Genomic DNA, 224,116 nt, shown 5'->3' with positions numbered 1-224,116 from the left:
TCCATCGAGATCCGGGCGCCGGCCGAGACCGCGAACCACTCGACCGGCGCGCCGAGCTTCTCGGCCAGGTCGAGCGCGCCGATGATCCGCGCGCACTCGGCCTCGGCGACGGCGCCGAGCGCCATCGTCGGGTCGCCGCTGAGCACCACCCGGGTGATGCCCTCGGGGTGCCGCTTGGTCGGCGTGGTGATCACACCGGCGATCAGGCCGGCCTTGTTCAGCCCGCGCGGCCGGTCGACCGGCACCAGCGCGCCGGTGTCGTCCAGGTCGTGCTCGACATAGGTGCCTCCGGCACCGACCACCAGACCGGCCACCTCGTACGGGTAGACGGTGTTGCGGCGGCGGGCCTTGAGCACCTTCTGCGCGTAGTCGTCGAGCGGCTTGAGCCGCTCCGTCGGCGGCCGGACCACCTTGGTGACGACACCGGAACCGGGCTGGTACGAGAACCGCCCGACCACCGGCAGCGGCGTACCGTTCGAGCCGGTCACCCGGCCGCTGATGATGACTTCCTCGATGCCCGCGCCCGCGGTCATCGGCGCGATGTTGCGCTGCAGGGCGGTCAGCTCGGGGACCTGGCCGTCGACGACCGGCCAGATCGTCACCCAGACGTGGTTCATCTCCAGCCGTGCCCCGGCGGCGCCGCGCGCCGTCCGGGCCCGGCGGATGCCTTCGAGGCAGTTCGCGATCGCGCGCTCGACGTGCGGCAGCGCGGTGACCTTGCCCTCCTCGTCGCGGACCACGGCGAACTGGCGGACCTGCGCCAGCGCGACCAGCCGCTCGTCCGCGGGGTTGTCGCGCGCGACGCAGTGGTAGAGCAGCACGTCCTCGGGCGCGTCCAGCCGGGTGATCTTGAAGTCGTGCAGGCGCCACAAGTTCAGGCGCCGGCCGACCATCGGGTGCACACCGCGCACGTTGTCGTCCTCGACGACACCGTCGGCGGTCGGCCGGAAGGTGAAGTACCAGACCTCGCGACCGTTGCCCGGGACAACAGCCAGGGCGACCCGTCGTACGTCGTTGACGAACGGCAGCGCGGCGACGATGTCGCGGAGCTGGTCGGACGCCTCCTGTGGGGACTCCGGCGTACCGGGCCAGGACAGGTACAGGTCCGCGACGGCCTGGTGACCGGCCGGTGCGGCCGCGACCTCGGCGGCCAGGTCACGGACCAGGTCGCTGCCGAGATCGGACAGCTCGCCGACCGTGCCGATCGTGGTGACCAGGTGCGAGGGCCGGTCGTCGAGCGTGTAGTCGGCGCTCGCGAAGGCCCGCCCGTTGACGATCGTGTTGCGCAGGTCGTGCAGCTCGTACTCGAGGTAGTGCCGGCGGATCAGCACTTCCAGCATCGGCTCGACCGGGTGCACCCCGGCCTCGATCCGCTCGGCCAGGAAGCTGACGATCTGCTCCGGGATCGCGGCCAGCGCCTTCACGCGCTCGGTCCGGTCCGGTACGTCGGGGTTGCTGGTCAGCGAGTCGAGTTCGGCGGCGACCTCGGCCAGCACCTCGGCACGGTCGGCGTCCACCTGCGGCTGGTCGAACCAGCGGAACCGGACGCTGCGCGCCAGGTCGCCGATCACCGGGAAGCGCAGCTGGGTCGCGACGACCAGGTGGTCGAGTACGGCGTACGCCTCGGTGTCGAAAGGGGCCTCGGGCATCGGTTCGGCCAGCCACTGCTGGAGCAGCGACGTCATCAGCAGCACGTCCGGCGACGTGCGCTGCTGGGCCAGGAAGATCCGGAACACCGCGTCGGTCAGCTCGTCGCTGCGGTCCAGATCGGTGATCCCGTAGTGTCCGAGCACGCGGGCGAGCCGGTCACGGAACTGCGCCGGCAGCCCGGCGCGCTCGGCGTCCAGGGTCTGCAGGTAGGTGTGGAAGTGCTCCTTCGGGCTGTGCACGCGGAGCTCGGTGTTCAGGTCCTCACCGGCCGGCCGGTTGCGGCTCAGCTCGGCGAAGTCCGCGAACAGCCGCAGGACGCCGATCTCGTCGGCGACCGGCGGGCGATCCAGCTCGGCCCGGGCGGCCAGGTACTCCGAGAGCGTCCGGCCCTCGTCGCGCGGGTCGATGTCGAACCCGAGCAGCATGCTGCGCAGGTTGTCCAGGCCGCGCGCGGCCCGCTCGGCGGCGGTCGGCGGCGTCTCGGGGATCGGCAGCTCCAGATCGACGCTGTCCGACACCTCGACCTTGACGTCCGCGTCGCCGACCGGCTCCAGCCGCAGCAGCGGCGCCCCGGTCTCGACCTGGCTGCCGGTCGAGACCGGCAGCTCCTTCACGATCGCCTTGAACGGCGCGTAAAGCACCGTCTCCATCTTCATGCTCTCCAGCACGAGCACCGGCGCACCGGCCTCGACCTCGGCACCGGCGGCGACCGGCGTCGCGACCACCAGGGCCGGCGCGGGAGCGCGCAGGACGCCGCCCTCGTCGCGGCTGACCCGGTGCGTGACGCCGTCGACCTCGACCAGGTGCACGGGACCGTGCGTCGCGGTGACGAGCCGGTAGCGGCGGCCGGAGACGACCAGGCGGGCGTCGTACGCGTCCAAGCGGTCGAGCTCGGCGTCCAGGTAGCAGAGGTCGTCACCGGTGCCGACGCCGACGCGGTAGCGGGCCGAGCCGATCTTCGCGACCGACACCTTGTACGCCGCCCCGCGCAGCTTCAGCGCGATCGCGCGACCGACCTCGTGCTGCACCTGGGGGCGACCGCCGCGCGCGGAGTCCAGCAGGCGCTGGCGCTCGACCCGCTCGGCCTCCTCGTACGCCTCGATCGCGGCCGCGACCAGCGCGATCCCGGAGTGCCGCCGCAGGACCAGCCGGCCCTCGCCGCGGACCCGGTCGATCCAGCCGGTGTCGGCGGAACCGTCGATCACCTCGGGCTGGTCGAGCAGGTCGAGCACGAAGCTCTTGTTCGTCGTACCGCCTTCGAGGACGACGGTGGTGTCGGCGACCGCGCGGCGCAGCCGGCCGAGCGCCTCCTCGCGGGTCCGGCCGTAGCCGATGATCTTGGCGATCATCGAGTCGAAGTCGGCCGGGATCGAGTCGCCCTCGCTGACGCCGGTGTCGACCCGGACGCCGGGGCCGGACGGCAGCCGCAGCCGCGCGATCCGGCCGGGGGACGGCGCGAAGTCGCGGTCCGGGTCCTCGGCGTTCAGCCGGGCCTCGACGGCGTGGCCGACCTCGACCGGCTGCGGGCCCGTCAGCTTGTTGCCTGCGGCAACGTGCAGCTGGGCCCGGACCAGGTCGAAGTCGGTGGTCAGCTCGGTGATCGGGTGCTCGACCTGGAGCCGGGTGTTCACCTCGAGGAACGCGAACAGCTTGTCGCCCGGGTGGTACAGGAACTCGACGGTGCCGGCACCGGCGTACCCGACGGCGAGCGCGAGCCGCTCGGCCGACGCCTTCAGCTCGGCGGCCTGCTCCGGGGCGAGGACCGGCGAGGCCGACTCCTCGATCACCTTCTGGTTGCGGCGCTGGACCGAGCAGTCCCGGACGCCGAGCGCCCACGCCGTACCCTGCCCGTCCGCGATCACCTGGACCTCGACGTGTCGCGCACCGGTGACCAGCCGCTCCAGGAAGACGACGCCGCTGCCGAACGCGCGGGCGGCCTCGTCGCTGGTCCGCTGGTAGGCCTCGCGCAGGTCCTCGTCGTCGCGGACCAGCCGGATGCCGCGGCCGCCACCACCGGCCGTTGCCTTGAGCATCACCGGGTAGCCGATCTCGTTGGCCGAGGCGAGCGCCTCGTCCAGCGTGGCGACCGCGCCACGGCTCCACGGCGCCACCGGGACGCCGACCTCCTCGGCGATCAGCTTCGAGCCGATCTTGTCGCCCAGCTTGCGCATCGCCTCGGCGCTCGGGCCGACGAAGGTGACGCCGATCCGGTCGCACAGCTCGGCGAAGGCCGGGTCCTCGGCGACGAAGCCCCAGCCGACCCAGGCCGCGTCGGCCTTGGTCTCCAGGAGTGCTTTCTCGAGTTTGGCCAGGTCCAGGTACGGGCGGTCGGCGGCCGGGCCGAGCGGGTAGGCCAGGTCGGCCTCGCGGACGAAGGTCGCGGTCCTCTCGGCGTCGGTGAACAACGCGACCGTCTCGACCTGGCTTCCCGTCTCGGCGTTCAGCTCACGGACCGCGTTGATCAGCCGCATCGCGGCTTCTCCCCGGTTGACGATGGCGATGCGGTTGAACACCGGGCGGCACTCCTGTCGTCGGAAAAGCTGTCACCGCACAGATTCCCAGGCAGTTGCCCCTACCGTCGAGTCGGGGTCAGCTGTGCACTGGTTGTGACGATGAGGAAAGGTTCCAGCGCCTGCAGGAAATCCGCTGGGTGGAAGAGGTTTCCGGCCGTGGTCGCGCCTACTGTCCGTGTCCGTCCGTCGAGGATTCGCTGGACCGCTTCCACGGCCAGTGGAGCAGTCACGGCGTAGATGTCGCAGCCACTTGCCGTTGTCCGGCGCTGTTCTCCGTTGCTGGTCACGACGACGTCGACGACGAAGGTCTGGTCGGAGCTCGTCGGAGCGGGGGTGGTGGGGTCGGCGAGGTCCTGGGCGGCTTGGATCGCCATCGACGTGCGGACCTCGGGGATCGCCAGGTGGCTGGGGATCGTGACGACGTCGGCCATCGTGAAGCCGTGCACGACCTGCTGGCTGCCTAAGGGCTCCGGGAAGTCCCAGGTGCCCTGGGTGAGTGGGTCGTCGTGGTACTCCAGGGCGCCCTTGGTGAAGCGAACGCGGCGGCCGCCGCGACGGTCGTGGCTGACCTGGCCGGCTGCGCGGGTGCCTGGTGTGGGCTGCCAACTGCTCAGCCCGTAAGCGATCTCGGCCGTGTCGGCGCTCGTCCAGTCGCCCATCGCGTGGGTGACGAGCAGGTCGCCGAGGCCGCCGTAGAAGGCCATCGCGGGGAGGACGATCGTGCCCTGGCGGCGGGCGCGGTCGGCGTAGGTGGTGAGGGTGTCGCGGTTGGCCTCGATCTCGGCGGCGACGTCGACGTACGGGAGGCCCGCCCGCAGCGCGGCCTCGACGAGCGGGCCCGCGGTGAGAGCGAACGGGCCGGCGGTGTTGATCACCGCGGCGGCGCCGTCGAGGGCTCGGTCGAGCGCTCGCGGGTCGTCCGCTGCTGCGGGGACTGAGGTCAGGTTTCCGTACATGGCGGTGAGTTTCCCGGCGTCGCGCCCCGCGACGACGGGGTCGAGGCCGCGCCGCTGGAGCTCGGCGACGACGAACTGTCCGGTGTGCCCGGTGGCTCCGTAGACCACGATCTTCATGACTCAACTCTCGCGGCCGCGGGTCACCGAGGGTGAGAGTCCGGAACGCCATCATGCGTACACTTTCGGACATGCACACCGTCGCCCTCGCCGCCGCCGGTGACCTGCTGCACTTCGAGCTGGCGGTCGCGTACGAGATCTTCCGCACGCCACCGGCCGAGACCGCTGCCGAGGACTGGTACGACGTACTGCTCTGCGGGCCGGGCGCCGTCCGGGTCGGTCCGTTCCTGGTCGAGCCGTCGGACGGGCTGGAGCGGCTCGCGACGGCCGACACCGTGATCGTGCCCGCGTGCGCGGACGTCGACGTACCGCCGCCGCGCGAGCTGGTCGACGCCGTACGGGCTGCGCACGAGGCCGGCGCCCGGATCGCGTCGCTGTGCACCGGTGCGTTCGCGCTCGGCGCCGCCGGTCTGCTCGACGGCCGCGTCGCGACGACGCACTGGGCCCACACCGCTGAACTGGCTGCGCGGCACCCGCTGGCCGTCGTCGACCCCGACGTCCTCTACACCGACAACGGCACCGTCCTGACTGCCGCCGGCAAGGCCGCCGCGGTCGACCTCTGCATCCACCTGATCGCCCTCGACCACGGCGCCACGATCGCCAACACGGTCGCCCGCCGCCTGGTCATGCCCCCACACCGCCCCGGCGGCCAGGCGCAGTTCGTATCCACTCCCATCCAGCCCACCGGCGACCACGCCCTCGCCGACCTCCTGTCCTGGACCCAGCAGCGCCTCGATCATCCGCTGACCGTCACCGACCTGGCCCGCCAGGCGAACGTCAGCCCGCGCCACCTGACCCGCCAGTTCACCGCGGTCACCGGCCAGACCCCGCTGCAATGGCTCAACACCCAACGCGTCCGCCGCGCCCAGCAACTCCTCGAATCCACCGACGACAGCGTCGAATCCGTCGCCACCGCGACCGGCCTCGGCACGGCGACCACCCTCCGCCGCCACTTCAAGCAGACCGTCGGCGTACCGCCGGACACCTACCGGCGCTCGTTCCGCACCAGCTGACCGTCAGTCGGCGCGGATCACGCAGAACTCGTTGCCCTCGGTGTCCCGCAGTACGACGAACTCGTGCTCCTCCGGGTAGTCCCAGTCCTCGACCCGACTCGCCCCGAGCTGCACCAGTCGCTCGATGTGCCGCTCCCGCTCAGCCGTGTACAGGTCGATGTGCACCGGCGCGGCCTCCCGCGGAATCGCCTCCGCCTGCTGCACGAGCACAGCCGGCCCGCGCTTCGCCGGATCCTCGAGCATCGCGAACTGCTCCCCGATCTCCCCACCGAGCTCGTACCCGAGCGCCTCCTGCCAGAACGCAATCGCCCGGCGCATGTCCAGCGCGTTCACCACAACCGTCGCCAGCCGGAGATCACCGACCGCTGCTCCACGTTCGCCCATCACCATCGCCTCCTCGGCCGCCGGTGTCCGGGCGTGCGGCCGGCCAAACCTCTCCGGCTCGCGCCGATCGGGCGCTGCGGGTTGGCAAGAACTCGCCGATCGGGGTGACAGTCTCCCGGAGCGGTTCCGGGACCACTTTGCACAGCTCAGGCGACGAAACCCAGGCGCCGATCTTCAGTTTTCCGGGCGGCGCGGCCGGATACCCTCGTCGCGGTCTCAGCCGACAACTGGAGGAACGACGACATGAGCGACGCACCGGAGCGGATCGACGACGAGATGGTGATCCGCGAGTTCCGCGCCGGGAGGATCGGCGGCGGCGACTCCCCGTTCGGCCTGCTCCTGCTGCACACCGTGGGCGCTCGCTCGGGTGAACCCCGGATGAACCCGGTCGGCTGCATCAAGGAGCACGGCAAGATCTTGCTCTGGGCAAGCAACTACGGCCTGACCAAGCACCCCGCCTGGTACCACAACCTCAAGGCGAACCCGAAGGTCAAGGTCGAGCTCCCGACCGGCGAAGCCGAGATGCTCGCCGAGGAGATCACCGACCCCGCCGAGTACACCGCGGCCTGGGCGCGCGTCCTGGAGCTCAACCCCGGCGTCAGCGGTTACCCGGCCACCGCGGGCGACCGCCAGATCCCGCTGATCTACCTGACGCCGGTCCAGTAGTCGCTAAGGGTCCAGGGCTGCGCCCCTTCGGCCGGGTAGCTTCGAGCGCGTGCAGCGCTACCAGGACGACATCCTCCGGATCGCGGACGAGCTGACCGACGCGTACGTCGAGGTGTTCACCGCGCCGCCCTGGACCCACCGCGACCCCGACGAGACCCGCGTGGCCTTCCGGAAGCGCCTCGATGACGACGCCCGGCGCCCCGGCTTCGCGGCCTGGATCGAGCGCGCCGGCGACGGCCGGATCGCCGGTTTCGTCACCGGCTGGACGACGCCGGCGCCGTTCCGCACCGACCGCGCGTACGGCAAGGTGCGGGAGCGACTCGGCGCCGAGCAGACCGACGACCTGCTCGTGGGTGCCTTCGAGATCGACGAGCTCGGCGTCCTCGGCTGGGCGCGCGGAACCGGCCTCGGCCGCCGCCTCCTCGCGTCGGCGACCGAAGGACAGCCCAACGGTGCCTGGCTGCTGACCTGGAACGAGGCGCACGACACGATCGCGTTCTACCGGCGTACCGGCTGGCACGAACCACCTGTCGCGGGGCCGGAGACCGACATCGTCGTCTTCCTCTCCCCGGACCACCCGAAGCTGCCTTAGTCGGCGAGCCGCGGGAGTACGGCGAGCAGGTGCCGCTGCTCCGCGGCGCTCAAGACGCTGAGCAGCTCCTCCTCCATCGCCCGGATATCAGCCCTCGCGGCCTCCAACCGAGCGAGACCGTCCGGCGTCAACCGCACGGCATGCGCCCGCCGGTTCGCCGGATCAGGCTCACGAACCAGCAACCCCTGCCCGGCAAGTCCGTCCAGCAGCGGGATCAGCCGCGACTTGTCGTACCCGATCGCCGCCGCCAAGGCCTGCTGCGTCTCGGTCGGCTGCTTCGCGAGGTGGGTGAGCACGGAGTACTCCCACATCGTCAGCCCGTGCGCCTCCAGCAACGGCCGCTCGGCCGCGATCAGCCGCCGCACCACCCGACCGAACAGGGCCCCGAGGTCATCGCGCTCCATCCGAGCATCGTAGGCATTGTCCAATCGTAAGCATCTGCCTATGATCAGCACATGCCTACGAACATCACGATCTCCCGCAGCATCGCCATCGACGCCACCCCGGCCGAGGTCTTCGCCTTCGTCGCCGACCCGCACAACCTTCCCCACTGGGCTCCCCGCGCCGTCGACACGGTCGAGCCGGCCGGCGGCACCTGGCTCTTCCGTAGCGGCGACACCGAACGCCACGTCATCGTCCGTACGTCGCAGGAGCACGGCACCGTCGACCTCATCTCCCCCGAAGGCCCCGGCGTCTACACCCGAGTCATCCCCAACGGCACCGGCGCCGAGTACCAGTTCACCCTCTTCTTCCCCGAGGGCTCATCCCAGGACGCCGTCGAAGCTCAGTCCACCGTCATCGAGGAAGAACTCGAGACCGTCCGCACCCTCTGCGAGGCCTGAGTACGCCGAATCGCGTCAGGTCCTGCGTGCTACCTTCTGGCTCGTTGTGTGTGAAGGTTCAATGATTGGTGGAAGGCATGCGGCGGTTCGCCTGGCTGGGGATCGTGATGGTGGTCGCGGGCTGCGGGGTGCTGGGTGACGACAGCGACGCGGTCCGGTACGTCGCGATCGCCGACGCGCCGCAGACGCCGGCGGCGGTGCCGCCGACCGCGGATGCCTCGACCGGGACCTGGCGGGTCGACTGCGGCCGCAACGAACGCGGCATCCGCAACTCGGACAACCTGGTGGTGAATCCGGGGGTCGTCGGCGCGGCCCATCATCTGCACGACTATGTGGGGAACGTGTCGACCACTGCGTTCTCGACCGATCGGAGTCTGGCCGCGGCGGCGACCACCTGCAAGGGCGGCGACAAGTCGAGCTACTACTGGCCCGTCGTCCGCGTCCCCGGCGACGACGACATGAGCGGCATGAGCAGCGCCGAACATGATGCCCACGGCAACGAAGGCAGAGTGCTGCCACCCGCCTCGGTGTCGATCGAGTTCCGCGGCAGCCCGGTCAGCGACGTCGTACCGATGCCCGAGTTCCTCCGTACGGCGACCGGCAACGCGCACGGTTTCTCCCAGGGTGGCAAGCACACCGACCACCTGCAGTGGACCTGCTCGGGTGCCCGCGACCGCGTGGCCAAGGACTACCCGCGCTGCCCCGACGGCCAGCAGGTGATCCGCGTCTTCGACTTCCCGAGCTGCTGGAACGGCAAGTCCCTCGACAGCCCGGACCACAGCTCGCACCTGGTCTTCCCGAACGCTGCCGGCGGCTGCCCGCCCGGCTTCTTCCCCGTCCCGCAGCTGCACCTCGAGATCGGGTACGACGTACCGAAGGGCGCCGACTACTCCGTCGACACCTTCCCCGAGGACGGCCGCAGTGCGCTGGCCGATCACAGCCACTTCATCAACGTGATGCAGCCGGCCCTGATGGGCCGGCTGGTGGCTTGCCTCAACGAGGACAAGCGCTGCACCGCTTAGAAGGTTGCGGCTCGGAGTGGCCCCTGCCCCCAAGGGCCACCCCGAGCGATCTGGTGGGGGTCAGTACCCCGAGCCCGAACCGGCGCCGGTGTTCGCGACGTCGGCCTTGCCGCCCTGGGCGTTGAAGGCGAACCAGGTCTTGCCGACGCCCTGGCCGAGGATGTCGCCGGGCACCTTGTCCTTGGCGAAGTAGTACGCCGGCCAGCCGTTGATCGTCACCTGGCAGGTGCCGTCCGGGCGCTCGACGTAGCTGACGATCTTCGGGTCGACGCCGACGGTGTAGATCTTGCCCGGCGACTTGACCAGCAGCGGCGGCCACTTCTTCGCGCAGTCGTCGAAGCAGGTCGGCGTCGGCGGCTTGGCGGAGTCGTTGTCGAACCGGTACAGCGTCATCCCGCGGCCGTCGGTGACGACGCCGTTCGCGCCGACCTGGACCTGGACCGCCGGGCTGCTCTTGCCGGCCGGGACCGGCGGGATCGGCGCCGAGGCCGGCCCGTCGAAGATCTTGACCTGACCCATGGTGCGCTGCACGACGGCGGGCTGCGGCTCGGTCCCGGCCTGCTGCTGCGGCTGGGCCGGCTGCGCGGGCTCGGCCGGCTGGGCGGGCTCCTGCTCGTTCTGCGTACCGTCGTTCTGTACGCCGCCGGCCTGCGTCGAGGCGTCGGCGTTCGGCTGCGGCGCCGGCACCGTGACGGTCTGCACCACGGTCGGTGCGGCGTCCGGCTGGTTGTAGTTGCCGCAGGCCACCAATGCGGTGAGACCGGCGGTGACGAGTGCGATCTTCAGCATCGTGCTGCGCATGTTCATGGGTGCTTCCCTCGAGCTCGGGCGGTCCCGTCGGGTCCGTTCGGCAGCACACACGGCGCACCGGGTGCGCCGGGTTCAGATCCTCGGATGTGACGAGGGTCACATTTTCGGGTGAACCCGGGCGGCCCCGGGATCCGTGTTCAGAAGGTCCGGGCACGTGCCGTACGAGGGGATGGCACGTGACCCCCGCGGACCGCCCGCCGTACCGACCGGCGGGCGGCCCACCGCGGGGCCGGGCACCGCGAGTGAGAAGATCCGGGACGGCGCGGGGGGCGCGGGCCCGGCGACACGGGCCGCTGGAACGTTCCGCGCCGCGGAACCTGCGAGAGGTGGAACTGAATGGCCGGGTTCATCACCCGACGCCGCCGGGAGTCGGCGGACGAGGAGCTGGTCCGGACGCTGTTCAACGAGCACGGCAAGGCGATGCTCGCCTACGCCACGCGGTTGACCGGCGACCGGGCCAGCGCCGAGGACGTCGTCCAGGAAGCCCTGGTCCGGGCCTGGCGGCATCTCGACGACCTGAGCAACGGCAAGGGTTCGGTGCGCGGCTGGCTGCTCACCGTCGTCCGGAACATCGTCACCGACCGGGTCCGGGCCCGGAACGCGCGGCCGGCCGAGGTGGCCGAGACCGAGACCACGGTGCCGGTCGAGCGCGACCACGCCGAAGGCGTCGTCGACACGATGGTCGTCCTGCAGGCCCTGCACCGGCTGTCCCCCGAGCACCGGGTGGTGCTCGAACAGATCTACCTGGAGGGACGCAGCGTCGCCGAGGCCGCCGACGTGCTCGGCATCCCACCCGGCACGGTGAAATCACGGTCGCACTACGGGTTGCGGGCCCTGCGGGAGCACTTCCCGGCGGGACGGCACCTCGGGATGGAAGGAGTGGCCTGATGGGAACCGAACACGCGGACATCGACGGCTACGTCGACGGTGAGCTGGACACGGCGGGGGCGGAACAGGTCGAGCAGCACTTGGCCGGTTGCGAGTCCTGCCGGGAAGAGGTGAGCGCGTTGCGTGAGCTCCAGAGTTTCCTGCAGGAGGTCCCGGCCGAGGCGCTGCTCGACGGCCCGCCGGACGACGCGGACCTGCTGCTGCACCGGACGCTGCGCCAGGTACGCAAGGAGTCGGCCGCGGCCGGCGGTGGCACCGGGCGCGGGACGGTGGCGGCGATCGCCGCGGTGGCCGCGGTCGCAGCCGTCTTCGGCGGCGTCGTGATCGGCCGGAACACGGGCGACGAGCAGCCGGTGGCGGGTCCGGAACCGACACCGACCGCCAGCAGCACCGCCGTACCGGGGACGAAGTTCGCCAGCAGCGTGGACCCGCAGACCGGTGCTCGCCTGACAGCCCGGGTCGAGCCGGCCAGCGGTTTCGTCCGCGTCAACGTAGCCGTCACCGGCCTCCCGGCAAACGAACCATGCCGCCTGGTGGTCATCGGCAAGGACGGCCGACGCGAGATCGCCGGCAGCTGGATGGTCTCCGAAAAGGGCGCCGCCAACGGCACCACCCTCGACGGCAACGCCCTGATCGACCCCGCCGACGTGACAGCGGTCGTCATCGAGAACACCAGCGGCAAACAGTTCGTGAAGACCCAGATCTGATGAGCAGGAACGGACGCCGGGCCTAGCGCCCGGCGTCCGTTCTTGCTAGCTGCCGCAGGGCTTTCGGTCCGAGGGCGGCCAGACGTACGGGAGATCCGCGGGGTCGTCGAAGAGCGGGCCGTAGTACGCCGGGTCCTTCTGGAGGAGGGCGGAGCGGTGGCTCTGGTGGAACTGCTTGTCGCCCAGCCAGGGTGGGAGGTCGCCGGATTTCGCCAGGGATTGTTGCGGGCGGATCTTGGTGATGCCGCAGGCGGTGGAGAGGTCGGTGCGGAGGGTGAGTTCGCAGGTGTCGGCGCGGCCCTCGGCGGTCCAGGCCGTGCAGATCTCGAGGCCGTAGCGGACCAGGGCTTCCTCGTAGCCGGACCACATCTTCACGGCTGGGTGGTGGCGCCAGCCGTAGTTCTCGACGGTGAGGCCGCGGAGGATCTGGATGGTCTCGACGCGTTGCTTGCCGAGGCGGCGGGGGTCGAGGACCTGCGCGGTGGCGCGGAAGTCGGCGTACGGGAGGAACGGCTGCATGCCGGGCCGGTACCCACGGGGCAAGCCGGGCGCCACCAGGGCACCCGGCCTGCCTCTAGCTGCTCAGGCCCAGGGGTCGAAGGGGATGCCGCCGGGCTTGGAGGCGTTCAGGAGGTTGCGGAAGCGGTCGTCCTTGTCGGTGACCTTGATGGTGGCTGAGCCGAAGTCGGCGTTCATGAGCTTGTCGCGCAGAGCGGTGCTGGGGAAGCCGTCGTAGCCGACCAGCGGGGGGTAGCGCCAGTTGTGGTAGTGGTTCTCCGGCGGCTCGTCGTTGCCGTTGGCGAGCCGGAAGAAGTGCGTGCTGGCGCCGTCTTTGTGGTAGACGACCTTCGGGTGCGAGCCGTCGAAACGGACCTGCGAGCGCGGGTAGGTGACCTGGCTGCTGTGCTGCGTGGTGGTCACGTACTCGACCTGGTTGCTGGCCTGGTTGATCCACGAGATGACGTGCTCGAAGTCGTGCCGGTGCCCGCCGAGCCCGCTGCCGGCGACGGCCTGGTCCTTCTCGAAGTAGCTCGCGTACACGACCGCGCACCAGCCGTTGTTGCACTTGGCCCGCGAGTAGGTCTGGCTGTTGTCCAGGTCGGACTGGTCCCGGCAGCTGCCGTTGACCGCGCCGCTGGTGTTGAGTCCGGGGTTGAGCGTGCCGTCGGCACCGATCGCCGGCGTCGCGTAGCAACCGTCACCGTCGTAGTCGTACGCCGGGGAGAACGACTGCTCGTAACCCCCGGCGTTCTGCGGCAACGAGGGCGGCGGTGCGGCGTACGCCGCGGCGGCCGAGGTCACCATCAGCGCGGCGGTGGCCAGCGCGACACCGAGAACCCGGCGCCGGCGCTGCGGAGGGCGTGCGGAAAGATCGTTCATACAACACTCTTTTCGAGAGCTGGGGCGGAAGATGAACGCCTCCGAGAATGACAGCCCGCAGGCAAGTCAGTACATACGTCACGTGTCTACTGATTGACGCTGCGTGAACACCAGGTGCCGCCGGAAAAGTCCGAAACCCACTCAACCTTTGCCGCGTGACAGGGCGTCTCAACAGTGCCCCGATGCGCGGGGCGGTGAGGATCTGGGGGATTGACCATGATGCGGAAGTCTTTGGCGGCGCTGGCGGTTGTCGGTGGGCTGGCAGTGCCGGGTGTGGCGCAGGCGGTTCCTGCTGGGCAGGCCGCGGTGTCGGAGGTGAAGGTCGCGTGGGCGGCGCCGGGGTCGGTGAAGATCAGCTGGACCGAGGCTGCGGGGATCGCGAACGACGTGTACCTGGAGGTGAGTGGGCGGCAGGCGGAGCGGATCGGGACGACGACGGCGGCCGGTGCGAACGAGCTCGTCGTACCGGCGTCGGCGTTGAAGCCGTCGCACGACGCGGCGAGCACGGCGCGGATCTTCGTGGCCGACCCGAGTACGGCGGGCGCTCGGTCGGCGAGCTTCGACCGGTACCTGTGGGGCGACACGGCGATCAGCAAGGGGATGGTGCGCGGCGCGCTCCAGTGGACGTTCGCGGCCGACACCGCGAAGGACACGACGCCGAACGACCCGCTGGACCGCCCGGGCGCGCCGTTGATGACGCCGAAAGTGACGCGGGTGAAGGCCGGTACGGCGGCGCAGTGCGAGACCGTGGCGTTGCCGTCGACAACCAACGAGTACGGGCAGGTGCCGGTGCAGGCCGGGCCGTACTCGGTCGAGCTGGTGCGGTCGAACGAGTGGGGTGAGACCACGGCGGGCACCATCCGGACCCGTACCGGCTCGGTCGCGTTCAACACCCCGGCGTCCGGGATCTACGGCGCGAAGGTGACGATGACCGGCTCGATCGCGCTGAGCAAGCTGGCGAACCCGGCCGGCGGTGACTGCCGCGTCGTGGCCGACAGCACCAACCTGGTGCAGCACCAGATGTCGCTGCAGGGCCGGAACTCGGCGACCTCGCCGTGGTACTCGATCGGTGTCAGCAAGACCGATGCTCAGGGCAAGTACACCTTCGTGATCACGAACCCCGGCGCTCGCGAGTACCGCGGGATCCTGAACGAGTCGGGGCTCGGCGCGGGCACCACGAACGTCCAGGCGAACAGCGTCGTCAAGATGATCCGCGCCACCCCGCAGGTGCTCGACGCGCGCTTCCTCGACGCCGACATCACCCTCGGCCAGCAGCCGAACGCGACCGTCTCGGTCGCGCCGCGCGGGCCGCAGCAGGTCGCGCTGCAGTTCAAGAACAGCAGTGGCCAGTGGCAAGGACTGATGTACCGCACCCTCGACGAGGGCTCGGTCCAGAGCGGCCCGTTCGCGTTCAACCGGCGCGGTACGCACCAGTTCCGCTGGTGGGTCGCGGCTTCCAGGAACGTCGACGGCCTCCCGGTCGACGCCGGGTACACCCACCCGTTCACGCTGGTCGTCCGCTGACCCTTCGCTGATCGCGAGTGCGTCCCCGCTGAGCGAACAGCGGGGACGCACTGGCGTCTTTACGCCTTTCGGAGGACGCCCGGTTACGCCTTTGGTCTGACGCCCGCACCCTGTTCGGGTGGATAGGTTGGGGGGCATGAGTCTGTTGGCGGGGGAGCAGCGTGCTGCCCGGGTGGATGTCGGCCGGTTGTACGAGATCGATCTGCTGCGGATCTTCGCGGCGGTCTCGGTGGTGCTCTACCACTACCTGTTCGCCGGGTACTACAAGGTCGTCTCGCCGCTCGGCTTCGAGGCACCGAGCCTGATCGCCCGGTACGGGTACCTCGGCGTCGACCTGTTCTTCATGATCAGCGGGTTCGTGGTGCTGCTGTCGGCGTGGGACCGGACACCGCGCAGTTTCCTGGTGTCGAGAGTGGTCCGGCTCTACCCGGCGTACTGGGTGGCGGTGTCGCTGACCGCGCTGGTCTCGGTGCTGTTCGGCGCCGGCCGGTTCCCGATCGGTTTCTTCCAGTACGTCGGCAACCTGACGATGTTCAACTCGCTGGCGAACCTCGAGAACGTCGACGTCGTGTACTGGACGCTGTGGGCCGAGCTGCGGTTCTACGCGATCATCCTCGCGCTCACGTTCTTCACGATCACCACGCGCCGGGTCGGCATCGTGCTCTGGACCTGGCTGGGTCTCACCGCCGTGTACGAGCTCGGCGTGCTGCCGTCGAGCGTGGACCTCGTCCTCAACACCCAGTTCTCGCACTACTTCATCGCGGGCATGGCGCTCTGCATGGTCTACCGCTTCGGCCCGCGGCCGTCCTGGCTGGTGCTGGTCGGGCTGTGCCTGGTGAACGCGGTCCACCGCGGCATTCAGTTCGCGGGTGACGTCGAGCACCGCTTCCAGACCCCGCTGCACACACCGGTCGTGGTCGCGGCGATCGTGCTCGTGTTCGCGGTGATGATCGCGGTGGCGCTGCGGCTGACGACACGGCTGGCGCGTCCGTGGTTCGTTGCCCTGGGCGCCCTCACCTACCCGCTGTACCTGATCCACGCGCACATCGGCTTCATCATCTTCGAGCGACTGGGCAACGCGGTGAACAAGTACGTGCTCGTCGGCGTCACCTGTCTCGTGATGGTTGCCGCTGCCTACCTGATTCACCGGTACGTCGAGAAACCGCTCGCGCCGCGGCTGAAGCGGGTGCTCGGATGAGGGCCCTGGGCATCAGTCTGCTGCTGCTCGTCCTGGCCGGCTGCACCGGCGGCGAGCTCAAGGCGGACCCGCCGGTGCAGGCCGAGGGACCGGCGCTGACGCTGGCCTTCGGTGGCGACGTCAACTTCGAGGGCAAGACGCAGGAGCTCCTGGAGAACGACCCGGCGACCGCCTTCGGCCCGGTCGTCGACGAGCTGAAGAGCGCCGATCTCGCGATCGTGAACCTGGAGACCCCGATCACGACCCGCGGGGCCGCGCAGGACAAGCGCTACCTGTTCCGCACCGATCCGCGCGCGGTGACGGCGATCAAGGCGGCCGGCGTCGACCTGATCAGCCTGGCCAACAACCACACCCTCGACTACGGCCCGGACGGCCTGTTCGACACGATGTCCGCGGCCTGGCACGGTGGCCTGCCGACCGTCGGCGGCGGCCGCAACGCGGCGCAGGCGTACGCCCCGTACCGTACGACGATCCGCGGCATCCGTGTCTCGGTGCTCGCCTTCAGCCAGGTCTCCGACCTGGCCGAGGAGTGGACCGCGACGAAGATCAAGCCCGGGCTCGCGGTGGCGGCCATCGACCGCCGTCAGGCGCTGGCCGCCGTACGGGCCGCGCGGAAGACGAGCGACGTGGTCGTCGTCGCGCCGCACTGGGGGTCGGAGCACGACCGTTGCCCGACTCCCCAGCAGCAGTCGTTCGCCAAGGACCTGTCCGCGGCCGGCGCCGACGTCGTGGTCGGCGCGCACGCGCACGTCCTGCAGGGGCAGGGTTACCTCGGCAAGACGTTCGTTGCCTACGGCATGGGAAACCTGCTCTGGGGCTCCGGCCTGCTGACCCCGGAGGACTGGCGCGGCGGCGTACTGCAGCTGAAGCTGCACGGCCGAACCGTTGTCGAGCGCAACTTCACGCCGACCACACTGTCCCCGGAGACCCGGCAACCGACCGAGTTCACCGCGTCCGAGGCCGACAAGGAACGGGCCCGGGTCAACAACCTCCGCGACTGCGCGGAGCTGCAGCAAACCCCTTGATCACTTGGCTTTCAGCGGACCGCTGAAAGACTTCCGCAACGACGACGGCCCGACGACGGGCAACAGGGCCGCGAGCAACTTTCCCTTGAACGCCTTGGGCTTCCGGGTGAGCTGTACGTCGACCCGGGTGCCGTCGCGCTCGGGCGTCAGCTCGAAAACCCAGCCCCCGCCGGCCCCGAACAGCTTCGAGTCGAGCGTCGTCACGTCGACCCGCCGACCCGCCGCGTCCCACTCGTAGCGCGCCCGCTCCCAGGCCGCGCTCGTCCCCTCGGTCACCTCGGCCCAGGTCTCGCCGACCCCGTGCACCTGAAGGTGCTCGGCGTCGATCGACGGCCAGGCCGCAGCCCGGGCCGGGCTGAAGTCGGTCAGCACCGTCATCACTTCGGCGACGCTGAGCGTGGAGACAAGCTGAAACCGTACGACGGCCATGATCAACCCTTGAATGCTAGTAACCGGTCAGAACGGTTACTAGCATCGACGCTCGCGCGTCACCTGTCAAACCGGTTACCCATAAATCCGGGTCGGCCGCACGAAGACAGCGGCCCGCCGGTCGGCGGCCATCACGCGGTCGTACTCGTCCCAGTCGTCGTGGGTGCCGCCGGCGGCGGTGAAGATCTCGCGCAGCAGCAGCCGCAGCCGCTCGGCGTCGACCGCCGGGTGCGGATCGTCCGGCCCGACGATCTCCGCGCTGCCCTCGACCGCCGCCCAGCGCCAGCCCGCGCGGACAGCGAGATTGACCTGACTGCGGGCCCGCAGGTTCGCGAGCTTCACCTTCCCGTACGTCACGAACGCGACGACGGGCTCGCCGTCGATCGGATGGTTCATCACCCCGAGATTCACGACCGACGACTGGATACTCAGATCCGCCCGCACGGTCGCCACCACCGCCAGCCCCTGCTCGCCCCGGGCCAACTCTGCGAAGTCGCTCAGTGTGGTCATGGCGCCATCACACCACGCGGCGGGCTGGTCTACGACGTGGTGACCGGGGACGTGGAGGTGGTCACGCCACTGAGCGGTGACTGACGGTCGCGCGGAGGGCCGGGCCTGGTTCCAGGCCCAGGTCCTCGGCGAGGATCTGGGAGATGCGCGCGTACGTCGCCGCGGCGTCCGTGGTCAGGCCGGCGAGGGTCTGGGCCTGGACGAGCAGCGCCCAGAGTTGTTCGTGGTAAGGGTTTTCGGCGGTCGCCTGGGTCAGGTCGGCGATTGCTTCGGCGTACAGGCCGAGGTCGATCGCCAGGGACCAGCTGTCCTGGCGGGTCGTCGCGCGTTGCTCCTGGAGCCATTGGCGGCGGGTGGCGAAGTACGGGCCGGTCAGGTCCTCGAGGGCTGGCCCTCGCCAGAGGCGTAGGGCGTCGTGGAGGAGCCTTGATGCCTCCGGGAGGTCTCCGCGGGTGTGAGCGGCGCGGGCGGCGGCCCTGGTCTCGTGGAAGATCGAGACGTCGACGGCGGCCGGGGCGGCCATCAGCTGGTAGCCGCCGCCGATCGCGCGGATCTCGATGTCGTCGAGGAGAGTGCGCAGCCGGCTCACGTACGTGCGGGTCGCCATCAGGGCGCTGCGGGGTGGGCTCGATCCCCAGACCGCGCCGATCAGTTCGTCGGCCGAGACCTGGCGGCGTTTGGCGAGCAGCAGCACCGCGAGTACGGCGCGCTGCGGCCGCGCGCCGAGCGGCAGTTCGACGCCGTCCCGCCACGCCCGGACCGGGCCCAGCAGCCCGAAACCCACGCTCATGTCTGACATGGTGTCAGTAAAGTTGATGCACCGTCAATCAGGTCGACGAGCTGTCCACCAGCACCGCCGTACGGGCCGGCCGCTGGACGACCGCGAGCAGCGCGCCGCCGATCGTGATCAGCGCGCCGGCCACCTGCAGCCCGGTGAACGACTCCCCGAGGAACACCACCGACGAGATCGTGCCGAAGACCGGCACCGTGAACATCATGATCGTCGCGGTCACCGGGCTGACCGCGCGCAGCCCGCGGAAGTAGAACAGGTACGCGATCGCCGTCGGCCCGATCGCCAGGAACACCAGGCTCGCCCACGTCGAGCCGCCCACGCCCGACCAGTTCGTCGACGGCAGCGACGGGATCGCCAGCAGCCCGAGCGCCAGCGCGCCGACCCCGGTCGCGTACGTCGTCGCCCGCAGCGGATCCATCCCGCCCAGCACCCGCTTCGACACGATGCTGTACGCCGCCCAGCAGCCCGCCGCGAGCAGGTACGCGAGCTCGCCGAGCGCCCGCGACCCGGTCAGCGCGCCGCCGCCGAACCGCAGCACCGCCGCGACCTGGTGCGGGAGCTGCCCGACGACGACCTTGGACCCGGTGAAGGCGGTCCCGAACAGCATCATCGTGACCAGCAGGTAGGCGTACGGTGTCGACTTGGGCATGCTCCAGATGTACGCCGGGCTCGTGGCTCGCGGCTTGTACGTTTCTGACCGCCCCGATTTATCGATCGTTGACAGGCCCCGGCCTATAAAGGACTGGTGACCGATGTCCTTCAGCTGCTGAGCGATCGCAGACGCCAGGGGAGTACGCCGGGTGACCGGTCCGACGACGCGCGGCTGGTGCTGCTGATCGAGGGCGGCAGCTCGCGCGGCGCCTACTCGTCCGGGATGACCGTCGCGATCGAGCGGCTCGGCCTGCTGCCGGCCTTCGATGCCGTGTACGGCAGCTCGGCGGGTGCACTCAACGCTGCGTGGCTGCTCTGCGGTCGTGCGGAGAGCACGCTGCGCGCCTGGTGGACCCCGGCGATCATGGAGACCACGATCAACCCGCGCCGCGTCCTGCGCCGGCTGCCGGTGATCGACACCCGGCACCTGATCCACACGGTCTACACCGAGGTGATGCCGATGGGGTTCCAGGAGGTGCTCGACAACCCGGTCGATTTCCACCCGATCGCCACCGACGCGCTGACCGGCGCGGCCGTCGACCTGCACGACCGGATCGTCGACCAGGCGTCGTTGCAGACCGCGTTGCGGGCCTCGACGGCGATGCCGTTCCTCGCGGGCGAGCCGGTCGAGATCGGTGGCCGCGGGTACGTCGACGCCGGGCTGAGCGAGGGCGTCCCGGTCCGTACGGCGCTCGCGCAGCAGGCGACGCATGTCGTGGCGCTGCGGACCCGGCGTACGGACGAGACGTCGACGGCACCTTCACGGGCGCAGCGGATGCTGGTCGCGCGGTGGTTCGCGCGGTACGCGCCGGGGGCGTACGAGTTGTGGCTGCACAGCAAGGAGCTGCGAACCGAGGAGGAACGGCTGCTGGCCGAACATCCCGCGACGTTGCAGATCCGGCCGCCGCTCGGCAGCGCGCGGGTCGGCCGAACGGAGCGCCGCCCCGGGCCGCTGCGGGTGGCCGCGGAGACCGGGCGGGACGCGGCGCTGGAGGTGCTGGAGAGCGCGGCGGAGGTCGCGCGATGAGCGATCTGACATCGTGTCAAGAACAGTGACGACTTGTTGAACTGATCGACGGCTTGTAATCTTCAAGGCATGTACGAGCCTGTTCGAAGCCGCAGCCGCCGGACGCCGAGGGTGTCCGGGGACGACCGGGAGCGGGCGATCCTCGACGCCGCGCAGCAGTTGCTGGGCGAGCGGCCGCTGCAGGACGTGTCGATCGACGACCTGATGAAGAGCGTCGGGATCTCCCGGCCGGCGTTCTACTTCTACTTCTCCTCCAAGGCCGCGGTGGTGCTTGCGCTGCTCGATCGGATGGCCGAGGCGTCGTTCGCGGCCACCAACCAGCGCTTCGAGGACGCCGGCGGTGATCCGTACGAGCAGTGGCGGTCCGCGATCCAGGCGTCGGTGCAGACCTGGGAGGAGCACCGCGCGGTGGTCGCCGCGGTCGCCCAGTTGCGCGCGGCGAATCCGGAGATCCGCGAGCTGTGGGCGGCGATCATGGAGCGCTGGGTGCGCCGGATCACCACCGCGATCGAGGCCGAGCGGGCGCGCGGCGCCGCGCCGGCCGGCGTACCGGCGAGGGAGCTGGCGATCGCGCTGAGCCTGATGAACGAGCGCGCGATGCAGGCAGGGTCGATGGGTGAGCAGCCGGCGCTGCCGCCGGACCAGCTGGTCGACATCCTCACCCAGGTCTGGGTGAACGCGATCTACCTGGACCCGAAGCCCAGCGGGCCACCGCGCACCGAAAGCGGCGGCGGGCGGCGTACCGGACAAGCCGGCTGATCCGTGGCCCGGTATCGGCTCGCCCTGCTCGGGCCCCCGGAGCTGCACCGCGACGGCGAGCCGCTCGACCTGGGATCGCCGCAGCAGCAGGCCGTGCTGATGATGCTGCTCGCTGCGGACGGCGGCTTCGTGACCAGCGCGGCGCTCGCCGACGGGCTGTGGGGCGAGCATGCGCCGCCAACCGGCGACACCGTGATCCGGACCTACGTGTCGCGGCTGCGGCGGGTGGTGCCGATCAGCTTCCGGTCGCGGAGCTACGCGCTCGACCTGCACGTTGGCGGGGATCCACGCCAACCCGATGCCGAAGGCCGCGCTGTACGAGCGGAGCTGGTCGTCGACGCGACGGAGTTCGCGGAGCTGATCAGGTCCGCGCGCGATGAGCGTGCCGAAGGACGCGTCGCCGTGGCGGCCGAGCGGCTGGAGGCGGCGCTGGAGCTCTGGACCGGTACGGCGCTGGCCGGCGTACCGGGGGAGGCCGCGGAGCGCGAACGCTTCCGGCTCGAGCAGCTGAAACTCTCGGCGGGCAAGGAGTTGCTGGAGTGCCGGCTCGACCTCAGGCAGCACGCCGAGGTCGTCGCGGAGGTGCCGCTGCTGATCCAGCTCAACCCGCTCGAGGAGCCGCTCTACGAGATCTACCTGACCGCGCTCTACCGGAGCGGCCGCCGGGCGGAGGCGCTCGACGTCTACCGGATGCTGTACGACCTGCTGTCGACGGAGCTGGGGATCAGGCCAGGACCCGGGGTGCAGGCGGTCCACGAGCAGATCCTTCGAGCGGAGGTCGGCACCGACAGGTCGGCCCTCCTGCGCCGGCTTCTCGACGACGCGCGCGCGATCGGCCTGCGGGCGCGGCTGCTGACCGATCCCGCGGCCGACCTCACGGACGCGCTGTCGATGGTCGCCGGCCCGGTGCTGGTGGTCGAGCTCGGATCGACGACCGGCTCGTCCTGAACCGGACGGTCAGCTATCGAACGTCGACTGTTCGTCTGCGCGCCTGGCCGACGCTTGAAACGTGACAGTCGACGAGTTCTTGACCGTACGACCGGCAGTCGCGGCCGACCGGGAGCCGGTCGCCCAGATGCTGGCCGGGATGTCCGACCTGACCCTCTACCACCGGTTCCAGACCCCCATCAGGCGGCCGCCGCGGCCGGCGTTCGTACAGCACCTGGTCTGCCCGGACGGCGACGCCTGGGTCGCGGCGCGCGGCGATCAGGTCGTCGGGCACGCGATGTGGGCGTGGGTCCGTGACGTTGCGCGACCGACCGCGGAGCTGGCGGTGATCGTTGCCGAGGGCGAGCAGCAGCGCGGGCTGGGCGCGCGGTTGTTGCGCGCGGCCACCGAGCGGGCCGTGGCGGCGGGGGCGACGCAGTTCCTGCTCATCGTTGGCGCGGGCAACGACGCCGTACTGCGGACGGTCCGCCGGCACTGGCCGGCCGCGTCGGCGCAGTGGAACGGGTCGCTGGTCAACTTCACCATCCCGGCATGACGGCGCCCCGCCCTCTCGAGGAAGAGGGCGGGGCGCCGGACGGTGCTGGATCAGGCCGGGACGGTCCACAGCTGGTTGGCCGACCGGGCGCAGTCCCAGATCTGCAGCCGGGTGCCGTCGGCCGAGCTCTGGCCGGTGGCGTCCAGGCAGCGGCCGGACGACGGGTTCAGGATCGTGCCGTTGGACTGGGCCTGCCAGCCCTGGGCGCCGGTGCCGTTGCAGTCGTACAGCTGCACCTGGGTGCCGTTCGTCGTACCGGCGGCAGCGACGTCGAGGCACTTGCCGAGGGCCCGGATGGTGCCGTTCTCGACGGTCCAGGTCTGGGCGGTCGAGCCGTTGCAGGTCCAGAGCTGGACCGCGGTGCCGTTGGTGGGGTTGGCCCCGGCGACGTCGACGCACTTGCCGCCGATGCCCTTGATCGGGCCGGTCTTGCCACCGGTCGGCGGCGGGGTGGTGCCGCCGGCGGCGTCGAAGATCGCGCTCACCAGCGAGGCGCTGCCGGTGGCGTCCTGGGACAGCTCCCAGTTCATGATGCCGCCCGCGTTCGCGACCGCCCACTGGGTCTTGCGTTTGATCGTCGGGATGCCGTTGTAGCAGTTCTGCGACCCGTTGATGTTCACGCAGTCGACGTTGGCGTTGTTCGGGTTCATCGCCACGATGTCCTTGTACTGCGTGTAGTTCGGGCGGCTGTAGAACGGAACCCCGAGCACGGTCTTGTTCTTCGGCAGACCGCGGTTCTTCCAGAAGTTCGCCGCGTTGATCGACCAGTCGTAACCGGCGTGCGGGCTGCCGCCGTCGTAGGCCATGATGTTCAGCCAGTCGACGTAGCCGAAGACGGCCGGCTGGACGCCGTTCGCGGTGCCACCCTCGGAGACGACGGCCGCGGTGAGCAGCTTGCCGTTGGCGTGCAGGGTGTTGCTGAGCTGCTGCATCAGCGCGGTGTAGTTGTTGCCCGACTGGCCCGGGTCCGGGTACTCCCAGTCGATGTCGACGCCGTCCAGGCCGTACTGGTTGATGACGCCCATCACGCTGTTCACGAACGTGTTCCGGGCACCGGAGTTGCCGGCCAGCTGCTCGAAGGCGGAGTCGTTGCCGTCGTTCCAGCCGCCGATCGCCAGCGAGACCTTGACGCCGGCGGCGTGCCCGCGGCTGACCAGCTGGGACAGCTTCGAGGTGTTCTCGATGCCCTGCAGGGTGCCGTTGGAGTTCGGCAGCGCGAACGCGTAGTTGATGTGCGTCAGCTTCGAGAACTGGATGGCGTTCACGTCACCGGCCCACGAGGGCATGTAGCCGACGCTGCGGAACCCGCTCGGCAGGGCGGCCGCGGCGCTCGGAGCGGCGACGGCGGCCTCGGACTGGGTGGCGGCTCCGGCCGTGGGGGCGACGACGGCACCGGCAGCGGCCGTGGCCACCGCCAGGCCGGCGACGGCCCATCGGGTTCGAAGCTTGATCCAAGGTGAAGAAAAAGCCTTCATGGGGGCGGGGTTCCTTTCGGACGGGTCCTGGGGCGGCCCCCGAAAGGTCAACGCACGAGCACGTCGTACAGCAGCACCTTCGTCGGGGGCGGTCGTACGAAGGTTTATTTACAGAAAGATCTGACCGAAGTCGCGATCAGTGAATCGCGTATCACTGTGTGGCGTCAAGGGTTCACAGCGTTAAGAATCGATGCGGCGGCAGCGCACGTACAGCAGCTGGGCGGCTTCGCGCCAGACCGGGCTCTCGCCGATCGGCTCGGCCATCCGCTCGACCACCAGGCCGGACGCGACCAGTGTGTTCACGTACGTCGACAGCGTGCGGTGGTACGAGACGTTCGGCAGGATCGCCCACCGGGTGGCGCTGTCGTACGGGCCCTCCTCGAAGTACCGGCCGGTCACGCGGCGCGCGGTCCCGGCGGTGTGGTCGATCAGCTCGCCGTGCGCCGGCGGCTTGGTGCACGGGTGCACGATCGCGGCGACGAACCAGCCGCCCGGCTTCAGCACCCGGGCGACCGAGCGCAGCGTCGGCTCCAGCTCGGGGATGTCCATCAGCGCCATGTAGCAGACGGCACCGTCGTACGAGCCGTCATCCAGTACGTCGAGCCGCTGCGCGTCGCCGTGCAGGTACTCGATGCCCCGCGGCTGCTCCTGCTCGAGCCGGCGCGCGTGGGTCAGCAGCCCCTCGGAGGCGTCGACCGCGACGACGCTCGCGCCGAGGTCGGCGAGGTGGCGGGCGTCGCGGCCCTGGCCGCAGGCGATCGCGGCGACCCGCTGGCCGTGCAGCTCGCCGACCAGGTCGTCGAAGGTCGGGTCGGTCAGGCCGGCGCCGTCGGGGTCGATGGTGGCGTGGTAGGCGTCGGCGGTCTCGTCGTACAAGCTGGTCACGTCGGTCATGGAACCGATTCAAACAGGCCGAAGCCCGCCTCGGTCATCAGGGAACCGAGGCGGGCTCCGGGGTCAGCGAGCGGCGCGCTTGATCAGGTCGGCGACGTCGCCCGGCTCGGAGACGGCGACCGCGTGCGAGGCGCCGTCGACCTCGACGACCGCCTTCGCGTGCGCGCGGTCGGCCATGAAGTGCTGCACGGCCGGCGGGATGTTCCGGTCGCCGGTCGGGATCAGGAAGTACGACGGGATGCTGGTCCAGGCCGGGTCACCGGCCGCCTCGCCCAGCGCCACGTCGCGGACCGGCCGCTGCGTGATCGCCGCCAGCGCCGCCTCCTTGCGCGGTACGTCGGCCATGAACTGCTCGCGGAACTTGGCCGGCTGGATGCTCACGTCGTTGCTGCCGTCACCGAGCGGGATGCTCTGCACGGCCGCGCCGAGCGTGCTGCCCGGGAACTTGTTCGTCAGGTCCAGCGCGCTCTCGCCCTTGGCCGGCGCGAAGGCCGCGATGTAGACCAGCGCCTTGATGTTCTTGTTGCCGGTCGCCGCCGGGGTCATCACCTGGCCGCCGTACGAGTGTCCGACGAGCACGACCGGGCCCTTGATGCCGGCCAGCACGCTCTTCAGGTAGGTGCCGTCGCCGCTGACGCTGCGCAGCGGGTTCGCGACCGCGACGACCGGGTAGCCGCTCTTCTCCAGCCGCTTGATCACGCCGTTCCAGCTGGAGGAGTCGGCGAAGGCGCCGTGCACCAGGACGACGGTCGGCTTGTCCGGCTTGGCGATCGCCTGCGAGCTCACTCCCGCCAGCCCGAGCAGGGCCAGCACCAGTACGCCGATCAGACCGATGGTCCGCTTGCTCCGCATCTTCGGGTCCCCTTCGTGGTCGTAGAACTGAATGCAACGGGGGGTGGGGGGCCGATGTCACCCGGATGACGAGTTCACGCCACCTGTAGCCTTGCCGCACTGGGTGGGGTGGGCTGGGGAGACAACGACATGGGTGGGGATTTCGGGGCCCGGCGACGGGCGCTGTGGACGGCGGGTGTCGCCGTACTGGCGGTGGGGGCCGCGGCGGTGAGCTGGGCCGTCGCGCGGCCTGGTGCTGCGCCTTCTGGGGTTGGTACGCCGACGCCTGTGCCGACGCCTTCGGCTTCGGAAACCTCGGAAGTCTCGGAGCTCGAGGCGCAGGTGGACGCCGCGCTGAAGGCGCGCGCGGCGGCGCTGCTCGGCGGCAAGCTGCCGGCGTTCCTCGGCCAGCTCGACCCGGCCAACGCCAAGCTGCGGGGGCGTCAGCAGCAGCAGTTCACGAATCTGCGCAAGATCGGGCTGCGCTCGCTGACCTACCGGCGCGAGGGAGGCTGGGTGCCGGAGCCGCAGGCGCAGCACGGCGCGAACGCGTACGCCTTCCGGATCATGATGCTGGTCCAGGTGAACGGCATCGACACCACGCCGCGCTACGTCCCGCTCGGCTACACGTTTGCCGAACGCAACGGCCGCTGGCTGCTCGTGGACGACGACGACCTGGCCGCCGAGTCCGACCGCGGCAAGACCCACGAGCCGTGGGACCTCGGCCCGCTGGAGGTGGTCCGCGGCCCCGGCGTGCTGGTGGTCGTACCGCCGTCGGAGAAGGCGAACGGACGGCGGCTGGTCCGCGAGGCGCGGGTCGCCGTACCGGCCGTGCGTGCGGCCACCCGGCGGTCCCAGGCGGGCATCCTGGTCGTTGCCCTGGGCGACAACCGGTCCTTCGACGCCGAGTGGCAGACCGGCGGCCATCCGGCGGCCGCGATCGCGGTCCGCAACTACACGCCGATCGACACCGAGGCGACCCAGTTCAAGGTGACCGGCAGCAGGATCGTCATCCACCCCGGTCAGCGCGCCGAGGCCGATCGCTACCTGCTCGCCCACGAGTTCACCCACGCGGCGCTGTCCCCGCTCGGCCACGGCGCGCCGACCTGGCTGGTCGAGGGCTTCGCGGAGTACGTCGAGATGAAGCTGACCGCCGACGAGGGCCTCACCGAGTGGCTCGCCGACCACCGCCGCACGATCCGCCGCGAAGGGCTGCCGAAGCTGAAGGTGCTCCCGATCGACGGCGTCTTCCACGGCGACTACGACGAGCAGAGCTACGGCGTCAGCTGGCTGATCGTCGAGCACCTGGTCACGACGTACGGTCTGCCCCGCGTGAACGCCTTCTACGCCGAGCTCGCCAGAACCCCCGAAGACCCCACCGCCCGCGACCGGGCGCTGCTGAAACACTTCAAGCTGACCGACGCGGGCCTGGTGGCAGCCGTCAAACGGTGAGATTTCCGGCCTGGTCGAGCCTCGCGTCGTGGAGACTGAGGTATGGACAGGCTGCGGCTCGAACTGCTGGGGGTGCCGCGGGGGTTCGCCGGGGCGACGGCGTTCGATCTCGGGCCGGTGCGGCAGCAGGCGGTGCTTGCGGTGCTGGCGCTGAACGCGAACCGGGTGCTGACCGCGGAGGAGTTGCTGGGCGCCGCGTGGGGCGATGCGGCGCCGGCGAGTGGGGCGAAGGTCGTGGCGCCGTACGTGTACCGGGTGCGACAGGCGCTGCCGGACGGTGAGGTGCTGCGGCGGACGCGGCACGGGTACGTGCTCGACCTGGCGCCTGACCAGCTTGATGTCAGCGCCTTCGAGGCTGCTGTCGCGGAGGCCCGGCGTACCGAGGACAAGTGCGCGGCGGCTGATCTCTTCGCCGCGGCTCTCGGTCTCTTCGTCGGCGAACCACTCGCCGGGCTGCCGGGCCGCTACCTCGCGTCCGAGCGGCACCGGCTGCACGAGCTGCGGCGCAAGGCACAGGCCGAGCAGATCGATCTCGCGCTCCGCCTCGGCCGCCACGCGGAGGTGATCGCCGAGCTGAGCGCGCGGGTGGAGGACGATCCGCTCGACGAACAGGCGACCGCGCAGCTGATGACCGCGCTGTACCGGGCTGGACGGCAGGCTGATGCGCTCGACGCGTACGCGCGGGGGCGCTCGGCGTTGATCTCGCAGCTGGGGGTGGAGCCCGGGCCGAGTCTGCGGGCGGCGCATCGGGCGGTGCTCGCCAATGCGGACTCTGCTGGTTCGGCTGCGGGCGCTGGTCTGTCTGCGGGCGCCGGTCTGTCTGGGGCCGATGGTTCGTTCGGGCCTGCTGGTCGTGACGAGCTCCCCTATGCGGGCTCGACGTTCGTCGGCCGCGCCGCGGATCTGCGCTCGGTGACCTCGACGCTGACCCAGCCGGGCGTGATGCCGCTGGTCTGCATCGACGGCATGGCAGGCATCGGCAAGACCACCCTCGCGATCCACGCCGCGAGAGCTGTCGCGGACGCGTTCCCGGACGGCCGGCTCTTCGTCGACCTGCACGGCCACACCCCCGGCCGTACGCCGATGACCGCGGCCGCGGCGATCAACCATCTGCTCCGGGCTGTCGGCGTGACCGCCGATCGGATCCCCGCGGACCTCGGCGCGGCCGCAGCATTGTGGCGTGCGGAGACCGCCGGTCGTCGCGTCTTGGTTGTCCTGGACAACGCACCGGACACCGCCGCCGTCCATCCGTTGTTGCCCGGAGCCCCTGGTTGCGCGGTGATCGTCACCAGCCGTTCGCAGCTGTCCTTGGACGTCTCGGACCGCCTTCCGTTGGGTGCGTTGAGCAACGATGACGCCGCCGAACTGGTTGCCTCGGTGTCGGGCCGGTCGAGCTCCGACGAAGGTCTGCCGGGTCTGGTCGAACGCTGCGGCCGGATCCCGCTCGCGCTCTCGATCGCGGGTTCGAAGCTCCGGCACCGGCAGAGCTGGACCGTTGCCCACCTCAATGATCGGATGGACGCCAACCGGCTGGTCGAGCTGAGCATCGACGGGCGCAGCGTGACGGCGGCGTTCATGGTCTCGTACGAGCAACTTCCGGTGTCACAGCAACGACTGCTGCGACTCGTTGCCCTGGTCCCCGGTCGCGACTTCGACCGGTACGGCGCGGGCGCGCTGGCCGGGCTGTCTCCGGAGGCCGCCGAGGACGCACTCGACGCGCTGGTGGACGCGAACATGCTGCTGGACAACGGTCCTGGGCGCTACCGGCTGCACGACCTGATCCGTGAGTTCGCGGCCGGGCTGCCCTCGGACGGCGCTTCGCTGGAGCCGCTGCTCGCCTACTACACGGCGGCGGCGCGGGCGACCGGCGTACATCTGCTGGGTGATCCGCCGTTCGCGCAGCCGACAGGGGTGTTGCTGCCGGCGCTCGGCACCGCCGACGAGGCTGAGGCGTGGCTCGCGCGTGACGCCGAGAACGTGCTCGACGCGGTCGCCTGGACGGTCGCACACGACCGGCCCGCCGAGACCGTCGCGCTGACGCTCGGGATCTACCCGTTCGTGTTCACCGCCGACCGCAACGACCTCGGCAGCAAGCTGCTGGCTTCCGCGATCGCCGCCGCCCGGCGAGTGGGCGACCTGCCGGGCGAGGTCTACTTCCTGGTGCAGTCGGGCTGGCTGGAGCTCTCGCTGCACGACCGCGAGACCGGGCTGCGGCTGCTCGACCACGCGATCACGCTCGCCGACCGGCTCGGCGACGTACAGCTCCAGGCGTACACCGCCGCCCAGCTGGGACGGGCGTCGCTCCGGATCGGCCGCCCGGCGCGGGCGATCGCGGAGCTGACCCGCGCGCTGTCGCTGTCGGGGGAGCTGTCGCCGCGGACCGCCACGATGTACCACCACACGCTGGCGATCAGCTTCTGGAGCCAGTCCCGGTACGCCGAGGCGGCGGACGCCGTACGGGCGGCGTACGCGGCGGCGGAGAAGGGCGGGTTCCGGCTCCGGATGGCGCGGCTGCTCAGCTTCCTGGCCTGCTGCCAGGTCGACATGAAGCAGCCGGCCGAGGCGCTCGCGACGATCCGGCGTACGGCAGACCTGGGCGGGCCGACGACGCCGCGGTTCAGCACCGAGATCCTGACCATCCGGGGGAGTGCGCTCGAGCAGCTCGGCGACCTCGACGGCGCGCTCGACTCGCACCACCGCGCGCTGGAGCAGGCCGCGCTGACCGGCAACGCCGACGGCGAGGCCGAGGTCAGGCTGCGACTCGGCTCCACCTTGCGGGCGGCCGGCAACCACCGCCGGGCCGCCGAGGAGTTCCAGCGCGCTTTCGATCTGGTTGCCGAGAGCGGCACCGCCTTCGACCAGGCCCGGGCCCTCGACGGCCTGTCGGACTGCCTGCGGTTGAGCTCCCCCGAGCAAGCCGCCGGCTACCGCCGCCAAGCCCTCGCCCTCTACGAGCAAATGGAGTCCCTGGAGGCTCGCCGACTGGCCGGGGAAGGCCTTACTGTTCGGTAATGCCCCGCAGCCGCTGGACGCCGATCGTCGCGTACTCCCTGGTCGGCGCCGCCACCCAGCTGGTCTGGCTCAACTTCGCCGGCATCACCACGGTCGCCGCCGCCCGCTACGACGTCTCCGAGAACGCCATCGGCTGGCTGGCCCAGGTCTTCCCCCTGCTGTACGTCGTACTGGCCATCCCCGCGGGCCTGCTCCTGGACCGCTGGTTCCGCCCGTCCCTCCTCATCGGCGCCCTACTGACCGCGCTGGGCGCCCTGCTCCGCCTGGGCGACACCTACCCCTGGCTCTTGACCGGCCAACTGGTCGCCTCGGTAGCCCAACCCCTCGTCCTCAACGCCGTCACGGGCATCACCGGCCGCTACCTGTCCCCCCGCGACCGCCCCACCGGCATCGCCGCCGGCACCGCCAGCATCTTCGCCGGCATGGTCATCGCCTTCGTCCTCTCCGCATTCCTTGCCTCCAGCAACCAAATCCCAGTCGTTCTGGTCATCTCAGCAATCTTCTCCGTCATCGCCGCCATCGCTCTGCTGCTGGCCCTCCGCCTCCCCGCCCTGCACACCTCTGCCTCTCCCCGCCCCGACCGCAACGCCCTCCGCACCGCCTGGAGCGACCCCCTCATCCGCCGCCTCTGTCTCCTCGCGATGTTCCCCTTCGGCGTCTTCGTAGCCCTCACCACCTTCGCCCAGGCCCTCCTCGAACCCTCCGGCGTCTCCGCCAGCACCGCCAGCACCATCCTCCTGGTCAACGTCATCGCCGGCGTCCTGGGCAGCGCCACCATCCCCATCCTCGTCTCCCGCCACCAAGCCGCCTCAGCCCAACTAACCCTCAGCCTCACCGCCACCGCCATAGCCTGCGTTTGCCTAGCCCTCTTCCCAGGCCCGCTCGTCGGCTACCTGGCCATCACCACAATCGGCGTACTCCTACTCCCAGCCCTCCCAGTAGTCCTAGAAATCGTCGAACGCCAAACCGGCGAAGCCGAAGGCACCGCAGCCGGCCTCATCTGGATGTCCGGCAACCTAGGCGGCCTCCTGGTCGCCACCGCAGTAGGCCTCATGGTCAACCACCCCACCCCCGCCTTCCTGGTGATGGCAGCCATAGCCCTCATCGCCACCCCCGGCGCCCGAGCCCTCCGCCACTCCCTCTGACCCATCCACTACAATCGACCAGCACCCGCCGACGTGGCGCAATTGGTAGCGCACCGCTCTTGTAAAGCGGTGGTTAGGGGTTCGAGTCCCCTCGTCGGCTCTCTGAACTGGGCTTATGTCCTGGTGGTTATGGAAGAAGTGGCCCCAACTGACCGGAAACTGACCGCTTTGGTCTGAAGCGCGTCGAGTTTGGTCGTCACAGCGCAGGCCCGGTCGGCCCTTGTCGGTCTTGGTCATCGATCGTCTTGAGTGCCTCGTTGAGGATCCGTGCGGCGTCCGGATTGAGCACCTTGCGGCCGACATAGGCGTTGAGCGTCGTCGTCGTATCGGCCTGCCCGAGCTGGTCCGCGATCTGGCGCGCCGACTGTCCGCCGTCGTCGAGAATCGTGGCGGTCGTCTTCCGGAACTTGTGCGAGGTCACCCACGCGAGGTCGTCCGCGAGCGACGGAAGCCCGGCCAGTTCGACCGCCTCGAACAGCGCTGCACGGTCGGCTCTGGATATGCCGTACAGCTTTACCAGAGCAGAGATCTCATCGGGCTGGACCTTGACCCGCCCTGTCTCGATCAGGCTGATCCGATTCTTCAGCCAGCCCAGCTCTGCCACGACCTCGTTCTGCGTCTTTCCAGCCGAGCGTCGGAAGGTCTTCAGGCTCTTTCCCAACTCGGCTCGGCGCCGGCTGCCGACTGGTCGACGCGCCCTCCGCAGCGCGCTCTGCACGTTGTGCGGATCACGGAAGCCGCCACTGGATGCCGGGAACAGTGGCGCGTCGGGCGGTGTCTTCGGAGTCCATCGGGCATTGACCATTTCCAGCGCCCAGTCCGGCAGAATGAGGAGACGTTCACCGGCCGCGGTCTTCACCTCCCGCCGTACCAGACCCTGCCCGCGGAGGCGCTGGATCTGGTGGCTGCAGTCGACGACGCCTGTCCTCCGATCGATCCCGCTCCAGATCACGGCGAGCGTCTCACCGATCCGCTCACCCGTCGCGAGCATGAACTTGCTGATGTCGATCAGGTCGGCGCGGACCGCCGCATCGTCCTGCCGGAGCAGCTCGAACCACTGCTGCCGATCGTCGGCATCGAGGGCTTTCGCCGGCGTACGTCGCTTCTTCCCCAGGGGCTCGATCTCCCGCACCGGGTTCTGGCCGACCGCGCCGTACCTGACTGCCAGGGCGAATGTTCCGGTCAGGATGCTCTTGCACGTCTTGGCGCTCGCAACTCCGACCTCGTCCTTGATCTCGACCAGGACCTTGTTCACGCGCGGAACGGTTGCCTCGATCAGCTGCAATCGGCCGATCCGCGGCACCAGGTTCCGCTCCGACTGATACTCGTACGTCTCCAGGGTTCCCGGCGCACGTCGGCCGTCGTCGACCTTCGCCTTCACCTCCGCCAGGTGCAGCGCAATCGCTGCGGCGACGCGGTCGGTCGATTTCAGAACTGCCGAGCCTTCGGACCGGACCCGGGTTGTCAGCGTCTCCCGCAGCTTGTCCTTTGCCGCTGATCGCGACGTTGCCCACGCTGAGACTCGCCGCGTCTCACCATCGAAGTCGCGAAAGCGCGCCTTTGCCTCGAACCGGATCGGCCGACCTCTCGCATCGCGACTGGCAACAGTGGTGGAGATCTCTCCCCAGGTCCCGAGCGGAAGCGGATTCCTCGGCACTCGACCTCCCGTGATCAACGCCCGCCCGACCCTCGGACAGATATTCGATCAACGGCTGAGCACGCCGCCCTGCGGCCGATACACCGCAGAGACGCACACAGCGGAATAGTCGCCGCGAGCCTGGTTGGGGGTTATGTTGCGGTCGACCCGAGCGAAGCGCCGGTAGCGCCATTTCTGCGGTTGGATAAGTTGCCCGATCCATCCGGTGCCGGTAACCCCGGTCGCGATAGACCGTGACAACGAGTCGCGCTGTAGATCCGACTCCTAACCGCTGATGTGCGTTCCAGGGTCCTTGTCGCTGGTCAGCGTTTGCTGTAAATAGCTCTGACCTGAGCTTTACAGAACGAGACATCGCAGCCGCCGCGAATGTTCGGCATCGGTGGTCGTCGAAAACGGTGTGCTGGACGGTGGGCCGTTCTGGCTACGGAGTGTACATCTTCACGACCGAGTCCACCGCTGACCGCGCCCGGTCTGATCCGATCAGCTCTGTTGGTCCGTACTGCGCCGTAGTGGACGTCACCACCAGAGAGAGGATCATCATGGTCGAGGAAAGCCAGCTCACCGACGAGAACTTCCTGATCGAGATCGAGGACATCCGCGAGCCCGACTCCTACGCGGCCGAGGTCCTGATCATTCACCTGTTCTGAAACGCGCGGCGGGTGACGGGGCTCCACGGTCCTGGCGCCCGCCGGCTGCGTTCACCGTCGCCTGGAGCATCAGACATGGAATCCGATCTTCTTGCCCTGCTGGTCGACGACCCCGGCCAGTTCATCGCCGAGCACTGGCTCGAGACGCCGTACCTCGGGCGTTCCAAGGTTCCCGATCCGGCGGCGCTGCTCTCGATCGCGGAGCTGAACAAGATCCTGACCAGCACGGCTCTGCGAGGACCGCACCTCCGGGTGATGAAGCGTGGCCGGCCGGTGCCCCGGCAGGACTACCTGCGGATGTTCCAGACAACGGCCGACTACATCCCGGACCGGGCCGAACCTGGTCTTGTTCTCGGAGAGTTCGCGCGCGGCGCGACGCTGGTGATCGATCGTCTCGAGGACTTCGCCCTGCCGGTCCGAGAGGTCTGTGACTCGCTGGCCGAAAGCCTCGCGGCGACGATGCGTGCCCATGCGTTCATCACGCCACCGGGCGAGACCGGGTTCCAGCCTCATCACGATCCGCTCGGCGCCTTCATCATCCAGGTGCACGGCGAGAAACTCTGGCGGGTCTACGCACGGATGTCCACGGCGTCCGTCGGGCAGATCTACCGGTCCGACGACGAGGGACGGCCGCTGGAGCTGGGTGATCCGATCATCGAGACCACTCTGCGTCCCGGCGACGTGCTGTACCTCCCGCAGGGCTTTCCGCACGTCGCGATGGCCCCGGACGTGATGTCCGTGCACGTCACCGTGGTGTGCCAGACGCTGAACTGGGCGGCCCTCGTTCGCCCGCTCGTCGACGAGATCCTGGGCTCCACGGACTTTCTGCAGATCCCGAACCTGCTCACCACCGACTCGGCGGGCCTGCACGAAGGCCGGTTGGCACTGGTCGCGCAGTTCGCCCGGCAACTGGCGGACAGCGCCGGCCGGACCCGGCCCGTCGCCGGGGTTGATGCCCAGAACACCTCTTCGGTGCTGACGAACCTCGAACTGATCGCGCGCCTTCCCGCGGACGAGGTTCGGGTCGGTGCCCTGGCGACTCTGCGAGAGGTGGCCGGCTCGGAGACCCACGACGCCCTCGAGGTCCAGGGAGCCATCATCAAACTTCCACCGGCCTTCCGGCCCGCCGTACGACTGATCCTCCAGGACGACGACTGTCTGCTCTCCGACCTCGTCGACGCGGTCGGCCGGCGCCCGGCGCTGTCACTGGTCAGCAGGCTCGTGACCCACAACGCGATCTCGGTCGCACCTCAGCATCCGGAAGGCCGACCGTGAAGGCGCCGGACACGGCTCCGCCCGGCTATCACGGCTCCCAGGAGCTGTTCATCCGGTCGGCGCCTGTTCCGGACGAACCCTCGATCCCGGCGTGGGCGGACCAGGAGCGTGGACCGCACAAGGCGGTGACGCTGGGGACCCACCGGGTCGTGACAGCGGACTCGACCTGGCAGCGCGCGTACCAGGCGTTCCCGGTCGTCGGGATCACGCGCGTCGCCGATCTCACCGGGCTGGACGAGATCGGAATCCCGGTGTGGCAGGCGGTTCGGCCGAATGCGGCCACCCTGTCGGTGTCCCAGGGCAAAGGAGTGACCCACGAGCTTGCCCGGGTGTCGGCGGCGATGGAGTCGATCGAGCTGTGGCACGCCGAGCAGGAGCGGGCACCTGACGTCGTCGACAGCCTGGCCAACCTGCGGCCGGCGCTCACGTACAACGTACGACGGCTGCACCTCGCCGCCGGAAGCCTCCTCACCGACGGTCTGCGGATCCCGTGGATCGAGGGCGAGGACGTGCTGACCCGTACCCGAACGGTCGTACCGCTCGAGTACGTCATGCTCGACGACGTACCGCCCGACCAGCTGTCAGCGCCGCTCTTCGTCCGCTCCAGCAATGGCCTGGCCAGTGGAAACACCGCTGACGAGGCCACCCTGCACGGCCTGCTCGAGATCCTCGAACGCGACCTGACGGTGGCGGCCGGCAAGTCGTCCCTGGACTACGGACGGGTGAATCTCGACAGCATCGCAGACGTCTGTAGCCGGGCCCTCGTCGACCTGCTGCTCTCCGCGGACGTGCACCTGCGCGTCACCGATTGCGGATCGGACGGGATCGCCTGCTTCGCAGCCTCGATCTGGTCTGCGGACTTCCCCTGTGTGTTCGACGGCTTCGGCTGCCATTTCGATCGTGACGTCGCGCTCGCGAGGGCACTGACCGAGGCCGCGCAGTCGCGTCTGACCGCGGTGTCCGGCGCGCGCGACGACCTGCCCGGCACGGTGTACCGGGACGTCCGGCTGACCAGCAGCAGTCGCCGTCCTCCCTGGCCGCCGGAATCGGTTCGGACCGGTGTCCGCTTCGCCGACATCGCCACGACCTGCCGTTCGGCGATCGAGGACGACGTCCGCGCTGCGGCGTGGTTGATCGCGGTGAGAACCGGACACTCCCCGATCGTCGTCGATCTCTCCCGCCCTGAGGTGGGAATCCCGGTCGTCCGGGTCGTGGGTCCGGGACTGAGCATGGGAAGGTCGCGAGCGGCTTGACCACGACCTACGTCTTCGTCGGGCCGTCCGCGGGACCGGCCGGCGTACCGCGCGCCGAGACGCCCGGCCGGCGCTGCGTGGTCCTGCCTCCGGCCGAGGCAGGCGACCTGCTCGACCTGGGCGCGTCGCCGGGGGACGTTGTCGTCCTCATCGACGGCTACTTCCACCAGAAGCCCGCGGTTCGGCACAAAGAGATCCTCTACCTGCTCAGCCGCGGCGTGCGGGTGCACGGGGGAGCATCGCTGGGGGCGCTCCGGGCCGCTGAGCTCCACGACTACGGCATGGTGGGGCACGGCTCCGTCTTCGACGCGTACCGGGACGGAACGCTGGTCGGCGACGACGAGGTCGCCGTACTGCACGCCGACGCCGAGAACGGGCATCGTCAGCTCACTGAGGCGCTCGTGTCCATCCGGCACACGGTCCGCCGCGCCGTTGATGCGGGGATCTGCGACGAGGACCTGGGGCGGTCGGTCGTGCGGGCAGCAAAGGCACTGCATTTCTCGTACCGGCGTTGGCCGGCGATCATCGACGGCGTACGAACGACCACCTTCGACCCGGACCAGTTGGCGAGCCTGTACGCCTTCGTGGTGAGCGGCGCTGTCGATGTCAAGCAGGCCGATGCCTCGACGATTCTGGCCAGAGCCGTGGACGGCACGCTAGATCTGGCGCGCGAAGAACCGTCGGAGTGGGCGTTCCGCGAGACCGCGATGTTCCTGCAGCGGCTGCGGCCCGAGCCCGAATGGCTTCGGCTGTGCCGGCTCTTCGCGACCGACTACCCGGCCTTCCATGAAGCGACGGCGCTCGAGGACATGGCCCGGCGAGGGCAGCACACCTTTGCCGCAGGCCCGTCCGAGACGATGGCAGCAGCTCTTCGCTTCGTTGCGGACACTCACCTCATCGACGTCACGGCAGCTCCCTCCGCCTATTCGTCCTGGCTGCTCGGCGTGGAACGTGATCTGCCCGCGCAGGTCCAGATCGCGAGGGCTGCCGCGCGCGCCCTGTACGGCGAACGCGCGCGCCTGCGGACGGACCCGATGGACCGTGAGGCAGCGTCGAGCGCCGTACGCTCAGCCGCGAACTCGTACCTGCTACTGAACGAGGCACAGCGGTCCCGGAACCCAACGCCAGATCAGGAGCTGGACCCTCAGCGCGTCATCGCCTGGTTCCGGCAACGGTGGGGTGTCGGGGCCGCCGACTTCTTGCCGATGACACGTGCGCGAGGGTTCGACGGCCCGCTGTCCTTCCTGCGCGCGGCCCGCCCGTACTACCTGTTCGACCGGTACCAGCAGCCGATCCAGCTGAGCATGGGGCGGCGGGAGTCGGACATCTGAGGGATTACCCGCATAGGCCCGATGGTGATTGCCGATCAGGATGAGTGCCTGCACAGGCCGAAAGTTGCCTGAAGCATCGGCCGATCATCAACGGATGGATGTCACATGACCCGAACTCGTGGAAGACGTCTCGCGCTCGCCGGACTGGCGATGTTGTCCGGACTCGGTATGCCACTCACAGCCGCGGCGACACAGGCCTACTACCGGGCGCAAGCGCTCGGCGAACAGACCAACAGAGTGTGGACCGCTACCGGAGGTGCCGGCGGAAAGATCGTCGACAGCGTCGCCGACGGTTCTACCGCCCAGCAGTGGGAGTCGGTCCCGGCGGTCGGTAGACCGTCCGGGCAGGTCAACTTCATCAACCGGGCGAGCGGCCTCTGCCTGGATGTCGACAAGAGCGGTCCCCTGGGGGTGATGACCCGAGGTGCCGACCTGGTCCAGTCTCCGTGCAACGGCAGCCTCAGCCAGGTCTGGGTCTACCGGACGGACTTCGATCCCTGGTTCGCCCATGCGTACAGCGTCCAGAACCAGGCGAGTCTCTACTACGTCACGATCAAGGACGCCAGTACGGCGAACAACGCATCGCTGGTCCAGGACGAGCAGTTCGGACCCTGGGGCGGCGGCAAGCATCAGTTCTGGCGTCTCATTCCGGGGGGCTGACTCATGCTCTCGCGGCTTCTCGAAGCATCACTGCGAGCATCGGTCAGGTGGCTCGAGACGCGGATGGGCAGCAGGTCGCCGATCGGCGACCAGCCGTTCTTCTCCGCCGACGTCTTTGCCTGGGTTCCCCGTCTCGAGCAGCACTGGACCGAGATTCGTGCCGAGCTCGACGACCTCCTGGTCCATCGCAGCGCCCTGCCGAACTTCCAGGACATCTCGGCCCGGCAGCGAAAGCTGTCCGACGACGACAACTGGAAGACGTTCTTCTTCGCCGGCTACGGACTTCAGATGGACAAGAACCGGGAGCTGTGTCCGCGCACCGCGGCCCTGCTCGACGAAGTGCCGGGGCTGGAGACCGCCTTCTTCTCCATCCTCGGCCCTGGCAAACACCTGCCGGAACACCGTGGTCCGTACAAGGGAGTGGTGCGGTATCACCTCGGGCTGAAGATTCCCGAGCCCGCATCAGCGTGCGGTATCCGCGTCGGTGGCATCACCGCCCACTGGCAGGAGGGCAGCAGCCTGGTGTTCGACGACACCTATCCGCACGAGGCCTGGAACAAGACCGGAGAGGATCGGGTGGTCCTGTTCGTCGATGTCGTGCGGCCGCTGACGTTCCCGTACTCACTTCTGAACAACCTGCTGCTGCGCGCGATCGCCCGCAGTTCGTTCATCCAGGACGCGAAGAACGCGCACGACGCCTGGGAGAAGCGGTTCGAGGCGCTGAAGGACGGGCACACCGCCGGGTGATCAGTGCCGGGGGAGGAGGTGAGGAGAATCCCTCATGTTTTCAGAGGTTTCGCTCGCTAGGGTGCTCGCATGGAACCCCACACCGGCGACCTCGCACTCGATGACTTCCTGACCGAGATGGCCTCCGTCGTCGAGCGGGTGAAGTCACAGACCCTCGATGTCCACGCCGCGACGGCGATCGCCCAGCTGGGTCTGGACTCGCTCGAGATGCTCGAGCTTCTGGTCCTGATCGAGCAGCGCTGCAGCACCACGCTGATCGGGGATCCGGACCTGATGGGTGTCATCACAGCGGAGGACCTGTACAGGCTCGTCTGTGTCAACCGGACGGACGGTCTGACCGCAGCCCTCTGACGACCGGGGCAACGGCCCCCACAGCAGCTCCGGGACACCGATCGGCGGTGTCCCGGAGCGTGGCGTTGGCGTCAGGCCCGCTCTACTGAGCGGCCTTCTTGATCACCGGCTTGCCGTCGGCCTTGATGACCGACCAGTTCCCGCCCACGCCCTCACCCTTCAGGTCGGTCGGGACCTTGTCGTCCTGGAACTTGTACAGCGGCCAGCCTCCGAGCGTGACCTGGGTGTAGTCGGTGCGATCGGGACGGCCGACGGTGCCGACCAGCGACGGATCGATACCGGAGACCTCGACCTTGCTGCCGTCGGTCAGTGCGGGGGGCCAGGTGATCAGGCAGTCGAATCCGCAGTTGACCTTCGACGGCTTGTTGCCGTCGGCCTCGAAGCGGTACGCCGTCCAGCCGTTGATCGTGACGATGTCAGCCTCCACACCCTGCACCGTCACATGGCGGACAGCCAGCTGGATCGGGCCCGGTGTGACCGTCGGGGTGGGGACCGGATCGGTCGACGCCTCCGGTGCCGCAGTGGTTGCCGACGGCACCTCGATCGCCGTCGGTGGTGGGCTTTCCGGCGATCCGGAGCTGGTGTCGCTCGAAGTGTTGCAGGCCGTGAGGCCCAGTACTGCACAACTGATCACCAGTAGGGGTGCGTATCTCATCGCTGTCTCCATGACGTGGCTACCGCACGTCGAGCGACGGGCAGCGCCTTGGGGTGACGCGCGGTCGGAACAACCGGCATCCGGTCATCCAGCTCTACGGATCACGGGATCCCATCGGTTCTCGGCACGAACCGGTCACGGCGCGTCGTGCGTACTGCCGCGCGAGACAACGACGAGGGACGGATCGAGGATGGACGAGATCAAGGCCCCGGTGCGACCGAAGGGGCGAGCGGGCCGGCCGGGTCATCAGAAACCACGCGACCGGGCGGCGGCCGCCTTGCTGGGCGTGGCGCTGGTCGGAGCGTTGGTTGCGGTCGCCCTCGGGACCTACGGACGGTCACATCAGCCGACCGGCCGGCCGCTCGCACTGGTCATCGGCTTCACCGGGATGGCGCCGATGAAGGCGTGGCTTGCGACCGCGGGCGTGCTCCTCGGCGTGGGGCAGCTGCTGTCCGCCGCCTGGATGTGGGGCCGTCTCCCGGTACGCCGGGAAGCGCCACACTTCCTCGCGCAGGCTCATCGGTGGTGTGGCTCGCTGGCCTTCGTGCTCACGCTGCCCGTCGCCTACCACTGCCTGTGGAGTCTGGGATTCGCCACCGAGTCGCCGCGAACCCTTCTTCACTCGGTCTTCGGCTGCGCGTTCTACGGAGTCTTCGCCAGCAAGATGCTTGCCCTGCGCACCAAACGGCTCCCTGGCTGGCTGCTCCCGGTCGCCGGTGGCCTGCTGTTCGCACTACTCGTCGGGGCGTGGGCCACCGCGTCGTTGTGGTACTTCACCCAGCCCGGCGTTCCGCTCCGATGATGTCACCTACCAAGAGGAGTCACCGATGACGACGACGCCTGGTCGATCCCTGCATCGCCGCTCAGTCCTGCTGACCGGGTCGCTGGCGGTCGGCGCCGCCCTGACCGGCTGTGTGGTCGAGCAACCTGCCAGTGCTCCGGCGGCACCAGCAGAACCTGCCCCGATCGGCGGTGACCCACAGCCCGCGCCGACCGATCAGCCCCCGGGAAACGGGCCGAAGCCGCTCGCCTCGGTGGACGACATCGCACCTCGGGGCGGGCTGATCGTCAAGGACGAGAAGGTGGTGGTCACCCGCGACGCCGAGGGCACCCCGCGCGCGTTCTCCGCGGTCTGCACGCATCGAGGCTGCCTGGTCGCCTCCGTCGAGCAGGGCACCATCAATTGCCCCTGCCACGGAAGCAAGTTCGACGTCGCGACCGGCGCTCCGGTCGGCGGGCCGGCGAAGAACCCGCTTGCTCCGGTGGCCGTCGAGCTGCGTGGCGGCTCCATCTTCCGGGCGTGACTCCTGATGCCCTGGATGAAGAACCTGCCGACCACGATCTGGGTCGCCGCAGCCACGGCGGCGGTGACCTGTTTTAGTCCTGTCGTCGGTCAGGTCGTCACAAGTCCCGCGGTGACCGTGAGCCCGCCCCCGAAGTCCGCATCGCCCTCCATCCCGTCACCTGTCGAGGTCAGTACGCCGACGCCGACGCCGGCAGTGGGAGATGTCGCCGCCGCGACGACCGCCCTCGGTCCTACGGCGGTCGACAGGGAAGGTCGCACGCTCTACCTGTCGGTACTCGACAGCAACGATCCACCACGCTCGGTCTGTCTGAGCAGCAAGTGCCTCACCGCCTGGGAGCCGCTGTACGCACCGGCCGGCCAGGCGAAACCGGCCGCCGGACCTGGAGTCGACTCCGCACGTCTGGGGGTTGTGCGGCGGGCGGACGGACGACGACAGGTGACGCTCGGAGGATGGCCGCTCTACCGGTTCGACGGTGACACATCGCCGGGTGACGTCGGAGGTGACGGCCTCAAAGGCACCTGGCGCGCGATCGGCCCGGACGGCCGGCCGGTCCGGTGACCGGAGCAGTCGACTGCGAACCGTCACCGCACTGGGCCGCGTAGTGCTGGGTGACAGCGACGGTGGACGGAGGCTGGGAAGACGATGAGGGACGAGCAATCTCAAGACTCGGTGGCAGGACAGCGATGGCCGGATGCCTCCTCGCTGGGAGGCGATGCTCGAGAACTCGAGTCACTGCTCTTGCTGCCGCAGATGTGGGCCGAAGTGCCGGCCGAGCTGAAGGATCGGTGCCTCGCGGTCAGCCGGGTAGCTGAGTCGGAGCCAGCGAGCGTCGTGCCGTTCAGGGTCTCCCGATCGCTTCGACAGCGCGCTACCCGGCCACGGCGGCGCCTCGCCGTGCTGGCTGCCGCGGCGGCAGCAGTGATCGCGGCCGCCACCGGTCTGGTGATCACGGCCGGGCAACCGGAGACGCAGACCTTCGCGCTCTCCGGTACGGCGCTGGCGACGGGTGCCAAAGGAACGGCGGAGCTGCGGGAAACACCCAGTGGTTTCGAGATCACGCTCCGGACGAGTGGCCTCGAAGGCGCCGCGCCCGGCACGTACTACGAGGCCTGGGTCAAGGGCGAGAAGGGACTGGTGCCGATCGGCACCTTCCATCTTCGCGGTGGACCCGACCGCGTCGTTCTGTGGTCCGGTGTCGACATGGTGGCCTATCCGACCATGACCGTGACCGTGCAGCCCGAAGGTGGAGGCGCCGCGTCCTCGGGACGCGTGGTGCTGTCCGGAGCGGTGCCTCGCGGCCCGCGCTGACCCCGTTCTCACTGAGCCCTGCTGCCCGTGCGGCAGCAGGGCTCAGTTCGCAGTGCCTAGGCATCACGACGCGTCTAGGTATCCGTTCGCACCCGGAAATAGGCAATCAGTTGCCGATGCTGCCCACCGCCGGAATGTCGCATCGTCGACGGAGTTGGGAGCTCGATCGAGGAGGAGCGGGGACATGTTCAGAAGGCGCAGACCACAGCACCGCCGCGCCGGTTGGTGGACGAGGGCAACTGATGGCTGAGTACTTCGCGGCCGAGGCAACCCTTGCCGAACGCTTTCGGCGTGGCGACTCATCGGCCCTCCACGAGATGTACCGCAAGTACTCGGCGCCGATGTTCGTCATCGCACTCAAGCTGCTCGGGCGCCGTGATCTGGCCGCTGACGCGGTGCAACGCGCCTTCGTCCAGGCCTGGCAGGCGGCGGACCGGTTCGATGTCAGTCGTGAGCTGCAGCCGTGGTTGTACGCGATCACCCGCAGGGCGGCGATCGATGTGTACCGGCGGGAGCGCCGGTCCTCGGAGACGCTGCCGCTCGAGCCGGAGCATCTCGACCGCGTCATCTCGGTGGAGGGCGTGACGATGGACGAGACGTGGCGGATCTGGCAGGTCCGGCGCGCGCTTGACGAACTGCCGGCCGACGAGCGCGACGTGCTGCGTCTGGCCTACCACGAGGGCATGTCCCAGTCCGAGGTCGCGCAGCGGCTCGGCATCGCCCTCGGCACGGTCAAGAGCCGGACCGCGCGCGCCCAGCGTCGTCTCGCGGAGCGGCTCGCGCACCTTCGCGAAGATGTGCCGCTGTGACCATGTCGCGCTGAGAACCGGCGCGCGGGTGACGGCGTACTCCTTGGCAGAGAGTCGAACCGAACGAAACCTGCAAGGAGTAAAGATGAAGAACGTCACCCGCCGCGTGCTCGGTGTTGCTGTCACCGCGGTCGCGGCGACGGGCGTCGCGGTTGCCGGCCCGCTCGCGGCACAGGCCGAGGATCTCCCGATCGCCGAGGTCGGCATCCGCTCCGACGCCAACCAGTTGCTGATGATCACGGCCAACAAGGCATTCAACGGCAGCGCGAACGTCTTTCTCGGGAAGGCACTGCCGACGTCGCCCGTGCTGGACACCCAGCGTTTCCTTCCGCTGAAGATGAGCGACGGCGCTTACGCGCTGTGCAGCAAGAGCGCTTCGGCCGGCAACGGTCCGCTCAGCCTCAGCTGCTTGGACATCTCGGGCGACTCGACGGCGCCGGGCGCGCCCCTGGTGATCAAGCCGTTCGATGGTACGCCGTCGCAGCGCTGGATGATCGAGAACAAGGACCCGGCCCGGCCGAAGACATTGACCCTGCGCAGCAAATGGAGCGGCCTGTACGTCGACGCGGGCGTGACCCCGACGGTCAACCAGCTGCCCAAGCAGCAGAAGTTCAAGCTCGGCGCGAGCCAGCGGTTCTTCATCAAGCCCGCGTGATCCGCAAACTCGTGGCCGGCCCCGCGGACTCAGGGGGCCGGCCACGAGTCCTGCATCGAGGAGAAGACATGCAGCAGGTCCAGCCCGACATCCATCCGGTACTGCGGCAGCGGTGGAGCCCGCGGTCGTTCGATCGATGGGTGGACCTGCCGGACGACGTGCTGAACGCGCTTCTGGAGGCGGCGCGCTGGGCGCCATCGGCGGGCAACTCACAGCCTTGGTCGTTCGTTCTCGCCCGCCGCGGTGATGATCTGCACCGTCGCATCGTCAAGCACCTGGCGCCGAGCGCGGGCGCGTGGGCACCTGATGCCGGCGCGCTGATCGTCAACCTCTGCCACCGGTACGTCGAAGGTACCGACTGGGAGTACTCGGAGTTCTCGGTCTACGACCTGGGCCAGGCCGTGGCTCACCTGTCGGTCCAGGCAACGGCGATGGGCCTGGCCGTACGCCAGTTCCGGGCCTTTGACAAGCAGGCGCTGACTGCCGAGCTGGAGGTTCCGGACCACTGGGAGGTGCTGACGATCGCCGCTGTCGGCGCCTCGCTCGCCGGGCGGGGCCCGCTGCGCGACCGACGCTCCGTCGACGACCTCCGCTGGCCCCCTGCCGCGAAAGGCTGACGCTCAGAACGTCTCGTTCGGCACTGACCGCGTTCGCCGGGGCTTGTCGACGACCTGCCCTGGCGCCGGCTGCTTCGTACAGGTTCCACCGTGAAGCGGCTGCAGATCGGAGCCAGCCAGGTCGTCGTGGGTGATCGGGAATCCACACAGGGCACAGATCCGGAACGGGAAGTCGCGAGCGACCAGCGAGCGAGCCCGTGGTGTCTCAACGCGCAGTGCCGTCATGTTCCGTCGCTCCTCCGGTGTCGGTCCTGACCGGCTGTACGACCGCGTCCGCGGCAGCGGTTCGTCAGGCCCGGCTAGGTCGACCGCGCCCGCTTCTTCGCGGCGATGATGGTGCGCCAGGGAACGGGTGCCGGCCTCTCGCCGGTGCGGCGCAGATACACCTCGGCGTCCGACCGCGACTTGGCGAGTGATCGAAGGAGGGTGCGCATCGCGACGACCGGGTTGCCGCCGTTCCTCATGATCCAGCGCGAGTGTGCCGGTGAGAAGCCGATGCTCGTAGTGCCGGAATACGTTGTCCCCTTGGCGATCAGGACCCGGAGGTTCCAGCCGCGCTTGTCGTGGCTGTGCGCCATCAGGCAAGCAGATCCGGTCGTGAAGCCGAGCCAAACAGGACGCTCGATCCGCAGCGTCCGGCCATCAGCGGCCGGTTCCGGCCGGCATCGGAACGCCGCGGGATAACCATCGGACTCGATCAGTGCGAGAACGGCGCCGTGCTCGAAGGTGGTGATGGCCTGGTCGATCTCACGTCCGAGGCTCACAGCCGCACCACCTTCGGGTTGGATGTCATGTCCCCGTCCGGCCACCAGCGGATCCGTTGGGGTACGACATGGATCTTGACGCGTTGGTAGTACCAGGACATGTACCTGCGGGTGAGGGGATCTGTTCCGATCCCTTTGGTCTGCTTGGACCAGGCCGCCGAGTACCACTCGGCCAGTTCGTCGTCCCAGACCGTGATCGCGGACGCCGTGGCGTCGCCCTGGACGAGGACGACAGGGTTGCCGTCGATTCCGCTACCAGTCGGATCCGAGTAGAGCAGCGACACCTTGGGCGTCCGGCGGATGTTGTAGATCTTGTGCGGCATTCCGATGCCGGTCGTGACCATGACGCGCTGGTGTCTGGACTGCCAGATCGGAAGCACCGGGACCGACACCGGCTGGTCCTGTCCGGACACGGTGGTCAATTCGGCGGTGACGTAGGCCGTCAGGACGGTGCTGACCTCGGCCGGTACGGCGTTCATGAGGCCACCCTGGCGTCCGGGACACAGCGCGAACCATAGGCGTAGGTGCCTATTTTTGCCCGCCGGCCGCTACCTAGGTGTGATCCGACGGCAGGCCGACGTGGGCAGCCGCTTGACCGCATCATCCATTTGAGGTAGTTCTTAGTGTACTCATTTCCCTCTGGGTAATGTCGAAGTGAGCTCCGGTACAGGCCAGCTGCTCCGGACGCGCCAGTTGGAGGTGAATCGGGGATGTCGGGTGCCGGGACGGCGAGGTCCGTACTTGTCGAGCGGGACGGCGTCCTTGGTCGGTTGACCTCAGCCGTTCAGCGCCTCCGGGCCGGCCACAGTGGCGTGGTGATGCTGAGCGGTGAGGCGGGCATCGGCAAGACCGCGGTCGTCAACGCCTTCGCTGCGCGGCTGGACACCGACGTCCGGCTTCTGCGTGGCAACTGCGACGACCTGCTGGCGCCTGCCGCTCTTGGCCCTTTGCGCGAGGCATTCCGCGACAGTGGTGACAGCAGGCGAACGCTCACCCACCTCGGCGATCCGGACGCGATGCTGTCCGCGATCCTTGCCGACCTGAGCGGCGAACGTGCGACGGTGATGATCATCGAGGACATGCACTGGGCCGACGACGTGTCGATCGACGTCGTCAGGTACCTGGTGCGGCGGCTCGCCCAGATCAACGTTCTGCTCGTCATCACGATCAGGTCGGACGGCCCGGAGACGCGTCGGCCGCTGCGAACGCTGCAAGCCGCGCTCAACGGTGCGTCGGTGGAGCGCGTGGTCCTCCAGCCGCTGTCCCTGACCGGCGTTCGTACTCTGGTTGCGGGCTCCGAGCGAGACCCGGACCAGTTGCACCTGCTCTCGGCCGGCAATCCGTTCTACCTGACCGAACTCCTCGATGCTCCGGGTGACGACCGTCCCCCGCTGACGGTCGTGGACGCGGTCCTCGGGCGCGCGACGGCCCTCGATCCGAGGGACCGCGAGGCGGTCGAGAAGCTCTCCGTCGTGCCCTGGCCGGTCGACCTCGACTTCGCCGAGCGGCTGCTCGGAAACGGGTTCACCGGCCTCGCCGCGGCCGAGGCCCACGGCCTGCTCGAGCTGAGTTCGGGCACGGTGCGGTTCCGCCACGAGATCGCCCGGCGGGCGATCGAAGAGGCGATCCCGCGGATCCGCCGGATCGCGATGCATCGGGCCGTGGTCACGACCCTGCTCGCCGGCGCCGAACCCGACAGTGCCGCTGTAGTGCACCATGCCGTCCAGGGCTTCGACGCGCGGACCATCGTCCGGTTCGCTCCAGGGGCGGCGAGGCAGGCAGCACGGGCGGGATCGCACCGGCAGGCTCTGATCTGCTTCGAGGCCGTCGTGCCGCTCGTCGACACCCTGGAGGCCGGTGAGCAGGCGGACCTTCTCGACGACTACGGGTGGGAGCTCCATCTCGCGCTCAGGTTCGACGACGCGGTCGGAGCAGCCCGGCGCGCGGTCGGTGTGCGCGAACGGATCGGTGCGGTGGTGCCGTGGATCGAGACACTTCTGCGGCTGTCCCGCCATCTGTACATGGCCGGTCAGACGGCCACCGCACGCTCGACGATCGAGCGCGCCGAGGAGCTTGCCGGGCGGTGCAACTCCGCTGAAGCGCGGGCGGCGACGATGACGTACCGCAGCATGATCCTGGTGCAGACCGGGCTGCTGGACGATGCGATCGCACTGCTGCCCGAAGCTCGTGCCGCCGCTGTTCGGGCAGACCGGCCGGATCTCGCATCGCTGTGCTCGAACTATCTGGGTGTCGCCCTGACGGATACCGGCGACGAAGGTGGCCTCGCCCATCTTCGGGACGCGCTCGCGGGTGCCCTGGACAGTGGCCGTCACGAGGCTGCGGCGCGGGCGTACACGAATCTGGCGGAGGTCCTGTTCCGGCACAACAGGACCGACGAGCTCGTGAGCTTGCTCGAAGCAGGAGCGCGGTTCACCCAGGATCACGGATTCTGGTCACACGCCTTCGGGCTGGAGGTTCACGAGATCCACTGCAGTCTTCGTCGGGGCAACTGGAACGACGCCGAGCGCCGGTTGCAGACCCTGCTGGGCTCTACGCCGGATCCTGGGATGCTGGCCGTCTACAGCCGGCCGATCGCCGCCAGACTCCGGCTGCGTACGGGCAGGATGCAGGATGCCTACGAGTCGGCCAGCACGACGTGGGACCAAGCCTGGAGCCAGCAGTCGTTGGTCGGCATCCTGTACGGCGGGGTGGCCTACGCCGAATGGGCATGGGTCGCGGGCCGCGCGGACGTGGCCCAGGAAATCCACGACCAGCTCGCGCAGTACGACATACCGGCTGGTCTGCTCGAGAGTTTCGACCAGATCCATCGGCTGCTCGGGCTGGCCGGTGTTGACGTGAAGTCATCGGAGTCCGTCGCCGCGCGGCCGGGTGCCTCCCTGGATCCGTACGAACGTGCGGCCGCCCTGGCATCCTCCGGATCGGTGGGCGACGCGCTGCAGGCGCTCGGCATTCTCGACACCTTGGGAGCGACGGCGCCCGCGGACGATCTTCGCCGTCAGCTGCGGAGGCTGCGGATCGCCAGCATTCCGGCCCGGCCGGTCGGCGGCTCCGGCGGGAGCAGTTTGACGCGCCGGCAGGTCGAGGTACTGCGGCTGCTGGGGACCGGGCTGACGAACGCGGAGATCGCTGCCCGGCTTGTCGTTTCGGCCCGGACCGTCGACCACCACGTTTCGGCGATCCTGAACCGGCTCGGCGCGGGAACGCGTCGGGACGCGGTCAGGCGAGCGACGGACATCGGGCTGCTGGAGACGTCGGCCGGATGATCCTCGCGAAGATCCGTGGCCCGGAGCCTGCGCGTACGGCCTGACGAACCCGATGGCCGGTTGGCTGCGTCCGGCCCACCTACGGCAGACAGGACTTCGGCGGAGCGGTCTCCTCGGAGCCGTACAGGAAGGTTGCCAGCCGCACCCGTGACCGGACGTTGAGCTTGGTGAAGATCGAGCTCAGGTGGCGCTCCACCGTCTTCTCGCTCAAGAACATGACGGTCGCGATCTCGCGGTTGGTCAGCCCCCGGGCGACGTGCTCGGCCACTTCGTGCTCGCGGCGACTCAGGCTGCCGAGGCGATCCGCCGGCTGATCCTTGGTCGAGACGGGGGCCAGATGAACACCATGACGCCGCAGCTCGCGCGACGCCCCCTCCTCCAGGCGGGCAGCGCCGGCCGCGGTGAACGCGTGATGGGCAGCACGAAGTTCACTGACGGCGGAGGCCCGCCTGCCGTCGGCCCGAAGCGCTCTGCTGAGGACAACCCTGGCCAGCCCTGCCTCGATCGGCATGCTCATCGCTGCGAAGAGCTGCTCGGCGCTGGAGGCGCGCTCGGATGCGGTCGTGTTGTTGCCGAGGTCAAGCAGCACCCTGCTCTCAGCGAGCGCCGAGTAGGCGGCAGCTGATCCGCTGGTCTCGCGGCCGGCCTTGGCGGCCGCGGTTGCCAGTCGCCGTGCCAGGCTGCGATCTCGCCGCGTCAGTGCGGCACGGACCAGGAGTTCGAAGGTGGCGGACCGCCCGGCCGGATCCATCCGGGGTAGCTCCGGTCCACCACAACCGCTCATCACAGTGTCGAGGCACGATTGCGGGTCACCCGCGTCGAGCAGGATGCGGCCGTTGGCGCCGGCACAGCACGCCGTCACCCAGTTGCTGCGGCCGTGATCTTTGGCCGCGACAACCTCGGCATACCGCGCCGTCTCGGAACTGTCGCCTTGAAGCACCGCGACCTCCACGAGAAACATCGCGGCGAGCGACACCAAATGGTCGGAGTTCAGCAGTCGCGCAAGCTCATAGGCCTCCAGGAGCGCTCGCCGCGCCTCCGCCAACCGGCCGAGGCTGCGAAACGCGTTGCCCTGAACGGTCAGCAGGAGGGCCAGCGCGAGTACCTGCTCGGACCGGCGCGCCAGGGCGATCGCGCGAAGGTGACGGGAGATCGCCGAGTCAGCGGTGCCTGCGGCCTGCAGGGCCCAGGTGCACCAGGCGACCGCGAAGAGTTCCTCGAGCAGCGCTGCGTCGGGCAACAGATCGAGGGCCTGGCCGGCCAGCTCCGCATGATGCGACCCTTCGGAGAGTTCACCGTCGAGGACGAGCACGTACGCCGCGACACATCTGGAGACCACTCCGGCCACCGAGGGCAGCGACGGCATCGTCGGGGCGAGGAGCCGCTCGGCATCTTCTCGCGCACCCATGCGGTCACCCAGAAACCACCGGGCCAGCGCACGCTGCTGGACGAGCCTTGCGGCCGTCGCGTCCGTGCGGGTGGGGCAGGCGTCGAGATCGACGCTCAGGATCGCGTCGGCCTCGTCGTAGCGTCCGCCGTACTCGGCGGCCTTCGCAGCGCCGATGCCGGCTCTCGAGCGCAGTACCGAGGGCCCGTCGGCTCGCAGCAGATGGAGAGTGTTGAGGAACACCTCCCTGCTCTGGTGCAGCCCACCGGCGTCGAGGCCTGCCTCTGCCTCCGCGACCATCAGCTCCGCCCGGCGTGAGTTGTCTGCGGGGTCGTCGGGCAGCAGCCGCAGCGCGGTGCGATACCAATGGGCCGCCGAGCCCGGCGAGGTCCACCGGACCGAGGCACCGGCGCGCGTCAGTACATCGATGGCTTCGTGGTCGCCCACGGTCGCTGATTGCTCGACATGGTGAGCCCACGACTCGGCCGGCAGCTGTCCGGCGCGAAGGGCGTGTGCGGCCCGGAGATGGGCCAACCGGCGCCACCCCCCGCCGGACGTCTGATACACCGCGTCCCGGACCAGGGGATGCCGAAACGCGAGCCGCCCCGGTGTTTCGGAGAAGCGCAGGATGTCTCGCCGCTCCAGATCGTCCAGTGCCTCGACCACCTCGCCGGAGGGGAGCTCGGTCAGGGCAGGAATCAGTGCCGGATCGAAGTCCGGGCCCAGCACCGCGGCTGCTTGCGCCACCAGCAGGGCCGGCTCGTTCAAAGGTGCCAGCTCCGCTTGCAACGGCGCGGAGATGCCGGCCGGAAGGGCGAGCAGGTATTGCGGGACGCCGCCGGTGAGGGCGTGCAGGCGATGCAGATCGAGTTCCTGAATCTCGCCGGCCAGCAGTTTGCGGGCATCGCCGATGGAGAGCGGGGACAGCAGATGACTGATTGCATCGCCGGCCACCAGCATGGCGTCGACCACCGCGGTGAAGGAACCGGGCGTTTGTCGCGGGCGGTAGGCAAGGCCGAAGGCGACACCGGTGGGAGGGCGCCGGCACACCTGGCCCAGGAGGTCGAGGCTCTCCTCGTCGGCCCAGTGGAGATCGTCGATCAGCACGGCAAGGGGAGTGTGCTCGGTCAGCGCCTCGAGGAGCATCCGGGTCGCGGTCACCCGGCGCTGTGTCGTCGGTGCAGCCAGGCTGGCGGTACCGGGTGCCGAGGACGGTACGAGTGGCCGGAGCTCGGAAGCGAACTCGTCCAGGATGCTGCCCACGCCGGTGGTGTCACGATGTCGCGCGACGAAGGGATCCAGCGCCGCCGCCAAGGTCGCGAACGGCCGGGGCTCGCCGACCTGCCGGCCCTGTGCCGTCAGCGCCGTGTGGCCGAGGTCGGTGGCATGGTCGCGGAGCTCGGTGAGAAGCCTGGACTTGCCGAGCCCCGGATCACCGGTGACGACCAAGGTGCGAGGTGAACGATCGGGTCGCCGGAGCACCACGTCCCAGCTGTTGAACTCGGCGTCCCGGCCGACCAGGCGCCGGCGGTGTCTGCTGGTACTGGGCCCCACTAGCATCGTTCGAACACCGCCAGTTCTTGGCTGATCCCTCAGGTACAAGAACCAGTACGAACGCGCGAGCAGGATCGGATCAGGAGCGAGCGACTTCGCCCGCGATCACGTCGACGACGATCTGCCGCCCGATGACCAACCAGTGACGTCGGCCGTACCGATCTGTCCAGGGCGGGCGAAGCAGGCCGTGCACCGCGTCCCGCCAGGCTCTCGCCTCCGTCCGTCCACCGGCGACCTCGATCGACAGCTGCCCGGTGGAGGTGCGGACGCGCTGCACTCCCTCGGCCAGCACAGGGTCCCCGAGAAGCTCGTCGTACCGCCTGGTCAGATCGGTCGGTGCCGTCGTTGCGTCGTGCTGCATGGTCGCTCTCCTCTCGGCTACCGCGCTACCGGTGGGGTCATCCAGCAGTACGGCCTGGTCCTGCCGTGCGGATCACCGTTCGGGCCGGCCGCCGAAACTTGGGGGACTTCCCTACTCGGGACCGTGGGTGGACGGCAGGCACCATCCGTAGGGACCACCGACGCAGAGATCTGGAGAAGCGGATGGGAAGCAACAGAACCGGCCTGCTGGACTGGCTGGAGTCGCCGGCCGGGCAGTTCGACTTCCTCGACGATCGGGGGACCTGGCAACCATGTTCGCTGCCGGAGCTGGCGGCCTGTACGAACGGCAACGCCGCCCGGCTTCGCTCTGAAGGAGTCGGTCGCGACGACCGCGTGGTGGTCCTGCACCGAACAGGTCCGGCGTTCGCCGTGTCGTTCTTCGCGGCCCTCGCTGCGGGCGGAACACCGTGCCCGCTCGCTCCACCACTGGCGACCGGATACGCCGAGCGCTGGCTCGAAGGCGCGGCCAGAGTGATCTCTGCCTCGGACGCCCGCCTGGTGGTCACCGATCCCGAGCTCGCGGAGCTGGCCACCGAGGCCGTACGGCGAAGTGGCCGGCCGGCCGCGGTGATCGAGGTGGACCTGTCCGCCGCAGCCGACTTCTCGCCCCAGGCAGCGGCTGAGCTCGCTCTGGTGCAGTTCACTTCGGGCTCCAGGGCCACACCGAGGGGAGTGCGCGTCTCCTGGCAGAACATCGAGGCGAACATCGACATGATCTACCGGTGGATCGGCCGGCCCGCGACGCTCGGCACGAGCTGGTTGCCGCTGCATCACGACATGGGGCTGGTCGGTGGCTTCCTGGTGCCACTGGTCCAGCAGTTGCGGCACGGCCTGATGCGGCCCGAGCATTTCATCAAGAACCCTATGACCTGGCTCGAACGCTACGGGTCAGGCTTCGGGGAAGTCATCGTGATGCCGAACTTCGGCTACGACTACGTCGTACGGCGGGTGTCTCCCGAACAGCTGACCGGCCTGGACTTCTCGGCGGTCAGCGTGGCAGTCAGCGGTGCCGAGCGGGTCCGGCGCTCCACCCTCGACGCTTTCTACGAACTTCTCGGTCCGTTCGGTCTCACGCGGAAGAGCATGCAACCCGCGTACGGGCTGGCCGAGGCCACCTTGGCAGTGACCGGCGTCCGGTTCGGAGAACCTCCGCTTGCCGTCGGAGTTCCCCGGGGGAGCGATCGGCAGGGTGCGGAGATCGCGGTCGTCGCCGAGACCGCCGCGGATCGCTGGGCCGATGAACCGGCGACCGACGATCTCGTCTGGCACGTGAGCTGCGGCCGGCCGTTGACGGGGATCGAGGTCACGATCGTCGACGACTCGGGTCAACCGCTCGGCGATCGTGTCGTCGGTGAGATCGCCGTCCGGGCGCCGTCCGTGGCGCAGGGCTACACGCAGGACGTGCCCGGATCCTCCACAAGGTTCGTAGCTGAGCAGCTGCTGACCGGTGACGCCGGTTTCCGGCACCGGGGCGAGCTCTTCGTGCTCGGCCGGATCGGGGACAGCCTCCAGGTCCGGGGCCGCAACGTCTACGTCGAGGATGTCGAGAGCGCACTGCACGACACCGTCGGTCGCGGTTCCGGGCGGACCGTTGTGCTCGCGGGTTCCCGGGACGGTATTCCGACGATCTGTCTGCTGTCGGACCACGAGATCTCGGCAGCCGACCTCGACTCGGTGCGGCAACGAGTCGGTGAAGTCGCCGGCAGCGAGGTCCCGCTCGTCCTGGTGCGCGTGCGCCGGAGCGCCCTCGAGTACACCTCGAGCGGCAAGCCCCGGCGGGCCTCGATGTGGAACAAGTTCCTGTCGGGTGAGCTCGCCGGTGCTGTCGTCGTCCGGGATCCGCTGGCGTCCTAGGTCCACTCGCGGCGCACCAGACGTACTGCTGCCGGGGCGGTGCGAAGCCGGCCCACCGATCGATGAAAAGAATCACGCGAAAAGGCCGGTGGAGATGATGATCGAGTACGGCGCCCGGATGATCTGGAGATGGCACGGCCGGCGGTTGGCCTGGACGCCGGCGATGGAACGCCTGGTGCGGTCAGCCGACGTGTGGGCGCCGGTGCCGTGGACCCTGGAGGTCCAGGTGCAGTCGGCTCTGGGCGTCGGCTCGCACGGCTGGGCGGTCGAGAGGACGCAGCGGCCGTGCACGTCACTGGCCGGCGGATGGAGGCGTGGACTGCCGAGTGTCAGCGTCGCCGCGACCGTGGCGCTGGGGTTGGTCGGCGCCGGATACCTCGGGCTGATCCACGGCAACGATGTGCGGACCGTGGCGCTGTCCGGATCGGGGACGTCACCGACTGCCTCGGCACTGGCCGACCTGCGGGAGAAGTCCGGCGGTGTGGAGATCACCTTGCGATCGGCGACCCTGCCACCCGCACCGGCCGGGAGGTACTACGAAGGATGGGTCAAGGGTGCTCAGGGAATGGTGTCGGTCGGCACGTTCCATCTGCGGCAGGGATCCGGGAAGGTCGTTCTCTGGTCGGGAGTCGATCTCGACAAGTACCCGGCGATCGCGGTCACCCTGGAGTCCGAGGACGACGACCCTGCCTCGTCGGAGCAGGTCGTGGTGTCCGGAGTTGTGCTGCCGGTGAATCGCTAGCCGGTCAGGCGACCCTTCGCAGCTCTCGCACCAACTGGTGTCTCGTCGGGCCGGACGGGTCGTCCGCCACGGCCGGCGACGCGATCGCGGCCCGCCACCTCTCGATCCGGGTGCGGTCCTGCGCGAGTACGGCGTCGAACTGCGGCGCGATGCGCTCGGTCACCGCCTTGTCGACATCGAGCATCTGCGCGGCCAGGTCGGCTGGGTGCCGGCGTACCGCCTCGGCGATGATCACGGCCTGTTCGAACGCGACCGACACTCCCAGCGCGAAGACGGGGTTCGTCAGACAGAGGCTGTCCCCGGCGAGGTGCAGCCCGTGGACCACCGGCGTACCGTCCTGAGCCACCAGGCGAAGCAGCCGGTTCCGGAGGCCGCCGATCGCCAGCGGTCGCGGGGTGATCGGCCGGCTTCGGTGCGGATCGACCCAGGCCGCGGTCGCTGGGAGCCGGCCGGCGGCAGCGGCGAAGAAGGCAGGTTCTCTCAGTGCCTGGAGTTCCGGGTCGCCGGGCAGAATGCCGAAGCTCACCGAGAAAACCTTGCCACCGGCAAGCAAAAGTTTGGCGGCGAAGCCGTCGTGGATACCGCCGGCGCTGATCGGATCGTCCAGCGGCCCCGGGACCGCGCCCGGACGCAGCTGGTAGAAGCGCGAGTACATGGTGAGGCGACTGGACTCCTCGAATCGCCAGGGTGCCGCGGCTCCGCCTTCTCGGAGCCAGCCGAAGGTCCGGTCGCGACGACCACCGGTGGCGATCACCAGGTCGGCGAGCAGCCGGCCGCGTGGTGTCCGCACGCCGATGACGCGACGGGGACGGGCGGTGGTCGCGAAGCACAGTCCGCTGACCTCGGTACCGCTGGTGTAGGTGACACCGGATCGCCGGAGCACCGCACGGCGCAGTGCGTCCTCGAGAAACGTTCGTCGGACCAGCAGCACAGTGGACCGACCGGGTTCGTCGGCAGACGTCTCCGGCACGCTGCACTCCTCACCCCCGGCCGTCCGTATCTCCTCCAGGACGTCCGGAGCCAAGCGCTCGAGGGCGCGGTGGGTCGGTGACCGGAACAGGTGCGGGTGCTCCGCGTGGGGGACCGATCGGCGCGTGCCGCAGGGATCTTGTTCGACGATGTGAACCTCATGGCCGTACTCCGCGAGCACCAGGCCGCAGGCGAGGCCGGCCACACTGCCACCGACTACTACCGCCCGGGACATCGACCGGTTCCTGGTGGCCGGAAGGTGACGGGCAGATGCTCCAAACCCCTCCGCAGCAGGCCCGATCGCCAGCGCAGGGAGGCCGCATCGCCTTCCAGTCGCACATCCGCGAGCCGGTCGAGAGCAGCGGCGAACGCGACTTCGGCCTGGAGCCGGGCAAGGGGGGCGCCGAGGCACTAGTGAATACCGAGGCCGAAGGCGATGTGCTTGGCGTCGGCGCGGGAAAGGTCAAGCTCGTCCGGCTGATGGAACGCGGCCGGATCGCGGTTGGCGGCGCCGAGTGAAACCAGCACCGGATCGCCGGTCCTGATCGCCGCACCGGCGAGCTCGAACGACTCGGTGGCGAACCGCCAGGTCGTCACGTCGACGGGGGAGTCGAAGCGCAGCAGCTCTTCGATCGCCGGCCGGAGCAGGGCCGGCGTCTCCCGAAGGCGCTCGAGCTGTTCGGTGTGGGTCAGCAACGCGTGCAGGCCGTTGCCGAGCAGGTTGACGCTCGTTCCGTGGCCGGCGATCAGCAGCAGGAAGATCGTCGAGACCAGCTCCGCCTCGGTCAGTTCGTCCTCGCCGGTGGCGAGCACGAGGTCGGTCAGCAGATTCTCGCCCGGCGCCCGCCGCGTGGCCGCGATCAGTTCGTGGACGAATCTGCGCATCCGCCGGGCGGCCCGGCCGACCCGGCCACGGGCGCGATGGCCGGCCAGATGGGGATCGGTGATCTCGCGGAACTCGGCCCGCAGGTCGCCGGGGACGCCGAGCAACTCACACAGGACGAGCGTCGGCAGCGGATGAGCGAAGGCGGCCATGAAGTCGGCGCGCCCCGAGCCGACGACCAGATCGAGCAGGCCGGCGGACAGGACTTCGACGCGGCTTCTGAGCACCTCGATCCGGCGGGGAGTGAAGGCCGCGCCAGCCACCCGCCGAAGTCGGCGGTGGTCCGGTGGATCGGCATTGACCATGTGATGGCCAAGGCCCAGCCGGAACTCGTCCGGGAGTCCGACGGCAGTGCGGGGGATGGTGGGGGCCAGGAACCGCGGGCTCTTCGACAACCGGGCGTCGGCCAGTGCCTGGCGAGCGGCGTGATGGCTGGTGACGAGCTTCGCCGGCACACCGCGAGGTAGCAGGACCTCCGCGACCGGCTGGACCGAGCGGAGCCAGGCGTAGGTCGGGTACGGATCCTGGGTGAACTCTCTGGTGAACAGTCCAGGCAGCGGTGCCGGCGGAGCCAGTTGCCCGAAGGGTTGCTCGAGCCGACTGCTCATCTCTGCTCCCTGTGGGTTGACGGATCGCCACACACAGCAAAGGACCCGGGTTTTAGAGACCCAGGCCCTTGTGCTGTCCGACCGCGGTTTTAGAGACCCCGGCCGCCGGGGAACCCTGGTTTTAGAGACCTTGGCTCCTTCGAACATCGTCCGCGAAACCCTGGTTTTAAAGACCTTGGCTCCTTGAGCGATGTCCTAAGACTAGAGGCCGAGGCGCCAGGGAGCCGAGAGCCACTATGGCCGTCGTCACCGCCGAAACCGGTCTCCTCGAGACGTGTTGCCTTCGATCCACCAGCGCTGCCGGATGCGTACTGCCCAGTGGACGGGAGAAGGAAGGCGGACCGAACCATGCGAGTCGCTTCGGTGGTGCGAGTACCCGTTGCCGTGGACCGGCACAGCCCGCACTCGCTGAGTGTGCAGATCGTGGACCAGCTCATCACGGCCATCGAGTCCGGGGCGCTGAGCGCCGGCTGTGGACTTCCGTCCAGCCGTGCACTGGCGCAGACCCTCGGAATCTCTCGCACGGTTGTCCTCGCCGCGTACTCCGAACTCTTCGCCCGCGGCTACCTCCGATCCCTTCCAGGCTCGGGCACCTTCGTTGCGGAGCCGGCCGGTGCGCGGCCGCGGGCCGCCGAGCCCGCCCCGGCCTCCCGTCGGCGTTCGATCGACTTCAGTCCTGGGGTGCCGAACCTGGAGCGCTATCCGAGGTCGGAGTGGCGGTCGGCCTGGCAGACAGCGAGCTACGCCCAGCCTTCGGCGACGTCGGCTCCTGCGATGGGCCTGGCACGGCTGAGGGAGCAGGTCGCAGCACATCTCAACCGAACCAGGGGGATCGGCTGCGTTCCCGGGCGATTGATGATCACCGACGGACTGGCGCACGGCCTCGACATCCTTGCCGAGCTGGCGGCCGGAGCCGGCGCGTCCGCGGTCGTCGAGGATCCGGCTCATCCGCTGGTCGCCCACCAGCTCGAGCGACGCGGGTTGGCGCATGTGCCCACTCCGGTCGGTCCGGACGGCCTTCGCATCGAGCTGCTGCCGGACTCGGCCTCGCTGGCCGTCGTCACGCCGTCGCAGCAATTCCCACTGGCGCCGCAGATGCCGCTGCACAAACGTCGGGAACTGATCGGGTGGGCTGCCCGCAGCGGGGTGTTGCTGGTCGAGCTCGACATCGCCGACGAGCTGCACAGCCGGGAGGGATTCGTTCCGTGCCTTGCGTCGCTCGACCCGGCAGGGAGCGTCGTCGCGTATCTGGGGACCTTCGAGCATGTTCTGTCCCGCGACCTGCCGCTCGGCTACCTGGTGCTGCCCGAGGCGCTGGTGAAGGCCGCGGAGAACTACGTCGCCATCACTGGATCCGGTCCCACAGCCCTGGCTCAACGTGCCGCGCTCGAGTTGTTCTCGAGGGGCGACGTCGCCAGGTACGTGAACCGTCTGTACCGCATCTACCAGGAGAAGCGGTCGGTCGTGCGCAGGCATCTCGAGCAGTTGCCCGTCGAGTCGTTGACCGGTCTGTCCGGCAACCACGTGGCCGTCGAGCTACGGTCCGACCGGCCGGCCGAGAGCGTCAGCGACCGGCTCGCGAGTGCTGGCGTCCTGATTCGCCCGGCGTCGGCGTACCGGCGGCCGCGCAGTACGGACCTGGTAGACGATGACTTTGCCACCGGCAACATTCTGATCGCCGGGTTCGGGCATCTCTCCAGCCCGGAGATCGAGCGGGGTCTGCTGGCCCTGGGGCGGGTCCTCGAAACCGGTTAGGAGGCCGTGTCCGCCGGGTAGCGCTCAGCGACCTGGTCGAGCTTGTCCAGCAGGGCGGCGGTGAGGTCGACATCGAGCACATCGGCGAGCCGGAGCAACGACCAGTAGATGTCACCCAGTTCGGCCCGTACTTCGGCGGCGAACGGATGATCCGCCGTGCCCACCACCGTCTGGCCGGGCGCGAGCCAGCGGAACAGCTGCGCCAGCTCCCCGGTCTCGGCGACGAGGTTCAGTAACAGTGCCGCCGGAGCCGAGATCGCGTCCCAGCCGCGATCCTCGGCGAATCGGCGAACTCGCAGACGCAAGTCCTCCGGAGTACCAGCGGCCGGTGACTCTTCGGTGGAACTCACCGCACGCAACTCGATTCCAGAAGGTCCAGTGCTTCGTATGGCGATGTCGCCCACTGGACGTACTTGTGCAGGTCGGACGACATCAGCCCCAGCGTGGGGAGGAGACCGAGCTGAGCCCGGAACGGGGCGAACACGCCGTCGGGGTCGACGACGACCAGTGGCTTGCGATGCGTGTCCAGCGCCCGTCCGGTGATCACGTCGAGCATTTCGCTGAGTGTGCCGGTCCCGCCCGCCATCACGACGAAGGCGTCGGCGCGGTCGATCATCAACTGCTTGCGCACCTGCAGGTTCGGCGCGATGACCAACTCGTCGGCCTCGTCGTCGGCAAGGTCGAGGCCCTCCACCACGGGGACGTCGACGGCGATCCCGACAGTCCGGGCGCCACCCGCCCGCGCCGCTCGGGCGAGGGCCCCCATGCAGGACACGCGGCCGCCACCGCTGATCACGGCGTACCCGCGACGTGCAAGCTCCGCTCCCAGTTCGCTTGCGAGCGAAAGGTGCCGTGGATTGCTGGTTTGCGCGGAGCAGAAAACGCAGACCGCGGTACTCGGGCTCGCTGCCGTCACGCGGTTCTCCGGGCGACGACGTACCGCATCGGGATGTCGACCGGGGCGTCGGCCGCGGTGCTCTCGGTGGAGCGCCACAGATGCGAGCCCGCGGCAACGATGTGGTAGCCGGCGTCGAGGAGCAGGTCTTCGGTCTCGTGCTCACGCAGGTCGGCCGGCTGGACGCCGTAGCGCAGGATGCGCGCCACCTTCGGTGGCGGTCCGTCGGGCCTGGCGACCAGCTCGGCCAGCAACTGCCCAGCGGCCGGGGCCGGCTCGTAGCTCAGGAGCCGTCCCGTGGTTCCGTTGAGCATCGCGAAGGCTGTGACAGCTGCTGCTCGTTCCAGCGGGGTGAAGAGGTGCAGGAGTCCGCGTGCGTAGACATTGCTGTCGCCGGTGAGACGATGGACGGACGCCGCGTCCGCTGGATCCAGGACGTCCATGCGACGGAACCGCACGCGGTCCTCCGCGACGGCAGCGCGGGCGTGGTCGAGCGCGGCGTCCGAGATGTCCACGCCGAGAACCAGCGGGAACCGGTCGGCGAGTGCCCCGGTGTGGGTGCCGTTGCCGCACCCGACATCGATCAGCGGCAGGCCGGGGTCGAGGTGGGCGGAGACGAGGCTGTAAGGGACGGAGCTCTCCGGATCGCCGTCCCACAAGGCTTCGCCCTGGCCGGCGGGAAGATCACGCCAGTAGCTGTCCCACACTTCGCCGTACGCCGCGGAACTCACCATGGATGCCTTCTCCTGTCGTTCATCTGGTCAACGTCAACAACTTGGTGATCTGTCGGGAGCGGCGGGTGCGCCCACCCGCGGCAGGCCCAAGGAGACGGCGGGACGCGCTGGCGCGGTCCTGAACAGGCGTCCCTCCCACGCGTCGCCGGCGCGGGTCCGCCGATGCCTCAGGACCTGGTCGTCCGCGATCAGATGATGTGGCCCGGCCCCGGTGACCTGAACCGTGACGACATCACCGGGACGGATGGGTCCGTGCGGCTCCGGTGCCAGGCCATCGGGTCTGCTCATCGTGCGGAAGTGAACGAGCCGGTTGTCCTCGGCACGGCCTGACATCCGCCCGGTCGACTCGTCCTTGCGGCCCTCACCGGCGGCGACGAGAAGGTCGACGATCTGGCCGACCTGGCATTCGTTCCCGCGCAGGGACATCTCGTCCTGTACGGCGACGAGTCGCTGATAGCGCTCCTGGACCACCTCTGCCGGGATCTGGTCGCCCAGATCGGCAGCCGGCGTGCCTGGCCGTCGGGAGTACTGGAAGGTGTAGGCGCCGGCGAATCCGACCTGACGGACGACGTCCAGCGTGTCCTCGAAGTCCTGCTCGGTCTCACCGGGGAAGCCGACGATGATGTCGGTGGTGATCGCTGCCCGGGGGATCGCGGCGCGCACCTGGTCGATGATCGACAGGTAGCGCTCCTGCCGGTACGACCGCCGCATCAGGCGCAGGATCCGGTCGGACCCCGACTGCAGCGGCATGTGCAGGCTCGGCATCACGTTGGCGGTCGCGGCCATCGCCTCGACGACGTCTCCGGTGAAGGCCGCGGGGTGTGGACTGGTGAACCTCACCCGCTCGAGACCTTCGATCTCGCCGCAGGCCCGGAGCAGCTTGCCGAAGGCCAGCCGGTCGCCGAAGTCCACGCCGTAGGAGTTGACGTTCTGTCCCAGCAGCGTGATCTCCAGGACCCCCTCGCCAACCAGGGCGGCGATCTCGCGCAGGATCTCGCCCGGTCGGCGATCGGTCTCCTTCCCGCGCAGCGCGGGCACGATGCAGAACGTGCAGGTGTTGTTGCAGCCGACGGAGATCGCCACCCACGCCGCGTACGCCGAGTCGCGGCGGGTCGGCAGGCTGGAGGGAAACGTCTCGAGCGACTCGAGGATCTCGACCTGGGCGGCATCGGTGAACCGCGCGCGATCCAGCAGCGACGGCAGGGCCGCGAGATTGTGGGTGCCGAAGACGACATCCACCCACGGCGCCCGGTCGACGATGGCTGCGCGGTCCTTCTGAGCCAGACATCCGCCGACCGCGATCTGCAGGCCGGGGTGAGCCCGCTTCAACGGGGCAAGGTTCGCCAGACTTCCGTACAGCTTGTTGTCGGCGTTCTCGCGCACCGCGCAGGTGTTGAAGACTACCAGGTCCGGGACCGCGCCGGCGGCGACCGGTGTGTACCCGCGGACATCGAGCATTCCGGCGATGCGCTCCGAGTCGTGGACGTTCATCTGGCAGCCGAACGTGCGGACCTCGTAGGTACGGCCGAGTACCGATCCAGCCGAGTCATCCGGCATCTGAGGCCCCAATCGTGAGTCGTCTCCCGGCTTCCCCACGGTTCATCACCAGCCGCACAGGAGGCCAGATCCGCATTGCGGCCGGATCGGTGGCTTTCCGGCTCGCGTGTGCGGTTCGGTGCGGCCACAGGCTGGGACCATGCATTCCACACCAGTGATCGCGGTCGTCGGTACCACCGCGTCAGGAAAGTCCGATCTGGCGGTGAGCCTGGCGGAGGCTCTCGGCGGCGAGGTCGTCAACGCGGACTCGATGCAGTTCTACAAAGGACTGAACATCGGGGCGGCGAAGCTCACGGCGGCGGAGATGCGGGGCATCCCTCATCACCTCCTCGACGTCCTCGACCTCGACCGGCCCGCGGACGTGGCCTGGTTTCAGCACACCGCGCGGGGGGTGGTCGACCGGGTGCGCGCCACGGGACGGGCCGTGATCCTCGTCGGAGGTTCCGGCTTGTACCTGCGATCGGTCCTCGACGAGCTGCGCTTCCCGCCGGCCTCGGCTTCGCTTCGCCAGGATCTGGACGCGGAGCTCGAGCGGATCGGATCAGCGGGTATGCATGCGCGACTCCTCGCGGCGGCCCCTGAGGTGGGAGCCAGGATTCCGGCAGGGAACGGACGCCGCGTCGTCCGGGCGCTGGAGATCCTCACGCTCACCGGCGAGCCGCCACCCACCGCGCTGCCCGAGCCCCGCTACGTCTACCCCGCGGTGCAGATCGGCCTGTCGGTACCGCGCGACGTCCTGCACCGGCAGATTGCCGCCCGGCTCTACCGGATGTGGAACAACGGCCTGGTCGACGAAGTCCGCGATCTCCTGTCCCGGGGCCTGCGCGACAACCCGGCCGCCCGGCAAGCACTCGGCTATGCCCAGATCATCCGTCACCTCGACGGCGAGTGCAGCGCGGAGCAGGCGTATCTCGAGACGCTCCGCAAGACCAAGCAGTTCGCCAAACGGCAGCAGACCTGGCTGCGCCGCGACCCGCGGATCACCTGGCTCGAGCACAGTCGCCCAGACCTCGTCGAAGCCGCGCTCGCCGTCGTCCAGCAGCACGAGACCAGTTCCCTGACCGGCCCGCACTCATAAGCCGCGGCCGACAACCACCAGCACAATTGAGGAGTATCCGATGCGTTCTGTCCGAAGAAGCTCCCGAGTCGTCTCGCTGTTCGCCCTGGCCATGGTCCTGCTGTCGCTGTGCCAGCTCCCGGGCTCTCTCGCGCGATCCGATCAGCCCTCCGGCCAAACGAGTCTGACGTACGCCGTCGGTCCGTTCGACGAATGCCACGACTTCGACCCATCTTGTGGCTGACGAGCAGCGTCGGTGACTGCCGCTCCACTGCGCGCCGGGCTGAGGCGCCAAGCGCGCAGTGAGCTGGTCTCAGAAGCCGCCCTTGTTACTGCACTTCCGGCAAACCGGGATCGGCGCACCGTCGCTGGTCTCACCGCTCGCGGTCGCTGCCGTGGTGACCGGCGCAATCGCAACAAGCGCTACGGCCGCGCCAGTCAGAGCGAAGGCCGTTCTTACCAACCGCTGGATCATTTTGGAGCCCCTTCTCGTAGTCACAGAACAGTCAGCACGCCTGCTGTGCCGTTCCGATCGGTCGTATGAGCTGTACGTTCCAGCCGGCCGGATCGGATGCCGGCCACGCAAATCCCAGCCACTCTTGGAGTTTCACCATGTCCGACAAGGCAGCCGACCGACGTACAGACGTCTTCTTCTACGGTCTTTACATGGATCCAGACATCCTGATCAACCTCGGTGTCGAACCGCGCCACCCGCGGACAGCAGCGATCCACGATCATGTCCTCCGGATCGGGAGGCAGGCGACGCTCGAGCCACGTCCTGATGCGCAGGCCTTCGGAATGCTCTACTCGCTGACACAGTCCGACATGGATCTGCTGTACGGACAGCCAGGACTCGAGGGCTACCGAGCCGAGCCGGTCCTGGCCCGCACTCTCCACGGTGACGCCGTCCCAGCCACCAGCTACGTCCTGTCGCAGCCACCAGATGAAGACGAGGAACCGAACCACGACTACGTCAAGGCCCTGCACACCACCCTGACCCGCATGGGACTCCCCCTGCCAACCGAGAGCTCGGGCAGCTGACGAGAGGAGGTGCAGATCAATGGGTTCACAGCCAGGCCAAGGCGATGTCATACGGCTGAACCGGCCGTCCCAGCAACAGTTCCTGAGAGCGGTCAGGACGGGGCACCCGCTCATCATCGAGGGATGCGCCGAAGAGTTGTCGCGCGGCAACACCTACAGCCTCGACTTCTTGCAGCGAGCGGCAGGAAGTCGGCGGATCGAGGTCGACCGGCGACCGTCCAGAAACGCCCCGCAGAATCCGCGATCGAGGCCGGACCTCCAGCGTGTCCCGTTCCAGGAGTTCCGTGACAGACTGGCTACCGAGGCCTTCGACGGGCCCCGGACCTATCTGCAGGACGACGTCAACAACATGCCCGGTCTGCGTGACTTCTACCGTGAGCCCGGCTATCTGCGCGATGTAACGGTAACCAGGACCAAGCTGTGGGTCAGTGGTCGAGGGCTGGTCACGCCACTCCACTACGATCCGGTGGAGGTTGTGCACTGGATGATGGAGGGCAGCAAGCGATGGGTGCTGGTTCGACCAGGGTTGCGGAACCTCTACCCGTACGGGCTACGCACCAAGGCGGCGATGTTCAGCAGGGTCGATCCGGACGCTCCCGACCGCGCCGCCTACCCGCGCTGGCGAAAGGTGCGTCCCATCGTGTTCGATCTTCAGGCCGGTGAGCTGCTGTACATCCCGGCCTTCTACTGGCACAGAGTCGAGTCGACGACAGACCACAACGTCTCGATGAACTACATCTGGCTGGCGTCACCATGGAAGATGGCGCGTTATCTGCGTGAGTTCGCACATGCGGTTCCGTTCGTGAGATGGCAGGCCAAACGGATCTCCGCGGCGCGGGCAACTGGACAAGCGGACAGGCCTGTGCGGTCATAGGCAGTCACCGAGCAGTCTGGGCACCGGGTGACCCGGCTACTGGGCCCCGGCGCGTAGGGGTGGCTCTCGTTGCTTTAAGCAGCTGTGCTGAACACGACCAGCGACCGCGGCGGGGTCGAGGACGGTTTCAGCGGCGGCATGCAGCACGGTGATACCACCAGAGTGGTCAGTGCGCAGTGGGGACCTGGAAGGTCACGGCCATCCAGGTCCCCGCAGTCATGTCAGCCGGCCGGCCACACCACGGTCTGGTAGAACTTCTGGGACGTCTGATCCACGTCGACCTGGAGCTCGATCGGAGCGCCGTTGGCGGTCGACGCACCGCGGACGCCGGCGATCAGCCCACTGCTGGTGCTGACCAGCTTCACCGTGCGCTTTCCGCCTGCCTGGGCCGGAACGAGGGCCCAGTTCTGCGTGGCGGAGGAGCTGTCGCACGCGGCCGTCGTCAGCGCGGTTCCTGCGGTTAGGATGCCACCCTCCACGTCAAGGCACTTGACGCCGGCGGCACTGGCCGACGACAGCCGGTACTTGGCGACACCTTGCTGGTCGGAGCCCACCTGGTCCACTGCCCACTCGGATCCGAAGAAACTTTGGGTCACGGGTGCGGTGGCGTTGAGATGCTTCGCGGAACCCAGCGGGTGGTGGGCCGGGCTGAACAGGTAGTGCACCGCCGGGGACGCGTTGGCGTGGCCGGTCGTCAAACTCAGGATGCTCGCGGTGGCGAGGATCGCGGCGCCGGACACTCGTCGACGAAGTCGCATTTCTGCCTCTCTGATCGCTGCCCGCCTGCATCCGCAGGAGGACACACTGTGACTGAACGATCAGTACTACGCGCGGGAATCCCCTGGTGGTTTACCGCCACCGAAAGTGCCCGATCCGATGTCCCGGTAGACGTCGTACTGCTCCGGGGACCTGATCCGGTCCATCGATCTTCCGGAAGGTTTGCCTGATGCCTTTACTGGGTGGTGCTGTGCGGCGGCCGCGAATGTGGTGGTTCGCTGGCCTCGGCCTGGCCCTCGCAGCGATGCTCCTGTCGCCGCAGCAGTCGGTAACAGCAGCGGTCGGTCCAGCGCGGACGGGGAGTACGTCGATCAGTGACGTGCTGCCCCAGCCTGACTACAACCCCGTTGCCGTTAGCAATCAAACCGCGACCGTGCCGGCGGGCGCGACACCCATCGGTGGCACCGCCGGCACGTTCGACGTCGGCGAGACCGGTGAGGCGCAGTACGAGGTTCCGTTGCAGGTGGTCCCCGGTCGCGGAGGGTTCCAGCCGAACCTGTCGCTGAGCTATCGCAGCGGTGGCGGGAACTCGCAGCTGGGCAAGGGATTCATCTTGTCGGGCTTGGCGCAGATCAGTCGCTGTGCGAAGTCGCTCCTGGACGACAATGTCGTGGTGGGTGTCCAGCTGGACAGCACGGATCGCTTCTGTCTCGGCGGGAAGAAGCTGATTGCGATCAGCGGTCCGTACGGCGCCAACGGAACCGAGTACCGGACCAAGCCCGACACGCACGTACGGGTTCGGTCGTACAAGAGCGACAGTGGCTCCGAGGGCCCGACAAACTTCACCGTCTGGCTTCCGGACGGGACCGTCCAGCAATACGGTCTGATCGGTGAGTCGACCGCGAGGGTCTACCTCGACGGATCCTCCGGCTACTACGTGAACACGGCCTGGAACCTGGCGAAGGCCACCGACCGGTCAGGCAACGTGATCACCTACAGCTACGGCGTGCAGTACCGGTCGGCAGCCGTGACGAGTGAGGTCGAGCGCTGGATCAGCCGGATCGCCTACGGCCACGGGGCGACCTTGGACCGCGAGGTCACGTTCGGGTACTCAACACGTCCGGACCGGCTGCTCGGCTTCGCCTTCGGCGAGCGCCGCGAGGGAACCAGGCGGCTGACCTCGATCACGATGAGCGCCGATCGCGGAGGTATCCCCGGCTGGCAGCAGGCACGGTCGTACATCCTCGAGTACACCAACACCGGCGCCACCAAGGCGAGCAAGCTGCTGCGCCTCAAGGAATGTGGGACCGTTGCCGCTGAGTGCAAGCGAGCAACGACCTTCTCCTGGTCCGACGGTACGGAGGGCTTCCAGCCCGCCGAGAACCAGACCTCGGCAGCCGGTGCTCCGATCGTGCCTCCTTCGGACGAGAGCCAGCTGATCGCGGCTGACTTCACCGGCGACGGTCGGACGGATCTGGCCTGGCCGGAGGGCAAGTACTCCACCGGCGAGGTCTACCGCTGGAAGCATGCCGACGCGACGATCCTCGGCAAGTACAGCATCGTGCACGACGGTGTGGAGCAGGGTGATGGCCGAAGCTCGAAGGCCTACGCGATCGACTACGACAACGACGGCAGGATGGATCTGCTGCCGCGCGAGTCCTACAATCCCTATCGCCCGATCCTGTCCCGGCCGAACGGTGTGCATCGTCGTGCCCTCACGTCCTTCTACGGAGGCTTGAACAGGTACAACACCTATCCGGAGTATCCCGGCGGTTTGCTGGGCGACTTCGACGGCGACGGCTATCAGGACGTGCTCGAGTACGTCGATCCGCCGGAGTCGCCGTTGCCCGACTACAGGTGGACGCTCCGCCGGCGGACCGGCGAGCTCAACCCGAAGATCGACAACACCGGGCCGGTCACCGACCCCGGGACGGCTCCCTACGACGACAAGGCCTTCACCGACCCTGTTCCGGTCAGCTGGCTGAACAACACCGCGCCGAGTGACCTTCTGATCGCCGATTTCGACGGCGACGGCCGCGACGAACTGTTGTGGAAGAAGAACCCGAGCGGGGATCTGACGCTGGCCGATCCAACGGTCGCCACGGCGGGGCTCTTCCGGGAAGCGAAGAATTTGAAGTCGTCCTTGCTGTCCACCGAGCACTTGTTGCTCGATGCCAACGGTGACGGTCTTCTCGACGTGCTGTACGCCGGCACCGGGCCGAGCGGTCTGAAGGTCCTGTACCAGCAGCTGAACACTGGCCATGGATTCACTCTCCCCGAGACCACGTTCCTGACCGTCCAGCCGGGAGCGCTGAAAGCCGCCGAGGTGCTCGACTACGACGACAACGGCAGCCAGGATGCGCTGGTGCCGCACTGGAGTGGTTCGGCCTACATGGGGATGGACCTGGTTCGAACCGCCGTGGCCTCGAACGATGTCCTGGCGTGGACACGCACCGAGGGCGTCGTCACCTTCGCTCCGAGGTCCGTCGAGGCTCTCCAGAAGGAGGGGGTTCGCGTCGTCGATGTCGACGGTGACGGCAAGGACGATCTGTTGATGGTCGACCGCCCGGCCGGGGGCGGACCTGCCGCGCTGCGGCTGTGGCGGCACACCGGCAGTGGCGGCGTGGGCAGTGCCTCCGTGATGCCCGCACCGGATCTTCTCCGAGGGTTCACCGAGGGCGACCCGGGTTCCCCGGGGACCAAGCCGAAGACTGTCGAGATCTCCTACTCCACCCTGGCCGACCCCACGGTCTACCAGCCGGGCGTGTGCACGCGGACGCCGTACCAGGTCTGTTCCTCAGGTGCCAAGTCGGTCGTCAAGCAGGTGCTCACCGACGCTGGCCTCAACGACAACCCGGCGGTGCGGAACACCGCGACGTACACCTACCGAACCGGTCGCGTCGACAAGCGGTCGCGAGCGTTCCTGGGTTTCGCGGAGATCGAGATTCTCACCAAGAGCGGACTCGTCACCCAGGGGCCGGAACTGCGTCGCACGTTCTACTCGAACAAGACGCCCCAGCTGGACCCACGCCCGGTCGAGGCCTGGACCGTGAACGCGCTGGCCGACGCCAAGTTCACGCTGCGGCGAACCACGCTGGGGTGGCAGGAACGACCTACGGTCGGTGGAAGCGCCTTCCCGTACGTCGGTGAGACCAAGGAGCGGACGTACGAGTACGCACTCGCGTCCTGCGTCCCGTGCCACGGCGCCTGGACGCCGTCGTACTTCGACGGTCTGGGCAAGGCCGCGCACGTCACGAACACCCGGACCGTCAGTGGAATGGACGAGTACGGCAATGCCAAGTACCTGGTCTCGGAGTCGACCGACGCCGCCGGGCTAGCGACCACCACGACCACGGAGGTGGTGTCTGCGGTCGACGCCGGCGAGTGGCTGATCAGCAGACCCGGCAAGGTGATAACGACCGACACGCGTCACGAGGGCATCGACGCATCACGCACCCGCGTCACCAGCTACGAGTACAAGCCGCAGACGCAGCTCGTCAGCAAGCGGACGGTGTCCGGCGCATCGATACCGGCCGGCAACACGCTGTCCGAGACCTTCGACCACGATGCCGAGGGCAACGTCATCCGGGTCAGGTCCACCGACGAGAAGACCGGCGAGGTGGTGCAGGCGACCGCGATCTACGACCCGTACGGCTATCCGCACGCCACGATGAACGAACTGGGCCACATCAACCGGACCGGCCACGACCAGGTCACCGGACTGCGCAAGACGACGGTGGACCTGAACGGTCTTCGTACCGACCTCACCTACGACTCACTCGGCAAGCTGGTGAAGTCGCGGCAGCCGTCCGGTGCCGAGACCACCACGAGCTACTCGGTGGAGACGGTCGGGGCGGAGTCCCTGCAGAAGGTACGGATCGCCGACGGTACCGGTGGTGTCTCGGAGCTGGTCGCGGACCGGCTCGGCCGGCCGGTCCTGGAGCGTTTCAAGGGCTTGGACGGCGTCATGCGGGAGACCGAGACCCGGTACGACGGCTACGGCCATCCGGTGTCCCGGACGATCCCGCGGTCCGCTGGTGCCGCGGTCGCGGAGAAGATCACCTCGACGTACGACGATCTCGGCCGGCTGACGTCGCAGAAGAATCCCGACGGGGGGATCCAGAGTTGGTCGTACGACAAGCTGAACGTCGCCTACAGCGATGCCGGCAAACACAAGAGGCAGATCTCCAACAACTCCCGCGGGGAGATGCTCAGGGTCACCGACGGCGTCGGCACCGCCGCGGAGACGAGCCGCAAGTACTCCTACGGACCGTTCGGAACCCTGACCCAGAGCTCCGTCGAAGGGGTCAGCGGATCGATGTCGTCCTTCACGTACGACGCGCTCGGGCACCAGTTGACCAGCAAGGACCCGGAGCAGGGCACGACGCTCAACACCGTCAACGCGTTCGGCGAGGTGGTCGACAGCACGGATGCCATCGGGCGGGTGACGAGCTTCAAACGCGACTCGATCCGCCGGGTCGTGGAGCGCACGGTCACCCAGAACGGTGCCGGCCGCAGCCACACCAGCTACTTCTACGACAGCTCGACCGGCAGCGCGCCACGTCAGGGCAAGTTGCTCCGTACGACGATGTACGACGGTGGGCACTACACGGCGATCAGCAACACCTACGACAACCTCAGCAGGCTGGCAACTGTCGACTACACGCTGCCGGCGGCGAACAGTCCGCAGGACGAGGATGTCGAGGAATCGTTCCGCGTCGGCTACAGCTACGACGCGAACAATCGCGTCACGAGCGTTCGATACCCGGCGCTGCCGGGGCAGGCCGTCGGGAACAAGGTCGCTTACGAGTACGGCGCGAACGGCCGGTTGCGAGCCGCCCGGTTGGCGGAGCCCGTCGTGGACGCGACGGCGTTGTGGACCGCGAAGGAAACCGACGGCCAGGATCGCGTCGTTCGGCAGGAGTCGGGAGACGGCGCGGTCGCCACCCGGGCGCTGGACTGGCAGGGCGCGGTGCGCAACATCGAGGTGAAGACGTCGATCCTCGATGCTGACCCGGAGCGCCAGCTGTTCTCCGAGGACTACACCTACGACGCCGTGGGTAACCTGATCGACCGCACGCGCGACGTTGCCGGCCAGCCGGTTCACGAGCTGTTCGGCTACGACGCGCTGGACCGGATCTCCTCGCAGGCGGTCAGTCACACCTCCGCGAGCGGTCCGCCGATCGTCCAGCAGACCGACACCTGGGCGTACGACAAACTGGGAAACACGACCACCAGCAAGCGGCGGGGCAGCTACACCTACGACTCCGCCAGGCCGACTCTCGTGAAGTCGGTGACGGGCGGGATCTTCGGCAATCGTTCGTACGGCTACGACGCTGTCGGTAACCAGACGACGCGCCCGGACGGGGCAGTCACCTACAACGACTTCAACCTGCCGTCGAAGATCGCGTCGGCCCAGGACGGCGACAGCACGTTCCTCTATTACCCCAACGGAGAGCGTGCGCGGAAGGTCACGTCGAAGCAGACAGTCACGTCCGTCCCCGGCCTGTACGAGCGGCGGGTCAGTGGCGCGCAGACAGAACATCGACTGCTCGTGCAGGCTGACGGCGCGACGGTGGCTGCGCTGGTCTACAGCCAGGCCGGTCCGGCGGGCGTGACAAGGAAGCAGCCCCTGTACCTTCATGCTGATCGTCAAGGGTCGGTCAGCGTGGTGACCGCCGACGACGATGCGCCCGGGTTCAAGGCGACGGTCAAGGAGCACCGCAGCTACGACGCCTTCGGCAAACCACGGAACGCCGACTGGCGGCTGGGGGACGCCGGCTACACCGAGGGGATCGAGCCCGCCGTCGTGGACCAGGGCTACACCGGCCACGAGGACGACCGAGACACCGAACTGGTGAACATGGGCGGACGGATCTACGACCCGACGCTCGCCAGGTTCCTCACCGCGGACCCCAATGTCGACGGCGCGAACCCCACCCAGGCCTGGAACGGCTATGCCTATGTGGCGAACAACCCGCTGCGCTACACCGACCCCAGCGGGTTCGCCTCGTGCCTGGCCCACTGCACCCTGCCCGATCACGTCTGGTCGGCAATGATGTCGTCCCAGATGTTCTGGAACGCCGGCACCTGGGGGATCTCCCCGCTGAATCCGGACTCCCCGGAGGGTGGCAAGCGGTTCGAACGCGAGATGGAGCGGTACTACCAGAAGCAGTATGACCGCGATTTCGGTTCCGACTCCTACAAGGAGGCGGAGCCGACGACAGAAGGTGCGGATACTCCCGAGGACACACTGCGCTGTGTCGACGGTCTGAACGGTCCACAGTGCACCGGCGTGGGTGTCGCTCCCGAGAAGACCATCGTTCCGGATCCACCGAATGACTGGGGACACAGCTGGTGCGGGCCGGGTCTGCCGTGTGGACTTGACGATCAGACGAACGCGGAGGCGTGGGCGCACGAGCTGGACGACGGCATGGACGCGCTTCTCGTCCAGATCGGACTGAATGTCCTGGACGCCTTGTCGTTCGGTCGAGCCACCGCCGTGGAGGTGGCCGAAGAAGCAACCGAGACCGGTCTTGTCCTGCTCTACAGCGGGGGCAAGAAGATTCCTCCGAGTGCGCTCGCCGGTGCCGCAAAAGCAGCCTCGAAGGCAGCGACGACGCCGTACAACGGCCGGCTGACGGAGAACCCCCGGGGCGGGTTCGGGGTGCCTGACGGAACCACCGTCTCCAGCGACGCGGCCCACCGCATCGCGACCAAGGGACTCGGGTACAACGAAGCCAAAGCGCCCTTCGACTCGCACGGTGCCCTGACGTACCGCGGTGGGAACGGGCCGTACTGGATCTCGCCGGACAACACCGGACATCTTGGTGGTGTGTTCAAGGGCTTCGACCGAGCAGGCCAGCGGATCGGCACCTACACGGTGGAGTACGGGGCAACCGGTGGTGCGAACGGCGCCGGCCGAGCGGTGACCGGTCTGAGCAGAATCGGCGACTGAGAGAATCCGCGGGTGGACCACGCGATCAGTTGCTGGCTGCTCCAGGCCAGTGGTGGGCGGTCTGAGACCGTCGCCGGGCTCGTCGAGTCTTTGCTCGACGAGCTCGGCATCGTGGAACTCGAGATCCGGGCGCCGTTCCTGTTCGAGGACAGTCCGGAGCGCACCTGGATGCGGGACGGTGTCCGGGTGTCCGTGCCGGCCGCGCTGCAGCTGTTGCGGCAGGCAATGAATGCGGCGACCGCGGGTACGCGGGCGGCCGGTTGGCTGCTGCAGACAGCTGACGGCTTGGTCTTCCGTCCGACCTGGGACAGCGCGGTCAAGCTGCTTGCCCCACCGCAGCTTGTCGACGTCCCCGCCCTCGCACGGAGGTTTCGGGTCACCTGCCAGGAGGCCGAGTGGGGCCGGGCCGACAATCTTGCTCCGGTACCTTACGAGCCCTTCGGCCCGACGTTTCTGAGCGAGTTGCTGCATCGCTGTGACAGTGACGCCGGCGCGCTGCTGACGGAGAAGTGGGCGAACGGGCCCGGTGGCCGCCGCGGTCAGATCCTCCAGCGGGACACCGACATCGACTCGTTGGTCCGGGAACTCCGACCGCGAAGCGTACTGCTGCTGATCGATCGACCTGACCTGCGGCGGATTCCGGCGTTGACCCAACTGCACCTCGACGAACTGGCCGGTGTTCCGGCGGAGGCCGAGGTGCTCTGGCCCGCGCTGGCCCTGCTGCCCGATACCCAGTCGAGCTGGTACGAGCTTCAGGACGCGCAGTACTGGGCGGACTCGAGAGGTCGTGATCCCGGCGCGGTCTCGGGGCACGTGCCGAGCCTCTTCATGCCTGCCAACCGGTGGTACTCGGCGCCTCGGCCCTCGAGATGTGCGGTCCCTGATGCTGACGGCGCGGTCCGATGCGTCTACCGCGATGGTCCCGACTCCGCGCTCGGCTGACCTCGCTGGACAACGCAGAACGCCGCGGCATGGGGCCGCGGCGTTCAGGTCGTGCGTTCGGAGCTACTGCAGGTTGACGAAGGTGCTGCCGAAGATCTGGATGTGCTTGCGCTTCTCGGCGTTCGAGAGGCCGATGTTGACGGTGGACGGCTCGAGAACGGCCTGGCCGCTGTTGCTGCCGTTGTTGTTGTTCGTCAGCATCAGCTTGGTGGTTCCGGGCAGCAGGTTCTGGAACGTCGACTGGTTGCCGGTGAACAGGTCCACCTTCCACCGCTGGCTGAGCGTGCCGTCGCACGGCGCCAGAACCACCTTGGCGCCGTTCGCCTGGTCGGGGTTCTGCTGGGCGCTCGCCTCGACGTCGGCGCACTTGCCGGTCGCCTTGTTCACGAGGGAGACCCCGGTGGAGTTCGGAACGACCTTGACCTGTCCCCAGGCGAGCTGCGAAGGCGTGTTCGGGACCCCACAGGTCGCGCAGGCGGCAGTTCCGGTGAAGCGTGGGACGAACTTCAGCGCCGAGTTGTTCTGCGACGAGCTGGTCGACAGCTGCAGGGCGGCCTGCTGGCCACTGATGGAGGTGCTGTCGATGGTCCGGAAGAAAGTCGCCGCGGAGGCGGTCTGAACCAGCTGGCCGGCGAGCAGTGCGCCCGACGAAACGGCGAGCAAGGCGACGGCCGCGGGCCGCCGGAAACGAGTGGAGCGCATCGGAATGATCCCTTCAGGAACTGTTGACTTGTTCACCAGGGGATACGGGCGCAGGGCCCGCGATGGTTCGGGACGACCTGTCGGCGCGTCGCCGGAGAACCAGGTCCGGCGACACCGGCGTACTGGACGGCGTGCCCCGATCCGGAGGCACCCGATCCCGACATCGGAGGTACTGGTGCGTTACAGACTTAAGCGCTTGCCCTCGCGGTCAGTGATTCTCGTGGCCGCGTTGTTCGTCGGCCTGTCGGCGGTCTCGTCGACCGCCCAGGCGGACACGCGATCGGCGGCCACGGCGGAGCACACCGCGGCGAGCGGCACGGCCGCCCTCTGGCCCGAGGCGTACTACTGGATCAAGGCACGACACTCCGGAAAGGTCGTCACCCTTCCGGCCGGCAGCACCGGCAACTACCCCATCAATCTCGTCCAGCAGGGCCTGACCCCGACCACCAACGGTCATCCGGACTGGCAGAGATTCCGTCCGGTCCTGCGGAAGGTCGACCAGTACGGCAGGCAGTGGTACACGTTCCACCGGGCGAACAACTCCAAGGAATGCATCAGAACGAACCAGGAGACCGGGTACAACCTCCACATCGGCCCGTGCAACTGGTCCAACTGGAAGTACTGGGATCAGATCGACTCCCACTACCTGTTCACTGCCTACCCTCAGAGCGACGGCTACTGGTCGTGGATGGGATGGTGGCAGAACACCACCTGGGACGTCCGCTACGGCTCGGCGAAGGATGGTGCACCGATCCTCTCCTACGCACCGCACGGTGGCGTGAACCAGCAATTCATGCTCTACAAGGTCCAGGACGCCGAGCCCGTCAACTGGAACTACTCCCCGACGAACTCGCCCCCGCCGGCTCCCGTGCCGACCCAGAAGCCGGACCTCGTGCTGACCGGGACGCCGTCGTACAGCCAGACGACCAAGAAGATCACCGCGGAGTTCACGAACCAGGGCAACGCCGGTGCGGGCCCCTTCGTGGTCTCCATGCTCATCGACAACGGTGTGTGGTGCAGTGTCTCGGTGCAGAGCCTGACGGTCGGCCAGGTCGCAAGCATCACCTGCGACTTCACATCGCTGTCGCCAGGTAGCTACAACTTCGCGGTCAATCTGGACACCTTCGGCACCGTCGCCGAGAGCATCGAGGGCAACAACGAGTACCACTCCACTTTCGTGCCCTGACCCAGGTCGTCGTGATCCGAAGCGCGCGCCCAGGCGTATAGCACCGCGAACGGTCCCGCGTATGCGCTTAGGAGGCGATCGATGCGGCCTGATCTCGAGCTGTTCGTCCGAGGAACACGTCCGCTGTCCACCGGAAGACCTCGCATCCGTTGGCTGATGGCGCGGGCAGCGGTGATCGCCACCGCGATCGCCGTCGCCGTGCCTGGTTCGGCCTCGGCCCAGCTGCCACTGCCCACGAACGATCCCACCAAGGTCGCGAACCCGTCGTCGACGGTGCCGGTCGGAACCCAGGCGGTCGGCGGCGTCAAGGGGGTGGCGTCGGTGGGCGCCACCGGCGTCGCGGAGTACGAAGTACCTCTGACCGTCGTCCCCGGCCGGGCTGGTTTCGAGCCGAAGTTGTCGCTCAAGTACTCGAGTCAGTCCGGCAACGGCCAGCTCGGGATGGGCTTCAACCTGAGTGGCCTGTCGCAGATCTCGCTGTGTGCCAAGTCGGTGGCCGACGACCAGGTTGCGCAGGGCGTGCAGTTCACCGGCGTCGGCCCGTTCTGCCTCGACGGTCAACGACTGATCGCGAAGACCGGTCAGTACGGCGCGAACGGCACGGAGTACCGCACCCTGCCGGACACTCATGTCCAGGTGAAGTCGTTCCGGGCCGCGGGGACGCCATCGTCCGAGATCGGTCCGACGTTCTTCGAGGTGCGCCGGCCGGACGGCCGGGTGGAGACGTACGGCGACACGTTCAGCGACAACGCTCGTGCGCGGGTGGCCTCCGGCAACCAGATCGTCAACACCGCCTGGCAGGTCCAGTGGGCACGTGACCGTTCCGACAACGAGATCAAGTTCGAGTACGGCCGCCGGACGGTCTCGGCCTCGAACCCGTCCGAGGTCGAGCGCTGGATCGAGAAGATCAGCTACGGCCGCGTCGGCCAGATGGACCGCCTGGTGGAGTTCGGCTACGAGACGCGGCCCGATCCGCGGTACGGGTACTCGCTGGGACAGCCGCGGGAGAGCACCAAGCGGCTGAAGACGGTGACGATGAACCTGCTCGACGGAGCCGCGAAGAAGCGCGCCCGCGAGTACTCGTTCTCGTACCAGAACGACGGGACGACCAAGAACAGCAAGCTCGGCACGCTGCGCGAATGCGGGGTGATTGCGTCGGACTGCAAGCGTGACACGCACTTCACCTGGACGTTGGGGTCGGAGGGATTCGCGCCCGGCAAGGCGCAGACGACCCCCGCGGGTGAGTCGCTCGTACCGCCGTCGGTGAACAGTCAGCTGATCACCGCGGACTTCGACGCCGACGGACTGACCGACCTGGCCTGGCCCGACGCGGCGGACTGGAGGTATCTGCTCGCGAAGCCGATCTCCGGCGGCGTGATCTACCGGAGCAAGGCCGCCGGCCCAGCCAACTCCGCGGGCGTTGCCGCCACGGCGTGGCCACTCGACTACGACGGAGACGGCAGGGTCGACCTGCTCCGGCGGTCGTGGCCAAGCGACGCCGGCTGGCGTCCTCTGCTGACGAAATCGCCCGGACAGGGCCCGACCGTACTGATCTCGACGCCGTTCGTCGGCGGCTTCAACCACAATGACGCTGACGCCGGTGCCCTTCCGGGGGACTTCGACGGCGATGGCTATCAAGACGTGATCGAGTACGCCCGGAAGGCGGGAACGAACCTCTGGAACCGTTCGTGGCGCCGCAACACGGGTACGGTCACCCCCGCCATCGACGGCACGCCGCCGTTCGACTCCGAGGCGTTCAGCGGTCAGCTGGACCTGGGACTGAGCAGCGAGAATCCGGCCGGACTGACGGTCGCCGATGTCTTCGGCGACGGTCGGGACCAACTGCTGTTCGGCGTCGACGGCCAACTGATCGCCAAGGACATCGCGAAGGGGACGACGGTCGACACGAAGCTGCCGTCGAACGTCCTGAAGCTCGACAAGCAGTGGCTGGATCTCAACAACGACGGCCTGACGGATCTGCTCACGAACGGTACGGCGAGCGGTGTCGAGGAATCGGTCCTGTACTACTGGCTGAACACCGGCCGCGGCTTCGGCGGCGCCAAGCCGGCAGGTGTTTCGGCGGACGGGTTCGCGCGAGCTCTGGTCGTCGACTACGACGGCGATGGAACCCGGGACCTGCTGGTGCCGCGGCCGGCGACGGGTGGCCAGACCGTGCCTTCGTGGGTCGGACTCGATGTCGTCCGGGCTAAGGCCACCGCCGCGGACGCGCTGACGTTGAACCGGCTGGCGACGGCTATTTCCTTCGAGGCGATGACCACCGCGGCCTACAAGTTGCAGGGGCCGCGGACGGTGGATGCGAACGGGGACGGACTGACCGACGTGCTGCTGGTCAACCGCCCGCCCGCCGGAACCTCGGGTTCGCCGACGCTCCAGTTGTTCCTGCACAAGACCGACGGTGGGGTAGCGGGCGCTCGTCACGACCTGCTGTGGCAGGTGTACGAAGGTGATCAGAATCCGAAGGGCCCGATCGGCTCCCTGCCACCGACGGTGGAGTTCCGGTACAGCCCGCTGACGAACACGGCGGTCTACGACCGAGGCAGTTGTGCACGTGCCACCGGTTTCGCCTGTCAGTTCGGTGGCGGCGCGTACGTCGTGGAGAAGGTTCTCCGCGACTCCGGTGTCGACGACCACACGCAGATGGTCTCGGAGTACTTCTACCGCGACGGTCGCACCGACAGGTTCCGCAGGCAGAGTCTCGGGTTCGCTGAGCGGCGGGTGATCAGCTATCCGTCCGACGAGTCAGGTCAGCGGATCACCGAGAGGTCGTTCTACGACAACACTGCTCGCTGGATCTCGCCCCAGTTGCAGGAGCGGTGGATCATCACGCCGCTGTCCGGTGGACTGAAACGGCTGGAGCTCACCAGGAACGACTGGGCGAAGCGGACGACCGGAGCCGGGAACCAGTTGTTCTTCCACTATCCGTCGGAGACGAGGCAACGCAGCTACGAGTTCACCGGTATCGCGAACCTGGCGGTGATGACACCATCGGAGTTCATCGCGCTGAACAAGAAGTCGTTCAAGGCAACGACGACGATGGTGAGCGGGATGGACGAGTACGGCAACGCCGGGACGACCGTGACGCGCCGGGTTGCCGTCGACAAGGTGCAGGAGAACAAGACCACGCTGACCCTCACCCCGGATCTCGACGTCGCGAACTGGCTGGTGAACCGCCCGAAGAAGATCGTGGAAGCAGACCAGAGCGTCGATCAGGCAACGGGAACGTTCCGGCCAGCTCAGACCCGCACGCGCTCGTACACCTACGAGGGCCCCACGTCCCGGGTCGACACCGTGAAGACCTACGGCTCCGACGCTGCGCCGGGGCGGCAGTTGCTGACGTCGTTCGACTACGCGTCGGGCAACGTCGTTCGTCGCACCACGACCGATCTCGGCACCGGCGAGACTCGGGAAACCACCTATGCGCACGACGGCTTCGGCTACCCGCATGCGACACAGAACGGCAAGTCACAGACGGCCTACACCGGCTTCGACCCGGTGCTCGGCGTACTGAAGGTCGCGGTCGACATCAACGGTCTCCGGACGGACCACACGTACGACACGGTGGGCCGGCTCGTGAAAACGCGAACGCCGAGCGGTGTGGAACGTACCGTGAACTTCACCCAGGTGCCGGTCGGTATCGAGAACCTGCTCCAGGTCGAGGTGAAGGACGGTAGCGGCGCCGTGACGCAGTCTGTCGCGGACCGCCTCGGCCGATCGGTGACGCAGCGATTCAAGGCCCGCGACAACGGGATGCGTCAGCGGCTGCTGACCTACGACGGACGAGGGCGGCTGGCGTCCGAGACCACGTTCCATCCGGTCGGTACGGTCATGACGGAGAAGACGAAGTACGGCTATGACAACGCCGACCGAATGGTGTCGATGCGCGAGCCTTACACCACCGCGCCGGCCACCTGGAGCTACTCCGAGTTGACCGTGACATCCACGGATGCCCGGGGCAACATCAAAGTGAGCACGGTCAACCAGAACGGGCAAGTGGTGCGTCAGGTCGATGACGACGCCACGCCGACGCCGCCGACCCGCTCGTACGTCTACGGTTCGTTCGGCACCTTGCTGAGCACGAGGAACTCGGCGGCCGCGGGCAGTGAGACCCGCTACGGGTACGACGATCTGGGCGCCCAGGTCACCAGGACAGATGGTGAGCGAGGTACCGCGAGCTACGCGTACAACGCTTTCGGCGATGTCGTCGGGATCGACGACGCGAACGGCCGCCACGCCGCGGTCACCTATGACGTACTCGGCCGGGAAACGCTGCGGAGTACGTCGAAGAACGGGATCGTGACCTCGACGACGACCCGCATCTGGGACTCCGCCGGGGGGCGGACGTTCCGTGGCGCGTTGATGCAGGTGACCGCCGACGAACGGATCATTCCGAAGGCCGCGGCCGTCGTGACGACCGACTACTCCTACGACGCGTTCGGCCGTCTGGATCTGGTCAGCCAGACCCTGCCGCGGACCGCGAGCCCGACCGCTCCGCTCGAGACGTTGTCTGCCGACTACGACTTCGACAAGTTCGGCCGGCTGACCACGCTGACCTACCCGAAGCTCAAGGGACAGACCGAGGGCACGAAGGTGCAGTACGCCTACGGAGCGCCGGGGACGACGAACGGTCAGCTCAGCAGCGTCACCTCGGGCGCCGCGACGTTGTGGACCGCTGATGAGGTCGACACCCAGGGACGTCTGGTCAGTGAGGAGTCGGGTGACGGGGTGACCACCAGCCGGACACTGGGCTGGGACGGTCGTGTCCTGGACGTCAAGTCGCTGACCTCGAGCACCGACGTCCACCCGAGCAAGGTGCTTTTCGGGGAGCAGTACACCTATGACGACAACGGAAACCTGGAGAGCCGCGTTCAAGGCCCAGTGACCGAGAAGTTCACCTACGACCAGCTCAACCGGCTGGCCGCCGGCAAGACCTACGATTCGGCCACCGGCGCGGTCTTCCAGACCGATGACTGGCACTACGACAAGCTCGGCAGCCTCACCTCGAGTGAGCTCCGTGGCACCTACACGTACGGCGATCCGTCCCGTCCCACCCAGGTCACGAAGGTGACGGGCGGACTGTTCGGAACCCGCGCCTACGGCTACGACCCGGTCGGCAATCAGACCGTTCGGCCGGATGCCAAGCTCACCTACAACGACCGGAACCTGCCGGTCCTGCTCGCTCCCACCAGCGGAACCGCGACGTCGTTCTCGTACGACGGCAACGGCGAACGCGTCCGTAGCTCCGGCAGCCGGGGAACGACGACGTACCTGCCGGACCTGTACGAACGCCACGAGAGCACTGCCGGTACCGAACATCGGCTGCTCGTCGAGGTCGAGGGCCGCGATGTCGCGACGTTCGTCTATCAGGAGGCGGTCGGAGCGGCCGGCGTCACCAAGCAACCCACGCTGTACCCGCATGGAGATCACCTCGGCTCCACCCGATTGGTCACCACCAACAAGTCGGTCACCGACAGTGCCTTCCAGGCGATCCCCGTCGAGACACGGAGCTACGACGTGCTGGGGAAGCGTCGCAGTCCCGACCTGACCCGTGGGGACGACCAGTACACGAACGGCATCGAGCCGCGTGCTCTGGATCAGGGCTTCACGAGTCACGACGATGACGACGATGCCGGTCTGGTGAACATGCGCGCACGGCTCTATGACCCGCTTCTCGGTCGTTTCACGACGCCCGACGCGTTGGCCGCGGGTGCCAATCCGACCCAGATGTTCAACCGCTACACCTACGTGTCGAACAACCCGCTTCGCTACACCGACCCGACCGGGCGTGCGGAGTGCGATGCCGGCAGCCACTGCGACATCGAGGTCTGCCCACCGGGCGAAACGACCTGTGCCGGTGGGACATCGCCTGAGGCTGGTACAAGTGCACCCTCCGACGGGAGCTGTCCGGCAGGCGAGTTGTGTGCTGACGAGGTCGTGATCGTTGGCCCAACGCAGCCGGTCGGTGATCCGGCGCCCGGGCCGTATCACGGTGGCCAGCCGGGTTCGCATGAACCGGGCGGACCCGACGAGACATCTGGCGACGGTTGCGGCCGAACCCACACTTGTCACGAGACCGAAGACCCGGACGAAGAAAGCAAGCAGTGTGAGCCGTTGTGCAGGGACGGGTTCGGCTACAAGAACCCGGGCAGTCAGCCGACGCAGACCAACACCGTCACCCCGACGGGCAGCGACGGCAACCAGGCCACGACGGACGTCAAGCCTGACGCCGACGGTTACGTAGTTCCCAAGCGGACCCGCGACACCGACAAGTCGATGGGAGCCGACGGAGTGACCTACCCGAGCGAGGCTGCCGCTGCGGCAACCGAGCTGGCCAACAACCTCGACGCGATCGGCAAGGGGACCTCGAAGAACCCGATCGCAGCGGGCGGCGTGGTGGCTGTTTGGGCGGTCAGTGGTTCCACGGCGAACATGGCAAAAGCAGCGAAGGCGGCCGAACCGGTGTGGGGCCTGGTCAAAGGCACGTCGTCGATGGCCGAAGCCACCGGCGGCGGCTGGGATCGCGGGGTCTCCGTGTCCGGCTCGCACGTGGATTCCATGTGGGGCCCGATGCATCACGGAAGCACCGTCGAGATGAGGCCGGTGCGGTAGCGCCATCGAGATGAGGCCGTGAAGCCGGTGCCACACAAGAGCGCGCGGACCTGGAAGGCCGGAGCCTTCCAGGTCCCCGCGCTCGTTGCGGTCCGCCGGCCGCATCGTCCTTGCGAGTCGTTCCGCGTCGTGATCCGGGTCGTACGGAGGTGGCGTACTGCTGGTTGACGAGGCGCTCGGAACCGATTGACCTCGCGTGCTGACGCACAACTACGCAACGCTGACAAGAAACGGAGCTCTCATGTTCAAGTCGTCTCGTGCTCTTCGCCGGGCGGGCGCCGCGGTGGTCGTTGTGGTTGCCGGAGGCCTGGCCGGCCCCCTCGCCGCAGCTACCCAGGCTGCCGCCCAGCCGACCGCGACGGTCGCCGTTTTCCAGGCACGCAACACCAATGAGCGACTGATCGCAACGAAGAACCCGAACTTCAACCTGTCGCTGGTCAAGACCGGGCCCTTCGTGGGGTCCGAGGCGACCTGGGACCTCTCCACGTCGTCCGACGGTATCTCGGTCATCGCGAAGAATCGACGGACCGGACACTGCCTCGACACCAACAACGGTGGTTCGAGTGGTCTCGTCGCCGGCCGGCCCTGTGACGGAACGCTGAGTCAGAGGTGGAATCTCGACTTCGTGAGTGGTGGCTTCAAGCTGATCCGCAACGGCTACACGGGGAAGTTCCTGACGAAGCAGGCCGGCAGCAGCTCGCTCTCTCTCGGAAACCTGACCGGTAGCACCACCCAACACTGGGTCAAAACTCCCTGACCATCACGTCGGACCGCCACTGCCCGCAGCCGCCGCCACCGCCATCGACCTCCGTCGGCGGGGGTGGCGGTCGGTTGTTGTGGTCAGGGCAGGAGCGCGGTGCTGAAGGACGGGCCAGCCGTGGCGTGACGGTCCGAGACCCCGCCGGGGCTGCCCGGCTGGCAGAAGGAGCAGGTGTGACCATTCAAGCCCACGATGCGACCAGCGGTCGATCGCCGGCCGAGATCCTCGAGTGGAGCCGCGCTCAGGTCGAGCCGGCGCTGCGAACGGCGATCGCTGGGCTTCCACCGTCGGTGCGGAGGATCGCCGACTTCCACTTCGGCGGAGACGGTCGGGCGACCCTAGCCGCCCCGGGCACATTCGTTCGGGCCGCTCTCACCCTGCTCGTGTGTGACGCGGTGGGTGGTGTGCCCGGGGACGCGCTGCCGGCCGCGGTCGCGGTAGAGCTCGTCCACAACTTCTCGCTGATGCACCACGACATCATGAACGGTGGCGGCACTCGTCGCCATCGCGCGACTGTGTGGGCTGCCTTCGGTCCGGGCCCGGCGCTCCTGTGCGGGGATGCCCTTCTGGGCCTGGCTTTTGACGTGCTCGACGCAGGTGGGAAGTCTCACGCTGCTGCCGCGGCCGACAGCCTCGCACTGACGGTTCAGGACGTCGTCGAGGGCCAGGCGTCGGATGGCGAGTACGAAACTCGTGACGATGTCTCACTCACGGAGTGCTTACGAGTCGCAAGGTTGAAGACAGGGTCCCTGCTGGCCTGCAGCACCGGACTGGGCGCTCTCATGGGCGGCGCGGACAGCAATCAAATCGCTCAGCTGCGGTTGTACGGCGAGCTGCTCGGGGTCGCCCACCAGCTCGTGGAGGACTCGCTCGGGATCTGGGGCGAACCTGTCACCGCCAACCACGATCACGCCGACCTTCGGCGGCGGAAGAAGACCCTTCCGGTGGTGGCAGCCCTCGTGTCGGGGACGGTCCCTGGTCAGGAGCTCGCGGAGTTGTACCGGCAACGGGGTGACCTGTCGGATCGCGATTTGGTGCGTGCGGCCGATCTGATCGAGGCAGCCGGTGGCCGCGCGGCCAGCCGATCGCAAGCCGACGAACTGCTGCTCGCCGCGGTACGCGAGCTGGCAACGGGCGCTGTCAGCGGGCGCGCCGTACGAGAGCTCGAGGGCGTGGCCCGGATGGTTGCCGGACGAGACCACTGACGGGCTCCGGTCAGCAGGCCATCGCGCGAGCTGCGGTACGAACCGCGCCTCGCGGGAGATCTCCGTGGACCAGGTACGACAGCTGGGCACCGAAATGCGGGACGGGATAGCCCGTCTGGCTCACGTGCATTCCGAACCGGCGGTAGTACTGCACCAGGGGGCCCGCACACAGTCCGTAGGCCTGACGATGGTTCGTGTTGGCGACCAGCCAGTCCGCCGCCTGTAAGAGCATCAGGCAGGCAACTCCGACCCCCGCTGCAGGGTGCGCGACGAACCGTCCCACCTCGACGAACTCGTCGTTCGCCGTCGGCAGATCGAAGGGCAGGTCGAGAGCGGAGAGCTCACCGAGCCCGCTCGAGTGGGGCATCGCTCGAATCGTCGCCAGCGCCACACCATCGGCTTCGGCCATCCAGACGAAGCCGGCCCGGTCCCTGGCGTGGTCCTGATCGGGATGGAACCAGGACTCGGCGTCGCACTGGGCCCGGCGCAACTGGTGGACCCGATCGAGATCGCGTTCGCACTCGGCCAGCCGGATCACGAGCGGCTTGTTCATATCGGCTCCCAACAGTCGCGAACGAGGTGCTCGGAACCTACCGCGAAGCCGGCGGACCGGATATGAGGGAACGGTGAGGAGAATCCCTCATCCTTGCGTACGCCGACCCGACGACGGTTCCGGTGATGTCCGGTACGGACTGGTGCGCCTGGATCGGAAGGCGAATGAACCACGACGGTTGCCGGGTGCGTACTGCTGCACAGGAAGGCTCGGTGATCGGTAGACGACGCACTCGGCGGACTGGCCGCCGTTGGTGGCGCTCACCCACCGAGCCCCGGTGACGGATCGATCGCGCCCCCCGCTGAGCGATTCGATCGCGATCACCGCAGCCGCTGCCCGGCACGTTCCCCCCTGACGGCCGGGCAGCGGCCCTTACGCGAAACAATTCCTGGGAACCGGGCCATCGGTTCCCAGGAACTGTCAGGTCTTCCGAGCGGTGACGAGCCACGCTGCCGAGTTGAGCAGCACCTCTCCGGTGATCATCTGGCGCGCCGCGAAGGCGGTCCGGAGTCTGTGACGGCCGGTGGCGGAGGAGTGAGCGACGAGCGAACTCACGAACGAGCTTGCGTCTACGGCGTCGGCACCCAAGCACAGCGGTTGCCGTACGTCGGTGAAGTTGATTCGGTGGAATCCGGCATCGGCCAGGAGATCGTGGATACTGCTCGGGTCGACGAGTGCGTCGTCGGTCCACCCGAGCACCTGCGAGCCGATCGGGCCAAGACAGTCTTCCACGACGCGCACCCACTCGTTCCGCTCGCGCGCCTGCCAGATCAGGATCGTGAGCTGTCCGTCCTTGCGCAGCGCCTCACCGATACCGGTGTACGCCCACCGCGGGTCCACGAAGTACATCGTCCCGAATCGGCTGATGACAGAGTTGAAGCCCCCTGTCCCCAGGGCGCAAGTCTCGGCGTCCGCCGTGGCAAAGGCGACGTTGCCGAGGTGCCCGCTGGACCTCACGGCAACCTCGATTCCGGCGCTGGACAGGTCGATGCCGGTGACGGTTCCGTACGGCGTCAACCGGGCCGCAGCACGCGTGGACGCTCCGGTGCCGCACCCGACGTCGAGCACGGCGTCGGCCTGGGAGAGGCCGGCCATCGCGAGGAAGGCACCGTCGTACCTGGCCGGCATGCGATCGAACCGTGAGTGATGGACGGCCCACAGGTCGCCGAGCCGACCGGCCCAGGAAGCCTTGCTGGTCGGTCGCCGTGGTGTCGCGACGCGAAGGTGATGCATGGCCGGGTCCCTTCAGGTGGTTGGCACTGCCCACACGGTCTCGGTAGGCAGTACGGACCTCGCCCGGACTCGGATCACCGCACGGTTGTCAGCTGATGATGGGCGAAGCGATGACGACGGTGACGTCAGCCGCCTCGGTGCCGGTGCGGTAGACATGGGGCGCGTCGCCGGCGAAAGCGAGCAGGTCGCCCGGTGCCAGCGGGTGGGGCCCCTCGTAGGGGCCTGCGGTCAGATGCCCTGCTGCGACGAGGAGGTGTTCCACGGTTCCGGTCGCGTGCGGAACTCCGGCCAGCTCGGTGCCAGGCGGCATCCGCAGCCGCCAGATTTCGAGACTGTGCCCGCTGCTGATCCGACGCAGCAGTTCGCGGCCGACCTCGTCCGCGGCGAGGTCGGTGCCAGTCACGAGGACCGGGCCAGGATCGGTATCGCGGGTGAGCAGGTCGTTCAACGGGATCCGGAGGGCGATCGCGAGCGCGTCGAGCGTTTCGATCGTCGGGTTTCCCCGGCCGGCCTCCAGTTGCGAGAGTGTCGCCTTGCTCAGGCCGGCCCGGCGCGCGAGCTCCGAACCGGTCATCCCACGCTGTTCCCGGCGCTTGCGGATCTGCGCTCCGACCGCTTCGGCAGTACTGCTGCTGGTGCGGCCCGGTGGCGGCGTCATGAGCGCGGTCCGTGGCTCGCCGAGTACGAGACGCGGATGCGGCCGCGCTTGACCTTCAGCGCCGACAGATCCACGTCACTCAGGTCCCCGAGGCTTCGGACATGGGTCCCACCGCAGGGAGCGGAATGAAGTGAACCCAGTGAGACCACCCTCCGGCCTTGGTCGTCCACCTCCGCGGTCACCGGGAGCCCCTCGGCAATTGCCGCTGCGACGGTTTTCCGCAGCTCGGTCAGTACCTCTTCGCGACCTTCGGGTTCGGCCAGCCGCGGATCCACCGGCCCGGTGGTGAACTCTATCCGTGCCTGGCCGGGAAAATGGTTGCTCCCGGCCGACTCCCACCCCTGTGCGCGGCCGGCCGCATCGATCAGATGCCCGGCGCTGTGCAGCGCCGCGTGCGCCGTCCGTGCCTCCAGATCGATCCGCGCGCGCACCTGCTGCCCCTCGGCGAACTCCGGCCAACCGGAGCTTTCGGATGCGGCCACCAGCACAACCAGTCCCATCCGGTTGTCCTCAGCGGGGACGACCTCGATGTCCTGCAGGGATCCCCGGTCGGCGGGCTGACCGCCGCCCTGTGGATGGAACAGGCAGCGCTCCACGGCCACCCACGGCCGTCCTTCGAGGTCTCCCGTAGCGATCACCCGGGTATCGACCTGCTCCGCGTAGGTGTCGTTGAGATACGTTCGGATCTGCATGCGCCCTCCGGAGTACTAAACAACAAGTTGATTATATCGAACGCTGCAGCGGGCCTGCGAACGATCCGTTCGCCGGCCCCCGGCGTACTGCCTGTCATCGCGTTGGTAACGACGAAAGGAATGGCGATGACTCGCAAGGTTGCGTGGCGGAGGATCTGTGCCGGCCTGTTTGCGGTTCTCGGGCTGGCCGGCGGCGTGTCTGCAGCGGTCCTGGTACCGGATGCCGTGCAGGTCGACCGGACGGTGTCAGCCGACCCGGTCGGTAGTTCTTCGACGAACCACAACGAGGTGCTGCTCCAGCTGTGAGTCGCTTGATCGAGGGGAGGGATCTGCGACGAGCCGGCCGGTACCGTGAGGCGACCGCCGTACTGCGCGAGGTGCTGGAGCGGGCAGTGGCCGGAATCGAGTCGGTGGCAGCACTGAATGAGCTGGGCATCGTCATGAAGTACACGGGAGATCTGGACGAGGCCCAGCGGCTGTACGAAGAGGCTGTGCGCATCCTCGACGCTCACCGCCTTCGCGAGAGCGCCCAGGCAGCTGATCTCCTGCACAACCTCGCCGGCCTGGCGCACTCGCGACGTGAACTCGAAGCGGCCGAGGCGCTCGCCCGCGCGGGGATCCGCGTCCGCTTGCGCCTGCGACCGGCGGACTCGCTCACCGTCTCGCGGGATCGTGCGGCGTTTGCCGCGATCCTCGTCGATGCCGGTCGGCCAAGCGAAGCTGTCGAGGTGCTGAACGAGGTACGCGAGGTCTATGTGTCCATCTACGGTCCGGTGCACCACGAGATCGCGGTGGTGCTGCACAATCTGGGAAGCGCTCATGCGGTGCTCGGCGACTACGACGCAGCCGCGGACTGTCTTCAGGAGGCCGTGGCCATGAAGGAGCGCGTGCTCGGCGGAACGCATCCGGAGATTGCGACCACGCTGCACAACCTCGCGTGCGTCCAGCTGGCGCACGCTCGAAGACAGCCCGCCTCGGCCAATCTCGAGCGATGCGTCGCGATCCTGGCCTCGACGGTGAACCCCGATCACCCGACGCTCGTGTCCGCGCGCCGCAGACTGGATGCGATCAGGCTCCGCGGACCAAGGTGAACGCAGTCCGCAGGGTCGCTGTCACGGAGCCAGAAGTTGGCGCACCAGGGAATCCTGAAGCCAGACTTCGAACTGCTCGGGTGTCCAGCGCCGCTCGAGGACGAGCCGCGCGTAGACGATCGGGTCGCCGTGCAGCCACATGATGTCGATCGCCTGCTCCGGCGGCAGTCCGGCGCGAAGTGCTCCCAGGCGCTGGAGATGCGGCACCAGCGAACCTGCTGTGAAGCTCCAGCGCTGAGTTTCCCATTCGTCGAGCAGAGTCTGTGCGGCCGGGTCGACGCCGGCGGCGGAGATCAGAACTCTGTGCAGCCCGGCGACCCGCTTGTTGATATCGGTGAGGATTCGGGCCCAGCCCGCCAGAAAGGTCTCTGGATCGGACAGCCGCATCGTCGCTGCGATCTCGGGACGCTCGGCGAGCGGGACAGGTTCGTCATCTCCGACCAGAGACCAGTCGAGCGCCAGCTTGAGCAGGTCGACCTTGCCGCCCCCCGACGTGAAGACGGTCTTGCGGCTGACCCCTGCCTCCTCGGCGACCGCGTCGATCGTGGCCTGCCCCCAGCCCCGCTCGACGAACAGCCGCGCCGCTGCGGCGACGATCGCCTGCTGCGTACGGCGGGCCTGATCGGCCCGCAAGGTCGAGGTGTAGGTGCGCTTGACGGGTGCCGCCATTTTTAGGTGACCGATAGTAGAGTCATAGCTCGCATGGTTACATTAAAGACCACGGCGTGACCGTTCGCCAGGCAGCGATGACGTCGCTCGGGGTCGGCATCACGTGGATCTCGGTGCGCACAGCACGTGCCGCATCGGCGTACTGGGGTTCACGGAGCAGCTTCTCCATCGCTTCGGTGATGGCGAGCGGGTTCGGCTCGTTGCTGTCGACAACCAACCCGACGCCTGCCCGCTGTACGGCCGCTGCGTTGTCGAACTGGTCGGCGCCCTGAGGCATCACCAGTTGTGGCAGGCCATGGGCCAGTGCGCCCAGAACGATGCCGGCTCCGCCCTGGGAGACAACCGCTGTGCAGCGGGGCAGTAGGAGTGCGTGGGGGAGGTACCGCTCCACCACAACGTTCGCGGGTTGGGAGCCGAAGTCGGCGGGGTCGACACCGGGCCCGACGGTGACGATGAGGTTGGCCGCGAGCTCGCGCAAACCCGCGATGGCTGCTGCGAGCACGCCCGGCCTGCGTTGGTGGAAGACGGTCCCGAGAGTGAGATGGATGTTCGCTTCGTACGGGAGATCCTCCAGTACCGCAGGAAGCCGCTCGCCCGGCGCCGGCTCGCCCAACGCCGGGCGCACGGACATGAGCTTCGGATCGGGCAGCCCCACCGGGCGCAGAGATGGCGGACAGACCGACAGGTGCAATGAGGTGCGGTAAACCTCGGCCAGGTGGGGGAGACCCCAGGTCGCCCCGAGCCGATCGACTTCTGACGTGACCGCCTCGGTGCTGCCGGCCGCGGCGATACCGAGACCATGCACCAGCAGAGGCGTCGCATCCCGGGCCGCAGCGACGACACCACCGAACTCCAGCTCTTCGGAGATCACGAGATCCGGGCGCCAGCGGTCAGCTAGCTTGAGCAGGTCGGCCGCACGCAGCGCACCCGTACGCCGGAAGAACGCCAACGACGTAGGCATTCCAGCCTCGTCGGCTGTAGGGCCAACCCCCCAGCATTCGAGACCACGTTCGGAGACGTGGTCGGCGAAGTCGGCGCCGGTTGCGAAGCGAACCTCGTGCCCGGCGCGCTCGGCGGCCACCGCGAGCGGCAGCACGGTGTTGACGTGGCCGAAGAACGGTCCGGCCGTGAAGAGAACGCGCATCGAGGTGTTCCTTTGCGGTCAGGAGGCAGGGACATGCTGGTCAACGCATCACCTCAGGAGTACGCCCGAAGCCTGACCACCGGATCAAGGGACCCACACAGCGGCCCAGCTCGCCCCGTCGAAGTGCAAGGCCAGTGGACTCTCCTCCCCTGCGGATGTCCTGCGGTGACAGAGCCAGGATCCCTTCTGGATCGCCGGCCGCGGTCATCAGCGGATCGTTGAGTTGTTCCATTCCAGCCTTCACCGTCCGGGCCGACTGCTACCGCCTCCAGGACCTGGGCGGGGCTGGGGACCGGAACCGGCGTCCAGACGGGCGGAGCTTCGACGGCCTGTGCAGTGCCGATGGCCCCGACACCGCTCGCGGCGCCGCTACTTCGTGGGCGCCGGAACGCAGTAGGGCGCATCGGCATCGATGCGAGTGCCTATGAGCACGCTCAACGCGGAGGCCGGATCGGCCGTCGCGTGCGGCAAGCCGACCATCACCTGCTGACTAGTAGGAATCTCGGCGGCCCGCACGAGGAGCACCGGCTTGCCGTCGTCAGTGGAGATGCGGTCGGCCCCGCCGCTGCTGAACGTCGGCGTGTGCATGGGTGCGGGCTCCGGCTTCGGTTGGCAAGCAGGGTCTCCGGCCAGCACCCGGCTGGGAACGCCTGCCTTGTCCAGATCCTTTTGGAGTCCGGTCAGGTCGAGCTTGCCGGTTTGGATCGGTGATCTGCAGCTTCACCAGACCGTCGGCGGAACGCTGCACCGTGTACCACGCCGCGACGACTCGCAGCGACGAGTCGGAGGATCAGCTGGACGTGTCAGGCCCACCGGTTTCCCCGGTTGCTGTCGATGCCCCACCCGTGGTTCCCGGGAGGTGCTGTTCCCCCGAGCAGTGCGGTCGCCGCGGGGCTGACCCGCCGGCGTGCCCGCGACAGCCGGGAGCGCACGGTGCCCACCGGCACTCCGAGTGCCTCGGCAGCGGCGGACTATCCCAATCCGCCCCAGACACAAGCCACAGTACTTCGCGATCGGCCCGCGGCAACCTGTCGAGCTCTCGCCGGACCGCCTCGATCCACAGCTGATCGTCGATCCGCCCGAGCGCGTCATCGGCGAAGTCAGGCACGACTCCAGGGGCCGGTATCCGCTCCGTCAGTCGGTGCTGCCGCCCCGCGACGCGGCGCCGTCGATGCAGCACAGAGGTGGCAATGCCCAACAGCCACGGCAACAGGCTGCCGCCCTTGCCTCTCCACCTTCTTTCTCAGTCGCCAGGCCTCCAGAACACCAAAGACGTGCAGTCCTCGTCCACCGACCAGTCGCCGATCGCCCGGAAGCAAAAGTTGTGGACCGCCCAGTGATGCTGCCGAAACAGCTCACGGAAGGTGTCTTCATCACCGGATAGCACACGGCCGCGGAAACCTGGTTCCATCCACCGTCCTGCCATCCAGCCAGGGATGGGTTCCCTGTGACTTGCACACCAGAGTTGCGGCGCAGTGAGACGCGCCTGCCGGTCTCGGTGCCGTAACGGCGCTGACCCTCGGATCGGTTCGTACCGGCCGGCAATCAAGGCCACGCCGAGGCGGCGAACCGATCCCGGGCAGAGCGTCGTACTTCGTAGGGAGACGACGAGGGTCGCAGGTTCCGCCGGTCGCGATGGAGGTGTCGATGAAGCCCTTTCGAGTGGCGTTGGTAGGGACCAGTGGTGCCGGGAAGTCGACGACCGCGGGGCTTCTGCGTGATTGGACAGGCTGGATGGTGCTGTCCGGTCTGCGGAGCCACGAATCGGTGACGGGTCCGTTGTGGGATCTTTCGCTGAGCCTGGAAGCAGCTTCGGCGCTCGCCAACAGGTGCGGCAGCGCCGACTTGAAGCTCCTGACCTTTTATCTGAAGCTGTGCATGTTCGGCCCCATGGAGAGGTTCTGCGCGGACGCGTACGCACCCGAGGTCGTGATCGTCGACCAGCATCCGTTGGTCGACGCGGCAGTTGATCTGCCGGCGTTGGGCCGCCGGGCGACCTTCGGCGACCTGCGACCGTTCCTGACCATGATCGATGCGGTCGGGCGACCGCTGATCGTTGCGTGGGCAGAGGCTCAGGCCCGAAGGCTCGGACGTTCGTTGCAGCCTCGGGACTTCGTCATCGAACTCGCACGGCTGAGTTCACTCCGGCATGAGGATCGGCTCCAGTCGCTCCAGAACCTGCTGAACTGCGAGCTACCGGATCTCATCGTCCACCTGAACCTCGCAACTGACACGGCCAGGCGCCCGGCCGAGGAGCGCGATAGCACAGGAGGCCGGCGCCCCGTGGCCGACCCCGAGCAGCGCGCACGGTACTCGGACCTCCTGTCCCACCTCGACCTGACGCCAGTCGTTCGAATCGATGTGGACACCAGATCCCCCGACGAGATCGCCTCACTCGCCTTGCAGGCGATCCGCGCAGCCAAGGGCTAGGCGTTCGGCGCTGTGAGGAAACACCGCAGCGATGGGTCCGAGGATCAGCTGTGTGCGTCAGCGGCCTGTCGAAGCATGGGCGAAAGCGTGCGCTGAGGGCACGAAAAAGCCGAGGACATTGACGTGACCTGGGCTGCTGTGCGCCGCCATGGACTCGAACGTCCGAGGCCGTGATCCGCCGGCGGATCTCTCCGCGTACTGATCTCCGTCAGTTGATGGCGCGAGCGCTCCGGCTTGCCGCCACAAAGTCACCCTGTAGGAGATGAAATCTGCATGAGCTCACAGGCACCGATCCCGTTTTCGCATCCATTGCCGCAGGCTCTGGCCGATCGAACCGTTCTCATCCTCGGCGGCAGCTCAGGCGTTGGCAAGGCGACGGGCCAGATGTTGCGGAGTGTCGGCGCTCGGGTCGTGCTGGTCGCACGTGACGCTGATCGTCTGGCTGCGGCTGCCACTGACGTGCGGGCTGTTGGCGACTCCGCGGATGCGGTCGTGACGGCTACAGCTGACGTCACCGACGAGAAGGAGCTGCAGCGGGTTGTGGACGGCATCGACAAACTCGATCATGTCCTGGTGACCGCTGCTTCCGTCACCTTCGGATCGCTTTTCGACGACAACGGCCGTGGCGACGAGTCCCTGACCACGCGCTTCCAGACCGGTTGGAACGCCGCTCGTGTGGCTGTGCCGCGACTCCCCGCGGGTGGGTCGCTGACGTTCATGTCCGGTGACATGATCAACCGCCCTCAGCCTGGGGGTTCGATGCTGTCGGCAGGGGCCGGCGCAATCGAAGCACTCACCAGAGCGCTGGCCGTTGAGCTGGCACCGCGTCGGGTGAGGGTGAATGCGATCCGGCTCGGCTCAACCGACACTCCGCTGATCCGCGGCTTCCTCGGAGAGAATGCCGACGCCGCTGTCACCGCGATGGGCGCGGCTCTACCGCTCGGACGACTCGGCACCGCAGCAGAGGCCGCGTCGGCAGCGATCTTCTTGATGTGCAACTTCAACACGACAGGTTCGACGCTTTCTGTCGACGGAGGGCAGACCCTGGTGTGAGTGTGTGCGAGGTGCATACGGAGCCATCGGGCCGGCGCCTGATCTCCGAATGCGCCTGGTGCTGAATGTTGACGTCGAGCAGCTGATCGACGTCAACCTGATCACACCCGAGCGAGGCCCACTGCCGGGGTTGCTCCTCAAACGGTGCAGATTGTTGCCGAGGTCATCAGCAGCCATCCGCTGTCCGGCCGTCACCAGTTGTCGTTCTCCGTACGGCGCGCCGCCCTGTCGCGTGACTTGTACCGGCGGTGCCGCAGCTCCGAGGATCGCGTTGCGCAGCACCAGGGCGAGATCGCGCTGGCGCTGATCCGGTCCGGGCAGTTGACCTATCGCGAAGTCGCCGAGGTGATGGAGCTTCCGGAGTGGACCGTGGCGGCAATGCTGCGCGCCGTCCTGGTGTCGGGAAGCCCTCGTCGAACGGGCCGGCATCTGGCCGTGAACGCATCCTCGGCGGCCGGGCGCGGGTTCAGCTGAGCTACGTCGTCGGGCCCATCCGAACCGTCGGTGGCCTCGAACAAGCAATGTCGCTCGTGGTCTGATGATCCTGCGAGCGGCCCCGGTCGTGGTCGTGGAGTTCTGACACGAGGCTCGGCGGCCGCGACCGGTAGATGGCCTCCTTCAGCGGCCTGGCCCGTTTCGCTTTTGGGGTCAAGGCAGGACTCCTGGATTCAGGAATCCCGGTTCTCCGGGGTGACTCCATGTCGGACGTTGGTAGCCGGCGCCGTCGCGGCGCTTTGTCGGCTGCAAAGGACGGACGTATGGATCGCTTCAAAGCGCCGGTCACCACTGCGGGGCGGATGATCGAAGCCCACGCGGAGGCGGTCCGGTTCTATCGCGGTGAGCTGCTCATGAGGCGAAACCACTGGGCGAAGGCTCACCTTCAGGTTCGTGGCCTCGGGCAGGTGCTGGAGCCGGGGTCTCGGTGGAAGGTGGGGTACGCGCCGGAGGCGTGGTCGCATCTCATCGAGCACATGCGGGAGAAGGGATTCGAGGACCTCGAGCTGGTCGAGTCCGGGTTGGCCGTTCTCACACGTAACGGCTACCTGATCGACCGGTTCCGCGATCGGATCATGTTCGCCCAACACGGGATCGATCTCGCGCCGGTCGGGTTCATCGGCCGGGGCCGCGGCAGTGGGCACACCAAGTACCTCAATACCGAGACGACCAAGGTCTACCGGAAGTCGGAGGTTCTTGTTGGTGTTGCCGAGCAGGCGCTCCAGTTGGAGCAAGGGGCAGTGCCCGTGGTTGTTGAGGGATCGCTCGACGCGATCGCTGTAGGGCTGGCCTGCACGCGGGATCTGCGCTGGGCCGGAATCAGTCTGAGCGGAACGGCCATTTCTTCGGTGCAGGCTCGCTTTCTCCGGACGTATGCCAGTTCCGACACTGTGATCGTTGGGCTCGACGGTGACCGGGCGGGACGGACAGCGGCGGTTCGAAGTCTTGAGACGTTGTCTACGGAGTTCCCTCACGTTCTGGTCGCAGACCTGCCCTCTGGTGAGGACCCTGCCTCGTTGCTCCGACTTGCCAACGGCCGAGGCCAGCTCCGCAGTGAGCTGACATCCACCCGCCCGTTGGTCAGCTTGGCGATTGAGCTCGAGCTCGGCCGGTGGAAGCGAGTCCTCGACCACCTGAGCGGCCGGGTGGGTGCGTTGCGTGCCGTTGCACCGCTGGTGCGGAAAATGCCCGCAGGGTTGGTCGCGAACGAGGTCGCGCGGCTCGCGAGCATCCTCGACCTCGATGCGGTCACGGTGACTCGCGAGGTTCTCGAACTCCGCGAGCGGCGGCGCCCGCTTGGGTTCCGGACGGCAGCCGCCGCCGAGTTGGAGCCCCAGACGCCGGGGCTGTAGGTGAGAAGCTGCAACCTTGGTCCAAGACCGTGTGAGGTGTCCTCGCGCGGGTCACCGTAGAGCCGTGAGAACCTCCCTTCGTGACGCACCCGCCTGGCAGGTCGCAATTGTCAGCGGCATTCTCTTCGGAGTCCTGTTCGGCCTTGGCCTTCGAATCCTTGGACGCGAAACCTGGACCGCCGCGCTGGTGGCCGCGGCTTTCACCGGACCGGCGTTCGGCTCGTGCATGGCTGCCATCCATCGCCGCGAACGGCGTCTGTTCAAAGAAGCCGACTTCACGAATCTGACGAAGGAGCAGTTGCGGGCAGCGCAGAAGGCAGCTTGGCGCGGACCGGTCCCTTCGGATCCGATGATCCGGACGGCGGCAACTCAACTCGCACGAGTGCAGCTCTTGAGAGTGGGCTCTCGGTGGCTTCAGGTGATGGCTGCCTTGCTGCTGGTCGTCGACCTGCTGAGCACGGTGCTGAGCATCATCGACGGCGACAGTTGGCGGCAGACGCTTGGGAGCGCTTGCGGGGCAGTTCTCTTCGGATCGTTCTTGGTCTACCCCCGAACACTGCGCCGGCGCATCTCGGTGCTTTCCGCGGGCTGATCCGCCGATCGCACGTTCCTGCAATTCCCGTGGCGCTCTTGACGCCCGTCGCATGGGGCTGATCGTTCGGTGGCATTTCCAGGATTCCTGGAGCCGATGATCCAGGTTCTTCGAGTCCGCTTCGATCGCGAGATTTGACCTTGTCAGTAGGTCATGTATCGCGATGGGAGCAAGGATGTCTGTCGAACTTGAGCAGCTTCTGAAGGTTTTGGTCGAGTCTGGGTGGGCGGCCGGTCCGGCGGATCGGTTGGCGCGGGGGATCGAGGAGCGGATCGTTGCCTCGGTCCCGAGCCGAGCGAAGTCCGCGTTGGGGTCCGAGGAGGCGGCGCAGAGGGCTCGGGTGATCGCGTGGGAGCGGTGTAGAAGCCTGGCGGTGAGCCGGCCGGCGGGTGGTGCGACGCGGGGGTACCTGGCGAACGTGGTCCGGTGGCGGCTGACGGATGCCGTACGGGCCGAGGCGCTGCGGCGTGAGCGGCACCCGGTAGTCCAGGTCGTTCCTGATCGGATGGATGAGCGGCGGCCGGCGTACCTGGGCCGGTATTTGGATCTGATCGCCGCGGAGCTCGAGCTTGCTGGGATGCCGTCGCGGACGGCCCGCCGGTTGATCGTGCTGAGCGCAGAGGGGCAACGGCTCGACAGGTCGGCCATCCGGGCGCGGCTGCAGCAAGCGGGACTTCCGCTGAGTCAGGCCGAGGGGATGGCGTGGCTGCTGCGCGGGGGCGCGGCGAATCCGTCGGCGCTGGCACGGCTGGCGAACGGCCAACGGCCTGACGAGGTGTTCCAGGACCGCGTGGTCCGGCGGTGGCTGCGGGCGGCGGCCGGGCTCGATCTGGCGTTCACCGGCGGCCGCAAGGGGACCACGAGCGTGATCGACCAGTTCTCGATCGCTGATTCACCGGGGCCGGGGCTGGCCCGTACGGCGTAGTGCAAACCGCCGATCGCTCAGCCGTTGAGATTCGCATGACGACTTCTGCGTCCCGACGTACTCACTGGCTTGGTGATGGCGGTGTCTCGGGGTGGTGACCACGCCGGCTCGTTGGCTGTGTGCGGTTCAGGCAGAGCCGTGCGGAGTTCGCAGGTCAGCGTGGTCTGGAGGGGCGGCGCCGGCGGTAGTGGACGCCGGATACGACGCACGGCCGGTGATCGGCTGACATCAGCGTCCCGATGTCGCGGTGCGGGGGGACGAAGCGACTGGTTCGTACGCTGGTCAACGAGGCGACGAATCGGCGGAGTGAGCTCACCGGAGTGGAGTTGCCTGCCGGCATTCATCTCAAACGTCGCTGGCCGCGGGTGATTGGTGCCGGGCCGGTAGACAGACAGCACCGTCAGTCGGGCGTGCGCAGGCGGAGTAGTTCGTTGCGGGCGTGGGTGACGGCGGGGGACTCGTTGCCGCCCGAGAGGGCCAGTTCGCGCGACAGGTCTGAGGCGGCTTCCAATAGGTGGCGGGCGGTTTTGCGGCTGTGCACGTGCTTGCGGTACGCCTTGCGGTCCTTGTGGAGTCCGCTGACGGCGTTGAGCAGTGGTGGGTCGATCGCGCCGGTTTCGAGTTCGGGGGTGAGCAGGGCTCGTGTCCAGACTCGTTCCGTGCGGGCGGCGTGCCGTAGTACGTAGAAGAGTGTGGCCAGTTCGATGATCGCGATCGCGAACGGGAGTACGGCGGTCGCCCAGGTCCCGCCGCTGAGACCGGCCATGTCGTCCCAGGCGAAGTGGAAGGTCATTGCGGTGAGCATGGTCAGTACGCCGCGGACGACGTTGCGCTCGCCGCGGGTGCGGCCGAGGACCCACATCAGGCCGGCGCAGAAGATCGCGCTGAACAACGCGTGCGAGACGATCCCCGCGGCGCCGCGGACCAGGAACACCTGCAGTGAGGTTCCGAACTGGTCGACGCCGTACTGCTGGGCGGCGCCGTTGTAGACGTACAGCACGTCCTCGAACACCTGGAAGCCCAGGCCGATGAACGCGCCGATGATGAACCCGTCGTACGCGCTCCGCACGAGCCGCGGCGCGAGACCGATCAGCAGCACGAGGCCGAGCGCCTTGCCCCACTCCTCGTTGATCGGGGCGGTGAGCCCGGCGGCCCAGTCCGCGGCGAACGCCGGGCCGCCGATCTTGGTCCAGATCTCGATGAGCGCGCCGTTGGCCGGGAGGGCGATCCAGAACGTCGCGGCGATCCCGCCCCAGGCGAACCCGGTCGCGAGGAGCCCGGCGGGCTGGGCGGTGAAGCGGTTGTGGTGGCGGAGCAGCAGCAGCCACGGGATCAGGTACAACCCGAACAGCAGGACGCCGCCGGCCAGGGCGCGCGAGTAGAAGGTGCCCCCGGCACCGAAGTACTTGAGCATCGTGAGAGCGCCGCCGCCGATGCCGAGCAGATAGACCCAGAAGGCCAGGTTGTGCGGCTGCAGGAACCGGAATGGTTGCCCCCAGCCCGATTCCTCGATCGCGGCGAGCTGCTCGGTCCGGGCCTCGGAAACAGTCGTGTCGCTCATCGGGCCGCTCCCGGCGTGATGCTGCGCAGCAGGGCCGCGACCTCGTCCTGGTAGTGCTCGAACTGGCCGGCCGCCGTACGGATCCGGACGAGCAGGGCCGGTGCCGCCGCGACTGCTTCGGCGCTGCCGACCGCCATCTTGAACGCGGCGTCCACCTCGTCGTCGCCGCTGGCCGTCGTCCTGGTCTGCACGACTCCGACGAGTCCCGCGCCGGTGGTCAGGGTCCCGCGATCACCGCTCATCCCCGGCCGGTCACCGTCGGCCCGCTCGACCTGGTCGAGGAACGCGTCCGCGCTTCCGTCGTACGACGTACCGTTCAGCTCGATCGTCGCACCACCGCTGGCCAGTGTGACCTGCAGGCTCGTCGCGCTCCCGCCGGTCAGCGTCCCGCTCTCGAGCTGCCACCCGACCGGCGGCACGGCGGTCGCGCCGCCGCCCAGCTCGAGCACCTGCCCGGCCTTGATCTCGTTGTGCCACGGGATCGCCGAGTTGAGCGCGGGCAGCCCGTAGATCAGCACCAGCGCGATCGCCAGCACGATCAGCGCGGGTCTGAACGTCCGACGGTCGAGCCCGAACAGCCGGTGCTCGACCGGAACCCACCCTCGCGGCACGGACTTTGCTTCCACGGCCATCGAGGCTCCTTCCGCAACGGCCGGACGGTTCGCAGAACGCCGGCCCCATCGACAGGGAGTCAGGGGAGGCCCGGCGGGAGCCGGGGCCGTCGACTCTACGCCGCCTCCGCCCGGCAGGCAGCGATCGGCACAACTTTCGTCAGCCCCGGTCGGTAGATTCGGTGAATGCGTACTGAAGAGACGGAAGATCGTGAGCGACGCAGGCTGCGGCTGCTGTTGATCGCCGGCATCACTGCGGTCGTGCTGACCCTGGTCTCGCTCGTCGTCGCGATCCTCGATCCGGGCTGGCAGAACTGGCTGAGAACCGCTGCTCTGCTGGCGACCTCCCTCAGCTGCTTGCTGAACTACCGCAAGAGCCGGCCAACGCGATAGCTGCCGCGGTTGTCTGCTGACAATGGGAGAAGCTGCAAAATCGGCCGGTGGCCGTGTGAGGTGCTCTCGCCTGGGTCACTTGTACTGCCGTGAGAACCTCCCTTCGTGACGCACCCGTCTGGGTGGTCGCCCTTGTCAGCGGCGTTCTGTTCGGAGTTCTTTTCGGTGCCGGTCTCCGAGTCTTCGAGGGTGGGACCTGGACTGCCGCGCTGGTGGCCGCCGCCTTCACCGGGCCTGCGTTCGGGCTGTGCATGGCTCTCATCCACCGCCGGGAGCGGCGTCTTCTCAACCAAGCGGACTTCACGAACCTGGCGAAGGAGCAACTGCGGGCAGCGCAGAAGGCTTCCTGGCGGGGGCCGGTTCCCTCGGACCCGGTGGTTCGAGCCGCGGCGGCTGACCTCGCGCGAATGCAGCTCGGACGGGTGGACACCAGGTGGTTTCGGCTGGCCGCGGTCCTGCTGCTTGTAGTCGAGCTGCTGAGCACAGTGCTGCACATCATCGACGGCGACAGCTGGCCGCGGACGCTGCTGACTGCGTGCGGGGCCGTCCTGTTCGGATCGTTCTTGGTGTACCCGCGGAGATTGCGTCGACGCCTCGAGGCACTGTCGGACAGCTGAAAATCGGTCAGGAGAGTCGCCAGATCTGCGGGGTGCGCTCTGCCAGGGGTTCGAAACCCAACCGGAGCATGTTGGCCAGCGATGGGTTGTGCTGACCGGGGGCGGGTTTGTACGAGCCGGTGGTGACCAGATCGCAGCCTTGGGCGAAAGCGTCCGCGGTACGGCGGGTGAGCAGCGCCGACTGTGCGCCTCTTCCCCGGTACGCCGGGTGGGTGGCGCCGCTGCGCAGCCGGCCGACGCCGTTCACGATATGCAGGGAGCCGGTGGCGACCATCGTGTCGCCGTCCCAGGCGGCGTACGCGGTGGTGCCGGGCCAGTCGGGGTACGCCGCGAGCATGGCGCGGAAGCCGGCGTCGGGCATCCCGTACGCGTCCACCTGCAGCTGCGCCCAGGCCTCGGCGTGCTGCGGCCCGATCGGCGCGATGCGGAAGTCGGATGGCGCCTGCTCGACCGGTCCGGCCGTGCGCGCGACCTGGACCGTGGTCTGGCCGGCGGTGATTCCGTACGACGTGGCGATGGCGTCCCAGTCCGGCGGCAGCGCGCCCGGCATGATGCTCAGCGCGGCCGTCGTACAGCCGGCGGCCTCCAGGTGGTCCAGGACCTCGCCGATCACCGCCGAGGTCACCGGGCGGTCGAGGCCGAAGCCGATGGCCTGGGACCAGAACGACAAGGTGTCGCGGGGTGCCGCGAGAGCCACGACCGACCCGAATCGGCGGCGCGTCAGCCCCAGCAGCGCCGGGCCGGGGCCGGAGATGTCGCCGAAACTCCAGACCAGCTCGGTCTCGGCGCGTTCGATCCGCTCGATCAGCTCCACGCCGCCATCATGCCGGAGCCGCCACTTCCCAAGGCGGCCCGGGCGCTTCCTCCAGATGAACGAGGACCTGACCCGTGAGCAGATTCAGCGGCGGTTGATCTGGCTGGTGATCGTCGGGTCCTTGATAGCGGTGTCGGCGGCGAGCAGGAACGCCTTGCTGAGGATGAGGCTGAGCACCGGGTCGTCGTCGAACGGCAGGAAGAGCTTCTGGGACTGTCCGTTGCGGGCGGCGACGATGCACAGGTACTGGTCGTTGGGTGACATCAGGATGTTGCCGCTGCCGAGATGGATGCGGTAGGTGCGGAGGTCCCCGCGCACCGTGAGGTAGCGGTCGTCGAGCTCGCACCGGTCGGCGATGGCCAGGCGTGGGACGAGTTGCGAGAGGATGTCGCGGCGGATCTGCCCGGCCGCGGACAGTTCGCCGAAGCCGTACGTGTGCCAGTACGTGTCGAACTGGCGCTGCGTGCCGCGGTCGAGCCACTCCGGGTCCGCGCCGATCGAGGTGACCCCGATGAACAGGTCGACATCGCGCAGGGCCTCGGTGAGGACGAGCGGCGGTACGTCGGCCAGCGCGATCGTCTCGTCGCTGGTGGCGTCGACGAACCGGAGTTGGTCGCTGGTGCAGTACGGGTAGAGATCGCCGGCCGTTGGTTCCTGCTCGAGAATCGGGTCGTAGTAGAACTCGGCGCGGATCCCGGCCGGGTCGAACGTTCGCCGGGCGACGCCCTGGTAGACGCCGTCGTCCCACCACGCGACGGCGACCGGTGCCCAGCCTCGCCCCTTCATCAGGGCGCGGGCCTGAACCTGCCCGAAGACGTGGCCGGCGAACCGGTTCGAGTACTCCCGGGTCTGTTCCTCGGCCGGTGTGAGCAAGTAGATCTCACGGAACGCCTGCTTGAAGGGCTGAATGATCTGCTGGTCGAGCAGGTACTGCCGCCAGCCCCGGACCTCGTCGCCGGTCGCGTGGACGGGATGCCACAGCCGCGCTCGCGCCTCCGGCGGAATCCCCACGTGCTGCCCGGAAACCGTGATCGCGGTCGTGCTGTCCAGCGGCAGGCCGACCACCACCGGCGCGTCCTCGGTTTCGAAGACCCACACGAGAGTCCGTGCCAGTCGGCCGGTGATCGGGTGGTCGAGGTACCAGGTGCGCCACTCGTCGAGCGGCCAGCTGCGCTCGAGGGACATCAAGCCGTCCAGCCGGACCCGCTCGCCGGCGATCGTCTTCCGGACGGCTTTGAGGTCGTTGCGGATCGCACCGAGTACGACGGCGTCGGACTGCTTCACGTCAGCGGGGACGGACTTGCGTGCCGTGCCCCTCTCGTCGACGTACAGCAGGACCGCGGCTCGTCCGTCCACGACGATCCGGGCGGATCCCCTCGACAGCGAATGCGTACGAGTGCCGTCCGATTCGAGGTCGTGCGCCTCGACCGCGCGCTCCAGCAACTGGTCCCGCGTCATGCCCTGCGCGGAGGCCAGCGCGTCGATGGCTTTCCGGACCTGCTTCAGCAACGTCCCATGCCGGACCGACCGCTCGAGCGCGAGCAACTCGGTGATCGACGCCGGGGCGCCGATGTCCGCCATCGCCTGCGTCGACAGGTTGGCCAGCCGCAGGCTGCGTGGGTTGCCGAACTGCCCACCGATCACCGCGACGGTCTTGATCGCGAGGCGGCGCAGCCGCGGCAGCAGCGCTGGGTCGTGCAGGAGTCCGGCAGCCGCGGCGGTGCCGCCGAGGAATCCTTCGTTGCTGCTGGTGATGTAGCGCGGGTAGGTGTGGGTGCGGTTGTTGTGGCTGTACGACGCCTCGCTGTCCTCGGCGTCGAGGGCCGCGTCGAGGAGAGCACCGATCAGCTCCGCGGGCCGCGTCAGCCGGCCGATGATGTGTTCGGTCGCGGTGAGCCACTTCTTCGAAGGCCGGCCTTTGGTCGGGTACGCCGCCAGGAGGTCGAGCGTTCTCGCGAGCAGGTCGACCTGCTCGTCTGCCTGCTCGAAGGCGGCAATCAGTCGCGGACCGATGGCATCGCCGGTGTCGATCAGATCGAGCCGGAGGCCGTCGGTAGTGCTGACGAGCTGCCGAAGCCGGGTGGCGGTGGCCGCGTCCTGCGCCCTGTCGACCGCTTGCCGGAGGAGAGGCTCGAGTCGTGCCTGCTCCGCCGCGGTCAAGGTGGGGAAGGTGTGTTCGATCTGGCGGCTGACGGCACGGAGCGCCTCGCTGCTCCACCAGGAGTGGACGCGATCGGAGACGCCCAGGCGCAGCGTCAGCAGCCGGTCGAGGTCGTCCGCCGAGAACGTGACGCGTTTGCGCGCGATGATCGAGATCAAGGCGACCCAGTGGTGGCTGTCGACCCGCTCGGAGGCCTTCAGGATGCACTCACGGCGTACGGCGTCCGGAGCCTGGGTGATGGCCCGAAGCTGCGGGAACGTCCGCGCGTCGGGGTCCCCGATCCACGATCGGCCCTGCAGCGCGCGCAGCGCCGCGTCCAGCAGCGACGCCACATCGTCGCTGCGGTCTGGCGCGGTGTCACTTGCCTGGTCCACGATCAGCCTCCGACCAGCTGCACGAGCCGGACGAAACGGATGTCGGAGTCGGCGGTCAACGCGAGCTGCTCGTCGAGATCGGTCACCTGCCGGTCGTCGATGAGCACGAAGAAGCCGTTGCGCCCGAACGCCTCGATCGCACGATCGGCCTGCTGCTCACAGTCGAGGCGCCGCTGCTTCGGCAGCCGGAACCCCGCCGCGGTCGGCAGCGCGCCTTCGGGCATCACCAGTCCCTGGAACACTTCCTGCGGTACGGCGTTGAAGCGCGCCACCTCGTCCCGTACGCGCGTTCGCACCAGGTCGCGAAGCGTGATGCCGCTGGCCACACCTTCGAGGAGCGTCGTCGCACCGACCCGCCCCGCCCCCCGACACATCGATGATCTTCACGGTGATCGACATCGCGGCAGCATATTCACCCAGCCGCTCACTTCGCGCCGATGAACTCAGCAGTTGCAACTTGCTGCAAACGGGTTGCTCACGCGACCCTCGTGCCGAGGAGGGCTCGTACCGGGACCTGTTCGACGTACGGGCGGTGGGGATGAAGCACTTCCCGGAGCTCAGCGGCGATCTGGGGACGCTCGTCGGGTGGGGGAAGGCGGTCGACCGGGAGGGCGCTGTAGATCCCGCCGAGCAGGTGGTCGAAGTCGAGCTCGTCGGCGTAGTCGAGCTCGATCTTGCTGACCTCGAAGCCGTTGGCTGTCAGGCTTTCGCGATAGAGCTGTTGCGTTGCGTCGTCGGTGCCGCAGCTGTCGGTGGGACGGGTGCCGAACCAGTCGGACAGCCAATCGCGTAGTGCGCGTGACCAGTCCGAGTCTTGCAACCACAGCGGGATGCCGTTGGCCACGACCATGATCCCGCCTCCAGGACGCAGGAGTGGTCCGACCGCGGCGAAGAGCGATTCGTGGTCCATCCAGTGCAGGGCTTGTCCGATCGTCACAGCACCAACTGATTGTTCGCCCAACAGCGATCGCAGCAGCAGGAGGTCGGAGTCGCTGCCGACCATCCATGCCACGTTCGCGACGCCCTGGTCCTGGGCGGCTGAGCGGGCGTGGGCCAGCATGTCCGGTTCGGGATCGACCCCCACCACGGCCCGGACCTGCGGGGCGATCGGTGTCGCCAGTTGCCCTGTGCCACAACCGAGATCGATCACGAGATCGTCGCCTGTCAACGAGAACGCGTCGACGCACGCGCCGATCAACTCCGGCGGGTAGCCGCGGCGGTATCGGTGGTACAGCTCAGCAACCTCGCCGCCGAATCCCAGATCCATCGTCTCAGAATGCCTGCCCGCGCCGCTGATTTGAGGGGTTTCTGCCACCGGCAGATCAGACAGCACGGGCTACGGACTCTGGGGTTGCGTCCGCCCGAGGCAGGACCCGGTACGTCGTCTGCACCATTCCCCCGCCGAGCACCTCGGTCCGGACATGCTCGAGCTCGATGTCGGCCGACAACGGCCCGAACAGTGGGGCGCCTTGCCCGATCAGCACCGGCACCCGGGACAAGGTCAGCTCGGTGATGAGCCCTGCCTCCAGGAACGCGCGCGTCGTACGTCCACCGTCGACGTACACACGTCGGTGGCCGGCCTCGGACAAGACGTCCACCGCGGCTGCGACGTCGCGGTGCACGGTGATCCGGGGATCGACATCGGCGGGCAGCGTGCTGCTGAGCACGTGCACCGGACGGCCGAGGTACGGCCAGTCGTCCTGGTCGGCGATCGCCTGGTACGTGCTGCGACCCATCAGCAGCGCGTCCACGCTCTCCATGAACGGGGTGAAGCCGGCATCGCCCGCGGCCTCGCCCCGGCTGACGAGCCAGGACAGATCTCCGTCCGGGCGAGCGATGAAGTCGTCCACGCTCAGACCCAGAAAAACGCATCCTTCGAACCGGGGAGAGGTTTCCATGCCGGCCACCTTGTCACGGACCACCGACAAAAGCCCTGGCCCGGCCCAATCGGTTGCTCATAGCAATGACCTGGAGTCGGATCGCTACTTCGTACCGGCGGTGAGGTTGACGACGGCGAACGTCCATCGGGTGCCGGCAGTCCCGCCCGCGAACACGGTGATCGACCTTGGTCCGTCCGCGAGCAGCATCCGGTTGGTCATGCCGTCACAGGGAGCGAACCACGGGCGGCTGCCCTGCATGTCCTGGAGCTCGACATGGACGGCTCCGCCGCGGCAGCGGGTGTACAGCGCATAGTTGCGCCCGACCTTGACCTCCGACGAACGATTCACGGCATCGCGGTCGCTGTAGGTGAGGACCACCTGCTCGGTCGGCGGCAGGTTCAGCGAGACGTCGTCCGGCGTCGCGGACGGCGACGGGCTGGTCGACGCCTGCTCGGTCACCGTCGGCTTGTCGGCCTGTCCACAGCCGCCGAGCATCGTGAGCAGGACCAACGCGGCAGCTGATCCGAAGGTCGGGTTGCGCATGAGACTCCCTTGTGTGCCAGGCGTCGGAGCCTAATGACTCGTGATCGACCGCCGGCTCGAGCTGCAGCAACCTGCCATGGTCAGCTAGGAGAGCCCGGCCTCGTACGCCGCGATCACGAGATGCACCCGATCCCGCGCGCCCAGCTTCGCGAGGATGCGGGCCACGTGGGTCTTGGCGGTCAGTGGGCTGACGACCAGTTCGGCCGCGATCTCCTGGTTGCTTCGGCCCGCGGCGACCAGCCGGAGCACCTCGTGTTCGCGCGCCGTCAGACTCGCCAGTCGCTCGGGCGTAGGGGCGTCCGGGCGGCTCAGCGCACGGGTGATGACCGCCCTGGTTGCGCCGGGCGACAGCAGCGCCTCTCCCGCCGCGACGGTGCGGATGGCGTCCAGCAGCGCGTCCGGACGGGTGTCCTTGGGCAGGAATCCACAGGCCCCCGCGCGCAGGCCGCGCAGTACGTTGGTGTCGGTCTCGAACGTGGTCAGGATCAGCACCTTGCTGCTGCTCGATCGATCGTCGGCGATGATCTGCCGGGTCGCCTCGATGCCGTCGGTGCTCGGCATCCTGATGTCCATCAGGACGACGTCGGGGTGCAGCTCCCGGGTCAGCGTCACCGCCTCGTCGCCGGTGCCGGCCTCTCCGACGACCTCCAGGTCGGCGGCGGAGTTGACCAGCAGCGCGAATGCGCCGCGTACCAGGGTCTGGTCGTCGGCGAGCAGAACCCGGATCACGACGGCACCCGCCAGATCTCCGGCACCGGCAGGCTGGCTCGTACCTCGAACCCTCCGGACTTGCTCGGGCCGGCGGACAGTTCGCCGCCGACGGCCTGTGCTCGCCCGGTCATCCCGGCGATCCCGAAGCCGGCCGGTGTGGCGGTCGAGCTCGTTCGCGCGGGCCCGGGATCGACGACCACGATCCGCAGCCGGTGGCTGTCCTGGTCGAGCCGGACGGTCGCGTGCTTGGCCGTCGAGTGCCGAACGACATTGGTGAGCGACTCCTGGATGATCCGGTAGGCCACGACGGACACCGTCGACGGTAGCTCGTCCGGGAGCCCGTCAGCCTCCACATCGACCCGGACACCAGCCGCCTCGGCCATCTCCACCAGGCGTTGCAGCTCGCCGAGGTGGGGCGCCGGCTCGGTCGGCTCTCCTTCGCCACCGTGCAGTACGTCGAGAACGGCACGCAGCTCGTGGAGCGTGGCCCGGCTCGTGTCCGACAGGTTGTGCAGCGTGCTGGACAGCTCCCGCAGCGACGCATCCCCGCGCTCCGGCAGCTGGTCGATCAGGTGAGCAGCGACGGATGCCTGCACGTTCGCGACCGCGAGGCCGTGCGCCAGTACGTCGTGCAGCTCGGCAGCGATCAGGACCCGCTCCTCGGCGACCCGCCGCTCGATCTCGTCGGCCCGCTCCTGCTCGACCCGCGCGGTGACGGCGGCCTTCCAGTTCTCGTGGAAGCGGACCGCCAGCCCGGCGAAGAAGGCCATGAACAGCCAGCCGACGCCGAGGAGAGCATCGGCAGGTGCTCCCGACGCCTCGTCGGCGAGGACCGGTACCGTCACCGCGGCCACCGCCAGCAGGACGGCGGGGGCCCGCCGCGGCGGGGCGCTGTAGCGCGCCGCCGCGAACGCCGCGACCAATGAGGCCGGCAGCGTAGCCTCGTGGGGATAGTCGAGCACGTGGTACGGCGTCGACACCGCGAGGACCGCGACGACGACGAGGATCGGCCGGTGCCGGCGGGTCAGCAACGGCGCCGACATCGCGCCCAGGAGCGCAATCGCCCACAGGTCCACGCGTCGTTCGCCCTCGAAATCGACCGCCTCGAGCACGACCGCGACGAGGACGCCGAGCACGAACGCCGCCGCCGCCAGCAGCCGATCGGCTACTGACGGACGGAGCGCTGTCATCGTTCCGACAGAGTCATCGACACAGTCCTATCCCATCCGCCGGAGCTTGCTGGGCCACCAGATCCGCGAGCCCAGCGACATCGTCAGTGCGGGAACCACGATGGACCGCACCAGCAAGGTGTCGATGAGCACGCCGACGGCAACCAGTATCCCAATCTCGACGAGCATCACGAGCGGCAGCGAGGCGAGTACAGCGAACGTCGCCGCGAGCACGACCCCGGCCGAGGTGATCACGCCACCGGTCACCGCCAGGCCGCGTTTGGTGCCCTCGACCGTTCCGTACCGGGCGGCTTCCTCCCGGACCCGGGTCATCAGGAAGATGTTGTAGTCGACCCCGAGTGCGACCAGGAACAGGAACCCGATCAGAGGCACCGACGGCTCCAGCCCGGCGAAGCCGAGTACCCGTTCGAACAACAGGTTGCACAGTCCGAGGGCTCCGAAGAACGAGACCACGACAGTGGCGACCAGGACCAGCGGGGCCACGATCGCCCGCAGCAGCAGCCCGAGGATGGTGAGCACCACCAGGAGGATCAGTGGCATCACCAGATTGCGATCGCTCTGGTTGGTCTCGGCCTCGTCAAGCCTTTCGGCACTCGGCCCACCGACCAGTACGGCGTCGCCGGCGATCTCGTGCACACGCTCTCGCAGCCGCTTGATCGTCGCCGTCTCACCCGCGCTGTCCGGCGTGTCGACCGGGATCGCGGAGATCTCCACCCAGTCGTCACTGGTCCGGCCGACCTCGGTTTCGGCAATCCCCGGCGTACTCTCGACGGCGGCCAGGACCTCACGGCTCTGGGCCGGCCGGCTCATCACCGTGAGCGGCTGACCGCTCTGGTCGGGGTACCGTGCCTCGATCAGCTTCGCCCCGGCCACCGACTCCGGTGTCGAACGGGCGAACTGGTCCAGCTGCGGAAGCGAGCCGCTGGCCCCCATCGTGCCCAGCGCAAGACCGCCCAGGATCACCAACGGCACCGCCCAGCTGACGACGCGACGGCGCGAAACCAGCTCACCGAGCCGAGCCCACCGGGAACCAGTCGCGTGCGCCTCGACTCCGACTCGCGGTACGAACGGCCAGAAGATTCGGCGCCCAAGCACCACCAGCAGCGCCGGGAAGAGCGTCGACATGACGAGCAGCGAGGATCCGATGCCTGCGGCACCCACCGGGCCCAGACCGCTGGTGCTGTTGAGATCCGCGGCCAACAGGCACAACAGGCCGGCTGCCACCGTCGCTGCCGAAGCGAGGATCGCCGGGCCGGCCCCACGCAACGCCGCGAGCATCGCGTCGACGGGCCGCTCGTGGTGGTGCAGTTCCTCGCGGTAGCGAGACACGAGCAGCAGGGCGTAGTCGGTGCCCGCGCCGAAGACCAGGACGATCAGCAGCGCCGAGCTCATGCTCGTCACGGTGACGTCGAAGATCTGGGTGAGTGCGTAGACGACACCCATCGACATGACCGCCGCGACCCCGACCGACGCGAGCGGGACCAGCCAGAGCAGCGGACTGCGGTACGTCAGGATCAGCAGGACCGCCACCACGACCGCGGTGGCGAGCATCAACGTGGCGTCGACGGAATCGAACACCTCGTCCATGTCGGCACCCAGCGCGGTCGGACCGGTGATGTAGGCATTCAGACCGTCCGGCCGGTCGGCGAGAAGAGCACGCGCCTCGGCGGTGGCGCGAGCCTCCTCGGCGACCGCCTCCCGGCCGAGCGGCAGCGCGTACATCAAGGCTGTGCCGTCGGCGGAATCGACGATTTCGGCCGGTACGTCGCTGCCGAATTGCTTCGCCAGCTCGGCGTGACCCCGTACGACGGCCTCCCGATCGCCCGGCCGGATGCCGCCGGATCGTTCGTACACGACCACGAGCAGGCCGTTCTCGCCCCCGGGCAACGAGGCCTCAGCCTCGAGCACCTTGGTCGACTGGGCGCTGGCCGGCAGGTAGTCGGCCTGGCCGTCGCGGGTCACCGAGTCGAGCTTCCCGGCAAGCGAGAGGCCACCGACCAGCAGCCCGATCCACACCGCCAGCATGAACCACGGCAGCGCGGTCCTGGTCCGTGATCTCTTCGGTCTGGTCTCGGCGCCGGAGTTGGCAGGCGCCCGTAGGTCAGAAGTCATGCCATCACGCTGTCAAGCCGGCGAGGCCGAAACGTCCGGCCACGGCAGGCACTTCGTCGTACTCCATGCGGAGTACGACGGACGGGATCGAATCGTGGTCGGCACCGGCCCCACGCGTCGTGGAACGAGGCGTTGCAGACCGCCTACCGCGACGCGGTGGGAGTCCGTCGCAGCGGAGCAACCAGGGGTTCTCCGAAGATGAGCTGTGTTCTGCAGTGCGCGACCTGCGGCATCGCGAGCAGGCTGTCGATGATGAAGGACTGCAGCGCCGTGCTGTCCGGTACGGCGACGTGCACCAGGTAGTCCTCGACGCCGCTCACGTTGTACAGGGCCAGCGTCTCCGGCATCTCGAGCACCTTGCGAACGAAATCGTTCGCGGTCTCCCGGGAGTGCGGACGGACCTGGATCGCCAGGAAGGCCTGCTCGCTGCGCCCGACCCGGGCCGGGTCGACGTGGGCCCGGATCGAGGCGATCACCCCGCGCTCCCGCATCCGGCGGACTCGTTCCAGGCAGGTGCTCGGGACCACCCCCACCGCGGCCGCGATGTCCTTGTTCGGGGTCGTCGCGTCGTCCTGCAACACCTTCAGGATCGCCCAGTCGGTCGAATCCAGTTCGGTGTTTCTCAATTTGAGGCTTCTCGATTCGGTCATAGCCTGAGACTACCGAATGCCGGGCTAGCGTGGGTGCTCCCATCCAGCAGGAGGACAACGCATGGCGATCGGCACTTGGCTCACTTTCCTGGCGGCGCTTCTCGTCGCCCTCGCGGTCCCAGGTCCTGATTTCGTGCTCGTCGTGCAGTCGGCCACCGGCGGCATCCAGCGCGGACTGCGAACAGCGGCAGGGATCGTCGCAGGCCTCTGCCTGCATGCCACCCTCGCCATTGCGGGGCTCGCGACCCTGCTGGCGTCGCTTCCCGACGCTTTGATCTGGCTGCGGCTCGCCGGCAGCGGAGTCCTGATCTGGTTCGGCCTGTCCATGCTTCGCGCCTGGCGAACCGCGCAGCATCAGGCGTCCGGCGTACGGGCCGATCCACGTGAGTTTCTGCGCGGTTTCCTGACCAACGCCACCAACCCGAAAGCGCTGCTGTTCTTCGCCGCGATCCTGCCGCAGTTCATCGGCACCGGGCCCGGCAGCGGCATCAGAACCGCTGAGCTCGCCGCGACCGTCGTGATCGGCTCAGCGTTGTGGTGGATCGGCACCGTCGTACTGGTCCAGTTGCTCGGTCTCGGGCGGTCCCCGCGGGCTGATCGCCTGGTGACCTTGATCGGTGGGGTGACACTCGTCGCGATCGCGCTGATCCTTGCGCCGCTGACAGTCCTCGACCCAGGCGGGAGCCTCGCCTGACCGATTCCTGACAGTCGGCACTGCTCACCTGTGGAGAGGTTAGCGTCGGGGCATGACGATCTGGCGGTCGGCCGATGCTTGGCGGCGAGTGGCGCAGAAGCAACTGCGGCGTAGCGAGGCCGCCGTCGCGGCGCGGGACTGGCGGGGCGCGACGGTCGCCAATCAGCGGGCGCAGGTGGCGATCGGGCGTGCTGCTAAGGCGTCGGAGTTGACGGCGAAGGACGAGCAGGTGCTGGCGTCGTTGCACTACGACCTGACCGAGATCCACAGCGTCGGTGGTCATCTGTACGCCGCGGTGGAGCAGGCGGAGAAGGCTTGGGAGTTGTACGACCGGCTCGACCCGACCCGGGGTGATCTTGCGAAGGTGGGCTCCGGTCTTGGGGCCGAAGGCGAGCAGGCCGTTGCTCATGCGGCGGATGCGCTGGTGCGGCTCGCTCGTCTCAGGGCGATGCGGCTCGTGCAGTCGCGGCGGCTGGCCGACGAGTACAGCCAGACCTCCGGTCACTACCAGCCGATCGGTGGTCAGCCGTTGAGTCCGGCCGACGTCCAGGAGTTGGCCTGGGTTCGCAAGCACGCCGAGCTGGCCGTCACCCGCTACGAACGGCTGACGCGGATCAGTGCCCGGTACGGCGAGCCGGACCTCGTGCGGGTCCGCAGCGGGCGCGATCGGGCCCTGGCTGCGTTGGACGAACTCTGAGTACGTACTACACCGACTCCTAAGGGCCAGGCCGACATCAACGGCGCAGGGTCAGCGTTGTCGGCGATGGACGCCTGACACCACGCAGGGGCGGTGATCGGCTGACAGCTGGGTTGCGGAGCGGCTGGGGCGGGGGCTGGTCAACGAGGTGACGAGTCGTCGGAGAACACTCACCGCAGGGAGGTTGCCTGCCGGCGATCACTTCAAACGTGCAACCTCAGGACGTACGGCGGATCGGGTCGCCGATCAGGTTGCTGGTCGCGGTGCGGACGGCGTTGATGATGCGCGCGTTGGAGTCGGCGAGGGGTGATCGCTCGTCGCGGGTGAGGGCGCCGACGATGATCTCCTCGCTGATCACGCGGACGACGGCGTTGATCGCGGCGGTGTGGGCGAGGACGTCGAGGTCGTCGGGGGCACGGCGCAGGCGGCGGGCGACGATCGGGGCGAGCTCGCGTTCGGCCAGGTCGGAGGACATCAGGAACGCGGTGCGGATGGCGGGTTCGGTGCGGCTGAGCACGATCATCTGCGCGGCGGCCCGGTCGTCGGCCTGCTGCTGGGGGCTCAGGTTTCGGCGCTTCTCCTCGGCGGCGACGTGCTCTTCGAGGGAGAGGTCGTCGGGCCAGCTTCGCCAGGTGGCCAGGAACCAGGACCAGCTGTGGGCGACGATCGGCTCGGCGCAGCTCTCCTTGGTACGGAAGTGGCGCCAGACGGTCCGTACGGAGACGCCGGCGGCGGCCGCGATCTGATCGCCGGTCGTGGCGGCCACGCCTTGCTCCCAGAACAGCTGCGTGGCTGCCCGCGAGATCGCCAGGCGGGTCTTGTCCTGCTGCACCTCACGGTCCTCTCTGACACTTGATGCTACGGTGGCACTAAGTGTCATCCTACGCCGAGGACTGGGGAACGACGTGGACACCGAGACGCTGATCGTCGAGGACCTGCTGTTGCTACTGCTCGACGACGAGACCGGTACGCCGGCCGGCGCGGGCACGCTGCACTACACGCTCGGCGGCGCCGTGCTGGTCGAGCTGGCGCTGCGCGGAGCGATCGAGTCCGACGAGAGCCGGGCACTGAACGGCGCCAAGATCACCGCTGTCGAGGGCAAGCCGCAGTCCGATCCGCTGCTGCAGGCGGCGTACGAGAAGATCCTCGCGAAGCCTCGACGCATCCAGCCGTTGCTGCTGGACGTCGGCGCCGGGCTCTGGAAGCCCCTGGTCGAGCGGCTGATCGAGCGCGGGCTGATTCGGCGCGAGCGCAAGAAGGTGCTCGGCCTGTTCCGAATGACGCAACTTCCCGCCACGTCCGCCGAGCACGAGGGCGTCCTCCGGCAGCAGCTCCGCGCGGTGCTGGAAGACAACGCGACCCCGGACGCCCGGATCGCGGCGCTGATCGCGTTGCTCTCCGCGAGCGGTGCGCTGCCGGTACTCCGCCCGCCGCTGGCCTGGTCGGGCGAGGTGGCCAAGCGCGCGCAGCAGATCCAGCAAGGCGACTGGGCCGCGTCAGCGGTCAGTACGGCGGTCACCCGGACGGCGGCCGCGATCGCCGCGTCCAGCGCCGCGGTGGCGATCTCGGTCGTCACGACCAACACCTGATCCGAGGAAGGTTTCGATGCGCAAAACATTGCCTATAGCAACCATCGCGCTGGCGCTGGTCGCCACGACCGGTGTCTCGTACGCCGGCGCGCCGAAGTCGTCGCTGCAGTGGGCGCCGTGCCCAGGCGCAGCCGCTCTCCAGTGCTCGACGCTCGAGGTGCCGCTCGACTACCGGCGTCCGGACGGTCAGCAGATCGACATCGCGGTGTCGCGGTTGTCGAGCGCCAAGCCGGAGAAGCGTCGCGGCGTCCTGCTGCTCAACCAAGGCGGTCCCGGCCTCGGTGGGCTGACGTTCGCCGACGCGTTCGTGAAGGCCGGCCTGCCGCAGCAGGTGCGGGACAGCTACGACCTGATCGGCTTCGACCCGCGCGGCGTCGGCGGCAGCACACCCCTGACGTGTGATCTCACGCCGGCCCAGCTGTCGCCGAGCGTGAACCCGCCCAACCCGTCGAAGCTGTCCGACGTACTGGCGGCGGCCAAAACCGCGCGCACCGTCGCCCAGCAGTGCGCCGACTCGAAGACCGGTTCGCTGCTCCCGTACATCACCACGGCGAACACCGCCCGCGACATGGACCGCATCCGCACCGCCCTCGGCGCTCCGAAGATCTCGTACTACGGCGTTTCGTACGGCACCTACCTTGGCGCGGTCTACGCGACGCTCTTCCCCGAGCGCAGCGACCGCATCGTCCTGGACAGCAATCTCGGGCCCGAGGGGTACGACGTCAACGCCCTGCGCAGCCAGGCTCAGGGCTTCCAGCTCCGGTTCCCCGACTTCGCGAAGGTCGCCGCGGCCGACCCGGCGAAGTACGGGCTCGGAGCGACGCCCGCGGCGGTGACCGCCAAGTACTTCCAGCTCGCCGAGCGCCTCGACAAGAAACCAGTCGGCGAGTACGACGGTACGACGTTCCGCGCGATCACGTCGGCGTTCCTGCGCTCGGATCCACTGCTCCCGGAGCTCGCCGCCCTCTGGCACCAGCTCGACACCGGACAAGCACCGGCGCGGACGGCGCAAGCCGCCGCCGACAACTTCCAGGCGAGCTACTACGGCGTGATCTGCGGCGACTCCAGCTGGCCGCGCTCGGTCCGCACGTACCAGCTCAACGTCGCGATCGACCGGATCCGGTACCCGCTGTACGGCGCGTTCGCGGCCAACATCCGCGCCTGCGCATACTGGCCCGCGCCGATCGAGCCGAAGGTCCGGATCACCGATCGCGGACCGTCCAACGTCCTGATGATCCACAACCTCCGCGACCCGGCCACGCCGCTACCGCTCGCCGCACGCCTGCGGGCCGCCTTCGGGCAGCGCGCGCGACTCGTCACCGTCGACCAGGGCGGGCACGGGGCCTACGTCTTCGCGGCGAACAAGTGCGGCAACGCCACGGTCACCGACTTCCTCGTCAACGGGCGCCGCCCGGCGACCGACAAGTTCTGCCCGGCGTAGTTCGTCGCCGGCCGGCGAGCCCCTAGGCGGGCTCGTCGGCCGGGAGGCTGTGCCAGGTGTCGAAGGCCAGGGAGGCGGCGGCGGTGGCGTCGCCGGCTTCGATGAGGTCGATGAGTTGGGTGTGGCGGGTGACGGAGGTGGGGCCGTCGACGCCGAAGCGGAGGCGTTCGGCTCGGCGGATCAGGGGGTCGAAGCGTTCCAGGACTGCTTCGAGGGCCTGGTTGCCGAGGGCGGTGACCGGGACTCGGTGGAGCTCCTCGTCGGCGGTGAGGGCGGCGGTGACGTCGCCCGACGTGACGGCTGCGGCGAAGCGGCGGTTGGCTTCGCGCATCTGCGCCACGTGGTCCTTGGTGAGGCGGCTGGTGACCTGGCGGACCGCCAGTTCGTGCATGGCGGCCACGACGTCCTTCGCGTCGCGGACGACCTGGATGTCGATGGTGCTGACGGTGGTGGACCGGCCGGGGAGGGCGACGACCAGGCCGCTCGCGCCCAGGCGGAGCAGGGCTTCGCGGACCGGCGTACGGCTGACGCCGAGCCACTCGGCCAGGTCTCCGTCGCGGAGTTGCTCGCCGGGGTGGAAGGTGCCGTCGACGATCGCGTCGCGGAGACGCCGGTAGACGTCGTCGCGGAGCAGGATGCGGTCTACGGGAGGGGCGTCCGCGGGGATCGGCATGGCAACATACTGCACCCAAAATCCGGTCCGACCGCATTTGAGCGTGCTCCCGGAGGGTCTTGTGCGGCTCCGAGCGCTGCAATATATTGCATATCAGCTCAGTCTCACCGAGGAGAGGACCGGATCATGGGCATCGATCAGGAGATCAAGAACGTCGTGCTGGTGCACGGCGCGTTCGCGGACGGTTCGGGCTGGCGTGGCGTGTACGACGACCTCACCGCGCGCGGCTACCGGGTGACGATCGTGCAGAACCCGCTCACCTCGCTGGAGGACGACGTCGCGGCGACCACTCGGGTGCTCGACCGGCAGGACGGCCCGGCGGTCCTGGTCGGGCACTCCTGGGGTGGCACCGTGATCACCGAGGCCGGCGTGCACCCGAACGTCGCCGGGCTGGTCTACGTCTCCGCGCTCGCACCCGACGCCGGGCAGACGACGGCGCAGCAGTACGAGGGCTTCGCGGCGACACCGGAGTTCGTGATCGACGTGGCCGAGGACGGGTTCGGGTTCCTCAATCCCGAGAAGTTCAAGGCCGGCTTCGCCGCCGACGCGAGCGACGCCGACGCGGCCTTCCTGCGCGACACCCAGATCCCGATCAACATGGCGGCCTTCGCCGTACCGGTGAAGAACGCCGCCTGGCGCGACAAGCCGACCTGGGCCGTCATCGCGACCGAGGACAAGTCCTTCGACCAGGCGATGCTGCTGCACATGGCGACCCGGGCCGGCGCGAAGATCACCACCGTCGACGCGAGCCACGCCCTGTTCATCACGCAGGCCGGTGTGGTCGCCGGCGTCATCGACGAGGCCGCGAAGGGCGCCTCGCGCACCGAGCGGTAGGCGTGTCGGTCACGCCGTTCCAGGTCACGCTCTGGATCGAGCTCCTGGCCGCCGGGCTCGGCGGCCTGCAAGGGGCGCTCTTCGCGGCCGGGATCAGGTCTCGCCGGATCGACGTGCTCGGCGTGATGGTGATCGGCCTGGCCGTCTCGCTCGGCGGCAGCCTGCTGCGCGACGTCGTACTCGACCAGCCGCCGGTCGTTGTCTGGAGCAACTGGTACCTGATCGTCGCCGGCGCGTCGGCGGTCGTCGGCATGGTGCTGCAGCACGTGCTGGCGCGCGTCGGCGGGCTGATCACCGTGCTCGACGCCGTGGTGATGGGCCTGTTCGGCGCGATCGGCGCCTCGAAGGCGCTGTCCCTCGGCGTGGGCCCGGCCGGGGCGCTGGTGGTCGGCGTGCTCGCGGCCATCGGCGGCGGCATGCTGCGCGACGTGATGCTGAGCCTGCCGTTCTCCTTCCTGCAGGTCGGGACTCTGTACGCCGTCGCAGCGGGCGCCGGCATCGCCGTCCTGCTCCTCCTCGCTGCGCTCGGCACTCCGATCGCCGTCGCTGGCCTCGTCTGTGTCGCGATCACCACCCTGATCCGCCTGGCCGCTGTCCGCTTCGGCTGGACGTTCCCGGAGCAGTTCGCCGTACTCCGCCCGAAGACCCCGCCTCAGGTCTGATCCGCGGACGAGCGTTGAACCGAACTCGGGGAGAACCGAGCCGGGGAGAGGTGGTCGCGCCGGGCGGAGGGCGGCAAGGTGGTGGGGTGGACAACTCTCATTTCGATCTGCTGGTGGTCGGGTTCGGTAAGGGCGGCAAGACACTCGCCGCGACGTTGGGGCGGTTGGGCCGGCGGGTGGCGATGGTCGAGCAGTCCGCGGAGATGTACGGCGGGACGTGTATCAACATCGGGTGCGTGCCGACCAAGTCGCTGGTGCACCATGCGGAGAACCGGCCGGAGGGGAAGGCAGCCGGGGAGCATCATCGGCAGGCGATCGAGGCGACGCGGGCGCTCACCACGCGGTTGCGGGACGTGAACTTCGCGATGCTGGACACGATCGACACGGTCACCGTGATCACCGGGCGGGCGACGTTCCTCGACCCGAAGACGGTGCGGATCACCGCGGGGGACGACGTGCTGGACGTGTCCGCGGACACGATCGTGATCAACACCGGTGCGCTGCCGGTGATCCCGGACGTGCCGGGGCTCAAGGACAGCGCGCACGTGCTCACCAGCACCGACCTGATCGCGATCGACCACCTGCCGGAGCGGCTGGTGATTCTCGGGGGCGGGTACGTCGGGGCGGAGTTCGCGTCGATGTACGCGCAGTTCGGCAGCGCGGTCACCGTGCTGGACGCGGCGCCGCGGATCGTGGCCCGCGAGGACGCCGACGTCGCCGAGGCGGTCGCCGGGATCCTGGGCGGCGCGGGGGTCGAGTTCGTGCTCGAGAGCAAGGTCGTCCAGGTCCGTGACGTTGCCGGCGGCATCGAGGTCGAGTACGAGCGCGGCGGGGTGACGCAGACCGTTGCTGCCGACAAGATTCTCGTCGCGACCGGGCGCCGGGTGGCGACCGAGGGACTCGGGCTGGAGCAGGCCGGCGTACGGACGACCGCGTCAGGCGCGGTCGAGGTGGACGAGTACCTCCGCAGCAGCCAGCCGCACATCTTCGCGATCGGGGACGTGAACGGCGGGCCGCAGTTCACCTACATCTCGCTCGACGACGGCCGGATCGTCGGCGACCAGCTGATCGGTGACGGCAAGCGGTCGACGGCCGACCGCAGGTTCGTGCCGTACACGGTGTTCGTCAGCCCGGCGCTGTCGCGGGTGGGGATCACCGAGCGGGAGGCCCGGGAGCGCGGGCTCGACATCACCGTGTACCAGAAGGCGGTCGCGAACATCGCCGTCATGCCGCGGCCGAAGATCGTCGGTGAGACGCGCGGGATGATGAAGTTCGTCGTCGACCGTACGACGGACCAGGTGCTCGGCGCGGCCCTGCTGAGCATCGACTCGCAGGAGCTGATCAACACGGTGGCGCTGGCGATGCGGCACCAGGTGACGGCGAGCGAGCTACGGGACGCGATCTACACGCACCCGTCCTCGACCGAGGCGTTCAACGAGGTGCTGCAGGCGGCTAGCGCAAGGTGAAGCCGGTGCCGAGCGGGTCCTGCGGGTCGAGGGTGAAGGTCGACGTACCGGTTTCGTAGGCGGTGCCCTCGACCTCTGTGACGACCGCCGGGTGCCCGTCGGACTCGGCCTCGGCGACGACGCGGGCCTGGAACCTGGTGTCGATGATCGAGTCGTGCCGCAGGACCTGCGAGGAGTTGAGGCGCCCGTCCGCGGCCAGGAGGGCGGCTCGGGCCGACGTGCCCGAGCCGCACGGGGAGCGGTCGGCCTCGCCGTCGGCGAAGATCGTCAGGTTGCGCTGGTGCGGACCCTCGGCGGTCTGGCCGAGGTCGTCGTACAGGATCGTGCCGTAGATGCCGTTCAGGCGCGGTTCGCTGGGGTGGTGCGCCCACTCGCTCTCGTTGAGCAGCCACTTGATCTCGCGGCCGATGGCGAGCAGCGCCGAGTAGTGCGTGGGCGTGACCGCGAGGTCGAGGGACGCCGCGCTGACCGAGGCGTAGAGCGCACCGCTGTAGGTGAGGTCGGCGTGAGTGTCGCCCCGTGAGGTGCGGACCGGGATCTTCCGGGCCAGCACGTACGACGGAACGTTGCGGAAGGCAACGTTCGTGACCTGGCCGGCCACCGTGGTGACACGGGCGGTCACCCGGCCCGACGGGACGTCGATGACGACGTCGGTCTCGCCGTCGGCGGCAGCTTCGACCCGCCCGGTCTGGACCGCCCAGGTCCCGAGCGCGATCGTGCCGTGCCCGCAGGCGGTCGAGTAGCCGTCCTTGTGCCAGAACAGGACTCCGAAGTGCGCGCCGTCGTCGTTCGGCGGGACGAGGAACCCGCCGTACATGTCGGCGTGGCCGCGCGGCTCGTTGACCAGGAACTTGCGCACGGCATCGACCTCGGGGGACTGCTGCGCGAAGGCACGGCGGTCCAGGACGGTGGCGCCGGGAATGTCGGGGACGCCGCTGAGCGCGATCCGGAAGGGTTCCCCGGCGGTGTGGTAGTCGACCGTGCTGATCTTCATGGGTGCTCGATTTCCGGGAGGGCCAGCCAGGCGGCCAGGTCGTGCAGCTCGGCGGTGATCGCCTTCGTGATCGGGCGGGTGAACCGGGTGTCCGGGTGCAGCGCGAGGACCCGGAGTACGCCGGCCTTGTGGTCCGCCTTCAGGTCGGCCTTCCCGACCAGGTCGGCGCCGTGCAGGATCGGGAGCGCGAAGTATCCCCAGCGACGCTGGGCCGCCGGCTTGTACATCTCGAGCGTGTACTCGAAGTCCCACAGCTCGACGGCGCGGGTGCGGTTGTGGATCAGGCGGTCGAACGGCGAGAGCAGCGCGGTCCGGCCTTCGAAGCCGTCCGTCGCCGCGGGGTCGAGCTGCCAGATGCCCGGGGTGTCCTCGATCTCCACCGGCTCGCCGGTCTCGCCGACGGTCGCCGGTTCCACCGGTACCGCGGTGCCCTTGGCGCGGGCGATGCCGAGGGATCGGAGGCGCCGCTCGTCCTTGCGGCGGGTCGCTTCGGCGGGGCTCGGGACGTCGAGGTCGGACGGGTAGACGTTCTCGGCGAGGTCCCAGATGCGTTCGCGCCCGGTGCGGCCGGCGATCGCGACCTGGCCGGTCGCGACCAGCAGCTCGAGCATCCGCGTGGTGTTGCGGTTGTTGGTCCATCCGGTCGACTTCCACGGGACCGGGCAGGTGTCGGGGATCTCGCGGGAGATCACCGGGCCGCGGTCCCGGAGTACCGCGAGAATGTCCTTCTGGAAGGACGCGTTCGCCGTCATCCAGTCCTGCAGCGTCGGGTGCAGGTCGGGGTCGGCCAAGTAGAGCCCGACGTCCGCCATCGGCCGGATCAGTGCGTTGAACTCGAACAGCGTCCGGTCCTGCTCGACCGCCTGCTTCAACTGCTCCGGCCGGTACGACGGCCCGAGGCGGCTCCAGGCGACCAGGTCGGCACTCGGCGCGACCGCGGCGGTCGGGTCGATCTGGAGCAGCGTCAGCTGCTCGACCGTCTGCACCAGGTCGGTGGGGCGCTTCGCGTCGAGGAGTTGCGCCCGCACCGCTATCCGACGGGCCTGCTCGCGAGTCAGCCGACGAAGTCCCATACCCGGCAGGCTAGACCGTACGGGGCTGGGCTGGGTGGTGATGCGGCCGGGGAGGTCGCGGATGGTTGAGGTCGCTGCGGCCGGGAACAGACAGGGAGCGGCGAGGGGAGTCGGTGTCCGCTCACACCGTTCGAAGCACCGACACGACCACTCCGAGGATGGTCGCGTTGTCGCCGTCGATCACCTCGTACGCCGGGTTGCGGGGCTCCAGGTACACATGCCCGTTGCGGCGCCGGTAGACCTTGACCGTCGCCTCCTCGTCGATCATCGCGGCGACGATCTGGCCGGAGTGCGCCTCGGACTGCTGGCGGACGACGACCATGTCGCCGTCGCAGATCGCGGCGTCGACCATCGACTCACCGCGGACCCGCAGGGCGAAGACCGTGCCGCGGCCGGTCAGGTCGCGGGGGAGGCTGAGCTGCTCGTCGACGTGCTCGATCGCGGAGATCGGCGTACCGGCGGCGATGTCGCCGACGACCGGGACCGAGACCGAGTTGTCGGAGGTCGCCGCGGCGCCGTCGCTCTGCAGGAACAGCCGGACGTCGATCGGGCGGGTCACCGAGGCGCCGCGCTGGAGGAAGCCCTTGTCCTCGAGGGCGGCCAGGTGCTTGCCGACCGAGGAGGTCGAGCGCAGGCCGACGGCGTCGCCGATCTGCCGGGTGCTCGGTGAGTAGCCGTGCCGGTTCACCCAGTCCCGGATCACCACGAGGATCTGCTGCTGGCGCTGCGGCAGCAGGTCGGGGGCCAGGTGGTCGAACGGGTCGGCGTCGTATGTACTCACCTGCGCAACCCTAGAGTGCCCCACCCCCAAAACCGGCGAGCGGCTCGACCCGCCTGGGCTCGTAGGGTGCAGTGCATGTTGCCGATGGGGTTGTCGATGTTGTGGGAGCGGGACGAACCGGAGCAGGCGCTGCGTGAGCGGTTCGGGTTCGAGGGGCTCGACGACGCGGCGGCGTGGGTCGCCCGCGTGCTGCGCGAGGTCTGGGGGATCGAGGGCGCGGTGACCAGCCGGCTGGTGATCAGCAGCCACAACGCGATCGTCTGGGTCGAGGGCGACCGAGGGCCGCTGGTGGTGAAGTGGTCGCTGGTCGAGCCCCTGTTCGAGCGGCTGGACGCGACGGCGCGGTTGCTGCGCGTTCTCGACGAGCGCGGGGTTCCGGTGGCGGCGCCGCTCCCGGCGCTGGACGGCCGTGAACGGGTCGCAACGGACGGGCCGGTGCGGAAGCTGTCGGTCGCCGTGCTGCCGGAAGTCGACGGCGACTGGCTCGACGTCGGCGACGAGGACGCCGTACGGGCGTCCGGTGCGGCGCTCGCCCAGCTGCACGTCGCCCTCACCGGGTACGACGACGACCGCCTCCCGACCAGCGACCCCCGCAAGAAGGTCCCGGCTGAGCTGCTCCCGCCCGGTGACGCGAAGCAGCTAGTGCACAACGACTTCCGGGCCGCGAACGTGCTGACCCAGGGCTCGAAGGTCGTCGGCGTGCTCGACTTCGACGAGATGACCTGGGGCCACCGCGTCGAGGACCTGGCGCACGCGTCCGTCTACCTCGCGACCCGGTTCACCAACTGGGGTCCGACGACCGACGCCGTACGCCGAACGCTCCGCGACGGTTACGAGTCGGTCCGCCCGCTGACCCCGGCCGAGGCCGGCGTGTACGACGCGCTCGTCGCCTGGCACGACCGGACCGCGGGCTTCTGAAACACCAGATCAGGTCCTGAAACACCGTTTCACAGCGGATGGATCGGGGTGACCTGCTGGGTGTGGATCAGCACGTCGTGCCACTCGGCGAGCGTGCCGCCGCTCATCTCCGAGGCCGGCCCGACGTGCGGGAAGCCGCGGGTCGTCAGCGGTGCGTGCAGCCAGTCGCGCGCGGCGGCGCTCGTCCGGGCGTGCAGGTCGAGCGTGAAGTGCGCGTGCGGCACCTCGCCGAGCGGATGCTCGAACCAGGTCGCCCGCGCCGGCGGCATCTCGATCGGCCCGTACGCCGTGCCGTGGTCGAACGTGAAGCCGATCGTGCGGTAGCGGTCGCCGTACCAGCGCCGCAGGTGTGAACCCGCGCTGGCGAAGCCGACCGGCGGGTCGGACACCTGCAGGTGAGGAGCGTTCGCCGTGTGCGCCGCAGCCGCCCAGTAGACGACCTTCTCGCCGCTGAACCGGTGCCACCACCGCAGGTTCTCGGCCGCGCGCGCGTCCCGGTACGCGAAGTTGTCCTCGAGGCTGAAGGCCTCGTAGAACGACACGATCTGCCGCGCGTGGTGCAGCACCACGGCGTACGAGCGACCGCTGTGCCGCAGCCCGGTGAGCAGCGCCAGCACAGCGCGAGCGTTGCGGATGTACGGCGCCTTGTCGGCGACGTCCTTCCAGTACCAGTGCACGTAGGCGCCCATGTCCGTCAGGTGCGGCACGATCGGCTTCAGCACCGCACGCAACGCGGCGAGCTGATCAGGTGCGTGCCGAGCGACGTACGCGTCGACGGCGTCGTACGCGAGGTGTCGTGTCGAGAAGTACTCGACGCCGGCGAAGCGGACCTTGTTGCGGTGCGTCGCGTTGTAGCGCCGCAGGTACCGGAACACCTCCTCGACCTCCGAGGAGTGCCAGGCGTCGCTCATCTGCGCGATCAGCGCGCGCAGGTCGCCGCGACCGGTGGTGATGTAGCTGTCGAGCTGGGTGCCGAGCGACCAGTCGTCCTCCCACGCGATCGCGCGGAAGCCCTGCCGCTCGACCAGGTGGCGGAGCGTGCGGTGCTTGAGCCGGGTCAGCTCGGCGGTGTCGTGCGAGGCCTCGCCGAGGGCGACGATCCGGGCTCCGGCCAGCGGCTTGCGCAGGTGGTCCAGGTCGTCGAGCGGTGCGGCCGGGTCGGTGGTGCCGAGCGCGGAGGCCGCCGGGTGGGGGCATCGCCCTGGAGGAGGCACCGGCGGTACGTCGTACGGCGTAGAGCTGGAGTCAGCTGACCTTCTGCCGGGCCGTGCCGGGGGTGAGGGTCAGGTGCCGTGGGGGTGGCATTCGTCGGGTCGGGGTGAGCAGGCCCAGCCGCTCGGCGGCGGCCCCGGCCTGGAAGCGGGTTTCGACTCCCAGGACGGAGTACAGGTCCGAGATGCGGCGGGCGAGAGTTCGCGGACCCAGTGACAGCCGTCGGGCGATCGTGGTGTCCGGGAAGCCTTGGGCCATCAGGCGCAGCAGTTGGCGCTGTTCTTCGCGCAGTTCGTTGTCGTAAGCGGTCTCCACGTTTCCAAGACTCCTGGTCGCGAATAGACAGCCGATAGACGTCTGGTCGTCTATCGGGCGTGTACGCGGCAGGCGCAGGCTGGTGCCCAGATCGAGCGACGGAGTGGAACAGATGACGATGCCCCACGAGCCAGCCGTTCTGCTGGTGCACGGAGCCTGGCACGGTGCCTGGTGCTGGGAAGAGGTACGCCCCGAGCTGCGGATGCTCGGTGTGGACACCATGGTGGTCGCCCTGCCGAGCACAGGCGACGCCGAGCAGGGCCTGTACGCCGACGCCCGCGCGGTGCGGGCCGCTGCCGACGCCGTGGACCGCCCGGTCGTCGTGGTGGCCCACGGGTACGGCGGGCTGCCGGTGACCGAGGGACTGGCCGGTGCGCCGAACGTGGTGCACCTGGTCTACGCGGCGTCGCCGCTGCTTGGCGAGGGCGAGGCCCGCTGCGCCGTACCGCTGGGAGACGGCCGGCTGGTGATGCCGCCGGAGGACGCGGCCCAGGTGATGTACGGGGACCTGGCGCCGGACGAGGTGGTCCGGGCTGTGGCCCGGCTGCGGCCGCACAGCCTGAGGGCGTTCACTGAGCTGCTGACCCGGGCGGCCTGGCGGGACATCCCGTCGACGCTGGTGCTGGGTGACACCGACCGGAGCCTGTCCGAGGACCTGGTCCAGCGGTCGGTGGCCCGGGCTACTGAGGTCCGCAGGGTGCCGGGCGGGGTTTCGCCGTTCTACTCGGCGCCGGCCGAGCTGGCGGCCATAGTGCAAGAGGCGGTGCGCAGGGTCGCGCCGCAGGCTGTGAAGGGGTGTGTCGCCTGAGGAGCGTGAACAGGACGTCTACGCCGCGTTGACATGCTCCTGCCAGGCTGGCCCGCCGGCTCGGCCAGGGTGACGTCGCACGTTTCGTGCGGTGTTGCACACTGGCAGTCGCGGGGTTTCGACGAGCAGGAGCGGAGGAAGGTGTCAGGGCAGCTGAGGTTCGCCGTACTGGGACCCGTCCGGGCATGGCGGGGAGACCGCGAACTCAAGCTGGGACCGCCGCAGCAGCGCGCCGTCCTGGCGGTGCTGCTGCTCCGGGAGAACGCCCAGGTCTCGGTGTCGGACATCATCGACGCGCTCTGGGCCGACGACATGCCCAGCTCGGCCGAGCACGTCATCCGCAGCTACATCTACCGGCTGCGCAAGGTGCTGGGAGCCGTCGACAGCGCTGATGTGGGTAGTTCCGGCGGTGTGGGTAGTTCGGTGATCGCCTCGGTCGGTCATGGGTACCTGCTGGCCACCGGGCCCGACTCGCTGGACCTGGCGACGTTCCGCGAAGGGCTGAGCAGCGCGCAGGAGGCGACCCGGGCGGGTGAGCACGCCAAGGCCGTGATGCTGCTGGACGACGCGCTCGGGCTCTGGCGCGGCTCGGCGCTGGCCGGCGTACCGGGGGAGTTCGCGGAGACCCAGCGGATCCACCTGGACCAGCTGCGGCTGACCGCGCTGGAGGCGAAGGCGGTTGCTCAGGTCGAGGCCGGTGCGTACGGCGACGCCGAGGTGCTGCTGGACCAGCTGACCGCCGAGCACCCACTCAACGAGCGGTTCCGGGAGCTCCGGATGCTCGCCCTGTACCGGTACGGCCGGCAGTCGGACGCGCTGAACGTGTACCGGCAGACACAGGACCTGCTGGCCGAGGAGCTGGGCGTCGACCCCGGTCCGGGCTTGCGGGCTCTGCACGAGCGCATCCTGCGCGGTGACCCGACGCTGCTGCCCAGCCGCCCGTTCGTCGCTCCGGTGGTACCGGAAGAGCGTGAGCCGGAGGAGGCTGCCGGCGCCGTCGTCGTCCAGGAGCAGGTCGACGGCGCTGTGCGGCCGGTGCAGCTGCCGGCCGGTCTGCGGGGGTTCGTCGGGCGTCAGGGCGAGCTGAAGCGCGCCGAGGGGTTCCTGGAGTGCGACGAGACGGAGCCGGTGGTTGTCGTGACCGGCATGGCCGGCGTCGGCAAGACGGCGTTCGCTGTGCACTGGGCGCACCGGATCGCCGACCGGTTCCCGGACGGCCAGATCTACCTGAACCTGCGCGGCTTCGACCCGGCCCGGCCGACGTTGACCGTGCAGGAGGCGCTGACGGCGCTCTTCGACTCGCTCGGCGTCCGCGCCTCGAACCTACCGAACGACGTGGACCGCCAGGCGGCGTACCTGCGCAGTCTGGTCGCCGGGAAGCGGCTGCTGATCCTGCTGGACAACGTGCGCGACGCTGAGCAGGTCCGGCCGCTGCTGCCCGGTGGCAAGACCTGTCTGGTCATCGTGACCAGCCGCAACCAGTTGCGCGGCCTCAGCGTGCACGACGGTGCCGGGATGATCGAGCTGGACGTGCTGTCGTCGCAGGACGCGCTGCACCTGCTGGACCGCCGGCTCGGTCCGGCCCACCTGCAGGACAGCGCCGAGCTGGCGGAGATCGCCGAGCGCTGTGGCCGCCTGCCCCTGGCCATCGCCGTTGTTGCTGCCCGGGTCGCTACCGCTCCGCACTTCCCGTTGTCGGCCGCGCTGGCCGAGCTGCGCGACCAGCAGGGTGTGCTGGACGCCTTCATGGACGTGGATGCCGTGGTGGACGTCCGCTCGGTCTTCTCCTGGTCGCTGCAGGCGGTGTCCGAGCCCGCGGCCGAGCTGTTCCAGCTGATGGCTCTGCACCGGGCCATGTCCTGCGACGAGTCAGCTGCTGCGAGCCTGATCGGCCGGCCACTACCGCTGGTACGCCGCCTGCTCGGCGAGCTGCTCACCGCCAACCTGGTCTTCGCCGGCGAGCCCGGCCGGTACATGTACCACGACCTCGTCCGCCTGTACGCCGCCGAGCTGGCAGCTGACCTGCCGGCCGGTCTGCGCCGGGCCGCGATCCACCGGCTGCTCGACCACTACACGACCAGTGCCCAGAACGCTGACTTCACGATCAACCCGCACCGCCCGCAGGTCGACCCGATCGAGCCGCTGGACGGCGTCGTCGTACTGGAGAGCACGAGTTACGACGAGGCGTTCGGCTGGTTCGCCACCGAGCACGAGCCGTTGCTGGCGGCAATGAGCCTGGCGGTGGACGAGGGCTTCGACGAGCACGTCTGGCGGCTCGCCCGGGTGCTGGACACGTTCCTCTACCGGACCGGTCGCTGGCGGCAGTCGCTGGCGTCGGACGAGACCGGTCTGGCCGCTGCCGACCGGCTCGGCGACCGGGTGCTGCAGGCGCGCTTCCACACCAGCCTGGGCCGCGGCCACGTCCGCCTCAAGCAGTACCAGGAGGCGCACGCGCACCTCGTGCAGGCGATCGCCATGTTCGAGGAAGAGGGCGAGATCGACCGCGCCGCCAGCGGGTACGCGACGCTGGCCACGCTCGCCTCCGACCGCGGCGACGCGCACGAGGCGATCCGGCTGTACCGGCAGGCGCTGGAGCTGACCGAGGAGCCGGTGGTCCGGGCGATGGCGATCAACAACCTCGGCAACGCCTACTCGCGGCTCGGCGACCACGGCCAGGCGCTGACGCTGTCGCTGGAGTCGCTGCGGCTGTGGGGCGAGGTCGGTGACCGGCACGGCGAGGCCAACGCCTGGGACAGCGTCGGGCACGCGCACCAGATGCTCGGTCACCAGGCGAAGGCGGTCCGCGCGTACCGGCACTCGATCGCGATGTTCGCCGAGCTGGGCGACCAGGTGAACGAGGCGACCACGCTGATCAACCTGGGCGACAGCCTGATCGCCGCCGACAACCCGGACGGCGCGCGGGACGCCTGGACGCACGCGCTGGAGCTGCTGGCCGGGCTGGACGACGCGGCGGCGGCCAAGGTCCGGGAGCGGCTCTCGGACCACCTCAACTCGAGTCCTAGCTGATCCGCAGGGGTCCCGGTGTCGGCCACAGGTTGCCGCCGACGGCCAGGTCCTCCAGCCGCGACCTCAGTACGTCGGCCGCCGGGTCGCCCAGGTCGTCGAGGATGCCCAGCGCCTCCAGCCAGACCCGGTCGGCCTCGGCCCGGCGGCCCGTTGCCAGCAGGAGGTCGCCGAGCTGCTCCAGCGCGGCCGCCTGGTACGCGTGATCGCCCATGGCGGTACGGATCTCGACCGCGGCGCGGGCCGCGTCGATCGCCGGTTCGTGCTCGCCGAGCCGGCCCCAGCCGGTCGCCAGCAGTTGCAGCGCACCCGCCTCGGCCCGGCGCTGCCCGACCTCGCGGAACAGCGCGCCGGCCTCGGCGCCGACCACCACCGCCTCGTCGTACTTGCCTAGGGCAAGCAAGGTGAGGGCGACCTGGTACGCCGACTTGGCGGTGTTGCCGGGCTGACCGGTGGCCTTGTCGGTGACCTGCGCCGAGCTGCCGTAGGCCAGGGCCTCGGTGTAACGGCCGGAGTCCAGGCAGACCGCCGACAGGTTCCGCAGCGTCGCTGCCTGACCGGAGGGGTCGCCGACCTGCTGGAACAGCTTCAACGCCTCCAGCTGCTCGGTGATGGCCTCCTCCTGGCGACCGGCACCCCGGTGGGCGCCGCCGATGCCGGAGTGGCCGTGGGCCTGGCCGATCAGGTTGCCGGCCCGCTCCGCCGCGCGCAGCCCGGCCTGCTGGATCTCCAGCAGGTCCTGCCAGTTGTTACCGCGGTGCGGACCGACCCAGCTGGCGTAGGCGAACCGCCAGCACAGGTCGTCGAACCCCTGGTCGACAGCGAGCCTCGCCACCGCGACCAGGTTGCGCCCTTCGGTCTCGTGCCACGCCAGCGCGGACCTGGCGTCCTCAAAGGTGTCCGGCTCGCTGAGCCCGGCCGGGAAGTCGATGGCGGGCTCACCGGCCTGCAACCAGGGCCGCGCGGCGACGGCGGTCTGCAGGTAGTTGTCGACCAGCCGGCGAAGCGCGGCCGACCGCAGCTCGGGTGGGTCGAACTCCTCGGCCAGCTCCGCGGCGTACGTGCGCATGAGGTCGTGCAGCTCGTAGCGGCCAGGCCTGCGGTTCATCAGCTGGCTCGTGTCGACCAGCTGGTCGAGCAGACGAACGGTCTGCGCCTGGGACAGCCCAGCGAGCGCAGCAGCGGCCGGTACGCCGATGTCGGCGCCCGGGAAGATGCCCAGCAGCCGCAGCAGCGTGGCCGCGTCCGGCGAGAGCGCGTGGTACGACCAGGAGAAGACGCTGCGGATGTCCGTGCTCGGGTCGTCGCCGCTGCCGAGGAAGTCGAGCTGGTCGCGCTCGCCGGACAGCTCGGTGACGAGGTCGTCGAGCCGGGCGTCGGGGGACCTGGTCGCTCGCTCGGCGGCGATCACCAGTGCGAGCGGGAGCCCGTTGCACCGGCGTACGAGGTCGTTGACGGCGGTGGGCGCGAGCCGGGCGCGGTCGCCGATGATCCGGGTCAGGAGCTCGGCGCCCTCGGTACTGGGGAGCTGCTCGAGGGTGAGGCGGCTGGCGCCCTCGCGGACGACCAGGCCGCGCAGCTGGGTCCGGCTGGTGATCAGCACGAGGCTGCCCGAACCAGGGAGCAGCGGGCGGACCTGTGTTGCGTCAGCGGCGTTGTCGAGGAGCAGGAGCATCCGCTTGCCGGCCAGCACGGTCCGGAGCAGCGCTGAGCGGCCATCCAGGTCGGTGGGGATCTGCTGATCGGTGATGCCGAGCGAGCGCAGTACGGTCTCGATGGCCATCGCGGAGTCGAGCGGGTGGCCTTGGCCGTGGCCGCGCAGGTTGAGGTAGAGCTGGCCGTCCGGGAACTGGTGCTTGACGCTGTGCGCCCAGTGCACGGCCAGCGCGGTCTTGCCGACTCCACCCGGGCCGTCGAGCGCGACGATGACCACTGGTGGCTGGGCGGCTGTAGGGACGAGCCTGTCGAGTACGGCGAGGTCTGCTGCGCGCCCGGTGAACCGGGTGATGTCGGTCGGCAGCTGGCGCGGCCGGTGGTGCTCACGGCGGCGCCGGGTGGTCCGGGGCTCGCCGCTGTTCAGCACTTCGTCGTACAGGCGGCGGAGCTCGGGTCCTGGATCGACACCGAGCTCGTCGGCCAGGTAGGTGCGGATGCGGTGGTAGACGTGCAGCGCCTCGGCCTGGTGGCCGGACCGGAACTGCGCCTGCATCAGTAGTACGGCGAGCCGCTCGCGGGCCGGGTAGCGGCGGGCCAGCGTCGTCAGCTGCGGCACGATCTCCGCGTGCCGGCCCAGCTCCAGCTGGTCGGTGGCCAGCATCTCGATCGCCCGGAGCCGCTCCTCGGTGAGTGCCGGCGCGTGGTCCCGGACCAGCGCCGACGGCGGCAACCCGCTGAGCGGCTCACCGCGCCACTGCGCCAGGGCGTTGCGGAGCAGCTCAACGCGGGCCGCCACATCCTCCTCCCGTACGGCGTCCTCCACGCCGCTCCGGAACTGCAGGAGGTCCAGCTGCTCCGGGGTGATGGTGATGCGGTAGCCGTGCGGCTCGGTGCTGATCTGGTCGCGGCAGCCGGCGAGTGCTGATCGCAGGCGGGACACGGTGGTCTGCAGCGCGGCGTCAGGATTGGCCGGGAGGTCCGCCTCCCACAGCGCGTCCACCAGGTCGTTGCGGGACACCGTGCTGTTCGCGCGCAGCAGCAGCGCGGCCAGGACGAGGCGTCCGCGGCCCGGCGGCACGACGTTGCGCTCCGCCACCACCGCCTCGACCGGCCCGAGCAGGTGAAACCTCATCGCTTCACGATCCCCCAGATAGCCCGCGCTGACGAGGACACAGATGCGCGCGGCCCCGTCGAAGGTTGGCTCGGGCACCGGCGCGGCGGCGGATAAGGTGGCTCGGTGAGTCGGCGGACAGAAGGTGCAGACCGGGCGGAGCTGTCGCCCCGGGACAAGTGGATCACGATCTTCGGGCGCAAACCGGTGCTCGAGGCGCTGAACGACCCCGCGCTGACCGTCGCCAAGGTGGTCGTCGCCGACAACGCCGGCGGCGAGTCGCTGGACGAGATCCTGTCCACCGCCCGCCGCGTCGGTACGCCGGTCGAGCGGGCCACCGCGAGCCGGGTGAAGTGGCTGGCCGGCAACGGCAAGCAGGACCAGGGCGTCGTCGCCGACGTCGACGCGCCCCGGATGACCCCGCTGCAGAACTTCCTGCGCTCGCGCGGCCGCCGTCCGACCAAGGTGTTCCTGCTGGACGGCGTGACCAACCCGGGCAACGTCGGGATGATCCTGCGGACCGCCACCGGCGCGGGCTTCGACGGCGTCGTCCTGCCGCGAGCCGGTACGCCGCACGTCGGGCCGCTGGTGATCAAGGCGTCCGCCGGCGTCGCCTTCCAGGCTCCGATCGTGAACGCGCCGACGGCGCCCGGAGCGGTCGACGCGTTCCGGGCGGCGGGGTACGAGATCTACGGGCTGTCGGCGCGGTCGCAGCGCTCGCTGTTCCGCACCGAGCTGGCCGACCGGGCGGTGTTCGTGCTCGGCGGGGAGACGCACGGGATCAAGGTCCGGACCGACACCGACCTGAAGATCCCGCTCTTCAACGGCGTCGAGTCCCTGAACGTGGCGGTCGCGGCGGCCGTGGTGGCCTTCGAGGTGGCCAACCGCCGCTGACCGGCCTACGCTGTGTGGTTCAGCTCACACGCATACGGGGGTGACCAGGTGGGCACCTCCGGGGTGCACCAGTCACGACGGTGAACTTCAGACGCCGGCGCGAGTGCGGCCAGTGCGGCGGGCCGGGTCTCGGCCGGCGTCTTTCCCGTCCCGGGTGACCTGGTGCAGGTGCGGGCAGCAGGCGCCACCGCAGAACCGGTAGTGCTTGGGGCTGCACCACGGTTTGCACTCGACGGGTTCGCTGGTCATCTCTCCAACTGTTACCGCGAGTTTCCCGGTACGCCGGGCAGGCGCGCCGGGGAAGCGCGTTCCCCCGCTGCCCGGTTTCAGTGGTGCAGCTCCCGCAGTACGTCTCGCAGGATCTTCGCGAATGCCTCCGGCTGCTCCGCGAACCCGGTGTGGTCCCCGGGGAACACCATCGGCTCCACCCCGAGCTCCTGCCCCAGCCGGTGACACGTCCGGTCGCACAGCTGCCCACCGGACTCCTCGCCGAGCCCGATCACGACGTTCCGCGAGCGCAGCACCGCGATCTCCGGCATCCAGTGCGTGCTCGCCCGCAGCTCGTGCGTGAACCAGAACCGCTCGTCAGCGACCGCCTGCGGCTCCCGCTCACCACCGAACCACTGCTCCAGCAGCTCGTCCGGTACCTGCAGGTTCGCCTGGTCCATGAACATCCGCCACGCGCCGAGCACATCCCCGGCCAGGTACGTCGCGCACATCTCGTCCGTCTCGGCGTGCACGCGCGCAGCGTCGTCGAGCAGCCCGACGATCGGCGGCTCGTGTGCGATCACCGCGGCGACCTGCTCGGGGTGCGCCTCAGCCAGCGCGAGCGCCGACACCGCCCCGCCGCTGGACCCGAAGGCCACCGCCGGCCCGGCGTCGGCGTACGCGATCAACCGCGACAGGTCGTCGGCCCGCTGCTGCGGTGTGGAGTCCTGGTCGCGGTCCTCGACCGAGCTGCGGTTGATCGCCCGCGGGTCCGCGGTGAGCACGGTGTAGTCGGTCGCCAGCAGGTCGGCGAGCGGGTCGAACGAGCGGGCGTCCATCGGCGCACCGGTCAGGACGACGAGCGGGCCGCTGCCGCGCAGTTCGTAGTACAGGTTCGCGGTGGGAACGGTGAGGACGGGCATCGGAGTCTCCTTGGGTTAGGTGACTTCGACGATGCCGCAGGGGGCGGCGTGGACTCCAACACCTGATCCTGGCCGATTAACACTCCAGCTGTGTTAACTGGTGTCGTGCCCGACGAGCTGGAGATCCGACTGCTGCGCTACTTCGTCGCGGTCGCCGAGGAGCTGCACTTCAGCCGCGCCGCCGAGAAGCTGTACGTCGCGCAGCAGGCGCTCAGCCGGGACATCCAGCGGCTGGAGGAGCGGGCCGGCGTACGGCTGCTGGACCGGACCACTCGGCGGGTGACGCTGACGCCTGCTGGGAAGACCCTGCTCGACCGGGCTCGGCAGCTGATCTCGCTGCACGACTCCACCGTGCTCGAGCTGCGTGGAGAGGCCCGCTCGCTGACAGTGGACGTCGTCGGGCCTGGGCTGACACCTGCGCTCGTGCTGGCCGAGGCGCGGCGGCTGGCGCCGGAGGTGGAGTTCTTCGCTCGCTTCCACACCGGTGGAGAGTCCGCAGCGCCGCACCTGTTGGCAGAGCGACTCGACGTCACGTTCGGCCGCCTCACTGGCTCGTACGCCGAGCTGGAGCGTCGCGACGTACGACGGGAGCCGCTGACCGTGCTGATACCTGTCGGGCATCCGCTGGCGTCGCTGGACGCCGTACCGGTTGGTGAGCTGGGCAGGGCCGGGGTGTGCTTCCGCGCTGGGGACCACGTGACGGCTGGGTGGGAGCATGCCGTACTGCAGCTGCTGGGGCCGCTGGGGATCGAGGCAGGTGGCGCGCATCCGCATGTGCTCGGTGCTGACGAGGTGGCGCAGCATCTGCGCGACCGGAACGCGCCGATCCTGGCGCTGACTACGCAGCCGCGGGTGCCGGGGTCGGTGGTACGGCCTGTGGTCGAGCCCGTCGCGCTGTACCCGTGGGCGATGTACTGGCGGCGAGAGGCTTCGCACCCCGGGCTGGTGGCACTGCACGCTGCAGTGGATCGGCTGGCATCGGTGGAGGGCTGGTTGAACCAGCCGGAGGGAGCTTGGCTGCCGCGGCCTGAGTCGGATGCCTGAGGTGGAGATCGTCGGGCTGCTGGTGTCGCCGGTGCACGCGTTCGAGGGGCGGCCGCAGGACGGGCCGCGCGTCGATCCGCTGGACGGGGTAGTGGATCGGGTGGTCGTGCGGGCCGGGCTGGGGCTGGTGGGGGACCGCTACTTCAACCAGGCGGTGCACCGGAACGCGTCGGTGACGTTCTTCGCGGTGGAGAGTCTGGAGACGCTGGCGGGCGGGCTCGGGGTGGATCCGCATCTGCTGCGGCGCAACGTGGTGCTGCGGGGGTTCCCGATCGATGAGCTCGCGGTCCGGCGCCTGGCTGACGGGACGCGCGTGGACGGACAGGTGTTCTCTCTCGACTCCGGGTTCGGGCCGGTGCGGTTCCAGGCGCATCGGCCGGCCAATCCGTGTGCCTGGATGGATGTCGTCGTTGGCGCGGGGGCGTTCAAGGGGTTGCGCGGGCATGGCGGGGTGCGGTGCGAGCCGCTGGACGACGGGGAGCTGCGGCTGGGACCGGCGGTGCTCGAGGTGCTCGGCTAGCGCTGGGTTTCGGCGGGCTTTCGGTTGGTGGGGTTAGCGTTTTCGGATGGTGAGGTGGGTGTCCGGGGTGCTGCTGGCTGGGGTGCTGGTGGGGTGCTCGGATGTCGCTGGGGAGGCGCCTCCTGTTGCTACCTCTACCCCTACGGTTGCTGCCCCCACTCCAACACCTACTACGACTCCGAGCCCGACACCGACGGTACGGCGTACGGGGCAAGCGGTTCTGAGGATCCCAGCGCTCGGGAAGAGCATGCGCGTAGTCCCGTACGTCGGCACCGCCGACGACCTCCCCGGCACCGTGATCCAGAACCGCGGCGTCGCCGCCTCACCTCGCGGCGCACGCGGCGGAGTCGGCCCCGGCGAGATCGGCAACTACATCGTCACCGCGCACCGGACCACGCACGGCCGCCCCTTCGGCCGCGTGCCCGAGCTGAAGAACGGCGACCACGTGCTGGTCGCCGCGAACGGGATGATCTACGACTACGTGATCGACCGCACGATGACGATCTCGTTCCGCGAACCCGCCGAGCTCGCCCAGCAGAACGCGGCCGCACCGGGGCAGCCGGGTGTCAGGGCGACGCAGGCGAAGATCACGCTGAGCACCTGCGCCACCCCGGAAGACCATGCCCAGGGCAACTACTGGAAGGACGCGCTGGGCAACCCCGAGCACCGGATCAACAAGATCGGCACCCTGCTCGCGACCAGGCCCGCGAGCTGAGCCGCGGGCCCGAGCAGCTCAGGCCCGGCCGAACTTCCACCACTTCGGCTTGTTCGCCTTGATCTCTTCCTCGGTCAGCGGCGGCGGGACCGGCGGGCGGGACTCCTCGGTGAGGAAGTCGCCCGACTCGGTGTCGTACGGCGTCGCGCCGAGCCGGCGGCTGATCTCCATCACCAACGGGATCGACCCGGGGCCGTCGTTCAGGTAGAAGGTGATGTCCCGGACGTCGATCCCCTTGCCGATGGTCAGCTCGACGTCGTGGTCGTCGTCCTTCAGCACCAGCCACGACCGCTTGGTCGCGTCCACCCCCGGGTAGACCGCGCGGACGATCTCGACCACCTCGTCCGCGGTCCCCAGCGACGGTGGCGCGTAGTCCTCCGGCAACTCGTCCAGCCGGCGGACACCACCCGGTCCTCGCAACGCGTAGATAGCCCAGCTCATGCCCCCACAGTACGGGCGGTGACCAGCGCGAACGTCAGGTACTCACCTTTGTCCTGCTCCAGCATCTCCAGCGCGGGGTCCGGCGCACCGCGGTGCTCGCCGCAGGCCTGCGCCCAGGCGAGCCAGTCCTGCCAGCCGGATTCCTGCAGCCGGGCCGACGTGACCTCGACCAGCTCGGTGATCTCCCAGTGGAAACGCCACCAGTCCGCGGTGTGCCAGGCGATCGCCTCCCAGCCGACCAGCTTCTTGATGTGCTCCGGGATGTGCCCGATCTCGCGGACCTCGCGACGCAGCGCGGGGGTGGCGACGCCGAGCTGGCCGCCGGGCTTGAGGAACGCGGTCAGGTACGCGAGGTAGCCGTCCGCCGTACCGAAGTACTCGTAGGCGTCGATGCAGACGATCGCGTCGAAGAACCCGCGCGCGAACGGCAGTGCGTGCGCCTCGGCCTTGAGTGCGGTGATGTCGAGCCCGGCGAAGTTCGCGGCGGCCTCGCTCGGGTCGATCCACAGGTCCGCGGCCCAGACCTGGACGCCGTACTCCTTGGCCAGGAACACGCTGGTCGCGCCCTTGCCGGAGCCGAGGTCGAGGACCCGCATGCCCGGTTTCAGGTCGAGGTCGCGGGCCAGGTCCTCGAGCAGCCAGAGCGGGTGCGGGCCCATGTCGTTCGCGATCACCCACTCGGCGTCGTACTTCGAGGACAGCGGGTACTCGGGTCGGTTCAGCAACTCCATGCGACTACCCAACGACGATCGTCTCCGCGGCCACAAGTCTTTTACGGGCTTGTGACAGTGCTTGCCTCCGGGCAGCATCAGGGGATGCGGATGGAGGCGATGGACGCGGCCGGGCTGTCACAGGTCGAGCGCTGGCTGGCGGCCGACCCGGTCGGCGGCGCGATCTTCGGCGGCTTCTACGGTGACGCCGTACGGCGCTGGACGCCGTTGCTGCAGGCGCCGACCCGCTTCGGCCGGCTGGCTCGGTCGGAGAGTGGACCGATCGGTTTCGCCGACGTCGAGATCCTCGACGACGAGGCCGAGATCGTCTTCTACGTCGCTCCCGAGCACCGGGGGCAGGGCCTGGCTCACGAGGTGCTCGCCGGGATCGTCGACCTGGCTCGCGCCGAGGGCGCCAAGTCGCTGCACGCCTCCGTCGAGCCGACCAACGCGGCCAGCCTCGCCACGCTGAAGGCCGCTGGGTTCACCAACCATGGTGAGGACGAGTATGGGGACGTGGAGCTCACGCTCGCTGTGGAAAACCAGGTGCCCTGAGCGCGATCGCTTCACCAAGATGGCCGGATGGACCCGACCATCGAGCATTTCTACCGCGACCGGTACGTCGAACACGACCGCCTCACCCGCAGCGGGCACGGCCAGCTGGAGTTCCTGCGCACGCAAGAGCTGATCCGGCGCCACCTGCCGAAGCCGCCCGCCCGCGTGCTCGACGTCGGCGGAGCTACCGGCGTACATGCGAGCTGGCTGGCAGCTGATGGCTATGAGGTCGAGCTGGTCGACCCGATGGAGGAGCACGTCGCGCAGGCCTTGCAGCGTGGAGGTTTCGCTGCGTCGGTCGGTGATGCGCGGGCGCTGACGCAGGCCGACGACAGTGTGGACGTCACGCTGCTGCTCGGACCGCTCTACCACCTCGTCGAGCCCGCTGATCGCTTGCAGGCTTTGTGTGAAGCCCGCCGGGTGACGCGTCCCGGCGGGCTCGTTGTCGCCGTCGGGATCAGCCGGTACGCCGGTTTGCTTGAGTGGGGCAACAACGGCCGGCTGACGGTGGACAAGCTGCCGGTGTTCGCCGGGCTGTTGTCCACAGGCCTGCATCTCGACGATCCGAACGGGTTCACGACCGCGTACTTTCACTGTGTCGGCGAGCTCACCGAGGAGTTCGCGGCCGCAGGGCTGGTGGAGATCGCGGAGTTCGGTGTGGAAGGGCCGGCCGCGCACACCCTGGAGAACGCCGTCGGCGCCGAGATCGATCGGCTCATGCCTGCGGCGGTGACGTTGGCGCGCTTCGTGGAGGTGGATCCGGTGATGGTGGCGAGCAGCCTCCACTACCTGGCTGTCGGACTAGTAGACGGAGTAGCCACCGTCGATCAGGAGAACTGAACCGGTCATGAAGGAGCTCGCCGGGCTGGCGAGGTAGACGACGGAGGGGGCGATCTCATCAGGAGTCGCGTAGCGCTGTTGCGGGGCGTCGAGAATCCAGTGCTGGCGGAACTCGGGGCGGTCGACGGGAGCCATGTCGGTCTTCACGTAACCCGGAGCGATCGCGTTGACACGGATGTTGTGCGGCGCCCACTCCGCGGCGAGGCTGCGGGTCAGGTGGTGCACCGCTGCCTTGGAGGCGTTGTACGACGCCTGCCACTGCGGGCGGTTCACGATCTGCGCGGACATGCTGCCCACGTTGACGATCACGCCACCGCCGGCCGCGATCATGCCGCGGGCAACCGCCGTACTGGTGTTCCACAGTGCGGTCAGGTTGAGATCGATGACCTGCTGCCACTCGTCGTCGGGGACCTCCAGCGCCGGCCGGTGGATCGCGATGCCCGCGTTGTTGACCAGGACGTCGATCCCGCCGAGCTCGGCGGTGACCTGGTCGACCATCGCGGTGACGTCCTCGCGGCGGGTGATGTCGGCGGTGACAGCCAGCCCGCGGCGGCCGCGCTCGGCGATCTCGGCGACGACGCGGTCGTTGCGGTCGGTGTCGCGCCCGGCGATCGCGACATCCGCGCCCGCCTCGGCCAGCGCGAGCGCGAACGCCCGCCCGAGCCCGCGGTTCCCACCGGTCACCAGGACCCGGCGGCCGTTCAGCCCGAAAGTGTCCAGCACGCTCATCCGGTACTCCGTTACGTCGACGGCGGGGTGACTCAGCGTAGGACACGCGGCGCGAGGTCGCGGATCGATGTCAATAGCTGCAATCCGGTACGCCGCCGGGCGGCCGAGGAAGTAACATCGTCCGGCGGTTCGGGCCAGGGGGTGGTCATCGGCGCCGCGAACACTTTCGGGCGGCCTCTCGCGCCGCAACCTGGGGAGAAGCAGCACAAGCATGTCCAACGACCAGACACCCAAGCCCGGCCACTTCCTGCCCGGCGGCGCCGGCGACCAAGCGTCGAAGCCCGGCCAGTCCCTGCCGGGCGACCAGGCGCCGATGCCCGGGCACTTCCTGCCCGGCGGTGCGGGCGACCAGGCCACGCCGACGCCCCCGGTCGCGGACTCGGAGGTGGCCGCGGCACGCTTCGGGACGCCTCCCGCGGACTTGAGCGGGGACGGGACGACTGCGTCCGGGGTGACTTCCCCTGGGACGGCTGCGCTCGGGACGGCTTCCCCTGGGGCGACTGCGCCCGAGACGACTTCCCCCGGGGCAAGTCGGCCTGGAGCGAGTGGGCCCGGGGCGAGTGGGCCCGGGGCGACGGCTCCTGGGGCGACTGCTCCTGGGCTGACGCCGCTTGCGGCGCCCACGCCGCGGCTCGGCGCGGACGCCCCGGCTGGTCCTCCGCAGCTGCACGGCTCCCGGATCGGCCCGCCCCCGCCAGGCGACGCCGCGGTGGCCGCGTTCAACGCCCGCTACCGGCCGGAGCCGACCCCGTTCGTCCCGAAGAAGCGCTCCAAGCTCCTCATCGCCGGCGGCGTCGCGGGCGCGCTGGTGCTGGTCGCCGGGATCGCCTTCGGCGGCATGAAGCTGCTGGCGTCGTACGACGACTACGTCGCGAACCCGGTCGGCAAGCCCTCCGTCCGCGGCACCGACGAGCCGGTGAACGTGAAACCGTCCGGCGAGGCGACCTCCGACTCCGCCGTGACCGCGCAGAACAAGCTCTACACGACCGGCAAGCTGAAGCCGGTCGGCTGCAAGGAGCCGGCGTACCAGCCGACCACCAAGGAGAACGTCCGCGCGTACTACGACGCCTTGCTCGGCTGCCTGAACAAGGCGTGGGAGCCGGTCGTCCGCGCGGCCGGGTACGAGTTCAAGGCGCCGAAGCTGGTGATCTTCGACCAGGGCCAGGAAACCGCCTGCGGCGTCCACGACGACACCCTGGACACCTACTGCCCCGACGGCGACGGCGTACTGGCGATGGCGTGGGAGGACTGGCCCGAGGACTACCAGAACAACCGCCCGCTGGCCCGCGTCGACCTGGCCAACAACCTCGGCTACATCTACGGCCTGCACGTCCAGTGGCTCACCGGCATCTACACAGCCGCAGGCTCGATGGGAGACACAGCACCCACCGAGTCCGCCAAACTGGAACTGGACCGCCGCCAGGCCCTCCAGGCGTCCTGCCTCTCCGCAGCCTTCCTGGGAACAGAGAAATCCACCTTCCCCCTGAGAGGCGAGCTCCTCAAGGAATACCAGTGGCGCACCGCCCACAGCGGCGATGAGGGCTCGAAGACCAAGGTCCGCGACCACGGCTCCCGCAAGAGCACCGCGGACTGGATGACCAGGGGCTTCTCCACCGGCAACCCAGGCGCCTGCAACACTTTCACAGCGCCCCCCGCCAAGGTCAGCTGACGCGAGAAGACTGGGACCCCGATGAGCGACCCCGACACCGCCCCACCCCCGGCCCCACACCCCAGCGACCCCACCCCGGACCACCCCGCCACAGAGGTCACCGCCATCCCCCAGCCGGACGGCTTCCCCAGCGCCTCCACTCCGCAGATCTCCGCCCCTGACGGCGAAGCGGAGCCGGATGCACTCCTCAGCACGCCTGCCCCGGTGCAGTCCTCCGCAGCCAGCGCAAAGCCCAATCCGCTGTCGGATGCACCCGCCGGCAGTGCGCCAACCTCGCAGGCCGTCTTCCCGGGCCATGGCGCCGGGGCTGAGCTGCAGTCGAACGCGCCCTCCAGCGCGCCCACTTCGCGGTCGGATGCGTTCCGCAGCGAGCCCGGCTCGGCGCAGGTCCCCGCAGGCGCCGCCGAGTCCGACCCGCAGCTGGACGCGCTCTCCAGCGCGCGCACTTCGCAGCCGGACGCGCTCCGCAGCGAGCCCACCGGGGCGCAGTTCTGCGCAGGCGCAGCCGACCTCGATCGGCAGCCGGATGTGGTGTCGGGCGCGCCCACCTCGCAGACGCTCGTCCCGGGCGGTGACGGCGAAGCCGGCCTGCGAGCTGTCGCGGCCGGCCCAGGGACCGCCCCCTCGGGTGGCGAAGCCGGTCCGCGACCTGCTGCGGCGGCCCCGCGGACCGTCTCCTCGGGCGGGGACGCTGAGCCGCACCCACAGCCGCGGTCTGGTGTACCTACTCCCGGGCACTTTCTTCCGGGTGGTGACGGCGAGGCCGGGGCCTCGGCTGAGGCGGTCAATCGGCCGCCTCGGCGGCCGCAGCCGAGTGGGTTGAGTAAGGCGAAGCCGCTCTCGGACGCTCAGCCGACGCAGCGTAAAGGCGCGCCGCTCCCGACCGATCCCGGGCAGACCGGGTACGGCGCTCCGCCGCCGGCTCCGTTGCCGGGGGCGCCGTCGACGCCGTTGACCGGGACAAGGCAGCGGGGTGGCGCGCGGCCCGTCGGGTGGAACTCGCCGTCGAGCCGCCGTCCTCCGCAGTTCACCGACACGACCCCGGCAGCGCCCGTACGACGCCTGCCGCAGCCCGTGCTCGTCAGCGCGGCCGTCGTCGGGGTGGTGGCGCTGATCGGCGCCGCGATCCTCGGGTACCGCGCGATGGACACCTTCGACACCGTCGCGAACCCGCTGGCCAACCCGTCGGCGAAGCAGACCGAGGTCCCGCTGGCCCCGCCGCGGCCGACGGTCACGGTGACCGCGACGCCGGTGCCGGACGCCGTACGGGTGAAGCAGAACGGGCTCTACAAGGCCGGCAAGGTCGCCGCGGTGAACTGCACCGCGCCGGCGGTCAAGCCGTCGACCGAGGCTGCCGCGCTGCGTTTCTACCAGGCGATCCTGCCCTGCCTGAACCGCGCCTGGGCGCCGCTGGTCCGCAAGGCCGGGTACGAGTTCCGCCCGCCGAAGGTGGTGCTGTGGGCGAAGGGCCAGACGTCCTGCACCGGCGAGCCGACCGACGTCGCCTTCTACTGCGGCGACGCCGAGACGATCACCATGCGCGGCGACCAGGACTCCAAGCTCTTCCGCCAGGACGCGACGTCGGGCCGCATCCACGCGATGGACACCCTCGCCCACGAGTACGGCCACCACGTGCAGATGCTGACGAACATCCTGATCTCCTCCAGCTCCCGCAAGGGCTGGGCGAAGACCGAACCGGCCAAGCTGGAGGAAAGCCGCCGCCTCGAACTCCAGGCCAGCTGCCTGGGCGCAGCCTTCCTCGGCGCCAACAAGACCGCCCTCGGCATCACCGGCCAACGCCTGGAGACCTGGGAGTGGCAAACCAAGCACTCCGGCGACGAGTACAACCCGAAGAAGGTCCGCGACCACGGCTCCCGCAAGAACAACTGGCTCTGGTCCGGCGCTTCCTTCAAAACCACCAACCCAGCCTCCTGCAACACCTTCACCGCCCCGGCCGCAAAGGTCAGCTGACGATCCCACCCGCCGCGAGAAGGCGGGCTGGGGGTGCCGCGCGAGGGTCGCGGTGATGAGCGGGTGATCCGCGCGCGGTCGCCGCGAGCACCCAGCGAGTCAGCGTCGGCGGTTGGAGAGGCCGGATCGCCGCGGGCCTGCCGCGAGGAGGTTGGGCTGGGGGTGCCGCGCGTGCCGCGGGTGGTGTCGCGCCGCCGACACCCACCACTGTCCAACCTCCCCGCTGGCTCGCGACACGCCGCGACACGCCGCCGAGCAGCGGCGACCGGGCTGCTTGGACGGTGGTGGGTGTCGGCGGCGCGATGGTGAGGTGCCGGTGTCGCGTGTGCCGCGGCCGAGGCCACGGACAGCCGGTACGGCGGGCGCTGGCGTTGCTGAAGTCGCGGCGGCGTCGGCGAACCAGCTGTCGACGAGTGCGTCGAACTCCTCCCCGGCGGACGCCTCGGGTTGCACGGGGTGCGGTGCCTCGCGCATCGGAAGGTGAGCTGACGGCGTACCAGCGTGTCGTCCCGCGGATCGGCGCGTCGAAAAGCTGCGGCGGCCGGGCTGAACGCCGCCGGGCCGCGCTGGGTCAGAGGGTGAGTTTGAAGCCCTCGTGGCTCATCGTGAAGCCGAGGTTGGTGTAGAAGCGGTGGGCGTCGGTGCGGGACTTGTCGGAGGTCAGCTGGACCAGGCTGCAGCCTCGGCGGCGGGACTCGGTGATGGCCCACTGCATCATCGTGCGGCCGAGGCCGGTGCCTCGGGTGGAGGCGGCGACGCGGACGGCTTCGATCTGGGAGCGGGTGGCGCCGCGGCGGGACAGGCCGGGGATGAAGGTGAGCTGGAAGGTGCCGACCACCTCGCCGTTGCGGTCGGCAACCATCAGGAGCTGGTTGGGGTCGGCTTCGAGGGCGGCGAAGGCGGTCTCGTACGGCGTGAGGTCGTCGAGCGACTCGCGGGTGCTGCCGAGCTGGTCGTCGGCGATCAGGGTGACGATCGCGGGGAGGTCGGCGCGGGTGGCGGGGCGGAGCTCGGCGGCGGTCATGGGGGCATCCTCGCAGCACCGTGAACCGGTTAGTTGAGCGGGGCAATAGTTGCCGGTCGTCACGCTTCTTGCCTTATGCAATCACATTGCGTTAGCCGGGAGGCGTTTGCGGGGTTGGCGTCCGGGCACGGGTGGGAGCAGACACCACTGCACCGCCCGTGGCCGGGGTCGCGTGGAGCGGTGCGCGTGGCGGCGGTGCGGGCTCAGTCCGGAAGGAAGATGTCCGATGACCGCACCACTGGCGATCGACTTCACCCAGCCCTTCGAAGATGCCTTCGGCAAGCTTCTCGGGTTCATCCCCAACCTGCTCGGCGGCCTGGTCATCCTGGTGGTCGGGTACTTCGTGGCGAAACTGCTCGGCAACCTGGTCGGCAAACTGCTCGGCAAGGTCGGCTTCGACCAGTGGATGGAACGCGCCGGCGTCTCCGGCGTCCTGCAGCGGTCCGGCACGGGGCTGACCGCTTCGGCGATGCTCGGCAAGGTCGTGTTCTGGTTCGTGTTCCTGATCAGCTTCACGATGTTCGCCTCCGCGCTCGGCGTACCGGAGATCTCGAACTTCATGAGCGCGATGCTCGGCTACATCCCGCGGATCTTCGCCGCGATCGTGATCGTCTGCCTGGCCGCGCTGTTCGCGAACTTCCTGGCCGCGATCATCCGCGGGGCCACCGGCAACGAGACGCTGGCCAAGGTCGGCCGGTACGCGATCCTCGTGTACGCCGCGTTCGCCGCGCTGACGCAGCTGGGGATCGCGGTCCAGCTGACCGGGAACACGCTGCTGATCGTGCTCGGCGGTGCGGCGCTCGCGCTGGGGCTGGCGTTCGGGCTCGGCGGGCGGGAGATGGCCGGTGAGGCGCTGCGCACGCTGTTCGACCGCGGTCAGGCGATGGCGGCGAACCGGCCGGCGGAGTCCAACGGCTACCAGGCTGGCGGGAACGGCTACCAGACTGATCAGGCCGGCTACCAGACTGAGCAGCAGTACCAGGGTGGTCAGCAGCAGTACCCGACCGATCAGCAGGCGTACCCGACCGAGCAGTACCCCGCGACGCACGGTGCGCCGCAGAACGGTGGGTACTCCAACGGCACGACCGGTGCCAACGGCAACTGGACCGGTGACAACGGCAACTGGTCGGGCGAGCAGCGCTAGACCCTTTCGTCGGAAGGGGTCACCTCCGGCGGAAGTTCACAGGGTGGGTGCGACCGGATCGGGTCGCACCCACCCTGTTGCGTGCTACTGGGCGTCCGGACCCGCGCGGCGGACGTCCTCGACCTTGGTCATGGCGTCGCGGAGGTCCTTCAGCCAGGTCTCGCTGTGCTGGGCGACCAGCTTCACGCACCAGCCGAGGGCGTCGCTGCGGGAGCGGGCCACGCCGGCGTCGACGAGGGTGTCGAGGACCTGGCGCTCAGGCTGGCGGAGGCGGGTCATCACGGGGGCGGACAGGGAGGTGAAGACCGTCTTGGTCTCACCGCAGCGGACGCCCCACGCGACCTTGCGGCGGGTGGCGTGCTCGAGCTCCTGGGCGATCTCGATGCGGCGCTCTCGGGTGTTCTCACGGAACTGCTTGATCCGGCCCTCTTCGGCGGCGGACCGTGCGGCGGGGGTGACGTCCCCGGCCTGCTCGGGGGCGGGGATGGTGCCGACGATCAGGATCTCGTCCCGGTCGAGGCTCACCTCCGGCTCCCCGTCGAACCACTCCTGCGGGAGGCGGCCGGACAGCCAGCCGCGGACCCGCTCGTCGTCTTGCTGTGTACTCATGCTTACATAATTACACTGCAATCACACAGAATAAAAGAGTGCGGGATCAGAGGTTGAAGTTGTGACGAAGAACGGCCGCCGTACCCAGTGGGTACGACGGCCGGAACCAGGCCGGTCCGGGACGGGGGCCGGGCCGGACTGGTGGATCTTGGGCGGAGGGTCTGGGGCTGGTCGCCGCGTGGCCGCCGGGGGACGTCGCTGGAACGTCCCGCCGCGGCCGGCGGAGGAAGAGCCTGAGAGCCTTGCCTGCTTGCCTGCTTGCCTGCGCCTTGGGCCCGCCCCGCGCCCTGCGCGCAAGCCGGCGTACTTGCTGGCTAGCTGTTGGTAGTGGGTTGGTAGGTAGTGCGGATGGTCTTGTGGGCCTCCGCAGGTGCTTCGGTTTGGTCGAGGCCCAGCAGGATCGCGCCGACCACCGGCGGCACCTCGACGATCTGGGGGATTGCGTACGGCGCGGCCGCCGCGAGTTGGGTGGTGATTTCCTCCAGGAGGAGTGGGTGGTTGGCGGTCAGGACGCCGCCGCCGAGGATGACGGGGGTTGGTTCGCCGAGGAGGTCGAGGCGGCGCAGGGCGACGGTGGCCATCGCGACGATCTCCTCGGCCTGGCGGTGGACGACCGCGGTGGCGACCTGGTCGCCGGCGGCGGCGACCTGGAAGAGGATCGGGCCCGCTTCCAAGCGCCGTATCAGTGGGATCTCGCCGAGGTGCATGGCCTCGATCAGGTCGGGCATCGACGCGACGCCGTAGTGCTGCGGGAGGACCGTCATCAGCGCGGTCGCCGGACCGCGGCCGTCGTCGGCGCGGGCGGCGGCCCAGATCGCTTCCTCGGCGAGCTGCTGGCCGCCGCCCCAGTCGCCGGAGATGCGGCCGACCGCGGGGAAGCGGGCGGTCCGGCCGTCGGGGAGGAGGCCGCAGCAGTTGATGCCGGCGCCGCAGACGACGGCGACACCGCGCGGCTCGTCGATGCCCGCGCGGAGCAGGGCGAAGGTGTCGTTGGCGACGTGCACCTTCGAGGCCCAGCCGTAGGCGCGGAAGGCGTCGGCGAGGCGCTCCTCCTCGATGGGCAGGTCGGCATTCGCGAGGCAGGCCGAGATCTGTTCCACCAAAGGGGGGAGGGAGGGGGAGCCTGTCGCCCCGAAGTGCCGGTCGCCTTCGGCGACGGCGAGCCCCGCCGCGCGTGCTGCCGCCGCGACGAGTGGCGCGAGGCCGTCGACCGCCGCCTGGGCGCCGACCAGGTGCGGCTCGAAGCCACCTCCCCGGGCGGTGCCGAGGACAGTGCCATCGGCCGAGACCAGGGCGACATCCGTCTTGCTGTTGCCGGCGTCGAAGGCGAGGACTCCTCCAGGGACCAGGGGTGCCTGGAGGGCCTCGGCTTCGTTCGCCACGGTCACGCCCACGGGAGGTACTCGCGGTTGTGGGCGAGCAACTTGTCGGTGAGGGCCTGCGCGTACTCGATCTGCCCGATCAGCGGGTGTGCCAGCAACGCCGTGAACACGCGGTCCGCACCACCCTTCAGAGCTGCTTCGAGAGCCAGATTCTCGTACGCCGTGACGTTCGCCACCAGCCCGGCGTACAGCGGTTCGAGGGGTGAGATCGGCAGCGGTGTCGTGCCGGAGGCACCGACGGTCGCCGGGACCTCGATCACCGCGTCGTCGGGCAGGAACGGCAACGCGCCGTTGTTCAGCGTGTTCACCACCTGCACGTCGCCGGTGTCGTTCAGCAGCGACGACGCCAGCGCCACCGCAGCCTCGGAGTAGTAAGCGCCGCCCCGCTGCTCCAGCAGAGCAGGCTTCTCGTCCAGCGCCGGGTCGGCGTACAGGTCGAGCAGCTGCTTCTCGATCGCCGCGACCTCGGCGGCCCGCGACGGCTTCTCCAGCAGCTCGCGAACGACCTCGTCATGCGCGTAGAAGTAGCGCAGGTAGTACGACGGTACGACGCCCAACTGCAGCAGCAGCTCAGCCGGCAGCTTGAGGTCGGCCGCCAGATCGCCCACGTGCTCGACGAGCAACGACGGCAGGTGGTCGACACCGTCGACCCGTACGGCGCGCTCCCAGGTCAGGTGGTTCAGCCCGACGTGGTCCAGCGCGACCTGCTCCGGCGTGACGCCGAGCAGCCGCGCGAACCGTCGCTGGAACCCGATCGCCACGTTGCACAGCCCGACGGCCTTGTGGCCCTCGGACAGCAGCGCCCGCGTGACGATGCCGACCGGGTTGGTGAAGTCGACGATCCACGCGTCCGGGTTCGAACGCCGTACGCGCTCCGCGATGTCGAGCACCACCGGCACGGTCCGCAACGCCTTGGCGAGCCCGCCCGCGCCGGTCGTCTCCTGGCCGACGCAGCCGCACTCCAGCGGCCAGGTCTCGTCCTGGTTCCGGGCGGCCTGACCGCCGACGCGCAGCTGCAGCAGTACGGCGTCGGCGCCGTCGATGCCGGCGTCGAGGTCGCTGGTCGTGGTGACCTTGCCGGGATGTCCTTGTTTGGCGAAGATCCGCTGCGCGAGCCCGCCGACCAGTTCGAGCCGGTCCGCGGCCGGGTCGACCAGGACCAGTTCGTCGACCGGCAGCGAGTCACGCAGCCGCGCGAACCCGTCGACCAGCTCGGGAGTGTAGGTGGATCCGCCGCCTACGACTGTGAGTTTCAACCTTTGACCCCTGTGAGTGTGACGCCTTCGATGAAGGCCTTTTGGGCGAAGAAGAACAGGATGATCACCGGTGCCATCACCAGCAGGGTCGCTGCCATCGTGAGGTTCCAGTTGGTGTGGTGGGCGCCCTTGAAGGACTCCAGGCCGTAGCTCAGGGTCCAGGCGGCCGGGTTCTCCGAGGCGTATATCTGCGGGCCGAAGTAGTCGTTCCAGCAGTAGAAGAACTGGAACAGCGCGACGGCGGCGATCGCCGGGCGGGCCATCGGCAGCACGATCCGGACCAGCGCCTTGAACTCGCCGCAGCCGTCCACCTTGGCGGCGTCGACGTAGTCCTTGGGAATCGTCAGCAGGAACTGGCGGAGCAGGAAGATCGAGAACGCGTCGGTGAAGGCCATCGGGATGATCAGCGGCCACAGCGTCCCGGACAGGTGCAGCTGCTTGGCCCAGAACAGGTACATCGGCACGATCACCACCTGCGGCGGCAGCATCATGGTCGCGATCACCAGCATCAGCGCGACGTTGCGGCCGCGGAACTTGAAGCGGGCCAGCGCGTACGCGACCGGGATGCTGGACAGCAGCGTCAGCGCGGTGCCGAGTCCGGCGTACAGGAGGGTGTTCTTCCACCAGGTCAGGAAGCCCGGCGTCTCCCACACCGTGCGCAGGTTCTCCCAGTGGAAGGTGTCCGGCCACAGGTTCCGGGTCAGCGCCTGCTGGTCGCTCATCAGCGCGGTCAGCGCCACGAACACGAACGGCAGCACGAAGAACAGCGCGGCCACGATCGCCAGCGAGTGCACGGCGACCCAGTTCAGGAACCTGGTACGCCGGGCCTCACGTCCCGCCGCGGTGATCGGGACGGGGGTGGACAGGGAAGTCGTCATCGTCATGGTTTCGGCGTACCCCTCAGTCGTCCGTGCCCAGGAAACCGCTGCGGCGGCGCATCAGGACGGCGGTGAACACCATCGCGAGCGCGAACAGGACCAGGGCGACCACGCTGGCGCCGCCGGTGTCGAAGCGCTGGAACCCGAGGTTGTAGACCAGCTGCGGCAGCGTCAGCGTCGAGTTCTCCGGGTAGCCCGGCTGGAACTGTTGCCCGGAGCCACCGATCACGCCGCTGGCGACCTTCCCGGCGACCAGTGGCTGGGTGTAGTACTGCATGGTCTGGATGATCCCGGTGACCACCGCGAACAGCACGATCGGCGAGATGTTCGGCAGCGTCACGAAGCGGAACTTCTGCCACGCGCTCGCGCCGTCCAGCGACGCGGCCTCGTACTGGTCCTTCGGTACGTCGAGCAACGACGCCATGAAGATCACCATCAGGTCGCCGATGCCCCACAGCGCCAGCAGCGTCAGCGCCGGCTTCGACCAGGACGGGTCGTTGAACCAGCCGGGCTGCGGGAGCCCGATGCTGCCGAGCACGTTGTTCACCGGGCCTGTGCCGGGGTTGAGCAGGAACGCGAACGCCATCGTCGCGGCCACCGGCGGGGCCAGGTAGGGCAGGTAGAAGAAGGTCCGGAACAGCCCGGCGCCGGTCTTCACCTTGGTGATCAGCATCCCGATGCCGAGCCCGAACAGGACCCGCAGGCTGACCATCACGATCACCAGCCACAGCGTGTTGCGCAGGGCCGGCCAGAAGAACGGGTAGTCGCTGAAGACGTAGGACCAGTTCTTCAGCCCGGTGAAGGTCGGCGGCGTGAACCCGTCGTACTTCATGAAGCTGAAGTAGACCGTCGAGACCAGAGGGTAGAGGAAGAAGACGCTGACGCCGATCAGCCAGGGGGACAGGAAGGCGAGGATCCGGAGCCGGTCCCGGCGCTGCTTACTGCGCAGGCCGGGACTCGACGGGATCGCGCTGGAGACGGTTGTCATCACTTGGCCTGCGCGAGGTCCTTGTCGATCTGCTGGTCGGTCTTCGCCAGGCCGCCGGCCAGATCGGTCTGCTTGCCGGCCTCGAAGGCGAAGCCGAAGTCCTGCAGGGTGAGCTGGTACGCGCCACCGTTCGGGCTGGCCGGGGTGGTGCTGCTCTTCGGGTGCTGGGCGATCTCCAGGAACACCTTGAAGTTGTCGTCGGCCTGCAGCTTCGGCGACTTCAGCGCCTCCAGCGTGGACGGCACGTTGTGGATCGCGTTGGCGAAGTTCACCACGGCGTCGGTGTCGGTGGTCATGAACTTGACCAGCTCCCAGGCCGCGTTCTGCTTCTGGCTGGTGCTCGCGATCCCGATGATGGTGCCGGACAGGTAGCCCTTGCCGTAGGTGTCGGCCTGGTCGTCGGGGACCGGGAAGGGCGCGACGCCGATCTCGAACTTGGTGCCGGCCTCCTTGGCCATCCCGAGCCGCCACTCGCCGTCGATCGCCATCGCGACCTGGCCGGTGTGGAACGGGTTCTTGGCGCCGAACTCGTCACCGAAGGTGGCCCGGTACTTCTCCAGCTTGGCGAAACCGCCGAGCTCGGCGACCAGGTTCTTCTGCCAGGTGAGCATCTTGCCGAAGGCCGGGTCGGCGGCCAGGTTCGACTTGCCGTCGGCGGTGAAGTACGTCGGGTTCCACTGCGCGGCGAAGTGCGTGGTGGTCGACTCGTAGCCGTGGAAGTTGGGCATGAAGCCGAGCTGGCTGAAGCTGTCGCCCTTGGCCTTGGTCAGCTTCTTGGCCGCGGCGTCGAACTCCGACAGCGTCTTCGGCGGGGCCGCGATCCCGGCCGCCTTGAACGCGTCCTTGTTGTAGTACAGGCCGTACGCGTCGTTGAGCAGCGGCAGCGTGCACCGCGTGCCCTCGAACTGGGTGTAGTCCTGCAGCGCCTTCGGGAAGGTCTTGTCCAGGTCGATCGACGACTTCTCCAGGAACGGCTTCAGGTCCGCGAACACCTTGGACTGGCAGAAGGTGCCGACGTTGTCGGTGGTGAACGACGAGACCACGTCCGGCGAGTTCGGGCCGCCGGCCCGCAGCGCCTGCTTGATCTTGTCGTCGTTGATGTTGCCGACGACCTTGACCTTGATGTTCGGGTGCGCGGCCTCGAAGGCCTTCACGTTGGCGTCGATCGCGGCCGCCTCGCTGGGCGCGGACCAGCCGTGCCAGAAGGTGATCGTGGTCTCCTGCGTGGCGTCGTCTCCTGCCTGCGGCGCGGTCGACGTGCCGGTGCAGGCGGTGGCGAGCAGCGCGACCGCGGCGGCGGCGAGTGCCACCTTGTGGACTCGGGACATGACGTGTTCTCCCTGGTTCGGCGCGTACGGATCCACCGGAGCAGGCGCTCGCCTGTCCGTTGGAAGGTGGTGGGTGGTGCTGGTGGTCTAGTCGGTGCCGCCCCCGCTCGTCGGGCCGGCAGTGTCGAAGACTTCGTCGCGGGTGATGGTCAGGGCGGACTGCAGGGCCCCGGACAGCACAGGGTCGTTCGGTACGGCGGTCATCAGCAGCCGCGGCCGGGGGACGGCCAGCTCGGCCAGCTCCTCCTGGATCAGGCCGCGCAGGCGCTCCCCGCCGGCGGTGATCACGCCGCCGGCCAGGACGATCAGTTCGGGGTCGACGACCGCCACGACGGCGGCCAGACCGACCGCGAGGCGGTGGGCGAACTCGGCCAGGACGGTGTCACCGGCGCCCGGGGTGTCCAGGGCGGCGGCGATCGCGGCTTCCGGCGTACGGGCTTTGAGGCCGTGCGAGCGGGCCAGGGCCAGGACCGGTTCGCCACCGGCCAGCTCCTGGAAGCCACCGGCGTTGTTGCGGCCGACGTTGCGGACCAGCGGCGTACCGGGCAGCGGCAGGAAGGCGACCTCGCCCGCGCCGCCGGTCGCGCCGCGGACCAGCCGGCCGCCGATCACGATCGCGGCGCCGATGCCTTCCTCGCCCCAGAGCAGCACGAAGTTGTCGCTGTCCGCGGCGTGGCCGACGCGCTGCTCGGCGACGGCGGCCAGGTTCACGTCGTTCTCGACATCGAGCGGTACGGCGATGGCGGCGGCCAGCTCCTCGAGCAGGTGCGGCGCGTGCCAGCCCGGCAGGTGCATCGCGTAGCGCAGCCGGCCGGTCGTCGGGTCGAAACCGCCCGGCGTACCGATCGAGACGCGGTGCAGGCGGTCCTTGGTCAGCCCGGCCTCGCCGAGCGCGCCCTCGACGGCCTTCACGACCCGCTCGACGGTGCCCTTGGCGCTGCGGCCGGGGGTTGGCAGCTCGTAGCGGCCGACGACGTTGCCGGTCAGGTCGGCGACCGCCGAGCGGATCCGGGTCGGCGTGACGTCCAGGCCGGCGACGTACGCGATGCCGCCGTTGATCTCGTACAGCTGCGCGTTCGGGCCGGGCCGGCCGGCGCTGGTGCCGCTCGGGCGGACCAGGCCGACGTTCTCCAGGCGGGACAGCAGCTGGGAGGCGGTCGGCTTGGAGAGGCCGGTCAGGTTGCCGAGGGTCGTCCGGGACAGCGGTCCCTGGGCGAGCAGCAGGTCGAGAGCGGCGCGGTCGTTCATCGCGCGGAGCAGCCGGGGAGTGCCGGGTGTACTGGCCATGAGCTAACCCTGCCCTCCTTCGGCCGTCTGATGCGGGTGCCGTGCCGATTCCCGCCAACTGTTAGGAAAGTTTCCTATTACCGCGAGACCGTACGGGGCCTCGCGGGCGGTGTCAATCGATCGGCGGATCTCGTGCCGGAACCGTTCCCGGCGGGCGGAGGTTAGGGTGGGCTTACCTGTCTAGTCCGTCCTGTGGGGAGAGTCTGTTCGTGACGTACCAAGTGGGGGAGACGGTGACTGGCGGCCAGGTGCTGCGCCGCGCCGTCGGCCGGCACCGCAAGCGGCTCGCGCTGGGGGTGTTCTGGCTGTCGCTGCACCAGGCGACCGAGGCGGCGGTGCCGGTGACGATCGGGATCTTCGTCGACAAGGCGGTGTCCACCGGGCGGCTGGAGCCGCTGCTGTGGTGCCTGCTGATGATGGCGGGGCTGTTCGCCGTACTGTCGACGGCTTGGAAGACCGGCGCCCGGCAGGGGGTGCGGTCCGCGGAGTACGAGATGCATCAGTTGCGGCTGGAGGTCGCGCAGCGGGTGCTGGACCCGCGGGGGCACCGGACGGGGATGCGGGCGGGTGAGCTGCTGTCGATCGCCACGTCGGATGCGGAGAAGGCCGCGCTGATCATGCGGGCGCTGGCGATCGGTACGGCGGCTACTACGGCGCTGGTGGTGTCGTCGGTGGTGCTGCTGCTGATCGACGTGCCGCTGGGGCTTGGTGTGCTGGTCGGGGTACCGCTGCTGGTGGTGGGGATCCAGACGCTGTCGCCGCTGCTGACTCGGCGGACCTCTACTCAGCAGGAGTCGGTGGCGGACACCACTGCGCTGGCGACTGACCTGGTGAGCGGGCTGCGGGCGTTGCGGGGGATCGGTGCGCAGCACAACGCGGCTGAGCGGTACCGGCGGTCGTCGCAGGAGACGCTGCGGGCGACGCTGAAGGCTGCATCGACCAATGGGCTGCAGGACGGGGTGACTACTGCTGCCAGTGGGTTGCTGCTGGCGGCTGTTGCCGGCGTGGCTGGGTGGTTCGCGTTGAACGGGCGGATCTCGATCGGTGAGCTGATCACTGTTGTCGGGTTGGCGCAGTTCGTTGCTGAGCCGGTGGGGACGTTGGGGTACGTCAGCCAGGTGCTGGCGATGGCGCGGGCCTCTGCTGCGCGGCTGGCGTCGGTGCTGGGGTCGCCGCCGTTGATGGTGACGGGTGCTGTTGAGTCGGTGGCTGTTGACGGGCCGCTGCTGGAGCTGGACGCGGTGGGGCACAAGACGCTGTCCGGGGTGTCGCTGGCTGTTGGGCGGGGTGAGCTCGTTGGAGTGCTCTGCTACGACCCGCGGGACGCGGACGCCCTGCTGGCGGTCGTTTCCGGGCGGGCGCCGGAGCACAGCGGGTCGGTTGCTGTTGGTGGGCAGGTGATGGAGGAGCTGGACATCGACTTGCTGCGGCGGTCGGTACTGGTGGAGCAGCACGACACCGACTTGTTTGAGGGGACGTTGCGGAGCAACCTGTTGGCTGGGTCGGCTGCTGATGATGCTGCGTTGCGCAGGGTCGTCGGCGCTGCCGCGGCGACGGATGTGATCGAGGCGCATGCCGACGGGCTGGACCATCCGCTGTCTGATCGGGGGCGGACGCTCTCTGGTGGTCAGCGGCAGCGGCTGGGTCTTGCGCGGGCGTTGCTCGCCTCGCCGCCGTTGCTGGTGCTGCACGATCCCAGTACGGCGGTGGATGCGGTGACGGAGGAGGTGCTGGCGGAGGGGCTGGCTGAGGTGCGTGGGGTTGCTTCTCTGGGGACGCTGGTGCTGACGAGCAGCCCGGCGCTGCTGGGGAAGATGCATCGGGTGGTGGTGCTGTCCGAGGGCGCGGTTGTTGCCTCAGGCACGCATGCGGAACTGGCCGCCGAGGATGCTGCGTACGCCGAGGCGGTGCTGCGATGAGTGAGCCTGAGCTGCTTCCGATCGCTGGACCCCGAGCGACATGGTCGGTTCTCTGGCGTGAGATTCGGCAGTTGCCGGGGACCTCTCTGGTTGCTGCCGTCGTGATCACCGTGGCCAGTGCTGCTGGGCTGGTCGCGCCTTGGGCGCTTGGTGTGTTGGTGGACGACATCGCCTCGGGTGCCGACCAGTCGGCCGTCGTACGGGTGGTGCTGCTGATCGCTGGTGGAGCGCTGCTGTCCGGCGGGCTGACGGCGGTCGGCGTGACGCTGGTGGCGCGGGTCGGGGAGACCGTGCTGGCGCGGCTGCGGGAGAAGGTGCTCGACCGGGTGCTGCAGCTGCCGGCGCCGGTGCTCGACAAGGTGCGGACCGGGGATCTCCTGTCCCGCGTGGGTGACGACGTCTCGTCCGTGGCTGCGGCGCTGACCGAGATCGGGCCGATTCTGCTCTCCGCCTCGCTGACGATCGTGCTGACGGCGGCCGGGCTGTTCGCGCTCGACTGGCGACTCGGTGTCGCGGGGCCGCTGTCGGTGCCGATGTACCTGTGGGCGCTGCGCTGGTACCTGCCGCGCTCCGCGCCTTTCTACGCCCGCGAGCGCGCTGCGCTCGGCGAGCGCTCGGAGGCGATCATCACCTCGCTGCGCGGCAGTGCGACCGTGCGCGCGTACCGGCTCGAGGACACGCAGCTGGAGCGCATCCGCGACCGCTCGGCCGTCGCCCGTGATCTCTCGCTGAACGTCTTCAAGCTGTTCAGCTTCTTCTCGTCGCGGATCAACCACGCCGAGTTCGTCGGGCTGACCGCGATCCTGACCGCCGGCTTCTTCCTGGTGCGCGGCGATCTGGTGACGGTCGGTGCGGTGACGGCGGCTGCGTTGTACTTCCACCGGCTGTTCAACCCGATCGGCGCGCTGCTGATGGAGTTCGACGCCGTGCAGACCGCTGCGGCCGGGTTGGCGCGGCTGGCCGGGGTCGTGGAGATTCCGACGGTTGCTGAGCCGCCTGGTGGTCGGGAGCCGGCTGACGCGACGCTGGAGCTGGTAGACGTCCAGCACTCGTACGACGGGCCGCTGGTGGTCGACGGCGCGTCGCTGAAGCTGCTGCCGGGGGAGCGGGTCGCACTGGTCGGTGCCAGTGGAGCAGGGAAGACGACGCTGGCCGCTGTGGCCGCTGGGGTTCTGGTGCCTACCGCTGGTGTGGTGCGGATTGGCGGTGTGGACATCCGGGAGCTCGGCGAGGCCCGGACGCGTTCGTACGTCGCCCTGCTCAGCCAGGAGGTGCACGTGTTCTCCGGCGCGCTGGTGGACGACGTGCGGCTGGCTCGGGCTGATGCGACTGTCGAGGAGGTAGAGGCCGCGCTGGAGCGCGTTGGCGCGCTGGCGTGGGTCAGGGCGTTGCCGGACGGGCTGGACACCCAGGTGGGTGAGAACGGCGAGCAGTTGACCGGTGCGCAGGCGCAGCAGGTTGCGCTGGCTCGACTGGTGCTTGCTGACCCGGCGGTCGCCGTACTGGACGAGGCGACGGCCGAGGCGGGCTCAGCTGGTGCGCGGGAGCTGGAGCGAGCCAGTGCGGCAGCGACCGAGGGGCGTACGACGCTGGTCGTTGCGCACCGGCTGACACAGGCAGAGCAGGCGGACCGGATCGTGGTGATGGACCAGGGCCGCCTGGTCGAGTCGGGCACGCATGCCGAGCTGCTGGCGTCCGGTGGACGCTATGCGCAGCTCTGGCACAGCTGGACGGGTACCGCTACGGAAGACGCCAGTCGATAGCCGAACCGCCCTGCTGCTCGAGCAGGGCGTTCACCCGGCTGAACGGCTTCGACCCGAAGAACCCCCGGTCGGCCGACATCGGGCTCGGGTGCGCGCTCTCGACGTACGGCGTACTGCCGAGCATCGGCTTGAGTGTCTGCGCGTCGCGCCCCCACAGGATCGCGACCAGCGGGCCCCCACGCTTCACCAGCGAGTGGATCGCCTGCTCGGTGACGGCCTCCCACCCCTTCCCGCGGTGCGACCCCGGCTTCCCCGGCTGCACGGTGAGCACCCTGTTGAGCATCAGGACACCCTGGTCGGCCCACGGCGTCAGGTCACCGTTCGACGGCTTGTCGACGCCGACGTCGGCCATCAGCTCCTTGTAGATGTTCACCAGACTCCGCGGCACCGGCCGCACGTCCGGCGCCACCGAGAAACTCAACCCCACCGGATGCCCCGGCGTCGGGTACGGATCCTGCCCGACCACCAGCACCCGCACGTCCGCGAGCGGCCGCTGGAACGCCCGCAGCACGTTCTCCCCGGCCGGCAGATAAGGCCGCCCCGCAGCGATCTCCTGCCGCAGGAACTCCCCCATCCGCGCCACGGTGTCCCCCACCGGCTGCAACGCCTCGGCCCAGTCGGCCGCCATCAGTTCATCCAACGGTTTGCTCACCTGCGACAGCATCCCAGCACGCACCGTCACGTGCACGCCGGGGGCAGGAGTCCGCCGGATGTTGGCGTGTCGGTTCCCCGGAGGTTTGGGATGGTCCGGTAGAACTGTCGGCGGCCCCGCGAAGGTATGAGCTCGCGGGGCCTTTGCTATGCGACCAGGTGCTGGACGGCTTTGGTGTAGCGGCGGGCGAAGATCTGCTGGGTGGTGCGGGACAGCGGGCCGGCCAGTTTGGTGTACCAGGTGGCGGGGTGGCTGTAGGAGCGGAGGGTGAACCAGACGCCGTCGGGCTCCTGCGTCACCAGGAAGGACTCCTCGCCGGACTCGGGGTGGCCGGGGAGGGTGCCGTAGGCGAAGCCGGTCTGGGTTTCGTCGGCGACGGTCCAGACGACGCGGCAGGGGATCGGGATCGGGCCGAGGCGGCCCAGGCAGTTGGTGCCGATGGTGGCGGGGGTGTCGGTGGCCCAGATGCGGATGCCGGCGGCGCGGTGCATCTGCCAGGTGGTGACGACGTCGCCGGCGCGTTCGAAGAGTTTGGTGCCCTCGCCGATCCGGGTGCGCAGGTCGAGGCGGTGGTAGCCGTCGGGGGTCTGGTCGAAACGGGTCGACCCGACCGCGTCGTACGAGAAGCGCAACGCGGCCAGGTCGTCCAGGGTCATCATGATCGTCAGGTGCCCGGGTCAGCTGCTCTTCAAGCCTGCGGTCTGACCGGCCTTCAACGCCTTCACGAGCGCCTTCACCTTCGCGTCGTCGAGCAGGACGACGCTCTGGCCGTTGCGGCGGGCGTTCGGGTTCTTCACCGGCATGGTGAGCGAGACGCCGTCACCGCCGCCGGCGACCTTGCGCATCGCGAGCGCGAACTTGGCCAGGTCGAACGGGCCCATCTGCTCGTCGACGGTGAGCGCGTCGGCGCTCGAGGTGCCGATCCGGTAGTACCGGACGGGGTTCACGAAGGTCTGCCAGGACACCGCCTTGTCGGCGACCAGGCCGATCACCTCGCGCTGGCGGTTGGCCCGGCCGAGGTCGCCGAGCTTGTCGACGTAGCGGGACCGCACGTAGCCGAGCGCCTTGGGGCCGTCCAGGTCCTGGCAGCCCTTCGGGAGGTTGATGTGCGCCTTCTGGTCCTTCATCGGCTTGTCCAGGCAGACGTTGACGCCGCCGACGCTGTCGATGATCGAGGCGAACCCGCCGAAGCCGATCTCGACGTAGTGGTCGATCCGCAGGCCGGTGTAGTTCTCCAGCGTCTGCACCAGCAGCTTGGGGTTCCCGTTGCCGAAGGCGGCGTTGATCTTCTCGTTGCCCTTGCCGGGGACCTCGACCCAGCTGTCCCGCGGGACGCTGATCAGCGCCGGCGGTCCGGAGTCGGGGACGTGCAGCAGGATGATCGTGTCGGTCCGGCTGCCGCCGACGGTGCCGGTGCCGAGCTTCTTCTTCTCCTCGGCGCTCAGTCCCTCGCGGCTGTCCGAGCCGACCATCAGGTACGTCGTACCGGGCCCCTCGGCGGCGCGCTTGCCGGTCGGGAACGCGTCGACCTTGTCGATCCGGCTCCACGCGTAGAGCGGGACGACGATCAGGGTCAGCACGAACAGCAGGATGACCAGGCCGATCAGGCGTCCGAGCAGGCTGCGCCGCTTCTTCGGGCGGACGGGCTTGCGGCCGACCAGGCGGGGGTCGATGGGCTGCGGTTGACTCATGGCACGACCGTATCCGTCCGCGCGGTGTTCACACCTCACCCCAGCGAACGGTTTGGCCCAAGACTTTCAGACCGCGCCAGGCTCGGGCCTCCGCCGAAAGGAGGAATTCGCGACCTGGATCGAACCAATCCGCCGGAACGTGCGCGGCGGTTGCCCGGTCCGGGCCGCGAACAGCCTGCTGAAGTACGCCGGGTCGTCGTACCCGACCTCGCGCGCGACGGTCGCGACCGGGAGATCGGTCTCGGCCAGCAGCGCCTTCGCGGCGTTCAGCCGCGTGGTCAGGATCACCTCCTGCGGCGTGGTTCCGGTCGATAGCCGGACGGCGTCGCGCAGCTCGGGCACGGTCAGGCCGAGCTCGGCGGCGTACTCCGCGATGGACAGCGGGCGGGTCGCGAGCGCGCGGAGGCGGGCGACGAGGTCGCCGGCGGGCGGGTCGGCGAGGCCGGTGAGCTCGTAGAGGGCGGCGATCAGGTTGACGTCGGGGCCGCCGGTGCGCGCGGTGCGGAGGAGCTTGGTGAAGGTGCGGTCGACGGGGCGCGGGTCGGCGTACCGGCGTACGGGGTGCGCGGGGTCGAGATGGCCGAGCTCGACGAGCGCGTCGGCCGCGGGGCCGCCGAAGAGGACCCAGGACTGCTGCCAGGTGGTGCTCGGCCGGTACGCGTGCAGTACGCCGGGGAAGAGCCAGAGCAGCGCCGGGGCGGTGATCTCGTGGAGCCGGCGGTCGGAGCCGTGCAGGAGGTGGCCGCGACCGCGGCGGACCAGGACGGCGGCGTGGCAGCCGAGGGCGCGTTCGGGGGACGGACGGGCGGGGTTCTCCTGCTCGCCGGCGCCGAGGCAGAAGAGTCCAAGTCGGCGCTGGACGTCGTTGGGCGTCAGGTAGATCGACCAGTCGGTCATACGGACAAGAGTCCAAGAAGACGATGCGAAGTGTCCATTCCGCCAACCGCCGCGAGCAGGTCAACTGAAGGGGTGCTGACTTCCAACGGGTACGAACTGGACGAGCGGCGGCTGGGACGACTGGTCCCGGTGCCGGAGAACGAGCGCGCGGATCGTGAGGCGCTGCGAGCGCGGTTGTGGCGGGACGGCTATCTCTTCCTGAGTGGACTGCTCACGCCTGAGGTGAGTGACGACTTTCGGAAGTACTACTTCGCCCGGACCAAAGTGGCCGATGGTGAGGGCCGGCCGCAGAGCGTCGAGCGGGAGCAGCTCCGTGAGGTTCTGTTCAAAGAGGTCGTGCCAGGCCCGGAGTACGACGCGTTCTGCCGCCAGGAAGCGATCCGGGGCTGGTTCGCGTGGTTCTTCGGCGCGGAGGTCTTCCTGCACCGCCGCAAGATCATCCGCCACACCGCCCCCGGCGAGAACGGCATCGGCACCGCCACGCAGGCCCACTACGACCTCGTCTACCTGCGCGAAGGCACCGACCAGGTCCTCTCCGCATGGATCCCGCTCGGCGACTGCCCGGTCGAGCGCGGCGGGCTGACGTACCTCGAGGGCAGCCATCACCGCGTCCTGCGCGAGGAGGCCGAAGGGCGCCTCAAGCGCCCGGCCGCGTCGATCACCGCCGACCTGCCCGCGCTCGCGGAGGAGTACGACGCCCGCTGGCTGGTCGCCGACTACCGGGCCGGCGACGTGATGATCCACACCGCGCACACCGTGCACGCGGCCCTCGACAACGTCGACGACCGGGTCCGGCTGTCCACCGACATCCGCTACCAGCCCGCCGAGCTGCCCGTCGACCAGCGCTGGCAGGCCCACTGGCACGACCGGGACGGCCTCTGAGCGAGAGGCCGTCCCGGCCGCGGGTCACACGGTGTGCCGCAGGGTGATCGTCACGTGCCGGGTCCCGGCCGGCAGCGTGACCTTGCCGCCGCCCTGATCGACCGAGGCGCCCCGCACCGACACCTTCGCGACGTTGTCCCGCAGCCCGGGCAGCTCGATGCTGTAGCCCTTGACCGCGCGCACGTCACCGGTCAGCTGGATCGACACCTCGCGACCGGTGCTGGTCATCCGGTAGCCGATGCGGCCTCCGGCGACCGGGTACCGGTCGAGTGCGATCTTCTGGTGCGCCCGCACCCACTCGTTCGGCACCCCGCGCCCGAGGATCACGGTGCCGTCGGCCTTCTCCGCGATCAGCGAGTCGAACAGCACCTTGGTCGCCGTCGACTGGCCCCACATGTGCTGGTTGGAGCCGCCGCCCCCGCGGGCGTGCTCGATGTCCCACGGCGAGCTCGGGCTCGGGTAGTCGACACCCTCCCACCAGCCGAACGGGCCGCTCATCGTCTTGTCGATCATGTACTGGTACGCCTTGATGCCGAGGTCGCGGTACTGCTCACCGCGCAGCGCGGCGCTGCCGTACCCGGCGTTGTAGGCGCTGGAGTAGTACCCGTGCGGGTAGCCGCCGAAGTTGTAGATCGAGTCGGACACGTCCTGCCGGCGCTCGAAGCCGTGCGTGTAGGTGTCGTCGATCTTGCCGAACATCGTCCCGGTCTGCTCGGCGCCGAACAGGTACCCGTCCCAGGCCCAGCGGCCGAACAGGAACATCGAGGCCCAGTTCGCGTCCCGCGGGTCCTTGCGCGGTCCGGTCTCGTTCGGTTCGACCATCGAGATCGGCAGGTAGTCCAGGTCGTACTGCCGCATGGTCTGCTCGATCCGGGCGGTGGCGACGCGCAGCAGGTCGTCGTACTCGGCCTTGGCCCAGTTCGCCTCGGCGGTCTCGCCGAGCGCGGTCGCGAGGTACCGGTACGTCGTGAGGCCGGCCAGCGCGGACCAGTTGTCGATCGTCCAGTAGCCGAGCGAGTCGATCGCGACGGTCTGCTTGATGATCCCGGTGCCGCCGTCGATCCGGTCGGTCTCGATCGTGTGCGTGTTCTTCCTGATCGTCTCGAACTGCTGCCGGACGAACGTCTTGTCGCCGGTGCGCTGCAGGTAGAGCGCGTACGGCCAGCTGTACTTCCACTTGGCGTCGTCGTACTGGAGCTGCGCGGGCAGCGTCGCGAGGTAGTCGCGCGCGTAGGTGAAGTCGCCGATCGTCAGCAGGTTGGCGACGATGCCGATCGTGTCGTGGTCGAACATCTCGTCGTAGCCGTTCTCGCCGACGTGCAGCTCCTTCCTGCCGTCGATGTCGTCGCGGATGATCAGCGTGTAGATGTAGCCGGCCTTGTACGCGTTGACGAGGCGCTGGTCGGGCAGCTCGGTGATGTTCGCGATCGCGGACAGCCGGGTGTTCCAGTACTTGCGCATGTGCGCGTAGTGCTGGTCGTACCCACCGAACCGGCGCAGCTGCGTGCTGGTCGGCCAGTCGTAGCTGCCGCCGAAGCGGTCGGCGGCGACCGCGTAGTCGCGGACCACGGTCCGGCCTGCGCCGATCGTCGTCACGGTCGGTTCCGCCGCCGCGTTCAGCGGGGTGAGCAGGGTCGAGACCCGCGGCAGACGGGCCACTGACTTGGTCGTGTTGGTGACCGTCATCCGTGAGTAGGCGATCTCGAACCGGTTGCCATCAGCAACGACCAGGTCGGCGAAGTTCTGCACCCGGAAGCGCAGTCCGTCCTTGCTGTACTCGCTGACGAAGGCCGGCAGGTACCCCTCGGCGTTGGTCCACTTGATCTTGCCCGGGATGTTCGGTACGCCGAAGGTGATCATCGCGTCGTTGCGGCTGCGCAGCCGGTAGCTGCCGTCGATGAACGCGATCGGCGCGTTCAGGTCGCCCTCCCAGCCGAACGAGGACGTCAGCCCCGGGTTGGTGACGCTGGTGTACTCCGCGGCCGCCGCGGAGGCGACCGCGTCGTCGTACGCGGCGCGAAGCAGGAGGTACGACAGCCGCAGCTCGTCGCGCGAGGCCGAGGTGTTCGCGAGCGTGGCCTTGGCCGCGGCGACCTCGGCGGTGAGCTGCCGCAGCGCGGAGTCGCTCGCGTTGGACGTGTCGGCGGCCGCGATGCGGTCGAGCAGCGCCGTGGTCTGCGCGCGGTACCCGGCGCCCGAAGCGTCGGCGAGGGTGACGGCCGCGAGCGTCACGTTGCCGGACTCGTGGGTCTTGCGGTCGAGCTGTGCGCTGACCCGCGCCGAGTCGCCGGCCTCGAGCGTCAGCTCGAACAGCCGCGTGACGGACGCGCCGCCGGCGACGAGGTCGGAGCTGGTGAACGAGGGCTCGGCAGCGCCGTTCAGGTGGACCGTCACCGTGGCCGAGGCCTGCCAGACGCCGGACACCAGCCGGATCGTGCGCGGGTTCGGAGCCGCGGGGACGGTGAGGTCGTAGCCGTAGGCATCGGTCAGGTCGACGTTCAGCAGGTCCGGGTTGGTGCCGTCGGCGAAGAAGATGCCGCCGTGCCGGGTCGCGGGCTGGGTCGTGCTCGGGGTGCCGTCGGTCCACGAGTAGCTGACCGGGTTGTCGGTCTGGGTACCGATCGCCGCACCGGTCTGCCGGTTCGCGACCGCGAGGCGCGCGGTCGTGTCCGGTACGCCGGCCCGGCGGTTGATCGTCGGTCCGTCCAGGTGCAGCCAGTCGGCCGGGCCGTCGGCGGTCAGGTCGAGCGCGGCCGGGGCGGCCGTGGAGGTGAAGCTCCGGCCTGACCCGATCGGCGCGAGGGTCGCGGCGGACAGCGAAAGGTTCCCGTTCGCGGTCAGCTTCTCGGTGAACCTGGTCGTGATGACGACGCCTTCACCAGGGCGGATCGTCACCGTGTAGCGCTTGGCCGTGGCCCGGTCGGTCGCACCGATCGAGGCCGTGTACGGCGTACCGGCGCCGCCGGCCGCGGCGACCGTCACTGTGCCGCGGGCCTGCCAGATGCCGCCGACGACGACGAGCCGGCGCGCGGACGCGGCGGCGGGGACGGTGATCCGGTAGCCGGCGTCGTGACCGGTGGTCGGGCCGACCGTCGTGTCGTCGTAGTGGAAGACGCCGCCGGTGGTGACGCCCGGGGTCGACGCGGTGGTGGTGCCGTCGGACCAGCGGAAGGTCAGCGGGCTGTCGCCGAGTGTCGTCCGGGCGGCGGCCGGGTTGAGGTCGTCGACGGTGATGGACGGTGGCACGGCCGCCTTGCGCTCGACACCGTCGCCGGTGACGTGCACCCAGTCCAGGGTGCCGTCGGCGGTCAGGTCGGCCCGGCCGGCGGTGGCGGTGCCGCTCGGCAGGGTCTCGGTGGTCACGACGAACGGATCGGCGGGCGCTGCCGCGGCTGGTGCCGCAGGCAACGAAATGGCAGCCGGCAGCAGCAGCGCTCCGGCAGCGACCGCCGCGAGCAGGCGGGGTCCAGGCCTCATCTTGTGTCCCTTCGCAAGGGTGTTCCGGTGGACGGGCGGTTCACCGGGCCAGGGCGGGCCCGGCCGGTACTAGGGGGCGCCGGGGCCCGGCAGGCTGGAGCCGCGGACGATCAGCTCGGGCTGCAGCAACAGGTGCCGTGGGGTACGCGGGTCGCCCGCGATCAGGTTCTCGACGGACTCGATGAGCTGCCGCCCGACCAGGTCGATCGGCTGCCGCAGCGTCGTCAGCCCGGGGCTGACCAGCGCGGCGGTGGGCGAGTCGTCGAAGCCGGTGACCGCCACGTCGGCGCCCGGGCGCAGCCCGCGCTCGTGCAGCGCGCGCAGTACGCCCAGAGCCAGCGTGTCGGACGCGCAGACGAAGGCCGTGGCGGGCCGCGTCGCGTCGAGCATCCGGTGCGTGGCCTGGCGGCCGTCCTCGAGCGTGTCCGGCACCGCCACCTCGAGATCGGTGTCCAGCCCGCGCTCGGTGCACGCCTCGAACCATCCGGCCCGGCGCTCCTGGCCGATCTCGGACTCGACCGGCCAGCCCAGGTGACCGATCCGCCGGTGCCCCTGAGCGGCGACGTGCTCGGTCGCGGCCCGGGTCCCCGCGCGGCCGTCGACATCGACCCAGGCGGTCTCGTCGTCGCCGTCCCAGGACCGGCCGAAGGTCGCGAACGGCACGCCCCAGGACCGCAGCGCCGCGACCCGGTCGTCGTTGCGGTGCGTCTCGGCCAGCACGAACGCGTCGACCGAGACCTTGGTCAGCAGGTTCCGGTACGCCTTGATCTCCTCGGCCAGGCTGTCGCCCTCGGCGTGGCACAGGATCAGGTGGTAGCCGGCCGCGACGGCGGCCGCGTTCAGCGCGTACAGGAACTCGTCCATCAGCAGCGACGCCTTGTCCGGCCGCGACGGGCGGACCTTGAACGCGATCAGGTGCGAGCTGCGGTTGCGCAGCGCCCGCGCGGACAGGTTCGGCTCGTAGCCGAGCTCGGCGACGGTCGCGAGGATGCGCTCGAGGGTGGCCGGTGCCAGCCGGGCGGGGTTGTTCAGCGCGTTGGAGACCGACTGGGCCGAGACACCGGCCCGGCGCGCGACCTGGCTGAGCGTCACGTGACCGTGCGGCACCGGGCCCCGGCCGGGCTGCTCGGAACTCATCGGCGCCTCCGTGGGGATATTAACGTTAAACATCCCGCACGCTAGTGGCGGTCGCTGACCCGGTCAAGACGCTGAGGGCAGACTTTTAACGCTAGAAACTGACCGGCGCTCTTGCTAACGACAATCATTTCTAGTTAAAGTCCCGGTCGTGAACCGAAACGAGTTGGTGGCCGGGGTGGCGGCGAAGGCGGGGATCCCGCGGAACCAGGCCGAGAAGGTCCTCGACGCGCTGGGCGACGTCGTGACCGAGGCCGTGCACAAGGGCGACAAGGTCTCGCTGACCGGGCTGCTCAGCATCGAGCGGGTGATGCGCGCGCCGCGGACCGGCCGCAACCCGCAGACCGGCGAACCGCTGTCGATCCCGGCCGGCTACTCGGTCCGGCTGTCGTGCGGCAGCCGGCTGAAGGCTGCCGCACGCGGCGACCTGCGCACGATCACCGGTTGACGGCGGTCACCCAGTACGGCGTCTCCGGCGTCGGCGGGGTGCTGAAGCGGGCGTTCGGCAGGTAGATCCGGTGGCCGAAGAAGGCCGCCGTGGTCGGGACGTCGAAGTCGGTGCTGGTGATCTCGCGGATCAGCCGGCCGCGGGTGCCGGAGCCGTTCAGGTCGAGCACGGCGATCTTGTTCAGCCGGTTCTGGACGACGTACAGGGTGTCGCCGGAGCGGAGCAGGCCGTCGCCGGCCGTCATCAGCGTCGCGCCCAGGTCGATCCGGCGGGTCACGCCGGTCTTCGGGTCGACCCGGAACAGGAACCCGGTCCCGGACTGGACGATGATCAGCCCGCGCCGGTCCGGGGTGAGCTCGATGCCGTTGGCGTTCAGGTTCACGGTGTCGTGCACGTAGTCACCGCTGAGCGGGATCGTCTTCGCCGGACCGAGCTTGCCGTGCCGCCCGAACGGGACCTTGTAGAGCACCGGCTGCCGCGAGTCGGTGAAGTACGCCGCGTCGCGGCCGAGGATCACGTCGTTGACGAACGTCGGCGTCGCGGTGGTGAACGTGTAGCTCGCGAGCACCTTGCCGGTCCGGGTGTCGATCACCCGGCCGTTGCCGCCGCTCGCTCCGGCGACGAACAGCCGGCCGCGGTCGTCGACCTTCATCCCGAGCGACGCGGTGCCCGGGCCCTGGCTGATCACCCGGCCCCGGCCGGTGCGCAGGTCGGCCGCGTAGATGTCGCCGTCGACGCGGGAGCCGAAGTACGCCCGGCCGCGGTCGATCGCGATGCCCTCGGGCTGGAAGCCGTCCGGCAGGTCGAAGTGCTTCGGGTACGCCGCGTGGCGGGTGCCGGCGGGCGTGGCGGTCGCCGTACCGGCGGTGGTGAGCAGCAGGGTGGAGATGGTGGCCGCGGCGACGAACGCGCGACGGGACAGCGAGCCGGACATGAGCTGGATGACCTCCTGGTCGATGGCGGTGGTCCGGTCGGCTCAGTTCGCCCCCGAAAAGCCGACGACGTGCTCTTGACCGTAGACAACGGATCAGGGGACGCAAGGGTTCAAAGCCAGCGGGTAATGTCGCAGTCATCAGGGTCGCCGGAGCTGGGTCCGCGGGCCGCGCACGCAGGGGAGTTCGATGACCTCAGGGATCGACATCTCGGAGCTGTCCGGATCCGTCCGGCCGCAGGACGATCTGTACCTGTACGCCAACGGCCCGTGGCTGGACGCGCACGAGATCCCGGCCGACAAGGCCATCTACGGCGCCTTCCACGCGCTGGCCGACAGCGCCGAGCAGAGCGTCCGCGAGCTGGTCGAGCAGACCCGCACGGCCGGTCACCCGGCCGGCAGCGAGGCGCGCAAGATCGCCGACCTGTACGGCAGCTTCCTGGACGAGGACACCATCGAGCAGCTCGGCGCGACCCCGATCGCCGACCAGCTCGCGCTGGCCGCCGGGGTCCAGGACCGGGCCGGCCTGATCGCCGCGCTCGGCACGCTGGAGCTGCAGGGCGTCGGCGGCGTCTTCCGGTACGGCGTCGACATCGACGCCAAGCAGTCGGACCAGTACGTCGTCTACGTCATCCAGGGCGGAATCAGCCTGCCCGACGAGTCGTACTACCGCGAGGACTCGTTCGCCGAGCAGCGGACGGCGTACGTCGCGCACGTGGCGCGGATGCTCGGCCTGGCCGGGATCGCCGACGCCGAGGCCGCCGCCGAGCGGGTGCTCGCGCTGGAGACCCGGCTCGCCGCCGGGCACTGGGACCGGGTGAAGACCCGCGACGTCACCGCGACGTACAACAAGGTCAGCCGGGCCGAGCTCGAGGCGCTGACGCCGGGCTTCGACTGGTCGGCGTGGATGACGGCGGCCGGCGTACCGGACGACGCGTTCGCGACGCTGGTCGTGCAGCAGCCGGACTACCTGACTGCCGCCGCGGAGGCGCTGCAGGAGATCGACCTGGAGCACTGGAAGGAGTGGCTGAGCTGGCGGATCGTGCACGCCGCGGCGCCGCTGCTCAGCTCCGCGTTCGTCAAGGAGAACTTCGAGTTCTACGGCCGCACGCTGACCGGTGCACCCGAGCTGCGCGAGCGCTGGAAGCGCGGGCTCGGCGTCGTCGAGTCCGCGCTCGGCGAGGCCGTCGCGCAGCTGTACGTCGCGGAGTACTTCCCGCCGGCCGCGAAGGCCCGGATGGTCGACCTGGTCGCCAACCTGGTCGAGGCGTACCGGCAGCGGATCGAGGCGCTGGACTGGATGGGCCCGGAGACCCGGAAGCGGGCGCTGGACAAGCTCGGCCGGTTCACGCCCAAGATCGGGTACCCGGACAAGTGGCGCGACTACAGCGCGCTGGAGATCGTCGCGGGCGACCTGGTCGGCAACGTCCGGCGCTCGGTCGCCGTCGAGACCGCCCGCGACCTCGGCAAGCTCGGGACACCGGTCGACCGCGACGAGTGGCACATGACGCCGCAGACCGTGAACGCCTACTACAACCCGCGGGCCAACGAGATCGTCTTCCCGGCCGCGATCCTGCGCCCGCCGTTCTTCGGGCTGGACTCCGACGACGCGCTGAACTACGGCGCGATCGGCGCCGTGATCGGGCACGAGATCGGCCACGGCTTCGACGACCAGGGCTCCAAGTACGACGGCGACGGCAACATCAGCGACTGGTGGACCGACGACGACCGGGCCGCGTTCGAGCTCCGCGCCAACGCGCTGGTCGCGCAGTACGACGTGCTCGCGCCGGCCGGCGGCGACAACCAGACCGTGAACGGCAAGCTCACCCTGGGCGAGAACATCGGCGACCTGGGCGGGCTGTCGATCGCCTACACGGCGTACGAGATCTCGCTGAACGGCGCGGAGCCGCCGGTGGTCGACGGGCTGACCGGGGCCGAGCGCTTCTTCCTGGCCTGGGGCAAGGCGTGGTCGACCAAGACGCGGCCGGCCGAGGTGGTCCGGCGGCTGGCGATCGACCCGCACTCGCCGCCGGAGTTCCGCTGCAACGCGGTGGTGCGGAACATCGACGCGTTCCACACCACCTTCGGCACGGCCCCCGGCGACGCCATGTGGCTGCCGCCGGAGGACCGGGTCAGGATCTGGTAGTCAGCGCATCCAGCTCTGCAACGCCTCGACCTCGCGCGGCATCGCGGCCGACAGGTTCTCGGTGCCGTCCTCGGTGATCAGGATGTCGTCCTCGATCCGGATCCCGATGCCGCGCAGGTCCTCGGGCACCGTCAGGTCCTCGGCCTGGAAGTACAGGCCGGGCTCGACGGTCAGCACGTAACCGGTCTTCAGGTCGCCGCGGTACTGCTCGGTGCGGGCCGCGGCGCAGTCGTGCACGTCGAGGCCGAGCATGTGGCTGACGCCGTGCAGCGTGTAGCGCTGGTGCAGCGTGGTCTCCAGCGCCTCCTCGGCGCTGACCGGCAGCAGCTCCATCGCCGACAGGCCGTTCACCAGGACCTCGATCGCCGCCTTGTGACCGGAGGCGAACGGGACACCCGGCTTGAGCGCCGCGATCCCGGCGTTCTGCGCGTCCAGGACCAGCTGGTACAGCTCGCGCTGGCGCGGGGTGAACTCGCCGTTCACCGGCAGCGTGCGGGTGATGTCCGCGGTGTACAGGCTGCGGTTCTCCACGCCCATGTCGAGCAGCATCAGGGTGCCGTCGTTGACCGGGCCGTCGTTCTCGATCCAGTGCAGCGTGGTCGCGTGCGGGCCGGCCGCGGCGATCGACGTGTAGCCGACCTCGTTGCCCTCCGCGCGGGCCCGGCGCCAGAAGGTGCCCTCGATCCAGCGTTCGCCGTACTTGCGGACCTGCTCCATCTCGGCCAGTACGTCGGAGAAGCCGCGGTGCGTGATCGCGACCGCGTCCCGCAGCTGCTCGATCTCGAACGGGTCCTTGACCAGCCGCAGCTCCGACAGCGTCGCGGCCAGCTCGTGGTCGCGGTCCGCGTCGACCTTCGCGCCGCTCAGCACGGCGGCCAGCGAGCCGTCCTCGCCCCGGCGTACGCGGGTCGGGACGTCGCCCTTCAGGGCGTTCGCGAGCTCGTCGACGTGCCGGGTCTCCAGGCCGAACTCCTTGGCGGTCTCGGTCAGCGACGGGCGGCGGCCGGCCCACAGCTCGCCGTACATCCGGTCCCGCCAGAACTCCTCGCCCTGGCTGCGCTCGGAGCGCGGGCGGAAGTACAGCACCGAGTCGTGACCGCTGCCGTTCGGCTCCAGCACCAGGACCGCGTCGGAGGTCTGGTCGCCGGCCAGCCAGACGTAGTCGGTGTGCGGGCGGAAGACGAAGTCGGTGTCGTTCGAGCGGACCTTGAACGTCCCGGCCGGGATCACCAGGCGCTCGCCCGGGAACGCCTGCGACAGCGCCGCCCGGCGCTTCTCGGTCCAGGCCGCGACGTCGCGCAGGCTGGCGTCGGTGCGCTCGATGTCACCCCAGCCGGAGTTCATGAACGTGCGCAGCTTGTCCTGCGGCTCGCTGTCGTGGGTCGCGGTCTTGGGGGCCTGCTCCGTCGTCTCGGTCATCGTCGACCTTGTCCTCGTCTCAACGCTGGGTGTACAGGTGGTCACCGCGGAGCGTGCCGCTGTCGGGCAGCGCCTCGGCGGGGTCGGAACCGACGCGGGTGATCGCGTTCCGCCCGTCCACGAAGACTACGCTCGGCACGAACCCCTTGGCCTCGGCGTCCTCGAACTGCCCGTACGCGATCAGGATCACCAGGTCACCCGGGTGGATCAGGTGCGCGGCCGCACCGTTGATCCCGACCACGCCGGAGTCCCGCGGGCCCTCGATCAGGTACGTCGAGAGCCGGTTCCCGTTGGTGATGTCGACGATGTCGACCTTCTCGCCCGGCAGCAGGTTCGCCGCGTCCATCAGCGTCGCATCCAGCGTGCAGGACCCGACGTAGTCCAGGTCCGCCTGGGTGACGGTGGCCCGGTGCACCTTCGACTTCATCATCTCGCGCAGCATGCGCGCCATGATCCAGGCCGGGTCCCGGCCTGTCAGTGGCTGCCGTCACTAGGGCGCGAAGGTGAGCGGGGTCTTCATGTCGCCGTACGGCGCGTAGCCGAAGCTGTCGTCGGGCTGGCCGTTCCTCTTCAGCACGGTGATGCTCAGCCCACAGCTTCCGAGGATGTCCGGCTCCGCACAGTCGGTCCCGTCGTCGAGGAACCGATTCACCCTGTACATGGTCGCGTACCGCCCGTCCGCGTGCACCCGCGTCGTCACCGCCGCCCGCGCGCCGTAGCAGCCGGTCTCCTGAATGATGTCGAAGCAGGCCTGTTCGACGATCCGCACCTGCCGGCCTTCGGCGCCGTACGCCGTACCGCTCACCGTCACCCAGCGCTGCGCCGGGAGGTTGCTGGACGGCGAGGCGCTGATCGTCGCCGGCGCCCCCTTGAACCTGAGCGCCCCCGAGTCGAGCACGACCCGGCTCCCGTCCGGCGCATCGCCCACGGCGTACAGGTGGCAGGTGTCAGCCCGGCAGTACACAACGGCCGGCGCCCCGAACTCCATCCGCCGAAACACCGGATCCCCGAGCGTCACCCACTTGCCGACCCTCCCACTCTGGCTCGCTGTCGCCGTGGCCAGATCCGGGCAGTCCCCGTCGATCGAGTCCACGAACACATCACACTGCACGATCCGCACCTCGGAGCCCGGCGCGAACCCACGGGCGTTCACCCGCACCTGATCCCCACCCGAAAGCCCACCCGTCCGGCTCACCTGAATGTCAGGCGTGTGCGCCGATGCCACCCCCGGCACCAGCAACGCCCCAAGCACAACAGAAACAGCAGCAAGAAGTCGCATCAGTGGTTCCCCCCACGGAAGTCAACGGACCCACCCCAGGGCCCAAAGACTGTATTACCCGCGTATGCACTGAAGTGGAAGGCTTCAGCGATCGAACGACGAGAGCGCTGTGTGGGTGAGAGGTCTGCGAGCCGTCCGATCGTGCTCGGCTGACACCGACAGCCATCGATGTAACGCACCGCCCGACACAGCAGATAGAAGCTGCATCGAGGAGGGGGACGTGTGGCCGATCAAAAGGTTGATCCAGGTGCACTGTTGATGGCCGTCCTGACCGTTGCGGCGGTGCCGCTGACGGAGGAGGGGCCTTGGGAGCTCATGAACACGGTCGTCGCGCTGGTCGTCGGTGTGCTCATCTGCTGTTACCTCTTGCCGGATGCAGGCAGCACACGGCGGCACCGACTTGCCTTCAGCGTCGTTGCCGGACTGACCACGGCGATCTTCTGCGCTTGGCCCGTTCAGTGGCTGATCTGGCGGTCAGCGACCGATCGAGAGGCTGACTATGCCAGTCGGATCGCTTTGGCGATTGGGGTCGTGGCGACTGGTGTCGTCTGGGCGTTCGTGCGCCGCCGGAAGCAGCCGGTGGAGGTTTCTGCCGCCTGAAGTCCAGCGGACCTGTTGTTGGTCGCGCACGTCAGCCACAGCGTGCCTACTCCAACTTTTTGTTTGTCTCTGGTTCTTTTTCTTGGCTTCTTGTCTGTCGTTACTTGGTGAGTTCTTGGGCTGCCTGGACGGCCAGGGAGCGGAGGGTTTGGTACCGAGGGCGGAGGAGGTCGATGCGGTCTACGTCCGCGGGGGCCGGGTCGAGGTGTTCTCCGCCGGGGGTTGGGGAGAGGCCTAGGGCTACCGCCGCGGCGCCTCGGGCGCCTACTTCGGCTTCGGCGCAGACGTCGGTGGGGCGGGCGAAGGTGGCGGTGAGGCAGCGGCGCCACCAGGCGGAGGCGTCGATTCCGCCGCCGCCCAGGACCACCTCGAGTTGGCGGTCGAAGAGGGTGTCGAGCATGCGGAGGCCTCGGTCGATCTCGAGGGAGGCGCCTTGGAGGGAGGCGGCGAGGAGGTCGGCGGCCTCGTCGTCGAAGGAGAGGCCGAAGTAGACGCCGGAGCCGCCGGGGACGGTTTCGGGTGGGCGGGTGCCTGCCTGGAAGGGGATGGCGATGACTCTGGAGGAGCCGATCTCGACATCGGTGGGTTCCTGGTGGGCCTCGTCGAGTTGCAGGACCTTGGTGAGCCAGGCGTGCAGGTTTCCCGCGGCGGAGAAAGCCATGCCGGTGACCGCGCGTTTGTCGTCGACCCGGTAGCGCCAGAGTTCCCACGGGAGCTCGGGTGCCTGGTCGATGGGATGCACGACCCGTACGGCGGCCGAGGTGCCGACGGTGACGGCGGCGGTCGACTCGTCGTAGCCGCCGGTGCCGACGTTCGACGCGGCGCCGTCGCCGGTCGGCGGATGGATCGGTACGCCGACCAGCCCGGGCCAGCGGCGCGCGAAGGACGCGGCCAGTACGCCGGTCCAGCCGCTCGGGACGATCTCCGGCAGCCGGTCGGGGGTGACGCCCGCGATGGCGAGCGCCTCGGCGTCGTACTCGCCGGTGGCGAGGTCGAGCGAACCGGTGCCGGAGGCGATCGAGACCGAGGTGACGCGTTCGCCGGTGAGGCGTTCGAGGACCAGGTCGGGGAGGCCGGCGAAGGACGTGGCGTCGACCTCGGAGAGCAGCCACGGGATGCGGCGCGGCCAGTACAGGCGGTGCAGCCAGGCGCCCGTGCGGGCGTGGAAGGCGTGCTCGTCGAAGGCCGGGTCGAGGCGCGGCGCGACCGAGCGGGTGTCGGCCCAGGTGATCACCGGGGTGAGCGCGCCGCCGTTGTCGAGGGCAACGATCGAGTGCCACTGGGAGGAGAGCACGATCTCGGTGATGCCGTCGAGGTGGCCGCCCTGCTGCAGTTCGTCGAGGCAGCCGAGCAGGCCTTCGACGTACGCGTGCAGGTCGATGGTCGCCGAGCCGCCGGTGCTGTACGTCGGGGTGATCTTGTGGCGGGCGAGCGCGCCGGGGACCGGTGAGGCGTCGGAGGAGGAAAGGACAAGAGCACGCGCTGAGGAAGTCCCCAGATCAAGTGCTAGGACACGATCAGTCGGCGGCATGCAGCGCCTCGAGGAACGACGCTGCCCACACGTTCACATCATGCGCCGCCAAATGCTTGCGCATCGCCTTCATCCGCCGCCCGAGCTGGCGGTCGTCGGTGTTCATCGCGTCGACGATGGTGTCCTTCATCCCGTTGATGTCGTGCGGGTTGACCAGGAACGCCTGCCGGAACTCGTCCGCCGCCCCGGCGAACTCGCTCAGCACCAGCGAGCCGGTGTCGTCGTACCGGCAGGCCACGTACTCCTTGGCGACCAGGTTCATCCCGTCCCGCAGCGGCGTCACCACGGCCACGTCGGCGGCGCGGAACAGCGCGGCCATCTCGGTCCGCGAGTACGACGTGTGCAGGTAGTTGATGGCCGGCGTCCCGATCCGCCCGTGCTCGCCGTTGATCCGGCCGACCAGCAGCTCGATCTCGTCGCGCAGCACCCGGTACTGCTCGACGCGCTCGCGCGACGGCGTCGCGACCTGGATGAAGACGGCGTCGTCGACCGACACCCGCTTCTCGTCCAGCAGCTCACCGAAAGCTCGCAGCCGCTGCCGGATCCCCTTGGTGTAGTCGAGCCGGTCGACGCCGAGCAGGATGTGCGCCGGGTTGCCGACCTCCTTGCGCATCTCGGCCGCGCGCGCCTCGGTCTCGGGCTGCCGGGCCAGCTGCTCCAGCTCGCCGACGTCGATCGAGATCGGGAACGCCTTGGCGCGCACGATCCGGTCGTCGGGCAGGTGGATGCGGTCGCCGCGGGTGCGCAGGCCCATCCGGTTGCGGGCCAGCCGCGCGAAGTTCGAGGCCGCGCCCGGCCGCTGGAAGCCGACCAGGTCGGCGCCCATCAGCCCGTCCAGGATCTGCCGGCGCCACGGCATCTGCGCGAACAGCTCGGTCGGCGGGAACGGGATGTGCAGGAAGAACCCGATCCGTACGTCGGGCCGCAGCCGCCGCAGCATCGCCGGGACGAGCTGCAGCTGGTAGTCGTGCACCCAGACCACCGCGTTGTCGTCGGCGGCGTCCGCGGCGGCCTCGGCGAACCGCCGGTTGACCGCGACGTAGGCCTCCCACCACTCCCGGTGGAACTCCGGCGGGACGATCACGTCGTGGTACAGCGGCCACAGCGTCGCGTTCGAGAAACCTTCGTAGTACAGCTCGACGTCCTCGGCGGACAAGGTGACCGGGACCAGGTGCATCCCGTCGGAGTCGAACGGGTCGACCTTCTCGTCCTTGCCGCCGGTCCAGCCGATCCAGGCGCCGTGGTGGCGCTGCATCACCGGGGCCAGCGCGGTGACCAGGCCTCCTGGGCTGCGCCGCCACGCCGTACTGCCGTCGGGCATCTCGACCCGGTCGACCGGCAACCGGTTGGCCACCACCACGAAGGAACTGCGTCCGCTCGGCATCTGCTGTTTACCCACCCAGGTGTTCGTCGTCGCCGGGGTACGTGACCCCGATCTGTCGGCGTGTCTCGTCGAGCAGTTCGAGGATCTCGATCGTCGCGGCGTGCGGCAGGGCCGGACACTCGATCTGTCCGGCACGCAGGGCGCGCATCACCTCGGCTGCTTCGTAGTGGTACCCACGGCCATGCGCAGGTACGTCGACCCGCTCCTGCCCGGACGCGGTGCTGCGCACGTAGTACTCGGGGTGGTGGAACCGGTGCGGCAGCAGCAGGCTGCCCTCGGGTCCGCTCACCGAAGCCGTCCACGGGTTCTGCGAACGCAGGCCGCAGGTCAGCGCGGCGACCGCGCCGGAGTCGTACCGCCAGGCCATCGCGACGTTCAGGTCGACGCCGTCGTCGTTCAGCGACCCGACGGCCTTGATCTCGTCGGGGCGCCCGAGCGCCATGTGCACGAAGGTCATCGGGTAGATGCCGCCGTCCATCAGCGCGCCGCCACCGAGCGCGGGGTCGAGCAGCCGCGCGGGCAGCTGCGGCTTGTGGAAGCCGAAGTCGGCCAGGGCTTCCATCGGCTCACCGATCACCCCGGTCGCCAGGTCCGCGAACATCGCCTGTACGACGGGGTTGGTGCGCATCCACATCGCCTCGGCGAACAAGGTGTTGTGCTCGTGCGCGACGGCGACCAGATCCTTGGCCTGCCGGGCGGTCAGCGTCACCGGCTTCTCGCACAGGACGGCGACGCCGGCCTGCAGCGCGGCCCGGGCGATCGCGTAGTGCTGCGGGTGCGGCGTACCGATGTAGAGCACGTCCACGGTCCCGGAGTCGATCAGCTTGCGGTAGTCGTCGAAGCGGTGCTCGATGCCGTGGGTGTCGGCGAACGCGTTGGCCCCGGACAGGGACCGGGACGCGACGGCGGTCGCGACCGCGTCGTCGAGCTCGGCGAGATCGGCGGTGAACTGCGTCGAGATGTTGCCAGTAGCAACTACACCCCAACGGACCTGGTCTATACCCACTGTCTGAACTCCGGGGTCGGGAACGGGCCGTCGGCTTCGATTCTCGCGGTCTCGAAGGCGTGCGCCAAGCGAATGAGGGTGGCGTCACTCCCCGCCGTGCCGCTGAGCACGATGCCGACCGGCAGGCCGGCGACGGTCCCGGACGGCACCGAGAGCAACGGGTAGCCGGCCAGGGCGGCGTGCGAGGACGAGCTGCCGAGCACGTGGTCGCCGTTGACCAGGTCGATCGTCCAGGCCGGCGAGTACGCGGGGCTGACCAGGGCGTCGAGCTGATTCTCCCGCAGCAACGTGTCGATCCCGTCACGACCGGTCCGCAGTGCGGACAACCGGGCGGCGACGTAGATCGGCGAGTCCAGCCCGCCGGTCGCCTCGGCCCGCTCGAACAGCTCCTGGCCGAACCAGGGCAGCTCCTCGTCAGGGTGCGATTGGTTGAAGGCGATCAGCTCCGCGAGGTCCCGCGGTGCTCCGTCCTTGCGGGTGGCCAGGTACTTGGCCAGGCCGACCTTGAGCTCGTGCAGCGGCACCTGCAGCTGGTCGTCGTCGCCGAGGGCCGGCAACGACAGGCGGTCGACCAGCGTCGCGCCGCACCGGCTGAGGGTCTCCAGCGCCTTCTCGGTGACCTGGTCGAGCCCGGTCGAGTAGCCCCACAGCGACCCCCGCAGTACGCCGATCCGTACGTCGCTGAGGTCCTTGCCGCGGCAGGCCTCCAGGTAGTCGGTGCCGCCGCCGGTGAGGACAGTCAGCAGCGCCGCGGACTGGGCGACCGTGCGGGTCATCGGCCCGGCGGTGTCCTGCGAGTGCGAGATCGGGATGATGCCCTGCTGCGGGACCAGGCCGACGGTCGGCTTCAGCCCGACGATGCCGTTCAGCGCGGCCGGGCAGACGATCGAGCCGTTGGTCTCGGTGCCGATCGCGAAGTCGGACAGCCCGGCCGCGACCGCGGCGCCGGAGCCGCTGGACGACCCGCCCGCGGAGCGGTTCAGGGCGTACGGGTTGCGGGTCAGGCCGCCGTACGCGCTCCAGCCGGACGACGACGCGTAGCCGCGGAAGTTCGCCCACTCGCTGAGGTTGGTCTTGCCGAGGATCACGCAACCGGCCTCGCGCAGCCGGCGGACCAGGACCGCGTCGTCCGGCGGCGGGGGCTGGTCGGCCAGCGCCAGCGACCCGGCCGTGGTGGCCAAGTCGGCGGTGTCGACGTTGTCCTTCACCAGCACCGGTACGCCGTGCAGCGGACCGCGCGTACGGCCGTCGTCACGCTCCGTGTCCAGGCGGGCCGCGTCGGACGGCGCAGCGGGGTTCGGCGTGCAGACGGCGCGGACTGCCGGGTCGATCTCGGCGATCCTGGCCTGCAGCTCTTCGACCGTTGCGAGGGCGGGTCGAGGGTCCGGCGAGACGGCACCGGAGCCCTGTCGAGGTGAGCTCACCCCAAAGATCCTGCCAGAGTCGGGCCCGCCGGGCGGCCCGTCCCGGTGCTGCGTGAGTGGCGCGAAAGCGCCGGGGACGACACGGCCGGGATCGCTGCCGGGTGAATGACATGGCTGTTGTTCAACCCGTACAGTGGAGCGCGGACGGACGATCACCGACCGCACGGGAGTCACCAGCAGATGGACAGCGCGAACGCGAGCTCTTCCGGCCCCGAGGCCGTGCAGCCGGCCGTCGCCGGGCTGTCGGAGCGGGACGGCGCCATCCTCGGCTTCGAGCGGCACTGGTGGAAGTACGCCGGGGCCAAGGAGCAGGCGATCCGGGACCAGTTCCAGATGTCGGCCACCCGCTACTACCAGGTCCTCAACGCGCTGATCGACCGGCCCGAGGCCCTGGCCCACGACCCGCTGCTGGTCAAGCGGCTGCGCCGGTTGCGCGCCGCCCGCCAGCGCGCCCGTTCCGCCCGTCGACTGGGTATCGAGGTCTAGGTTTTGACCCGCAAGGACGAACGGGGACAGGTTCTCTCCTCCCTCGTGGCGGTGCTGGCCGTCGTCGCGATCGTCGGAGGGCTGCTGGTGCTGTTCGGCACCCGCGGCAACGACAGCGTCGCCGACGAGGGCAAGCCGGCCGCTTCGACACCGTCGGTGACGCCGAGTACGACGCCGCCCGCCGCGACCACCCCGGAGCCCACGACGGCCGACCCGACGCAGCCGCCGGCGCCGGTCGACCCGACGACGCCGACGCAGCCGCCCGCCGTACCGGCGACTCCGACGACGCAGACCAGCGTTCCGCCGGTGCCGCCGTCGGAGCGGCCCGCGGTAGAGATCTACAACAACACCGGGCGCAAGGGCCTGGCCCAGGCGGTCGGTGGTCGCGCGCAGCAGGCCGGCTGGACCGTCACCGGCGCCGACAACTGGCACGGCAAGATCGTCACCAGCACCGTCTACTACCCGGCCGGGATGCAGGCCGAGGCCGCACAGCTGGCCCAGGACCTCGGGGTCCCGCGGATCAAGGACGCGCTGAACAACATGAAGAAGGACCGGCTGACGGTCATCCTCACCTCGGAATACTCCGGATGAGCACTCCCGTACTGGCGACCACAGCCGGGCGGGAGGGCTGGGAGGCGATCGTCGCCGATCCGGCCGGGGCGGTGATCGCGTCGGACTTCGACGGCACGCTGTCGCCGCTCGTCGAGGACCCGGCGATGTCACGGGCCGCCGACGGCGCGCTGGACGCGCTGGCGCGGCTGGGACGTTCGGTGAACCAGCTGGCGATCGTCACCGGTCGCCCGGCGCTGGTTGCCACGGAGCTGTCGGGGGTCACTGGCCACCCGGGGCTCGGGCGGCTCGTCGTACTCGGGCACTACGGGCTGGAGCGGTGGGAGGCTGCCACTGGTGCTGTGACCAGCGACCCGGTTCCTGCTGGTGTTGCTGTCGCGCGGGAGCAGCTGCCGGTCGTGCTGGAGGCCGCTGGGTACCCGGATGCGTTCGTGGAGGACAAGGAGAGCTCGCTAGCCGTTCACACGCGGCGGCTGGCTGATCCTGCTGCTGCGCTGGAGGGCCTGCGGATCCCGCTGGCTGCCCTGGCCGAGTCGGTGGAGCTGCGGTTGGAGCCGGGGAACCTGGTGCTCGAGCTACGGCCGCCGGGGATCGACAAGGGCGTGGCGATGCGCCGGCTGGTCGAGTCGACCGGTGCCCGTTCGGTGCTGTACGCCGGGGACGACCTGGGCGACCTGGCCGCGTTCCGGGCCCTGCAAGAGCAGCGCGCAGACGGGCTGGCCGCCGTACTGGTGGCTGCTCGGTCGTCGGGTGCTGCTGAGCTGGTCGAGGCGGCGGACATCGTCGTCGACGACCCCGCCGGTGTGGTCACCGTGCTGACCGCACTGTCCGACGCGATCGCCGCTCGCGGCTAGCGCTTCCTGCTGAACGTCTGCTGCAGTGTCCGGCCGAACGACTGGACCGGGTGCTCGGTGTAGTTGCCGTCGGCCAACCCGGCCAGGCGCTCGAACGGGTTGCGGGACGCCGGGCAGCCGGTGCGCGCCCAGGACCAGGCGACGGCCAGGACGTACAGCGGCAGCATCGGCAGGCCGATCAGGCAGAAGTACTGCCAGGAGTGCCGCTCCTCGTGCCGGACCAGGACCGGGCGGGCGTCGAGGTACGCGCGGTCGTTCTTGGTGAGCACGACGTTGCCGACCGTGAACGCGTTCGCGATCGGAAAACCGAGGCGGTAGCCGTTCGCGTAGAACAGCCCGCGCGGGCCGCGGCTGACCTTCGCCCGGCCGATCAGCGCGACCAGGAAACCGGCGAGCGTGGACAGGTTGACGAAGTTCACCACCAGCTTGAGTCGCTGTGCGCCGGTCATGGGCCCAGTATCGCCGTCGGGTTCTGTCGGCGGAATGCGTCAGGATGGGTGCGTGAGTTCGGTCGTACGACGCTGGCGGCCCGGGCGACCGGTGGATCCGCACCAGCTGATCGGTGGGCTGCGGAAGGGGCCGGGCGACCCGGCGTACGTCGTCGACCCCGGGCGGCGGACGGTCTGGCGGGCGACGCGGACTCCGGACGGGCCGGTGCTGCTGCGGCTGACGCCGTACCCGGCGGTCGGTGAGGTGGAGGCCGAGGCGTGGGGCGCTGGTACGGCGTGGGCGCTCGACGGGGTGCCGGAGCTGCTGGGGGAGGCGGACTCGTGGGACGGGTTCGAGCCGCTGGCCGAGCATCAGCCGCTGGTCGACGCCGCGCGGCGGTTCGCGCACTTCCGGGTGCCGCGGACGCGGGCGGTGTTCGAGGCGATGGCGGCGGCGGGGATCGAGCAGGTCGTGACGGGCAAGGAGGCGTTCCGGGCTTGGCGGTTGCTGCTGCGGGAGTACGGCGAGCCCGCGCCTGGGCCGGCGGCGCCGGACGGGCGGGTGATGATGGTGCCGCCTGCGCCGGAGGAGTGGCGGTTGATTCCTTCGTGGCAGTGGTTGCGGGCGGGCGTTGAAGGGCGGCGGTCGCGGGTGGTGATCACCGCGGCGACGCGGGCCAAGGCGCTGGAGCGGACGCTGGAGCTGAGCGACTCGGCGGAGATCGAGCGGCGGTTGCGGTCGCTGCCGGGGGTCGGGGTGTGGACGGCGGCTGAGGTTCGGCAGCGCGCGCATGGCGACGCGGATGCGTTCTCGTTCGCGGACTACCACGTGTCGCGGAACGTGTCGTACGCGCTGACCGGGGAGGAGCTGGACGACGACGCGACGGCGGAGCTGATCGAGCCGTACCGGGGGCATCGGTTCCGGGTGCAGGCGCTGCTGCAGCTGGCGGGGATCGCGCACCCGCGGTACGGACCGAGGAAGTCGCTGCCGACGCACACCCCGGGTGCCACGCACCGCCTGCGCTGAAGGACATACAACTGGGCACTAGGTTCCCATCATGCGGATCGACGGGGACGGGCTCTACCTGGTTGCGGGTGTGGCCCTGCTGGTAGGGGCCGTGCTGCCTCGGCTCTTACGCCGGTACGCCGTGTCGGCGCCGATCGCGTTCCTGGGCGCCGGACTGCTGCTCGGGTTCGTCGTGGATCGCGGGCAGCTCAGCCCGATCGCCGAGCCGAAGCTGACCGAGCATCTGGCCGAGCTGACGATCCTGATCGCGCTGATGGGTGTCGGGCTGGCGATCGACCGGCCGATCGGGTGGCGGCGCTGGAAGGTCACCTGGCGGCTGCTGTTCGTCGCGATGCCCGCCTGCGTTGCGGCGGTGGCCGGGCTGGGGTGGTTGCTGGGCCTCGCGCCGGCGGTCGCGTTGCTGGTGGCGGCGGTGCTCGCGCCGACCGATCCGGTGCTGGCGTCCGACGTACAGGTGCAGGGGCCGACCACCGGCGAGGACGCGGAGCCGGAGGAGGACGACGAGGTCCGGTTCGCGCTCACCTCGGAGGCCGGGCTGAACGACGGGCTCGCGTTCCCGCTGGTCTACCTCGCGGTGTTCGCCGCGACCAAGGGCGCCCTCGGCGACTGGGCGCTGGAGTGGATCGCCTGGGACCTGATCGGCAAGACACTGATCGGTGTCGTCGTCGGTGCGGTCACCGGCAGACTGCTCGGCCGGATGGCGTTCTCGGCGCCGGTGCCGAGCTTCCGGCTGGCCGACTCGCGCGAACCCGTGCTCGCGCTGGCGATGACGCTCGGCGTCTACGGCCTCGCGGAAGTGCTGCACGGCTACGGCTTCCTCGCGGTGTTCGTCGCCGCGCTGGCGCTGCGGTCGGCCGAGCGGTCGCACGACTTCCACGAGGAGCTGCACAGCTTCATCGAGCAGGTCGAGCACATCCTCACCTGGGGGATTCTGCTGCTGCTCGGCGTCGCGATCACGGGTGGGCTGCTGCAGCCGCTGGATGTTCGCGGTGTGGCGATCGGCGCCGCGCTGATCCTCGTCCTGCGGCCGCTGACCGCCTGGCTCAGCCTGCACCGGACGGAGATGCGCCGCTCGGAGCGCTGGGTGACCGCGGCGTTCGGCGTCCGCGGCGTCGGCTCGATCTTCTACCTCGCGTACGCCGGCGCCGACTTCGCCGACGACCTGCCGTGGTTGTGGGCGACAGTCGGGTTCACGGTCGTACTCAGTGTGGTTGTACACGGCATCGCAGCGACCCCGCTGATGCGGATGCTCGAACGCCGCCGCGAGGCCTGAGCCGGCCAGGTGCCTGACGCCTGATCGGTGCCGGGCCGTATGCGCGAGCGGGCGGCTCGACGCCGTGCCGCAGTGCTGAGGCCGCGTGCAGACCAGCCAGAAAGTCCTTCAGTTTCTCGAACATGTCTCCATCGTCCGAGCGCTCGGCCTCGGCGAGAAGTGGCGTAGTAGACGCCTATCGCTAAGATTTTGACATGTCGACAGTCTCGGTGCTCGCGTACGACGGGATGACCGCGTTCGAGGCCGGCATCGTGATCGAGGTGTTCGGGCTGGTCTGGCCCGATATCGACCAGCCCTGGTACGAGCTCAAGGTCTGCACCGAGACGCCCGACCCGATCCGCGTGATCGGTGGTGCGACGCTGTCGACGCCGCATGGGCTGGACGACTTCGCGGCCGCCGACACCGTCGTCGTGCCGAGCGTCGCCAACCCCTCGGCGACCACATCTCCCCAGCTCATCGAGGCCCTCCAGTCAGCGCATCGCCGGGGCGCCCGCATCGTCTCGATCTGCTCCGGCGCCTTCGCGCTCGCGGCCGCGGGCCTGCTCGACGGGCGCCGCGCGACCACCCACTGGCGGTACGCCGACCAGCTGCGCGAGCGCTACCCCGCGATCCACGTCGACCCCGAGCCGCTCTACACCGACGAGGGCGACGTCCTGACCAGCGCCGGCTGCGCGGCCGGGCTCGACCTGGCGCTGCATCTCGTCCGGAAGGACCTCGGCGCCGCCGTCGCGAACGCGGTCGCGCGGCGGCTGGTGATCCAGCCGTACCGCGCGGGTGGGCAGGCGCAGTACATCGAGTCGCCGATGCCGCCGGACCCGGTCGACGCGCCGGTCGCGCGCAGCCTGGGGTGGGCGCTGGAGCACCTGGCCGAGCCGATCGGCGTACCGGATCTGGCCCGCGAGGCCGGGCTGGCACCGCGGACGTACCTGCGGCACTTCACCCGCGAGACCGGTACGACGCCCGCGAAGTGGCTGATCGCCCAGCGGATCCAGGCGGCGCTGGCGATGCTGGAGACCGGGGACGCGCCGGTCGAGGAGATCGCGCTGGCCGCGGGGTTCGCGACGCCGGTGACGTTCCGGCACCACTTCGCCAAGGCGGTGCGGACGTCGCCGTCGGCGTACCGGCGGACGTTCCGCGAGCGCCGTACGGGCTGACGGAGGCGCTCGCAAGCCGAACGCGGAGGGTCGCGCAAGGCTGAGATCTGCCGTCTCGGATGGTGGGATCACAAGACACAATATGGACCCGATTGGGTAACCTCGAACCTGCTCATCCAGAGGGACTGAGGGAAACGGCCCGTTGAAGTCCCGGCAACCCTCCCCGTGGAGGCCTCCTCCTGAGGCGCTCGCGGCGGACCGGTGCCAAATCCGTCCCACGCCGAGATCCGGCGCCCGGGGAAGATGAGGAGGAACCTCTCCATGAGCCAGACCGCCACCCACACCATCCGTGCAGGTGCCTTCGGCAACGGAACGCACCTGAGCTGCCGGGCCTGCGGGGCGAAGTCGGAACTCGGTCCGTTCTACGCGTGTATGGAGTGCTTCGGTCCGCTGGAGGTCGGGTACGAGTACCCGACGATCACCCGCGAGCAGATCGAGGCCGGACCCAAGAACATCTGGCGCTACCAGCCGCTGCTGCCCGTCCCGGTCGACGTGGCCGGCTACCCGAACACCGAGCCGGGCTACACCCGGCTGATCGACGCCGGCAACCTGGCCCGCGAGCTCGGGCTGCGGAAGCTCTGGGTGAAGGACGACTCGGGCAACCCCACGCACTCCTTCAAGGACCGTGTGGTCGCGAGTGCCCTGAGCGCCACCCGTGAGCTGGGCATGAAGGTCTTCGCCTGCCCCTCCACCGGCAACCTGGCCAACGCGGTCGCCGCGGCCGCCGCCCGGGCCGGCATCCGCTCGGTCGTGTTCATCCCGCACGACCTCGAGCGCCCGAAGGTGATCACCACCGCCGTGTACGGCGGCACGCTGGTCGCCGTCGAGGGCAACTACGACGACGTGAACAAGCTCGCCTCCGAGATCGCCGGCGAGGAGGAGGGCTGGGCGTTCGTCAACGTGAACGTCCGCCCGTACTACTCCGAGGGCAGCAAGACGCTGGCCTTCGAGATCGCCGAGCAGCTCGGCTGGCGGATCCCGCAGCAGGTGGTGATCCCGGTCGCGTCCGGCTCGCAGCTGACCAAGATCGACAAGGGCTTCACCGAGCTCGGCAAGCTGGGCCTGGTCGACGCCACCGACTACAAGATCTACGGCGCGCAGGCGACCGGCTGCTCGCCGGTGGCGCAGGCGTTCCGCGACGGCCACGACGTGGTCAAGCCGGTCAAGCCGGACACCATCGCCAAGTCGCTGGCGATCGGCAACCCGGCCGACGGGCCGTACGTGCTCGACGTCGCCCGGCGTACCGGTGGAGTGATCGAGGACGTCAGTGACGAAGAGGTCGTCGAGGGCATCCAGCTGCTGGCTCGCACCGAGGGCATCTTCACCGAGACCGCGGGCGGGGTGACCGTCGCGACGCTGAAGAAGCTGATCGCCACCGGCCAGCTCGACCCCGAGGCCGAGACGGTGATCATCAACTCCGGCGACGGGCTGAAGACGCTCGACGCGGTGGCCGACCGGGTCGGCCCGAAGGTGACCATCCCCGCGTCGTACGACGCCTTCGTGAAGGCAGGTCTGCAGTGAGCGTCAGTGTCCGCGTCCCGACCATCCTGCGGCCCTACACCCAGGGCGCGTCCGAGGTCTCCGTCGAAGGCTCGACCCTGAGCGAGGTGCTGGAGTCGCTCGACGCATCGTACCCGGGCATCAAGGGCCGCGTCCTGGACGACTCCGGCGAGCTGCGCCGCTTCGTGAACGTGTACGTCGACAACGACGACGTCCGGTTCGCCGAGGGGCTGCAGACCTCGATCAAGGACGGCGGTCAGGTCTCGATCATCCCGGCGGTCGCCGGCGGCTGCTGACCCGCACAGCTCGTACGTCGAGACCCCCGGCCGACCGGCCGGGGGTCTCGGTGGTTTCTGGCATGCTATGTCCGGACATGGAGCGGAGCTGTGGAGGACCGGCATGAGTCAGCGTGAGGCTGTCGACGACATCGATCCGTTGATCGGGGCGTTGACGACGTCGCCGGACACGGCGTGCGGCAAGACGTTCCCGGGGCCGGTGCGGCCGTTCGGGATGGTGCAGCTGAGTCCGGACACGGTCAGCGGCGGCGACCACGGCAGCGGCTACTCGGCGGACATGGAGACCATCGAGGGGTTCAGCTTCACCCACCTCGGCGGGATCGGCTGCTACGGCGACCTCGGGAACCTGCAGGTGATGCCGCAGACCGGACCGCTGGTCACCGGGCGCGTCGCCGCCAACAGCCGCTACCGCAACCAGGTCGTGAAGGCCGGCTACTACGCCGTCGACCTCGACCGCTACCAGGTGCGCACCGAGCTGACCGCGACCGAGCGCGCGGGCATCATCCGGTTCACGTACGCCGAGGCCGGGCCGGCGCGGATCAAGGTCGACCTGTCCCGCCGGGTCGGCTTCGACGGGTCGCACTCGGTCGAGCAGCACGTCGTCCTGGTCGACGACCACACGGTCGAGGGCTGGATGCGCTGCGACCGCAGCGGCGGCGGCTGGATCTGCGGCACCGGGCCGGAGTACACGGTGTACTTCTCGCTGCAGCTCTCGCAGCCGGTCAAGAGCTTCACGACCTGGGACGGTGACGACCTGCGCACCGAGCCGTCCCGTACGACGGCCGCCGCGGACGCCGGGTTCTTCGTCGAGCTCGACGTCGCCGGACCGGTGCTGGTCAAGTCGGGGATCTCGTTCACCAGCGTCGAGGGCGCCCGCCGCAACCTCGCCCACGACCTGCCCGGTTGGGACTTCGACCAGGTCGCCGCCGACGCGCGCGCGGCCTGGGCCGCCGTGCTGGAGAAGGTCGAGATCGAGGGCGGGACGCCGGAGCAGCGGCAGATCTTCCGGACCGCGCTCTACCACACGATGATCGAGCCGCGCCGGTGGAGCGACGCCGGCGACGACGCGGCGTACGAGCGCCGGACCGTGTTCAGCGGGTGGGACGTGTTCCGGGCCCAGCTGCCGCTGATGACGATCATCGACGAGAAGGTCGTCACCGACCAGATCAGCACACTGCTCGACCTGACGACGTCAGGCCGGGTCAAGGGCCTGGCCCGCTGGGAGCTGCTCGGCGTCGACACCGACACGATGGTCGGCGACCCGGCGATCAACGTCATCGCCGAGGCGGCGGTGAAGGGGATCGAGGGGTTCGACACCGGTACGGCGTACCGGATCTGCCGGGACGTGGCGCTCGGGCCGGAGGAACGCTCCAACCGCAAGGAGCTCGCGAATTGGCAGCAGCTCGGCTGGGTCGTCGAGGACGGGCTGTCGGTGACGCTGGAGAACTCCTACACCGACCACGCGCTGGCCAGGTTCGCCGAGCTGCGCGGCGAGACCGGCGACGCCCGGCGGCTGGACGCGAGCGCGCAGAACTACCGCAACGTCTTCAACGCCGATGTCGGCTGGTTCCGCGGCCGGTACCAGGACGGCACGTGGATGGGCCCGGACGAGGGCTGCACGGAGAGCAACCCCGAGCAGCAGGGGTGGTTCGTACCGCACGACGTCGCCGGGCTGATCGAGCTGGCCGGTGGTGACGCGGCGTTCGCCGAGCGGCTGAACGCGATCTTCGAGAAGACGCCGCCGGCCGACCTGATGAAGTGGAACGACCACTACAACCACTCCAACGAGCCGGTGCACCAGATGGCGTTCATGTTCACCTACGCCGGTGCGCCGTGGCTGACCCAGAAGTGGTCGCGCTACGTCTGCGACCACGGCTACGGCACCGGCCCCGAAGGACTCGGCGGCAACGAGGACTGCGGGCAGATGTCGGCCTGGTACGTGTTCGCCGCCGCCGGGCTCTACCCGGTGTCGCCGGTGGACAAGGTCTACGTCCTCGGCAGCCCGATGTTCGAGCGGACGACGTTCCGCACCTCCCGCGGCACCAGCTTCACGATCGCGCGCTCCGGCGAAGGCATCTACATCGCCGGCGCGACGCTCAACGGCGTACCGATCGACCGGGCCTGGATCACCCACGACGAGGTGATCGCGGGCGGCGAGCTGCTCACGACGATGTCGCCGGAGCCGACCGAGTGGGGGACGAAGAACCGGCCCTAGGGACGGGCGACGTACCCGGTCTTGTCGTCGTCGGCGAACCCGCAGGCGCGGTAGAACGCGTGCGTCGACTCACGCTTCGAGCCGGTCATCAGCATCGCCTTGAAGTACGTCGTCGCGACCACCTCGCCGTCGACTTCCAGCACCTACAACCGGAACGCGTCCGACGCGACGATCGCGTCGAAACCCTCGCGTTCGGTCAGCAGCGGCTCCTGCGGGTGCAGCTGGTGGTAGAGCTCGGCGATCGCGGCGAAGTCGTCGGTGGTGGCGGTGCGGAACACTGTGGGCACGTCGGCGATCCTACGGTCGAGTGGCGGTCTGCGGGTGGGTGGCTGAGGATGGGCGGCATGCGTGCGATTGTGGTCGAGCAGTACGGCGTACTGCCTACGGTGCAAGAGGTCCCGGAGCCGGTGGTTGCTGCTGGTGGGGTGGTGCTGAAGGTCGAGGCGACTGGGTTGTGTCGTAGCGACTGGCACGGGTGGCAGGGGCATGACTCGGACATCGTGCTGCCGCACGTTCCCGGGCACGAGGTGGCGGGGACGATCGCCGCGGTGGGGGACGGGGTCACCGGGTGGGCGGTCGGGGATCGGGTGACGACGCCGTTCATCTGCGCGTGTGGGTCGTGCGAGCAGTGTCTGGAGGGGAATCAGCAGGTCTGCCCGAACCAGCTGCAGCCTGGGTTCAACTACTGGGGATCCTTCGCCGAGTACGTCGCGCTGCCGTTCGCGGCGGTGAATCTCGTACGGTTGCCGGAGGAGATGTCGTTCTCGACGGCGGCCGGGCTCGGGTGCCGGTTCGCGACCTCGTTCCGGGCGGTGCACCAGGTGGGGAAGGTGCGCGCCGGGGAGGACTTCGTGGTGTTCGGGTGCGGGGGTGTGGGGCTCTCGGCGGTGATGATCGGGGCCGTGCTCGGGGCGCGGGTCGTTGCCGTTGACACCAATCCGGGCGCGCTGGAGCTGGCGCTTCGGTACGGCGCCGCGGAGGCGGTGGCCGCAGGGCCGTCGGCCGTGGAGGAGATTCGGGCGCTGACCGGCGGTGGGGCTCGGGTGACGATGGATGCGCTCGGGTCCAACGAGATCGTGCAGCAGGCGCTGCGGGTGTTGCGGCCGCGCGGGCGGCATCTGCAGGTGGGGTTGCTGCCGGACGGCGTACAGCTGGATGTGTCGCGGGTGATCGGGCAGGAGCTGGAGTGGCTGGGCAGCCATGGGATGGCGGCGCACACCTACCCGGAGATGCTCGATCTGGTCGCGTCCGGGGTGTTGAAGCCGGCTGAGCTGGTGACGCGGACGATCGGGCTGGACGACGTACCGGCTGCGCTGGAGGAGCTGTCGTCGGGGACACCGGCCGGGGTGACGGTCATTCGCCCTTAGGGAGGCGGGCCAGCAGCGTTTCGAGCATCTGGCGGGTGGTCGCGAAGTAGCTGTTCTCGTGGTTGAGCGCGCGGTGGAACGCGGCGAGCTCGGCGCTGGTGATGGTGCTGGAGAAGGTGCTGATCTCGGTGAGGTCGAGGCGGCGGTTGAACAGGTGCACGGTGTCGCGCCAGCGGTGCAGGAGGTTCACCAGCTCGGCGTCGCGGTGGAGGCCGAGCGCGCCGGAGACGAGCGCCAGGTCGACCGCGGAGACGACGAGCCGCGGGTAGACCTGGCGGTGGCTCGGCGGGGTCGGCGAGAAGCGTTCGTCGGCGAGGAGGCGGGTGTTCTCCTGCAGCTCGTCGGAGACCGCGCGGAGGATCTCGGCGCGGCGCTCGGCGGCGGCGGTCAGGCGCTCGACGAAGATGCCGGTCAGGCCGGCGACGAGGGTGAGCGAGTTGACCGCCGGTTCCCAGCGGCTGTTGTCGGGCTTGAAGAACCAGATCACGCCGAGCACGAAGGCGATCGCGAGCAGGCCGTAGCTGATGACCGAGACGACCGTACGCCGGTAGGCGGAGGTTTTAGTTGCTGCCGGCAACGCTCTGGCGAGTTTGCGGAGGCGTCCGAGGACGCGCAACCTGGCGGTCGCGACCCGCCGCTCCGGCGTACCAGCAGGTCTGCTCATCGCCAGATGTCGTCGGCCAGGGAGCTGGTGGTGGGGGCCGAGCCGGGCGCGAGGAGCAGCATGTCGAGGCCGAACGGGCTGGGGCGGCGGGTACGGCGGAAGCGGGAGCGGGCGTGCTCGACCGGGTTGAGCTCGCAGGCCGACGTCAGCTTCTTCAGGCGTTCGGTGGAGAACTTGCGGGTCGTGTAGAGCAGGATCGTGTCGCCCTTGTCGAGCGCGACGTCGGTGTGGTCGGGCAGGCCCATCACGATCTGGTCGGGGGTGTTGTTCTGCCAGACGATCTTCACCAGCAGCGCGTCGTCGTCCTCGACCTCGCCCCGGAAGTCCAGGTTGTCGAGGTCGATCCGCAGGTCGGTGTTGTAGCGCAGCGCACTGGTCACGAACTCCGCGAACGCCCGCGTCTGGTGGTACTCCTCGGCCGCCTCCTTCGCGGTCTCCGCGTTCAGCACGTTGGTGCTCGCGACCTCGAGCAGCAGCCGGTCCTGCGGGCGCAGCACCTTGGTCAGCGTCTGCAGCAGCTCGAGATCGCTCTCGAAGTTGGCCAGCGTGTTGCCGGTCAGCGCGTACAGCAACGGCTCCTCGCCGACCAGCTTCGCGAGCATCTGCCCGAGCTGCTCGACGTTGTCCGCGATCGAGAAGTCGAGCTGCACCGGCAGCACCTGCGCCATCGGGAACCCGGCGCCGCGGACCGGCTCCAGCGTGCCGAGCCGCAGCATCTCCGAGCTCATGTCGACCGGGATGTAGAACATGTCCGGGTTGTACCGGTGCAGGTCGGCGACGATCGTCCGGTCCTTCACGCCGGTCCCGACGCCGAGGCTGACGAAGTGGAACCCGCCCTGGTCGACGTGCGGCCGCACCTGCCGCCAGTGCCGCTGGAACGACTCGGCGCCGGCCTTCATCACCAGGTAGAACGGGTCGTTGGTCGCGTTGGCCCAGGCGATCGTCGGGCCGATGCCCCAGTACGAGAAGCCGGACGTGATCTGCTTGCCGTCCCCGGTCGTCGAGTACGGGCCGCGCAGGTCACCGGTCAGCGTCGCCAGCTTGTCGGTCTGGTCCTCACCGACCAGCAGCAACGACCAGGAGAAGTCGTCGTCGGCCAGCGCCTTCTCGAGCTTCCTGATCACGTGCACCGGCTCGCTCACCGCGGCAACCCCTCCCAAGCGTGGGCGCTCAGGTTATCGGTTGCCGAGCCACCCCGCAGTCCGGAAACCCGTTCGCGGAGTCGCGTCGGGCGTACGGCGTACCGGTGGACTCCTCAGACCGGCGTGACGGTGTCGGCCTCGCGGCCCTTGGGGCCGTCGACCACCTCGAACTCGACGTGCTGGCCGTCCTCGAGCGTCTTGTAGCCGTCGGAGACGATCCGGCTCCAGTGGACGAACACGTCGTCCTGCCCGTCGACCGCCAGGAAGCCGTAGCCCTTGTCGGCGTTGAACCACTTCACGGTGCCGCGCACCATCGGTAACTCCCGTGACCCTCAACGGGACCCGCTGCACTCGGGCCCCTCCGGTGCCCGCGGGCCGGTCTCCGGCCGTCGCGAGCGGTCCACCAGACTATCCGAACCCCGGGCGGCCCGCCGGACCGGTCCGGCGAGTACGGCGGTGACGAGGGCGATCCCGGTCAGCGCGGCGCTGCACCAGAGCGGCGCCCGGTCGCCTGCTGCGGTGATGGCCGCGCCGCCTGCGAGTGGGCCCAGTACGGCGCCGACGTTGAGGGCTGCGGTGGCCAGACCACCGGCGAGGACAGGTGACTCCGCACCGGCCGACAGCGCGAGCGAGATGAGCGCTGAGCCGACTCCGAACGACAGGAGTCCTTGCAGGAAGACCAGCGGCACAGCGGCCGCCGGGAGGTGGGCAGCCCAGGCGAACGCGCACCAGCCGAGCAGGAGGGCGATGCCGGCAGCAGCCAGTACGCCGTACGCGCGCCGGTCGGCGTACCGGCCGGCGAGAGTGACGCCGGCGAAGGAGCCGAGGCCGAAGAGCATCAGGAGCGCGGGGACCCAGGAGCTGTCGAGGCGGGTGACGCCGGTGAGGACCGGCGCGAGGTAGGTGAAGGTGCAGAAGGTCGCACCGTTCACCAGGGCGCCGAGGGTGAGGAGGAAGACGAGGCGGCGAGTGATTCGGAAGGTGACAGGTGGTTGGAGTCGGACTGGTTGAGCGGGGAGCGACCGGGCGATGGCGATGAGGGCCGGCAGGCACAGCAGGGCGACGGCCCAGAACGCTGCGCGCCAGCCGAGGTGCTGACCGAGCCAGGCGCCTGCTGGTACGCCGGCGATGCAGGCGAGCGTCGTACCGGCCAGCAGTACGCCGGTGGCGCGGCCGGTGGCGGTGGAGAGGGTCGCTGCGGTGGCCAGCGCGACTGCGAGGAAGCCGGCGTTGGCGAGGGCTGCTAGCAGCCGGCTGAGGAGGAGGACGGCGAAGTCGTCGGCCAGCGCACCGGCGACGTGGGCGAGCAGGAAGACGGTCAGCGTGAGCAGGAGGGTGGCGCGGCGTGGCCAGCGGCGGCCGAGGACGGCGACGGCGGGGGCTCCGACGACCATGCCGAGCGCGAACGCCGAGGTGAGCCAGCCGGCGGTGGGGATCGGGACGGCGAGCTCGGCGGCGATCTCCGGGGTGAGACCGGAGAGCATGAACTCCGAGGTGGCCTGGGCGAAGACGGCCAGGGCGAGCAGGTACAGCAGGAAAGGCATCGAGGACTCCACGACCGAGAGCGACGGGCGCGCGGCGGGAGATCGCCGCGCGAGGGCACACATCGCCGGCGGACCGGGGGCAGGCTGAGGCACCGCAGCTCGAGGTGCGGGAGTTGATCAGCCACCGGGCAGCCGGTGGCTAGCCTCTGTCGGCCTCGGGGGTGGACACGGAGCGAGCCTAGAAGGACTCGCTGGAGAAGATCAAAGCGATAACTGCGCGGGAGCGGCGGTCAGCTGCGCCGAGACGCGGCCAGGCCCACGGCCCCGGCGACCACCAGCAGGATCGCGGCGGTCAGGCCGAGGTCGCCGGTCTGGACCAGGCCCTCATCGTTCAGCAGGTAGATGGTCGCCGCGCCGGTCAGCACCGTGCCGGTGATGACGCCGGGGACGTCCGCCTTGATCTTCCTCATCCGCGCTCCACGGTGATGCTGCCCAGCTTGAGCTGGGCGTCGATGACGACCTGCTCCGGGCCGGCCTTGCCGTCGGCCCCGAGGTCGTTCAGCACGATCTTCACGTCGTGACCGCCCTCGCGCTGGGCCAGGCCGATCACCTCGCCGGCCCGCGCGCTCAGCGTACCGGTGACGTCCACGTTCGCCGGCACCTTCAGCACCACCTCACCGACCCCTCCGGTGATCGTCACGTGCGCACCGGGCGCGAACTTGGTCCTGGTCAGGTCCAGGTGCACCGACCCGGCGTCGAACGTGTAGTTGTTGCTGGTCGCCGTGACCGGCTGGTCCGGCTTCGCGACCAGGTTCACGTCCTTGAAGTCGCGCGGCACGCTCGGGAAGATCGAGCTCGCCGCGACGCCGAGGGCGAGCAGGATGCCGAGCGGCAGCAGCGCCATCGTCCGGCCCAGGAACCCGCCGACCAGCATCCCGGCGCCGAGCGTCGCGACACCGATCGCGAGCATCGTCGGCGTCGAGGAGCCCGCGAGCCAGGCGATCGCGATCGCCAGCCCGGTCAGGGCGACGACGGCGGGCTTGACGCCGCGCATCCCCTTCACCGGCGGCTCGGCGACCCGGGTGACGGCCGGGGCCGCCGGGGCCGGCGGCTCGTCGACGTACAGACCCAGGGGGTCGTCCTCGGTCCACACCGGCTGGACCGGTTCGACGGTGCGGTCCTGTGGTCGCCGGGTGGCCGAGGACGACATGCCCGCCGGGGGAGGTGGCGGGCCGTTGGTGGGAGCCTGCTGGCCGACGTACTGGGTGGTCTGCTGCTGGTACGGCGGGGTGCCGGGCGCCTGCTGCTGGTTCTGGTGCGGCCAGTGCGGGTTGGGGGTCTTCGGCTTGCGGCGGAAGACGAACAGGTAGAGCAGGCCGAGCACGACGATCGGCCCGGGGATCAGCTTGCCGAAGTCGAACGACGACATCACCGCGATCGCCAGGAACACGCAGACACCGAGCACCACCGGCCACAGCCACGGGTGGTCGGGGCGGACCCGGTTGCCGAGCAGGCCCTCGACCGGCGCCTTGTCGGAGCCCTCGTCGGGCATCAGGATCCAGCCGGCGGCGTAGAACAGGATGCCGGGGCCGCTGATCACCAGGACGGCCATCACGACGCGGACCAGCACGGGGTCGACGTTGAGCGCGCGGGCGATCCCGCCGCAGACGCCGGCCACCATCCGGTCGCTCCGGCTGCGCCGCCAGCTCTGCACGTCGCGCAGCTGGGTGCGGTCGAAGCCGCTCTGGTTCTGGTCCATGACACCGATAGTGTCCCGCGCCGGGCGTCGGCAACATCGGGGATCCCCCCTTGCCGACCCCTGGAACTTGCCGGCCGGCCCGCCGGTCGCGCGGGGGACTCCGGGTTCTCCCCGAGCCGACCCTGACCGGGTCCGGCCGCCGCTGAGGTGGCGCCCGGGGACAAGCCTGCTGGTGTCGGCCCGGTCCGCATGTGACGATCGTGGTGATGAGCCAGCCAGCCGCAGCCGCGCCCTCGGGCGGACCCTCCACCGGAGGTCCGGCCGGGCAGCAGCCTGCGCAGAACCCGCCGCCTCCTGGGCAGTACCAGCACTGGCACGGCGGCCCGGCCAGAGGGGCGCAGTACGCGCCGCCGTACGGGCAGGGCGGTGGTACGTCGTACGGTCAGCCCGGTGGTGGGCAGCCTGGCGGCCCCACCTTCGGCCCACCCGGTGCAGGTCGCCCCGGCCCCGAGGCACCTCCGGTACGCCGTGCCTACCGGCGCTTCGAAGGCCGTGTGGTCAGCGGCGTCGCCGGTGGCATCGCCGACCACCTCAACGTGCCCGACATCGCCGTCCGGCTGGTCTTCATCGCCGCGACCGTCTTCGGCGGCTTCGGCGTCCTCATCTATGCCGCGCTCTGGTTCCTGATGCCTCTGGGAGCCCCAACGGTCCCCGGTGCGCCAGGCCTCGCCGCAGCGACCCGCCAGAACATGCGCTCGGACCAGCCCCCGCCGCCGGTCAGCGAGGCCCGCAGCCGCCGCCGCGAGAAGAACCGCGGCCAGCTGATCGCCCTGGTCGTCGTCGCCGCCGGTCTCCTGCTCCTCCTCCAGGCAGCGGGCCTGGGCATCGCCGGCAAGATGTTCTGGCCGCTCGTCTTCGCCGGGACCGGTCTCGCCCTGATCTGGCGCCAGGCCGACGAGACCCAGAAGGCCGCCTGGACGAACAAGGCGCCGACGCTCGGCAACCTGCTCGGCAAGGGCGGGATCAAGTCGATCGTCCGCGTCGTCGTCGGCGTGATCCTGCTCGGCACGGCGGTCACCGTGTTCCTGGTCCAGAACGGCCGCCTGTCGCAGGTCGGCGACGTACTGGTCGCGCTGCTGCTCGCCGTCGTCGGTCTCGGCGTGATCGCCGGCCCTTGGGTGCACCGGCTGAGCCGCGACCTGAACGCCGAGCGCGGCGAGCGGATCCGCTCCCAGGAGCGCGCCGACATGGCCGCGCACCTGCACGACTCGGTCCTGCAGACGCTCGCGCTGATCCAGAAGCAGGCCGCCGACCCGAAGGCGGTGGCCCGGCTGGCCCGCTCCCAGGAGCGTGAGCTGCGGGCCTGGCTGTACGACGAGGACGACCAGACCGACAAGACCCTGGCCGGCGCCGCCAAGCGCGCCGCCGCCGAGGTCGAGGACTCGCACGGCGTACCGGTCGAGGTGGTCACGGTCGGCGACTGCGACCTGACCGAGGGCCTGTCGGCGATGGTGCGGGCGGCGCGGGAGTCGATGGTGAACGCGGCAAAGCACTCCGGCGCTGACAAGATCGACGTGTTCGTCGAAGTCGACGGCGACCGGGCGGAGATGTTCGTCCGGGACCGCGGCAAGGGCTTCGACACCGACGGGGTGCCCGAGGACCGGCTCGGTCTGCGGCACAGCGTGATGGGGAGAATGGAACGGCACGGCGGCCGCGCGACGGTGCGGTCGAGCCCGGAAACCGGCACCGAGGTGCGACTGGAGATGGACAGATGACAGTACGACGGGTGGTCGTGATCGACGACCACGACATGTTCCGGGCCGGTGTCCGCAGCGAGATCGGGACCGCGGTGGAGATCGTCGGCGAGGGCGCCGACGTGGACAGCGCGGTGAAGGCGATCGTGGCCAACGAGCCGGACGTCGTCCTGCTCGACGTCCACCTGCCCGGCGGCGGTGGCACCGAGGTGATGAAGCAGGTGCACCAGCGGCACCCGGAGATCAAGTTCCTGGCGCTGTCGGTGTCGGACGCGGCCGAGGACGTGATCGGCGTGATCCGGGCCGGCGCCCGCGGCTACGTCACCAAGAACATCAGCGGGACCGAGCTGGTCGACGCGATCGGCCGGGTCGCCGACGGCGACGCGGTGTTCTCACCGCGACTGGCCGGCTTCGTGCTGGACGCGTTCTCCGGCGCGATCGACATCGCGTCGGTCGACGAGGACCTGGACCGGCTGTCCCAGCGCGAACGCGAGGTGCTGCGCCTGATCGCCCGCGGCTACGCGTACAAGGAAGTGGCCCGCGAGCTGTTCATCTCGGTGAAGACCGTCGAGACCCACGTGTCGTCGGTACTGCGCAAGCTGCAGCTGTCGAACCGGCACGAGCTGACCCGCTGGGCGACCGACCGCCGCCTGGTCTGAGTCGTTGCGCTGAGCAACGTTCACTAGGCTGTCCGGTATGGACTTCCTGCACGACGTGCTCACGCTGCTCCACCTGATCGGCTTCGCGGCACTCTTCGGCGGGTTCTTCACCCAGCTGAAGAGCCGCGAGCCGGTCGTCAACGCCGCGATGCTGCACGGCGCCCTGACCCAGCTGGTCACCGGCATCCTGCTGGTCGGCATCGCCTCCGGCGTCAAGGACGACGACTTCACCGTCGACAACACCAAGATCGGCGTCAAACTGGTCGTCGTCCTGGTGATCACCGTCCTGCTGTTCCTGTGGCGCCGCCGCCCGTCGATCACCCGCGGCATGCTGTTCACGATCGGCGGCCTCACCCTACTGAACGCGGGCATCGCGGTCTTCTGGCACTGAGCCGCCGTACGGAACAGGCCTACCGGTCGCCCGGACGGGCCACCGAGGCGTACGGCAGCAGGGCCATTTCCCGGGCGTTCTTCACCGCCCGGGAGGCCTGCCGCTGCTGCTGGACCGTGAGTCCGGTGACGCGGCGGGAGCGGATCTTGCCGCGGTCGGAGATGAACTTCCGCAGCAGTGCGGTGTCCTTGTAGTCGACGACGGTGATGCCGTCGCGGTCGAGCGGGTTCTGCTTGGCCGGGCGCCGGTGGGCGGCGGCAGGTCGGCGGGGCATCGGCAGCTCCTTTGCTAATGAATATCGTTTTCAATTAGCATAGCCGGAACCGTTCGAGGAGGATCAGTGGCAGTTCCGAAGCGCAAGATGTCCCGGGCCAACACCCGGAGCCGGCGGGCGCAGTGGAAGGCGGTGCCGGTGACCTGGTGCCGATCACCGTGGACGGCAGGCAGCTGCGGGTGCCGCGCCGGCTGGTGAAGGCCTACCAGCGCGGGTTGATCGACTGACGCGGCCGGTTCTGGCGGGTTCCGGACAGGGCACACATGCGCCACCCCGGCGGAGGCGCCCGGTCCTTCGGGGCTGAGATACCGTCGATGGTTATGGAGCGGAATCTCACTGCCGAACAGCTGGCGCTCTTCGAGAAGGAGTTCGCGTCGAACCCGCAGTACCGGGTGATGCAGAACGCCGTCACGGAGACGCCGGTCGCCAAGATCGCCCTGGATCGTCAGGTCGTCACCTCGATCGACCACTCGGTGTCGAACCTGCTGGACGACTGGAAGGTGACCAACCAGAAGAAGAGCGGTCGCTGCTGGTTGTTCGCGGGCCTGAACCTGCTCCGGGCCGGCGCCGCCGAGAAGCTCGGCGTGAAGGACTTCGAGTTCTCCCAGAACTACCTGCTGTTCTGGGACAAGTTCGAGCGCGCCAACTTCTTCCTCGAAGCGGTGATCGAGACCACCGACCGTGACGTCGACGACCGCACCGTCGCGCACCTGCTGTCGGACCCGATCGGCGACGGCGGTCAGTGGAACATGTTCGTCGCGCTGGTCCGCAAGCACGGCCTGGTCCCGAAGACCGCGATGCCGGAGACCGAGAGCTCCTCGTCGACCGCTCAGCTCAACGACACGCTCCGCCGGCTGCTCCGCCAGGGCGCCCGCGACCTGCGCAAGCTCGACGGCGCGGAAGCGCAGCGCGCCGCGAAGCGCGAGCTGCTGACCACGATCCACCGGGTGCTGAGCATCCACCTCGGGACGCCGCCGCAGAAGTTCCTGTGGCAGTGGAAGGACAGCGACAAGGGCTTCCACCGCGACGGCTGGACGACACCCGCCGAGTTCGCCGCGTCGTACGTGACGCTGCCGGTCGACGAGTACGTCTGCATCGTGCACGACCCGCGCGAGTCCAGCCCGACCGGCAGGACCTTCACCGTCGACTACCTCGGCAACGTCATCGACGCGCCGCCGGTGGTCTACCTGAACGTCGAGATCGACCTGATGAAGAAGCTGGCCCAGGACGCCATCGTCGGCGGCGAGCCGGTCTGGTTCGGCTGCGACGTCGGCAAGCAGATGTCGGCCGACCTCGGCTTCTGGGACGCCGCGCTGTACGACTTCGAGGCCGTCTACGACACCACGTTCACGCTCGACAAGGCCGAGCGGCTGCTGCACCACGAGACGCTGATGACGCACGCGATGCTGTTCACCGGCGTCGACCTGGTCGACGGCGCGCCGCGGCGCTGGCGGGTCGAGAACAGCTGGGGCGACGAGAAGGCCGACAGCGGCTTCTGGACGATGAACGACTCGTGGTTCGGCGAGCACGTCTTCGAGATCGCGGTCCGCAAGTCGGCGCTGCCGGCCGAGCTGCAGGCCGCGTTCGACGAGACGCCGATCGTGCTGCCCGCGTGGGACCCGATGGGTGCGCTCGCGGACTGATTCTCCGGTACGGCGATGGGCCCTGGACCTTTGTGGTCCAGGGCCTTTCAGCTCGTCAGCGCCTCGCGGACCAGCTTGACGCCCTCCGCGGGCCGCTCCATCGTCGGCAGGTGGCCCGCCCACGGCAGCTCGGTGAGCTCGGCGTCCGGCAGCTGACCGGCCAGGTGCCGCGCACCGGTGCGGAAGAACTCGAGGTCGTGCGCGCCGACGTACAGCTTCACCGGCATCGTGAGGTTCGCGGGGACGACCTCGTACTCCTCGTTGTCCACGTCGCCCGCCGCGAGCTGCAGCTCGAACGCGCGCTTCTGCATCGTGAACAGCAGGTTCTTGGCGGCGTCGTCGGCCTCCGGCCCGATCCAGGTCCGCACGTTGAGCGCCGTGGCGCCGTCGACGTCGTCCTGGTCCAGCAGCGCGTTCTCCTCGCCCCAGAACGCGCGCAGGTCCTCGGTCGGCTCCACCCCGTCGACCGGCGGCGCCAGCAGCACGACCCGGCGGAACCGCTCCGGCGCCTTGCTGACCGCCTGGAGCACCACGTTCCCGCCGTACGACGCCCCGACGACCGCGACCGGCCCGTCGTCGACGACGCCTTCGCCCGCGAGCGCGTCGAGCAGCTCGAGCAGATCGCCCGCGTCGGAGTACGCCGAACCGGCGGGCAGCGGCGTCTCGCCGTACCCGCGCAGGTCGACCGTGATCACCCGGTGGTCCCGCCGCAGGTCCTCGACCTGCGGGGCCCACATCCGCGCGTCCGCGACTCCGGCATGCACCAGCAGCACGGCGGGCCCGTCGCCCACTACCTCGTGATTGATCGTCATGGGTGGAGCCTCACCGCTGCCGCCGCCCGGCGCAAACCCTTTGACCCGCATTCCAACCGTCTGGTTGGTTGTTACCCTGGGGGCCATGCCGTACGACTCCGCCGCCACCCGCGCCCGCCTGCTCGACGCGGCGTACGCCGAGTTCTCCGCCCGCGGCCTGGCCGGAGCCCGGGTGGACCGGATCGCCGCCGAGGCGCGCGCGAACAAGCAGGCGATCTACGCCTACTTCGGCTCCAAGGACGGCCTCTTCGACGCGATGCTCGCCGTCCGGATGAGCACGCTGGCCGATGCCGCGCCGTTCACGCCGGAGGATCTCCCGGCGTACGCCGGGGCGTTGTTCGACGCGCTGCAGGCGAACCCGGACATCCTCCGCCTCACCCAGTGGGCCTGGCTCGAACGCACCGACGTGACGCCGGCCGAGATCGACTCCCACCAGTCCAAGGCCAAGGCGATCGCCGCCGCATCCTCCGTCGCCTTGTCGGAGGCGCGAGCGATGGACATCTTCATCCTCGTCGTCGGGCTGTGCACGGCGTGGAGCACGACCGCGCCGGCCCTGCGTGCGCTGAGTTCTCAGGCATCCCACCGCGCGGCCGTGGTCGCGGCGACTGCCGCGACGGTCTCCGCGCTCACCGCCGCGGACTGAGTCGTGCCTACAGGCGGATGACCGCGAAGCGTTCGGCGTAGTGGTCGGCCGGTAGGCGGGAGGTCTTGGCGTTCTGGCTCATCAGGTCGCGGACCCGGGCGAGCAGGTGGGTGGGGTCGCGGTGCTGGCTGTGGTGGGCCTCGAGGGCGGCGAGCTTCTGGTCGATGGTGTCGGTGATGTCGACGTGGTGGTTGGTCTCCGGGTGCTCGATCAGCCAGAGCTCGTCGACGTCCCAGGCCGGTTCGGCCAGGTCGGGGAAGGCGAACGGGTTGCCGATCGCGGGGAAGAACGCGCGGACGGTCGCCTCGCCGGTCGCCAGGTGGTCGGGGTGCGAGACCGGGAGCTTCGACCAGTTGCGCTCCGGCGACGAGCTGACCAGGCGCTGCGGGCGGACCTGCCGGGTGATCCGGACGATGTCGCGGACCAGCTCGAGGGTCGGCTCGACCTCGCCGTCGGCGTACCCGAGGAAGTGCAGCTGGTCGACGCCGACCTGCGCGGCCGCGGCGGTCTGTTCGGCCCGGCGGACGGCGGGGATCTCGGCGCGGTCCCGGTCCGGCTCGAAACCGCCGGCCTGGCCGTCGGTGACCAGGCAGTAGTGCACCTCGATCCCGGCCTTGGTCCAGTTCGCCACCGTCCCCGCGACGGCGAAGTCGATGTCGTCGGGGTGCGCGGCGATCACCAGCACCCGCTCGATCTCGTGGTCGGGGCGCGGGTTCGCGGCGGGGAGACTCATCCCGACAGTTTAGTGAAGGTTCAAGCATTGCATCCGGTACCTGGGTACGGGTTTACCGTCGAGGCATGAACTGGGTTCCTGATGCGTGCACGTTGCCGACCGCGGAGCAGCCGCTGCGGGTGGCGGAGTTCGACCGGTTGTTCGCGCGGGCGCTGCGCGGCGTACGGCGTACGGGGGTGACGACGCTCGAGCTCGACCTCGCCGCCGACGCGCGGGCGGAGGTCGAGGAACTGGTCGCGCGGGAGTCCGAGTGCTGCTCGTTCTTCACGTTCCGGGTCGAGCCCGGGGTGCTGCTGGTGATCGACGTGCCTGCTGAGCGCGCGGGCGTGCTGGACGCACTGGTCGAGCGGCTCGGATGAGCGTCGCCCGGTCGATCGCGCTGTTCGTGCTCGCGGCGATCGCCGAGATCGGCGGCGCCTGGCTGATCTGGCAGGGCTGGCGCGAGCACCGCGGCCTGCTCTGGGTGGCCGGCGGAATAGTTGCCCTCGGCGCCTATGGCTTCGTCGCGACCTTCCAGCCCGACCCGAACTTCGGGCGCATCCTGGCGGCGTACGGGGGTGTGTTCGTGGCCGGGTCGCTCGCCTGGGGGATGCTCGTCGACGGCTTCCGGCCCGATCGCTGGGACGTGATCGGCGCGGTGATCTGCCTGGTGGGCGTGGTCGTGATCATGTACGCGCCGCGGAGCACGTGAAGCGGGCGCCCGCCGTACGAGCACGGCGGGCGCCCCAACTCACGCCCCGGCGAACGCCTTCAGCACCTGCCGGTGCTGGATCACCTGGTCGACGATCCCGTACGCGCGCGCCTGCTCGGCCCGCAGTACGTGATCGCGATCGGTGTCGTGCCGCAGCTGCTCCACCGACTGCCCGGTGTGCGTCGACAGGATCGTCTCGACCTCGGCCCGCACCCGGACCACCTCGTCGGCCTGCAGGATCAGATCCGGGATCGTGCCCTGCCCGCGAGCCGCCGGTTGATGCAGTACGACGCGCGCATGCGGCACCACCGCACGCTGCCCCGGCTCACCCGCCGCGAGCAGCACCGCGCCGGCCGCGATCGCCTGCCCGATGCAGAACGTCGCGATCGGCGAGCTGATGTACTGCATCGTGTCGTAGATCGCGAGCATCGCGGTCATGTCGCCGCCCTCGCAGTTGATGTACAGGTTGATCGGCTGCTCCGGCCGATCGGCCTCCAGGTGCAGCAGCTGCGCGATCATCGCGTTCGCGACGCCGGCGTCGATACCGGTGCCGAGGTAGATGATGCGCTCGGACAGCAGGTGCGAGTAGACGTCCATGATCCGCTCGCCACGCGCGCTCTGGGTGATCACGTTCGGGATCGTGTAACTGCTCATCGGGCCGCCTCCGTCCGCAGGGGCATCACTTGGTCGAACGACTCGACGAGCTGGTCGACGAACCCGAACTCGATCGCCTCCCGCGCCGTGTACCAGTGGTCGTGCAGCGAGTCCTCGTACACGGTCTCCACCGGCTGCCCGGTGTCCTCGGCGACCAGCCCCAGCACGGTGTCGCGGATGTGCCGCAGGTCGTTGGCCTGGATCTCGATCTCCACCGCCGACCCGCCGATCCCGGCGGAGCCTTGGTGCATCAGCACGCGAGCGTGCGGGAGCGCGTACCGCTTCCCCTTCGTCCCCGCCGACAGCAGGAACTGCCCCGCACTGCACGCCAGCCCCAACGCCACCGTCGCCACGTCACACGGCACCAGCCGCATCACGTCCCGAATCGCCAGCATCGACGGCACCGACCCACCCAGCGAGTGGATCCACAACGCGATGTCCGTCTCCGGATCCTCCGCCGCCAGCGTCAGGATCTGCGTGGCGAGCAACGTCCCGTTGTCATCGTTCAGCACCCCGTCCAGCACGACGACCCGCCGCCGCAACAACCCCAACCGAGCCTGCTCCCCGAACAGGGGCACTTTGTTCTCATCAGCCATGTCTCCACCATGACCGCGCCGGTACGCCGTACCGAAGCGTTTCTGCTCCCAGCAACTCTGCTCTCAGCCGACAAGCCTGCTTCAATCTCCCCGTGGAACTCGGCACCTACGGCCCCACGGGCCTGACCTTCATCTGGAACGACGACTTCGAGATCACCGTCGACACCACGTCGCCGGAAGTCGTCATCGCCGCCAACCCCGCCGGCCTCACCAGCCTCGCGCGCCACCTCCTGACCCTCGCACAGGAAGGCGTCCCCGACGGCGCCCACCTGCACCTCACGGCCGGGCAGGAACTGACATCGACGGTCGACTTGATCCTGGAACGCCGGGCTTCGACGGATGCTTGAGGAGCAGGCGCACAGCTACGTGTGGGTGCTCGAGGAGTTCGACCGGGTGTCCGGGGATCTGTCCGCCCGCCATGTTCGACGCGACGTTCCCGAGAAACCGGGTCAGCAGCCTGCGATCGTCACCGGGAAGGACTCATGAAGTGCATCTGCGTGTGACCAGCGAGAACGGTGCGACGTACGACGACCCGTCCGAGGATCTCCTGTTCGAACTGCTGGCCGAGGTCGAGCGCGGGGAGTCGGAGTTCCTGATCGTGGAGCGCACTACGGACCCGAGCGGCCAGACCTACATCCAGACCGTGCGCAACCCTGACGGCACCTACCTGGTCGAACGCCGCGAAGGCGACCCGTCGAGGCACTTCGGAACCACCGCCGCCGACCACCGAAGCGCCCACCAGCTCCTCACCGACTGGTCGTTCGAGCTTTTCCGGGACACCCACCACACCTGGACCAAGCTCGACTTCCCGGGCTGATGGCGCCCGGGAGTTGATCGCCGTACTCACTCGTTCTGCTCTCGGCCGGCGAGCGTCTGGCAGGCTTGGCGGGTGCAGACGGTCAAGTACCCGTTCATCCGCAGCCGGGTGATGGAGTCGCTCGCGGTTCTGGCGGACGTGGAGTGCCAGGAACAGTGCTGGGTACGAGGAGAGCTTTCACCGGATCAGCCGGTGATCGTCGGCGCGGAGGACTCGTGAGAGCCTTCGAGGTGTACTTGCGGGTGGCGAGTACGTCGCTGCTGCCGGAGGAGATCACCGGGCGGGTGGGGGTGCCGGCGGACGAGGTGGTCGCGAAGGGGACGCAGCGGCGGCCGCATGCGCCGGCGTACCGGCACTCGGTCTGGAAGCGCCGGGCGGTGTCGACCGGGGACGGGCGGGCGGAGGACTTCGAGGACTCGATCCTCGGGTGGGGGCTGGACTTCGCGGAGGCCGTGGGAAGCCTGGTCGCGGCCGGGCAGGCGGAGGCGTTCCTGGTGATCGTCCAGCGGATCGACGACCTCGACGATCCGCTGGAGAAGGGGATCTTCCTGTCGCCGGAACTCATCCGGTGGATGGCTGCCGCGAGGGCGTCGCTCGACATCGATCAGTACGTGTTCCCGGGCTAGTTCGACCGCCCGTACCGGAACTGTCCGTGGGAGCGCCTACCCTGGTGGGCGATGACTACGCTGTTTTCTCCTGATGAGCTTCCGGTGCCGCTCGAGCAGCCCAGGAAGGGTAAGGCTGACCCTGAAGAGCTGCTGGAGGGGTTGAACCCGCAGCAGCGGGCTGCGGTGGTGCATGCGGGGAAGCCGTTGCTGGTGGTGGCCGGCGCCGGGTCGGGCAAGACGCGGGTGCTGACGCGGCGGATCGCGTACCTGCTGGCGGCGCGGGACGCGCATCCGGGGGCGATCCTGGCGATCACGTTCACCAACAAGGCGGCCGCGGAGATGCGGGAACGCGTGGTGGACCTGGTCGGGCCGCGGGCGAAGCTGATGTGGGTGTCGACGTTCCACAGCTCGTGTGTGCGGATCCTCAGAAGGGACATCAAGCGGTTCGGGATCAGCTCGACGTTCTCGATCTACGACGACACCGACTCGCGGCGGCTGATGACGCTGGTCTGCCGGGAGCTCGACCTCGACGTGAAGCGGTACAACCCGCGGGCCGTGCTGAACTGGATCTCCACCCAGAAGAACGAGCTGGTCGACCACGAGACGGCCGCGTCGAAGACCTCCAACCACCTGGAGGAGCAGTACGCCGAGTGCTACCGGATCTATCAGGAGCGTCTCGCGCAGGCGAACGCGCTGGACTTCGACGACCTGCTGATGACGACGGTCAACCTGCTGCAGGCCTTCCCGGAGGTCCGTGAGTACTACCGGCGCCGGTTCCGTCACGTGCTGGTCGACGAGTACCAGGACACCAACCACGCGCAGTACACGCTGATCCGTGAGCTCTGTGGCGAGGACGAGCCGGGCCGCACCGGCCCGAGCGCGCCGCCGGCCGAGCTGATGGTGGTCGGCGACTCCGACCAGTCGATCTACGCGTTCCGCGGCGCCACCATCCGCAACATCCTGGCCTTCGAGGAGGACTTCGCGGGCGCCGAGACGATCCTGCTGGAGCAGAACTACCGCTCCACCCAGACCATCCTGACCGCGGCGAACGCGGTGATCAGCCGCAACGAGGGCCGCAAGGCGAAGAACCTGTGGTCCGACCAGGGCCAGGGCGAGCAGATCGCGGTGTACGTCGCCGACAACGAGCACGACGAGGCGCAGTTCGTCGCCGACGAGATCGACCGGCTGGCCGACGCCGACAAGGTGAAGCCGTCCGACGTCGCGGTGTTCTACCGGACGAACGCGCAGTCGCGGGTGTTCGAGGAGGTGTTCATCCGCACCGGCCACCCGTACAAGGTGGTCGGCGGCGTCCGGTTCTACGAGCGCAAGGAGGTCCGCGACGCGCTCGCGTACCTGCGGGTGCTGGTGAACCCGGAGGACACGGTTTCGCTGCGGCGGATCATGAACGTGCCGAAGCGCGGGATCGGCGACCGCGCCGAGGCCGCGATCGAGGCGCTGGCGGCACGGGACCGGATCTCGTTCGCGCAGGCGATGCGCCGCGCGCAGGACGCGCCGGCGATGGCGTCACGGTCGGTGAACGCGGTGCAGTCGTTCGTCGACATCCTCGACGAGCTGACCGCGATGGTCGACTCGGGGGCGCCGCCGGACGACATCCTGGACGTCGCGCTGCATCGTTCCGGGTACTACGAGGAGCTGCAGAAGTCGCCCGACCCGCAGGACGAGACCCGCCTGGAGAACCTGGACGAGTTCATCTCGGTCGCGCGCGAGTTCGTCGAGGAGCGGACGGCGGCCGCCGAGCCGTCGGACCTGCAGGCGTTCCTGGAGCGGGTCGCGCTGGTCGCCGACGCGGACCAGATCCCGGACGCCGCCGACGACGGCGGAGTGGTGACGCTGATGACGCTGCACACGGCGAAGGGCCTGGAGTTCCCGGTCGTGTTCCTGACCGGCATGGAGGACGGCGTCTTCCCGCACTCGCGGTCGCTGACCGACCTGAAGGAGCTCGAGGAGGAGCGACGGCTCGCGTACGTCGGGATCACCCGGGCCCGGCAGCGGCTGTCGATCTCGCGGGCGGCGGTGCGTTCGGCGTACGGCGCTCCGCAGCACAACCCGCCGTCGCGGTTCCTGGAGGAGATCCCGGCCGAGCTGCTCGACTGGCGGCGCGACGAGTCCGCGATCACCCGCTGGTCCGGGACCGGGACGAGCCGGGGCAGCGGGATCCCGAGCCGGTACGAGCCGGCCCGGCGGACGGCGTCGGACAAGCCGGTGATCAGCCTGAACCCGGGCGACCGGGTCGTGCACGACAGCTTCGGGATGGGCACGGTCGTCGTCGTCCGCGGCGAGGGGCAGCAGGCGCAGGCCGATATCGACTTCGGGTCGGAGGGCGTGAAGCGGTTGCTGCTCAGGTACGCGCCGGTGCAGAAGCTGTAGCCGGCACCGCAGCGCCGGCCCAGCCCGGGCTGTAGCCGGCGCGAAGGCTGGGAGGACGGCCGCGACGGTGCACTGGCGCGCTCAAGCGGAGTCCCCGCCCCCGTCCTCGCGCCGCCGGGTCGCCCGCAACGACCCCGCGTGCGCCTTGGTCTCCGGCGACTTCCGGGTCTTGAGCAGGCTGGCCACCACCACGACGAGCAGCACGACGACGATCACCCCGAGACTGACCGAGGTCGGGACCTCCGGCACGGCAGTGTCGATGTCGACGTGCGCCCAGTGCAGGATCAGCTTCACCCCGATGAACGCCAGGATGACCGCGAGCCCGGCCGACAGGTACACCAGCCGGTCGAGCAGCCCCTTGACCAGGAAGTAGAGCGCGCGCAGCCCGAGCAGCGCGAACGCGTTCGCCGCGAACACGATGAACGGCTCGTCGGTCACCCCGAACACCGCCGGGATCGAGTCCAGCGCGAACAGCAGGTCGACCCCGCCGATCGCCACCAGAACGACGAACAGCGGCGTCACCAGCCGGCGGCCCTCCCGCCGAATCACCAGCTTGCCGCCGACGTAGTCGTCGGTGATCGGCAGCACCCGGCGGGCGGTCCGCACCACCACGTTGTTCTCCACGTCGGGATCCTCGTTGCGGTGCCGGAACAGCTGGACCGCGGTGAACAGCAGCAGCAGACCGAACAGCAGGAACATGAACGAGAACAGCGACAGCAGGGTGGCGCCGACCGCGATGAAGATCGCCCGCATCACCAGGGCGAGCACGATGCCGAAGGTGAGCACCTTGTGCTGGTGCTTCTCCGGTACGGCGAACGTCGTCATGATGATCACGAAGACGAACAGGTTGTCGACCGACAGGCTCTTCTCGACGATGTAGCCGGCGAAGTACTCCGTCCCGGCGGCACCGCCGTACTGGCTGGTGAACCACACCCCGAACGCCACCGCGACGGCCACGTAGAACACCGACCAGGCGGTCGCCTCGCCGAAGCCGACGCGGTGCGGCCGCAGCGTGGCCAGCACGAGGTCCACGGCCAGCAGCAGCACGATCAGGCCGATCGTCACGGCCCAGGTCAACCCACTGATCTCGAGCAAGGATCCTCCCGGCCGGAACGGTCGTCCCGCGGCGCTGGGCGGATGGTTGCCCTATGCCACGGTCTGCTCAGTGTGCCAGCTCGCACAAGCCAGCGGCCGCAGGTACGCCGTACGGCCGGTCATCGGTGGTCGTTCAGCTCGTTGGTGAGCCACTGGGTGAGGACCCGGACGTCCTTCACCGTGTTGGTGGTGACGCGCAGGTCCTCGGTGCCGGTGACGGAGTGGACGACCGTCTGCTCCTTCGCCGTGGTGACCTGCGCGATCTGACCCCACGCGAGCCGCCGGCGGCCGAGCGCGACGCCGTCGGCGTCGACCACGAGCGTCCAGCGCCGGGTTCGCAGGTTGTTGAGGATCAGCAGCAGCGCACCGGCCGCCAGCACGGCGAACACCGCGCGCGCCGAGGAGATCACGTCCCAGGTCACGTCGCCCGACAGCAGGCTGATCGTCCGGGTGCCGTTGATCAGCAGGATCGCGCCCGCGACGACCAGCCCGAGAGCCAGCCGGGTGCGCTCCGGGCCGATCGCCAGCCGGCCGTGCTCACGGAGCGTGGCGGTCCACTGGGTGGGTCCATCTGACGGCATCGAGGCGCCCTTTCTCGGCGGTGCAGACGGTGATCCTCCCACGCCGCGAGGCCGCGCGGGCGTCCAGGAATGCGCGTTCGCGTTGCGGGATGGCCCTGCCGTGGGTCACTCTGGGTCTTCGGCCCTCCCCGGACGACAGGTCCTCCCATGCCCAAGGCAGCTGACAGCTCCACCCGCCGGATCATCCTGGCGGGAGCCAATCCTGGGCTGCGGCTGTTCGACGAGAAGGGCCGGGTGACGGCGTACGCGTCGATCTGGATGGTCGACTGGTCGGTCCGGGGTTCCGGTACGGCGGTGGTGCTGTGGTTCGACGGGATCGTCCGGGTGGTCTCGGAGGATGTGGATCTCGCGGCCTGGCTGGAGCGGTACTTCGTCCGCTCGTTCCTGGAAGTCCAGGGCCTGCCGTGGCACGAGCCTGCGGTCGAGCGCGATCTCGTGCAGGTCCGGATGAACCTGGCCGACGGGCTCAGCGCGAAGGCGGCGGACATCCAGATCGAGATGGGTGGTGTGCTGGACCGCCGCCTGTTCGCGACCGACACCTTCCAGCTCGCCGAGGGCGTGCACAGCCTCAGCCTGGTGATCGCTCCGGTCCGGTCGGCCACGGTCTCGATCGGCGGCGCCTCGGTCCCTGGGTTCGTCCAGGTCGACGGTTCGCCGGACCGCCCGGGGTCGTCGGCCTTCCTCACCACCGCCGAGGTCTGGCGCCGCTGACGCCGGACCGCCGGTACGCCGTACGCCGCTGAGCTAGCCGGCCCACCAGGTGTCCATCCGGGCCTGCGGCTGCGCCGCCGGGCCGTGCTCCACCACGCGCGCCGTGTGGAACAGGAATGCCGCGATCCCCGCGGCGCCCTGCATCCAGCCGACCGACGGCGGCAGCAGCGGGTCCTCGTTGCGGTGCTCCGTGAACCTCCAGTACGTGCCGTCCGTGTGGATGGCGTGGGCAACCAGGGTGTCGGCGAGCCGCCGGGCGAAGGCGAGGTCGTCGTCGGCTCGCGTGCGGTGCCAGGCGTCGAGCAAGATGTCGCCGACCCCGGCGGTGCCGCAGCAACGGCCGTCGTTGTCCCAGAAGCCGGGGTGGAGGCGTTCCGGGAGGCCCGACGTACGGACGCTGTAGAGGCAGCGGGCTCGCCACTCGGCAGGCGGCGTACCGGCGATCGAGGGAACGCCCGCGGCGTCGAGCGCGGCGAAGGCGAGCGAGGTGCCCGAGGCGCCGTGGCACCAGGTGTAGGTGACCTCGTCCTCGTCGTTGATCTCGGTCGGGATGTAGCGCTGTACGACGAAGCCGCGCCCGTCGGTGCGACCGAGGGAGATCAGCTGCTCGGCCGTCCGCGTAGCTGCGCCGACGAGCTCCGGGCGATCCAGCGCGATACCTCCAGCGGCGAGCGCAGCCGAGACCCCGGCGAGGCCGTGGGAGAGGTTGGGCATGACGGCCCCGGACTCGGTCCGGAAGCGCTGGGGGACGAACGGCCAGCCGAGGTCGTCATTAGCAGCCGACTCGGTCAGCAGGATGTCGGCTGCGCGGTTGGCCAGTTCGACGCCCGACTCGACTCCGTGCCGGGCAGCCCAGGTGCCACCGAGCAGGACCCCCGCGGTCCCCAGCGTCATGTCGTGGATCCGGGCCCCCGGCAGAAACTTCGGCGGGAGCATCTGCGTCTGCGGCCAGCCGTCGTCCTCGGCAAGCTCCAGCAGCCGATCAACAGCAGCCCGTACGCCGTCCGGCCGCTGCGCCGCGACCAGCGCACCGATCGTGCTGACCAGCCCGTCGAAGTACGAGACGTCGGTGGTCGCCGGAATCACCGCGATCAGCCGCTCGGCGACCGCGTCGGCGAGCTCAGCCTCAGCAGGAGTCCACGCCCGGGCCAGGCGGATCTCGGCGAGCGTGTGCAGCAGCCCGGCGACGCCACTGTGCATGCTGTCGCGATCCCAGGACACCTCGGGCTCGACCCCGTCGACCACCGCACCGGGAATCCACGGCCCGTCAGCGTCCCAACGCAACTGCCCGAGCGTCCACTGCCAGGCGCCCTCGGCGGTCTCGAGGTAGGTCGGGTTCCTCACCGGCACATCGTGCCACCACGGCTCTCAGTCAACGGCAGCAGGCCGAGGCAGCGCGTTCCGCAGCCGGATCCCGCTGAACTCCAGCGTGCTGACGATCGCCTCGTCCCAGAACGCATGCAGGTTCGGCAGCACGCGCAACTGGATACCGGCCTCGGCATGCAAGGCGAACAGATGACTCACGCGCTTGGCAGGCCCGAGCGGCCTCACCTCGGTTGTCCCGGGGTCCGCCCACGCCATCGCGCGGGGGCACTGCCGGGGGAACCAGTAGTCGGGAGCGCGTTCGGACCCGACGGCCCAGACGTACGGCGACGGCTGTTGAGCGGTCGCGGCGACGTGTGGGCGGAAGACCTCGATCGTGGGGTCTTCGGAGAAGTGCAGGACCTGACCGGCTGCCGGACGCATCCGGGCAGCTTAGAGGAGGCAGCGGATCAGGGGTTGAGGCCGCAGACCTCGCGCAGCCACGGCATCGGGTTGATCGCGGAGCCGCCGTTGGGGTGGACCTCGAAGTGCAGGTGCGGGCCGGTGGTGTTGCCGGTGACGCCGACCGCGCCGACCTGGTCGCCGGCGTACACGGTCTCGCCGACCTCGACGCTGAACTTCGACATGTGGTTGTACCAGGTGACGGTGCCGTCGGCGTGCTCGACCTGGACCTGGCGGCCGTAGGCGCCGGCCCAGTCGGCGAAGATGACCTTGCCCTTCATCACCGAGCGGATCGGGGTGCCGATCGGGGCGGCGAAGTCGGTGCCGGTGTGGTTCGCGGCCCAGCGGCTGCCGCCCTGGCCGAAGGTGGCGGTGATGTGGTAGCCGGAGATCATCATCTCGCAGCGGGTGGCCGACTCGCGGGCCTTCTCGGCGGCGGCGGCAGCGGCGGCCTTGGCGGCGGCCAGGGAGGACGCGCGCTTGGCGGTCAGCGCCCGGGTGGCGTCGAGCTTGGCGGCGCGGGCCTTGGAGAGGCGGTCCGCGGCGGCCTGCTTCTTGGTGGCTTCGGTGCTGGTGAGCTCGACCCGGGAGGAGTCACGGGTGGCCAGCTGGCGGCGCTCGATCCGGGCCGTGGTGACCTCGGACAGGCTGTTGCCGCCGGACAGTGCGGCGATGTTGACCGCGGAGTTCGCCTGCGTCGGCGACGCCAGGGAGCTGTGGCTGAAGCCGACAGCGCCTGCCGCCGCAGCGAGCGCTGCGGTGAGACCGACGATCTGGGTACTGCTGGGGGTGTTACGCCGGGCAACACGGTGTTTGGCGTGACGTGATGCGCCGGTCTTGCGCGCAGCACTGTTGCCTGGCGTGACGCGGTTTCCCGCGGCACGGTGCTGGGACACAACGTGGCCTTTCGGTCACAGGGGAGGGGCACTGTCCGCTCGCCCGGAGGATTTATTCCCCCTGGCGGGCTCAAGCACCATAACGGACGGGTCACGAGCCGACAAACCCTGCCACCCCCTTTTCCGGTCCTCCTTCACGAAACTTTTGCATGAGCCGCTGCACGTGCATCCGCTCACCCGCGTAACAAGCTGCTAGGTCAACCAGTTTCGGGCCGAGATCCTGACAAAGATCCGGCAAGTTGTTTTTCGTGTCCTACGCGACCTGGTCGTCCAGATGGGCCAGTACGCCGCAGATCCGGTGCACGACGTCGCCGTGGAACGGCAGCGACAGGTGGCCGACGCCGTTGATCCGGACGTTCTGTGCGATCAGGTCGGGGTGCCGGACCTGCGCGCGGCGCTGCGGGACGATCAGCTGGTCGACGTCGCTGTAGTACGCCACGAACCGCGTCGCGCAGTCCGGAGCCGGCTCGGCCAGCTCCGCCATCAGGTCGCTCTCCGGCCGCAGCTGCTTCACCAGCGGCCACGGCAGCAGGCGCGCGGCGACCGTGCCCTGGTGCGGCGTACCGAGCGTGACGCAGGTGTGCAGGCGCTCGTCGCCGCCGAGGCGCTGCGCGTAGTACCGGGCGATCAGGCCGCCCAGGCTGTGGCCGACGATGTGGATCTGGTCCGACCCCGACTCCTCGCAGAGCGCCTCGACCTCGGCGGCCATCCGCCGGGCCGTCGACCGTACGTCGAGCGTCAGGGGTGAGTAGGAGAAGGTGTGGATCCGGGTGAAGCCGCGCCGCAGCAACTGCCGGCGCATCAGCGCGAAGACGGTGTGGTTGTCGACGATGCCGTGCGCGAGCAGGATCGGCGTACCGGCCGCGCGGACGTCGCCGACGAGCAGGCTGCGCTGAGCCGGGGTCAGGCGGTCGAGCGACAGCCGGTCCGCGCGGCTGCCGGCGCCGCCGACCAGACCGAGCGGGTACATGGCCAGATGGGTGGTCAGCCAGCCGAGCTCAACCGCCGCGCCCTGCAGGACGCGTGGGGACAACGCCGAGCGAGCGCCGTACCGGAGACCGTCGAGGGCCTGCCAGAGACCGCTGCGTGCACCTGACTGCTCTACCGCCTCAGCGCTCATCGGCGACTCCTCACGCATCAGACCCCCCGTACAACTGGTCCGATCCTCACTTTCACGGTAACCGGTTCCCAGATCGCGTGGCGGGGAACACACGCCTTCGTGTCTTATCCGTGAGGTGCCGCTCGGATAACCTGCGAAACTGGACGCAACGCGGCGCTCCAGTACTGAAAGGCCGATCCATGCCTGCCACCAGCACCCTGCGCATCGTCGTCGCCAAGCCGGGCCTGGACGGGCACGACCGAGGCGCGAAGATCGTCGCCCGGGCGCTGCGCGACGCCGGGATGGAGGTCATCTACACCGGCCTGCACCAGACCCCGGAGCAGATCGTCGAGACCGCGATCGCCGAGGACGCCGACGCGATCGGCCTGTCGGTGCTGTCCGGGGCGCACATGACGCTGTTCAAGAAGGTGCGCGAGCTGCTGGCCGCCCGGGACGCCGACGACATCGTCGTGTTCGGCGGCGGGATCATCCCCGAGGCCGACCTGGCCCCGCTGGCCGAGCTGGGGGTCCGCCGGATCTTCACCCCGGGCGCCCCGACCCACGAGATCGTCGACTGGGTCCGCAGCAACGTCGGCGACGCCTCCGCGACCACCGCCTGATCACTGAGCGTCATCCCCCGTACCACCCCGCGCACAGCACCGTAGTTACTAATCGGTAATACCGAATCGTTAAGAAACACCTGGTTGTGCGGGCTGTCGAATCGCGGTCGCATACAGCCATGCGTTTGTCCGTACAGACGATCGGTCAGGTGTGTGGCTCAGGACACATCGCCCCCGATCTCGGTTACTGTCCGGACAGGGCCGTACGCAGCGTGGTGGGGGGCTGCCACGGCCCGCGCAGGACCAAGCGAGATCCCATCGGGAGAGGGCAGGTACACGATGAGGTTTGAACGATCACACGCACGCCGGGCGGCCGCTCTGGCCATGACCGGCAGCCTCGTGCTGCTGGCCTCCGCGTGCGGCGGTGACGACGGGGACAGCGGTGGCGGCGGTTCGACCGGGGGAGCGCTCGAAGGGCGCGGTCCGATCACGTTTGCCACCGGCAAGGACACGTCGGGGAACCTGGTCAACCAGGTCGCGGCCTGGAACTCCCAGCACCCCGACGAGAAGGTCGAGATCAAGGAGCTGCCGGAGTCCGCGGACACCCAGCGCCAGCAGATGGTGCAGAACGCGCAGGCCAAGTCCGACGCGTTCAGCGTGCTGAACCTGGACGTGGTCTGGACCGCCGAGTTCGCGGCCAACCGCTGGATCACCGAGCTGCCCGAGGACCAGTTCCCCGATCTGGGCAAGCTGCTGCCGTCGACCGTTGACACCGGCAAGTACCGCGACAAGCTGTACGCCGTACCGGTCACCTCCGACGGCGGGCTGCTCTACTACCGCAGCGACTGGCTGAAGGCCGCCGGCGTCGCCGAGCCGCCGAAGACGTGGGACGAGATGAAGGCCGCCTGCACCAAGGTGCTCGCGCTGCCGGACGCCAAGGGCGCCAGCTGCTACGCCGGTCAGTTCGAGAAGTACGAAGGTCTGACGGTGAACTTCTCCGAGGCGGTCAACTCCGCCGGTGGTGTGGTCGTCGGCGAGGACGGCAAGCCGAACGTGGACACGCCGGAGGCGCTGGCCGGGCTCGAGCAGCTCGTCAACGGCTTCAAGGACAAGGAGTTCCCGGCCGCCGCGATCACCTACAAGGAAGAGGAGGGCCGCCGCGCCTTCCAGGAGGGCAAGCTGGTCTTCCACCGCAACTGGCCGTACGTGTACGCGCTGGCCGGCAAGACCGACGGCTCCTCCAAGGTGGCCGGCAAGTTCGCCGTGGCGCCGCTGCCGGGCAAGGCCGGACCGGGCGTCTCGACGCTGGGTGGCCACAACTACGGCATCTCCGAGTTCACCAAGAACAAGGCGACCGCGGCCGACTTCATCAAGTTCATGTCCAGCGAGGAGCGCCAGAAGGCCAACGTCGAGAAGACGTCGCAGGCCCCGACCTGGGCCTCGCTGTACGAGGACCCGGCGCTGAACAAGCAGTTCCCGTACCTGGCCCCGCTGAAGGCCTCGATCGAGTCCGCCAAGTCGCGGCCGAAGGTGATCAAGTACGGCGACGTGACGACCGCGATCCAGGAAGCGGCCTACGGTGCGATGACGAACAAGACTCCGCCGAAGGATGCGCTCACCGAGCTGCAGACCAAGCTGAGCTCGCTCATCACTCAGTGATCGAACTGGCGGGGCCGGTGCGTGGCGGGACTGTCCACGTACCGGCCCCGGCCTGTCCCTGCCTGCGAGATCAGGCAGCTTGAAGGAGGTTGAGATGAGTGCATCCGCCCTGCCGGCGAAGACCGGCAAGGTCAAGCGGCAGACCACGTTCGACGAGGGCACCGGCAAGCTCGCCGCCCTGCTGCTGTCCCCCACCCTGCTCGTGCTCGCCCTGGTGGTCGTCTACCCGATCATCTCCGCCCTGCGGGAGTCGCTGTACACCAGCGGCACGCAGGTCGACGCCGACGGCTTCGTCGTCGAGGGGTCGCAGTTCGTCGGGCTGGACAACTACACCGCGATCTTCTCCGGCGAGACCGGGGAGCGGTTCTGGAACGCCTTCTACAACACCACGTTCTTCACCGTCACCTGTGTGCTGCTCGAGACGGTGCTGGGCGTGGCGATGGCCCTGGTGATGCACAAGGCGTTCAAGGGCCGGGGCATCGTCCGGGCCAGCATCCTGGTCCCGTGGGCGATCCCGACCGTGGTGTCGGCGCTGCTGTGGAAGTGGATCTTCCAGGCCGACGGCATCGCGAACGCCATGCTGGGCCAGCAGATCCTGTGGTCCACCGAGGGCTGGCAGTCGGTGCTGTCGGTGATCGTGGCCGACACCTGGAAGACCGCACCGTTCATCGGGCTGCTGGTGCTCGCGGGCCTGCAGACCATTCCCGAAGAGGTGTACGAGGCGGCCAAGGTCGACGGGGCCAGTCCGTGGCAGGCCTTCGTCCGGATCACGCTGCCGCTGGTGAAGCCGGCGCTGCTGGTCGCCGTCCTGTTCCGCATCCTCGACACGCTGCGGATCTTCGACCTGCCGTTCGTGCTGGTCGGTGCCAACAAGAACTCGGTCGAGACGCTGTCGATGCTGGCCTACGACGAAGCGTCCAGAACCCGGTACGGACCGGCGGCGGCGTACGCGACGATCCTGTTCCTGTACGTCGCGGTGGTGGCCTACGTGTTCGTCCGGCTGCTCGGCGCCGACGTGCTCGGTGACCGCGTGCAGAAGAAGACCGGCGGCAAGAACGGCCGCAACGGCAAGAAGAAGCTGAAGGACCAGGCGCCCGAGGGCGCCACGGTCACCGCGATGGCCGGAGCGGCCGGCGGAGGAGGTGGGGTCGGATGAGTAGCGTCGACGTCAAGGCGGCCGAGGCGAGCCCGGTCCGCAAGTACCTGCCGTTGCTGGGCGTGGCGATCATCGTGCTGTACTGCCTGGCACCGTTCTACTGGATGGTCGTGTCGGCGTTCCGCCGGCCGCTGGACCAGTTCGACAACTCGCTGATCCCGGCGCCGTTCTCGCTGGACAACCTGCGCGCGGTGTTCGGTGAGGGCGTCGGCTTCGGCCGGGCCCTGCTGAACAGCCTGATCGTGGCCGGGGTGACGACGGTCCTGACCCTGATCGTCGGCCTGATCGCGGCGTACACGCTGGCCCGGCTGGAGTTCCGGTTCAAGAACGTGGTGCTGGCGATCATCATCACCACGTCGATGTTCCCGGGCATCTCGCTGGTGATCCCGCTGCTGAAGCTGTTCATCGACATCAAGTGGATCAACACCTACCAGGCGATGATCGTGCCCAGCCTGTCGTTCGCGCTGCCTCTGGCGGTGTGGACCCTGACGACGTTCTTCCGGCAGATGCCGCGAGAGCTCGAGCAGGCGGCGATGGTCGACGGCTGTACGCCGGCGCAGGCGTTCTACAAGGTGATCCTGCCGCTGGCTGCGCCGGGTGTGTTCACCACGGCGATCATCACCTTCATCGCGGCCTGGAACGAGTTCCTGATCGCGCTGAGCATGGTGAACAAGTCGTCGATCCAGACCGCCAACGTGGCGATCTCGAAGTTCCAGGGCAGTTCGGGCTTCGACCAGCCGTTCGGCACCCAGATGGCCGCGGGTGTGGTCGTCACCATCCCGCTGGTGATCGCGGTACTGATCTTCCAGCGCCGGATCGTCGCCGGCCTGACCGCGGGTGGCGTGAAGTGAGCTACGACCGCGACCGGGACGACCGGGAGGAGCGACCGCGAGGAGCGGGACCGCCGGGACCGGGAGGACCGGGATCGCCGGGATCGAGAAGACCGCGACCGCCGCGATCGTGAGGACCGCGACCGGCGTCGCTGACCACAAGCTCAGGGCCGGCACCTTCGGGTGCCGGCCCTGAGTCGTTCTAGACCTTCAGCCAGACCGTCGCGTCGACCGGAAGCTCGCCGTCGAGCAGCGGCTCCGACGCGAGCAGGACCTCGCCGGCGGGGAGGTCGACCGGCGCGGTGCCCAGGTTGACCACGCAGCGGAAGCCGGGGTCGCGGGTGAACGAGAGGACACCCGCCGGGGCGTCGTCGTCCCAGGTGAGGCGGCCTTCGCCGAGCGCTTCCTCCGTACGCCGGATCCGCAGCGCCGCCTTGTAGAGCTCGAGGTGGCTGTCCGGGTCACCCGCCTGCGCGGCCGCGGTCAGCGGTGCCCAGTCGGCGGGCTGGGGGAGCCAGGGCTGCTCCGTACCAGGGCCGAACTCGTACGGCGGCTCGCTACCGCCCCACGGGATCGGGACGCGGCAGCCGTCGCGGCCGCGGACCGTGTGGCCGGAGCGCTCCCAGGTGGGGTCGTCCAGCACCGACTCCGGCAGGTCCTCCACCTCGGGCAGGCCGAGCTCGTCGCCCTGGTAGATGTACGCGCCACCGGGCAGCGCCAGTTCGAGCAGGGCCGCGGCGCGGGCCCGGCGCAGGCCGAGGGCAAGATCCGTCGGGACCTCACCGGCGCCGGCCAGCGCGACCTTCAGGTCGCGGCCGTACCGGGTGCGGTGCCGGATGGTGTCGTGGTTGCTCAGCACCCAGGTCGCCGGGGCGCCGACCGCCCACAGGCTCTCGGTGGTGTAGTCGATGACCTGGCGCAGCTCCTTCGCGTCCCAGGCGCAGCGCAGCACGTCGAAGTTGAACGCCGAGTGCAGCTCGTTCGGCCGCACGTACTTCGCCAGCCGCTCCGCCGGGGACAGCCAGGCCTCGGCGACGAAGACCCGCGGGCCCTGCGGCGTACCGGCGTACTCGTCGGCGATCGCGCGCCAGCGCTGGTGGATCGTGTGCACGCCCGGCTGGTCGTAGAACGGGTTGCCGACGTACTTGTCGTGGGTCGGCTGCCCGTTCTTCAGCGGTACGTCGGGCAGCGACGCGTCCTTGGCCATCGAGTCCGCGACGTCGATCCGGAAGCCGTCGATGCCCCGGTCGAACCAGAACCGCAGGATCGAATCGAACTCCGCGATCACGTCCGGGTGCTCCCAGTTCCAGTCCGGCTGGGAGATGTCGAACATGTGCAGGTACCACTGGCCGTCGTCGATCTGCTGCCAGGCGCCGCCACCGAAGGCCGCCGGCCAGTTGGTCGGCGGCTGCCCGTCGACCCCGTCGCGGAACCAGAACCGCTCGCGCTCCGGAGAACCCTTTCCGGCGGCCAGCGCGGCCTTGAACCACGGGTGCTCCCAGGAGCAGTGGTTCGGCACCAGGTCGATCAGGATCCGGATCCCGAGCGCGTGCGCCTCCGCGATCAGCGCGTCGGCGTCGGCCAGGGTGCCGAACTCGGGGTTGATGTCGCGGTAGTCGGCCACGTCGTACCCGCCGTCGAGCAGCGGCGAGGGGTACCACGGGCTGATCCAGATCGCGTCGATGCCGAGCTCGGCCAGGTAGGGCAGCCGGGCCCGGATCCCGTTCACGTCCCCGGTGCCGTCACCGTCGGCGTCGGCGAACGACCGGGGGTACACCTGGTAGACGACGGCACTACGCCACCAGTCGTCAGCTGGTCTGGTTGATCCTTCAGTCATGCGCACCAGCCTTTCACGCGGGAGCAACCAACCTGTGACAGTCGTCTCAGCGCGCACCCCGGCTGTTGCCACGGGCGCCGGGGTGGCTAGTCTCAGGCCGACGGAACGCGCCCGGCGACCGTGCCTCTCCGCACCGCAGCCTGCCGCGGCCCAACTCGAAAAGGCGAGAGAGGGACCACAGTCGTGGACTTGATGGAGTACCAGGCGAAGACTGTCTTCGCCAAGCACGGTGTACGGACGACGGTGGGTGAAGTCGTCCACACGCCCGAAGAGGCGCGCGCGGCGGCCGAGAAGCTCGGCGGCGGCACGGTGGTCGTGAAGGCGCAGGTGCTGACCGGCGGCCGCGGCAAGGCCGGTGGCGTCAAGATCGCCACCTCGCCCGACGAGGCGGAGGCCCGGGCCCGCGAGATCCTCGGCCTGGACATCAAGGGCCACATCGTCAAGACGCTGAACATCGTTCCGGCGGCCGCGATCGCGGAGGAGTACTACTTCTCCTTCCTGATCGACCGGGCCAACCGCAACTACCTGTGCATCGCGTCGGCGGCCGGCGGCATGGAGATCGAGGAGGTCGCGCACACCAACCCGGACGCGGTCGCCAAGATCTCGATCGACCCCGCGACCGGTGTCGACGACGCCAAGGCCCGCGAGATCGCGACCCAGGCCGGCTACCCGGCCGACGTGATCGACGCGGTCGCGCCGGAGATCGTCAAGCTGTACGAGGTCTTCCTGTCCGAGGATGCCACGCTGGTCGAGGTCAACCCGCTGGTCAAGCTCAAGGACGGCAACGTCGAGGCGCTGGACGGCAAGGTCTCGCTGGACGAGAACGCCGAGTTCCGGCACCCGGAGTTCGCGGAGTACGCCGACGCCTCGGCGGCCGACCCGCTGGAGGCCAAGGCGAAGGCCAAGGGCCTGAACTACGTGAAGCTCGACGGTTCGGTCGGCATCATCGGCAACGGCGCCGGGCTCGTGATGAGCACCCTGGACGTCGTCGCGTACGCCGGTGAGGAGTTCGGCGGCCAGAAGCCCGCGAACTTCCTCGACATCGGTGGCGGTGCGAGCGCCGAGGTGATGGCCAACGGCCTGGAGATCATCATCTCCGACCCGCAGGTGAAGAGCGTGTTCGTGAACGTCTTCGGCGGCATCACCGCCTGCGACGCGGTCGCCAACGGCATCGTGCAGGCCTTCGAGCTGCTGGCCGGCCGCGGCGAGGCGGTCAGCAAGCCGCTGGTCGTCCGCCTGGACGGCAACAACGCCGACGAGGGCCGCCGGATCCTCGACGAGGCCGGCCTGGCCGGTCTGGAGCGGGTCGACACCATGGACGGCGCCGCCAAGCGGGCCGCCGAGCTGGCTGCGAAGTAAGGGATCGCTGAACATGTCTATCTTCCTGACCAAGGACAGCAAGGTCATCGTCCAGGGCATGACCGGCTCCGAGGGCACCAAGCACACCACCCGGATGCTTGCCTCCGGCACCAACATCGTCGGTGGCGTGAACCCGCGCAAGGCCGGTGAGAGCGTCGACTTCGACGGCACCGCGGTGCCGGTCTTCGGTGGTGTCGCCGACGCGATGAAGGAGACCGGCGCGAACGTGTCGGTCGTCTTCGTCCCGCCGAAGTTCACCAAGGACGCCGTGCTGGAGGCCATCGAGGCCGAGATCCCGCTCGTCGTGGTGATCACCGAGGGCGTGCCGGTGCACGACACCGCCGCGTTCTTCGCCGCCGCGCAGGCCTCGGGCAAGACCCGGATCATCGGGCCGAACTGCCCCGGCATCATCACCCCGGGCGTCTCCAACGCGGGCATCATCCCGGCCACCATCGCGGGCGCCGGCCGGATCGGTCTGGTGTCGAAGTCGGGCACCCTGACCTACCAGATGATGTACGAGCTCAGCGAGTTCGGCTTCTCCACCGCGATCGGCATCGGCGGCGACCCGATCGTGGGCACCACCCACATCGACGCGCTGCAGGCGTTCCAGGACGACCCGGAGACCGACGCGATCGTGATGATCGGCGAGATCGGCGGCGACGCCGAGGAGCGGGCGGCGGCGTTCATCAAGGAGAACGTCACCAAGCCGGTGGTCGGCTACGTCGCGGGCTTCACCGCGCCGGAGGGCAAGACGATGGGCCACGCGGGCGCGATCGTGTCCGGCTCGTCCGGTACGGCGGCCGCGAAGAAGGACGCGCTCGAGGCGGTCGGGGTCAAGGTCGGCAAGACGCCGTCGGAGACCGCGAACCTGATGCGCGAGATCATGCGGAACCTCTGAAACACCCGGTGAGAAGGAAGACCGCAGCCACTTGGCTGCGGTCTTCTTCTTATTTGAAGGTCGCCGACCGGTCCGCGGCCCGGGACAGGATCTCGGTGAACGCGGTGTCGGTGATGTCCAGGTTCTTCAGCACCGGGTAGAGCAGGTAGACCGCGCGGTCGCCGGAGCCGGCGATGCCGATCCGGAACGTGAACACCTTGCCGCCGCCGGTGTCGTAGGTCGCCTTCCAGGCCTCGCCCTTGGTCGCGGCCAGGTTGATCGACCCGGTCGACTTCACCGTCGCGGTCGACGTCGACTTGGCGCAGCCGTCGACGTTCTTGCGGATCTGGGTGACGAAGGCCGCGGCGGCGGCCGGTGTCGCGAACCGGGCGACGGTGGCGTCCAGCCCGAACTCGGTCGGCACCTGCGCCTCCGGTACGACGTACGTCTGCGTCTTGTACTTGGTCGCCTTGGCCTTCTTCAGGTCGATCTTCTCGCACAGCGTCCCGGAGCGGACCTCGCCGTCGACGCTCACCCACGGCTTGTCGATGCTGGACAGCACCGGCAGGTCGATCGGCGCCATGAACCCGGCGCTCTCCTGGGTCGGCAGCAGCCCGGTCCTGGCCTGCAGGCTGCCGGAGCCGCAGTCGGCGCCGGTCTCGGTGCAGATCCGCTTCAGCCCGGCGCCCGCGGTGGCCAGTACGCCGTCCGGCTTGGGCGGCGTGGAGCCGGTGGAGTCGTGCTCGAAGACCATCGTGGCCTGGCCGGCGGTGCTCACGCTGACCGTGCGGTACTTGTTCGACTTGCTGCCGGTGGGCTGGCCGAAGACGGCGATCACGCCGCGCTCGCCGAGGCCCTCGGTGGTGTAGCTGGAGACCAGGCGGACCTGCGGGGTGTTGCACTGGCTCAGCCAGCCGGTGATCGTGCTGTACGCCTTGCCGGCGGCGGTGGTGTCGTTGGAGACCTCGACGTACTGGACCGCGGTGTCCTTGGTGGCGGCGTTCTTGAACGTCCGGACCCAGGTCCGGACGCCGGCCGGGTCGGCGAAGCGCTGGGCCTGGCAGACGAACGACTTGTCCGGCGCGCTGCTGCCGTCCGCGGTGGCCGCGATCGCCCAGCTGCCGGCGGCGGTCAGCGGCTTGGCCGCCGGGCCGTCGATCAGGACCTTGGCGTCGGACAGCGCGTTCTCGCCGCCCTTGTTGGCGTCGGGGCTGCTGGACTTGGAGCCGCCCGGGGAGTCGTCACCGCCGAAGGCGTTCACCGCGGCGAACCCGCCACCGCCGATCAGGATCACGGCTGCCGCACCGGCGCCGATCAGCTGGTTCCGGCGTCGGGACTGCTGGCGCCGCGCCTCACGCGCCGCGGCACGACCGCCGCCGCGGGGCGCACGGTGGGAACCGGACAATGACTCCAGACCTCCTTGCTGAATCCACCCCTGGTCCACGCCGAACATACCCGGTCCCAGGCAAGCAGCCACGCCGAGGTCAACGCGCCGAAGTCTCCCACATCCGGCGTGTCAGAACGAGCTGTGTCCGTGGGAGGGGGACGATGGGTGCAGATGAGCGACATGTTGAGCCGTCCGGGCGCCCGTGACGGCGGATCCCACCAGGCGCCCGGGCCCGCCCAGCCCGCGCCGACTGTCCCGCCCAGACCGGTGGTGGTCGCTGCTGTCGTCGGAGCGGGTGCCTGTCTGCTCGCTGGGTTACTGGCCTGTGCTGCCGTCGCGGTGGTCGGCTGGCTGGCCGCGACCTTCGGCGGCGCCTCCGGTGCTGTCCGGGCCGGTGCCTCGGTCTGGCTGCTCGCCCACAAGGCCGGCGTCGGCCTGAACGGCGCAACGATCTCGGTCGCGCCGCTGGGCCTGACCGCGTTCGTCGCCTGGTGCCTGTACCGCGGCGGCCGGTTCACCGCGCGGATCAGCGCCGCCGACCGGACGAAGGACCTGGTCACCGCGGCCGGTGCGTTCGCGGCGACGTACGGGCTGGGTGCGCTGATCATCGCGCTGCTCACCTCCGAGGGCGCGCTGAAGATCTCGCCGCTGTCGGCGTTCCTCGGCGCCGCCTCGCTGGCGCTGGTCGCGGGGACCGCCGGGATTCTGGTCGAGTCCGGTGCCGCCGCCGACATCGCCGACGCGACCCCGACCGGCCTGCGCGACGCCGTACCGGCCGCCGCGGCCGCCGTCCTGACCGTGCTCGGCTTCGCCTCCCTCCTGTACGCCGTACTGCTGGCCATCCGCTTCTCCCGCGTGACCGCGATGCTCGACCTGCTCGACACCGGCGTCGTCGGCTCGGTGGTGCTGTTCGCGATCTGCCTCGGGCTGCTGCCGAACGTGGTGCTCTACTTCGTCGGCTTCCTGGCCGGCCCGGGCTTCCAGCTCGGGATCGGTACGTCGATCGCGCCGACCGGAGTCGATGTCGGGAACCTGCCCGCGCTGCCGCTGCTGGCCGCCGTACCGGGGGACGGCGGGACGCCGACGTACTTCCTGGTGCTCACCGCGGTCGTCCCGCTGGTCGCCGGAGCCGTCGCCGGGCTCGTGGTGGGGCGGCGCGGGCTGGCCGCGCCGGAGTCGTTCGCGCTCGGTTGGGACGCGTTCGCGCTGCGTGGCGCGATGTCGGCGCTGCTGGCCGCCGTGGGGCTGCTGGTGCTGATGCTGCTGGCCGGTGGATCGGCCGGACCGGGCCGGATGGCCGACTTCGGCGTCGGCAGCGCGCTCCCGGCCGCCGGGCTGCTCGGAGCGGGGATGGCGATCGGCGCCGCGGCCGCGGCGGGCGCACTGAAAATCAGGAAAAGCTCTTGAGATAGGGTCCGGGCTGTGGAATTCGCACGGCTCGTGGTGCTCGTCTCCGGCTCCGGCTCCAACCTGCAGGCCCTGCTCGACGCCTGCGCGGACCCGGCGTACGGCGCGCAGGTGGTCGCCGTCGGCGCGGACCGGGACGGGATCGCCGGGCTCGACAAGGCGGCCGCGGCCGGGGTGCCGACGTTCGTGCACAAGGTCAAGGACCACGCCGAGCGGGCCGACTGGGACCGGGCGCTGACCGCGTCGGTCGCGCAGTACCAGCCGGACCTGGTGGTCTCGGCCGGGTTCCTGAAGCTGGTCGGTGACGACTTCCTGGCCGCCTTCGGCGACCGCTACATCAACACCCACAACGCGCTGCTGCCGGCCTTCCCCGGCATCCACGGCCCCCGCGACGCGCTCGAGTACGGCGTGAAGGTGGCCGGCGCGACCCTGTTCTTCGTCGACGGCGGCGTCGACACCGGGCCGATCATCGGCCAGGTCGTCGTCCCGGTCGAGGACGACGACACCGAAGACACCCTGACCGAGCGGATCAAGGAGGTCGAACGCCGCCAGCTGGTGGAGTGGGTCGGCCGGCTGGTCCGTCAGGGCTGGACCATCACCGGACGAAAGGTTCGACTGAAGTGAGCACCGACCGCAGGCCGATCCGCCGGGCGCTGATCAGCGTCTACGACAAGACCGGTCTGGAGGAGCTCGCGCAGGCGCTGTCCGAGGCCGGCGTCCAGATCGTGTCCACCGGTTCCACGGCGGCGCGGATCGCCGCGGCCGGCGTCCCGGTGACCAAGGTCGAGGAGCTGACCGGCTTCCCCGAGTGCCTGGACGGGCGGGTCAAGACCCTGCACCCGAAGGTGCACGCCGGGCTGCTGGCCGACGTCCGCAAGGCCGACCACGTCGAGCAGCTGGCCGAGATGCGGGTCGAGCCGTTCGACCTGCTGGTCAGCAACCTGTACCCCTTCACCGAGACGGTCGCCTCCGGTGCCTCCACCGAGGAGTGCGTCGAGCAGATCGACATCGGCGGGCCCTCGATGGTCCGCGGCGCGGCGAAGAACCACGCGAACGTCGCCGTGGTCACCTCGCCGGCGCAGTACGACCAGGTCTACACCGTGCTCGACGAAGGCGGTTTCTCGCTCGCCGAGCGCCAGAAGCTCGCGGTCGCGGCCTTCGTGCACACCGCCGAGTACGACGTCGCCGTCGCGTCCTGGATGGGCAGCGTGCTCACCGACACCAGCGACGGCTCGAACTTCCCGGCCTGGGTCGGGTCGGCCTGGGACAAGAAGTCCGTCCTGCGCTACGGCGAGAACCCGCACCAGCCGGCCGCGCTGTACCTGAACGGCCGCGGCGGCCTGGCCGGCGCCGAGCAGCTGCACGGCAAGGAGATGTCGTACAACAACTACGTCGACGCGGACGCCGCGCGGCGCACGGCGTACGACTTCGCCGAACCGGCGGTGGCGATCATCAAGCACGCGAACCCGTG

At 69.3% G+C, this 224,116-nt stretch carries 214 protein-coding genes, 1 tRNA gene, 4 pseudogenes and 1 riboswitch (2 of these 220 running past the window's edge); of the genes and pseudogenes, 115 read left to right on the top strand and 104 right to left on the bottom strand.

Annotation, left to right across the window (positions count from 1 at the left end):
* Both AB0M01_RS08745 and AB0M01_RS08740 read right to left on the bottom strand, forming a co-directional pair.
* A protein-coding gene (locus AB0M01_RS08745; RefSeq protein ID WP_363667050.1) for a carboxyl transferase domain-containing protein crosses the window boundary here: on the bottom strand, window positions 1-4,163 show its 5' portion. The gene continues 1,324 nt to the left of window position 1, outside the view; the window shows 4,163 of its 5,487 coding nt (coding positions 1-4,163); it begins with the start codon at window positions 4,161-4,163; the stop codon falls past the left edge of the window.
* Between the two features lie 59 nt (window positions 4,164-4,222).
* A complete protein-coding gene (locus AB0M01_RS08740) occupies window positions 4,223-5,236 on the bottom strand; it encodes a saccharopine dehydrogenase NADP-binding domain-containing protein (RefSeq protein WP_363667048.1) in 1,014 nt (337 codons plus the stop codon).
* Window positions 5,237-5,307: 71 nt separating this feature from the next.
* Between AB0M01_RS08740 and AB0M01_RS08735 the strand changes: the two genes are divergently transcribed.
* Complete coding sequence (locus AB0M01_RS08735; protein WP_363667046.1) at window positions 5,308-6,249, top strand: helix-turn-helix domain-containing protein; 942 nt, start codon at window positions 5,308-5,310, stop codon at window positions 6,247-6,249.
* A gap of 3 nt (window positions 6,250-6,252) precedes the next feature.
* On the opposite strand, the gene AB0M01_RS08730 is transcribed toward AB0M01_RS08735, so the two are convergent.
* A complete protein-coding gene (locus tag AB0M01_RS08730) occupies window positions 6,253-6,633 on the bottom strand; it encodes a VOC family protein (RefSeq protein ID WP_363667044.1) in 381 nt (126 codons plus the stop codon).
* Between the two features lie 243 nt (window positions 6,634-6,876).
* Between AB0M01_RS08730 and AB0M01_RS08725 the strand changes: the two genes are divergently transcribed.
* Window positions 6,877-7,299 (top strand): nitroreductase family deazaflavin-dependent oxidoreductase, encoded by a 423-nt coding sequence (locus AB0M01_RS08725; protein WP_363667043.1) that lies wholly within the window; start codon window positions 6,877-6,879, stop codon window positions 7,297-7,299.
* Between the two features lie 49 nt (window positions 7,300-7,348).
* Window positions 7,349-7,891, top strand: coding sequence for a GNAT family N-acetyltransferase (locus tag AB0M01_RS08720; protein WP_363667041.1), 543 nt, complete (start codon window positions 7,349-7,351; stop codon window positions 7,889-7,891).
* Here AB0M01_RS08720 and AB0M01_RS08715 read toward each other — a convergent pair.
* Window positions 7,888-8,295: a MarR family transcriptional regulator gene (locus tag AB0M01_RS08715; protein WP_363667039.1), complete on the bottom strand. Its 408-nt coding sequence runs from the start codon at window positions 8,293-8,295 to the stop codon at window positions 7,888-7,890. The genes AB0M01_RS08720 and AB0M01_RS08715 overlap by 4 nt on opposite strands.
* Before the next feature lie 51 nt (window positions 8,296-8,346).
* On the opposite strand from AB0M01_RS08715, the gene AB0M01_RS08710 reads away from it, so the two are divergent.
* Both AB0M01_RS08710 and AB0M01_RS08705 read left to right on the top strand, forming a co-directional pair.
* Window positions 8,347-8,733: an SRPBCC family protein gene (locus tag AB0M01_RS08710; protein WP_363667037.1), complete on the top strand. Its 387-nt coding sequence runs from the start codon at window positions 8,347-8,349 to the stop codon at window positions 8,731-8,733.
* A gap of 77 nt (window positions 8,734-8,810) precedes the next feature.
* Window positions 8,811-9,755 (top strand): DUF1996 domain-containing protein, encoded by a 945-nt coding sequence (locus tag AB0M01_RS08705; RefSeq protein ID WP_363667035.1) that lies wholly within the window; start codon window positions 8,811-8,813, stop codon window positions 9,753-9,755.
* 60 nt (window positions 9,756-9,815) lie between these two features.
* Here the strand turns inward: AB0M01_RS08705 and AB0M01_RS08700 are convergent, their stop codons facing one another.
* Window positions 9,816-10,562, bottom strand: a complete 747-nt coding sequence (locus AB0M01_RS08700; RefSeq protein WP_363667033.1) for a hypothetical protein — start codon at window positions 10,560-10,562, stop codon at window positions 9,816-9,818.
* A gap of 339 nt (window positions 10,563-10,901) precedes the next feature.
* On the opposite strand from AB0M01_RS08700, the gene AB0M01_RS08695 reads away from it, so the two are divergent.
* Together AB0M01_RS08695 and AB0M01_RS08690 are read left to right on the top strand one after the other, a co-directional pair.
* Window positions 10,902-11,453 carry a sigma-70 family RNA polymerase sigma factor gene (locus AB0M01_RS08695; RefSeq protein WP_363667029.1) on the top strand — a complete coding sequence of 184 codons (552 nt, stop codon included), beginning with the start codon at window positions 10,902-10,904 and terminating at the stop codon, window positions 11,451-11,453.
* Window positions 11,453-12,160, top strand: coding sequence for a zf-HC2 domain-containing protein (locus AB0M01_RS08690; RefSeq protein ID WP_363667027.1), 708 nt, complete (start codon window positions 11,453-11,455; stop codon window positions 12,158-12,160). The genes AB0M01_RS08695 and AB0M01_RS08690 overlap by 1 nt, the downstream gene beginning before the upstream one ends.
* A gap of 45 nt (window positions 12,161-12,205) precedes the next feature.
* Here AB0M01_RS08690 and AB0M01_RS08685 read toward each other — a convergent pair whose 3' ends face one another.
* Window positions 12,206-12,679 carry an MSMEG_6728 family protein gene (locus AB0M01_RS08685; RefSeq protein ID WP_363667025.1) on the bottom strand — a complete coding sequence of 158 codons (474 nt, stop codon included), beginning with the start codon at window positions 12,677-12,679 and terminating at the stop codon, window positions 12,206-12,208.
* Window positions 12,680-12,742: 63 nt separating this feature from the next.
* Window positions 12,743-13,540: an NPP1 family protein gene (locus AB0M01_RS08680; RefSeq protein WP_363667023.1), complete on the bottom strand. Its 798-nt coding sequence runs from the start codon at window positions 13,538-13,540 to the stop codon at window positions 12,743-12,745.
* A gap of 216 nt (window positions 13,541-13,756) precedes the next feature.
* On the opposite strand from AB0M01_RS08680, the gene AB0M01_RS08675 reads away from it, so the two are divergent.
* From AB0M01_RS08675 to AB0M01_RS08665, 3 genes are all read left to right on the top strand, one after another.
* The gene (locus AB0M01_RS08675) at window positions 13,757-15,064 is read left to right on the top strand and encodes a hypothetical protein (protein ID WP_363667021.1); all 1,308 of its coding nucleotides are present in this window, start codon (window positions 13,757-13,759) and stop codon (window positions 15,062-15,064) included.
* A gap of 136 nt (window positions 15,065-15,200) precedes the next feature.
* The gene (locus tag AB0M01_RS08670; RefSeq protein ID WP_363667020.1) at window positions 15,201-16,262 is read left to right on the top strand and encodes an acyltransferase; all 1,062 of its coding nucleotides are present in this window, start codon (window positions 15,201-15,203) and stop codon (window positions 16,260-16,262) included.
* Window positions 16,259-17,287 (top strand): CapA family protein, encoded by a 1,029-nt coding sequence (locus tag AB0M01_RS08665; protein WP_363667018.1) that lies wholly within the window; start codon window positions 16,259-16,261, stop codon window positions 17,285-17,287. Before AB0M01_RS08670 ends, AB0M01_RS08665 begins: the two co-directional genes overlap by 4 nt.
* Here AB0M01_RS08665 and AB0M01_RS08660 read toward each other — a convergent pair whose 3' ends face one another.
* The 4 genes from AB0M01_RS08660 to AB0M01_RS08645 all read right to left on the bottom strand — a co-directional run bounded on the left by AB0M01_RS08660 (window position 17,288) and on the right by AB0M01_RS08645 (window position 19,668).
* Window positions 17,288-17,716, bottom strand: coding sequence for a hypothetical protein (locus tag AB0M01_RS08660; RefSeq protein ID WP_363667016.1), 429 nt, complete (start codon window positions 17,714-17,716; stop codon window positions 17,288-17,290).
* Between the two features lie 75 nt (window positions 17,717-17,791).
* A complete protein-coding gene (locus AB0M01_RS08655; protein WP_363667014.1) occupies window positions 17,792-18,226 on the bottom strand; it encodes a TIGR03618 family F420-dependent PPOX class oxidoreductase in 435 nt (144 codons plus the stop codon).
* Window positions 18,227-18,287: 61 nt separating this feature from the next.
* Complete coding sequence (locus AB0M01_RS08650) at window positions 18,288-19,016, bottom strand: BTAD domain-containing putative transcriptional regulator (RefSeq protein ID WP_363667012.1); 729 nt, start codon at window positions 19,014-19,016, stop codon at window positions 18,288-18,290.
* Between the two features lie 37 nt (window positions 19,017-19,053).
* Window positions 19,054-19,668 carry a DMT family transporter gene (locus AB0M01_RS08645; RefSeq protein ID WP_363667010.1) on the bottom strand — a complete coding sequence of 205 codons (615 nt, stop codon included), beginning with the start codon at window positions 19,666-19,668 and terminating at the stop codon, window positions 19,054-19,056.
* 96 nt (window positions 19,669-19,764) lie between these two features.
* On the opposite strand from AB0M01_RS08645, the gene AB0M01_RS08640 reads away from it, so the two are divergent.
* From AB0M01_RS08640 to AB0M01_RS08625, 4 genes are all read left to right on the top strand, one after another.
* Entirely contained in the window at window positions 19,765-20,697 is a 933-nt protein-coding gene (locus AB0M01_RS08640) for a patatin-like phospholipase family protein (RefSeq protein ID WP_363667008.1), read from the top strand.
* A 69-nt stretch (window positions 20,698-20,766) separates the two neighbouring features.
* A complete protein-coding gene (locus AB0M01_RS08635; RefSeq protein ID WP_363667006.1) occupies window positions 20,767-21,456 on the top strand; it encodes a TetR/AcrR family transcriptional regulator in 690 nt (229 codons plus the stop codon).
* Between the two features lie 3 nt (window positions 21,457-21,459).
* Window positions 21,460-22,404, top strand: a complete 945-nt coding sequence (locus tag AB0M01_RS08630; RefSeq protein ID WP_363667004.1) for an AfsR/SARP family transcriptional regulator — start codon at window positions 21,460-21,462, stop codon at window positions 22,402-22,404.
* 61 nt (window positions 22,405-22,465) lie between these two features.
* Window positions 22,466-22,939 carry a GNAT family N-acetyltransferase gene (locus tag AB0M01_RS08625; RefSeq protein ID WP_363667001.1) on the top strand — a complete coding sequence of 158 codons (474 nt, stop codon included), beginning with the start codon at window positions 22,466-22,468 and terminating at the stop codon, window positions 22,937-22,939.
* Window positions 22,940-22,989: 50 nt separating this feature from the next.
* Here AB0M01_RS08625 and AB0M01_RS08620 read toward each other — a convergent pair whose 3' ends face one another.
* From AB0M01_RS08620 to AB0M01_RS08610, 3 genes are all read right to left on the bottom strand, one after another.
* On the bottom strand, window positions 22,990-24,414 hold the full coding sequence (locus AB0M01_RS08620) for a glycosyl hydrolase family 18 protein (RefSeq protein ID WP_363667000.1): 1,425 nt from the start codon (window positions 24,412-24,414) through the stop codon (window positions 22,990-22,992).
* A 180-nt stretch (window positions 24,415-24,594) separates the two neighbouring features.
* Complete coding sequence (locus AB0M01_RS08615; RefSeq protein WP_363666998.1) at window positions 24,595-25,308, bottom strand: class I SAM-dependent methyltransferase; 714 nt, start codon at window positions 25,306-25,308, stop codon at window positions 24,595-24,597.
* 63 nt (window positions 25,309-25,371) lie between these two features.
* Complete coding sequence (locus tag AB0M01_RS08610) at window positions 25,372-26,160, bottom strand: alpha/beta hydrolase (RefSeq protein WP_363666996.1); 789 nt, start codon at window positions 26,158-26,160, stop codon at window positions 25,372-25,374.
* A 129-nt stretch (window positions 26,161-26,289) separates the two neighbouring features.
* Between AB0M01_RS08610 and AB0M01_RS08605 the strand changes: the two genes are divergently transcribed.
* The 4 genes from AB0M01_RS08605 to AB0M01_RS08590 all read left to right on the top strand — a co-directional run bounded on the left by AB0M01_RS08605 (window position 26,290) and on the right by AB0M01_RS08590 (window position 31,848).
* Window positions 26,290-27,591 carry a hypothetical protein gene (locus AB0M01_RS08605; RefSeq protein ID WP_363666994.1) on the top strand — a complete coding sequence of 434 codons (1,302 nt, stop codon included), beginning with the start codon at window positions 26,290-26,292 and terminating at the stop codon, window positions 27,589-27,591.
* 42 nt (window positions 27,592-27,633) lie between these two features.
* Entirely contained in the window at window positions 27,634-30,603 is a 2,970-nt protein-coding gene (locus AB0M01_RS08600) for a BTAD domain-containing putative transcriptional regulator (RefSeq protein WP_363666992.1), read from the top strand.
* Window positions 30,603-31,748: an MFS transporter gene (locus AB0M01_RS08595; protein WP_363666990.1), complete on the top strand. Its 1,146-nt coding sequence runs from the start codon at window positions 30,603-30,605 to the stop codon at window positions 31,746-31,748. Before AB0M01_RS08600 ends, AB0M01_RS08595 begins: the two co-directional genes overlap by 1 nt.
* A 27-nt stretch (window positions 31,749-31,775) precedes the next feature.
* Window positions 31,776-31,848: transfer RNA gene (locus AB0M01_RS08590), tRNA-Thr, on the top strand.
* Window positions 31,849-31,944: 96 nt separating this feature from the next.
* Here the strand turns inward: AB0M01_RS08590 and AB0M01_RS08585 are convergent.
* Window positions 31,945-33,405, bottom strand: a complete 1,461-nt coding sequence (locus tag AB0M01_RS08585; protein WP_363666988.1) for a helix-turn-helix domain-containing protein — start codon at window positions 33,403-33,405, stop codon at window positions 31,945-31,947.
* A gap of 722 nt (window positions 33,406-34,127) precedes the next feature.
* On the opposite strand from AB0M01_RS08585, the gene AB0M01_RS08580 reads away from it, so the two are divergent.
* The 6 genes from AB0M01_RS08580 (at window position 34,128) to AB0M01_RS08555 (ending at window position 39,669) form a co-directional block, all read left to right on the top strand.
* On the top strand, window positions 34,128-35,327 hold the full coding sequence (locus tag AB0M01_RS08580) for a cupin domain-containing protein (protein ID WP_363666986.1): 1,200 nt from the start codon (window positions 34,128-34,130) through the stop codon (window positions 35,325-35,327).
* A complete protein-coding gene (locus AB0M01_RS08575) occupies window positions 35,324-36,580 on the top strand; it encodes a YcaO-like family protein (RefSeq protein ID WP_363666984.1) in 1,257 nt (418 codons plus the stop codon). The genes AB0M01_RS08580 and AB0M01_RS08575 overlap by 4 nt, the downstream gene beginning before the upstream one ends.
* Complete coding sequence (locus AB0M01_RS08570) at window positions 36,577-37,911, top strand: TfuA-like protein (RefSeq protein WP_363666982.1); 1,335 nt, start codon at window positions 36,577-36,579, stop codon at window positions 37,909-37,911. The genes AB0M01_RS08575 and AB0M01_RS08570 overlap by 4 nt, the downstream gene beginning before the upstream one ends.
* 105 nt (window positions 37,912-38,016) lie before the next feature.
* Complete coding sequence (locus AB0M01_RS08565; RefSeq protein WP_363666980.1) at window positions 38,017-38,571, top strand: RICIN domain-containing protein; 555 nt, start codon at window positions 38,017-38,019, stop codon at window positions 38,569-38,571.
* A 63-nt stretch (window positions 38,572-38,634) separates the two neighbouring features.
* Window positions 38,635-39,318 carry an aspartyl/asparaginyl beta-hydroxylase domain-containing protein gene (locus AB0M01_RS08560; RefSeq protein ID WP_363666978.1) on the top strand — a complete coding sequence of 228 codons (684 nt, stop codon included), beginning with the start codon at window positions 38,635-38,637 and terminating at the stop codon, window positions 39,316-39,318.
* Window positions 39,319-39,387: 69 nt separating this feature from the next.
* On the top strand, window positions 39,388-39,669 hold the full coding sequence (locus tag AB0M01_RS08555) for a phosphopantetheine-binding protein (protein WP_363666976.1): 282 nt from the start codon (window positions 39,388-39,390) through the stop codon (window positions 39,667-39,669).
* An 82-nt stretch (window positions 39,670-39,751) separates the two neighbouring features.
* Here AB0M01_RS08555 and AB0M01_RS08550 read toward each other — a convergent pair whose 3' ends face one another.
* The gene (locus AB0M01_RS08550; protein WP_363666974.1) at window positions 39,752-40,324 is read right to left on the bottom strand and encodes a hypothetical protein; all 573 of its coding nucleotides are present in this window, start codon (window positions 40,322-40,324) and stop codon (window positions 39,752-39,754) included.
* 190 nt (window positions 40,325-40,514) lie between these two features.
* Between AB0M01_RS08550 and AB0M01_RS08545 the strand changes: the two genes are divergently transcribed.
* The 7 genes from AB0M01_RS08545 to AB0M01_RS08515 all read left to right on the top strand — a co-directional run bounded on the left by AB0M01_RS08545 (window position 40,515) and on the right by AB0M01_RS08515 (window position 45,020).
* Window positions 40,515-41,126 (top strand): DUF6529 family protein, encoded by a 612-nt coding sequence (locus AB0M01_RS08545; RefSeq protein WP_363666972.1) that lies wholly within the window; start codon window positions 40,515-40,517, stop codon window positions 41,124-41,126.
* Window positions 41,127-41,151: 25 nt separating this feature from the next.
* Complete coding sequence (locus tag AB0M01_RS08540; protein WP_363666970.1) at window positions 41,152-41,628, top strand: Rieske (2Fe-2S) protein; 477 nt, start codon at window positions 41,152-41,154, stop codon at window positions 41,626-41,628.
* Between the two features lie 15 nt (window positions 41,629-41,643).
* Window positions 41,644-42,189 carry a hypothetical protein gene (locus AB0M01_RS08535; RefSeq protein WP_363666968.1) on the top strand — a complete coding sequence of 182 codons (546 nt, stop codon included), beginning with the start codon at window positions 41,644-41,646 and terminating at the stop codon, window positions 42,187-42,189.
* A gap of 84 nt (window positions 42,190-42,273) precedes the next feature.
* Window positions 42,274-42,939 (top strand): anti-sigma factor, encoded by a 666-nt coding sequence (locus AB0M01_RS08530; RefSeq protein ID WP_363666966.1) that lies wholly within the window; start codon window positions 42,274-42,276, stop codon window positions 42,937-42,939.
* Between the two features lie 242 nt (window positions 42,940-43,181).
* Window positions 43,182-43,748, top strand: coding sequence for a sigma-70 family RNA polymerase sigma factor (locus AB0M01_RS08525; protein WP_363666964.1), 567 nt, complete (start codon window positions 43,182-43,184; stop codon window positions 43,746-43,748).
* Window positions 43,749-43,833: 85 nt separating this feature from the next.
* Window positions 43,834-44,403, top strand: a complete 570-nt coding sequence (locus tag AB0M01_RS08520) for an RICIN domain-containing protein (protein ID WP_363666962.1) — start codon at window positions 43,834-43,836, stop codon at window positions 44,401-44,403.
* Window positions 44,404-44,471: 68 nt separating this feature from the next.
* Window positions 44,472-45,020 carry a nitroreductase family protein gene (locus tag AB0M01_RS08515; protein WP_363666960.1) on the top strand — a complete coding sequence of 183 codons (549 nt, stop codon included), beginning with the start codon at window positions 44,472-44,474 and terminating at the stop codon, window positions 45,018-45,020.
* A 299-nt stretch (window positions 45,021-45,319) separates the two neighbouring features.
* Here AB0M01_RS08515 and AB0M01_RS08510 read toward each other — a convergent pair whose 3' ends face one another.
* Together AB0M01_RS08510 and AB0M01_RS08505 are read right to left on the bottom strand one after the other, a co-directional pair.
* Window positions 45,320-45,829, bottom strand: coding sequence for a hypothetical protein (locus AB0M01_RS08510; protein WP_363666958.1), 510 nt, complete (start codon window positions 45,827-45,829; stop codon window positions 45,320-45,322).
* Entirely contained in the window at window positions 45,781-46,263 is a 483-nt protein-coding gene (locus AB0M01_RS08505) for a pyridoxamine 5'-phosphate oxidase family protein (protein ID WP_363666956.1), read from the bottom strand. The genes AB0M01_RS08510 and AB0M01_RS08505 overlap by 49 nt, the downstream gene beginning before the upstream one ends.
* Window positions 46,264-46,494: 231 nt before the next feature.
* On the opposite strand from AB0M01_RS08505, the pseudogene AB0M01_RS08500 reads away from it, so the two are divergent.
* Window positions 46,495-46,887 (top strand): annotated as a pseudogene (locus tag AB0M01_RS08500) (AAA family ATPase); the annotation flags it as partial.
* Window positions 46,888-47,184: 297 nt separating this feature from the next.
* Window positions 47,185-49,068, top strand: a complete 1,884-nt coding sequence (locus AB0M01_RS08495; protein ID WP_363668093.1) for a LuxR C-terminal-related transcriptional regulator — start codon at window positions 47,185-47,187, stop codon at window positions 49,066-49,068.
* A 79-nt stretch (window positions 49,069-49,147) separates the two neighbouring features.
* Here AB0M01_RS08495 and AB0M01_RS08490 read toward each other — a convergent pair whose 3' ends face one another.
* Both AB0M01_RS08490 and AB0M01_RS08485 read right to left on the bottom strand, forming a co-directional pair.
* Window positions 49,148-52,015 carry an AAA family ATPase gene (locus tag AB0M01_RS08490; RefSeq protein ID WP_363666954.1) on the bottom strand — a complete coding sequence of 956 codons (2,868 nt, stop codon included), beginning with the start codon at window positions 52,013-52,015 and terminating at the stop codon, window positions 49,148-49,150.
* A 73-nt stretch (window positions 52,016-52,088) separates the two neighbouring features.
* Window positions 52,089-52,370 (bottom strand): hypothetical protein, encoded by a 282-nt coding sequence (locus AB0M01_RS08485; protein WP_363666952.1) that lies wholly within the window; start codon window positions 52,368-52,370, stop codon window positions 52,089-52,091.
* A gap of 182 nt (window positions 52,371-52,552) precedes the next feature.
* On the opposite strand from AB0M01_RS08485, the gene AB0M01_RS08480 reads away from it, so the two are divergent.
* Together AB0M01_RS08480 and AB0M01_RS08475 are read left to right on the top strand one after the other, a co-directional pair.
* Window positions 52,553-54,244 carry an AMP-binding protein gene (locus AB0M01_RS08480; RefSeq protein ID WP_363666950.1) on the top strand — a complete coding sequence of 564 codons (1,692 nt, stop codon included), beginning with the start codon at window positions 52,553-52,555 and terminating at the stop codon, window positions 54,242-54,244.
* 94 nt (window positions 54,245-54,338) lie between these two features.
* Complete coding sequence (locus tag AB0M01_RS08475) at window positions 54,339-54,986, top strand: anti-sigma factor (RefSeq protein WP_363666948.1); 648 nt, start codon at window positions 54,339-54,341, stop codon at window positions 54,984-54,986.
* A 4-nt stretch (window positions 54,987-54,990) separates the two neighbouring features.
* Here the strand turns inward: AB0M01_RS08475 and AB0M01_RS08470 are convergent, their stop codons facing one another.
* Together AB0M01_RS08470 and AB0M01_RS08465 are read right to left on the bottom strand one after the other, a co-directional pair.
* A complete protein-coding gene (locus AB0M01_RS08470) occupies window positions 54,991-55,956 on the bottom strand; it encodes a hypothetical protein (protein ID WP_363666946.1) in 966 nt (321 codons plus the stop codon).
* A 410-nt stretch (window positions 55,957-56,366) separates the two neighbouring features.
* Window positions 56,367-57,593: a cytochrome P450 gene (locus tag AB0M01_RS08465; protein WP_363666943.1), complete on the bottom strand. Its 1,227-nt coding sequence runs from the start codon at window positions 57,591-57,593 to the stop codon at window positions 56,367-56,369.
* Between the two features lie 267 nt (window positions 57,594-57,860).
* On the opposite strand from AB0M01_RS08465, the gene AB0M01_RS08460 reads away from it, so the two are divergent.
* Window positions 57,861-59,201, top strand: coding sequence for a PLP-dependent aminotransferase family protein (locus AB0M01_RS08460; RefSeq protein ID WP_363666941.1), 1,341 nt, complete (start codon window positions 57,861-57,863; stop codon window positions 59,199-59,201).
* On the opposite strand, the gene AB0M01_RS08455 is transcribed toward AB0M01_RS08460, so the two are convergent.
* The 4 genes from AB0M01_RS08455 to miaB are packed head-to-tail and all read right to left on the bottom strand — an operon-like array spanning window position 59,198 to window position 62,387.
* Window positions 59,198-59,506, bottom strand: a complete 309-nt coding sequence (locus AB0M01_RS08455; protein ID WP_363666938.1) for a nucleotide pyrophosphohydrolase — start codon at window positions 59,504-59,506, stop codon at window positions 59,198-59,200. The genes AB0M01_RS08460 and AB0M01_RS08455 overlap by 4 nt on opposite strands.
* A gap of 41 nt (window positions 59,507-59,547) precedes the next feature.
* Window positions 59,548-60,117 (bottom strand): TIGR00730 family Rossman fold protein, encoded by a 570-nt coding sequence (locus AB0M01_RS08450; RefSeq protein WP_363666936.1) that lies wholly within the window; start codon window positions 60,115-60,117, stop codon window positions 59,548-59,550.
* Window positions 60,114-60,830 (bottom strand): class I SAM-dependent methyltransferase, encoded by a 717-nt coding sequence (locus AB0M01_RS08445; protein WP_363666934.1) that lies wholly within the window; start codon window positions 60,828-60,830, stop codon window positions 60,114-60,116. Before AB0M01_RS08445 ends, AB0M01_RS08450 begins: the two co-directional genes overlap by 4 nt.
* Window positions 60,831-60,863: 33 nt before the next feature.
* On the bottom strand, window positions 60,864-62,387 hold the full coding sequence (gene miaB / locus AB0M01_RS08440; RefSeq protein ID WP_363666932.1) for a tRNA (N6-isopentenyl adenosine(37)-C2)-methylthiotransferase MiaB: 1,524 nt from the start codon (window positions 62,385-62,387) through the stop codon (window positions 60,864-60,866).
* 139 nt (window positions 62,388-62,526) lie between these two features.
* On the opposite strand from miaB, the gene miaA reads away from it, so the two are divergent.
* The 3 genes from miaA to AB0M01_RS08425 all read left to right on the top strand — a co-directional run bounded on the left by miaA (window position 62,527) and on the right by AB0M01_RS08425 (window position 65,359).
* Window positions 62,527-63,465: a tRNA (adenosine(37)-N6)-dimethylallyltransferase MiaA gene (gene miaA, locus AB0M01_RS08435; RefSeq protein ID WP_363666930.1), complete on the top strand. Its 939-nt coding sequence runs from the start codon at window positions 62,527-62,529 to the stop codon at window positions 63,463-63,465.
* 591 nt (window positions 63,466-64,056) lie between these two features.
* Entirely contained in the window at window positions 64,057-64,485 is a 429-nt protein-coding gene (locus AB0M01_RS08430) for a gamma-glutamylcyclotransferase family protein (protein WP_363666928.1), read from the top strand.
* A gap of 19 nt (window positions 64,486-64,504) precedes the next feature.
* Window positions 64,505-65,359: a cupin-like domain-containing protein gene (locus tag AB0M01_RS08425; protein WP_363666926.1), complete on the top strand. Its 855-nt coding sequence runs from the start codon at window positions 64,505-64,507 to the stop codon at window positions 65,357-65,359.
* A gap of 221 nt (window positions 65,360-65,580) precedes the next feature.
* Here AB0M01_RS08425 and AB0M01_RS08420 read toward each other — a convergent pair whose 3' ends face one another.
* Window positions 65,581-66,099: an RICIN domain-containing protein gene (locus tag AB0M01_RS08420; RefSeq protein WP_363666924.1), complete on the bottom strand. Its 519-nt coding sequence runs from the start codon at window positions 66,097-66,099 to the stop codon at window positions 65,581-65,583.
* Between the two features lie 206 nt (window positions 66,100-66,305).
* On the opposite strand from AB0M01_RS08420, the gene AB0M01_RS08415 reads away from it, so the two are divergent.
* Together AB0M01_RS08415 and AB0M01_RS08410 are read left to right on the top strand one after the other, a co-directional pair.
* The gene (locus tag AB0M01_RS08415) at window positions 66,306-73,034 is read left to right on the top strand and encodes an RHS repeat-associated core domain-containing protein (RefSeq protein ID WP_363666922.1); all 6,729 of its coding nucleotides are present in this window, start codon (window positions 66,306-66,308) and stop codon (window positions 73,032-73,034) included.
* Between the two features lie 90 nt (window positions 73,035-73,124).
* Window positions 73,125-73,976, top strand: coding sequence for a hypothetical protein (locus tag AB0M01_RS08410; protein WP_363666920.1), 852 nt, complete (start codon window positions 73,125-73,127; stop codon window positions 73,974-73,976).
* Window positions 73,977-74,039: 63 nt separating this feature from the next.
* Here the strand turns inward: AB0M01_RS08410 and AB0M01_RS08405 are convergent, their stop codons facing one another.
* Window positions 74,040-74,678: an RICIN domain-containing protein gene (locus AB0M01_RS08405; RefSeq protein WP_363666918.1), complete on the bottom strand. Its 639-nt coding sequence runs from the start codon at window positions 74,676-74,678 to the stop codon at window positions 74,040-74,042.
* A 196-nt stretch (window positions 74,679-74,874) separates the two neighbouring features.
* Between AB0M01_RS08405 and AB0M01_RS08400 the strand changes: the two genes are divergently transcribed.
* From AB0M01_RS08400 to AB0M01_RS08385, 4 genes are all read left to right on the top strand, one after another.
* Window positions 74,875-75,864: a CARDB domain-containing protein gene (locus AB0M01_RS08400; RefSeq protein ID WP_363666916.1), complete on the top strand. Its 990-nt coding sequence runs from the start codon at window positions 74,875-74,877 to the stop codon at window positions 75,862-75,864.
* Between the two features lie 81 nt (window positions 75,865-75,945).
* Window positions 75,946-82,491 carry an FG-GAP-like repeat-containing protein gene (locus AB0M01_RS08395; RefSeq protein WP_363666914.1) on the top strand — a complete coding sequence of 2,182 codons (6,546 nt, stop codon included), beginning with the start codon at window positions 75,946-75,948 and terminating at the stop codon, window positions 82,489-82,491.
* 196 nt (window positions 82,492-82,687) lie between these two features.
* The gene (locus AB0M01_RS08390) at window positions 82,688-83,248 is read left to right on the top strand and encodes an RICIN domain-containing protein (RefSeq protein ID WP_363666912.1); all 561 of its coding nucleotides are present in this window, start codon (window positions 82,688-82,690) and stop codon (window positions 83,246-83,248) included.
* A gap of 176 nt (window positions 83,249-83,424) precedes the next feature.
* Window positions 83,425-84,456, top strand: coding sequence for a polyprenyl synthetase family protein (locus AB0M01_RS08385; RefSeq protein WP_363666910.1), 1,032 nt, complete (start codon window positions 83,425-83,427; stop codon window positions 84,454-84,456).
* Window positions 84,457-84,466: 10 nt separating this feature from the next.
* Here AB0M01_RS08385 and AB0M01_RS08380 read toward each other — a convergent pair whose 3' ends face one another.
* The 4 genes from AB0M01_RS08380 to AB0M01_RS08365 all read right to left on the bottom strand — a co-directional run bounded on the left by AB0M01_RS08380 (window position 84,467) and on the right by AB0M01_RS08365 (window position 87,592).
* A complete protein-coding gene (locus tag AB0M01_RS08380) occupies window positions 84,467-85,009 on the bottom strand; it encodes a hypothetical protein (RefSeq protein WP_363666908.1) in 543 nt (180 codons plus the stop codon).
* A 420-nt stretch (window positions 85,010-85,429) separates the two neighbouring features.
* A complete protein-coding gene (locus AB0M01_RS08375) occupies window positions 85,430-86,137 on the bottom strand; it encodes a class I SAM-dependent methyltransferase (RefSeq protein ID WP_363666906.1) in 708 nt (235 codons plus the stop codon).
* Between the two features lie 193 nt (window positions 86,138-86,330).
* On the bottom strand, window positions 86,331-86,900 hold the full coding sequence (locus AB0M01_RS08370) for an XRE family transcriptional regulator (protein WP_363666904.1): 570 nt from the start codon (window positions 86,898-86,900) through the stop codon (window positions 86,331-86,333).
* Window positions 86,897-87,592: a hypothetical protein gene (locus AB0M01_RS08365; protein WP_363666902.1), complete on the bottom strand. Its 696-nt coding sequence runs from the start codon at window positions 87,590-87,592 to the stop codon at window positions 86,897-86,899. Before AB0M01_RS08365 ends, AB0M01_RS08370 begins: the two co-directional genes overlap by 4 nt.
* Window positions 87,593-87,718: 126 nt before the next feature.
* Between AB0M01_RS08365 and AB0M01_RS08360 the strand changes: the two genes are divergently transcribed.
* Together AB0M01_RS08360 and AB0M01_RS08355 are read left to right on the top strand one after the other, a co-directional pair.
* Window positions 87,719-87,898 carry a hypothetical protein gene (locus AB0M01_RS08360; RefSeq protein WP_363666900.1) on the top strand — a complete coding sequence of 60 codons (180 nt, stop codon included), beginning with the start codon at window positions 87,719-87,721 and terminating at the stop codon, window positions 87,896-87,898.
* Entirely contained in the window at window positions 87,895-88,683 is a 789-nt protein-coding gene (locus tag AB0M01_RS08355) for a tetratricopeptide repeat protein (protein ID WP_363666899.1), read from the top strand. The genes AB0M01_RS08360 and AB0M01_RS08355 overlap by 4 nt, the downstream gene beginning before the upstream one ends.
* 21 nt (window positions 88,684-88,704) lie before the next feature.
* On the opposite strand, the gene AB0M01_RS08350 is transcribed toward AB0M01_RS08355, so the two are convergent.
* The 4 genes and pseudogenes from AB0M01_RS08350 to AB0M01_RS08335 all read right to left on the bottom strand — a co-directional run.
* On the bottom strand, window positions 88,705-89,352 hold the full coding sequence (locus AB0M01_RS08350; protein WP_363666897.1) for a helix-turn-helix domain-containing protein: 648 nt from the start codon (window positions 89,350-89,352) through the stop codon (window positions 88,705-88,707).
* A 37-nt stretch (window positions 89,353-89,389) separates the two neighbouring features.
* Window positions 89,390-90,496 carry a glycosyltransferase gene (locus tag AB0M01_RS08345; protein WP_363666895.1) on the bottom strand — a complete coding sequence of 369 codons (1,107 nt, stop codon included), beginning with the start codon at window positions 90,494-90,496 and terminating at the stop codon, window positions 89,390-89,392.
* A gap of 369 nt (window positions 90,497-90,865) precedes the next feature.
* Window positions 90,866-91,084 (bottom strand): hypothetical protein, encoded by a 219-nt coding sequence (locus AB0M01_RS08340; protein ID WP_363666893.1) that lies wholly within the window; start codon window positions 91,082-91,084, stop codon window positions 90,866-90,868.
* 215 nt (window positions 91,085-91,299) lie between these two features.
* Window positions 91,300-91,455 (bottom strand): annotated as a pseudogene (locus tag AB0M01_RS08335) (RNA polymerase subunit sigma-70); the annotation flags it as partial.
* Window positions 91,456-92,143: 688 nt separating this feature from the next.
* On the opposite strand from AB0M01_RS08335, the gene AB0M01_RS08330 reads away from it, so the two are divergent.
* The 6 genes from AB0M01_RS08330 to AB0M01_RS08305 all read left to right on the top strand — a co-directional run bounded on the left by AB0M01_RS08330 (window position 92,144) and on the right by AB0M01_RS08305 (window position 97,343).
* Window positions 92,144-92,926: a hypothetical protein gene (locus tag AB0M01_RS08330; RefSeq protein WP_363666891.1), complete on the top strand. Its 783-nt coding sequence runs from the start codon at window positions 92,144-92,146 to the stop codon at window positions 92,924-92,926.
* Between the two features lie 273 nt (window positions 92,927-93,199).
* The gene (locus tag AB0M01_RS08325) at window positions 93,200-93,979 is read left to right on the top strand and encodes an SDR family oxidoreductase (protein ID WP_363666889.1); all 780 of its coding nucleotides are present in this window, start codon (window positions 93,200-93,202) and stop codon (window positions 93,977-93,979) included.
* 144 nt (window positions 93,980-94,123) lie between these two features.
* Window positions 94,124-94,453 (top strand): hypothetical protein, encoded by a 330-nt coding sequence (locus AB0M01_RS08320; protein ID WP_363666887.1) that lies wholly within the window; start codon window positions 94,124-94,126, stop codon window positions 94,451-94,453.
* A 284-nt stretch (window positions 94,454-94,737) separates the two neighbouring features.
* Window positions 94,738-95,826 carry a toprim domain-containing protein gene (locus tag AB0M01_RS08315; RefSeq protein WP_363666885.1) on the top strand — a complete coding sequence of 363 codons (1,089 nt, stop codon included), beginning with the start codon at window positions 94,738-94,740 and terminating at the stop codon, window positions 95,824-95,826.
* 64 nt (window positions 95,827-95,890) lie between these two features.
* Window positions 95,891-96,418 carry a DUF6404 family protein gene (locus tag AB0M01_RS08310; protein ID WP_363666883.1) on the top strand — a complete coding sequence of 176 codons (528 nt, stop codon included), beginning with the start codon at window positions 95,891-95,893 and terminating at the stop codon, window positions 96,416-96,418.
* Window positions 96,419-96,593: 175 nt separating this feature from the next.
* Window positions 96,594-97,343 carry a hypothetical protein gene (locus AB0M01_RS08305; protein WP_363666881.1) on the top strand — a complete coding sequence of 250 codons (750 nt, stop codon included), beginning with the start codon at window positions 96,594-96,596 and terminating at the stop codon, window positions 97,341-97,343.
* A gap of 400 nt (window positions 97,344-97,743) precedes the next feature.
* On the opposite strand, the gene AB0M01_RS08300 is transcribed toward AB0M01_RS08305, so the two are convergent.
* Entirely contained in the window at window positions 97,744-98,904 is a 1,161-nt protein-coding gene (locus tag AB0M01_RS08300) for a PrsW family intramembrane metalloprotease (protein WP_363666879.1), read from the bottom strand.
* The gene (locus AB0M01_RS08295; RefSeq protein WP_363666877.1) at window positions 98,901-99,536 is read right to left on the bottom strand and encodes a hypothetical protein; all 636 of its coding nucleotides are present in this window, start codon (window positions 99,534-99,536) and stop codon (window positions 98,901-98,903) included. The genes AB0M01_RS08300 and AB0M01_RS08295 overlap by 4 nt, the downstream gene beginning before the upstream one ends.
* A 165-nt stretch (window positions 99,537-99,701) precedes the next feature.
* Here AB0M01_RS08295 and AB0M01_RS08290 point away from each other — a divergent pair, with 165 nt between their 5' ends.
* The 3 genes and pseudogenes from AB0M01_RS08290 to AB0M01_RS08280 all read left to right on the top strand — a co-directional run bounded on the left by AB0M01_RS08290 (window position 99,702) and on the right by AB0M01_RS08280 (window position 100,525).
* Window positions 99,702-99,908: a hypothetical protein gene (locus tag AB0M01_RS08290; RefSeq protein WP_363666875.1), complete on the top strand. Its 207-nt coding sequence runs from the start codon at window positions 99,702-99,704 to the stop codon at window positions 99,906-99,908.
* Window positions 99,909-99,997: 89 nt separating this feature from the next.
* Window positions 99,998-100,186 (top strand): annotated as a pseudogene (locus AB0M01_RS08285) (DUF6404 family protein); the annotation flags it as partial.
* A 129-nt stretch (window positions 100,187-100,315) separates the two neighbouring features.
* Entirely contained in the window at window positions 100,316-100,525 is a 210-nt protein-coding gene (locus AB0M01_RS08280) for a hypothetical protein (protein ID WP_363668108.1), read from the top strand.
* A gap of 7 nt (window positions 100,526-100,532) precedes the next feature.
* On the opposite strand, the gene AB0M01_RS08275 is transcribed toward AB0M01_RS08280, so the two are convergent.
* The 10 genes from AB0M01_RS08275 to AB0M01_RS08230 all read right to left on the bottom strand — a co-directional run bounded on the left by AB0M01_RS08275 (window position 100,533) and on the right by AB0M01_RS08230 (window position 110,960).
* Window positions 100,533-101,339 carry a GNAT family N-acetyltransferase gene (locus tag AB0M01_RS08275; protein ID WP_363666873.1) on the bottom strand — a complete coding sequence of 269 codons (807 nt, stop codon included), beginning with the start codon at window positions 101,337-101,339 and terminating at the stop codon, window positions 100,533-100,535.
* Between the two features lie 84 nt (window positions 101,340-101,423).
* On the bottom strand, window positions 101,424-103,874 hold the full coding sequence (locus AB0M01_RS08270) for a DUF4132 domain-containing protein (RefSeq protein WP_363666871.1): 2,451 nt from the start codon (window positions 103,872-103,874) through the stop codon (window positions 101,424-101,426).
* 2 nt (window positions 103,875-103,876) lie between these two features.
* Window positions 103,877-104,248, bottom strand: coding sequence for a hypothetical protein (locus AB0M01_RS08265; protein WP_363666869.1), 372 nt, complete (start codon window positions 104,246-104,248; stop codon window positions 103,877-103,879).
* 101 nt (window positions 104,249-104,349) lie between these two features.
* Window positions 104,350-105,207: a class I SAM-dependent methyltransferase gene (locus AB0M01_RS08260; protein WP_363666867.1), complete on the bottom strand. Its 858-nt coding sequence runs from the start codon at window positions 105,205-105,207 to the stop codon at window positions 104,350-104,352.
* A complete protein-coding gene (locus AB0M01_RS08255) occupies window positions 105,197-105,724 on the bottom strand; it encodes a dihydrofolate reductase family protein (RefSeq protein ID WP_363666865.1) in 528 nt (175 codons plus the stop codon). Before AB0M01_RS08255 ends, AB0M01_RS08260 begins: the two co-directional genes overlap by 11 nt.
* A gap of 132 nt (window positions 105,725-105,856) precedes the next feature.
* The gene (locus tag AB0M01_RS08250) at window positions 105,857-106,297 is read right to left on the bottom strand and encodes a hypothetical protein (protein WP_363666863.1); all 441 of its coding nucleotides are present in this window, start codon (window positions 106,295-106,297) and stop codon (window positions 105,857-105,859) included.
* 84 nt (window positions 106,298-106,381) lie between these two features.
* Window positions 106,382-107,026 (bottom strand): response regulator transcription factor, encoded by a 645-nt coding sequence (locus tag AB0M01_RS08245; protein WP_363666861.1) that lies wholly within the window; start codon window positions 107,024-107,026, stop codon window positions 106,382-106,384.
* On the bottom strand, window positions 107,023-108,198 hold the full coding sequence (locus AB0M01_RS08240; RefSeq protein ID WP_363666859.1) for a sensor histidine kinase: 1,176 nt from the start codon (window positions 108,196-108,198) through the stop codon (window positions 107,023-107,025). The genes AB0M01_RS08245 and AB0M01_RS08240 overlap by 4 nt, the downstream gene beginning before the upstream one ends.
* Before the next feature lie 27 nt (window positions 108,199-108,225).
* Window positions 108,226-110,310 (bottom strand): MMPL family transporter, encoded by a 2,085-nt coding sequence (locus tag AB0M01_RS08235; protein ID WP_363666857.1) that lies wholly within the window; start codon window positions 110,308-110,310, stop codon window positions 108,226-108,228.
* Between the two features lie 143 nt (window positions 110,311-110,453).
* Window positions 110,454-110,960, bottom strand: coding sequence for an Lrp/AsnC family transcriptional regulator (locus AB0M01_RS08230; protein ID WP_363666855.1), 507 nt, complete (start codon window positions 110,958-110,960; stop codon window positions 110,454-110,456).
* 61 nt (window positions 110,961-111,021) lie between these two features.
* Here AB0M01_RS08230 and AB0M01_RS08225 point away from each other — a divergent pair, with 61 nt between their 5' ends.
* Complete coding sequence (locus tag AB0M01_RS08225) at window positions 111,022-111,654, top strand: LysE family translocator (RefSeq protein ID WP_363666853.1); 633 nt, start codon at window positions 111,022-111,024, stop codon at window positions 111,652-111,654.
* 52 nt (window positions 111,655-111,706) lie between these two features.
* Complete coding sequence (locus AB0M01_RS08220) at window positions 111,707-112,351, top strand: hypothetical protein (RefSeq protein WP_363666851.1); 645 nt, start codon at window positions 111,707-111,709, stop codon at window positions 112,349-112,351.
* 217 nt (window positions 112,352-112,568) lie between these two features.
* Here the strand turns inward: AB0M01_RS08220 and AB0M01_RS08215 are convergent, their stop codons facing one another.
* Window positions 112,569-113,183 (bottom strand): helix-turn-helix domain-containing protein, encoded by a 615-nt coding sequence (locus tag AB0M01_RS08215; protein ID WP_363666849.1) that lies wholly within the window; start codon window positions 113,181-113,183, stop codon window positions 112,569-112,571.
* A 73-nt stretch (window positions 113,184-113,256) separates the two neighbouring features.
* On the opposite strand from AB0M01_RS08215, the gene AB0M01_RS08210 reads away from it, so the two are divergent.
* Window positions 113,257-113,940, top strand: coding sequence for a GPP34 family phosphoprotein (locus tag AB0M01_RS08210; protein ID WP_363666847.1), 684 nt, complete (start codon window positions 113,257-113,259; stop codon window positions 113,938-113,940).
* 16 nt (window positions 113,941-113,956) lie between these two features.
* Window positions 113,957-115,381 carry an alpha/beta hydrolase gene (locus tag AB0M01_RS08205; protein ID WP_363666845.1) on the top strand — a complete coding sequence of 475 codons (1,425 nt, stop codon included), beginning with the start codon at window positions 113,957-113,959 and terminating at the stop codon, window positions 115,379-115,381.
* A gap of 22 nt (window positions 115,382-115,403) precedes the next feature.
* Here the strand turns inward: AB0M01_RS08205 and AB0M01_RS08200 are convergent, their stop codons facing one another.
* Window positions 115,404-116,054, bottom strand: coding sequence for a GntR family transcriptional regulator (locus AB0M01_RS08200; protein ID WP_363666843.1), 651 nt, complete (start codon window positions 116,052-116,054; stop codon window positions 115,404-115,406).
* 126 nt (window positions 116,055-116,180) lie between these two features.
* Between AB0M01_RS08200 and AB0M01_RS08195 the strand changes: the two genes are divergently transcribed.
* The 3 genes from AB0M01_RS08195 (at window position 116,181) to AB0M01_RS08185 (ending at window position 119,016) form a co-directional block, all read left to right on the top strand.
* Window positions 116,181-116,888, top strand: coding sequence for an alpha/beta hydrolase (locus tag AB0M01_RS08195; protein WP_363666841.1), 708 nt, complete (start codon window positions 116,181-116,183; stop codon window positions 116,886-116,888).
* Between the two features lie 2 nt (window positions 116,889-116,890).
* Entirely contained in the window at window positions 116,891-117,550 is a 660-nt protein-coding gene (locus AB0M01_RS08190; RefSeq protein ID WP_363666839.1) for a TRIC cation channel family protein, read from the top strand.
* An 86-nt stretch (window positions 117,551-117,636) separates the two neighbouring features.
* The gene (locus AB0M01_RS08185; RefSeq protein WP_363666837.1) at window positions 117,637-119,016 is read left to right on the top strand and encodes an FAD-dependent oxidoreductase; all 1,380 of its coding nucleotides are present in this window, start codon (window positions 117,637-117,639) and stop codon (window positions 119,014-119,016) included.
* Here the strand turns inward: AB0M01_RS08185 and AB0M01_RS08180 are convergent.
* The 3 genes from AB0M01_RS08180 to lexA form a co-directional block, all read right to left on the bottom strand.
* Window positions 119,003-120,010, bottom strand: a complete 1,008-nt coding sequence (locus AB0M01_RS08180) for a proline racemase family protein (protein ID WP_363666835.1) — start codon at window positions 120,008-120,010, stop codon at window positions 119,003-119,005. The genes AB0M01_RS08185 and AB0M01_RS08180 overlap by 14 nt on opposite strands.
* Window positions 120,007-121,083 (bottom strand): crosslink repair DNA glycosylase YcaQ family protein, encoded by a 1,077-nt coding sequence (locus AB0M01_RS08175; RefSeq protein WP_363666833.1) that lies wholly within the window; start codon window positions 121,081-121,083, stop codon window positions 120,007-120,009. The genes AB0M01_RS08180 and AB0M01_RS08175 overlap by 4 nt, the downstream gene beginning before the upstream one ends.
* 121 nt (window positions 121,084-121,204) lie before the next feature.
* The gene (lexA, locus tag AB0M01_RS08170) at window positions 121,205-121,864 is read right to left on the bottom strand and encodes a transcriptional repressor LexA (RefSeq protein WP_363666831.1); all 660 of its coding nucleotides are present in this window, start codon (window positions 121,862-121,864) and stop codon (window positions 121,205-121,207) included.
* Between the two features lie 75 nt (window positions 121,865-121,939).
* Between lexA and AB0M01_RS08165 the strand changes: the two genes are divergently transcribed.
* Window positions 121,940-122,782: a phosphotransferase gene (locus tag AB0M01_RS08165; RefSeq protein ID WP_363666829.1), complete on the top strand. Its 843-nt coding sequence runs from the start codon at window positions 121,940-121,942 to the stop codon at window positions 122,780-122,782.
* Window positions 122,783-122,811: 29 nt separating this feature from the next.
* Here AB0M01_RS08165 and AB0M01_RS08160 read toward each other — a convergent pair whose 3' ends face one another.
* A complete protein-coding gene (locus tag AB0M01_RS08160) occupies window positions 122,812-123,996 on the bottom strand; it encodes an erythromycin esterase family protein (RefSeq protein ID WP_363666827.1) in 1,185 nt (394 codons plus the stop codon).
* A gap of 31 nt (window positions 123,997-124,027) precedes the next feature.
* Window positions 124,028-124,309 (bottom strand): hypothetical protein, encoded by a 282-nt coding sequence (locus AB0M01_RS08155; RefSeq protein WP_363666825.1) that lies wholly within the window; start codon window positions 124,307-124,309, stop codon window positions 124,028-124,030.
* Between the two features lie 112 nt (window positions 124,310-124,421).
* Here AB0M01_RS08155 and AB0M01_RS08150 point away from each other — a divergent pair, with 112 nt between their 5' ends.
* Both AB0M01_RS08150 and AB0M01_RS08145 read left to right on the top strand, forming a co-directional pair.
* Complete coding sequence (locus AB0M01_RS08150; protein WP_363666823.1) at window positions 124,422-125,117, top strand: alpha/beta hydrolase; 696 nt, start codon at window positions 124,422-124,424, stop codon at window positions 125,115-125,117.
* Window positions 125,118-125,258: 141 nt separating this feature from the next.
* Window positions 125,259-128,144, top strand: coding sequence for a BTAD domain-containing putative transcriptional regulator (locus AB0M01_RS08145; RefSeq protein ID WP_363666821.1), 2,886 nt, complete (start codon window positions 125,259-125,261; stop codon window positions 128,142-128,144).
* Here the strand turns inward: AB0M01_RS08145 and AB0M01_RS08140 are convergent.
* A complete protein-coding gene (locus tag AB0M01_RS08140; protein ID WP_363666819.1) occupies window positions 128,137-130,929 on the bottom strand; it encodes a BTAD domain-containing putative transcriptional regulator in 2,793 nt (930 codons plus the stop codon). The two genes, AB0M01_RS08145 and AB0M01_RS08140, sit on opposite strands and share 8 nt — an antisense overlap.
* Window positions 130,930-131,034: 105 nt before the next feature.
* Between AB0M01_RS08140 and AB0M01_RS08135 the strand changes: the two genes are divergently transcribed.
* Complete coding sequence (locus tag AB0M01_RS08135) at window positions 131,035-131,802, top strand: RNA methyltransferase (RefSeq protein ID WP_363666817.1); 768 nt, start codon at window positions 131,035-131,037, stop codon at window positions 131,800-131,802.
* A 326-nt stretch (window positions 131,803-132,128) separates the two neighbouring features.
* Here the strand turns inward: AB0M01_RS08135 and AB0M01_RS08130 are convergent, their stop codons facing one another.
* Window positions 132,129-132,932 carry an alpha/beta hydrolase gene (locus AB0M01_RS08130; RefSeq protein ID WP_363666815.1) on the bottom strand — a complete coding sequence of 268 codons (804 nt, stop codon included), beginning with the start codon at window positions 132,930-132,932 and terminating at the stop codon, window positions 132,129-132,131.
* Window positions 132,933-133,037: 105 nt separating this feature from the next.
* Here AB0M01_RS08130 and AB0M01_RS08125 point away from each other — a divergent pair, with 105 nt between their 5' ends.
* The 3 genes from AB0M01_RS08125 to AB0M01_RS08115 all read left to right on the top strand — a co-directional run bounded on the left by AB0M01_RS08125 (window position 133,038) and on the right by AB0M01_RS08115 (window position 135,211).
* Window positions 133,038-133,976, top strand: a complete 939-nt coding sequence (locus AB0M01_RS08125; protein WP_363666813.1) for a LysR family transcriptional regulator — start codon at window positions 133,038-133,040, stop codon at window positions 133,974-133,976.
* Complete coding sequence (locus tag AB0M01_RS08120; RefSeq protein ID WP_363666811.1) at window positions 133,969-134,496, top strand: molybdenum cofactor biosysynthesis protein; 528 nt, start codon at window positions 133,969-133,971, stop codon at window positions 134,494-134,496. Before AB0M01_RS08125 ends, AB0M01_RS08120 begins: the two co-directional genes overlap by 8 nt.
* Before the next feature lie 220 nt (window positions 134,497-134,716).
* Window positions 134,717-135,211 (top strand): class E sortase, encoded by a 495-nt coding sequence (locus AB0M01_RS08115; RefSeq protein WP_363668091.1) that lies wholly within the window; start codon window positions 134,717-134,719, stop codon window positions 135,209-135,211.
* Window positions 135,212-135,229: 18 nt separating this feature from the next.
* On the opposite strand, the gene AB0M01_RS08110 is transcribed toward AB0M01_RS08115, so the two are convergent.
* Together AB0M01_RS08110 and AB0M01_RS08105 are read right to left on the bottom strand one after the other, a co-directional pair.
* The gene (locus tag AB0M01_RS08110) at window positions 135,230-135,652 is read right to left on the bottom strand and encodes a hypothetical protein (protein WP_363666809.1); all 423 of its coding nucleotides are present in this window, start codon (window positions 135,650-135,652) and stop codon (window positions 135,230-135,232) included.
* Window positions 135,649-136,383, bottom strand: a complete 735-nt coding sequence (locus AB0M01_RS08105; RefSeq protein ID WP_363666808.1) for a methyltransferase domain-containing protein — start codon at window positions 136,381-136,383, stop codon at window positions 135,649-135,651. The genes AB0M01_RS08110 and AB0M01_RS08105 overlap by 4 nt, the downstream gene beginning before the upstream one ends.
* An 84-nt stretch (window positions 136,384-136,467) precedes the next feature.
* Between AB0M01_RS08105 and AB0M01_RS08100 the strand changes: the two genes are divergently transcribed.
* Entirely contained in the window at window positions 136,468-136,917 is a 450-nt protein-coding gene (locus AB0M01_RS08100; protein WP_363666806.1) for a GNAT family N-acetyltransferase, read from the top strand.
* A 27-nt stretch (window positions 136,918-136,944) separates the two neighbouring features.
* A complete protein-coding gene (locus AB0M01_RS08095) occupies window positions 136,945-137,757 on the top strand; it encodes a class I SAM-dependent methyltransferase (protein WP_363666804.1) in 813 nt (270 codons plus the stop codon).
* Here the strand turns inward: AB0M01_RS08095 and AB0M01_RS08090 are convergent.
* Window positions 137,719-138,486 (bottom strand): glucose 1-dehydrogenase, encoded by a 768-nt coding sequence (locus tag AB0M01_RS08090; RefSeq protein ID WP_363666802.1) that lies wholly within the window; start codon window positions 138,484-138,486, stop codon window positions 137,719-137,721. The two genes, AB0M01_RS08095 and AB0M01_RS08090, sit on opposite strands and share 39 nt — an antisense overlap.
* Window positions 138,487-138,697: 211 nt before the next feature.
* On the opposite strand from AB0M01_RS08090, the gene AB0M01_RS08085 reads away from it, so the two are divergent.
* Both AB0M01_RS08085 and AB0M01_RS08080 read left to right on the top strand, forming a co-directional pair.
* Window positions 138,698-140,155: a neutral zinc metallopeptidase gene (locus tag AB0M01_RS08085; protein WP_363666800.1), complete on the top strand. Its 1,458-nt coding sequence runs from the start codon at window positions 138,698-138,700 to the stop codon at window positions 140,153-140,155.
* An 819-nt stretch (window positions 140,156-140,974) separates the two neighbouring features.
* Complete coding sequence (locus AB0M01_RS08080; protein WP_363666798.1) at window positions 140,975-142,126, top strand: neutral zinc metallopeptidase; 1,152 nt, start codon at window positions 140,975-140,977, stop codon at window positions 142,124-142,126.
* Window positions 142,127-142,697: 571 nt separating this feature from the next.
* Here AB0M01_RS08080 and AB0M01_RS08075 read toward each other — a convergent pair.
* A complete protein-coding gene (locus AB0M01_RS08075) occupies window positions 142,698-143,150 on the bottom strand; it encodes a GNAT family N-acetyltransferase (protein ID WP_363666796.1) in 453 nt (150 codons plus the stop codon).
* Window positions 143,151-143,376: 226 nt separating this feature from the next.
* On the opposite strand from AB0M01_RS08075, the gene AB0M01_RS08070 reads away from it, so the two are divergent.
* A complete protein-coding gene (locus AB0M01_RS08070; RefSeq protein WP_363666794.1) occupies window positions 143,377-144,294 on the top strand; it encodes a hypothetical protein in 918 nt (305 codons plus the stop codon).
* Window positions 144,295-144,378: 84 nt separating this feature from the next.
* Here AB0M01_RS08070 and AB0M01_RS08065 read toward each other — a convergent pair whose 3' ends face one another.
* The 7 genes from AB0M01_RS08065 to AB0M01_RS08035 form a co-directional block, all read right to left on the bottom strand.
* Entirely contained in the window at window positions 144,379-144,903 is a 525-nt protein-coding gene (locus AB0M01_RS08065) for a hypothetical protein (protein WP_363666792.1), read from the bottom strand.
* A 314-nt stretch (window positions 144,904-145,217) separates the two neighbouring features.
* Window positions 145,218-146,285: a BadF/BadG/BcrA/BcrD ATPase family protein gene (locus AB0M01_RS08060; RefSeq protein ID WP_363666790.1), complete on the bottom strand. Its 1,068-nt coding sequence runs from the start codon at window positions 146,283-146,285 to the stop codon at window positions 145,218-145,220.
* Between the two features lie 2 nt (window positions 146,286-146,287).
* Window positions 146,288-147,541 carry a 6-phospho-beta-glucosidase gene (locus AB0M01_RS08055; RefSeq protein WP_363666788.1) on the bottom strand — a complete coding sequence of 418 codons (1,254 nt, stop codon included), beginning with the start codon at window positions 147,539-147,541 and terminating at the stop codon, window positions 146,288-146,290.
* The gene (locus AB0M01_RS08050; RefSeq protein WP_363666786.1) at window positions 147,538-148,425 is read right to left on the bottom strand and encodes a carbohydrate ABC transporter permease; all 888 of its coding nucleotides are present in this window, start codon (window positions 148,423-148,425) and stop codon (window positions 147,538-147,540) included. Before AB0M01_RS08050 ends, AB0M01_RS08055 begins: the two co-directional genes overlap by 4 nt.
* A gap of 16 nt (window positions 148,426-148,441) precedes the next feature.
* Window positions 148,442-149,407, bottom strand: coding sequence for a sugar ABC transporter permease (locus tag AB0M01_RS08045; RefSeq protein WP_363666784.1), 966 nt, complete (start codon window positions 149,405-149,407; stop codon window positions 148,442-148,444).
* Window positions 149,407-150,735, bottom strand: coding sequence for an ABC transporter substrate-binding protein (locus AB0M01_RS08040; RefSeq protein ID WP_363666782.1), 1,329 nt, complete (start codon window positions 150,733-150,735; stop codon window positions 149,407-149,409). The genes AB0M01_RS08045 and AB0M01_RS08040 overlap by 1 nt, the downstream gene beginning before the upstream one ends.
* Window positions 150,736-150,822: 87 nt before the next feature.
* On the bottom strand, window positions 150,823-152,022 hold the full coding sequence (locus AB0M01_RS08035) for an ROK family transcriptional regulator (RefSeq protein ID WP_363666780.1): 1,200 nt from the start codon (window positions 152,020-152,022) through the stop codon (window positions 150,823-150,825).
* A 209-nt stretch (window positions 152,023-152,231) separates the two neighbouring features.
* Between AB0M01_RS08035 and AB0M01_RS08030 the strand changes: the two genes are divergently transcribed.
* Together AB0M01_RS08030 and AB0M01_RS08025 are read left to right on the top strand one after the other, a co-directional pair.
* On the top strand, window positions 152,232-153,941 hold the full coding sequence (locus AB0M01_RS08030) for an ABC transporter ATP-binding protein (protein ID WP_363666778.1): 1,710 nt from the start codon (window positions 152,232-152,234) through the stop codon (window positions 153,939-153,941).
* Window positions 153,942-154,012: 71 nt separating this feature from the next.
* On the top strand, window positions 154,013-155,704 hold the full coding sequence (locus AB0M01_RS08025) for an ABC transporter ATP-binding protein (protein ID WP_363666776.1): 1,692 nt from the start codon (window positions 154,013-154,015) through the stop codon (window positions 155,702-155,704).
* Here the strand turns inward: AB0M01_RS08025 and AB0M01_RS08020 are convergent.
* From AB0M01_RS08020 to AB0M01_RS08005, 4 genes are all read right to left on the bottom strand, one after another.
* Complete coding sequence (locus tag AB0M01_RS08020; protein WP_363666774.1) at window positions 155,682-156,368, bottom strand: uracil-DNA glycosylase; 687 nt, start codon at window positions 156,366-156,368, stop codon at window positions 155,682-155,684. The two genes, AB0M01_RS08025 and AB0M01_RS08020, sit on opposite strands and share 23 nt — an antisense overlap.
* Window positions 156,369-156,502: 134 nt before the next feature.
* Window positions 156,503-157,015, bottom strand: a complete 513-nt coding sequence (locus tag AB0M01_RS08015; RefSeq protein WP_363666772.1) for a DUF1990 domain-containing protein — start codon at window positions 157,013-157,015, stop codon at window positions 156,503-156,505.
* Between the two features lie 18 nt (window positions 157,016-157,033).
* Window positions 157,034-158,047 carry an LCP family protein gene (locus tag AB0M01_RS08010; protein WP_363666770.1) on the bottom strand — a complete coding sequence of 338 codons (1,014 nt, stop codon included), beginning with the start codon at window positions 158,045-158,047 and terminating at the stop codon, window positions 157,034-157,036.
* A 66-nt stretch (window positions 158,048-158,113) separates the two neighbouring features.
* The gene (locus tag AB0M01_RS08005; RefSeq protein WP_363666768.1) at window positions 158,114-158,944 is read right to left on the bottom strand and encodes an AraC family transcriptional regulator; all 831 of its coding nucleotides are present in this window, start codon (window positions 158,942-158,944) and stop codon (window positions 158,114-158,116) included.
* A 72-nt stretch (window positions 158,945-159,016) separates the two neighbouring features.
* Between AB0M01_RS08005 and AB0M01_RS08000 the strand changes: the two genes are divergently transcribed.
* Window positions 159,017-159,826: a phytanoyl-CoA dioxygenase family protein gene (locus AB0M01_RS08000; RefSeq protein ID WP_363666766.1), complete on the top strand. Its 810-nt coding sequence runs from the start codon at window positions 159,017-159,019 to the stop codon at window positions 159,824-159,826.
* A 24-nt stretch (window positions 159,827-159,850) separates the two neighbouring features.
* On the opposite strand, the gene AB0M01_RS07995 is transcribed toward AB0M01_RS08000, so the two are convergent.
* Both AB0M01_RS07995 and AB0M01_RS07990 read right to left on the bottom strand, forming a co-directional pair.
* Window positions 159,851-163,303: a sugar-binding protein gene (locus tag AB0M01_RS07995; protein WP_363666764.1), complete on the bottom strand. Its 3,453-nt coding sequence runs from the start codon at window positions 163,301-163,303 to the stop codon at window positions 159,851-159,853.
* Between the two features lie 69 nt (window positions 163,304-163,372).
* A complete protein-coding gene (locus AB0M01_RS07990) occupies window positions 163,373-164,440 on the bottom strand; it encodes a LacI family DNA-binding transcriptional regulator (protein ID WP_363666762.1) in 1,068 nt (355 codons plus the stop codon).
* A gap of 148 nt (window positions 164,441-164,588) precedes the next feature.
* Between AB0M01_RS07990 and AB0M01_RS07985 the strand changes: the two genes are divergently transcribed.
* Window positions 164,589-164,885 carry an HU family DNA-binding protein gene (locus AB0M01_RS07985; protein WP_363666760.1) on the top strand — a complete coding sequence of 99 codons (297 nt, stop codon included), beginning with the start codon at window positions 164,589-164,591 and terminating at the stop codon, window positions 164,883-164,885.
* Here AB0M01_RS07985 and AB0M01_RS07980 read toward each other — a convergent pair.
* The gene (locus tag AB0M01_RS07980) at window positions 164,875-165,819 is read right to left on the bottom strand and encodes a superoxide dismutase (protein WP_363666758.1); all 945 of its coding nucleotides are present in this window, start codon (window positions 165,817-165,819) and stop codon (window positions 164,875-164,877) included. The genes AB0M01_RS07985 and AB0M01_RS07980 overlap by 11 nt on opposite strands.
* A 187-nt stretch (window positions 165,820-166,006) precedes the next feature.
* Between AB0M01_RS07980 and AB0M01_RS07975 the strand changes: the two genes are divergently transcribed.
* Complete coding sequence (locus AB0M01_RS07975) at window positions 166,007-167,962, top strand: M13-type metalloendopeptidase (protein WP_363666756.1); 1,956 nt, start codon at window positions 166,007-166,009, stop codon at window positions 167,960-167,962.
* Here the strand turns inward: AB0M01_RS07975 and AB0M01_RS07970 are convergent, their stop codons facing one another.
* Genes AB0M01_RS07970 through AB0M01_RS07960 form a run of 3 tightly spaced genes read right to left on the bottom strand, consistent with a single transcriptional unit; the run spans window position 167,963 to window position 170,660 of the window.
* Window positions 167,963-169,381: an aminopeptidase P family protein gene (locus AB0M01_RS07970; protein WP_363666754.1), complete on the bottom strand. Its 1,419-nt coding sequence runs from the start codon at window positions 169,379-169,381 to the stop codon at window positions 167,963-167,965.
* A gap of 19 nt (window positions 169,382-169,400) precedes the next feature.
* Window positions 169,401-169,823 carry an aspartate 1-decarboxylase gene (panD, locus tag AB0M01_RS07965; RefSeq protein ID WP_363666752.1) on the bottom strand — a complete coding sequence of 141 codons (423 nt, stop codon included), beginning with the start codon at window positions 169,821-169,823 and terminating at the stop codon, window positions 169,401-169,403.
* Between the two features lie 48 nt (window positions 169,824-169,871).
* Complete coding sequence (locus AB0M01_RS07960) at window positions 169,872-170,660, bottom strand: neocarzinostatin apoprotein domain-containing protein (protein WP_363666750.1); 789 nt, start codon at window positions 170,658-170,660, stop codon at window positions 169,872-169,874.
* A 222-nt stretch (window positions 170,661-170,882) separates the two neighbouring features.
* On the opposite strand from AB0M01_RS07960, the gene AB0M01_RS07955 reads away from it, so the two are divergent.
* Window positions 170,883-171,260, top strand: coding sequence for a hypothetical protein (locus AB0M01_RS07955; protein ID WP_363666748.1), 378 nt, complete (start codon window positions 170,883-170,885; stop codon window positions 171,258-171,260).
* 100 nt (window positions 171,261-171,360) lie between these two features.
* On the opposite strand, the gene AB0M01_RS07950 is transcribed toward AB0M01_RS07955, so the two are convergent.
* The 4 genes from AB0M01_RS07950 to AB0M01_RS07935 are packed head-to-tail and all read right to left on the bottom strand — an operon-like array spanning window position 171,361 to window position 176,605.
* Window positions 171,361-172,791, bottom strand: coding sequence for an FGGY family carbohydrate kinase (locus AB0M01_RS07950; protein WP_363666746.1), 1,431 nt, complete (start codon window positions 172,789-172,791; stop codon window positions 171,361-171,363).
* A complete protein-coding gene (locus AB0M01_RS07945) occupies window positions 172,778-174,175 on the bottom strand; it encodes a trehalose-6-phosphate synthase (protein WP_363668089.1) in 1,398 nt (465 codons plus the stop codon). Before AB0M01_RS07945 ends, AB0M01_RS07950 begins: the two co-directional genes overlap by 14 nt.
* Before the next feature lie 7 nt (window positions 174,176-174,182).
* Complete coding sequence (locus tag AB0M01_RS07940; protein WP_363666744.1) at window positions 174,183-175,181, bottom strand: Gfo/Idh/MocA family oxidoreductase; 999 nt, start codon at window positions 175,179-175,181, stop codon at window positions 174,183-174,185.
* A complete protein-coding gene (locus AB0M01_RS07935; protein ID WP_363666742.1) occupies window positions 175,172-176,605 on the bottom strand; it encodes an amidase in 1,434 nt (477 codons plus the stop codon). Before AB0M01_RS07935 ends, AB0M01_RS07940 begins: the two co-directional genes overlap by 10 nt.
* A 180-nt stretch (window positions 176,606-176,785) precedes the next feature.
* On the opposite strand from AB0M01_RS07935, the gene AB0M01_RS07930 reads away from it, so the two are divergent.
* The 3 genes from AB0M01_RS07930 to otsB are packed head-to-tail and all read left to right on the top strand — an operon-like array spanning window position 176,786 to window position 178,515.
* Complete coding sequence (locus AB0M01_RS07930) at window positions 176,786-177,091, top strand: DUF3263 domain-containing protein (protein WP_363666740.1); 306 nt, start codon at window positions 176,786-176,788, stop codon at window positions 177,089-177,091.
* Between the two features lie 45 nt (window positions 177,092-177,136).
* Window positions 177,137-177,682 carry a LytR C-terminal domain-containing protein gene (locus tag AB0M01_RS07925; RefSeq protein ID WP_363666738.1) on the top strand — a complete coding sequence of 182 codons (546 nt, stop codon included), beginning with the start codon at window positions 177,137-177,139 and terminating at the stop codon, window positions 177,680-177,682.
* Entirely contained in the window at window positions 177,679-178,515 is an 837-nt protein-coding gene (gene otsB, locus AB0M01_RS07920) for a trehalose-phosphatase (protein WP_363666736.1), read from the top strand. Before AB0M01_RS07925 ends, otsB begins: the two co-directional genes overlap by 4 nt.
* Here otsB and AB0M01_RS07915 read toward each other — a convergent pair.
* Window positions 178,512-178,964, bottom strand: a complete 453-nt coding sequence (locus AB0M01_RS07915; protein ID WP_363666734.1) for a hypothetical protein — start codon at window positions 178,962-178,964, stop codon at window positions 178,512-178,514. The genes otsB and AB0M01_RS07915 overlap by 4 nt on opposite strands.
* A gap of 52 nt (window positions 178,965-179,016) precedes the next feature.
* On the opposite strand from AB0M01_RS07915, the gene AB0M01_RS07910 reads away from it, so the two are divergent.
* From AB0M01_RS07910 to AB0M01_RS07885, 6 genes are all read left to right on the top strand, one after another.
* Window positions 179,017-179,970: a DNA-3-methyladenine glycosylase 2 family protein gene (locus tag AB0M01_RS07910; protein ID WP_363666732.1), complete on the top strand. Its 954-nt coding sequence runs from the start codon at window positions 179,017-179,019 to the stop codon at window positions 179,968-179,970.
* A 31-nt stretch (window positions 179,971-180,001) separates the two neighbouring features.
* Window positions 180,002-181,243, top strand: coding sequence for a cation:proton antiporter (locus AB0M01_RS07905; RefSeq protein ID WP_363666730.1), 1,242 nt, complete (start codon window positions 180,002-180,004; stop codon window positions 181,241-181,243).
* A 194-nt stretch (window positions 181,244-181,437) separates the two neighbouring features.
* A complete protein-coding gene (locus tag AB0M01_RS07900; RefSeq protein WP_363666728.1) occupies window positions 181,438-182,397 on the top strand; it encodes a helix-turn-helix domain-containing protein in 960 nt (319 codons plus the stop codon).
* Window positions 182,398-182,506: 109 nt separating this feature from the next.
* Window positions 182,507-182,647, top strand: a riboswitch (SAM riboswitch).
* A gap of 11 nt (window positions 182,648-182,658) precedes the next feature.
* Window positions 182,659-183,918, top strand: a complete 1,260-nt coding sequence (gene thrC / locus AB0M01_RS07895; RefSeq protein ID WP_363666726.1) for a threonine synthase — start codon at window positions 182,659-182,661, stop codon at window positions 183,916-183,918.
* Window positions 183,915-184,193: a ubiquitin-like small modifier protein 1 gene (locus tag AB0M01_RS07890; RefSeq protein ID WP_363666724.1), complete on the top strand. Its 279-nt coding sequence runs from the start codon at window positions 183,915-183,917 to the stop codon at window positions 184,191-184,193. The genes thrC and AB0M01_RS07890 overlap by 4 nt, the downstream gene beginning before the upstream one ends.
* Before the next feature lie 103 nt (window positions 184,194-184,296).
* Complete coding sequence (locus tag AB0M01_RS07885) at window positions 184,297-186,408, top strand: GH92 family glycosyl hydrolase (RefSeq protein ID WP_363666722.1); 2,112 nt, start codon at window positions 184,297-184,299, stop codon at window positions 186,406-186,408.
* Here the strand turns inward: AB0M01_RS07885 and AB0M01_RS07880 are convergent.
* Window positions 186,405-186,551, bottom strand: coding sequence for a hypothetical protein (locus AB0M01_RS07880; protein WP_363666720.1), 147 nt, complete (start codon window positions 186,549-186,551; stop codon window positions 186,405-186,407). The two genes, AB0M01_RS07885 and AB0M01_RS07880, sit on opposite strands and share 4 nt — an antisense overlap.
* Window positions 186,552-186,695, bottom strand: a complete 144-nt coding sequence (locus AB0M01_RS07875; RefSeq protein WP_363666718.1) for a hypothetical protein — start codon at window positions 186,693-186,695, stop codon at window positions 186,552-186,554. It lies immediately after the preceding gene.
* A gap of 57 nt (window positions 186,696-186,752) precedes the next feature.
* Here AB0M01_RS07875 and AB0M01_RS07870 point away from each other — a divergent pair, with 57 nt between their 5' ends.
* Window positions 186,753-187,775 carry a zinc-dependent alcohol dehydrogenase family protein gene (locus tag AB0M01_RS07870; protein WP_363666717.1) on the top strand — a complete coding sequence of 341 codons (1,023 nt, stop codon included), beginning with the start codon at window positions 186,753-186,755 and terminating at the stop codon, window positions 187,773-187,775.
* Here AB0M01_RS07870 and AB0M01_RS07865 read toward each other — a convergent pair.
* The 6 genes from AB0M01_RS07865 to AB0M01_RS07840 form a co-directional block, all read right to left on the bottom strand.
* On the bottom strand, window positions 187,762-188,439 hold the full coding sequence (locus AB0M01_RS07865; protein ID WP_363666715.1) for a hypothetical protein: 678 nt from the start codon (window positions 188,437-188,439) through the stop codon (window positions 187,762-187,764). The genes AB0M01_RS07870 and AB0M01_RS07865 overlap by 14 nt on opposite strands.
* Complete coding sequence (locus AB0M01_RS07860) at window positions 188,436-189,581, bottom strand: L-histidine N(alpha)-methyltransferase (RefSeq protein WP_363666713.1); 1,146 nt, start codon at window positions 189,579-189,581, stop codon at window positions 188,436-188,438. The genes AB0M01_RS07865 and AB0M01_RS07860 overlap by 4 nt, the downstream gene beginning before the upstream one ends.
* A gap of 113 nt (window positions 189,582-189,694) precedes the next feature.
* Window positions 189,695-189,895, bottom strand: coding sequence for a cold shock domain-containing protein (locus tag AB0M01_RS07855; RefSeq protein ID WP_363666711.1), 201 nt, complete (start codon window positions 189,893-189,895; stop codon window positions 189,695-189,697).
* Between the two features lie 18 nt (window positions 189,896-189,913).
* Window positions 189,914-191,125 (bottom strand): Cmx/CmrA family chloramphenicol efflux MFS transporter, encoded by a 1,212-nt coding sequence (locus tag AB0M01_RS07850; protein WP_363666709.1) that lies wholly within the window; start codon window positions 191,123-191,125, stop codon window positions 189,914-189,916.
* 230 nt (window positions 191,126-191,355) lie between these two features.
* Entirely contained in the window at window positions 191,356-191,535 is a 180-nt protein-coding gene (locus AB0M01_RS07845; protein WP_363666707.1) for a hypothetical protein, read from the bottom strand.
* Complete coding sequence (locus tag AB0M01_RS07840) at window positions 191,532-192,824, bottom strand: PspC domain-containing protein (RefSeq protein WP_363666705.1); 1,293 nt, start codon at window positions 192,822-192,824, stop codon at window positions 191,532-191,534. Before AB0M01_RS07840 ends, AB0M01_RS07845 begins: the two co-directional genes overlap by 4 nt.
* A 206-nt stretch (window positions 192,825-193,030) precedes the next feature.
* Here AB0M01_RS07840 and AB0M01_RS07835 point away from each other — a divergent pair, with 206 nt between their 5' ends.
* Genes AB0M01_RS07835 through AB0M01_RS07825 form a run of 3 tightly spaced genes read left to right on the top strand, consistent with a single transcriptional unit; the run spans window position 193,031 to window position 195,568 of the window.
* Window positions 193,031-194,539 carry a PspC domain-containing protein gene (locus tag AB0M01_RS07835; RefSeq protein ID WP_363666703.1) on the top strand — a complete coding sequence of 503 codons (1,509 nt, stop codon included), beginning with the start codon at window positions 193,031-193,033 and terminating at the stop codon, window positions 194,537-194,539.
* On the top strand, window positions 194,536-195,177 hold the full coding sequence (locus AB0M01_RS07830; RefSeq protein ID WP_363666701.1) for a response regulator transcription factor: 642 nt from the start codon (window positions 194,536-194,538) through the stop codon (window positions 195,175-195,177). Before AB0M01_RS07835 ends, AB0M01_RS07830 begins: the two co-directional genes overlap by 4 nt.
* Before the next feature lie 37 nt (window positions 195,178-195,214).
* Window positions 195,215-195,568, top strand: coding sequence for a hypothetical protein (locus tag AB0M01_RS07825; protein ID WP_363666699.1), 354 nt, complete (start codon window positions 195,215-195,217; stop codon window positions 195,566-195,568).
* Window positions 195,569-195,587: 19 nt separating this feature from the next.
* On the opposite strand, the gene rpsR is transcribed toward AB0M01_RS07825, so the two are convergent.
* A complete protein-coding gene (rpsR, locus tag AB0M01_RS07820) occupies window positions 195,588-195,842 on the bottom strand; it encodes a 30S ribosomal protein S18 (RefSeq protein WP_363666697.1) in 255 nt (84 codons plus the stop codon).
* Window positions 195,843-195,908: 66 nt separating this feature from the next.
* Here rpsR and rpmF point away from each other — a divergent pair.
* Together rpmF and AB0M01_RS07810 are read left to right on the top strand one after the other, a co-directional pair.
* A pseudogene (gene rpmF, locus AB0M01_RS07815) lies at window positions 195,909-196,069 on the top strand (50S ribosomal protein L32).
* 93 nt (window positions 196,070-196,162) lie between these two features.
* Window positions 196,163-197,485, top strand: a complete 1,323-nt coding sequence (locus tag AB0M01_RS07810; RefSeq protein WP_363666695.1) for a C1 family peptidase — start codon at window positions 196,163-196,165, stop codon at window positions 197,483-197,485.
* A 47-nt stretch (window positions 197,486-197,532) separates the two neighbouring features.
* Here the strand turns inward: AB0M01_RS07810 and AB0M01_RS07805 are convergent, their stop codons facing one another.
* Window positions 197,533-198,297, bottom strand: a complete 765-nt coding sequence (locus AB0M01_RS07805; protein ID WP_363666693.1) for an alpha/beta hydrolase — start codon at window positions 198,295-198,297, stop codon at window positions 197,533-197,535.
* Between the two features lie 85 nt (window positions 198,298-198,382).
* Here AB0M01_RS07805 and AB0M01_RS07800 point away from each other — a divergent pair, with 85 nt between their 5' ends.
* The gene (locus AB0M01_RS07800) at window positions 198,383-198,940 is read left to right on the top strand and encodes a TetR family transcriptional regulator (RefSeq protein WP_363666691.1); all 558 of its coding nucleotides are present in this window, start codon (window positions 198,383-198,385) and stop codon (window positions 198,938-198,940) included.
* A gap of 7 nt (window positions 198,941-198,947) precedes the next feature.
* Here AB0M01_RS07800 and AB0M01_RS07795 read toward each other — a convergent pair whose 3' ends face one another.
* A complete protein-coding gene (locus AB0M01_RS07795) occupies window positions 198,948-199,673 on the bottom strand; it encodes a PIG-L deacetylase family protein (RefSeq protein ID WP_363666689.1) in 726 nt (241 codons plus the stop codon).
* Window positions 199,674-199,738: 65 nt separating this feature from the next.
* Between AB0M01_RS07795 and AB0M01_RS07790 the strand changes: the two genes are divergently transcribed.
* Together AB0M01_RS07790 and AB0M01_RS07785 are read left to right on the top strand one after the other, a co-directional pair.
* Window positions 199,739-200,032, top strand: coding sequence for a hypothetical protein (locus AB0M01_RS07790; RefSeq protein WP_363666687.1), 294 nt, complete (start codon window positions 199,739-199,741; stop codon window positions 200,030-200,032).
* The gene (locus AB0M01_RS07785; protein ID WP_363666685.1) at window positions 200,029-200,364 is read left to right on the top strand and encodes a YnfA family protein; all 336 of its coding nucleotides are present in this window, start codon (window positions 200,029-200,031) and stop codon (window positions 200,362-200,364) included. Before AB0M01_RS07790 ends, AB0M01_RS07785 begins: the two co-directional genes overlap by 4 nt.
* 39 nt (window positions 200,365-200,403) lie before the next feature.
* Here the strand turns inward: AB0M01_RS07785 and AB0M01_RS07780 are convergent, their stop codons facing one another.
* A complete protein-coding gene (locus AB0M01_RS07780) occupies window positions 200,404-201,018 on the bottom strand; it encodes an ATP-dependent Clp protease proteolytic subunit (RefSeq protein WP_363666683.1) in 615 nt (204 codons plus the stop codon).
* Window positions 201,015-201,614: an ATP-dependent Clp protease proteolytic subunit gene (locus AB0M01_RS07775; RefSeq protein ID WP_363666681.1), complete on the bottom strand. Its 600-nt coding sequence runs from the start codon at window positions 201,612-201,614 to the stop codon at window positions 201,015-201,017. Before AB0M01_RS07775 ends, AB0M01_RS07780 begins: the two co-directional genes overlap by 4 nt.
* Window positions 201,615-201,706: 92 nt before the next feature.
* On the opposite strand from AB0M01_RS07775, the gene AB0M01_RS07770 reads away from it, so the two are divergent.
* From AB0M01_RS07770 to pcrA, 6 genes are all read left to right on the top strand, one after another.
* Window positions 201,707-201,961 (top strand): hypothetical protein, encoded by a 255-nt coding sequence (locus tag AB0M01_RS07770; protein ID WP_363666680.1) that lies wholly within the window; start codon window positions 201,707-201,709, stop codon window positions 201,959-201,961.
* Entirely contained in the window at window positions 201,954-202,100 is a 147-nt protein-coding gene (locus tag AB0M01_RS07765; RefSeq protein WP_363666678.1) for a hypothetical protein, read from the top strand. Before AB0M01_RS07770 ends, AB0M01_RS07765 begins: the two co-directional genes overlap by 8 nt.
* A 1-nt stretch (window position 202,101) precedes the next feature.
* Window positions 202,102-202,431, top strand: a complete 330-nt coding sequence (locus tag AB0M01_RS07760; protein WP_363666676.1) for a hypothetical protein — start codon at window positions 202,102-202,104, stop codon at window positions 202,429-202,431.
* Between the two features lie 72 nt (window positions 202,432-202,503).
* The gene (locus AB0M01_RS07755) at window positions 202,504-202,650 is read left to right on the top strand and encodes a hypothetical protein (RefSeq protein WP_363666674.1); all 147 of its coding nucleotides are present in this window, start codon (window positions 202,504-202,506) and stop codon (window positions 202,648-202,650) included.
* Window positions 202,647-203,057 (top strand): DUF4279 domain-containing protein, encoded by a 411-nt coding sequence (locus tag AB0M01_RS07750; protein ID WP_363666672.1) that lies wholly within the window; start codon window positions 202,647-202,649, stop codon window positions 203,055-203,057. The genes AB0M01_RS07755 and AB0M01_RS07750 overlap by 4 nt, the downstream gene beginning before the upstream one ends.
* A gap of 51 nt (window positions 203,058-203,108) precedes the next feature.
* On the top strand, window positions 203,109-205,427 hold the full coding sequence (gene pcrA, locus AB0M01_RS07745; protein ID WP_363666670.1) for a DNA helicase PcrA: 2,319 nt from the start codon (window positions 203,109-203,111) through the stop codon (window positions 205,425-205,427).
* Between the two features lie 81 nt (window positions 205,428-205,508).
* Here the strand turns inward: pcrA and AB0M01_RS07740 are convergent, their stop codons facing one another.
* Both AB0M01_RS07740 and AB0M01_RS07735 read right to left on the bottom strand, forming a co-directional pair.
* Window positions 205,509-206,522: a TerC/Alx family metal homeostasis membrane protein gene (locus AB0M01_RS07740; RefSeq protein WP_363666667.1), complete on the bottom strand. Its 1,014-nt coding sequence runs from the start codon at window positions 206,520-206,522 to the stop codon at window positions 205,509-205,511.
* Between the two features lie 119 nt (window positions 206,523-206,641).
* Window positions 206,642-207,103, bottom strand: coding sequence for a hypothetical protein (locus AB0M01_RS07735; protein ID WP_363666665.1), 462 nt, complete (start codon window positions 207,101-207,103; stop codon window positions 206,642-206,644).
* 147 nt (window positions 207,104-207,250) lie between these two features.
* Here AB0M01_RS07735 and AB0M01_RS07730 point away from each other — a divergent pair, with 147 nt between their 5' ends.
* Window positions 207,251-207,814 carry a hypothetical protein gene (locus AB0M01_RS07730; protein WP_363666663.1) on the top strand — a complete coding sequence of 188 codons (564 nt, stop codon included), beginning with the start codon at window positions 207,251-207,253 and terminating at the stop codon, window positions 207,812-207,814.
* Window positions 207,815-207,847: 33 nt separating this feature from the next.
* Here AB0M01_RS07730 and AB0M01_RS07725 read toward each other — a convergent pair whose 3' ends face one another.
* The 4 genes from AB0M01_RS07725 to AB0M01_RS07710 all read right to left on the bottom strand — a co-directional run bounded on the left by AB0M01_RS07725 (window position 207,848) and on the right by AB0M01_RS07710 (window position 211,594).
* Window positions 207,848-209,158, bottom strand: a complete 1,311-nt coding sequence (locus AB0M01_RS07725) for a lanthionine synthetase LanC family protein (protein WP_363666661.1) — start codon at window positions 209,156-209,158, stop codon at window positions 207,848-207,850.
* A gap of 24 nt (window positions 209,159-209,182) precedes the next feature.
* Entirely contained in the window at window positions 209,183-209,560 is a 378-nt protein-coding gene (locus tag AB0M01_RS07720; protein ID WP_363666659.1) for a DUF6886 family protein, read from the bottom strand.
* Between the two features lie 26 nt (window positions 209,561-209,586).
* Window positions 209,587-210,474 carry a M23 family metallopeptidase gene (locus AB0M01_RS07715; RefSeq protein WP_363666657.1) on the bottom strand — a complete coding sequence of 296 codons (888 nt, stop codon included), beginning with the start codon at window positions 210,472-210,474 and terminating at the stop codon, window positions 209,587-209,589.
* Between the two features lie 253 nt (window positions 210,475-210,727).
* Window positions 210,728-211,594 carry an alpha/beta fold hydrolase gene (locus tag AB0M01_RS07710; protein ID WP_363666655.1) on the bottom strand — a complete coding sequence of 289 codons (867 nt, stop codon included), beginning with the start codon at window positions 211,592-211,594 and terminating at the stop codon, window positions 210,728-210,730.
* A gap of 179 nt (window positions 211,595-211,773) precedes the next feature.
* On the opposite strand from AB0M01_RS07710, the gene AB0M01_RS07705 reads away from it, so the two are divergent.
* The 4 genes from AB0M01_RS07705 (at window position 211,774) to AB0M01_RS07690 (ending at window position 215,799) form a co-directional block, all read left to right on the top strand.
* Entirely contained in the window at window positions 211,774-212,193 is a 420-nt protein-coding gene (locus AB0M01_RS07705) for a cobalamin B12-binding domain-containing protein (RefSeq protein ID WP_184803341.1), read from the top strand.
* A 324-nt stretch (window positions 212,194-212,517) separates the two neighbouring features.
* Entirely contained in the window at window positions 212,518-213,792 is a 1,275-nt protein-coding gene (locus tag AB0M01_RS07700) for an ABC transporter substrate-binding protein (RefSeq protein WP_363666652.1), read from the top strand.
* A gap of 94 nt (window positions 213,793-213,886) precedes the next feature.
* Complete coding sequence (locus AB0M01_RS07695) at window positions 213,887-214,948, top strand: sugar ABC transporter permease (protein ID WP_363666650.1); 1,062 nt, start codon at window positions 213,887-213,889, stop codon at window positions 214,946-214,948.
* The gene (locus AB0M01_RS07690; protein ID WP_363666648.1) at window positions 214,945-215,799 is read left to right on the top strand and encodes a carbohydrate ABC transporter permease; all 855 of its coding nucleotides are present in this window, start codon (window positions 214,945-214,947) and stop codon (window positions 215,797-215,799) included. The genes AB0M01_RS07695 and AB0M01_RS07690 overlap by 4 nt, the downstream gene beginning before the upstream one ends.
* A 181-nt stretch (window positions 215,800-215,980) precedes the next feature.
* Here the strand turns inward: AB0M01_RS07690 and AB0M01_RS07685 are convergent, their stop codons facing one another.
* On the bottom strand, window positions 215,981-217,615 hold the full coding sequence (locus tag AB0M01_RS07685) for a glycoside hydrolase family 13 protein (RefSeq protein WP_363666646.1): 1,635 nt from the start codon (window positions 217,613-217,615) through the stop codon (window positions 215,981-215,983).
* A gap of 183 nt (window positions 217,616-217,798) precedes the next feature.
* On the opposite strand from AB0M01_RS07685, the gene sucC reads away from it, so the two are divergent.
* Window positions 217,799-218,974: an ADP-forming succinate--CoA ligase subunit beta gene (sucC, locus tag AB0M01_RS07680; RefSeq protein ID WP_363666644.1), complete on the top strand. Its 1,176-nt coding sequence runs from the start codon at window positions 217,799-217,801 to the stop codon at window positions 218,972-218,974.
* A gap of 13 nt (window positions 218,975-218,987) precedes the next feature.
* Entirely contained in the window at window positions 218,988-219,872 is an 885-nt protein-coding gene (gene sucD / locus AB0M01_RS07675; RefSeq protein ID WP_363666642.1) for a succinate--CoA ligase subunit alpha, read from the top strand.
* A gap of 49 nt (window positions 219,873-219,921) precedes the next feature.
* Here sucD and AB0M01_RS07670 read toward each other — a convergent pair whose 3' ends face one another.
* Complete coding sequence (locus AB0M01_RS07670) at window positions 219,922-221,256, bottom strand: hypothetical protein (protein ID WP_363666640.1); 1,335 nt, start codon at window positions 221,254-221,256, stop codon at window positions 219,922-219,924.
* 153 nt (window positions 221,257-221,409) lie between these two features.
* On the opposite strand from AB0M01_RS07670, the gene AB0M01_RS07665 reads away from it, so the two are divergent.
* The 3 genes in view from AB0M01_RS07665 to purH are tightly spaced (at most 15 nt apart) and all read left to right on the top strand, a layout consistent with a single transcriptional unit that may run on beyond the window.
* Complete coding sequence (locus tag AB0M01_RS07665) at window positions 221,410-222,645, top strand: DUF6350 family protein (protein WP_363666638.1); 1,236 nt, start codon at window positions 221,410-221,412, stop codon at window positions 222,643-222,645.
* 15 nt (window positions 222,646-222,660) lie between these two features.
* Complete coding sequence (gene purN, locus AB0M01_RS07660; protein ID WP_363666636.1) at window positions 222,661-223,269, top strand: phosphoribosylglycinamide formyltransferase; 609 nt, start codon at window positions 222,661-222,663, stop codon at window positions 223,267-223,269.
* Window positions 223,266-224,116: the 5' portion of a bifunctional phosphoribosylaminoimidazolecarboxamide formyltransferase/IMP cyclohydrolase gene (purH, locus tag AB0M01_RS07655; RefSeq protein ID WP_363666634.1), read on the top strand. The gene runs 709 nt beyond the window's last position; only the first 851 of its 1,560 coding nucleotides appear in the window; its start codon is at window positions 223,266-223,268; its stop codon lies beyond the right edge, outside the window. The genes purN and purH overlap by 4 nt, the downstream gene beginning before the upstream one ends.

Source organism: Kribbella sp. NPDC051770, from assembly GCF_040681455.1.
GTDB lineage: Bacteria > Actinomycetota > Actinomycetes > Propionibacteriales > Kribbellaceae > Kribbella.
Note: the sequence above shows the minus strand (reverse complement) of the source record. Positions and strands in the feature narration are given on the sequence as shown.

Bases quoted from the DNA above. Each gene is read 5' to 3' on its own strand.
- AB0M01_RS08740 (WP_363667048.1), bottom strand. From the start codon at position 5,236: ATGAAGATCGTGGTCTACGGAGCCACCGGGCACACCGGACAGTTCGTC.
- AB0M01_RS08735 (WP_363667046.1), top strand. From the start codon at position 5,308: ATGCACACCGTCGCCCTCGCCGCCGCCGGTGACCTGCTGCACTTCGAG.
- AB0M01_RS08730 (WP_363667044.1), bottom strand. From the start codon at position 6,633: ATGGGCGAACGTGGAGCAGCGGTCGGTGATCTCCGGCTGGCGACGGTT.
- AB0M01_RS08725 (WP_363667043.1), top strand. From the start codon at position 6,877: ATGAGCGACGCACCGGAGCGGATCGACGACGAGATGGTGATCCGCGAG.
- AB0M01_RS08715 (WP_363667039.1), bottom strand. From the start codon at position 8,295: ATGGAGCGCGATGACCTCGGGGCCCTGTTCGGTCGGGTGGTGCGGCGG.
- AB0M01_RS08710 (WP_363667037.1), top strand. From the start codon at position 8,347: ATGCCTACGAACATCACGATCTCCCGCAGCATCGCCATCGACGCCACC.
- AB0M01_RS08705 (WP_363667035.1), top strand. From the start codon at position 8,811: ATGCGGCGGTTCGCCTGGCTGGGGATCGTGATGGTGGTCGCGGGCTGC.
- AB0M01_RS08700 (WP_363667033.1), bottom strand. From the start codon at position 10,562: ATGAACATGCGCAGCACGATGCTGAAGATCGCACTCGTCACCGCCGGT.
- AB0M01_RS08695 (WP_363667029.1), top strand. From the start codon at position 10,902: ATGGCCGGGTTCATCACCCGACGCCGCCGGGAGTCGGCGGACGAGGAG.
- AB0M01_RS08690 (WP_363667027.1), top strand. From the start codon at position 11,453: ATGGGAACCGAACACGCGGACATCGACGGCTACGTCGACGGTGAGCTG.
- AB0M01_RS08685 (WP_363667025.1), bottom strand. From the start codon at position 12,679: ATGCAGCCGTTCCTCCCGTACGCCGACTTCCGCGCCACCGCGCAGGTC.
- AB0M01_RS08680 (WP_363667023.1), bottom strand. From the start codon at position 13,540: ATGAACGATCTTTCCGCACGCCCTCCGCAGCGCCGGCGCCGGGTTCTC.
- AB0M01_RS08675 (WP_363667021.1), top strand. From the start codon at position 13,757: ATGATGCGGAAGTCTTTGGCGGCGCTGGCGGTTGTCGGTGGGCTGGCA.
- AB0M01_RS08670 (WP_363667020.1), top strand. From the start codon at position 15,201: ATGAGTCTGTTGGCGGGGGAGCAGCGTGCTGCCCGGGTGGATGTCGGC.
- AB0M01_RS08665 (WP_363667018.1), top strand. From the start codon at position 16,259: ATGAGGGCCCTGGGCATCAGTCTGCTGCTGCTCGTCCTGGCCGGCTGC.
- AB0M01_RS08660 (WP_363667016.1), bottom strand. From the start codon at position 17,716: ATGGCCGTCGTACGGTTTCAGCTTGTCTCCACGCTCAGCGTCGCCGAA.
- AB0M01_RS08655 (WP_363667014.1), bottom strand. From the start codon at position 18,226: ATGACCACACTGAGCGACTTCGCAGAGTTGGCCCGGGGCGAGCAGGGG.
- AB0M01_RS08650 (WP_363667012.1), bottom strand. From the start codon at position 19,016: ATGAGCGTGGGTTTCGGGCTGCTGGGCCCGGTCCGGGCGTGGCGGGAC.
- AB0M01_RS08645 (WP_363667010.1), bottom strand. From the start codon at position 19,668: ATGCCCAAGTCGACACCGTACGCCTACCTGCTGGTCACGATGATGCTG.
- AB0M01_RS08635 (WP_363667006.1), top strand. From the start codon at position 20,767: ATGTACGAGCCTGTTCGAAGCCGCAGCCGCCGGACGCCGAGGGTGTCC.
- AB0M01_RS08620 (WP_363667000.1), bottom strand. From the start codon at position 24,414: ATGAAGGCTTTTTCTTCACCTTGGATCAAGCTTCGAACCCGATGGGCC.
- AB0M01_RS08615 (WP_363666998.1), bottom strand. From the start codon at position 25,308: ATGACCGACGTGACCAGCTTGTACGACGAGACCGCCGACGCCTACCAC.
- AB0M01_RS08610 (WP_363666996.1), bottom strand. From the start codon at position 26,160: ATGCGGAGCAAGCGGACCATCGGTCTGATCGGCGTACTGGTGCTGGCC.
- AB0M01_RS08605 (WP_363666994.1), top strand. From the start codon at position 26,290: ATGGGTGGGGATTTCGGGGCCCGGCGACGGGCGCTGTGGACGGCGGGT.
- AB0M01_RS08600 (WP_363666992.1), top strand. From the start codon at position 27,634: ATGGACAGGCTGCGGCTCGAACTGCTGGGGGTGCCGCGGGGGTTCGCC.
- AB0M01_RS08595 (WP_363666990.1), top strand. From the start codon at position 30,603: ATGCCCCGCAGCCGCTGGACGCCGATCGTCGCGTACTCCCTGGTCGGC.
- AB0M01_RS08580 (WP_363666986.1), top strand. From the start codon at position 34,128: ATGGAATCCGATCTTCTTGCCCTGCTGGTCGACGACCCCGGCCAGTTC.
- AB0M01_RS08565 (WP_363666980.1), top strand. From the start codon at position 38,017: ATGACCCGAACTCGTGGAAGACGTCTCGCGCTCGCCGGACTGGCGATG.
- AB0M01_RS08560 (WP_363666978.1), top strand. From the start codon at position 38,635: ATGGGCAGCAGGTCGCCGATCGGCGACCAGCCGTTCTTCTCCGCCGAC.
- AB0M01_RS08555 (WP_363666976.1), top strand. From the start codon at position 39,388: ATGGAACCCCACACCGGCGACCTCGCACTCGATGACTTCCTGACCGAG.
- AB0M01_RS08550 (WP_363666974.1), bottom strand. From the start codon at position 40,324: ATGAGATACGCACCCCTACTGGTGATCAGTTGTGCAGTACTGGGCCTC.
- AB0M01_RS08545 (WP_363666972.1), top strand. From the start codon at position 40,515: ATGGACGAGATCAAGGCCCCGGTGCGACCGAAGGGGCGAGCGGGCCGG.
- AB0M01_RS08540 (WP_363666970.1), top strand. From the start codon at position 41,152: ATGACGACGACGCCTGGTCGATCCCTGCATCGCCGCTCAGTCCTGCTG.
- AB0M01_RS08535 (WP_363666968.1), top strand. From the start codon at position 41,644: ATGAAGAACCTGCCGACCACGATCTGGGTCGCCGCAGCCACGGCGGCG.
- AB0M01_RS08530 (WP_363666966.1), top strand. From the start codon at position 42,274: ATGAGGGACGAGCAATCTCAAGACTCGGTGGCAGGACAGCGATGGCCG.
- AB0M01_RS08525 (WP_363666964.1), top strand. From the start codon at position 43,182: ATGGCTGAGTACTTCGCGGCCGAGGCAACCCTTGCCGAACGCTTTCGG.
- AB0M01_RS08520 (WP_363666962.1), top strand. From the start codon at position 43,834: ATGAAGAACGTCACCCGCCGCGTGCTCGGTGTTGCTGTCACCGCGGTC.
- AB0M01_RS08515 (WP_363666960.1), top strand. From the start codon at position 44,472: ATGCAGCAGGTCCAGCCCGACATCCATCCGGTACTGCGGCAGCGGTGG.
- AB0M01_RS08505 (WP_363666956.1), bottom strand. From the start codon at position 46,263: ATGAACGCCGTACCGGCCGAGGTCAGCACCGTCCTGACGGCCTACGTC.
- AB0M01_RS08490 (WP_363666954.1), bottom strand. From the start codon at position 52,015: ATGCTAGTGGGGCCCAGTACCAGCAGACACCGCCGGCGCCTGGTCGGC.
- AB0M01_RS08485 (WP_363666952.1), bottom strand. From the start codon at position 52,370: ATGCAGCACGACGCAACGACGGCACCGACCGATCTGACCAGGCGGTAC.
- AB0M01_RS08480 (WP_363666950.1), top strand. From the start codon at position 52,553: ATGGGAAGCAACAGAACCGGCCTGCTGGACTGGCTGGAGTCGCCGGCC.
- AB0M01_RS08475 (WP_363666948.1), top strand. From the start codon at position 54,339: ATGATGATCGAGTACGGCGCCCGGATGATCTGGAGATGGCACGGCCGG.
- AB0M01_RS08465 (WP_363666943.1), bottom strand. From the start codon at position 57,593: ATGTTCGAAGGAGCCAAGGTCTCTAAAACCAGGGTTCCCCGGCGGCCG.
- AB0M01_RS08445 (WP_363666934.1), bottom strand. From the start codon at position 60,830: ATGGTGAGTTCCGCGGCGTACGGCGAAGTGTGGGACAGCTACTGGCGT.
- miaB (WP_363666932.1), bottom strand. From the start codon at position 62,387: ATGCCGGATGACTCGGCTGGATCGGTACTCGGCCGTACCTACGAGGTC.
- miaA (WP_363666930.1), top strand. From the start codon at position 62,527: ATGCATTCCACACCAGTGATCGCGGTCGTCGGTACCACCGCGTCAGGA.
- AB0M01_RS08430 (WP_363666928.1), top strand. From the start codon at position 64,057: ATGTCCGACAAGGCAGCCGACCGACGTACAGACGTCTTCTTCTACGGT.
- AB0M01_RS08425 (WP_363666926.1), top strand. From the start codon at position 64,505: ATGGGTTCACAGCCAGGCCAAGGCGATGTCATACGGCTGAACCGGCCG.
- AB0M01_RS08415 (WP_363666922.1), top strand. From the start codon at position 66,306: ATGCCTTTACTGGGTGGTGCTGTGCGGCGGCCGCGAATGTGGTGGTTC.
- AB0M01_RS08405 (WP_363666918.1), bottom strand. From the start codon at position 74,678: ATGCGCTCCACTCGTTTCCGGCGGCCCGCGGCCGTCGCCTTGCTCGCC.
- AB0M01_RS08395 (WP_363666914.1), top strand. From the start codon at position 75,946: ATGCGGCCTGATCTCGAGCTGTTCGTCCGAGGAACACGTCCGCTGTCC.
- AB0M01_RS08380 (WP_363666908.1), bottom strand. From the start codon at position 85,009: ATGAACAAGCCGCTCGTGATCCGGCTGGCCGAGTGCGAACGCGATCTC.
- AB0M01_RS08375 (WP_363666906.1), bottom strand. From the start codon at position 86,137: ATGCCGGCCAGGTACGACGGTGCCTTCCTCGCGATGGCCGGCCTCTCC.
- AB0M01_RS08370 (WP_363666904.1), bottom strand. From the start codon at position 86,900: ATGACGCCGCCACCGGGCCGCACCAGCAGCAGTACTGCCGAAGCGGTC.
- AB0M01_RS08365 (WP_363666902.1), bottom strand. From the start codon at position 87,592: ATGCAGATCCGAACGTATCTCAACGACACCTACGCGGAGCAGGTCGAT.
- AB0M01_RS08360 (WP_363666900.1), top strand. From the start codon at position 87,719: ATGACTCGCAAGGTTGCGTGGCGGAGGATCTGTGCCGGCCTGTTTGCG.
- AB0M01_RS08350 (WP_363666897.1), bottom strand. From the start codon at position 89,352: ATGGCGGCACCCGTCAAGCGCACCTACACCTCGACCTTGCGGGCCGAT.
- AB0M01_RS08345 (WP_363666895.1), bottom strand. From the start codon at position 90,496: ATGCGCGTTCTCTTCACGGCCGGACCGTTCTTCGGCCACGTCAACACC.
- AB0M01_RS08340 (WP_363666893.1), bottom strand. From the start codon at position 91,084: ATGCACACGCCGACGTTCAGCAGCGGCGGGGCCGACCGCATCTCCACT.
- AB0M01_RS08330 (WP_363666891.1), top strand. From the start codon at position 92,144: ATGAAGCCCTTTCGAGTGGCGTTGGTAGGGACCAGTGGTGCCGGGAAG.
- AB0M01_RS08325 (WP_363666889.1), top strand. From the start codon at position 93,200: ATGAGCTCACAGGCACCGATCCCGTTTTCGCATCCATTGCCGCAGGCT.
- AB0M01_RS08315 (WP_363666885.1), top strand. From the start codon at position 94,738: ATGGATCGCTTCAAAGCGCCGGTCACCACTGCGGGGCGGATGATCGAA.
- AB0M01_RS08305 (WP_363666881.1), top strand. From the start codon at position 96,594: ATGTCTGTCGAACTTGAGCAGCTTCTGAAGGTTTTGGTCGAGTCTGGG.
- AB0M01_RS08300 (WP_363666879.1), bottom strand. From the start codon at position 98,904: ATGAGCGACACGACTGTTTCCGAGGCCCGGACCGAGCAGCTCGCCGCG.
- AB0M01_RS08295 (WP_363666877.1), bottom strand. From the start codon at position 99,536: ATGGCCGTGGAAGCAAAGTCCGTGCCGCGAGGGTGGGTTCCGGTCGAG.
- AB0M01_RS08290 (WP_363666875.1), top strand. From the start codon at position 99,702: ATGCGTACTGAAGAGACGGAAGATCGTGAGCGACGCAGGCTGCGGCTG.
- AB0M01_RS08280 (WP_363668108.1), top strand. From the start codon at position 100,316: ATGCAGCTCGGACGGGTGGACACCAGGTGGTTTCGGCTGGCCGCGGTC.
- AB0M01_RS08265 (WP_363666869.1), bottom strand. From the start codon at position 104,248: ATGTGTCGGGGGGCGGGGCGGGTCGGTGCGACGACGCTCCTCGAAGGT.
- AB0M01_RS08250 (WP_363666863.1), bottom strand. From the start codon at position 106,297: ATGCGCAACCCGACCTTCGGATCAGCTGCCGCGTTGGTCCTGCTCACG.
- AB0M01_RS08240 (WP_363666859.1), bottom strand. From the start codon at position 108,198: ATGACAGCGCTCCGTCCGTCAGTAGCCGATCGGCTGCTGGCGGCGGCG.
- AB0M01_RS08235 (WP_363666857.1), bottom strand. From the start codon at position 110,310: ATGACTTCTGACCTACGGGCGCCTGCCAACTCCGGCGCCGAGACCAGA.
- AB0M01_RS08230 (WP_363666855.1), bottom strand. From the start codon at position 110,960: ATGACCGAATCGAGAAGCCTCAAATTGAGAAACACCGAACTGGATTCG.
- AB0M01_RS08225 (WP_363666853.1), top strand. From the start codon at position 111,022: ATGGCGATCGGCACTTGGCTCACTTTCCTGGCGGCGCTTCTCGTCGCC.
- AB0M01_RS08220 (WP_363666851.1), top strand. From the start codon at position 111,707: ATGACGATCTGGCGGTCGGCCGATGCTTGGCGGCGAGTGGCGCAGAAG.
- AB0M01_RS08205 (WP_363666845.1), top strand. From the start codon at position 113,957: ATGCGCAAAACATTGCCTATAGCAACCATCGCGCTGGCGCTGGTCGCC.
- AB0M01_RS08200 (WP_363666843.1), bottom strand. From the start codon at position 116,054: ATGCCGATCCCCGCGGACGCCCCTCCCGTAGACCGCATCCTGCTCCGC.
- AB0M01_RS08195 (WP_363666841.1), top strand. From the start codon at position 116,181: ATGGGCATCGATCAGGAGATCAAGAACGTCGTGCTGGTGCACGGCGCG.
- AB0M01_RS08180 (WP_363666835.1), bottom strand. From the start codon at position 120,010: ATGAAGATCAGCACGGTCGACTACCACACCGCCGGGGAACCCTTCCGG.
- AB0M01_RS08175 (WP_363666833.1), bottom strand. From the start codon at position 121,083: ATGGGACTTCGTCGGCTGACTCGCGAGCAGGCCCGTCGGATAGCGGTG.
- AB0M01_RS08165 (WP_363666829.1), top strand. From the start codon at position 121,940: ATGTTGCCGATGGGGTTGTCGATGTTGTGGGAGCGGGACGAACCGGAG.
- AB0M01_RS08150 (WP_363666823.1), top strand. From the start codon at position 124,422: ATGACGATGCCCCACGAGCCAGCCGTTCTGCTGGTGCACGGAGCCTGG.
- AB0M01_RS08140 (WP_363666819.1), bottom strand. From the start codon at position 130,929: ATGAGGTTTCACCTGCTCGGGCCGGTCGAGGCGGTGGTGGCGGAGCGC.
- AB0M01_RS08130 (WP_363666815.1), bottom strand. From the start codon at position 132,932: ATGCCCGTCCTCACCGTTCCCACCGCGAACCTGTACTACGAACTGCGC.
- AB0M01_RS08120 (WP_363666811.1), top strand. From the start codon at position 133,969: ATGCCTGAGGTGGAGATCGTCGGGCTGCTGGTGTCGCCGGTGCACGCG.
- AB0M01_RS08110 (WP_363666809.1), bottom strand. From the start codon at position 135,652: ATGAGCTGGGCTATCTACGCGTTGCGAGGACCGGGTGGTGTCCGCCGG.
- AB0M01_RS08105 (WP_363666808.1), bottom strand. From the start codon at position 136,383: ATGGAGTTGCTGAACCGACCCGAGTACCCGCTGTCCTCGAAGTACGAC.
- AB0M01_RS08100 (WP_363666806.1), top strand. From the start codon at position 136,468: ATGCGGATGGAGGCGATGGACGCGGCCGGGCTGTCACAGGTCGAGCGC.
- AB0M01_RS08095 (WP_363666804.1), top strand. From the start codon at position 136,945: ATGGACCCGACCATCGAGCATTTCTACCGCGACCGGTACGTCGAACAC.
- AB0M01_RS08090 (WP_363666802.1), bottom strand. From the start codon at position 138,486: ATGAGCGTGCTGGACACTTTCGGGCTGAACGGCCGCCGGGTCCTGGTG.
- AB0M01_RS08085 (WP_363666800.1), top strand. From the start codon at position 138,698: ATGTCCAACGACCAGACACCCAAGCCCGGCCACTTCCTGCCCGGCGGC.
- AB0M01_RS08075 (WP_363666796.1), bottom strand. From the start codon at position 143,150: ATGACCGCCGCCGAGCTCCGCCCCGCCACCCGCGCCGACCTCCCCGCG.
- AB0M01_RS08070 (WP_363666794.1), top strand. From the start codon at position 143,377: ATGACCGCACCACTGGCGATCGACTTCACCCAGCCCTTCGAAGATGCC.
- AB0M01_RS08065 (WP_363666792.1), bottom strand. From the start codon at position 144,903: ATGAGTACACAGCAAGACGACGAGCGGGTCCGCGGCTGGCTGTCCGGC.
- AB0M01_RS08050 (WP_363666786.1), bottom strand. From the start codon at position 148,425: ATGACGATGACGACTTCCCTGTCCACCCCCGTCCCGATCACCGCGGCG.
- AB0M01_RS08045 (WP_363666784.1), bottom strand. From the start codon at position 149,407: ATGACAACCGTCTCCAGCGCGATCCCGTCGAGTCCCGGCCTGCGCAGT.
- AB0M01_RS08040 (WP_363666782.1), bottom strand. From the start codon at position 150,735: ATGTCCCGAGTCCACAAGGTGGCACTCGCCGCCGCCGCGGTCGCGCTG.
- AB0M01_RS08035 (WP_363666780.1), bottom strand. From the start codon at position 152,022: ATGGCCAGTACACCCGGCACTCCCCGGCTGCTCCGCGCGATGAACGAC.
- AB0M01_RS08020 (WP_363666774.1), bottom strand. From the start codon at position 156,368: ATGCTGTCGCAGGTGAGCAAACCGTTGGATGAACTGATGGCGGCCGAC.
- AB0M01_RS08015 (WP_363666772.1), bottom strand. From the start codon at position 157,015: ATGATGACCCTGGACGACCTGGCCGCGTTGCGCTTCTCGTACGACGCG.
- AB0M01_RS08010 (WP_363666770.1), bottom strand. From the start codon at position 158,047: ATGAGTCAACCGCAGCCCATCGACCCCCGCCTGGTCGGCCGCAAGCCC.
- AB0M01_RS08005 (WP_363666768.1), bottom strand. From the start codon at position 158,944: ATGACCGACTGGTCGATCTACCTGACGCCCAACGACGTCCAGCGCCGA.
- AB0M01_RS07995 (WP_363666764.1), bottom strand. From the start codon at position 163,303: ATGAGGCCTGGACCCCGCCTGCTCGCGGCGGTCGCTGCCGGAGCGCTG.
- AB0M01_RS07990 (WP_363666762.1), bottom strand. From the start codon at position 164,440: ATGAGTTCCGAGCAGCCCGGCCGGGGCCCGGTGCCGCACGGTCACGTG.
- AB0M01_RS07980 (WP_363666758.1), bottom strand. From the start codon at position 165,819: ATGTCCGGCTCGCTGTCCCGTCGCGCGTTCGTCGCCGCGGCCACCATC.
- AB0M01_RS07975 (WP_363666756.1), top strand. From the start codon at position 166,007: ATGACCTCAGGGATCGACATCTCGGAGCTGTCCGGATCCGTCCGGCCG.
- AB0M01_RS07970 (WP_363666754.1), bottom strand. From the start codon at position 169,381: ATGACCGAGACGACGGAGCAGGCCCCCAAGACCGCGACCCACGACAGC.
- panD (WP_363666752.1), bottom strand. From the start codon at position 169,823: ATGCTGCGCGAGATGATGAAGTCGAAGGTGCACCGGGCCACCGTCACC.
- AB0M01_RS07960 (WP_363666750.1), bottom strand. From the start codon at position 170,660: ATGCGACTTCTTGCTGCTGTTTCTGTTGTGCTTGGGGCGTTGCTGGTG.
- AB0M01_RS07950 (WP_363666746.1), bottom strand. From the start codon at position 172,791: ATGCCGCCGACTGATCGTGTCCTAGCACTTGATCTGGGGACTTCCTCA.
- AB0M01_RS07945 (WP_363668089.1), bottom strand. From the start codon at position 174,175: ATGCCGAGCGGACGCAGTTCCTTCGTGGTGGTGGCCAACCGGTTGCCG.
- AB0M01_RS07930 (WP_363666740.1), top strand. From the start codon at position 176,786: ATGGACAGCGCGAACGCGAGCTCTTCCGGCCCCGAGGCCGTGCAGCCG.
- otsB (WP_363666736.1), top strand. From the start codon at position 177,679: ATGAGCACTCCCGTACTGGCGACCACAGCCGGGCGGGAGGGCTGGGAG.
- AB0M01_RS07915 (WP_363666734.1), bottom strand. From the start codon at position 178,964: ATGACCGGCGCACAGCGACTCAAGCTGGTGGTGAACTTCGTCAACCTG.
- AB0M01_RS07905 (WP_363666730.1), top strand. From the start codon at position 180,002: ATGCGGATCGACGGGGACGGGCTCTACCTGGTTGCGGGTGTGGCCCTG.
- AB0M01_RS07900 (WP_363666728.1), top strand. From the start codon at position 181,438: ATGTCGACAGTCTCGGTGCTCGCGTACGACGGGATGACCGCGTTCGAG.
- thrC (WP_363666726.1), top strand. From the start codon at position 182,659: ATGAGCCAGACCGCCACCCACACCATCCGTGCAGGTGCCTTCGGCAAC.
- AB0M01_RS07885 (WP_363666722.1), top strand. From the start codon at position 184,297: ATGAGTCAGCGTGAGGCTGTCGACGACATCGATCCGTTGATCGGGGCG.
- AB0M01_RS07870 (WP_363666717.1), top strand. From the start codon at position 186,753: ATGCGTGCGATTGTGGTCGAGCAGTACGGCGTACTGCCTACGGTGCAA.
- AB0M01_RS07865 (WP_363666715.1), bottom strand. From the start codon at position 188,439: ATGAGCAGACCTGCTGGTACGCCGGAGCGGCGGGTCGCGACCGCCAGG.
- AB0M01_RS07855 (WP_363666711.1), bottom strand. From the start codon at position 189,895: ATGGTGCGCGGCACCGTGAAGTGGTTCAACGCCGACAAGGGCTACGGC.
- AB0M01_RS07850 (WP_363666709.1), bottom strand. From the start codon at position 191,125: ATGCCTTTCCTGCTGTACCTGCTCGCCCTGGCCGTCTTCGCCCAGGCC.
- AB0M01_RS07845 (WP_363666707.1), bottom strand. From the start codon at position 191,535: ATGAGGAAGATCAAGGCGGACGTCCCCGGCGTCATCACCGGCACGGTG.
- AB0M01_RS07840 (WP_363666705.1), bottom strand. From the start codon at position 192,824: ATGGACCAGAACCAGAGCGGCTTCGACCGCACCCAGCTGCGCGACGTG.
- AB0M01_RS07835 (WP_363666703.1), top strand. From the start codon at position 193,031: ATGAGCCAGCCAGCCGCAGCCGCGCCCTCGGGCGGACCCTCCACCGGA.
- AB0M01_RS07830 (WP_363666701.1), top strand. From the start codon at position 194,536: ATGACAGTACGACGGGTGGTCGTGATCGACGACCACGACATGTTCCGG.
- AB0M01_RS07825 (WP_363666699.1), top strand. From the start codon at position 195,215: ATGGACTTCCTGCACGACGTGCTCACGCTGCTCCACCTGATCGGCTTC.
- rpsR (WP_363666697.1), bottom strand. From the start codon at position 195,842: ATGCCCCGCCGACCTGCCGCCGCCCACCGGCGCCCGGCCAAGCAGAAC.
- AB0M01_RS07810 (WP_363666695.1), top strand. From the start codon at position 196,163: ATGGAGCGGAATCTCACTGCCGAACAGCTGGCGCTCTTCGAGAAGGAG.
- AB0M01_RS07805 (WP_363666693.1), bottom strand. From the start codon at position 198,297: ATGACGATCAATCACGAGGTAGTGGGCGACGGGCCCGCCGTGCTGCTG.
- AB0M01_RS07800 (WP_363666691.1), top strand. From the start codon at position 198,383: ATGCCGTACGACTCCGCCGCCACCCGCGCCCGCCTGCTCGACGCGGCG.
- AB0M01_RS07795 (WP_363666689.1), bottom strand. From the start codon at position 199,673: ATGAGTCTCCCCGCCGCGAACCCGCGCCCCGACCACGAGATCGAGCGG.
- AB0M01_RS07790 (WP_363666687.1), top strand. From the start codon at position 199,739: ATGAACTGGGTTCCTGATGCGTGCACGTTGCCGACCGCGGAGCAGCCG.
- AB0M01_RS07785 (WP_363666685.1), top strand. From the start codon at position 200,029: ATGAGCGTCGCCCGGTCGATCGCGCTGTTCGTGCTCGCGGCGATCGCC.
- AB0M01_RS07780 (WP_363666683.1), bottom strand. From the start codon at position 201,018: ATGAGCAGTTACACGATCCCGAACGTGATCACCCAGAGCGCGCGTGGC.
- AB0M01_RS07775 (WP_363666681.1), bottom strand. From the start codon at position 201,614: ATGGCTGATGAGAACAAAGTGCCCCTGTTCGGGGAGCAGGCTCGGTTG.
- AB0M01_RS07765 (WP_363666678.1), top strand. From the start codon at position 201,954: ATGCTTGAGGAGCAGGCGCACAGCTACGTGTGGGTGCTCGAGGAGTTC.
- pcrA (WP_363666670.1), top strand. From the start codon at position 203,109: ATGACTACGCTGTTTTCTCCTGATGAGCTTCCGGTGCCGCTCGAGCAG.
- AB0M01_RS07735 (WP_363666665.1), bottom strand. From the start codon at position 207,103: ATGCCGTCAGATGGACCCACCCAGTGGACCGCCACGCTCCGTGAGCAC.
- AB0M01_RS07730 (WP_363666663.1), top strand. From the start codon at position 207,251: ATGCCCAAGGCAGCTGACAGCTCCACCCGCCGGATCATCCTGGCGGGA.
- AB0M01_RS07720 (WP_363666659.1), bottom strand. From the start codon at position 209,560: ATGCGTCCGGCAGCCGGTCAGGTCCTGCACTTCTCCGAAGACCCCACG.
- AB0M01_RS07710 (WP_363666655.1), bottom strand. From the start codon at position 211,594: ATGAGCGCTGAGGCGGTAGAGCAGTCAGGTGCACGCAGCGGTCTCTGG.
- AB0M01_RS07705 (WP_184803341.1), top strand. From the start codon at position 211,774: ATGCCTGCCACCAGCACCCTGCGCATCGTCGTCGCCAAGCCGGGCCTG.
- AB0M01_RS07700 (WP_363666652.1), top strand. From the start codon at position 212,518: ATGACCGGCAGCCTCGTGCTGCTGGCCTCCGCGTGCGGCGGTGACGAC.
- AB0M01_RS07695 (WP_363666650.1), top strand. From the start codon at position 213,887: ATGAGTGCATCCGCCCTGCCGGCGAAGACCGGCAAGGTCAAGCGGCAG.
- AB0M01_RS07690 (WP_363666648.1), top strand. From the start codon at position 214,945: ATGAGTAGCGTCGACGTCAAGGCGGCCGAGGCGAGCCCGGTCCGCAAG.
- AB0M01_RS07685 (WP_363666646.1), bottom strand. From the start codon at position 217,615: ATGACTGAAGGATCAACCAGACCAGCTGACGACTGGTGGCGTAGTGCC.
- sucD (WP_363666642.1), top strand. From the start codon at position 218,988: ATGTCTATCTTCCTGACCAAGGACAGCAAGGTCATCGTCCAGGGCATG.
- AB0M01_RS07665 (WP_363666638.1), top strand. From the start codon at position 221,410: ATGAGCGACATGTTGAGCCGTCCGGGCGCCCGTGACGGCGGATCCCAC.